General features: G+C 41.4%; 189 protein-coding genes, 2 tRNA genes and 1 pseudogene (1 of these 192 running past the window's edge). 68 read left to right on the top strand and 124 right to left on the bottom strand.

Going from position 1 to position 230686, the window contains the following annotated elements; all coding sequences use genetic code 11:
- Nucleotides 1-93: 93 nt before the first annotated feature.
- Nucleotides 94-1320, bottom strand: coding sequence for a peptide-methionine (S)-S-oxide reductase MsrA (msrA, locus tag H3302_RS07535; RefSeq protein ID WP_065979991.1), 1227 nt, complete (start codon nucleotides 1318-1320; stop codon nucleotides 94-96).
- A 199-nt stretch (nucleotides 1321-1519) separates the two neighbouring features.
- Between msrA and H3302_RS07530 the strand changes: the two genes are divergently transcribed.
- The 5 genes from H3302_RS07530 (at nucleotide 1520) to H3302_RS07510 (ending at nucleotide 8767) form a co-directional block, all read left to right on the top strand.
- Complete coding sequence (locus H3302_RS07530; protein WP_182396325.1) at nucleotides 1520-3043, top strand: leucyl aminopeptidase; 1524 nt, start codon at nucleotides 1520-1522, stop codon at nucleotides 3041-3043.
- A 153-nt stretch (nucleotides 3044-3196) separates the two neighbouring features.
- Complete coding sequence (pxpB, locus tag H3302_RS07525; RefSeq protein ID WP_182396324.1) at nucleotides 3197-3862, top strand: 5-oxoprolinase subunit PxpB; 666 nt, start codon at nucleotides 3197-3199, stop codon at nucleotides 3860-3862.
- Entirely contained in the window at nucleotides 3859-4800 is a 942-nt protein-coding gene (locus tag H3302_RS07520; protein WP_182396323.1) for a biotin-dependent carboxyltransferase family protein, read from the top strand. The genes pxpB and H3302_RS07520 overlap by 4 nt, the downstream gene beginning before the upstream one ends.
- Nucleotides 4801-5192: 392 nt before the next feature.
- Entirely contained in the window at nucleotides 5193-6860 is a 1668-nt protein-coding gene (gene asnB / locus H3302_RS07515; RefSeq protein ID WP_065979900.1) for an asparagine synthase B, read from the top strand.
- Nucleotides 6861-7189: 329 nt separating this feature from the next.
- The gene (locus H3302_RS07510) at nucleotides 7190-8767 is read left to right on the top strand and encodes a BCCT family transporter (RefSeq protein WP_065979899.1); all 1578 of its coding nucleotides are present in this window, start codon (nucleotides 7190-7192) and stop codon (nucleotides 8765-8767) included.
- A gap of 64 nt (nucleotides 8768-8831) precedes the next feature.
- Here H3302_RS07510 and H3302_RS07505 read toward each other — a convergent pair whose 3' ends face one another.
- The 5 genes from H3302_RS07505 to H3302_RS07485 all read right to left on the bottom strand — a co-directional run bounded on the left by H3302_RS07505 (nucleotide 8832) and on the right by H3302_RS07485 (nucleotide 16955).
- Nucleotides 8832-9539, bottom strand: coding sequence for a 3'-5' exonuclease (locus tag H3302_RS07505; RefSeq protein ID WP_118844241.1), 708 nt, complete (start codon nucleotides 9537-9539; stop codon nucleotides 8832-8834).
- On the bottom strand, nucleotides 9539-11437 hold the full coding sequence (locus H3302_RS07500) for a DUF294 nucleotidyltransferase-like domain-containing protein (protein WP_182396322.1): 1899 nt from the start codon (nucleotides 11435-11437) through the stop codon (nucleotides 9539-9541). The genes H3302_RS07505 and H3302_RS07500 overlap by 1 nt, the downstream gene beginning before the upstream one ends.
- An 82-nt stretch (nucleotides 11438-11519) precedes the next feature.
- The gene (locus tag H3302_RS07495; RefSeq protein WP_081759716.1) at nucleotides 11520-14597 is read right to left on the bottom strand and encodes an efflux RND transporter permease subunit; all 3078 of its coding nucleotides are present in this window, start codon (nucleotides 14595-14597) and stop codon (nucleotides 11520-11522) included.
- A 2-nt stretch (nucleotides 14598-14599) separates the two neighbouring features.
- Nucleotides 14600-15616, bottom strand: a complete 1017-nt coding sequence (locus H3302_RS07490; protein ID WP_182396321.1) for an efflux RND transporter periplasmic adaptor subunit — start codon at nucleotides 15614-15616, stop codon at nucleotides 14600-14602.
- Between the two features lie 331 nt (nucleotides 15617-15947).
- A complete protein-coding gene (locus H3302_RS07485; protein ID WP_118844238.1) occupies nucleotides 15948-16955 on the bottom strand; it encodes a rhodanese-related sulfurtransferase in 1008 nt (335 codons plus the stop codon).
- A gap of 197 nt (nucleotides 16956-17152) precedes the next feature.
- Between H3302_RS07485 and H3302_RS07480 the strand changes: the two genes are divergently transcribed.
- The gene (locus tag H3302_RS07480; RefSeq protein WP_182396320.1) at nucleotides 17153-18478 is read left to right on the top strand and encodes a DEAD/DEAH box helicase; all 1326 of its coding nucleotides are present in this window, start codon (nucleotides 17153-17155) and stop codon (nucleotides 18476-18478) included.
- 2 nt (nucleotides 18479-18480) lie between these two features.
- On the top strand, nucleotides 18481-19311 hold the full coding sequence (locus tag H3302_RS07475) for a S1 RNA-binding domain-containing protein (RefSeq protein WP_182396319.1): 831 nt from the start codon (nucleotides 18481-18483) through the stop codon (nucleotides 19309-19311).
- A 409-nt stretch (nucleotides 19312-19720) separates the two neighbouring features.
- On the opposite strand, the gene H3302_RS07470 is transcribed toward H3302_RS07475, so the two are convergent.
- On the bottom strand, nucleotides 19721-20305 hold the full coding sequence (locus H3302_RS07470) for an NAD(P)H-dependent oxidoreductase (protein ID WP_065979895.1): 585 nt from the start codon (nucleotides 20303-20305) through the stop codon (nucleotides 19721-19723).
- 1 nt (nucleotide 20306) lies between these two features.
- On the bottom strand, nucleotides 20307-21107 hold the full coding sequence (dkgB, locus tag H3302_RS07465) for a 2,5-didehydrogluconate reductase DkgB (RefSeq protein ID WP_118844237.1): 801 nt from the start codon (nucleotides 21105-21107) through the stop codon (nucleotides 20307-20309).
- A 107-nt stretch (nucleotides 21108-21214) separates the two neighbouring features.
- Between dkgB and H3302_RS07460 the strand changes: the two genes are divergently transcribed.
- Nucleotides 21215-22120: a LysR family transcriptional regulator gene (locus H3302_RS07460; protein ID WP_065979893.1), complete on the top strand. Its 906-nt coding sequence runs from the start codon at nucleotides 21215-21217 to the stop codon at nucleotides 22118-22120.
- 193 nt (nucleotides 22121-22313) lie between these two features.
- On the opposite strand, the gene H3302_RS07455 is transcribed toward H3302_RS07460, so the two are convergent.
- The gene (locus tag H3302_RS07455; protein ID WP_182396318.1) at nucleotides 22314-23201 is read right to left on the bottom strand and encodes a LysR family transcriptional regulator; all 888 of its coding nucleotides are present in this window, start codon (nucleotides 23199-23201) and stop codon (nucleotides 22314-22316) included.
- A gap of 125 nt (nucleotides 23202-23326) precedes the next feature.
- Between H3302_RS07455 and H3302_RS07450 the strand changes: the two genes are divergently transcribed.
- A complete protein-coding gene (locus H3302_RS07450; protein WP_065979891.1) occupies nucleotides 23327-23818 on the top strand; it encodes a VOC family protein in 492 nt (163 codons plus the stop codon).
- A gap of 426 nt (nucleotides 23819-24244) precedes the next feature.
- On the opposite strand, the gene pyrF is transcribed toward H3302_RS07450, so the two are convergent.
- The 9 genes from pyrF to gyrA all read right to left on the bottom strand — a co-directional run bounded on the left by pyrF (nucleotide 24245) and on the right by gyrA (nucleotide 34489).
- Nucleotides 24245-24949: an orotidine-5'-phosphate decarboxylase gene (gene pyrF / locus H3302_RS07445; RefSeq protein ID WP_036968566.1), complete on the bottom strand. Its 705-nt coding sequence runs from the start codon at nucleotides 24947-24949 to the stop codon at nucleotides 24245-24247.
- 33 nt (nucleotides 24950-24982) lie between these two features.
- On the bottom strand, nucleotides 24983-26119 hold the full coding sequence (gene lapB, locus H3302_RS07440) for a lipopolysaccharide assembly protein LapB (protein WP_182396317.1): 1137 nt from the start codon (nucleotides 26117-26119) through the stop codon (nucleotides 24983-24985).
- 2 nt (nucleotides 26120-26121) lie between these two features.
- Nucleotides 26122-26403: a lipopolysaccharide assembly protein LapA domain-containing protein gene (locus H3302_RS07435; protein ID WP_054551349.1), complete on the bottom strand. Its 282-nt coding sequence runs from the start codon at nucleotides 26401-26403 to the stop codon at nucleotides 26122-26124.
- Between the two features lie 20 nt (nucleotides 26404-26423).
- Nucleotides 26424-26711 (bottom strand): integration host factor subunit beta, encoded by a 288-nt coding sequence (gene ihfB, locus H3302_RS07430; RefSeq protein ID WP_036968575.1) that lies wholly within the window; start codon nucleotides 26709-26711, stop codon nucleotides 26424-26426.
- A gap of 62 nt (nucleotides 26712-26773) precedes the next feature.
- The gene (gene rpsA, locus H3302_RS07425) at nucleotides 26774-28441 is read right to left on the bottom strand and encodes a 30S ribosomal protein S1 (RefSeq protein ID WP_036968578.1); all 1668 of its coding nucleotides are present in this window, start codon (nucleotides 28439-28441) and stop codon (nucleotides 26774-26776) included.
- Between the two features lie 93 nt (nucleotides 28442-28534).
- Nucleotides 28535-29248, bottom strand: coding sequence for a (d)CMP kinase (cmk, locus tag H3302_RS07420; RefSeq protein WP_118844234.1), 714 nt, complete (start codon nucleotides 29246-29248; stop codon nucleotides 28535-28537).
- Nucleotides 29249-29352: 104 nt separating this feature from the next.
- Nucleotides 29353-30633: a 3-phosphoshikimate 1-carboxyvinyltransferase gene (gene aroA, locus H3302_RS07415; RefSeq protein ID WP_118844233.1), complete on the bottom strand. Its 1281-nt coding sequence runs from the start codon at nucleotides 30631-30633 to the stop codon at nucleotides 29353-29355.
- 1 nt (nucleotide 30634) lies between these two features.
- A complete protein-coding gene (serC, locus tag H3302_RS07410; protein WP_036968587.1) occupies nucleotides 30635-31723 on the bottom strand; it encodes a 3-phosphoserine/phosphohydroxythreonine transaminase in 1089 nt (362 codons plus the stop codon).
- 69 nt (nucleotides 31724-31792) lie between these two features.
- The gene (gene gyrA, locus H3302_RS07405; protein ID WP_036968590.1) at nucleotides 31793-34489 is read right to left on the bottom strand and encodes a DNA topoisomerase (ATP-hydrolyzing) subunit A; all 2697 of its coding nucleotides are present in this window, start codon (nucleotides 34487-34489) and stop codon (nucleotides 31793-31795) included.
- Between the two features lie 176 nt (nucleotides 34490-34665).
- Between gyrA and ubiG the strand changes: the two genes are divergently transcribed.
- From ubiG to yfaE, 5 genes are all read left to right on the top strand, one after another.
- Nucleotides 34666-35376 carry a bifunctional 2-polyprenyl-6-hydroxyphenol methylase/3-demethylubiquinol 3-O-methyltransferase UbiG gene (gene ubiG / locus H3302_RS07400; RefSeq protein ID WP_182396316.1) on the top strand — a complete coding sequence of 237 codons (711 nt, stop codon included), beginning with the start codon at nucleotides 34666-34668 and terminating at the stop codon, nucleotides 35374-35376.
- Nucleotides 35376-36047 carry an HAD family hydrolase gene (locus H3302_RS07395; protein ID WP_036968596.1) on the top strand — a complete coding sequence of 224 codons (672 nt, stop codon included), beginning with the start codon at nucleotides 35376-35378 and terminating at the stop codon, nucleotides 36045-36047. The genes ubiG and H3302_RS07395 overlap by 1 nt, the downstream gene beginning before the upstream one ends.
- A 389-nt stretch (nucleotides 36048-36436) precedes the next feature.
- Entirely contained in the window at nucleotides 36437-38722 is a 2286-nt protein-coding gene (gene nrdA / locus H3302_RS07390; RefSeq protein WP_036968599.1) for a class 1a ribonucleoside-diphosphate reductase subunit alpha, read from the top strand.
- Nucleotides 38723-38791: 69 nt separating this feature from the next.
- The gene (gene nrdB, locus H3302_RS07385) at nucleotides 38792-39922 is read left to right on the top strand and encodes a class Ia ribonucleoside-diphosphate reductase subunit beta (RefSeq protein ID WP_036968602.1); all 1131 of its coding nucleotides are present in this window, start codon (nucleotides 38792-38794) and stop codon (nucleotides 39920-39922) included.
- On the top strand, nucleotides 39922-40194 hold the full coding sequence (yfaE, locus tag H3302_RS07380) for a class I ribonucleotide reductase maintenance protein YfaE (RefSeq protein WP_036968605.1): 273 nt from the start codon (nucleotides 39922-39924) through the stop codon (nucleotides 40192-40194). The genes nrdB and yfaE overlap by 1 nt, the downstream gene beginning before the upstream one ends.
- On the opposite strand, the gene H3302_RS07375 is transcribed toward yfaE, so the two are convergent.
- Entirely contained in the window at nucleotides 40191-40718 is a 528-nt protein-coding gene (locus H3302_RS07375) for a YaeQ family protein (protein ID WP_065979888.1), read from the bottom strand. The genes yfaE and H3302_RS07375 overlap by 4 nt on opposite strands.
- Nucleotides 40719-40872: 154 nt before the next feature.
- Here H3302_RS07375 and H3302_RS07370 point away from each other — a divergent pair, with 154 nt between their 5' ends.
- Nucleotides 40873-43278, top strand: a complete 2406-nt coding sequence (locus tag H3302_RS07370) for a TonB-dependent receptor (protein WP_182396315.1) — start codon at nucleotides 40873-40875, stop codon at nucleotides 43276-43278.
- Nucleotides 43279-43361: 83 nt separating this feature from the next.
- Here H3302_RS07370 and glnS read toward each other — a convergent pair whose 3' ends face one another.
- Complete coding sequence (gene glnS / locus H3302_RS07365) at nucleotides 43362-45029, bottom strand: glutamine--tRNA ligase (protein WP_036968612.1); 1668 nt, start codon at nucleotides 45027-45029, stop codon at nucleotides 43362-43364.
- Nucleotides 45030-45247: 218 nt separating this feature from the next.
- Here glnS and H3302_RS07360 point away from each other — a divergent pair, with 218 nt between their 5' ends.
- Nucleotides 45248-46318 (top strand): DUF3083 family protein, encoded by a 1071-nt coding sequence (locus H3302_RS07360; protein ID WP_036968614.1) that lies wholly within the window; start codon nucleotides 45248-45250, stop codon nucleotides 46316-46318.
- A 43-nt stretch (nucleotides 46319-46361) separates the two neighbouring features.
- Here the strand turns inward: H3302_RS07360 and argA are convergent, their stop codons facing one another.
- The 9 genes from argA to sdhC form a co-directional block, all read right to left on the bottom strand.
- On the bottom strand, nucleotides 46362-47702 hold the full coding sequence (argA, locus tag H3302_RS07355) for an amino-acid N-acetyltransferase (RefSeq protein ID WP_036968615.1): 1341 nt from the start codon (nucleotides 47700-47702) through the stop codon (nucleotides 46362-46364).
- A gap of 183 nt (nucleotides 47703-47885) precedes the next feature.
- A complete protein-coding gene (gene sucD / locus H3302_RS07350; RefSeq protein ID WP_036968616.1) occupies nucleotides 47886-48758 on the bottom strand; it encodes a succinate--CoA ligase subunit alpha in 873 nt (290 codons plus the stop codon).
- Nucleotides 48758-49924, bottom strand: coding sequence for an ADP-forming succinate--CoA ligase subunit beta (gene sucC / locus H3302_RS07345; protein ID WP_036968617.1), 1167 nt, complete (start codon nucleotides 49922-49924; stop codon nucleotides 48758-48760). The genes sucD and sucC overlap by 1 nt, the downstream gene beginning before the upstream one ends.
- A 176-nt stretch (nucleotides 49925-50100) precedes the next feature.
- Entirely contained in the window at nucleotides 50101-51615 is a 1515-nt protein-coding gene (odhB, locus tag H3302_RS07340; RefSeq protein WP_182396314.1) for a 2-oxoglutarate dehydrogenase complex dihydrolipoyllysine-residue succinyltransferase, read from the bottom strand.
- Between the two features lie 3 nt (nucleotides 51616-51618).
- Nucleotides 51619-54438 (bottom strand): 2-oxoglutarate dehydrogenase E1 component, encoded by a 2820-nt coding sequence (locus H3302_RS07335; protein ID WP_065979886.1) that lies wholly within the window; start codon nucleotides 54436-54438, stop codon nucleotides 51619-51621.
- Nucleotides 54439-54523: 85 nt separating this feature from the next.
- The gene (locus tag H3302_RS07330; RefSeq protein ID WP_065979885.1) at nucleotides 54524-55240 is read right to left on the bottom strand and encodes a succinate dehydrogenase iron-sulfur subunit; all 717 of its coding nucleotides are present in this window, start codon (nucleotides 55238-55240) and stop codon (nucleotides 54524-54526) included.
- A 10-nt stretch (nucleotides 55241-55250) separates the two neighbouring features.
- Nucleotides 55251-57023 carry a succinate dehydrogenase flavoprotein subunit gene (gene sdhA, locus H3302_RS07325; protein ID WP_182396313.1) on the bottom strand — a complete coding sequence of 591 codons (1773 nt, stop codon included), beginning with the start codon at nucleotides 57021-57023 and terminating at the stop codon, nucleotides 55251-55253.
- Entirely contained in the window at nucleotides 57024-57371 is a 348-nt protein-coding gene (gene sdhD, locus H3302_RS07320; protein ID WP_036968629.1) for a succinate dehydrogenase, hydrophobic membrane anchor protein, read from the bottom strand. It lies immediately after the preceding gene.
- Nucleotides 57362-57739 (bottom strand): succinate dehydrogenase, cytochrome b556 subunit, encoded by a 378-nt coding sequence (sdhC, locus tag H3302_RS07315; RefSeq protein WP_065979883.1) that lies wholly within the window; start codon nucleotides 57737-57739, stop codon nucleotides 57362-57364. The genes sdhD and sdhC overlap by 10 nt, the downstream gene beginning before the upstream one ends.
- 409 nt (nucleotides 57740-58148) lie before the next feature.
- On the opposite strand from sdhC, the gene H3302_RS07310 reads away from it, so the two are divergent.
- The 3 genes from H3302_RS07310 to H3302_RS07300 all read left to right on the top strand — a co-directional run bounded on the left by H3302_RS07310 (nucleotide 58149) and on the right by H3302_RS07300 (nucleotide 61188).
- On the top strand, nucleotides 58149-59435 hold the full coding sequence (locus H3302_RS07310) for a citrate synthase (protein ID WP_036968634.1): 1287 nt from the start codon (nucleotides 58149-58151) through the stop codon (nucleotides 59433-59435).
- A 111-nt stretch (nucleotides 59436-59546) separates the two neighbouring features.
- On the top strand, nucleotides 59547-60761 hold the full coding sequence (locus H3302_RS07305) for an aminotransferase class V-fold PLP-dependent enzyme (protein WP_075593615.1): 1215 nt from the start codon (nucleotides 59547-59549) through the stop codon (nucleotides 60759-60761).
- A 13-nt stretch (nucleotides 60762-60774) separates the two neighbouring features.
- Entirely contained in the window at nucleotides 60775-61188 is a 414-nt protein-coding gene (locus H3302_RS07300) for a SufE family protein (RefSeq protein WP_074988256.1), read from the top strand.
- A gap of 6 nt (nucleotides 61189-61194) precedes the next feature.
- On the opposite strand, the gene tcdA is transcribed toward H3302_RS07300, so the two are convergent.
- The 7 genes from tcdA to H3302_RS07265 form a co-directional block, all read right to left on the bottom strand.
- Nucleotides 61195-61992 (bottom strand): tRNA cyclic N6-threonylcarbamoyladenosine(37) synthase TcdA, encoded by a 798-nt coding sequence (gene tcdA / locus H3302_RS07295; protein WP_036968641.1) that lies wholly within the window; start codon nucleotides 61990-61992, stop codon nucleotides 61195-61197.
- Nucleotides 61993-62667 (bottom strand): TIGR01621 family pseudouridine synthase, encoded by a 675-nt coding sequence (locus H3302_RS07290; protein ID WP_065979880.1) that lies wholly within the window; start codon nucleotides 62665-62667, stop codon nucleotides 61993-61995.
- Nucleotides 62660-63427 (bottom strand): 3-deoxy-manno-octulosonate cytidylyltransferase, encoded by a 768-nt coding sequence (gene kdsB / locus H3302_RS07285; RefSeq protein ID WP_182396312.1) that lies wholly within the window; start codon nucleotides 63425-63427, stop codon nucleotides 62660-62662. Before kdsB ends, H3302_RS07290 begins: the two co-directional genes overlap by 8 nt.
- Nucleotides 63415-63612 (bottom strand): Trm112 family protein, encoded by a 198-nt coding sequence (locus H3302_RS07280; RefSeq protein ID WP_036968654.1) that lies wholly within the window; start codon nucleotides 63610-63612, stop codon nucleotides 63415-63417. Before H3302_RS07280 ends, kdsB begins: the two co-directional genes overlap by 13 nt.
- On the bottom strand, nucleotides 63602-64582 hold the full coding sequence (gene lpxK / locus H3302_RS07275) for a tetraacyldisaccharide 4'-kinase (protein ID WP_182396311.1): 981 nt from the start codon (nucleotides 64580-64582) through the stop codon (nucleotides 63602-63604). Before lpxK ends, H3302_RS07280 begins: the two co-directional genes overlap by 11 nt.
- Nucleotides 64582-66324 (bottom strand): lipid A export permease/ATP-binding protein MsbA, encoded by a 1743-nt coding sequence (gene msbA / locus H3302_RS07270; protein WP_065979878.1) that lies wholly within the window; start codon nucleotides 66322-66324, stop codon nucleotides 64582-64584. The genes lpxK and msbA overlap by 1 nt, the downstream gene beginning before the upstream one ends.
- 65 nt (nucleotides 66325-66389) lie before the next feature.
- Complete coding sequence (locus H3302_RS07265) at nucleotides 66390-68537, bottom strand: DNA internalization-related competence protein ComEC/Rec2 (RefSeq protein ID WP_182396310.1); 2148 nt, start codon at nucleotides 68535-68537, stop codon at nucleotides 66390-66392.
- A 96-nt stretch (nucleotides 68538-68633) separates the two neighbouring features.
- Here H3302_RS07265 and H3302_RS07260 point away from each other — a divergent pair, with 96 nt between their 5' ends.
- The gene (locus H3302_RS07260) at nucleotides 68634-69140 is read left to right on the top strand and encodes a DUF2062 domain-containing protein (protein WP_065979876.1); all 507 of its coding nucleotides are present in this window, start codon (nucleotides 68634-68636) and stop codon (nucleotides 69138-69140) included.
- A gap of 92 nt (nucleotides 69141-69232) precedes the next feature.
- Here H3302_RS07260 and H3302_RS07255 read toward each other — a convergent pair whose 3' ends face one another.
- The 21 genes from H3302_RS07255 to H3302_RS07155 form a co-directional block, all read right to left on the bottom strand.
- Nucleotides 69233-70975 carry a DUF3466 family protein gene (locus H3302_RS07255; protein WP_182396309.1) on the bottom strand — a complete coding sequence of 581 codons (1743 nt, stop codon included), beginning with the start codon at nucleotides 70973-70975 and terminating at the stop codon, nucleotides 69233-69235.
- Between the two features lie 11 nt (nucleotides 70976-70986).
- Nucleotides 70987-72897, bottom strand: a complete 1911-nt coding sequence (locus tag H3302_RS07250; RefSeq protein ID WP_065979874.1) for an ABC transporter ATP-binding protein — start codon at nucleotides 72895-72897, stop codon at nucleotides 70987-70989.
- A 20-nt stretch (nucleotides 72898-72917) separates the two neighbouring features.
- Nucleotides 72918-73145: a glutaredoxin family protein gene (locus H3302_RS07245; RefSeq protein ID WP_036968675.1), complete on the bottom strand. Its 228-nt coding sequence runs from the start codon at nucleotides 73143-73145 to the stop codon at nucleotides 72918-72920.
- The gene (rlmKL, locus tag H3302_RS07240; RefSeq protein ID WP_036968677.1) at nucleotides 73138-75255 is read right to left on the bottom strand and encodes a bifunctional 23S rRNA (guanine(2069)-N(7))-methyltransferase RlmK/23S rRNA (guanine(2445)-N(2))-methyltransferase RlmL; all 2118 of its coding nucleotides are present in this window, start codon (nucleotides 75253-75255) and stop codon (nucleotides 73138-73140) included. The genes H3302_RS07245 and rlmKL overlap by 8 nt, the downstream gene beginning before the upstream one ends.
- Before the next feature lie 78 nt (nucleotides 75256-75333).
- Nucleotides 75334-75864, bottom strand: a complete 531-nt coding sequence (locus tag H3302_RS07235) for a cell division protein ZapC domain-containing protein (protein WP_036968679.1) — start codon at nucleotides 75862-75864, stop codon at nucleotides 75334-75336.
- 127 nt (nucleotides 75865-75991) lie between these two features.
- Nucleotides 75992-77002 (bottom strand): quinone-dependent dihydroorotate dehydrogenase, encoded by a 1011-nt coding sequence (gene pyrD / locus H3302_RS07230; RefSeq protein WP_036968683.1) that lies wholly within the window; start codon nucleotides 77000-77002, stop codon nucleotides 75992-75994.
- Between the two features lie 113 nt (nucleotides 77003-77115).
- Nucleotides 77116-81954, bottom strand: a complete 4839-nt coding sequence (locus H3302_RS07225; protein ID WP_036968686.1) for an NAD-glutamate dehydrogenase — start codon at nucleotides 81952-81954, stop codon at nucleotides 77116-77118.
- 212 nt (nucleotides 81955-82166) lie between these two features.
- Nucleotides 82167-84491, bottom strand: a complete 2325-nt coding sequence (locus H3302_RS07220) for an RND family transporter (RefSeq protein WP_036968689.1) — start codon at nucleotides 84489-84491, stop codon at nucleotides 82167-82169.
- Complete coding sequence (locus tag H3302_RS07215) at nucleotides 84491-85495, bottom strand: YCF48-related protein (protein ID WP_036968692.1); 1005 nt, start codon at nucleotides 85493-85495, stop codon at nucleotides 84491-84493. The genes H3302_RS07220 and H3302_RS07215 overlap by 1 nt, the downstream gene beginning before the upstream one ends.
- Before the next feature lie 123 nt (nucleotides 85496-85618).
- On the bottom strand, nucleotides 85619-86983 hold the full coding sequence (locus H3302_RS07210; RefSeq protein ID WP_182396404.1) for a DUF1329 domain-containing protein: 1365 nt from the start codon (nucleotides 86981-86983) through the stop codon (nucleotides 85619-85621).
- 12 nt (nucleotides 86984-86995) lie between these two features.
- The gene (locus H3302_RS07205; protein ID WP_036968695.1) at nucleotides 86996-89080 is read right to left on the bottom strand and encodes a DUF1302 domain-containing protein; all 2085 of its coding nucleotides are present in this window, start codon (nucleotides 89078-89080) and stop codon (nucleotides 86996-86998) included.
- Between the two features lie 311 nt (nucleotides 89081-89391).
- The gene (locus H3302_RS07200) at nucleotides 89392-89613 is read right to left on the bottom strand and encodes a DUF2835 family protein (RefSeq protein WP_036968698.1); all 222 of its coding nucleotides are present in this window, start codon (nucleotides 89611-89613) and stop codon (nucleotides 89392-89394) included.
- Nucleotides 89613-92207: an aminopeptidase N gene (gene pepN, locus H3302_RS07195; protein ID WP_074988370.1), complete on the bottom strand. Its 2595-nt coding sequence runs from the start codon at nucleotides 92205-92207 to the stop codon at nucleotides 89613-89615. The genes H3302_RS07200 and pepN overlap by 1 nt, the downstream gene beginning before the upstream one ends.
- 42 nt (nucleotides 92208-92249) lie before the next feature.
- Nucleotides 92250-93728: a Na+/H+ antiporter NhaC gene (gene nhaC, locus H3302_RS07190; protein ID WP_065979868.1), complete on the bottom strand. Its 1479-nt coding sequence runs from the start codon at nucleotides 93726-93728 to the stop codon at nucleotides 92250-92252.
- A gap of 196 nt (nucleotides 93729-93924) precedes the next feature.
- Nucleotides 93925-95949 carry a carboxy terminal-processing peptidase gene (prc, locus tag H3302_RS07185; protein WP_036968705.1) on the bottom strand — a complete coding sequence of 675 codons (2025 nt, stop codon included), beginning with the start codon at nucleotides 95947-95949 and terminating at the stop codon, nucleotides 93925-93927.
- Nucleotides 95950-95976: 27 nt separating this feature from the next.
- Nucleotides 95977-96630, bottom strand: a complete 654-nt coding sequence (gene proQ, locus H3302_RS07180; protein WP_075593623.1) for an RNA chaperone ProQ — start codon at nucleotides 96628-96630, stop codon at nucleotides 95977-95979.
- A 14-nt stretch (nucleotides 96631-96644) separates the two neighbouring features.
- Nucleotides 96645-96923, bottom strand: a complete 279-nt coding sequence (locus tag H3302_RS07175; RefSeq protein WP_036968711.1) for a hypothetical protein — start codon at nucleotides 96921-96923, stop codon at nucleotides 96645-96647.
- Complete coding sequence (locus H3302_RS07170) at nucleotides 96920-97381, bottom strand: GAF domain-containing protein (protein ID WP_036968713.1); 462 nt, start codon at nucleotides 97379-97381, stop codon at nucleotides 96920-96922. The genes H3302_RS07175 and H3302_RS07170 overlap by 4 nt, the downstream gene beginning before the upstream one ends.
- A 125-nt stretch (nucleotides 97382-97506) precedes the next feature.
- Nucleotides 97507-97902: a hypothetical protein gene (locus H3302_RS07165; RefSeq protein WP_036968716.1), complete on the bottom strand. Its 396-nt coding sequence runs from the start codon at nucleotides 97900-97902 to the stop codon at nucleotides 97507-97509.
- A gap of 141 nt (nucleotides 97903-98043) precedes the next feature.
- A tRNA-Ser gene (locus tag H3302_RS07160) sits at nucleotides 98044-98134 on the bottom strand.
- Nucleotides 98135-98176: 42 nt separating this feature from the next.
- Nucleotides 98177-98267 (bottom strand) — tRNA-Ser (locus H3302_RS07155).
- A gap of 257 nt (nucleotides 98268-98524) precedes the next feature.
- Between H3302_RS07155 and H3302_RS07150 the strand changes: the two genes are divergently transcribed.
- From H3302_RS07150 to H3302_RS07095, 12 genes are all read left to right on the top strand, one after another.
- Nucleotides 98525-99190 (top strand): Bax inhibitor-1/YccA family protein, encoded by a 666-nt coding sequence (locus H3302_RS07150; protein ID WP_036968718.1) that lies wholly within the window; start codon nucleotides 98525-98527, stop codon nucleotides 99188-99190.
- 55 nt (nucleotides 99191-99245) lie between these two features.
- Nucleotides 99246-99599, top strand: a complete 354-nt coding sequence (gene tusD, locus H3302_RS07145) for a sulfurtransferase complex subunit TusD (RefSeq protein WP_065979866.1) — start codon at nucleotides 99246-99248, stop codon at nucleotides 99597-99599.
- On the top strand, nucleotides 99596-99952 hold the full coding sequence (gene tusC / locus H3302_RS07140) for a sulfurtransferase complex subunit TusC (protein WP_075593624.1): 357 nt from the start codon (nucleotides 99596-99598) through the stop codon (nucleotides 99950-99952). The genes tusD and tusC overlap by 4 nt, the downstream gene beginning before the upstream one ends.
- On the top strand, nucleotides 99949-100215 hold the full coding sequence (gene tusB, locus H3302_RS07135; protein WP_065979864.1) for a sulfurtransferase complex subunit TusB: 267 nt from the start codon (nucleotides 99949-99951) through the stop codon (nucleotides 100213-100215). The genes tusC and tusB overlap by 4 nt, the downstream gene beginning before the upstream one ends.
- Before the next feature lie 3 nt (nucleotides 100216-100218).
- Complete coding sequence (tusE, locus tag H3302_RS07130) at nucleotides 100219-100548, top strand: sulfurtransferase TusE (protein ID WP_036968729.1); 330 nt, start codon at nucleotides 100219-100221, stop codon at nucleotides 100546-100548.
- Nucleotides 100548-101195: an rRNA large subunit pseudouridine synthase E gene (locus H3302_RS07125; protein WP_075593625.1), complete on the top strand. Its 648-nt coding sequence runs from the start codon at nucleotides 100548-100550 to the stop codon at nucleotides 101193-101195. Before tusE ends, H3302_RS07125 begins: the two co-directional genes overlap by 1 nt.
- A complete protein-coding gene (locus H3302_RS07120) occupies nucleotides 101188-101622 on the top strand; it encodes an NUDIX hydrolase (RefSeq protein WP_182396308.1) in 435 nt (144 codons plus the stop codon). Before H3302_RS07125 ends, H3302_RS07120 begins: the two co-directional genes overlap by 8 nt.
- Before the next feature lie 209 nt (nucleotides 101623-101831).
- The gene (mnmA, locus tag H3302_RS07115) at nucleotides 101832-102932 is read left to right on the top strand and encodes a tRNA 2-thiouridine(34) synthase MnmA (protein WP_182396403.1); all 1101 of its coding nucleotides are present in this window, start codon (nucleotides 101832-101834) and stop codon (nucleotides 102930-102932) included.
- Nucleotides 102932-103534, top strand: coding sequence for a high frequency lysogenization protein HflD (hflD, locus tag H3302_RS07110; protein WP_036968737.1), 603 nt, complete (start codon nucleotides 102932-102934; stop codon nucleotides 103532-103534). Before mnmA ends, hflD begins: the two co-directional genes overlap by 1 nt.
- A 33-nt stretch (nucleotides 103535-103567) precedes the next feature.
- Entirely contained in the window at nucleotides 103568-104938 is a 1371-nt protein-coding gene (purB, locus tag H3302_RS07105) for an adenylosuccinate lyase (RefSeq protein ID WP_036968740.1), read from the top strand.
- Nucleotides 104939-105207: 269 nt separating this feature from the next.
- Entirely contained in the window at nucleotides 105208-106353 is a 1146-nt protein-coding gene (locus H3302_RS07100; protein ID WP_074988266.1) for a cupin domain-containing protein, read from the top strand.
- A gap of 12 nt (nucleotides 106354-106365) precedes the next feature.
- The gene (locus tag H3302_RS07095) at nucleotides 106366-106824 is read left to right on the top strand and encodes a GNAT family N-acetyltransferase (RefSeq protein WP_036968745.1); all 459 of its coding nucleotides are present in this window, start codon (nucleotides 106366-106368) and stop codon (nucleotides 106822-106824) included.
- A gap of 68 nt (nucleotides 106825-106892) precedes the next feature.
- Here H3302_RS07095 and H3302_RS07090 read toward each other — a convergent pair whose 3' ends face one another.
- The 6 genes from H3302_RS07090 to H3302_RS07065 form a co-directional block, all read right to left on the bottom strand.
- Nucleotides 106893-107339 carry a DUF4826 family protein gene (locus H3302_RS07090; RefSeq protein ID WP_065979860.1) on the bottom strand — a complete coding sequence of 149 codons (447 nt, stop codon included), beginning with the start codon at nucleotides 107337-107339 and terminating at the stop codon, nucleotides 106893-106895.
- 103 nt (nucleotides 107340-107442) lie between these two features.
- The gene (locus H3302_RS07085; RefSeq protein WP_074988267.1) at nucleotides 107443-107973 is read right to left on the bottom strand and encodes a DUF924 family protein; all 531 of its coding nucleotides are present in this window, start codon (nucleotides 107971-107973) and stop codon (nucleotides 107443-107445) included.
- 17 nt (nucleotides 107974-107990) lie between these two features.
- Nucleotides 107991-109235, bottom strand: coding sequence for a lipoprotein-releasing ABC transporter permease subunit (locus H3302_RS07080; protein ID WP_074988268.1), 1245 nt, complete (start codon nucleotides 109233-109235; stop codon nucleotides 107991-107993).
- Entirely contained in the window at nucleotides 109225-109923 is a 699-nt protein-coding gene (gene lolD / locus H3302_RS07075) for a lipoprotein-releasing ABC transporter ATP-binding protein LolD (protein WP_036968755.1), read from the bottom strand. Before lolD ends, H3302_RS07080 begins: the two co-directional genes overlap by 11 nt.
- Complete coding sequence (locus H3302_RS07070; RefSeq protein WP_065979857.1) at nucleotides 109916-111133, bottom strand: lipoprotein-releasing ABC transporter permease subunit; 1218 nt, start codon at nucleotides 111131-111133, stop codon at nucleotides 109916-109918. Before H3302_RS07070 ends, lolD begins: the two co-directional genes overlap by 8 nt.
- A gap of 89 nt (nucleotides 111134-111222) precedes the next feature.
- The gene (locus H3302_RS07065; protein ID WP_182396307.1) at nucleotides 111223-112104 is read right to left on the bottom strand and encodes a LysR family transcriptional regulator; all 882 of its coding nucleotides are present in this window, start codon (nucleotides 112102-112104) and stop codon (nucleotides 111223-111225) included.
- A gap of 108 nt (nucleotides 112105-112212) precedes the next feature.
- On the opposite strand from H3302_RS07065, the gene H3302_RS07060 reads away from it, so the two are divergent.
- The 3 genes from H3302_RS07060 to H3302_RS07050 all read left to right on the top strand — a co-directional run bounded on the left by H3302_RS07060 (nucleotide 112213) and on the right by H3302_RS07050 (nucleotide 115435).
- Nucleotides 112213-113334, top strand: a complete 1122-nt coding sequence (locus tag H3302_RS07060) for an S-(hydroxymethyl)glutathione dehydrogenase/class III alcohol dehydrogenase (protein ID WP_036968764.1) — start codon at nucleotides 112213-112215, stop codon at nucleotides 113332-113334.
- Nucleotides 113335-113387: 53 nt separating this feature from the next.
- Complete coding sequence (gene fghA / locus H3302_RS07055; RefSeq protein ID WP_182396306.1) at nucleotides 113388-114224, top strand: S-formylglutathione hydrolase; 837 nt, start codon at nucleotides 113388-113390, stop codon at nucleotides 114222-114224.
- 659 nt (nucleotides 114225-114883) lie between these two features.
- Nucleotides 114884-115435 (top strand): sigma-70 family RNA polymerase sigma factor, encoded by a 552-nt coding sequence (locus H3302_RS07050; protein WP_051501774.1) that lies wholly within the window; start codon nucleotides 114884-114886, stop codon nucleotides 115433-115435.
- 174 nt (nucleotides 115436-115609) lie between these two features.
- Here H3302_RS07050 and H3302_RS07045 read toward each other — a convergent pair whose 3' ends face one another.
- Nucleotides 115610-117103 carry a BCCT family transporter gene (locus H3302_RS07045; protein WP_259369889.1) on the bottom strand — a complete coding sequence of 498 codons (1494 nt, stop codon included), beginning with the start codon at nucleotides 117101-117103 and terminating at the stop codon, nucleotides 115610-115612.
- Nucleotides 117104-117403: 300 nt separating this feature from the next.
- Nucleotides 117404-119302 carry a beta-ketoacyl synthase gene (locus H3302_RS07040; protein ID WP_182396305.1) on the bottom strand — a complete coding sequence of 633 codons (1899 nt, stop codon included), beginning with the start codon at nucleotides 119300-119302 and terminating at the stop codon, nucleotides 117404-117406.
- A gap of 125 nt (nucleotides 119303-119427) precedes the next feature.
- Between H3302_RS07040 and H3302_RS07035 the strand changes: the two genes are divergently transcribed.
- Complete coding sequence (locus tag H3302_RS07035) at nucleotides 119428-120438, top strand: GlxA family transcriptional regulator (RefSeq protein ID WP_036968773.1); 1011 nt, start codon at nucleotides 119428-119430, stop codon at nucleotides 120436-120438.
- A gap of 296 nt (nucleotides 120439-120734) precedes the next feature.
- Here H3302_RS07035 and H3302_RS07030 read toward each other — a convergent pair whose 3' ends face one another.
- From H3302_RS07030 to H3302_RS06990, 9 genes are all read right to left on the bottom strand, one after another.
- Nucleotides 120735-121184: a GNAT family N-acetyltransferase gene (locus H3302_RS07030; protein WP_182396304.1), complete on the bottom strand. Its 450-nt coding sequence runs from the start codon at nucleotides 121182-121184 to the stop codon at nucleotides 120735-120737.
- A 109-nt stretch (nucleotides 121185-121293) separates the two neighbouring features.
- Nucleotides 121294-121788 carry an MgtC/SapB family protein gene (locus H3302_RS07025; protein ID WP_036968779.1) on the bottom strand — a complete coding sequence of 165 codons (495 nt, stop codon included), beginning with the start codon at nucleotides 121786-121788 and terminating at the stop codon, nucleotides 121294-121296.
- A 27-nt stretch (nucleotides 121789-121815) separates the two neighbouring features.
- Nucleotides 121816-122919, bottom strand: coding sequence for a GNAT family N-acetyltransferase/peptidase C39 family protein (locus H3302_RS07020; protein WP_182396303.1), 1104 nt, complete (start codon nucleotides 122917-122919; stop codon nucleotides 121816-121818).
- On the bottom strand, nucleotides 122920-124314 hold the full coding sequence (locus H3302_RS07015; RefSeq protein WP_036968785.1) for a RimK family protein: 1395 nt from the start codon (nucleotides 124312-124314) through the stop codon (nucleotides 122920-122922).
- Nucleotides 124315-124565: 251 nt separating this feature from the next.
- On the bottom strand, nucleotides 124566-125042 hold the full coding sequence (locus H3302_RS07010) for a GreA/GreB family elongation factor (RefSeq protein ID WP_036969237.1): 477 nt from the start codon (nucleotides 125040-125042) through the stop codon (nucleotides 124566-124568).
- A gap of 181 nt (nucleotides 125043-125223) precedes the next feature.
- Nucleotides 125224-126144 (bottom strand): protein translocase subunit SecF, encoded by a 921-nt coding sequence (gene secF, locus H3302_RS07005; protein WP_182396302.1) that lies wholly within the window; start codon nucleotides 126142-126144, stop codon nucleotides 125224-125226.
- Complete coding sequence (secD, locus tag H3302_RS07000; protein ID WP_182396301.1) at nucleotides 126141-127952, bottom strand: protein translocase subunit SecD; 1812 nt, start codon at nucleotides 127950-127952, stop codon at nucleotides 126141-126143. The genes secF and secD overlap by 4 nt, the downstream gene beginning before the upstream one ends.
- A 73-nt stretch (nucleotides 127953-128025) precedes the next feature.
- Nucleotides 128026-128424 (bottom strand): hypothetical protein, encoded by a 399-nt coding sequence (locus H3302_RS06995; RefSeq protein WP_051501776.1) that lies wholly within the window; start codon nucleotides 128422-128424, stop codon nucleotides 128026-128028.
- A gap of 167 nt (nucleotides 128425-128591) precedes the next feature.
- Nucleotides 128592-129638 carry an NAD(P)-dependent alcohol dehydrogenase gene (locus tag H3302_RS06990; protein ID WP_074988277.1) on the bottom strand — a complete coding sequence of 349 codons (1047 nt, stop codon included), beginning with the start codon at nucleotides 129636-129638 and terminating at the stop codon, nucleotides 128592-128594.
- Between the two features lie 207 nt (nucleotides 129639-129845).
- Between H3302_RS06990 and H3302_RS06985 the strand changes: the two genes are divergently transcribed.
- The 3 genes from H3302_RS06985 (at nucleotide 129846) to H3302_RS06975 (ending at nucleotide 133694) form a co-directional block, all read left to right on the top strand.
- Nucleotides 129846-131588 carry an ABC transporter ATP-binding protein/permease gene (locus H3302_RS06985; RefSeq protein ID WP_075593684.1) on the top strand — a complete coding sequence of 581 codons (1743 nt, stop codon included), beginning with the start codon at nucleotides 129846-129848 and terminating at the stop codon, nucleotides 131586-131588.
- 74 nt (nucleotides 131589-131662) lie between these two features.
- Nucleotides 131663-132376, top strand: coding sequence for a YebC/PmpR family DNA-binding transcriptional regulator (locus tag H3302_RS06980; protein WP_036968801.1), 714 nt, complete (start codon nucleotides 131663-131665; stop codon nucleotides 132374-132376).
- Between the two features lie 31 nt (nucleotides 132377-132407).
- Nucleotides 132408-133694 carry a leucine-rich repeat-containing protein kinase family protein gene (locus tag H3302_RS06975; RefSeq protein ID WP_259369888.1) on the top strand — a complete coding sequence of 429 codons (1287 nt, stop codon included), beginning with the start codon at nucleotides 132408-132410 and terminating at the stop codon, nucleotides 133692-133694.
- A gap of 21 nt (nucleotides 133695-133715) precedes the next feature.
- On the opposite strand, the gene H3302_RS06970 is transcribed toward H3302_RS06975, so the two are convergent.
- From H3302_RS06970 to glk, 9 genes are all read right to left on the bottom strand, one after another.
- Entirely contained in the window at nucleotides 133716-134840 is a 1125-nt protein-coding gene (locus H3302_RS06970) for a sterol desaturase family protein (RefSeq protein ID WP_065979845.1), read from the bottom strand.
- Between the two features lie 82 nt (nucleotides 134841-134922).
- Complete coding sequence (locus tag H3302_RS06965; RefSeq protein ID WP_182396300.1) at nucleotides 134923-135291, bottom strand: hypothetical protein; 369 nt, start codon at nucleotides 135289-135291, stop codon at nucleotides 134923-134925.
- A gap of 38 nt (nucleotides 135292-135329) precedes the next feature.
- Entirely contained in the window at nucleotides 135330-135773 is a 444-nt protein-coding gene (locus tag H3302_RS06960; RefSeq protein WP_118844217.1) for a hypothetical protein, read from the bottom strand.
- A 19-nt stretch (nucleotides 135774-135792) separates the two neighbouring features.
- On the bottom strand, nucleotides 135793-136137 hold the full coding sequence (locus tag H3302_RS06955) for a hypothetical protein (protein ID WP_036968811.1): 345 nt from the start codon (nucleotides 136135-136137) through the stop codon (nucleotides 135793-135795).
- Between the two features lie 124 nt (nucleotides 136138-136261).
- Entirely contained in the window at nucleotides 136262-137266 is a 1005-nt protein-coding gene (gap, locus tag H3302_RS06950; protein ID WP_036968813.1) for a type I glyceraldehyde-3-phosphate dehydrogenase, read from the bottom strand.
- A gap of 18 nt (nucleotides 137267-137284) precedes the next feature.
- Nucleotides 137285-137905, bottom strand: coding sequence for a bifunctional 4-hydroxy-2-oxoglutarate aldolase/2-dehydro-3-deoxy-phosphogluconate aldolase (locus tag H3302_RS06945; protein ID WP_036968816.1), 621 nt, complete (start codon nucleotides 137903-137905; stop codon nucleotides 137285-137287).
- Between the two features lie 34 nt (nucleotides 137906-137939).
- The gene (edd, locus tag H3302_RS06940; protein ID WP_065979841.1) at nucleotides 137940-139790 is read right to left on the bottom strand and encodes a phosphogluconate dehydratase; all 1851 of its coding nucleotides are present in this window, start codon (nucleotides 139788-139790) and stop codon (nucleotides 137940-137942) included.
- A gap of 430 nt (nucleotides 139791-140220) precedes the next feature.
- On the bottom strand, nucleotides 140221-141234 hold the full coding sequence (locus tag H3302_RS06935) for a LacI family DNA-binding transcriptional regulator (protein ID WP_036968823.1): 1014 nt from the start codon (nucleotides 141232-141234) through the stop codon (nucleotides 140221-140223).
- 28 nt (nucleotides 141235-141262) lie between these two features.
- Nucleotides 141263-142261, bottom strand: coding sequence for a glucokinase (gene glk, locus H3302_RS06930; protein WP_036968827.1), 999 nt, complete (start codon nucleotides 142259-142261; stop codon nucleotides 141263-141265).
- Between the two features lie 406 nt (nucleotides 142262-142667).
- Between glk and H3302_RS06925 the strand changes: the two genes are divergently transcribed.
- Both H3302_RS06925 and H3302_RS06920 read left to right on the top strand, forming a co-directional pair.
- Nucleotides 142668-143687 carry a LacI family DNA-binding transcriptional regulator gene (locus H3302_RS06925; RefSeq protein ID WP_036968830.1) on the top strand — a complete coding sequence of 340 codons (1020 nt, stop codon included), beginning with the start codon at nucleotides 142668-142670 and terminating at the stop codon, nucleotides 143685-143687.
- Between the two features lie 205 nt (nucleotides 143688-143892).
- Nucleotides 143893-146079, top strand: coding sequence for an OsmC domain/YcaO domain-containing protein (locus H3302_RS06920; protein WP_065979839.1), 2187 nt, complete (start codon nucleotides 143893-143895; stop codon nucleotides 146077-146079).
- A 97-nt stretch (nucleotides 146080-146176) separates the two neighbouring features.
- Here H3302_RS06920 and H3302_RS06915 read toward each other — a convergent pair whose 3' ends face one another.
- The 6 genes and pseudogenes from H3302_RS06915 to H3302_RS06890 form a co-directional block, all read right to left on the bottom strand.
- Nucleotides 146177-148579: a glucan 1,4-alpha-glucosidase gene (locus H3302_RS06915; RefSeq protein WP_182396299.1), complete on the bottom strand. Its 2403-nt coding sequence runs from the start codon at nucleotides 148577-148579 to the stop codon at nucleotides 146177-146179.
- Nucleotides 148580-148591: 12 nt separating this feature from the next.
- A complete protein-coding gene (locus H3302_RS06910) occupies nucleotides 148592-150076 on the bottom strand; it encodes an MFS transporter (RefSeq protein ID WP_180311523.1) in 1485 nt (494 codons plus the stop codon).
- Nucleotides 150069-151934 carry an alpha-amylase family glycosyl hydrolase gene (locus H3302_RS06905; RefSeq protein ID WP_075593640.1) on the bottom strand — a complete coding sequence of 622 codons (1866 nt, stop codon included), beginning with the start codon at nucleotides 151932-151934 and terminating at the stop codon, nucleotides 150069-150071. Before H3302_RS06905 ends, H3302_RS06910 begins: the two co-directional genes overlap by 8 nt.
- A gap of 94 nt (nucleotides 151935-152028) precedes the next feature.
- On the bottom strand, nucleotides 152029-153879 hold the full coding sequence (locus tag H3302_RS06900) for an alpha-amylase family glycosyl hydrolase (protein WP_182396298.1): 1851 nt from the start codon (nucleotides 153877-153879) through the stop codon (nucleotides 152029-152031).
- Nucleotides 153880-153881: 2 nt separating this feature from the next.
- The gene (locus H3302_RS06895) at nucleotides 153882-155378 is read right to left on the bottom strand and encodes a tryptophan halogenase family protein (RefSeq protein ID WP_074988292.1); all 1497 of its coding nucleotides are present in this window, start codon (nucleotides 155376-155378) and stop codon (nucleotides 153882-153884) included.
- A 105-nt stretch (nucleotides 155379-155483) separates the two neighbouring features.
- A pseudogene (locus H3302_RS06890) lies at nucleotides 155484-158262 on the bottom strand (TonB-dependent receptor).
- Nucleotides 158263-158941: 679 nt separating this feature from the next.
- Between H3302_RS06890 and H3302_RS06885 the strand changes: the two are divergent.
- Nucleotides 158942-160567, top strand: a complete 1626-nt coding sequence (locus tag H3302_RS06885) for an alpha-glucosidase family protein (RefSeq protein ID WP_182396297.1) — start codon at nucleotides 158942-158944, stop codon at nucleotides 160565-160567.
- A gap of 49 nt (nucleotides 160568-160616) precedes the next feature.
- Here H3302_RS06885 and H3302_RS06880 read toward each other — a convergent pair whose 3' ends face one another.
- Complete coding sequence (locus tag H3302_RS06880; RefSeq protein ID WP_036968856.1) at nucleotides 160617-161165, bottom strand: TIGR00645 family protein; 549 nt, start codon at nucleotides 161163-161165, stop codon at nucleotides 160617-160619.
- 243 nt (nucleotides 161166-161408) lie between these two features.
- Between H3302_RS06880 and H3302_RS06875 the strand changes: the two genes are divergently transcribed.
- A complete protein-coding gene (locus tag H3302_RS06875; RefSeq protein ID WP_036968859.1) occupies nucleotides 161409-161651 on the top strand; it encodes a hypothetical protein in 243 nt (80 codons plus the stop codon).
- 94 nt (nucleotides 161652-161745) lie between these two features.
- Here H3302_RS06875 and topA read toward each other — a convergent pair whose 3' ends face one another.
- Both topA and H3302_RS06865 read right to left on the bottom strand, forming a co-directional pair.
- Entirely contained in the window at nucleotides 161746-164412 is a 2667-nt protein-coding gene (topA, locus tag H3302_RS06870; protein ID WP_182396296.1) for a type I DNA topoisomerase, read from the bottom strand.
- Nucleotides 164413-164720: 308 nt separating this feature from the next.
- Nucleotides 164721-168485 (bottom strand): hypothetical protein, encoded by a 3765-nt coding sequence (locus tag H3302_RS06865; RefSeq protein ID WP_182396295.1) that lies wholly within the window; start codon nucleotides 168483-168485, stop codon nucleotides 164721-164723.
- 193 nt (nucleotides 168486-168678) lie between these two features.
- On the opposite strand from H3302_RS06865, the gene H3302_RS06860 reads away from it, so the two are divergent.
- Nucleotides 168679-170010 carry a dicarboxylate/amino acid:cation symporter gene (locus H3302_RS06860; RefSeq protein WP_036968865.1) on the top strand — a complete coding sequence of 444 codons (1332 nt, stop codon included), beginning with the start codon at nucleotides 168679-168681 and terminating at the stop codon, nucleotides 170008-170010.
- 62 nt (nucleotides 170011-170072) lie between these two features.
- Here H3302_RS06860 and sohB read toward each other — a convergent pair whose 3' ends face one another.
- Both sohB and H3302_RS06850 read right to left on the bottom strand, forming a co-directional pair.
- Nucleotides 170073-171089, bottom strand: a complete 1017-nt coding sequence (sohB, locus tag H3302_RS06855) for a protease SohB (protein ID WP_182396294.1) — start codon at nucleotides 171087-171089, stop codon at nucleotides 170073-170075.
- A gap of 99 nt (nucleotides 171090-171188) precedes the next feature.
- Entirely contained in the window at nucleotides 171189-173621 is a 2433-nt protein-coding gene (locus H3302_RS06850; RefSeq protein WP_182396293.1) for a VolA/Pla-1 family phospholipase, read from the bottom strand.
- 227 nt (nucleotides 173622-173848) lie between these two features.
- Here H3302_RS06850 and H3302_RS06845 point away from each other — a divergent pair, with 227 nt between their 5' ends.
- Complete coding sequence (locus H3302_RS06845) at nucleotides 173849-174592, top strand: YciK family oxidoreductase (RefSeq protein WP_036968874.1); 744 nt, start codon at nucleotides 173849-173851, stop codon at nucleotides 174590-174592.
- A gap of 35 nt (nucleotides 174593-174627) precedes the next feature.
- Here the strand turns inward: H3302_RS06845 and rluB are convergent, their stop codons facing one another.
- The 3 genes from rluB to H3302_RS06830 all read right to left on the bottom strand — a co-directional run bounded on the left by rluB (nucleotide 174628) and on the right by H3302_RS06830 (nucleotide 176762).
- A complete protein-coding gene (gene rluB, locus H3302_RS06840; RefSeq protein WP_036968876.1) occupies nucleotides 174628-175500 on the bottom strand; it encodes a 23S rRNA pseudouridine(2605) synthase RluB in 873 nt (290 codons plus the stop codon).
- Entirely contained in the window at nucleotides 175497-176087 is a 591-nt protein-coding gene (scpB, locus tag H3302_RS06835; protein WP_036968879.1) for an SMC-Scp complex subunit ScpB, read from the bottom strand. The genes rluB and scpB overlap by 4 nt, the downstream gene beginning before the upstream one ends.
- 240 nt (nucleotides 176088-176327) lie before the next feature.
- Nucleotides 176328-176762, bottom strand: a complete 435-nt coding sequence (locus tag H3302_RS06830; protein ID WP_036968882.1) for a hypothetical protein — start codon at nucleotides 176760-176762, stop codon at nucleotides 176328-176330.
- 247 nt (nucleotides 176763-177009) lie between these two features.
- On the opposite strand from H3302_RS06830, the gene xthA reads away from it, so the two are divergent.
- From xthA to H3302_RS06815, 3 genes are read left to right on the top strand one after another with little or no spacing between them, the layout of a single operon-like run.
- Nucleotides 177010-177819 (top strand): exodeoxyribonuclease III, encoded by an 810-nt coding sequence (gene xthA, locus H3302_RS06825; RefSeq protein ID WP_182396292.1) that lies wholly within the window; start codon nucleotides 177010-177012, stop codon nucleotides 177817-177819.
- Nucleotides 177816-178466, top strand: a complete 651-nt coding sequence (locus H3302_RS06820; protein ID WP_182396291.1) for an energy-coupling factor ABC transporter permease — start codon at nucleotides 177816-177818, stop codon at nucleotides 178464-178466. The genes xthA and H3302_RS06820 overlap by 4 nt, the downstream gene beginning before the upstream one ends.
- The gene (locus H3302_RS06815) at nucleotides 178463-179260 is read left to right on the top strand and encodes a putative RNA methyltransferase (RefSeq protein WP_182396290.1); all 798 of its coding nucleotides are present in this window, start codon (nucleotides 178463-178465) and stop codon (nucleotides 179258-179260) included. The genes H3302_RS06820 and H3302_RS06815 overlap by 4 nt, the downstream gene beginning before the upstream one ends.
- Here H3302_RS06815 and yfbV read toward each other — a convergent pair.
- Nucleotides 179257-179703: a terminus macrodomain insulation protein YfbV gene (gene yfbV / locus H3302_RS06810; RefSeq protein ID WP_036968894.1), complete on the bottom strand. Its 447-nt coding sequence runs from the start codon at nucleotides 179701-179703 to the stop codon at nucleotides 179257-179259. The two genes, H3302_RS06815 and yfbV, sit on opposite strands and share 4 nt — an antisense overlap.
- A 272-nt stretch (nucleotides 179704-179975) precedes the next feature.
- Here yfbV and H3302_RS06805 point away from each other — a divergent pair, with 272 nt between their 5' ends.
- The 7 genes from H3302_RS06805 (at nucleotide 179976) to H3302_RS06775 (ending at nucleotide 186614) form a co-directional block, all read left to right on the top strand.
- Complete coding sequence (locus H3302_RS06805; RefSeq protein WP_074988315.1) at nucleotides 179976-181190, top strand: acetate kinase; 1215 nt, start codon at nucleotides 179976-179978, stop codon at nucleotides 181188-181190.
- A 2-nt stretch (nucleotides 181191-181192) separates the two neighbouring features.
- Complete coding sequence (gene pta / locus H3302_RS06800; protein WP_036968900.1) at nucleotides 181193-183349, top strand: phosphate acetyltransferase; 2157 nt, start codon at nucleotides 181193-181195, stop codon at nucleotides 183347-183349.
- 210 nt (nucleotides 183350-183559) lie between these two features.
- Complete coding sequence (locus tag H3302_RS06795; protein ID WP_036968903.1) at nucleotides 183560-183952, top strand: ACT domain-containing protein; 393 nt, start codon at nucleotides 183560-183562, stop codon at nucleotides 183950-183952.
- 4 nt (nucleotides 183953-183956) lie between these two features.
- The gene (locus H3302_RS06790; protein ID WP_075593652.1) at nucleotides 183957-184454 is read left to right on the top strand and encodes a PTS glucose transporter subunit IIA; all 498 of its coding nucleotides are present in this window, start codon (nucleotides 183957-183959) and stop codon (nucleotides 184452-184454) included.
- 5 nt (nucleotides 184455-184459) lie between these two features.
- On the top strand, nucleotides 184460-184804 hold the full coding sequence (locus tag H3302_RS06785; RefSeq protein WP_036968906.1) for an ArsC family reductase: 345 nt from the start codon (nucleotides 184460-184462) through the stop codon (nucleotides 184802-184804).
- Nucleotides 184804-185934 carry a succinyl-diaminopimelate desuccinylase gene (gene dapE / locus H3302_RS06780; protein ID WP_036968908.1) on the top strand — a complete coding sequence of 377 codons (1131 nt, stop codon included), beginning with the start codon at nucleotides 184804-184806 and terminating at the stop codon, nucleotides 185932-185934. Before H3302_RS06785 ends, dapE begins: the two co-directional genes overlap by 1 nt.
- Entirely contained in the window at nucleotides 185931-186614 is a 684-nt protein-coding gene (locus H3302_RS06775; RefSeq protein WP_182396289.1) for a M15 family metallopeptidase, read from the top strand. The genes dapE and H3302_RS06775 overlap by 4 nt, the downstream gene beginning before the upstream one ends.
- Before the next feature lies 1 nt (nucleotide 186615).
- On the opposite strand, the gene H3302_RS06770 is transcribed toward H3302_RS06775, so the two are convergent.
- Nucleotides 186616-187449: a DMT family transporter gene (locus H3302_RS06770; RefSeq protein ID WP_182396400.1), complete on the bottom strand. Its 834-nt coding sequence runs from the start codon at nucleotides 187447-187449 to the stop codon at nucleotides 186616-186618.
- Between the two features lie 161 nt (nucleotides 187450-187610).
- On the opposite strand from H3302_RS06770, the gene H3302_RS06765 reads away from it, so the two are divergent.
- Genes H3302_RS06765 through H3302_RS06750 form a run of 4 tightly spaced genes read left to right on the top strand, consistent with a single transcriptional unit; the run spans nucleotide 187611 to nucleotide 190511 of the window.
- Nucleotides 187611-188975, top strand: a complete 1365-nt coding sequence (locus tag H3302_RS06765) for a COG3014 family protein (protein WP_182396288.1) — start codon at nucleotides 187611-187613, stop codon at nucleotides 188973-188975.
- 8 nt (nucleotides 188976-188983) lie between these two features.
- Complete coding sequence (locus H3302_RS06760) at nucleotides 188984-189409, top strand: YcfL family protein (RefSeq protein ID WP_036968913.1); 426 nt, start codon at nucleotides 188984-188986, stop codon at nucleotides 189407-189409.
- 10 nt (nucleotides 189410-189419) lie between these two features.
- Nucleotides 189420-190031, top strand: a complete 612-nt coding sequence (gene lpoB, locus H3302_RS06755; protein ID WP_036968915.1) for a penicillin-binding protein activator LpoB — start codon at nucleotides 189420-189422, stop codon at nucleotides 190029-190031.
- A gap of 12 nt (nucleotides 190032-190043) precedes the next feature.
- Nucleotides 190044-190511 carry a glycine zipper 2TM domain-containing protein gene (locus tag H3302_RS06750; protein ID WP_036968917.1) on the top strand — a complete coding sequence of 156 codons (468 nt, stop codon included), beginning with the start codon at nucleotides 190044-190046 and terminating at the stop codon, nucleotides 190509-190511.
- 292 nt (nucleotides 190512-190803) lie between these two features.
- Here H3302_RS06750 and H3302_RS06745 read toward each other — a convergent pair whose 3' ends face one another.
- Nucleotides 190804-192021, bottom strand: coding sequence for a pyridoxal phosphate-dependent aminotransferase (locus tag H3302_RS06745; RefSeq protein WP_036968919.1), 1218 nt, complete (start codon nucleotides 192019-192021; stop codon nucleotides 190804-190806).
- A 93-nt stretch (nucleotides 192022-192114) separates the two neighbouring features.
- Nucleotides 192115-192459: an Hpt domain-containing protein gene (locus H3302_RS06740; RefSeq protein ID WP_065979823.1), complete on the bottom strand. Its 345-nt coding sequence runs from the start codon at nucleotides 192457-192459 to the stop codon at nucleotides 192115-192117.
- 126 nt (nucleotides 192460-192585) lie between these two features.
- Between H3302_RS06740 and H3302_RS06735 the strand changes: the two genes are divergently transcribed.
- Both H3302_RS06735 and H3302_RS06730 read left to right on the top strand, forming a co-directional pair.
- Entirely contained in the window at nucleotides 192586-193185 is a 600-nt protein-coding gene (locus H3302_RS06735) for a tRNA-uridine aminocarboxypropyltransferase (protein WP_065979822.1), read from the top strand.
- Nucleotides 193182-193961: a CLCA_X family protein gene (locus tag H3302_RS06730; protein ID WP_371915637.1), complete on the top strand. Its 780-nt coding sequence runs from the start codon at nucleotides 193182-193184 to the stop codon at nucleotides 193959-193961. The genes H3302_RS06735 and H3302_RS06730 overlap by 4 nt, the downstream gene beginning before the upstream one ends.
- Here H3302_RS06730 and H3302_RS06725 read toward each other — a convergent pair.
- From H3302_RS06725 to apbC, 5 genes are all read right to left on the bottom strand, one after another.
- Complete coding sequence (locus H3302_RS06725) at nucleotides 193927-196353, bottom strand: EAL domain-containing protein (protein ID WP_176714570.1); 2427 nt, start codon at nucleotides 196351-196353, stop codon at nucleotides 193927-193929. The two genes, H3302_RS06730 and H3302_RS06725, sit on opposite strands and share 35 nt — an antisense overlap.
- A gap of 187 nt (nucleotides 196354-196540) precedes the next feature.
- On the bottom strand, nucleotides 196541-197128 hold the full coding sequence (gene dcd, locus H3302_RS06720) for a dCTP deaminase (RefSeq protein ID WP_036968938.1): 588 nt from the start codon (nucleotides 197126-197128) through the stop codon (nucleotides 196541-196543).
- A 408-nt stretch (nucleotides 197129-197536) separates the two neighbouring features.
- Complete coding sequence (locus H3302_RS06715) at nucleotides 197537-200443, bottom strand: TonB-dependent receptor (protein WP_409076802.1); 2907 nt, start codon at nucleotides 200441-200443, stop codon at nucleotides 197537-197539.
- A 126-nt stretch (nucleotides 200444-200569) separates the two neighbouring features.
- Nucleotides 200570-203212 (bottom strand): glycoside hydrolase family 16 protein, encoded by a 2643-nt coding sequence (locus H3302_RS06710; protein WP_036968942.1) that lies wholly within the window; start codon nucleotides 203210-203212, stop codon nucleotides 200570-200572.
- A 309-nt stretch (nucleotides 203213-203521) separates the two neighbouring features.
- Nucleotides 203522-204601, bottom strand: a complete 1080-nt coding sequence (gene apbC / locus H3302_RS06705; RefSeq protein WP_180311515.1) for an iron-sulfur cluster carrier protein ApbC — start codon at nucleotides 204599-204601, stop codon at nucleotides 203522-203524.
- Nucleotides 204602-204779: 178 nt separating this feature from the next.
- Here apbC and metG point away from each other — a divergent pair, with 178 nt between their 5' ends.
- The gene (gene metG, locus H3302_RS06700) at nucleotides 204780-206804 is read left to right on the top strand and encodes a methionine--tRNA ligase (protein WP_075593658.1); all 2025 of its coding nucleotides are present in this window, start codon (nucleotides 204780-204782) and stop codon (nucleotides 206802-206804) included.
- Between the two features lie 63 nt (nucleotides 206805-206867).
- Here metG and H3302_RS06695 read toward each other — a convergent pair whose 3' ends face one another.
- Both H3302_RS06695 and lepB read right to left on the bottom strand, forming a co-directional pair.
- The gene (locus tag H3302_RS06695) at nucleotides 206868-207683 is read right to left on the bottom strand and encodes a hypothetical protein (RefSeq protein ID WP_256719242.1); all 816 of its coding nucleotides are present in this window, start codon (nucleotides 207681-207683) and stop codon (nucleotides 206868-206870) included.
- Nucleotides 207684-207793: 110 nt separating this feature from the next.
- Nucleotides 207794-208453 carry a signal peptidase I gene (gene lepB, locus H3302_RS06690; protein WP_083202816.1) on the bottom strand — a complete coding sequence of 220 codons (660 nt, stop codon included), beginning with the start codon at nucleotides 208451-208453 and terminating at the stop codon, nucleotides 207794-207796.
- Between the two features lie 184 nt (nucleotides 208454-208637).
- Here lepB and H3302_RS06685 point away from each other — a divergent pair, with 184 nt between their 5' ends.
- Nucleotides 208638-209096, top strand: coding sequence for a hypothetical protein (locus tag H3302_RS06685; protein WP_036968948.1), 459 nt, complete (start codon nucleotides 208638-208640; stop codon nucleotides 209094-209096).
- Nucleotides 209096-209302 (top strand): helix-turn-helix transcriptional regulator, encoded by a 207-nt coding sequence (locus tag H3302_RS06680; RefSeq protein ID WP_036968951.1) that lies wholly within the window; start codon nucleotides 209096-209098, stop codon nucleotides 209300-209302. The genes H3302_RS06685 and H3302_RS06680 overlap by 1 nt, the downstream gene beginning before the upstream one ends.
- A 50-nt stretch (nucleotides 209303-209352) precedes the next feature.
- Here the strand turns inward: H3302_RS06680 and H3302_RS06675 are convergent, their stop codons facing one another.
- From H3302_RS06675 to aceK, 4 genes are all read right to left on the bottom strand, one after another.
- The gene (locus H3302_RS06675; RefSeq protein WP_036968953.1) at nucleotides 209353-209613 is read right to left on the bottom strand and encodes a DUF2999 family protein; all 261 of its coding nucleotides are present in this window, start codon (nucleotides 209611-209613) and stop codon (nucleotides 209353-209355) included.
- 54 nt (nucleotides 209614-209667) lie between these two features.
- Entirely contained in the window at nucleotides 209668-210630 is a 963-nt protein-coding gene (locus H3302_RS06670) for a zinc-binding dehydrogenase (RefSeq protein ID WP_036968955.1), read from the bottom strand.
- A gap of 8 nt (nucleotides 210631-210638) precedes the next feature.
- Nucleotides 210639-211031 (bottom strand): hypothetical protein, encoded by a 393-nt coding sequence (locus H3302_RS06665; RefSeq protein WP_036968957.1) that lies wholly within the window; start codon nucleotides 211029-211031, stop codon nucleotides 210639-210641.
- Between the two features lie 77 nt (nucleotides 211032-211108).
- Nucleotides 211109-212917, bottom strand: a complete 1809-nt coding sequence (gene aceK, locus H3302_RS06660; protein ID WP_051501779.1) for a bifunctional isocitrate dehydrogenase kinase/phosphatase — start codon at nucleotides 212915-212917, stop codon at nucleotides 211109-211111.
- Nucleotides 212918-213022: 105 nt separating this feature from the next.
- Between aceK and H3302_RS06655 the strand changes: the two genes are divergently transcribed.
- Together H3302_RS06655 and H3302_RS06650 are read left to right on the top strand one after the other, a co-directional pair.
- The gene (locus H3302_RS06655; protein ID WP_036968959.1) at nucleotides 213023-213970 is read left to right on the top strand and encodes a LysR family transcriptional regulator; all 948 of its coding nucleotides are present in this window, start codon (nucleotides 213023-213025) and stop codon (nucleotides 213968-213970) included.
- A 110-nt stretch (nucleotides 213971-214080) separates the two neighbouring features.
- Nucleotides 214081-214524, top strand: coding sequence for a hypothetical protein (locus H3302_RS06650; protein ID WP_036968961.1), 444 nt, complete (start codon nucleotides 214081-214083; stop codon nucleotides 214522-214524).
- A gap of 8 nt (nucleotides 214525-214532) precedes the next feature.
- On the opposite strand, the gene icd is transcribed toward H3302_RS06650, so the two are convergent.
- The 7 genes from icd to H3302_RS06620 all read right to left on the bottom strand — a co-directional run bounded on the left by icd (nucleotide 214533) and on the right by H3302_RS06620 (nucleotide 224827).
- Nucleotides 214533-215795 carry an NADP-dependent isocitrate dehydrogenase gene (gene icd, locus H3302_RS06645; protein WP_036969270.1) on the bottom strand — a complete coding sequence of 421 codons (1263 nt, stop codon included), beginning with the start codon at nucleotides 215793-215795 and terminating at the stop codon, nucleotides 214533-214535.
- A 109-nt stretch (nucleotides 215796-215904) separates the two neighbouring features.
- Entirely contained in the window at nucleotides 215905-218586 is a 2682-nt protein-coding gene (locus tag H3302_RS06640) for a 7TM diverse intracellular signaling domain-containing protein (protein ID WP_182396286.1), read from the bottom strand.
- 35 nt (nucleotides 218587-218621) lie between these two features.
- Nucleotides 218622-220886, bottom strand: coding sequence for a TonB-dependent receptor (locus H3302_RS06635; protein WP_182396285.1), 2265 nt, complete (start codon nucleotides 220884-220886; stop codon nucleotides 218622-218624).
- 143 nt (nucleotides 220887-221029) lie between these two features.
- On the bottom strand, nucleotides 221030-223258 hold the full coding sequence (locus H3302_RS06630; protein ID WP_182396284.1) for an NAD(P)-binding protein: 2229 nt from the start codon (nucleotides 223256-223258) through the stop codon (nucleotides 221030-221032).
- 9 nt (nucleotides 223259-223267) lie between these two features.
- Nucleotides 223268-224023, bottom strand: coding sequence for an acetoacetate decarboxylase family protein (locus tag H3302_RS06625; protein WP_259369886.1), 756 nt, complete (start codon nucleotides 224021-224023; stop codon nucleotides 223268-223270).
- Nucleotides 224001-224207: a hypothetical protein gene (locus H3302_RS19890; RefSeq protein WP_259369885.1), complete on the bottom strand. Its 207-nt coding sequence runs from the start codon at nucleotides 224205-224207 to the stop codon at nucleotides 224001-224003. Before H3302_RS19890 ends, H3302_RS06625 begins: the two co-directional genes overlap by 23 nt.
- A 47-nt stretch (nucleotides 224208-224254) precedes the next feature.
- Nucleotides 224255-224827 (bottom strand): dienelactone hydrolase family protein, encoded by a 573-nt coding sequence (locus H3302_RS06620; RefSeq protein WP_036968969.1) that lies wholly within the window; start codon nucleotides 224825-224827, stop codon nucleotides 224255-224257.
- 662 nt (nucleotides 224828-225489) lie between these two features.
- Between H3302_RS06620 and H3302_RS06615 the strand changes: the two genes are divergently transcribed.
- Complete coding sequence (locus H3302_RS06615; RefSeq protein WP_230237472.1) at nucleotides 225490-226320, top strand: TIGR02285 family protein; 831 nt, start codon at nucleotides 225490-225492, stop codon at nucleotides 226318-226320.
- Nucleotides 226321-226341: 21 nt separating this feature from the next.
- On the opposite strand, the gene H3302_RS06610 is transcribed toward H3302_RS06615, so the two are convergent.
- The 5 genes from H3302_RS06610 to rnm all read right to left on the bottom strand — a co-directional run bounded on the left by H3302_RS06610 (nucleotide 226342) and on the right by rnm (nucleotide 229974).
- A complete protein-coding gene (locus H3302_RS06610) occupies nucleotides 226342-226920 on the bottom strand; it encodes a YceI family protein (protein WP_036968973.1) in 579 nt (192 codons plus the stop codon).
- Nucleotide 226921: 1 nt separating this feature from the next.
- Entirely contained in the window at nucleotides 226922-227476 is a 555-nt protein-coding gene (locus tag H3302_RS06605) for a cytochrome b (RefSeq protein WP_036968975.1), read from the bottom strand.
- A gap of 183 nt (nucleotides 227477-227659) precedes the next feature.
- Complete coding sequence (locus H3302_RS06600) at nucleotides 227660-228493, bottom strand: segregation/condensation protein A (protein ID WP_206770751.1); 834 nt, start codon at nucleotides 228491-228493, stop codon at nucleotides 227660-227662.
- Nucleotides 228494-228501: 8 nt separating this feature from the next.
- A complete protein-coding gene (locus H3302_RS06595) occupies nucleotides 228502-229125 on the bottom strand; it encodes an L-threonylcarbamoyladenylate synthase (RefSeq protein ID WP_036968977.1) in 624 nt (207 codons plus the stop codon).
- A 9-nt stretch (nucleotides 229126-229134) separates the two neighbouring features.
- Nucleotides 229135-229974 (bottom strand): RNase RNM, encoded by an 840-nt coding sequence (gene rnm / locus H3302_RS06590; protein ID WP_065979809.1) that lies wholly within the window; start codon nucleotides 229972-229974, stop codon nucleotides 229135-229137.
- 437 nt (nucleotides 229975-230411) lie between these two features.
- Between rnm and H3302_RS06585 the strand changes: the two genes are divergently transcribed.
- Nucleotides 230412-230686 carry the 5' end (the start) of an anthranilate synthase component 1 gene (locus tag H3302_RS06585; protein ID WP_036968981.1) on the top strand. 1294 nt of this gene lie beyond the right edge of the window, so the window shows 275 of its 1569 coding nt (coding positions 1-275); it begins with the start codon at nucleotides 230412-230414; its stop codon lies off the right edge, out of view.

Raw genomic sequence — 230686 nt, 5'->3', positions numbered from 1 at the left:
TTAGATTTATTTTCACATTTCAAACGTCACTTTTTGGGCATACATACAAGCTTAGGCTAAAAAATGACTTTGAACTAATAGCGTATCGACATTTTACTCTGCTGGAACAAATTCAAGCACCGTAGCATTAATACAATACCTATCTTTACCTTGTGGGCCTTCACCTGGGAATAAATGGCCTAAGTGGATCCCTGAACTTTTCGATTTTAATTCAATACGCTGCATTCCATAACTGTTATCTTCGTGCATGGTGACGCTGCCTTTAACGGCTTGGGTAAACGATAACCAACCTGTACCAGAATTAAAGCGGTCTCGGGTATCAAATAATGGGGCACCACTGAGTTTATCTATAAAAACCCCCTCTGGCGTATTTTTAAAAATATCATATTGCTTACAATATGGACTGTCGGTACGAGCATGAAATGCAACCCTAAACGCCTCACTGTCACCCAACTTAAACGCACCGAGCGCTTTGTAAAATTCATCTTTACTTACATACCCTTGACGGCCATACACTTCTTCACCATTTTCTATAAACAATAAAGTTGGCGTTGCCCAAGTTGGGGTCTTAATTGTCAGCCCATCGAGCTCATCGGCATAACGAAAGGTCATGGGAATAGTACCTTGGTAGTTATTGGCAACTTCTTTTTTGAACTTTTCACAGTATGGGCAATACCCTTTCGCATCAATAACCACAATCTGTTTATTTGTCAGTAATGCACTATTATCAACGTTGGGTTTGTTGGTTGAATCAAATACCACGCCTGTTGAATGATCAGGACAATACCCATTCGGGTTTTTCTTTAAATAATCTTGATGATAATTTTCTGCTGCGTAAAATTTCTTGAGCGGCTTAATTTTTGTGACAATTGTTCCGTAGCCTGCGGCCGTTAACTTTACTTGGTACGTCTGTTTTAATTCAATGGCTGTTTGTTGCTGCTGTTCGTTGCTGGTAAGAATTGTAGAACGATACTGTGTACCAACATCATTACCTTGGCGATTAAGCTGCGTAGGATCGTGATTCTCAAAATAGTGCTTAAGGAGGCTTTCAGTGGTTATTTCATTGCTGTTATAAGTGACTTTTACCACTTCAGCATAGTTATTGTCGTCGAAACGACGTGACTGACGGGTAATATTTTTATACGTTGCTTTAAATCCCTCACCATCTGCATAGCCTGATACAGCATCAATTACCCCATCCAGTGCTTCGTAGCGTTTTTCAGCCCCCCAAAAGCAGCCAGAGCCAAGTACAATAGTTTCAATATGCTGCGTGGCGTTTTGCATGGTGTCTTGTGAATACACTTTACTTGCAGTCATCATGGCACTACTGGTCAGTAATATCAGTAACATTGACTTAATTGTCATACTAATTTCCTCATTAAAGCCTGTATATTTAAAAGACCGGCGAGTTTAATAAATCATTTCACCTTAAACGCGTCTAAGCTGTGATTCACCGCTAACAATTTAACTCTTTTGTATATTTAAGGTAAAAAGCACCTTTTTACATTGGGATATAATAATGAGAATTGCACATAGCCTAACCGCTCTCGCATTGGGTATAACACTTGCTACGCAAGTGAATGCAGCAGAGTTCACTTTCGCACAATCTATTAAACCAACTGACAACACATTAGTGCTGTTTTTTGATTCAAAAACAGGTGTTTCTGATTTCAATTACCTAAGCGCTGAAACGCAAGCCCACTTAGATAAAGTGGTTAACTTTGCAGACTTTAAAGCCAAGTACGGAAAAACATTAGAAGTCATTGCTCCAAACAACAGTGAACATCAACGTATTTTACTTGTTGGGCTTGGTGAGCAAGCAGAACTCAATGCTGCAAAAATGGCAAAGCTAGGAGGTAATGTTCACGCTAAGCTTCACAGTGCGAAACAAGCTTCGGTTAGTCTTGATTTTTCGGTGTTGAAAGAAACAGACACAAACGCCAAATATGCGGCCGAGTTTGCTCATGGTGCTAACCTACGTGACCACCGTTTTGAAGAATACAAAAAAGAAAAAGACACCCATGTAGTTAATTACACTGTCGACGTTGAAAATATAGACCAAGCGGTCAAAAACCACACTTTACTACAACATATTGAACAGGGTGTATTTTTAGCACGCGACTTAACCAGTGAAGTAGCGACAGAGATGACTCCAGCTGACTTTGCTAAAGCCGCAAAAGAGCTTAAAAAGTTAGGTGTTAAAATCACGGTTCTAGAACCTAAACAAATTAAAAAGCTGGGTATGGGTGCGCTCGAAGCGGTTGGCCGTGGTAGTGAAGAAGGTTCACGCCTTGTTGTTGCCCATTATCAAGGTAATAAAAACACACCTATCGCGTTAGTAGGTAAAGGTATTACCTTTGATTCTGGCGGTTATAGCCTTAAAACTGGCGCTTCAATTGCACGTATGAAATCAGATATGGCGGGTGCTGCAGCCGTACTAGGCACTGTAAAAGCAATGGCGTTAGCTAAAGCCGACACCAATGTTGTTGCGGTCATGGGGATGGCAGCAAACATGGTTTCACAATTTGCTGTTGCACCGGGTGACGTTGTTCGCACAGCTGAAGGTTTAAGCGTTGAGATTGTAAATACAGACGCAGAAGGACGCTTAGTATTAAGTGACGCTATGTGGTATGCACGCGATAAGTTCAAACCCTCTATTATGATTGATGTTGCAACGCTCACTGGCTCAAAAATTGGGGCTGTTGGCAACGAATACGCCGCCGTATTCTCAAAAGACGATCAATTAATTGAGCAATTAACACTGGCTGGTAAGCAAGTAAACGAAAACCTTTGGCGCTTACCGCTGGGCTACGACGATGCGTTAAAATCTGACATTGCAGACTTAAAAAATATTGGTTCTCACGGTCCTGGTGCAACAACAGCGGCAAGTTTTTTACAAAACTTTGCGGGTGACACACGTTGGGTACACATCGATATCGCGGGTAACGCACTTAACAATAAAGCAAAAAATGAACTCGCTGAAGGCGGTACTGGCTACGGTGTACGCTTATTGTCTAACTGGTTACTAAACAACAATAAGTAGCCTTTTCCTTTACTCTCTGCCAAGCTGTTATCATTATTTTATAACGGCTTGGCAGTGTTGAGTTTTTAATTAACGCTAAAGACTCATTTACATCTTCACTACTGGGCCTATATGCTAATTATCATCAACAAATAATAAAAAGTGTGACATACAATGGCTTCTACTCAACGACCACAGATCACAGCACTGACTACGCATTGCATTTTTTTCGATGTCTATGAGTCAGGGCAAGATGTGCTTGAAACACAAAAAAAGATTTGGGCACTCGCGCAACTTTGTCGAAATTCAGGGGACTTTATTGATGTGGTGCCTGCGAATAATAACCTCACCCTTTACTTAAAAGAGTCATCTCTACTTGCTAAGTGGCAATCTTCATTACTTAGTCACTGGCATGAGATTAAAAGCAATGATTTTACCTCTACGCATCATAAGCTCGCCACGGTGTATGGTGGCGATTATGGCCCCGATATTTCAGCGGTTGCTAAATACCATAATTTAACCATAGACGACGTGGCTCAAATGCACAGCAGTGCAACGTATCATGTTTTGTTTTTGGGCTTTCAACCCGGATTTGCATACCTAGCAGGCTTAACCCCCCAGTTATACACGCCGCGCCACGAAAAACCACGCATTCATGTCCCTAAAGGCGCGGTTGCTATAGGCGGTGAGCAAACTGGCGTCTACCCCGAAGACTCCCCAGGTGGTTGGCAAATAATAGGTCATACAGATTTCAAACTGTTTGATATAAATGCACAGACACCGTGTGCAATTGCACCGGGCGATACGTTAGAGTTTGTTATTCAGGAGGTGCTAAAATGATCACCATACTCAAGCCCGGCATGCAAATGTCTATACAAGATCAAGGCCGCGTAGGTTCTCGCCATTTAGGCATTGGTCAATCAGGGTGTGTTGACCCTTATGCACAAATCATCACTAATCGTCTTGTTGGCAATCCCGATAACCATCCCGTGATTGAGATCACGCTTGGACTTGCCGAAATACAGTTTGATAACGACTATTACATCGCCTTACATGGCACCGACATGAAAGCCACTGTGAATGGTAATGCTGTTCAACCGGGCTGGAGTTTTTATATAAAAAAAGGCGATATACTAAAGCTAAACGCAGCCCGACATGGGTTTCGAAACTATTTAGCTATTGGTGGTGACTGGCATTTACCAACGGCTATTTTAGACTCTTACTCAACCGATATTGCAGCAGGCTTTGGTGGCTTGCATGGTCATGCTTTAAAGGCGGGTGATCGTTTCGATATAACGCCTAAGTATGCAACTAAAATCGGATTAGGTGCCATGTTACCGCCAAAGAGTACACATATTCGTATTCTTGCCGGTCCGCATGCCTCAATATTACCTGATAATACATGTGAAAAGTTTACAGAGCATTCATGGCATATTTCGCCTAGCAGTAACAGAATGGGCGCACGATTATTAAGCGATGAGTGTAAATTAGCGCATTCATTGTCGCTGCCCTCAATGGCAGTTATGCCCGGAAGCATTCAATTACCACCTAATGGTGAACCCATTGTTTTACTAAATGACGCGCAAACAACGGGTGGGTATCCAATAATTGGTACTGTTATTGAGGCTGACTTGCGTCATTTTGCTCAGCTTAAACCCGGTGATTTCTTACACTTTGAGTTTGTTAGTCTTGAGCAAGCTCATTTAGCCCAGCAAAAGCTCGTTGCTCATCTAAATCAACTTGCAATTGCTTTAAAGTATAAAAATGCCAAAAGTTAACAGTCTAAAATGCCCTGTGTTTAAACTCGTTTGGCGTTTAATAAATGACTAACCCCCTAAACTAAGTTGTCTATACAAGAGTGTATTTACTTTTTGAGACAATGTTTACAGTGATATAAATTGTTTTTGCTGCGCCAAATTGGTGCAGCAAAAATAATTTTTACGTCGCTTATTTCATCAAATTTCTTCATTTTTACTAAAAATAATTCGTTCACTATTGTTCATACAAAGCTTTTGGATCAATCTGGTGCAAAGCCTGTGTTTTCGGTGCATAGATTATTCTTAAATAATTAAAAAACCTGTGTGACTTAGGTAATTATTTCTGTTAAAACAAAGATTCGCAGTTTTAAAATTATTGTTAACTGCGCACATAATTGGAATGAGGAGTCACTATGTGTTCAATTTTTGGGGTATTAGATATTAAATCTGATCCTGCCCAATTGCGAAGCCAAGCAATTGAGATGTCAAAACTATTAAGGCACCGCGGACCCGATTGGTCTGGCGTGTATTCATCAGAGAAAGCAATTTTAGTTCATGAACGACTTGCCATTGTTGGTGTGTCAAGTGGTGCACAGCCGCTTTATAATCCAGAGCGTACACATATTCTCGCTGTCAATGGTGAAATCTATAACCATAAAGAACTAGCGGCAAATTTAGAAACCGATTTTACCTTTCAAACTCAATCTGATTGTGAGGTTATATTAGCCCTGTACAAACAAAAGGGGCCTGAGTTTTTAGATGATTTAAATGGTATTTTTGCTTTTTGTTTATACGATGAAGAGCAAGATGCCTACCTAATCGGTAGAGACCACATTGGTATTATTCCGCTTTACACAGGTCATGACGAACATGGCAACTTTTATGTTGCGTCAGAATTAAAAGCACTATCGCCAATTTGTAAACATATTGAAGAGTTTCCACCGGGGCATTTTTTATGGAGCAAAGACGGTCAGCTACGTCGTTATTATTCACGTGATTGGCAAAGCTATGACGCGGTAAAAAACAATGATGCAAAAGTGAGTGATGTTAAAAACGGTTTAGAAGCAGCCGTTAAACGTCAATTAATGTGCGATGTGCCCTATGGTGTATTACTTTCTGGTGGGTTAGATTCGTCTGTTATCTCTGCAATTACGCAACGCTTTGCAGCAAAACGTATTGAAGACAACGACGAGTCAGACGCGTGGTGGCCTAAACTTCACTCTTTTTCGGTTGGGCTTGAGGGCTCGCCAGATTTAGCGGCAGCGCAAAAAGTAGCCGATATGATTGGCACTATTCACCACCCTATTCACTTTACCATTCAAGAAGGTATTGATGCACTGCGTGAAGTCATTTACCACATTGAAACGTATGACGTAACAACCATCCGTGCATCAACCCCCATGTACTTAATGGCACGTCAAATTAAGGCAATGGGCATTAAAATGGTGCTTTCTGGCGAGGGAGCTGATGAATTATTTGGTGGCTACTTGTATTTCCACAAAGCCCCTAACGCACAAGAGTTTCATGAAGAGCTAAATCGTAAAGTCTCTAAACTTAATATGTTTGATTGCTTGCGTGCGAATAAATCAATGGCGGCATGGGGTGTTGAAGCTCGCGTACCATTCTTAGATAAAGAGTTTGTCGATATTGCAATGCGCATTAACCCAGAAGCCAAAATGTGCAAAGACGGTAAAATTGAAAAACACATCATTCGCGAAGCATTCGATGGTTACTTACCTGATGAAGTATTATGGCGCCAAAAAGAGCAGTTTTCTGATGGTGTAGGTTATAACTGGATAGATACCCTTAAAGAATATGTGAGCATGCAAGTTAGCGATCAAGAACTTGCCAACGCAAAATATAAATACCCTATAAATACACCGGATTCAAAAGAAGCGTATTTTTATCGCAGTATTTTTGAAGATCATTTCCCTGGAGATGCATCAGCAAAGTGTGTTCCTCATGGGAAATCTGTTGCATGTTCAACACCTGAAGCACTTGCTTGGGATGAATCATTCCAAAATAATGCGGATCCTTCGGGTCGTGCTGCTGGCGTTCACAACGACGCTTATAAAAAATAGTAGCGAGAGCTGCAAGTCATAAGCTTGCAGCTTCTTTAGTATTAATCTGTTCGTTCTGAAACAATACTGTCATTAAACTTTTTTACTTTCTTCTTAACTTTGTTTAAAAACCCATCAAAAAACTGAGAAAATTGATTTTATTCGGCTATTTAGCGCCTAAAGCATTTACATTTTCCCTCTAACTCCTACACTAAAGACTACTATTTGGTACTAAATTGATTTGTCTTCAAACTATTTTCACGTTTATTGCGTAAAAATATTCTTTGGGCAAACGTGTTCCAACCGGCCATTTAGCTTTCTGCTAGATAAAATTACAACAAGAGGTATTCATGAGCGAACATCATGACAAGTACAGCATCGACAATACGGATTACACTGTCGGCCAAGACAATGTACAAAAATGGGGGTTCGATGTTCACAACCCTGTTTTTGGCATTAGTGCAGGTTTAATTGCAATCTTTTTAATTGCAACACTTATTTCAGACCCCGAAATTGCAAAAGCAACCCTTAACGGTATCAAAAACGACATTATTAATAATTTTGATGGTTTTTTTATGTGGTCAGCAAACTTATTCGTATTGTTTTGCTTTGCATTAATCATTTCACCCTACGGTAATATTCGTTTAGGCGGAAATGAAGCTCGCCCCACTCACTCGCGTATTTCATGGCTTGCCATGTTATTTGCGGCCGGTATGGGCATTGGTTTAATGTTTTGGGGCGTTGCTGAACCGGTTGCTTACTACACAGGTTGGTATGAAACACCACTCGGTGTTGAAGCAAATACCCCTGAAGCCGCAAAAATGGCTATGGGTGCAACCATGTTTCACTGGGGCCTTCACCCGTGGGCTATTTATGCAGTCGTTTCACTATCACTAGCGTTCTTTTGTTATAACAAAGGGTTACCTTTATCTATTCGCTCAATTTTCTACCCTATCTTAGGCGATAAAGCATGGGGATGGCCTGGCCACCTTATTGATATTCTGGCTGTGCTTGCGACCTTATTTGGTCTTGCCACTTCCCTTGGTTTAGGCGCTCAGCAGGCCTCTGCGGGTATTAATCATGTATTTGGGACTGATGCGGGCATCGGTTTGCAAATTGGCGTTATTACTGGTGTTACCTTGCTTGCGGTGATTTCGGTTATACGTGGTATTGATGGTGGTGTTAAACTGCTAAGTAATATCAATATGGTGATTGCCTTTGTACTGCTTGTATTTGTTGCTATTGTTGGTTTTGCTGCAGCCTTTGGTAATATCCCGAATACGGTGATGGGTTATGTCGAAAACATTATTCCACTGAGTAACCCACATGGCCGTGAAGACGAAACATGGATGCACGGCTGGACTGTATTCTACTGGGCTTGGTGGATTTCATGGTCACCGTTTGTAGGTATGTTCATTGCGCGCGTATCTGAAGGACGTACAATTCGCGAGTTCTTAATTGCTGTATTACTCGTTCCTACTGTTGTTACTATCTTCTGGATGTCAATTTATGGTGGTATCGCAATTGAACAAGTGGTTGATAAAGTCGGTGTACTAGGTGAAAAAGGCCTAACCGATGTACCACTGGCTATGTTCCAAATGTTTGAAGCATTACCTATGTCTCAAGTGCTGTCGTTCATTGCTATTGTGCTGGTGTTAGTGTTCTTTATCACGTCATCTGATTCAGGTTCATTAGTTATCGATTCGATTACCGCAGGCGGTAAAGTCGATGCACCTGTACCGCAGCGCATTTTCTGGGCGACCATTGAAGGCGCAATTGCGGCTGCATTAGTATGGATTGGTGGAACACAAGCCATAGAGGCGTTACAAGCTGGTGCAGTATCAACCGGTCTCCCTTTTACATTCGTGCTGTTACTTATGTGTGTGAGTTTAGTGCTTGGGCTTAGAACAGAGCCAAGAACTCGCTAGACAATATGGTATTAAAAAACGCCGCAATTGCGGCGTTTTTTTATTATGGGAATTATTACTTTAGTTAAATTAGTAACTCTCGTAATGGCGTGTCTGGTCGATAATGATACACTAATTGTGCCTGCAAAAGCTCAGCGGTTGCGATTGCATCCGTTAAGGCGTTATGATTTTGATATGCAGGTAACGAATAACGAGTTCGTGAGTCAGCTAATCTTACCGAGTCTAATTTACTGTTAAATAAACGCCCTATTAATCCCTGTTTCGCTTTAAGCGCTCTTCTTTCAAGTTCTAAGGTGTCTATTACTGCAAACTCTAAACCTTCACCTAATCGTGCGTTTAACGCTTGATACAGGAAGTGGCGTTCAATAGGCGCAAAATGCACAACAATCACTTTACCAGCTAATGCGGCTAATAACGGCTCAATTATCGACGAGAAGTCAGGCGCGCCAGTTAATTCGGAGTGTGTAATGCCATGAATGACTATTGACTCTTCATCGAGCTTTTGCCTTGGTTGAACAAGCCAATGTGCACTGTCTTTGCAATAAATTCGTTTTGATGTAAAAGGCACTAACCCCACACTAACAATATCGTCTTTATCAAAATTTAGACCGGTCGTCTCAAAATCTAACGCTACAAGGGGTACTTCACTAATCGGTAAATTAAGGTCGTTTACCGCACTTTGATAAAAATGTTGTATACAAGGATGACGACTCGTCGCTGATAGCGCTTTATAACGCGCAGGCCAGTTTTGTTTTGCGCTATTAGTGGTCATTACTTCACACCTGAATTAGCTGAATAACGGAATTTTAAGAAGTTCTGTGCTTTATCTAAAATCGCAAACGCTTCTTTTAAGTTTCGCTGTTCAAAAGGCGATAGCAAATGTGGCTCTAAATCGTTGTCGGGCGCTTCATCTAGCTTTTCTATTTGCCAAGCCTGATGACGAATACGGATCATGGCGATATATTCAAGGGCATCTCGTAAGTCTTGCGCTTTTCCTTCTGGTAATAACTTGGCATCAATTATATCTTCAAGTCGTTCAAATGAGTTTTGCTTACGGCTGCCTATCGCTAAAGCATGCACACGGATTACATCAGACAAAGGGGCTGTGCCACGACGTTTTAAGTTCATTGAGCGTTTATGTTGACCATTATGCTCTAATACAAAGTCTTTAAAAAAGCCCAGTGGAGGCGTTCTATTACGTGCGTTAGCTGCCATATTCGCTAAGAAACGCTTATTGCTGCGCCCTTCTTTAGCAATAAACCGTTTTAGTTCCTCTGCCCATTTGGTTTTGCCGTAAACACCATCAAGATCAAAAAATATTGAACTGTGCAATAATGCTTGTGGTTTTGGCTCTGCTATCCAACTAGCAAATTGTTCTTGCCACTGTTCCCGCGTTAAACGCCATTTTTTAAATGACGCCATAATTTCACCATCGCAGTACTTATAACCACACTCAGCCAAGCCATCACAGACAAAGTCAGCAAGTTTTTGAAAATACGCGTCGTGTAAAGATTCATCAAAACTATTGTCTAGAATAATTGCGTTGTCTTGATCTGTAACGATTAATTGCTCATCCCTTGCCATTGACCCCAGTGCAATGAAGCAATAAGGCACAGGAGGCGGACCAAACTTTTCTTCGGCTAAATCGAGTAGACGCTGTTTGAATGTTCGCCCTATCACTGCCATGGCAGTGCCAATCATATGAGAATTAGCATCTTCATTAACCATCCGCACAAATACATTAGGCAGCTGGCGCGCATAATAAGCTAAGTCTTCAACTGATTGCTGAGCAAGAATGCCACGCACCAGTAATAAACTACTTTGCGATTCATAGCGCAAAATATCTGATAACGAAATAACCCCAATGGGTTTTTTCTTAATAACAACGGGTAAGTGATGAATATTATCTCTGAGCATCGCTAGTACGGCTTCAAACACGTAGGCGTTGCTATCGAGTAATACAAGATCAGTCTGCATTATTTGCTGAGCATGAGCTTCGTAACTTAATCCTTGTGCAATAACACTGGAACGTAAATCGCGGTCAGTTATGATGCCAACAACTTGGCCATCATCATCATCAGGGTCATCGCTAATGGGTTTATCGGCATCAGTAACCAATACTGACGACACCGACTCTTGCGTCATCAACTGCGCAACAAACTGAATTGTTGCATCTTTTGTGACCGTGACCACATCTCTGTGCAGTAATGACTTTACTTTTGCGGTAGTTAAATCATTGCTATCGGCTTGCTCGACGATAGCTTGGTGCAAACGTACATTACCATCAGCCTCAAAGAAATCTGCAAATGGTTCGTACTCGTCGCAATACTGGTTAAACAACTCCACATTAATACAATAAACAAGTGTGTCTTCGAGTGCTTTTGCCGGAAAACGTACTTTACGATTCATTAGCAAACCCATTTGGCCAAATATGCCCCCTACGGTTAAGCGGTTATATAATTCACCATCACGGCGATACATTTCCACGGCACCGGTACGAATAACATATAAATCGGCTATGTCGTCACCGTAATTTAATATCTCGGTGCCAGCACGAAAATAAGCAATTTCAATTTGCGACGCTAATTTATTTATTGCCTCTTCTGGTAAGTCATCAAATGGAGCATGATCACTTAAAAATTGTGCAATATCGATGTGTTCGGCTTGCATACGCATACCTAGATTGGGTGTTTTTATTGATTGTGGAGGTAATTGGCTATTTTTTCAAAGAAAAATAGCCAATTAAGGTCGATTAAGCGTTTTCTAACTCATCGGCAAGGTGTTTAGACTCATCACCACGAGGTTTGGTAAAACGTGCTAAACCAAGGTAAATAACGGGGGTTAAATAAAGCGTGAATAATACCGCTAAGGCTAAACCACCAAACACCACCCATCCAATGGCATTACGCGCTTCGGCACCGGCCCCTGTCGACAAAATGAGCGGTAACGCACCCAGTAAGGTAGATACCAACGTCATAGCAATCGGGCGTAAACGAACTAACGCAGCTTCTTCAACAGCGACCCTCACTGAACGACCTTGGTCACGTAATTGGTCAGCAAACTCCACCAGCAGTATCGCATTCTTAGCAATTAAGCCAATCAACATAACTAAGCCTATCTGCGAGTAAATATTTAAAGACGTACCCGTTAAATACAGAGCCAAAATAGCCGACGTGATACCAAAAGGCACCGTGATCATAACCACAATCGCACTGTTTACGCTTTCAAATTGTGCCGCGAGCACGAGTAAAACGATTAAAAAAGCCAATACGTAGGTTAACAGTACTTCATTAGCGGTTTCTTCAAATGTAAGTGCTTCGCCTTTAAAGGCAAGGCTAATACCATTCGGTAAGTTAGTCTCGGAGATGTCACGAATTTTGGTGACCAATTCAGCGATAGTGACATTTTCGGGTAGTTCCATACTTAGCTCAATTGCACGACGCTGTGCATGGCGCTCAAGCTCAGCTGCCACGCCTTCTTCAGTAATCGTTGCAACACTGCTGAGCGGCACAAGCTGACCATCTCGCGCCCCAACGTATAAGTTGGCCAGATCATTTGGGTTAGTGATGGTTTGATTTTGTGCCTGCAACATAATAGGAATTGATTGATCACCAATGTTTAAATCAGCAATATCATCACCATTTATCGCCGCTCTTAACGTGATTGAAATATCACTTAAAGACACACCTAGCTCTTCTGCACGGCGTCTGTCTATATTAACCCGTAACTGTGGCTGCGACGGTTGGTAGGAAATTCTCACTGGCGCAACCTCTGGAATTGCGTTTTCTATTTCAGCTGAGAATGCCTGCGCTGCTTTAAATATTTCTAAGTAATCTTGACCAAGCAGCGCCAGCTCAATGCCACCCCCTTGACCACGCAAATTTAGACTGTTTGAACCACCAGGGTAACCAGCTGCACCAGGAATATTACCCAGCGGTCCACGTATTTTATTAATGATTTCTTGCTGACTAAAGTGACGCTCATCCCAATGCTTTAAAGGCACGGTAATGAATACAATATTGGGATCCCATTGCCCAACAACGGTATATATTGACTCAATTTCGCCACTTTCTACAAAAGGCAGTAATATATCTTCCATTTGCACGGCTTGCCTATCCATAAAGTTAAGGCCGACACCATCGGGGCCACGTGCAAAAATTCGGATTTTGCCTCTGTCTTCTGTGGGCAATAATTCGTTATCAAGGTTCATATACAGTGCACCTGAGCCCGCAGCGACAATTAAGCACACAAAAAATGTAATCCATGCATGGTCTAATACACCATGAATGGTGCGTTTATAAACAGCCGCTAAGCCATGCCCAAGTTTTGCAAAGGGATGAAATCCCCCTTGCTTTAATTTAAGTTTAGAGGTTAATGCAGGGACTAAAGACAATGCGACAAAACTAGAGATAATCACCGCGCCCGCGAGCACTCCACCAAATTCACGAAACAACCGCCCCGCTGTTGATGGTAAAAACGCAATAGGTACAAATACTGCGGCCAATACAGCCGTGGTGGCCACCACCGCAAAAAATACTTCGCGAGTACCAATTACCGCAGCGGCTCGCCGCCCAAGTCCTAGACCGCGTTGACGTTGAATATTTTCACTCACCACAATCGCATCATCAACAATCAAACCTGTCGCTAATACTAAAGCCAGTAACGTTAATATGTTGATTGAGAAACCCAACGCCCATATCAGCGCGAGCGATCCAATTAAAGCAACGGGAATCGCAAAAGCAGGCACCAGTGTTGCGCGCCAAGAGCCAATAAACACCCACAGCGTTATAACAACTAACAACACGGTGAGTAACAACGAGTTGATTACTTCGTCTACTGAGCTGCGAATAAACTGTGCGTCGTCGGAGGTGAGCGTAAATTCCATTTCGGGGAATCGCACACGCATTTTTTCAATCAGTGTTAATACTTCATCTGAAATTTCAATGGTGTTCGACTGGGCTTGACGAATAATCTCCATGCCAATAACAGGTGTGCCATTTAATCTTACGAACGAACGAGGATCTGCAGGGCCAAAATACACAGCGGCGACATCGCCGATACGCGTGTCATCACGAACAATAATATCTGCGACTTGTTCTGCTGAAATTGAAGTGGCATCAGCACGGACAATGACTTGTTGATCGCTCGACTTTAAACTCCCTGCCGGAACATCAAACGGCGCTTGGCGTAATACATTAGCAATGTCGGGCACAGTGAGATTAAAGCTGCTTAATTTAAGGGGATCGATTCTAACCCTTAAAACTCGTTCACGGTCACCATTTAAACGTACATCAGCCACACCGGGAATGGTTAAAAATTGCGGGGCTAAGTCTACATCAACGCGTTCAGTCAGTGCTTCAAGAGATAATGTATCACTCGAAACAGTTAGCGACACAACCGCTTCAGCGTCGTTATCGGCCTTAATAATTGATACCCGTTCAACTTCTTCGGGAAGTTCGCGTTGTACCCGTGCAACCGATTCACGCGTTTCGTTTGCAGCATCATCTAAGTTAACACCCGGGCGAAATTCGACCACGATACGTGCGTTGTTTTCTTCACTTTGCGCGCGAATCGACTTTACCCCACTTACACGAGCGACTGCACCTTCAAGTTTACTTGTTACTTCGGTATCAACTGTTTCAGGTGAACCACCCGGAAACGATGCTGACACCGTAATACGTGGCCTGTCTACATCTGGAAGCTCTCGTACTTCTACGCCAGCAATCGCAGCAATACCCGCAATAATGATCAATAAGTTCAACACCACTATTAAAACAGGTCGGCGAATTGCCATTGACGGCAAGTCTTCCATCATTGGTTGTTGCTTCATCATTACTCCTTGGCAAGCTTAACGTCGTTAGCAAATGTCAGCTCTTGGTTAGGGCGTAATCGTTGTACCCCCTCTGTCACTAACAAGTCGCCTTTATTTAACCCCCCTGATACGAGCAATCGCCCTGCTAAACGCTGCTCAATTTTTACATCAACACGGGTTGCTTTTTTATCGACACTTTTCCATACATACGGACCCGCGGCACCCCACATCATGGCTGCTTCTGGGACTACTGCATATTCATCGCCTCGAATATTAATGTGCACGCGAAAGCTCATGCCTGGCATAAACTGCTTTTCATTGTTATCTAGTTTTGCTTTGGTTCTTATCGTGCGTGTTTGTGCGTTGATACGTGAGTCTAACTCAGCCACTGTTGCGGTATACACTTTATCACCTAACCATGGAATAACCTCTACCTCAGACTTCTGCTTAAGCACAGAAATTGCGGCCTCAGGCGCATTAAAATTAATATACAGCTGAGAAATGTCATCGATGGTCGCTATTGCAGTTTGTGCGGTGATCCTGTCCCCAACTTCTACGTCGGTAAGGCCCATTACGCCGCTAAAAGGCGCCCGGATCTCACGATCTTCACGTTCCGTTTTAGCGTACATTAACTTTACTTTTGCTAGTTCATAAAGGGTTTTAGCATCATCTAAATCGCTTTGCGGAACAGCACCTCGGGCATGACTCTCTTCAAGTCTTTTCATGGTGCGCTCGGCATCTTTTAAGGTAATTTCAGCTTCTTTAAGGGCGGCTTGTTGTCTGCGTGAGTCTAGTTCGAGTAATAAATCACCTTTTGACACATTATCGCCCGGTTTAAAATACACCGCGGTCACTCTGTCACCCACTGCGGGGTACAACGTGACTGAATGAATCGCCTCTGCGTTTCCAACGGCTTTAATTTGCTGCTTTGCTTTTTCAGTTGTAACGGGTTCAACAACCACATTGGCCGCCTGTGCAACAGATATGCAGGAAATACAGGCGATTAAGGTCCATGAATATAATTTGCCAATTGTCAAAAGTTCACCTAAATAAGAATCGTTTTAATTGTTACGAAGTGTAACAGCTTTGTGATCAATAAAAACAAGACTTCGTTTAATAAACAAAATGATGAGGCGAAATTAATAATACCTGTGCTTATAATCAAGTGCTCTGCTTCAAGGTAATAAATCCTATCGAAAGCGATGTAAAACAGTGCACCTATTTAGTCGTTAAATGGGGTGTGTTATCACGGTGACATTTAGCCACTTACTGACATTAATTAGCTGTATGAGTGGCAGATAATGTTTAGGTCATAAAAAAGCCCCAGACTATGCTGAGGCTTGTATATTATGCTTTAGAAGTGGAAACTTATTGTTGGCGCTGTGCTTCTTTTTGCGCTTTTTTAGCTTCTTTACGTTTACGAAGTACTTCTTGAGCTTCGTTGCCAATGTGGCCTTCGCCACGAGCTTGTGCTAATTCGATTTGCTTTTGACGCTCAGCAAAACGAGCACGCTGCTCTTCTGTTAGGCTGTCGTGACAGTGATGGCACGATACACCTTCCATGTATTCTGGCTTTAACTTTTCGTCTTCTGTGATAGGCATACGGCACGCATGACATTGGTCGTATGAACCTTTTTGTAAGTCGTGATTAACCGCTACACGGTTATCAAATACAAAACATTCACCTTCCCACATGGTTTCTTCTTTTGGTACTTCTTCTAAGTACTTAAGAATTCCACCTTCTAAATGGAAAACTTCGTCGAAACCTTGTTCTTTCATATACGCCGTTGATTTTTCACAACGGATACCACCCGTACAGAACATAGCCACTTTTTTGTGCTTTTCAGGGTCAAGGTTTTCTTTAGCCCACGCAGGGAATTCACGGAACGTTTTAGTTCGTGGATCGACCGCGTTTTGGAAAGTACCAATTTCGATTTCGTAATCGTTACGCGTATCGATTAAGATCACTTCAGGGTCTGAAATTAATGCATTCCAGTCAGCTGGTTTTACGTATGTACCCACTACTTCACGCGGGTCGATACCTTCAACACCCATGGTTACGATTTCTTTTTTCAGTTTAACCTTAGTGCGGTAAAACGGACATTCATCGTCGTATGACTCTTTAGTCACAATGTTGTCTAGGTTTGGTTGTGTATCTAACCATGCAAGTAGATTGTCGATACCTTCTCGCTTTGCAGACACCGTACCGTTAATACCTTCAGCCGCTAATAACAAGGTACCGCGTACTTCATTTTCTTCCATCACATTGAGTAATGGTTGGCGAATTGCTTCAAAATCTGGAAGGGCTACAAATTTGTAGAGTGCGCACACAACGAAGTGTTCGCTGGTTACATTGTCTTTATGTACAGCAGTCATAGGTTACCTTTTGCTTTAAATGCCATAATTGGCGTTAACCGAATCGCAAATCCGGCGCATTGAGGGCGCGTATTTTACGCGAATTAACGCTAATTGCAAAAACTCTAACGAAATAGCTGTGTTTTTACTGTCTCCAACTATGGCAAGTACGTTATAATAAACACGATTTACTAATTTTGCTCATCGGAGATTAAGCATTGCATTTTACTGAACTTGGGATTGATACACGCCTCGAAAAACAACTTGCGCATCAAGGCATCACCCAGCCCACCGATATTCAAGCTCACGCGGTACCAACAGCTATCGCGGGCCATGACATTTTTGCACAGTCAAAAACAGGGTCGGGCAAAACGCTGGCGTTCTTATTACCCGCTGTACAGCGCGTAATGAAACAAAAAGCACTCAGTAAACGAGATCCTCGCGTTTTAATAGTGGCCCCTACTCGCGAGCTGGCTACTCAAGTTTATAGCCAACTTAGGCTACTAATTGCTGGCACAAATATAAGCGCGGTGAAAATTTTAGGTGGTGAAAACTTTAACGACCAAATTAAGGCGCTTCGTAAAGACCCTCATTTTGTTGTGGGCACACCGGGTCGTCTTGCTGACCATTTAGGGCAACGCTCATTGCAGCTTTCAGGCCTTGAATTACTCATTTTCGATGAAGCTGACCGTATTTTAGATTTAGGCTTTACCGAGCAAGTTAAAATGATCAACGAACTTGCCGATCATCGTTTACGTCAAACTTTATTATTTTCGGCGACGCTAGATCATGCACAGGTAGATGCTTTATCACGCAACTTACTGCGCTCGCCAAAACAAATTTTATTAAGTGCCTCTAACGAGCAGCACAGCGACATAACGCAAAAGCTTTATTTAGCGGATCACCTTGATCACAAAGAAGCCCTACTTGAGCACTTTGTAAAACAAGACGATGTTGGTCAGTGCATTATCTTTACTGCAACCCGCGCCGACACCCAACGTTTAAGCCAATGGCTAAATGATAAAGGCTTTAAAGCGCAAGCGCTTGCTGGCGATTTAACGCAAACTAAACGTTTGGAGATCATGGACGCTTTCAGTCGTGAGAATTTTAAAATATTAATTACCACCGACGTCGCATCACGTGGCCTTGATTTATTAAGTGTTACTCACGTCATTAACTTTGATTTACCTAAACATGCCGAAGAATACGTTCACCGTATTGGTCGTACAGGACGCGCCGGTTTTAAAGGCACTGCAATATCGCTTGTCGGTCCAAAAGACTGGCCTAGCTATAAAGCAATTAAAGCATTCTTAAATGATGAACTGAGCTTTTTCACCGTCGAGGGCTTGGTAGGTAAATTTAAAGGCCTACGCGAGAAAAAAGCGGATACTGTTTGGAAAAAAGCAGAAGAAAAAATGTCTGCAAAACCAGTAAAACCTAAACGTAAAGCCGCTCCTAAAAAACCAAAAACGCCAGTTAAACCCCCTATTGATGTGGATGGTTTTTCACCTATGCGTCGTAAGAAAAAACCAGAACAGGAATAATAATGAGCATTCTTGGAACTACCCAAACATTATTCGTTAACGAAATATCAAACGAAGGCGCCTATTTAGATGGCCGCGATTTAGGTGAAGTGTTTTTACCTAGCAAAGAAATTGAATACGAAATTGAAGCTGGCGACAGTGTTCAAGTATTCATTTACCTTGATCATGCTGGCCACCCGACTGGTACCACTAAAAAGCCACTTGCTCAAGTTGGCGAATACGCCCTATTGCGCGTCAAAGCAATTAACAACACCGGTGCATTTATGGACTGGGGTTTAGAGAAGGATGTACTTGCACCATACAACGAACAAAAGCCAAAAATGAAAGAAGGCTTTTCGTATTTAGTACGCTTATACCTAGATAACGCCAGTCAGCGTATTTGTGCATCAAGTAACTTTAATAAGTTTTTATCAAAAGATGAGCCTAACTATGCACCAATGGAAAAAGTTGAGTTAATCGTTGCGGGCAAAACAGACCTAGGTTACAAAGTACTGGTTAACGAAGCACACATTGGTGTGGTGTATTACAACACAGTATTCAAAAAGTTATTCGTTGGCCAACGCTTAACTGGTTACATTCAAAAAGTACGTGAAGATGGAAAGATTGACGTACTACTCGAAAAACCAGGCATGGGTAAAGTAAACGACCTTAGCGAAAAAATTCTAGATAAATTAAAAGCCGAAGGCGGTATTTTACACCTAGGTGACAAATCTGACCCAGAAGCAATTAGAAAAACCTTTTCGACCAGTAAAGCAAACTACAAAAAAGCCATCGGCGGTTTGTTTAAACAAGGTTTGATTGATATTGAAGCCACGTCAATTAGGTTGAAATAAGCTACGAGCTACGAGCTACGAGCTACGAGCTACGAGCTACGAGCTACGAGCTACGAGCTACGAGCTACGAGCTACGAGCTACGAGCTACGAGCTACGAGCTAACAAGATTATTGATATATATGAAAAAGAGTAAAGTGAAAGCTTTACTCTTTTTTTATTGGTTTTGATAGCTGTAACAAATAGGCGCGGTAAATTTTCTAACACTATAATGCCCCTTTATGTGTTTCGACTGCGCTTTACCTCAGAGTATGGTTTGAAGTTTGACCTACTTTTACTATCACCAATACATCGAGTAATGTGTACAGATTATCTCATGCCTAACCCCCATCCTCTCTGTATATAAGAGGATGGATAGATTGTAATCCTGTACAATCAGGTGCAGCCAAGAGGTGACTGTATTGTTCTAGATTAACTTGAAAACACTTCTTTCAAGTGTGCTTTATACCTATCAAAGTCGTTTTCTACCTGAGGGTTTTTAATGACATCATTACACATAAAGGTGCCCAAAGGAGACATGCCCAAAAACTGATGAGCTTTATGAAATGGCAAGTACACACCGTCAACACCTACCCCTTCAAAAAACTGAGAAGGATCAGTAAACGAATCTTGTGGGGCATTCCATGTAACCGAAAGCATATACTTTTTGCCTTGAAGCAACCCACCAGAACCATATTTTTTGTCGCTATCACTTCTTGTTCTCCCATCGCTTTGATACAAACGACCATGACCAAGGGTAAACACGTCATCAATATACTTTTTCACAATCCAAGGGGCTCCCATCCACCATGCAGGATTTTGGTGGATTACGACATCTGCCCATAACCATTTTTCAATTTCAGTTTCTATATCGTAGCCACTATCGACTTCAGTAACTTTGACATCATGGTTTAACTCGATTAAACATCCATGTGCTAGTTCTACCAACCTACGATTAAGTGTTCCTTCAGAGTGAGCAAACTTTTTACCGCCGTTGATAATTAATACATTACTCATTTTAATCATCCCATTCTGGAGCAAGACCATCAGGGCTCACTTGACGCCCATTGCGTTCAAGACCATCGATCAAATCAATGTCTTCAATCGTCAATCCGAGTTGCTTTGCTTGCAGGTTGCTGATGAGATTTTCGCGTTTGGTTGACGATGGGATCACGGCAAATTCCTTGGCTAATGCCCACGCCAACACCACTTGCGCTGGTGTTGCTTTGTACTTACCTGCAATATCAATAATCAAAGATTCCTTTAAAACTTCACCATAGGCTAATGTCATGTAAGAGGTTACTTGTATACCGTTTTCTCGCATATATGAGACTAATTTCTGGTTTTGCAAGTATGGACTTAGCTCAATTTGGTTTGTAGCAATATTTTCTTTGCCTACTGCATCGAAGGCTTTGTGTAACAACTCAATATTGAAATTTGACACCCCAATTTCTTTAGTTAGCCCAAGGGATTTTGCCTCTAGCAGAGCCTGCATATACTCTTCGATATTTTCACTCTCACCAGGCCAGTGAATTAGTGTTAGATCCACATAGTCCATTTTCAGTTTCTCTAGACTTTCCTTGAGGCTTGGGATGAGTTCAGCCTTAGACATATTGTCTACCCAGATTTTGGTTGTGATGTACAACTCTTCTCTAGGTATGCCAGAATCCACTAATGCTTCTCCAATGCTCGCTTCATTACCATAGATTTGAGCAGTATCAATCGCGCGATAGCCAACTTCTAATGCGTTTAATACTGAACTTTTTACCACCTCGCCCTCTAAGCGAAAAGTGCCTACACCAAATGAAGGTACTGTCATAACGTCTCCAAAGTTTTTATGTTGTTGCTGTGAGTACTAACTTTACTTGGCAGGACTAATTCATTAAAGTTAATATTAATCAATTTTTAATTTACAAAAGGTAACGAATGAAATCGACTTTGGATGAGATGAAGGCACTAGTCGCTGTTGTAGATACAGGAACGGTACGAGGGGCGTCAGAAATTCTTTCTATTACACCAGCTGCAGTGAGCAGAACTATCTCAAGACTGGAAACAAAACTAGAAACTACGTTATTGAGTCGTACTACTCGTAGGTTAAGTGTTACGTCAGAAGGAAGAATTTACCTAAAAAGAGTTCGAAAAATACTCGAAGAAGTTGATTTCGCAGAGGATCAATTAAGAGTCCAAAAAGATAAGCCTTCAGGTCTTTTACGAATTAATGCAGCAACGCCCTTCGCAATTCACGGACTTGCACCTTGTATTACCCATTACCAAACGCTGTACCCTGACGTTGAAATCGAACTGAATACAAGTGAAGAGAATATTGATTTAGTCGGAAAACAAACGGATATTGCTATCCGTATTGGTCAACTTAAAGATTCAACATTGAGAGCTGTATTTATTGGTAGCAGCAGAATACGCATTGTTGCTAGCCCTGAGTATCTAGAGAAATTTGGTGCGCCAAGTTGTATTGATGAACTATCCAGCCATAGGCTATTGGGATTTAGTAAGCCTGAAATTTTGAAAAATTGGCCACTCATGAATGAAAACGATAAGGTTTTTAAAGCAACGAGTAACTTGCAAGCAGATAATGGTGAGGTAATTCGACATTTAGCGTTAAGTGGAGCAGGCATCGCATGCTTATCTGATTTTATGACATATAGAGATAGGAAAAATGGCAGTTTGGTAGAGCTGTTCAAGGATTCTTCTCTCAGAATAGAGCAACCTATTCATGCCATTTACTATAAAAACTCAGCAACATCTCTGCGAATTTCATCATTTATCGAGTTTATCAAAAGTAACCTTAAAATTGATAATAATGAGTTCATGTAGCTCTTCCTTATCACCAGAGCTACACTTTAGATTGAGTGATTTTCCATACTTTTAGTAATCCGTACGTTACTAATTTAGTGATGTCACTGACACGAAAATGTCCATCTTCGTTTCAACTATTCTGGCTGAAACGTTTTTGTCCAAAAACCACTGAGTAAATGCTCTATAGGTTGGCTTTGAGTGGATAGCGAACCTAAGCCCATGTCTGCCGAATGATTGAATTAAAGGTATCATAACGAGCAGGTAATACTCTGTTTTTTTTACAGACCAAATATAAACTTTCTATTACTGGTTGTTTAGGTTTGAAAACCTTTAAACGTTTAGGGAGATAAAAACTGTCAACGGCACTTTTGGGTAATATGGTAAAGCCAATGCCTTGAGCGATTGGTTCTAAGATTTGGCTAATTTGGTTAATTGAACCGACAACAGGAATTTTGCTAACATCTAGTTGTGTTAATTCTTGTTCTAATGATTGCTTAAAATACAAAGACAAATAATGTTCGGCATCTGGATGATTGATTAGCCCTAACTCTGAAAATAATCGCTCCCAGCTATTATTAACATTAGCTTTTTGGGGCAAAATCAAACACAGCTCTTCTTTGCCAAGCACTTCAAAATCAAAGAAACTTTCATTGGGTATATTGGTCACAATTCCTTGGTCAATATGTCCGTTTTTGATATCAGCCAAAATTTGATGATTAGGGGCTGCTTTAATATTAATGTGAATGTTGGGATGTTGATTTTGAAGTGGTAATAACCTTGGGTAAAGTAGTAACGCCACTGAACCAGAGCATGCTAAGGTGCATTCTCCTGATAAAGGGTCATCAAAGCTTAGTTGCTCAAAGAGAAACTTTTCATTCCTTATTAACGCTTTCGCATGGTTGTAAACCAACCGACCTTGCTCAGTAATTGAAAATGACTTCTTCTCTCTTTTAATTAACTTACATCCACACGCCTCTTCGAGTTTGTTGATGTGCTGGCTAACTCCCGGTTGAGTCATATAAAGTTTTTCGGCGGTTTGTGTAAAGTGCCCAACATCAACAAGCGTTATGAACGTTTCTAACCAAACAGGATTTAGCATACCATCACTTAATAACTTTAAATTATCATTTTCATAATAATCGATAATTTCATTTTATCAATAAGCGTTCATATAATTTACTCATTAATTAGATTTTATATTTCAGCAATATCTAGGAGAAAATTATGAAAATGAATCATGTTGGTATTATGGTTGGCGATATGGACAAAGCGGTTGAGTTCTACACTAAAGCGCTAGGCCTTAGAATTGTAATGAATAACACCAGAGTTATAGAAGAGCGAAAATCAGCAATCGGTCGCATGTGTATTGCGGTATTCGGTGAAGGCTTCAAAAGCTTTAATATTGCTCACTTAGTAACTACTGATGGTATCGGTGTTGAGCTGTTCGAAATGGTTGACCGCGAAGATTGCCACAACGTTGATTTCTCGCGCCTTGGTATCTTCCATTTCTGTTTACAGTTGCCAAAGGAGCAGTTTGAAACAGCAATTAAACGTGTTGAAGAGTATGGTGGCAAAGTTCGCATGGATATCCACCGTTATCATCCTGAAGATGAACTAAAGCAAGCGCAAATGGTTTACCTAGAAGATCCATTTGGCAACCTATTTGAGTTTTACTCTCACTCTTACGAAGATACTTACGCTTCAGACTACGAATAACATAAAGGAGTAGAAAATTTTCTAGTCTTTGTTTGTTGTTTCTGCCGAGGTGTTTGTTCATTTTTGTTGTTCATGTGTTGTTTAAAGTAGACGTACACTACTTGTTAATTCTGCATGGGCGCATGCGTGTATATAGCACGCAATAGTAATTAAAGGCTAATATCATCGGAGACTTTGGAGTTTAAGAGCAAGACTGAATAATTTTGAAATGAAGTGAGCCAATAGCTGAGTAAAGTCACTATTTATGAGTTAGGCTAACTCTTAAGCAACTTTTATTTCATGAAATCAATAAATGCATGGTTTTTATTAGGCATGTATTTACTTTGCACAAACTGTAAGCAAATATCCCCCTGATAATTAAGCCCTAAAACAAAAAGAGCAAAGTAAAAACTTTGCTCTTTATTCATTCAGATTAAATAACGCAGGCTATTTTAGCGAGTCATTAATTTCTTTTAGTGTTGCCACTGGGTCTGCAGATTGGGTGATTGGGCGGCCAACGACTAAATAATCGCTTCCATCTTCAACAGCTTGCTTTGGTGTCATAATGCGTTTTTGGTCACCAGCATCGCTACCTGCAGGGCGAATACCTGGGGTAACCAGTTTAAAGTCTGCGCCTAGCTCTGCTTTTAACTTTTTCGCTTCTTGCGCTGAGCACACTACTCCATCAAGGCCTGATTCTTTAGCTAGTTTTGCTAGGTAGATAACCTGCTCTTCAGGTGTTTTATCTACACCTAAGCGAGTAAGTTCGGCGGCATCCATGCTGGTTAATACTGTTACTGCAATCAATAATGGTGCGTCATCACCAAACTGCTCTAATGCTTGCTTTGCTTTGGTCATCATTTCAACGCCGCCAGAAGCATGCACGTTAACCATCCATACACCCATTTTTGCAGCTGCTGTAACAGCTTTTGCAACGGTGTTTGGAATATCATGAAATTTCAGGTCTAAGAAAACATCAAACCCAAGATCTATTAGTTCTTTTACAAAGCTAGGGCCAAAATACGTGAACATTTCTTTGCCTACTTTAAGGCGACACGTTTCTGGCGATAATTGCTTTACAAACGTAAGCGCTGTTTGTTGATCGTCATAATCAAGGGCAATTAATACTTTTTTTGAATCTTCGACAGACATAACTTTCCTAAAAAACTAATGGACTAATATGAATTAAAAACCGTCTATGCCACGGCTTGGAACAATTGTTTCCCAGTGTTTACAAGATGGACACACCCAATAAATGGTATGACTGGTAAAGCCACAATGCTGGCACTGAAAATCAGGTTTGGTTGCGATATAAGAGGTAACCAATTTATCAATTTGGTCCAGCACATCTTTAATATCGTTATTTTGTTTCGCGAGCAGTTGTAATAAAAAGCTAAAACCACGGATCGTGGGATGGCGCTTTAAACTGTCAGTTAAAAATTTAATGGCTTGCTCAATATGCCCTTGTTCAAGGAGTGCTTGGCAATGCTTTATTTTTATTAATACCCCGCCTTTTTCGAGCAGTTCATTCAGTAAATCATGAAATTGATGCGTTAAGTTAAGTTTGTCATAACTCATCGCCAGCTCTTCAATAAACACAGGGGCAAAAAAGGTAAACTGGCTAATTAGCTCACGCCAATAGTAAATTGCTTTCACATAATCTTCTTTGGTAAAAGCGCTGTGGCCGAGCTCATACAAAGGGCGAATAGCTTTGTGGTTTAAGCTAATCGCCTTGCGCATAATTTGTGTATCGTCGTCTTGTAAAGCGGCTTCACAATAAAAATTAGCAATGGCTTTAACATGCTGCGGTTTTGTAAATAGCTCACTGTGCGCCTCGTACATGTTAATGCCTTTATCCCACTCTCGCGTTTGCGAATATAGGTTAATAATAGGCTCTAAGGCTTCTTTGTATCCGGCTTTCACAAGCCAGACTAAATGCTCTTCCGCACCATCTAACAGCCCTGCCATAATATAATCTTCGGCTAGCTCTAAACGGCTGGTGGCTGCTTGTTGTTCATCTAAACTGGGGTGTTTTAATAACAGCTCATGAATTTTAATTGCACGGTCTAACTCGCCACGACGGCGAAACATGGTCGCCAATGTTGAATAGTGTTCAACGGAGTCTGCTGCAACTTCAAGAAGATTAATTAAGTGTTCTAAGCCTTGGTCTTCTTCTCTGTCTAAGAGAAACTTTAGGCCTTTAGAATATTCAGAGGTGATTTGGCGATTAAGCTGATGAGCTTGGTTTTTAGCACTGTTTTTACCCATTATCCAGCCGTAACCGGCTGCAACGGGTAAAAGTAAAAACAGAAGCTCAATCATGATTAGGTGTCTTTATTAGCAACAAGCTTTTTATTGTTTTTTTCAGGCGCTAACTTTTTCTTTAAGCGATAATTTTGCCACTTTAACTGCGAAAACAGTGTAAAGCTTATAAAACAACCAATGGCGACACCTAAAATAAAGCAGATACTTATTACAACAGCTAAGGGCAACGTATTACTGGCAATTAAATAATTGATTTGCACAAGTTGTGGATTTTGTGAACCAAGTACAAACGCAATAAATAAGCACAGCGCTATTAATACAATTTTTAATACCCTAAACAAGTAACTACTCCTGTATAAAACTAGGCAATACTCGCATTTACGCGGTCACGTAATTCTTTACCTGGTTTAAAATGTGGTACGTGCTTACCGTCTAGCTCAACTGTTTCGCCAGTCTTTGGATTACGACCTGTGCGCGGAGAACGATAATGCAATGAGAAACTTCCAAAGCCACGGATCTCGATACGATCTGAGCTAGATAATGAACCGGCCATTTGTTCAAGAATTTCTTTAACGGCATTTTCAACATCTTTCACTGGAATGTGTGCGTGTTGTTCAGCTAGTTGTTCTATCAATTCTGACTTAGTCATAACGTTTCCTTAAAAAGAGATAAAGGAAGGGCAAAACTGCCCTTCCAATTAAAGACTATAGATTAGTCTTTTTGAGCATTTTTGAATGCTGCAGCCATTGCGTTTTCAAACGCTGGCTCTTCTTTCTTAAGCTTCTCTAGTACTTCTTTCTCTTCTGCTTCGAAAAGAGCTTTAACAGATAAGCTTAAAGTGCGGTTCTTACGATCAACACCAACGTATTTCGCTTCGATTTCGTCGCCTGCAGAAACTACAGTAGTAGCATCTTCAACGCGCTCTTGAGCGATATCAGCTACACGGATGTAACCTTCAACGCCTTCGATTAGCTCAACAGTTGCGCCTTTCGCATCAACTTCAGTCACTTTACCTTTAACAATAGCACCTTTTTTGTTTGCGTCCAGGTAGTTATTGAAAGGGTCAGCTTCGATTTGCTTAACGCCTAGAGAGATACGCTCACGCTCTGGGTCAACTTGCAATACGATAGCAGTGATTTCGTCGCCTTTCTTGAATTCACGTACAGCTTCTTCGCCTGGTGTGTTCCAAGAAATGTCTGAAAGGTGAACAAGACCGTCAATACCGCCTTCAAGACCGATGAAGATACCGAAGTCAGTGATTGATTTGATCTTACCAGTAACTTGGTCGCCTTTGTTTTGTAGACGAGCAAATTCTTGCCATGGGTTAGCAATACATTGCTTAAGACCAAGAGAAATACGACGACGCTCTTCGTCGATTTCAAGAACCATAACTTCAACAGTGTCACCTAGTGAAACAACTTTTGAAGGGTGGATGTTCTTGTTAGTCCAATCCATTTCAGAAACGTGTACTAGACCTTCAACGCCTTCTTCGATTTCAACGAAACAGCCGTAATCTGTAAGGTTAGTAACACGACCAGAAAGCTTAGAACCTTCTGGGTAACGACCAGCGATAGCTGCCCATGGATCTTCGCCAAGTTGTTTAAGACCTAGAGATACACGAGTTTTATCTTTGTCGAATTTAAGAACTTTAACTGCGATTTCGTCGCCAACATTAACGATTTCTGAAGGGTGCTTAACACGCTTCCACGCCATGTCTGTGATGTGTAGTAGACCGTCAACACCACCAAGGTCAACGAACGCACCGTAGTCAGTAAGGTTCTTAACGATACCTTTAACTTCTTGACCTTCAACAAGGTTAGCAAGAAGTTCTTCACGCTCTTGTGAGTTTTCTGATTCGATAACTGCACGGCGAGAAACAACAACGTTGTTACGTTTTTGGTCAAGCTTGATTACTTTGAACTCAAGCTCTTTACCTTCAAGGTGAGTTGTGTCACGTACTGGACGAACATCAACAAGTGAACCAGGTAGGAAAGCACGGATTGAATCAACTTCAACAGTGAAACCGCCTTTAACTTTACCGTTGATAACACCAGTAACAGTTTCTTGCTCTTCACATGCTTTTTCTAAGCGGATCCACGCTTCGTGACGCTTCGCTTTCTCACGAGAAAGGATAGTTTCACCGAAACCGTCTTCGATTGCATCTAACGCAACATCTACTTCGTCGCCAACAGCAACTTCTAGTTCACCAGCAGCATTTTTGAATTGCTCAGCAGGGATTGCACTCTCAGATTTAAGACCAGCATCAACAAGTACGATGTTGTTCTCGATTGAGATAACTGTACCTTTAACGATAGAGCCTTGCTCTGCTTCAAAACCCTTTAGGCTTTCTTCAAATAACTGCGCAAAATTTTCTGACATTATACGTCTCTAAATAATTAAATAACCAATTAGCAACCATGCTGCATGGGGTTGTTAAAATAGCGCTGGCATCCTGCCGGCACATTAAAAAATTTACTTTTTAGCTTTAGGGAGCTTACCCGCAAGTACGGCTTCGTCGACTAAAGTAATAACTTTATCAAACACTTGCATTGCATTGAACTCGCTAGTATCGATTTCAATGGCATCTTTTGCAGGCACAAGCGGCGCAACTTCACGTGTCATATCACGGTGATCGCGTGCTTTTATGTCCTCAAGTAGACCACTTAGTGTAACATCTAGTCCACGATCGTTCAACTCAGCAAAGCGACGACGCGCACGCTCCTCAGCAGTCGCTGTTAAATATATTTTTAATGGCGCGTCTGGAAACACAACCGTGCCCATATCGCGACCATCTGCAATTAATCCGCTTTCAGAACGAAACGCGCGTTGACGACGCAATAATGCTTCTCTTACGCGTGGTAAAGCAGCGACTTTTGAGGCTGCAGCACCAACTTCTTCGTTGCGAATTGTTGTTGTGACGTCTTCGCCTTCTAGTACAATTTTAGACGTGTGTGTTTGGCTATCTACCAAAAACTGTACATCTAAGTTTGCAGCCAGCGGCACTAATGCATCTTCATTGTCTAATTCAATTTGATGATGAAGTGCAGCAAGTGACAGCACACGATAAATCGCCCCGCTGTCTAATACATCCCAACCTAATTTCTCGGCTAACAAGCGACAAACAGTTCCTTTACCTGAACCACTTGGGCCATCAATGGTGATTACGGGCATTAATAACGCCTGCATTTATAACCTCCTGCAATGCACACCAAAATAAAACCGCAACATTATACGTCAGTTCTCGTAATAGATCCGCACTTTGAATGTAACTTTTTATATTTTCTTCTGTTTTATTGACTTGAGACAGACTCTAGTACCTTGAAAAACGTTGGAAAAGTTTTATATGTACACTTAGGATCATTAATGGTTATTGGCTTACCGCCAACGGCCACCATCGCAAAGCACATGGCAATACGGTGATCATTGTATGTATCTATCGCTACATCATTAAATGTTTTTGGCGGTGTAATTTCGATGAAATCTTCACCTTCGACTACCTCAGCGCCCACTTTACGAAGTTCTGTCGCCATGGCGTACAAGCGGTCTGTTTCTTTTACACGCCAGTTATAGATATTGCGGATTGCAGTTGTACCTTTTGCGAATAACGCAACAGTGGCCAGTGTCATGGCCGCATCAGGAATAGCGTTTGCGTCGATATCAACCGCGTTAAGTTCACCTTTACGCACAACCAGCTTTTCATCGTACCAATCAATCTTAGCGCCCACTTGTTCCATCACTTTAGCAAAGCCAATGTCACCTTGAACAGACGCAGCACCAACACCGTTAATTTCTATTTCACCACCCGCTATTGCGGCAGCTGCAACAAAGTATGATGCGCTCGATGCATCACCTTCGACCATAATGCGCTCTAGTGCTTGGTATTGTTGGCACCCTTTTACATAAAATACTTCGTAGTTGTCGTGTTTAACTAACACACCAAAACGCTGCATAACATCTAAGGTAATATCAATATAAGGTTTTGATACTAACGTACCTTTAATACGGATTTCTGTATCACCATTAAATAATGGCGCTGCCATTAATAAGGCCGTTAAAAACTGACTAGATATACTGCCGTCAATTTCAACTTGGCCGCCATTAATTTTACCGCCTTTAATGGCCAGTGGTGGATAATCTTTATGTTTTAAATATTCAACATCACCACCCAGCGCATGCAGAGCATCCACTAAATGCCCAATAGGACGCTCTTCCATACGTGGCTCACCGACAAGCTCATACTCGCCCTCTACAGCGGCAAGAACCGCTGTTAAAGGCCGATAAGCTGTGCCAGCATTGCCGAGAAATAACGGCTCGCTAGGTGTTAAGAATTTACCTGCTACACCTTCAACGGTCGCAACGGTTTTATCGTCATTTAAGGTAACATTCACACCCAATAGCTTAAGTGCGCCTAACATATGACGAATATCATCACTGTCTAGCAAATTATCAACGACCGTGGTGCCCTGTGCAAGCGCCGCCAAAAGTAAAATACGATTTGATAAGCTCTTTGAGCCCGGCAGCGTGACACTGCCATTTACCTTTGAGATAGGTTCAAGACGAAGCTGTTCCATATTAGCTATTCTCCTTGGCGAATTTATCCATAAAATCAACCAAGGCTTGTACACCAGCAAGTGGCATTGCGTTATAAATACTTGCGCGCATACCACCTACAATGCGGTGGCCTTCAAGCGCCAGTAAACCCGCTTCTTTCGATTCTTTAATAAACTGGTCATTAAGCGATTCATCGTTTAACCAAAATGGTACGTTCATACGCGATCGGCAATGCTTAGCAACTTTATTATTATAAAAATCTGAATTGTCGATAAAGTTATACAGCAATTCTGCTTTGGCAATATTTTGCTCTTCCATGGCTTTTACGCCACCGTTTGCTTCTAACCATTCAAACACTTCTGCTGCTAAGTACCATGCAAATGTCGGTGGCGTGTTGTACATGCTGCCTTGCTTTGCTTCTAATGCGTAATCAAGAATACCTGGTTTTTCGAGACCTTCGCGCTCAAGCAACGTTTTACGAATAATAACAATTGCTAAACCCGATGGGCCGATGTTCTTTTGTGCGCCTGCATAAATGACATCGAACTGGTTTACGTCAATTTCGCGTGACAAAATTGTTGATGACATATCGGCGACTATTGGCGCAGATGGGTGTGAAGGCACGTCAAAAATCTCAATACCATCAACCGTTTCATTTGGGCAATAGTGAATGTATGACGCATCAGCTGGTAATTCCCAGCTTGTCGCTGGTTTAATTGAAAACTGGCCATTTTGCTGCTCGTCATTACGAACATTAATACTTGTCACTGCGGTGAACTTTTCGGCTTCTTGTGTCGCGCCTTTTGACCACACACCGTTTTCACAATACACCGCGGGCTTATCTGCTAAATGCAAATTTAGTGGTACAGCACTAAATTGGCCTCGGCCACCGCCATGCATAAATAAAACTTCAAATTCGTCACTGATATTCATTAGACGACGTAAGCTTGCTTCACATTTTGCTGTAAGCTCTAAAAAGTCGCTACTACGATGGCTGATTTCCATCACAGATACGCCTAAACCTTGCCAATCTATAAATTCTTTTTGTGCTTTTTGCATTACTGCCGGCGGTAACATTGCCGGTCCTGCACAAAAATTATATTTAGTCATTACTTTGCCTCATTCCAGTAATTATAGTGCGGATAAAAAAAGCGGCCGAAGCCGCTTTTTAAATCAATTTTACTCTGAAGGTGGGTTATCAACCGTTTCTTCAGTATGTGTATCGACTACTTCAACGCCCTCGCCTTCGATGGCTTCAAGCTCATCAACTTCGATTTCTTCGATACGTTGTAAACCAACTACTTGCTCTTCGTCAATAGTTCGTATCAAAATAACGCCCTGCGTATTACGACCAACCGTAGAAACCTCATTAACACGAGTACGTACAAGCGTACCACGATTAGAGATAATCATGATTTCGTCGTTTTCATCAACTTGTACTGCACCAACCACTGCGCCATTACGCTCGCTTACTTTGATTGATACAACACCTTGTGTTGCACGGCTCTTCGATGGGTAATCGGCAAGTGCTGTACGCTTACCATAACCATTTTCAGTCACGGTGAGGATTGCACCGTCTGTCTTAGGCACAATTAACGACACAACGCGTTGGTCGTCTGCCATCTTAATACCACGCACACCGGTTGCAGTACGACCCATTGGGCGTACACCTTTGAAGCGGATTTCAGGGTTACCCTCTTCATCAAGTACCGGATTGCCATTTTCATCAACGACGGTCGACTCTTCCGCTTCTTTAAAGCGTACTACCTTGCCTGCGTCTGTGAATAGCATGATTTCGTTTGTACCATCAGTGATATCAACACCAATTAGGCTATCGCCTTCATTTAGGTTGACCGCAATGATACCGCTTGCACGTTGACGGCTATAAGCCGTTAATGGTGTTTTCTTAACTGTACCAAATGCTGTAGCCATGAAGATGTATTTATCTTCTTCGTACTCACGTACAGGTAGAATTGCAGTGATACGTTCGTCAGCTTCAAGCGGCAGTAAGTTCACAATTGGCTTACCACGCGCTGCACGGCTGGCAAGTGGTAATTGGTATACTTTCAGCCAGTATAAACGACCAGCAGTCGAGAAACACAGAATCGTATCGTGTGTATTTGCAACAAGGAGACGTTCAATGAAATCTTCATCTTTCATCTTCGTTGCTGATTTACCTTTACCACCACGACGTTGTGCTTCGTAGTCTGATAATGGCTGATACTTCACATACCCTTCATGAGAAAGCGTTACGACAACGTCTTCTTCATTAATTAAGTCTTCAAGGCTGATATCGTGAGCTGCTGCACTGATTTCTGTACGACGCTCGTCACCATATTGTTCTTTAATTTCAACTAGTTCGTCGCGGATTACTTCCATAAGGCGATCTGGGGTTGAAAGGATATAAAGTAGTTCAGCAATAAGATCGAGTAGTGTTTGGTACTCGTCTAAGATCTTCTCATGCTCAAGACCCGTTAGTTTGTGTAAACGTAGGTCAAGGATCGCCTGTGCTTGTTGCTCAGATAAATAGTACTCACCATCACGAATACCTAGCTCTGGTGCTAGCCAATCAGGACGCGCTACATTTTCTTCACCGGCTTTTTCAAGCATGGCTTTAACAGTGCCTAGTTCCCAAGACCTTGCTGTTAAAGCTGCTTTTGCTTCAGCAGGCGTAGGTGATTTACGAATTAACTCAATGATTGGGTCGATATTCGCAAGGGCAATCGCTAAGCCTTCAAGCGTATGGGCACGGTCACGGGCTTTGCGTAAATCAAATACCGTACGACGGGTGACTACTTCGCGGCGGTGAATGATAAATGCTTCAAGCATTTCTTTTAAGTTGAAACACTTAGGCTGGTTGTTATCAAGTGCAACCATATTCATACCAAACACGGTTTGTAACTGTGTTTGTGCATAAAGGTTATTCAGAATAACTTCACCTACATCACCACGTTTAATCTCGATAACGATACGCATACCGTCTTTATCTGATTCATCACGGAGTGCGCTAATGCCTTCAATTTTTTTGTCTTTAACAAGTTCAGCGATTTTTTCAATCAAGCGTGCTTTGTTAACTTGGTACGGAATTTCGTGGACGATGATCGTTTCACGACCCGTTTTTTCGTCTACTTCAATTTCTGCGCGTGCGCGGATGTACACTTTACCACGACCCGTTAGGTAAGCTTGCTCTATGCCTTTCTTACCATTAATGATCGCGGCTGTAGGGAAATCTGGACCTGGGATATATTCAATCAGATCAGCAATTGTCATATCTGGGTTTTGGATCAGTGCCAAACACCCATTAATAACTTCAGTTAAGTTATGTGGCGGAATGTTCGTCGCCATACCAACCGCAATACCCGATGAACCATTCACTAATAAGTTAGGTACTTTCGTCGGTAATACGTCAGGAATTTGCTCCGTACCATCATAGTTAGGTACGTAATCAACCGTTTCTTTTTCGAGGTCGGCTAATAGCTCATGTGACATTTTTGCCATACGGACTTCCGTATAACGCATTGCTGCCGCAGAGTCACCGTCAACTGAACCAAAGTTACCTTGGCCATCAACAAGCATATAGCGTAATGAGAAAGGCTGCGCCATACGTACGATGGTGTCATATACCGCGCTGTCGCCATGTGGGTGGTACTTACCGATTACATCACCAACAACACGTGCTGATTTTTTGTAAGGCTTATTCCAATCATTATTGAGTTCGTTCATTGCGAATAAAACACGACGGTGAACAGGTTTTAGACCATCACGTACGTCTGGCAATGCACGTCCTACAATTACGCTCATTGCGTAATCAAGGTAGGAGTTTTTTAATTCATCTTCAATATTGACTGGCAGAATTTCATTGGCGAGATCAGTCATTTGATTTCACATTCCTTCAGTATTGACTCATAAAGAGGCAAAGCGCCGCCTTTAGAGCTTTAGTTATTATTTCATGACCATGCTACCACAATTAATTTAGATTTACAGGCGCTAAATCTTTGCGATTTATTAATTTACCCCTATATAATGGCCTCAGATTGACGAGGAAGTTTTTTATGACCGAACATCAAAATGTAGATAATGCAGAAATTGCAAAGTTTGAAGCCATCGCTGAACGTTGGTGGGACCGCGACGGAGAGTTCAAACCTCTTCATGAAATAAATCCTCTTCGCTTGGATTTTGTTGCCGACAAAGTTGGCGGCTTATTTGATAAAGAAACCTTAGATGTTGGCTGTGGTGGCGGCATTTTAAGTGAAAGCATGGCACGCATGGGAGCTAAAGTAACAGGCATCGATATGGGTCAAGAGCCATTAACCGTTGCTAAGTTACACAGTTTAGAAACCGGTGTCCCTGTTGATTATATGAAAGTACCGGCTGAAGAGTTTGCGAAAGAGCACCCTGCTCGCTTTGATGTAATCACCTGTATGGAAATGTTAGAGCACGTGCCAGACCCTGCTTCTATCATTCGTGCGGTCGCTGAGCTTGCAAAACCTGGCGCCGATGTGTTCTTTTCGACATTAAATAAAACACCTAAAGCGTATTTATACGCCATTGTGGGTGCTGAAAAGTTATTAAAAATGGTGCCCGAAGGCACGCACGACCATAAAAAGTTTATAAAACCCGCCCAATTAATTGCATGGGCAGAAGATGCAGACTTAAAAGTAAGAGCAAGCACAGGCCTCAGCTATAATCCGTTTTCTAAGCAATACAGTTTAAATGATGATGTGAGTGTTAATTACATTCTTCATTTTGAGAAACTTGCCTAATGGCTGGTTGTAATCCTGATATCGCTTTTGATGCCTTTATTTTTGATTTAGATGGCACATTACTCGATACTGCGGATGACCTTGGCGGCGCATTAAATCGCGTATTAGCAGATGCGAATATCGCGCCTGTTGATAAAAGCATTTATCGCCCAGCAGCGTCAAATGGGGCCAATGCATTATTAGAGGTCGGCTTTGGTGATAAATGGCCCGACGTTGAACAATTAGCATTAAGGCAGCAACTGCTCGACTATTATGCAGAAGACATTGCGATTCATAGCAAGTGCTTTAATGGCATAGAGCAACTTCTCGCCTCACTTGAGCAAAACAGCATTAAATGGGGGATCATGACCAATAAGCCCGGCTTTTTAACCGAGCCATTGGTGCAAGCTATCCCAAGCCTTGCTAATGCCATGGCTGTCGTGAGTGGTGATACCTTAGCAGTTGCTAAACCATCGCCAGAGCCACTTATTCATACTGCAAACATGCTCGATGTTGATCCAACGCGTTGCTTATACATAGGTGATGCCGAACGCGACATACAAGCAGCAAAAGCTGCCAATATGTACAGTGCAACTGCACTTTGGGGTTATATACCAAGTGTGGATACCGCACTGAGCTGGGGCGCAGATTTTAACTGGCAAACTCCAACTGATGGATTTATCCATATATAGTGTTAGTTTTAAGTTAAAACACCATATATTGTGATTGGGTTGAGTTTTAAGCAAACTTTGTTGATAAAAAAAACAGTCAGAAATTATTTTTAAAAACGATAATTTTTGTAGATCTTGAGTTGATTTTTACAAATTTCATCATCAATGAATGATCAAAGGTTAATGCTTACTAACACAATTCGTTTATCCAATAGTTATCCACAAAATGGGGCATTTCTATCCCTTGCAAATGATCGCAGACCACACTATCTTGTGATCTGCGTTTTAAAGAACACCAGATATTGTGGCTAAATGTTATTCAATTGACTCATGCTGGTGCTAATAATAATTATAATTAAGAATACCTTTGTCACTAAAAATATAATTTCCCAAGGAATACAGGCAAAACTATGAACCAACAGCTATCTGTAAGCAAACGTGACGGCCGTAAAGAGTCACTTGATCTAGATAAGATCCATCGCGTCATCGCTTGGGCCGCCGAAGGTCTAAATAATGTGTCTGTGTCACAAGTTGAATTGAAATCACATATTCAATTTTACGATGGCATTCGTACTGACGACATTCACGAAACTATCATTAAAGCAGCAGCCGATCAGATCTCTAAAGATACCCCTGATTATCAATACCTTGCTGCTCGTTTAGCTGTATTCCATTTACGTAAGAAAGCGTATGGTCAATTTGAGCCGCCGCGTTTATACGACCACATTACAAAACTGGTTGAAGACAAACGTTATGATCAACACTTACTCGTTGATTACACTGAGCAAGAAATTGACGAGTTAGATGCGTATATTGATCATAACCGTGATCTAAACTTCAGCTATGCCGCTGTAAAGCAGCTTGAAGGGAAATACCTAGTACAGAACCGTGTAACGGGTGAAATTTACGAAAGCGCGCAGTTTTTATATATCTTAGTGGCAGCGAGCTTATTCTCTGACTACCCTCGAGAAACACGCCTTGATTACATCAAGCGCTTTTATGACGCGGTTTCGACATTCAAAATTTCATTGCCGACTCCTATTATGGCTGGTGTGCGTACACCTACGCGTCAATTTAGTTCATGTGTACTGATTGAGTGTGGTGATAGCCTTGATTCAATTAATGCGACATCATCTGCGATTGTAAAATACGTATCACAACGTGCAGGTATTGGTATTAATGCGGGCCGTATTCGTGCTTTAGGTAGCCCAATCCGTAACGGTGAAGCATACCATACTGGGTGTATTCCATTTTATAAACACTTCCAAACGGCGGTTAAGAGCTGTTCTCAAGGCGGTGTCCGTGGTGGTGCAGCAACCCTATTCTACCCGCTGTGGCATTTAGAAGTTGAAAACTTATTAGTCCTTAAAAATAACCGTGGTGTTGATGACAACCGTGTTCGTCATCTAGATTACGGTGTACAGTTCAACAAATTAATGTACAGCCGTTTAATTAAAGACGACTACATTACTTTATTCAGCCCATCAGACGTACCGGGTCTTTACGATGCATTCTTCGAAGACCAAGCTAAATTTGATGAGCTATACGTAAAATACGAGCAAGATGAGTCGATTCGTAAAAAACGTATTAAAGCGATTGAGCTGTTCTCAATGTTCGCACAAGAGCGTGCTAGTACAGGTCGTATTTACTTACAAAACGTTGACCACTGTAATACTCATAGCCCGTTTATCTCAACGGTAGCACCGATCCGTCAGTCTAACTTATGTTTAGAAATTGCATTACCGACTAAGCCACTTAGTAACGTAATGGACGAAGAAGGCGAAATCGCACTGTGTACACTTTCTGCATTCAACTTAGGTGCTATTGAGTCACTTGATGAGTTAGAAGAGCTTGCTGAACTTGCAGTACGTGCGCTTGATAACTTACTTGATTTCCAAGACTACCCTGTCCCTGCAGCGAAAAACGCAACCATGGGTCGTCGCACGTTAGGTATTGGTGTGATCAACTACGCATACTATCTTGCTAAAAACGGTAAACGTTATTCTGACGGTAGTGCAAACGCATTAACGCACCAAACATTTGAAGCAATTCAATATTATTTAATGAAAGCATCAAATGAGCTTGCTAAAGAACGTGGTGCTTGCCCTAAATTTAATGAAACAACGTACTCGCAAGGTATTATGCCAACAGATACGTACAAGCGCGACCTTGACCAAATCTGTGATGAACCTCTTCACCTAGATTGGGATACACTGCGCGCAAACATTAAAGAACATGGTATGCGTAACTCAACATTGTCGGCATTAATGCCATCAGAGACTTCATCACAAATCTCTAATGCAACAAATGGTATTGAGCCACCGCGTGGACACATCAGTGTTAAAGCAAGTAAAGATGGTATCTTGAAACAAGTAGTACCAGAGTATGAGCGCCTAAAAGACAATTATGAGCTACTTTGGGATATCCCATCAAACGATGGTTATCTGCAATTAGTGGGCATTATGCAGAAGTTCGTTGACCAAACGATCTCTGCGAATACAAATTATGATCCATCTAAGTACGAAGGCGGTAAAGTACCTATGAAGGTGCTTTTAAAAGACCTCCTTTCAGCATATAAACTGGGTGTTAAAACGTTGTATTACCATAACACCCGTGATGGCGCTTCAGATGCTCAAGATGAGCTTACACCTGAGGTGGAAGATGATGGTTGTGCAGGCGGTGCTTGTAAAATCTAATTAAATTAATAACATACACAAGCGGGCTCCTTAGCCCGCTTTGTCCTGACTGTTTTTTGAGTATTCACTATGTCATATACAACTTTTAGCCGAAACCATAATAACCAATTACTAGAACCGATGTTTTTCGGCCAGACGGTAAACGTGTCACGTTACGACCAACAAAAGTACCCTATCTTCGAGAAGCTAATTGAAAAGCAATTATCTTTCTTCTGGCGTCCTGAAGAAGTTGACGTAAGTAAAGACCGTCTTGACTTTCAAGCTTTACCTGACCATGAAAAACACATTTTTTTAAGTAACTTAAAATACCAAACATTACTTGATAGTGTGCAAGGTCGTTCGCCTAACGTTGCCTTACTGCCAATTGTGTCAATTCCTGAACTTGAAACGTGGATTGAAACATGGGCATTTAGTGAAACAATTCACAGCCGTTCATACACGCACATTATTCGTAACGTAACGCAGTCACCTGAGCTTATTTTTGATGATATCGTGAGTAACGAAAAAATCAGTGAACGTGCCGATGCGGTGACTAAGTATTACGATGAATTAATCAACATGATTTCGATTTACAACCTTTACGGTGAAGGTAAACATGTGATTAATGGTGAAGAAGTTAAAGTGAGCTTGTTCGACCTTAAAAAGTTGCTTTACCTTGCGATGATGTCGGTTAATATTCTGGAAGCAATTCGTTTTTATGTCAGCTTTGCATGTTCATTCGCGTTTGCTGAACGCGAGCTAATGGAAGGCAATGCAAAAATCATTAAATTAATTGCGCGTGATGAAGCTCTTCATTTATCAGGCACACAACACATCTTAAACATTATGCAAGACGGTAAAGACGATCCTGAAATGGCGATTGTTGCAGCGCAATGTAAAGATGAAGCAATTAAAATGTTTGTTGATGCCGCAGAGCAAGAAAAAGACTGGGCTGAATACCTGTTTAAAGATGGCTCAATGATTGGCTTAAACAAAGATATTTTATGCCAATACGTTGAATACATTACAAATGCACGTATGACTGCGGTAGGCTTACCTGCTCAGTTTGAAAGTAAGAGCAACCCGATTCCATGGATCAATTCGTGGTTAGTCTCTGATAACGTGCAAGTTGCACCGCAAGAAGCCGAGATAAGTTCTTACCTTGTTGGTCAAATCGATTCTCAAGTTGATGCATCAGACTTTGGTGATTTCGATCTGTAATGAGCACTAAACACACTGCACAGGTTATCCTTGCAGGAACAGACAGCCAGAGTATAGATTTTGACTCTGGCTGTTCATCTCTCCTTGAATGCCTTGAACAACATAAAATAGATGTCCCCTATCAATGCCGCGAAGGATATTGCGGTGCTTGTCGTGCTCAGCTTGTAGAAGGCGACGTACGTTATAATCAAGAGCCCCTTGCCTTTGTGCGTCCAGGTGAAGTATTACTGTGTTGCAGTAAACCTAACGGTAAAATCACTATTGAACTTTAATGCCATACAAGATCACGTGTTTGGTAAAAATGGTGTTTATCTGCCACGCTAATCGTTTGCTGATCAATGGTAATATCCCACTGCAAATTTTTACTTAGATGAGTAACGAGTTGTTCAATAAACTGACTATCGAAAGCAATAAGGTGACTGTTGCTGATCAACGCAAGCTGACGTTGATACTCATTTAACCAGTCACTTTCAAGCGTGGTGACAACCCACAGTTCATCAACACGCTTAGCAATTTTAGTTAACATAGATATATCGGGCTGATCAACAGACAGCCACGTCTCATAATGCTCATCGAGCGCTTTTATTGACACATCGGGTTGATTGTTTTTTAGCCGAGCATTGATAGTTGCCTGCTTATTATGCGAAAACAAACAATAGCTCAGCAATTTGAGCACAAAATGCTGATAACTTTCCCCTCTGTCACAGGCGGTGGTGAAGGTTTCTTGATGATTACAATGCTCACGTAAATCTGCGATGGTGAACTGCGCCTTAAATACTCTATTTTTATCAGACATAACCACGGGCCATACCGATTAAATAATCTAAGTATAGTGTATGAAATTTAAATCGCGACAGTTTATAAGTTATAGTATAACGTTATTGCCATTGAAAAATGGTGGTGTTATATTATATCACAACACTCAACAACCAACGTAAAAAGTAGTAACAATGAAGCAATTTTCAATTATTTCTAGTGCTGTTGCCGCTGCACTGTTTTCTCAATCAAGCATTGCTGCTGTTATCACAGGCCAAGTAGTAGATAAAAATCAACAACCCGTTGTTAATGCACAAGTCCATGTACATGGTAAATCACAGGCTGTAATGACTGACGCGCAAGGTGAATTTAAAATTGATGTCGACAGCAAAGGTCAACTTCATGTAAGCAAAGATAATTTCATTGATAAGCGTGTTGATATTAATGGTGATGATCAATCTGTTGTTGTTACTTTGACGCCTACATCCGTAGAAACCGTTGTTGTGTATGCATCAGCCTTACACAAAAACAGCTTAGAGATGATCTCACCGGTTAATGTGTTATCAGGTGACAATTTAAAAAATAAAGCGAAACCGACTCTAGGTGAAACTTTAAAAGGCTTACCGGGTGTTAATGCCAGTTATTTTGGTCCCGTTTCATCAAGCCCTATTATTCGTGGTTTAGATGGCCCGCGTGTTAAAATTACACAAAATGGTTTAGACAGTAGTGATGCATCTCGTATCGGACCCGATCATGCCACCTCAAATGACAGTTTAGCAGCAGAGCAAATTGAAGTGCTTCGTGGCCCAGCTACCCTACTTTATGGTTCAGGCGCAATTGGGGGTGTTGTAAACGTTGTTGATAACCGTATTCCTACCGATAACATCGAGACATTGACAGGTGCGGCTCAATACACACACGACACAGTATCAAATACGAATACCTATGCAGCTAAGTTAGAAACAGGTAACAACGGTTTCAACTTCCATTTTGATGGCACAAAACGCACGGGTGACGACTACAAAACTCCCACGTTTGAACTTCCAGAAGAGCATGAAGAACACGAAGGTGAAGAACACGCTGAGCACGAGACTGCTAACAGCGTAGAAAATACCTTTATAGACAGCCAAACCGTTAACTTTGGAACTAGCTACGTTGGTGAACATTTAACGTTAGGCGTGTCATATGGCCGTATTGAAACAGATTATGGTATTCCTGCCCATGAACATCATGGCCACGATCATGAAGAAGAAGCTGAACATGAAGAAGCAGGACATGGCGAAGAAGCCCATGAAGAATCTGTTTTTGCTCAGTTAGAGCAAGACCGTTGGCAAGGCTACATGAGTTACGCTCTTCATAATAACTGGATTGAAAACATCTCGTTGCGCGTAGGTTATACAGATTATAAACATGCTGAAATTGAAGACGGTGAAGTTGGAACGGTGTTCAGTAACAAAACAACTGAAGCACGTGCGACAGTCGAGCATAAACTTGGTCTTTGGCACGGTATGGCTGGTTACCACTATACAGAATCTGACTATGATGCCGATGGCGAAGAAGCGTTCACACCGGCCAGTGTAACAAAATCAAACGCGCTATTTTTACTTGAGGAAAAACAATTTGGTGATGTCACTGTTGAACTAGGTGCGCGCATCGAAGATTACCAAATCGATTCTGCTGTCACAATGGCTGAACATCATCATGATCATGCAGAAGAAGCGCATGATGAAGAGGAAGAAGCTGAAACAATTAACTACAGTGCCGATTTCACTAACTTAAGCTTATCTGCGGGTGCTATTTGGCAATATCAAGAAGGCCAAAGCGTTGCGCTTAGCGTGTCTCACTCTGAACGTGCGCCATTAAGTGCAGAATTACTCTCGAACGGTGTTCACATTGCAACAGGTACTTATGAATTAGGCTTAGGTTATCATATTGAAGAAGGTGAAATTCACTTTGAACCTGAAGACATCAAACAAGAGACTGCAACAAACTTTGATTTAAGTTTCCGTCGTTTCATTGGTGACTTTGGTTATACAATCAACTTTTTCTATAACGACATTGAAAACTTCTATTACCAACAAAATACGGGCTATTTCTTTGATGAAGAACATGGCTTAGAAATGGCAGAAGAAGTACACGATGATGCCATGGCGGTTTACCAATTTACCAGTAAAGATGCCAAATTGTATGGGTTAGAATTTGATGTGCACTATCAAGTTTCACCTAGCACCTTAGTGAAAGTGTTTGGTGATTCGACGACAGCTAAATTAAAAGATGACAATAACTACTTACCACGAATCCCAGCGAATAAATTGGGTTCAGAGTTACAGTATACCGTCTCTGATTGGCAGTTTAGCCTAACAGGTACACATTACTTTGAGCAGTCAGACATCACTGCCTACGAGACAAAAACAGAAGGGTACACTTTGTTTGATGCGTCAGCGAATTATCAACTTGACTTAGGCCCAGTAGATACACAGCTTTATATCAACGTTGATAACATAACAGACGAACTTGGCTTTGTTCACAGCTCGTTTATTAAAGAAAAAGCGCCACTACCGGGCAGAAACTTCAGCCTAGGTATCCGCGGTTACTTCTAAAAAGTAACGAATATAAAAAAACCCTTTCACTTTAATAAGTGAAAGGGTTTTTTATTTACTTTTAAAAAAGTTAAACGCGCTGTTTAACCTTTTTGTTCGATTTTAGCCCATGAATCACGAAGACCCACCGTTTGGTTGAACACAAGTGTCTGTGCTTTATTATCGCGACAGAAATACCCTGTACGTTCAAACTGGAAGCCCTGCTCTGCTTGTGCATTTGCAAGTGAAGGTTCTAACTTCGCATTTGATAACACCACAAGCGACTCTGGATTAAGCGTTGCATTAAAGTCTTCAGCAGCTGCTGGGTTAGGTACGTTGAATAGACGATCGTATAAACGTACTTCTGCAGTAATAGACTCGCTAGCAGATACCCAATGGATTACCCCTTTCACCTTGCGACCATCACTTGGGTTTTTACCCAGCGTTTCATCATCGTAAGAACAGAAGATCGTGGTGATTTCACCATTAGCGTCTTTTTCAATGCGTTCAGCTTTTATCACATAAGCACCGCGTAAACGCACTTCTTTACCCAGCACTAAACGCTTAAACTTATTGTTTGCTTCTTCACGGAAATCTTCGCGTTCAATATAAAGCTCGCGCGTAAATGGCACATCACGGCGTCCCATTTCTTCTATGTTCGGGTGATTAGCGACTGATAACGTTTCTACTTTATCTGCATCATAGTTCTCTAGAACCACTTTAACAGGGTCAAGTACAGCCATAGCACGTGGTGCATGTTCATTTAAATCTTCACGAATACACGCTTCCAACATGCCCATTTCAACCATGTTTTCTTGCTTAGTAATACCAATGCGTGAACAGAACTCACGTACTGAAGCTGGTGTATAACCACGACGACGTAAACCAGCAATCGTTGGCATACGTGGGTCATCCCAGCCTTCAACATGGCCATTAACCACTAAGTCATTTAATTTACGCTTAGACATAATGGTGTATTCAAGATTTAAACGTGAAAACTCGATTTGCTGTGGATGGCATTCTAGGCTGATGTTATCAAGCACCCAGTCATAGAGACGTCGGTTATCTTGGAATTCAAGCGTACATAAAGAATGTGTAATACCTTCAAGCGCATCAGAAATACAATGTGTAAAGTCATACATTGGGTAAATGCACCACTTATCACCTGTTTGGTGATGGTGAGCAAAACGTACACGGTACAAAATAGGATCGCGTAATACAATAAACGAGCTTGCCATATCAATTTTAGCACGCAGTACACACTCGCCTTCTTTAAACTCACCGTTACGCATTTTTTCGAATAAGGCTAAGTTCTCTTCAACAGGTGTATCACGATAAGGGCTATTTTTTCCTGGCTCTTTTAGCGTACCACGGTACTCACGTGCTTGGTCTGCTGACAAGAAACACACATACGCAAGCCCTTTTTCGATAAGTTCAACGGCATAGCCATAAAGTGCATCAAAGTAGTTTGATGAATATTTAATTTCACCATCCCATTGAAAACCGAGCCACTGCACATCTTCTTTAATAGAGTTTACGTAGTTGATATCTTCTTTTTCTGGGTTTGTATCATCAAAACGTAAGTTGCAAAGGCCATTGTAATCCTGGGCAATACCAAAATTTAAGCATATAGACTTTGCATGACCAATGTGTAAAAAACCATTTGGTTCTGGTGGAAAACGTGTATGCGTAGTCGCGTGTTTACCGCTTGCGAGATCTTCGTCGATACGCGTTCTTATAAAGTTACTTGGGCGATTCTCAATTTCCGCCATAGGAGCATAATCCTCTGAATATTGCATGGTGACAAAACTACTGCATTATTACAAAAAGAAGCGCTAACATACAGTAGTTGATGTGTGTTTATCGAAGATAATAATGCGATTGTTAAAACCCTACGGTCAAATCGGTAAAAAAGTTGTTCTAACGCAATAAAATGATCATTGACTGACGATATAGTGCCGATAGTTTCACTATTTAATAAGGAAAAGAGATGGCTTCACTCAATCAACACCGAGTCTATATTCCTAGCTCTGCACGTGCAAACCAGTATGTGTTAGTTGAATTTAAACCCAATGATGAGTTTTTTGCCCAGTTTACGAACATTAGCTGCGGTTACAAGCGTCTTGCAAGGGAATTATTTGCGCTGTGCGATGAGTATGAACTTCATAACGTACATCTCATTGCGAATGATAAACTACCTGTCGTACGCTACCATGATGAGGCGTACAGTTTAGAAACAACAAAACAAATATTATTTTTCTATAATCCACAATACCACGAAGCACACAATGTATTTGCTAATGGCGAAGAAAGATGCAAAAAAATTCGCTTATTATTCTTAGCAACCGGTGACGATATTCGTGCAAATGCGGCACAGTTCCACCATAAAGTGCAACGGGTAATCAATACATTACAAGACAAGCTTTTAAGCAACCAACCCCCGCTTAAGATTAGAGATCATCAACACTTAACCTATGACTTATTTGCCAAAGCCAAAGGCCACAAAGAAAGCTATGGCTATAAGTTGCGAAGTTTATATCCGCGTTATCAATCGCGCCAATGCCATTTGCCAAGCGATCACAGCGAAATGACCTATGCAGGCTTTTCAATTCCTGTCACACGCGCAATTAAGACGCAATTTCAGCATATGCTAAATGAAGAAAACTACAGTCAGTTTTATCACTATATTTTTGATGCGTTTAAACGTGCCTGTGATAAGCGTCAACTTAACTTAGCTGCCTTTATCGCAAATGGCACACGCCCGATTGTGCGTAATAGTAATATTGACAATGCACAGAGCAATAGCGAGTTACAAAAACTGACTTTCGACTGCACCAGCGAGCAAGTACAAATACAGCAATTTTGGAATGCGGATACGTTGGTCGATGTGCTGCACTTTGTTATTGCAGCAGCAGAAAAAGATAAACACGATATCGGTTACGGCCGATTTATGAACCAAGTACAAAGTGCCATTAATGAGGTGACAGACGAACTTGCGTTTAATCCAACACGCCAAGACTTACGCGTGCGCTTTTATCAGCATATTAACTATCAATATTAAACAGGTTTTACGTGGATGACAGCGATGTGTCACCCCTTTTACCTTAACGATTTTTTGGTAATTTAGATAAGTCTAAGCGTAATACCTTTGAGCGTCGCTGGTAGTTATACAGCGACTTTTTCTTCGCGGGCAGTTCATCGACCGTCACCAATTCAAAACCTTGTTCAATAAACCAATGAATACTGCGCGTTGTTAACGCAAATAACCCATGATAACCACACCGTTTGGCTTTATTAATTATAAAACGTAATAAATTACTGCCACGGTCTGCATCACGATATTGAGGGTGAACAGCAAGGCTTGCAAATTCACCAACCTGCTCTTCATCAAATGGGTAAAGGGCAGCGCACGCGATAATAAGTCCATCACGCTCAATCACTGTGAATTGCTCAATTTCTATCTCTAATTGCTCTCTTGAGCGACGCACTAAATAGCCCTGCTCTTCAAGTGGTCTAATTAAGTTTAAGATACCGGTTATATCACTGATCGTTGCACTACGAAGTTGTTCAGAACTTTGCGGCGCAATCTGGGTCCCAATACCATCCAAAGAGAAGAGCTCTTGCAATAAGGCACCATCTTCTTTGTAGCTGACAAGGTGACACCGATGCACCCCGCCCCGACATGCATCAATAGCAGCTTGCAAAAAGACAGGGGCGCTCAAACATGAAGGTGTATGAGTGCGATAGTGCTCTAACACTCGCTCGGCTTCGTTTGGCATTAATTCTGCTATCGCTTCGCCATTTTCATCTAAAATACCTGCATCTTGGCTAAACCCTAGCATTTTGTCTGCTCTGAGCTTTAAAGCAACCTGAGTCGCAATTTCTTCTGCGGTTAAATTAAAGCTCTCACCCGTCACTGAGGCAGCAATCGGACCTAGGAGCACAATACTATTGTTATTGAGTTGGTGGCGTATTCCCTCAACATCAATTCGCCTAACACGCCCCGAGTGGTGGTAATCAACCCCTTCATCAACGCCTAAAGGCTGCGCTATAACAAAATTACCACTGACTACATTTAAAAATGAGCCCGACATGGGGGTGCTACTTAATGACGTGGATAAACGTGCGGTGATGTCAAATTGCATTGCTCCGGCCACTTTTTTAATCACTTCAAAAGTGGTGTTATCGGTAACACGGATCTCGTTATGAAAATGACTAGTTATGCCAACCTCATTCAAAGCGGCATTAAATTGTGGCCGTGCGCCAAACACCAAAACAATCTTAATACCTAAGCTTGTTAATAGAGCAACATCATTAATAATACTTCGACAGCCTGGCTGGTCTATCGCCTCACCACCCAGCATTACAACGAAAGTCTTGCCTCTATGGGCATTTACATAAGGAGTCGACTGACGAAATCCGTCTACTAATTCTGTAGTACGCACGTGCTAATTACCTTTTAAATTCAAGCGTTTTTTATTAAAACGGAAACAGAGGAATTAGTGTAAGGAATTTTTATTCATAAATAAAGAATTTTTATTCTTTATTTATGAATAAAAATTGACAGTGAATTTAGCAATAAAAAAGGCCCGCATAAGCGAGCCTCTTTTTAAGAGATTAAAGACCGATTACCAGCCTGTTTTCTCTTTAAGTGCAGCACCGATGTCAGCTAGTGAACGTACTGTTTTAACGCCAGCAGCTTCTAATGCAGCAAATTTCTCATCAGCAGTACCTTTACCGCCTGCGATGATTGCACCCGCGTGACCCATACGCTTACCTGGAGGCGCAGTTACACCCGCAATGTAAGAAACAACAGGCTTAGTTACGTTGTGCTTGATGTATTCAGCAGCTTCTTCTTCTGCTGTACCACCGATTTCACCGATCATAACGATTGCTTCAGTTTGCTCGTCTTTTTCGAACATTTCTAAAACGTCGATGAAGTTAGTGCCAGGGATTGGGTCGCCACCGATACCAACACATGTTGATTGGCCGAAACCAGCATCAGTAGTTTGCTTAACCGCTTCGTAAGTAAGTGTACCAGAACGTGATACGATACCTACTTTACCAGGCTTGTGGATGTGACCAGGCATGATACCGATCTTAGTTTCACCCGGAGTGATAACACCTGGGCAGTTAGGACCGATCATGCGAACACCAGTTTGCTCAAGCTTAACTTTAACGTCAACCATGTCTAGTGTTGGGATACCTTCAGTGATACAAACGATAAGCTCGATGCCAGCATCGATAGCTTCTAAGATTGCATCTTTACAGAAAGGTGCTGGTACGTAGATTACTGATGCAGTTGCGCCAGTTGCTTCTACAGCGTCACGTACTGTGTTGAATACTGGAAGACCAAGGTGCGTTTGACCGCCTTTACCTGGGCTAACACCACCAACCATTTGTGTACCATACTCAAGCGCTTGCTCAGAGTGGAAAGTACCTTGGCCACCAGTGAAACCTTGACAGATAACTTTTGTATCTTTATTGATTAATACAGACATTATTTGCCCTCCGCAGCAGCAACAACTTTTTCAGCTGCGTCTGTTAGTGATTCAGCAGCGATGATGTTAAGGTCAGAATTAGCAAGTACTTCACGACCTAGTTCAGCGTTAGTACCTTCTAAACGTACTACTACTGGTACGTTTACGCCTACTTCTTTAACTGCACCAATGATACCTTCTGCGATCATGTCACAACGAACGATACCACCGAAGATGTTAACTAAAACAGCTTTTACGTTGTCGTCTGAAAGGATGATCTTGAATGCTTCAGATACACGCTCTTTCGTCGCGCCGCCACCAACATCTAGGAAGTTAGCTGGCTTGCCACCGTGTAGGTTTACGATGTCCATCGTACCCATTGCTAGGCCTGCACCGTTAACCATACAACCCACGTTACCGTCTAGTGCAACGTAGTTAAGCTCGAAGCTTGCAGCGTGAGCTTCACGTGCATCTTCTTGAGATGGATCGTGCATTTCACGGATTTTAGGTTGACGGTAAAGCGCGTTACCATCTACACCGATTTTGCCATCTAGACAGTGAAGGTTGCCTTCGTCTGTGATAACAAGCGGGTTGATTTCTAATAATGCGAAATCGAAATCGTTGAACATGTTCGCAAGACCCATGAAGATCTTAACAAACTGTTTCATTTGCGTTGGGTTTAAACCTAGTTTGAAGCCTAATTCACGAGCTTGATACGCTTGAGGACCTACAAGTGGATCGATTTCAGCTTTGTGGATTAGCTCTGGCGTTTCTTCAGCAACAGTCTCGATTTCAACACCACCTTCAGTAGATGCCATGAAAACAACTTTACGAGAAGCACGATCTACTACAGCGCCTAGGTATAATTCGTTAGCGATGTCAGTGCAGCTCTCAACAAGGATCTTAGCTACTGGCTGACCATTTTCGTCTGTTTGGTAAGTAACTAAGTTTTTACCTAACCAGTTCGCAGCGAACTCTTTAACTTCGTCGATTGTTTTAACTAGCTTAACACCGCCAGCTTTACCACGGCCACCTGCGTGAACCTGTGTTTTAACAACCCACATATCACCGCCAATTTTCTCAGCAGCTGCTGCAGCTTCTTCAGGTGTATCGCAAGCGTAACCGTGAGAAACTGGTAAACCATATTCGGCAAAAAGTTGTTTTGCCTGATACTCATGCAAATTCATGATGCTTTATCCAATTTTTTATACTAAAAGAGCTGAATATTTATGCAAATAAACAGCTATCCCAAATTGCGCACCTAGTATAAATCCCAAGGCTCAACATGAAAACCCCAGTTAGACCAAAGGCGCAAAAAAAAAGCTGTGAACGCAGTCCACAGCTTACATTTTATACAACTAGATTAAACATCTAGTAATAAACGTGTTGGATCTTCAAGTAACTCTTTAATTGTCACTAAGAAACCAACAGATTCTTTACCATCAATTTGACGGTGATCGTACGATAACGCTAAATACATCATTGGTAAGATTTCAACTTTACCATTTACAGCCATTGGACGATCTTGGATTTTGTGCATACCTAAGATTGATGACTGAGGTAAGTTGATAATCGGTGTAGAAAGTAACGAACCGAATACACCACCATTAGTGATAGTGAAGTTACCACCTGTCATATCATCAAGTGTTAATTTGCCGTCACGACCTTTAAGCGCTAATTCACGGATACCTTTTTCAATTTCTGCAACTGATAACTTGTCACAATCTTTAAGTACTGGTGTAACTAGGCCACGTGGTGTTGATACTGCGATGCTGATATCGAAGTAGTTGTGATAAACAATATCATCACCATCGATTGATGCATTCACTTCAGGGAAACGTTTAAGCGCTTCTGTTACTGCTTTCACATAGAAAGACATGAAACCTAAACGAATACCATGACGTTTTTCGAATACTTCTTGATACTGCTTACGAAGGTCCATGATAGGTTTCATGTTTACTTCGTTGAATGTTGTTAACATTGCAGTTGAGTTTTTCGCTTCAAGAAGGCGATTTGCAATAGTCTTACGTAAACGCGTCATTGGAACACGTTTTTGAGTACGGTCACCCATAGGTGCAGCAGGTGCTGCCGCTTCTGCTTTAGGTGCAGACGCAGGCGCTTTTAAGAATGTATCAACGTCTTCTTTCGTTACGCGACCATTTTTACCCGTGCCCTTGATTTTTGATGCATCAAGGCCCTTTTCAGCGATTAGACGACGCACTGACGGTGTTAATACGTCTGAGCTATCGCTTGAATCGCTTGCTGGTGCCGCTTCTTCTTTTTTCGATTCTGCTTTAGCAGGTGCTGCACCCGCTTTAACAGTACCAATCACTTGTTCGCCAAGCACTGTTTCGCCTTCTGCGTGGATGTGCTCGCCCATGATACCGTCTTCTTGAGCAACAACTTCAAGAACAACTTTATCAGTTTCGATGTCAACTAGGTTTTGGTCGCGCGTTACCGCTTCACCTGGTTGAACATGCCAAGTAGCAATTGTCGCGTCTGCGACTGATTCTGGAAGTACAGGTACTTTAATGTCCACTTCTTTACCTTCTGATGCTGGTGCTGATTGCGCCGCTGGCGCGTCTTCTGATTTTGCTGGTGCTGATTCTTTAGCAGAATCGTCACTTGCTGGTGCAGCATCTGCATCACCAAGTAAACCAATTACTTGTTCACCAAGTACGGTTGCACCTTCTTCTTGTGAAATTTCAGTAATGACACCGTCGTTTGGTGCAACTACTTCTAAAACAACTTTATCTGTTTCAATATCAACTAAGTTTTGGTCACGGCTTACTTTGTCGCCAACACTTACGTGCCATGTTGCTACGGTAGCATCAGCAACCGACTCAGGAAGTACAGGAACTTTAATTTCTGTGCTCATTGCTTATCCTTTATTTTCAATAGTAAGCGCATCTGCAACGAGCGCTTGTTGTTCTTTAGTATGCACTGACATGTAACCACATGCTGGCGATGCTGATGCTTTACGGCCAGCATATTTTAATTTAGCGCCTTGTGGAATTGCATCGACAAAGTGGTGTTGAGAACAATACCAAGCACCTTGGTTTTGTGGCTCTTCTTGACACCAAACGAAGTCTTTAACGTGTTGATAACGCTGCATGATTGCATCCATCTCATCGTGTGGGAATGGATAAAGTTGTTCAACACGAACAATTGCAACATTATTAAGCTCTTGCTTACGACGCTCTTGAAGTAGTTCGTAGTAAACTTTACCGCTACAGAAAACAACGCGTTCAACTTTCTCAGCTGGGATGTCATCAATCTCGTCAATCATATTATAGAACACACCTTCCGATAACTCTTCCAGTGTTGATGTTGCTAATGGGTGACGTAATAATGACTTCGGTGTCATAACAATCAAAGGACGACGCAGTGGACGAACTGATTGACGACGTAGCATTGCGTAAACCTGCGCAGGTGTTGATGGCACACACACTTGCATGTTGTGATCAGCACACAGTTGTAAGAAACGCTCTAAACGGGCTGAACTATGCTCAGGACCTTGACCTTCATAGCCATGCGGTAACAAACACGTTAGACCACATAAACGGCCCCACTTTTGCTCGCCTGAACTTAAGAACTGGTCAAATACAACTTGAGCGCCGTTCGCAAAGTCACCAAATTGGGCTTCCCACATGACTAATGATGTAGGTTCTGCAGTCGCATAACCATATTCAAACGCAAGCACCGCTTCTTCAGATAACACTGAATCGTATACTTCAAATGCACCTTGCTTTTCGCTGATATTTTGCAACGGTAAGTAAGTTGATGCATCTTGTTGATTATGAACAACAGCATGACGATGGAAGAATGTACCACGGCCTGAGTCTTGACCCGTTAAACGGATATCAGTACCTGCATCAACAAGTGTTGCATAAGCCAGTGTTTCTGCCATACCCCAATCAAGTGCTTTTTCACCTGATGCCATTAGTTTACGGTCGTCGTAGATTTTCTTAACACGAGACTGTGCTTTATGACCTTCTGGGTAACTTGCGACTTTCTCGCCAAGTTCTTTAAGTTTCTCTACCGACACTTTAGCGTCGTATTCTACATCCCAATCGTGACCAACGAACTTAGCCCAATCAGATGAATGAGATGTTTCAGGTTGAATTTCTTCAACAACGCACGAGCCACGGTCTAAGCCATTACGGTAATCATCTGCGAGTACTTTAATTTCGTCTTCAGTGAATGAACCTTCAGCCACAAGCTGATCAGCATAGATTAAACGAGGAACAGGGTGTTTTTTGATTTTTTGGTACATAAGTGGTTGAGTCGCATTAGGCTCATCCGCTTCGTTATGACCATGACGGCGATAACAGACCAAATCAATAACAACATCACGTTTAAACTGATTTCTGAAATCAAGCGCAATTTGTGTTACGAATGCAACGGCTTCTGGATCATCAGAGTTAACGTGGAAAATAGGTGCCTGAACCATCTTTGCAATATCTGTACAGTATGGTGTAGAACGCACATCAGCCTGTTTAGACGTTGTAAAACCAACTTGGTTGTTAACAACAATACGGATACTACCACCACAACTAAATGCATTAGTTTGTGATAGGTTAAATGTTTCTTGTACAACACCTTGACCTGCAATCGCAGAGTCACCATGAATTGTAATAGGCAGTGCTTTAATACCTGACTTATCACCTAAGCGGTCAAGACGCGCACGAACCGAACCCATCACTACCGGGTTTACGATTTCTAGGTGAGACGGGTTAAATGCAAGTGCCATGTGCACATTGCCACCCTTAGTCGCAAAGTCAGATGAATAACCCATGTGATATTTAACGTCACCTGAGCTTAATGTATCTTTATGTTTACCAGCGAACTCATCAAACAAATCTGATGGGTTTTTACCTAAAACGTTCACTAGTACGTTCAGACGACCGCGGTGAGCCATACCAATAACAGCTTCTTTTTGTCCGCTTTCACCTGCACGATGAATCAGTTCTTTAAGCATTGGTACTAACGCATCACCACCTTCAAGTGAGAAACGTTTTGCACCAGGGAACTTAGCCCCTAAATATTTTTCAAGACCATCCGCTGCTGTTAACCCTTTAAGGATGCGCAGCTTTTCTTCTTTAGAAAAAGTTGGACGTGATTGCACTGATTCCAAACGCTGTTGTAACCAACGCTTTTCTTCAGTCGATGTGATATGCATATACTCAGCACCAACAGAACCACAGTACGTGGTTTTAAGTGCTTGATATAACTCACCTAAAGGCATGGTTTCGCGACCGACTGCAAACGAACCCACATTGAATTCACGGTCAAAATCAGCTTCAGATAAATCGTGGTACTCTAATTCAAGATCGCGAACACGTTCGCGTTGCCAGATACCTAATGGATCTAGGTTGGCATTTTGGTGACCACGGAAACGGAAAGCATTTATAAGTTGTAGCACTTTGACCTGTTTAGGATCACCAGAGCCACCCTCTGCTACCACCACTTCTCTATGCTTGTTTTTAGCAAGCTCCGCAAATTGTGCACGAACTTCAGAATGTTTTACGTCAACATCCACACCATCAACTTTTGGTAATTGTTCGAACACTTCTCGCCATTCTTCTGGCACAGAAGTCGCATCATCTAAGTACGCTTCATAAAGCTCTTCTACGTAAGCAACGTTACCGCCGTTTAAGTGAGAAGATTCTAGCCATGCCTTCATCACACCTTCGTGCATTTATAAGCCCTTTTCTTTAGCGCAGAAATTAATTGTTGTAAAAACAAGGTGGTTAATAAATTAACCACCTTACATATTCAATATTTTAAACCGAACGATTTAAAAGCATTGACTTGATTTGTCCAATTGCTTTGGTCGGATTAAGACCTTTTGGACACACGCTAACACAGTTCATGATACTGTGACAACGGAACACGCTGAACGCATCGTCAAGGTCAGCAAGACGCTCTTCTGTCGCTGTATCGCGGCTATCAGCCAAGAAACGATATGCGTGAAGAAGGCCTGCTGGACCGATGAACTTGTCTGGATTCCACCAGAACGAAGGACACGATGTTGAACAACATGCACATAAAATACACTCATATAAACCATCAAGCTTATCGCGTTCTTCGATTGACTGAAGACGCTCACCCGCCGCTGGCGTGTCGTTGATAAGATAAGGTTTTACTTTTTCGTATTGAGTGTAGAACTGACTCATGTCAATAACAAGGTCACGTACCACAGGTAAACCAGGTAATGGACGAATTACGATTTTACCTTTGCCACCTTTAAGTAGCGTTGATAAAGGCGTGATACATGCCAAACCATTTTTACCATTCATGTTGATACCGTCTGAACCACACACACCTTCACGGCATGAACGACGGAATGATAACGTTGGATCTTGCTCTTTTAATTTCATAAGCGCATCCAACACCATCATATCCTGACCTTCTTGCGTTTCTAGCGAGAAGTCTTGCATACGTGGTGCGTTATCAATATCTGGATTGTAACGATAAACGGAAAATTGTACTTGTGCCATCGTCTCGCTCCTAGTATGTACGTGCTTTAGGTGGGAAAGCTTCACGCAGTTTCGGCGCGTAGTTTACTTCACGTTTGCTCATTTCATCCGTTACAGGATTGAAAATTGAGTGACATAGCCAGTTTTCGTCATCACGATCTGGGTAGTCGAAACGAGAGTGAGCACCACGGCTTTCTGTACGGAAGTTTGCAGCTACTGCAGTTGAGTAAGCTGTTTCCATCAAGTTATCAAGCTCTAAACATTCAATACGTGCTGTGTTGAATTCAGTTGATTTGTCATCAAGACGCGCATACTGAAGACGTTCACGGATTTCTTTAAGCTCTTTAAGACCTGTTGCCATTGCTTCACCTTCACGGAATACCGAGAAGTTAAGTTGCATACACATTTGTAGGTCTTTCTTGATTTGAACAGGGTCTTCACCTTGGCCAACTTTAGAACTTTCCCAACGATTAAAGCGTGCAAGCGATGCTTCAAGGTCTGAATCAGACGCATCTTTACCCGCTTCAACACTATTTAGGTATTTGCCTAAGAAGTTACCAGCAGCACGGCCGAAAACAACTAAGTCAAGTAGTGAGTTACCGCCAAGACGGTTAGCACCGTGTACAGATACACACGCAATTTCACCAACAGCGAATAAGCCTTCAACAACTTTTTCTTGGCCATTTGCATCAATTTGTAATGCTTGACCATTTACGTTAGTTGGAACACCACCCATCATATAGTGACATGTTGGGATAACTGGAATTGGCTCTTTAGCAGGGTCAACGTGTGCGAATGTTTTCGCAAGGTCACAAACACCTGGAAGACGAAGGTTAAGAGTTTCTTCACCTAAGTGGTCAAGCTTAAGCTTGATATGTGGACCATAAGGACCATCGCAACCACGGCCTTCACGAATTTCTGTCATCATTGAACGAGCAACAACGTCACGCGATGCTAAGTCTTTCGCATTCGGTGCATAACGCTCCATGAAACGTTCGCCGTCTTTGTTTAGAAGGTAACCACCTTCACCACGACAACCTTCCGTCACAAGTACTCCCGCACCTGCAATACCGGTTGGGTGGAACTGCCACATTTCCATATCTTGCATTGCAACACCCGCGCGTGTTGCCATACCAACGCCGTCACCTGTATTGATGTGCGCGTTAGTTGTTGATGCAAAGATACGACCTGCGCCACCTGTTGCTAAAACAACCGCTTTAGATTTGAAATAAACAACTTCACCTGACTCGATGTCGATTGCTGTACAACCAACAACGTGACCGTCGCTGTTTTTAACAAGGTCTAATGCATACCACTCAGAGAATACATTTGTTTTGTTTTTAACGTTTTGTTGGTAAAGACAATGCAATAATGCGTGACCAGTACGGTCAGCTGCGGCTGCAGTACGTGCAGCTTGTTCACCACCAAAGTTTTTCGACTGACCGCCGAAAGGACGTTGATAAACACGGCCATTTTCAAAACGAGAAAATGGTAAGCCCATGTTTTCTAATTCAGTAATAGCTTCTGGGCCTGTTTTACACATATATTCGATAGCGTCTTGGTCACCGATGAAATCGGAACCTTTAACCGTATCGTACATGTGCCATTCCCAGTTATCTTCATGTGAGTTACCCAAAGCCACCGTAATACCACCCTGTGCAGACACAGTGTGAGAACGTGTAGGGAAAACTTTTGAGATAAGTGCACAGGTTTTGCCTGACTCAGTGATTGCAAGTGCTGCGCGCATACCTGCACCACCGGCACCAATCACTACAGCGTCAAATTCACGAACAGAATAATTCACTTAAACACCCCATAAAACGATTAGACCTATTGCTACGTAAGCAACGGCCATAAGGTTTAATACAAAGCCTAAAACAGCACGTAATTTAGCGCATTTAACATAGTCAGTTAATACTTGCCAAAGGCCAATACGGGTGTGAACCATGATGCAAACAAGGGTAATTAGTGTAAACCCTTTCATTGCTAGGTTTGAAAATAGGCCTTGCCAGGCTTCAAAAGTGACTTCGGGTGTACATAAAAAATAGCCAACAATAAAAATCGCGTAAGCGCTGATAATTAAAGCGGTTGTACGAAGTGATACGTAATCTTGTACACCATCACGTTTAAGAGTTGCTTGATTTAAAACCATATCCACACTCCTGCTAGAATTGCAGCAACAACGCCTAAAGCCATTGCAACTTTAGCGCTGAAGTTACCTGATTCAAGTTCTTCCCAGTGACCCATATCCATAATGATATGACGGATACCACCAATTAGGTGATACGCCAATACAGAAATGGTACCCCACGCTATGAATTTGGCAATGAATCCGCTGAACAGACCCTTGACGAATTCAAAACCTTCAGGAGAAGAAAGAGACTCAGACCACGCCCAAATGACAAACGTTAAAGCAAAAAATAATGCAACACCGGTGACGCGGTGAAGAATTGATGCTTTAGCCGTAGCCGGCATAGATATAGTTGTTAGATCTAGATTTACAGGTCTTTGCTTTTTCACAGTTACTTGCCCATCTTGCCCACTTAGGGGCTCATCTACTTGTTTTTCTAAAACCCATCAAAATGAATTTCGATGGAACTATCTAAGTAAACCGTGTTAATACACAAAAAGTTCACACTGGTGCAAAACTCAAATGTAAAAATAAAGTTTACCTACAGACAATACGGTATAAAACCTTGGATAGTATATATAGCCAATGGTCTTTTTACAATTCTTGTTTAGTAAGAGACGTTTGCGAATTAGCCAATGGTATAATATTTAATCCTGACAGAATATTTATTATCCTTTTATGCATACTATTTATAAAAATTGACTTTACACCCCTCTTTCACGTTAAAATGAAAAGAATGTGCTTAAACAGATTCAGAACATAACAATCAGAGTTGTTATCTTAATAGGAGATAAATAGATGGCGGATAAGAAAGCCACGGTCCATATTGATGGTCTTGATCCAATCGAACTTCCAATTTACCAAGGCACTGCTGGCCAAGACGTAATCGACGTACGTACGTTAGGTTCTCATGGTTATTTCACTTACGACCCAGGTTTCATGTCGACGGGTTCATGTGAATCTTCAATCACTTACATCGATGGCGGTAAAGGTGTTCTTTTACACCGTGGTTACCCAATTGAACAATTAGCTGATGAATCAAACTACATCGAGCTTTGCTATTTGTTACTTAATGGTGAGTTACCGACTAAAGAACAATACGATGCGTTTGCACAAGAAATCACGCACAACACAATGCTTGATACTAAAATTGCAAACTTCTTCCAAGGTTTCCGCTTTGATGCTCACCCGATGGCAATGCTATGTGGTGTAGTAGGTGCACTTTCTTCTTTCTACCATGAAGATTTAGACATCACTGATGCAACACAGCGTAAAACGAGCGCGATTAAGTTAGTAGCTAAGTTACCGACAATCGCAGCAATGGCTTACAAATATAACGTTGGTCAACCGTTTGTTTACCCACGCAACGATTTAAGCTTTGCTGAAAACTTCTTACACATGATGTTCTCAGTGCCTGCTGAAGAATACAAAGTGAGCCCAGTTTTAGCTAAAGCAATGGACAAAATCTTCATGCTTCACGCTGACCACGAGCAAAATGCGTCAACGTCTACGGTTCGTTTAGCGGGTTCATCTGGTGCAAACCCTTACGCATGTATCGCTGCTGGTATCGCATCACTGTGGGGTCCTGCACACGGCGGTGCTAACGAAGCATGTCTTAACATGTTAGAAGAAATCGGTTCTGTTGACCGTATCGACGAATACGTTGCTAAAGCGAAAGACAAGTCAGACCCATTCCGTCTTATGGGCTTTGGTCACCGTGTTTACAAAAACTTCGACCCACGTGCGACGGTAATGCGTCAAACATGTCATGAAGTATTAGCAGAGCTAAACATTCAAGATCCATTGCTTGATATCGCAATGAAACTTGAACAAATCGCGCTTGAAGACCCGTACTTCGTAGAGAAGAAACTATACCCTAACGTAGATTTCTACTCTGGTATCATCTTAAAAGCAATCGGTATCCCGACTAGCATGTTCACAGTAATCTTTGCTATGTCTCGTACTGTTGGTTGGATCTCTCACTGGGATGAGATGCTATCTCAACCTGGCCACAAGATCAGCCGCCCACGTCAGTTATACACTGGTGAAACATCACGCGATTACGTACCAACAGACAAGCGTTAATACGATTTCGTGTTTAAAAAAGGCCGCTAAGCGGCCTTTTTTATTGCCCACCACTTGTCTATTTGTGCAAAGTAATTAAAATCGTCGCATTCTTGTTGTTTAGGCTTATCCATGTTTGATTTCGAAACTATACGCGCCGACTTTCCTTTACTCACACAGACAGTAAATGAATACCCATTAGTGTATTTAGACTCAGCAGCTACCTCGCAAAAGCCTCTATCAGTTATCAAAGCCTTAGAAAGCTATTACAGTGCTGAAAATGCCAATGTTCATCGCGGTCGCCATTTTCTCAGTGAGCATGCGACACGTCGCTATGAAGATACACGAACAGCAATCGCAGCGTATTTCAATGTACAGCGCACCGAAATTGTTTGGACTAAAGGGGCAACCGAATCACTAAACTTAATTGCAAACGGCCTAACTTCACACCTAAAATCAGGCGATAAAATAGCGATTTCAGCGATTGAGCATCACGCTAATATCGTTCCGTGGCAAGAACTTGCAAAAAAAGTAAATGCAGAGCTCATTATTTTGCCCATTACAGCTGATTTAGTCTTGGATAGTAATGAATGTGCTGCATTTATTCGTGAGCATAAACCGAGCGTTGTTGCTGTAACCCATGCTTCGAATACATTAGGAAATATCACTGACTTAGAGCCAATTATCACTGCTTGCAAAGAAATTAATGCGACTTCTGTTATTGATGGCGCACAGGCGGCGATGCATTTAAAACCCGATTTAAATAAACTCGATTGTGATTTTTATGTTTTCTCTGCACATAAAATGCTGGGTCCAACAGGATTGGGGGGGCTTTATGGTCGTTACTCACGCTTAAATACGCTTGATGTCTATCAAACAGGTGGCGAAATGATTGAGACTGTAAGCTTAACACACAGCACATTTCGTGATGCGCCAGGCAAATTTGAAGCGGGTACGCCACACATTGCAGGCGTAATCGCCTTTGCCGAAGCAATCAATTATTTAACAGCACTTGATTTCAATGGAATGCGTCAACATGAGCATACAATTTTCAATTATGCGATAAAACAATTATCAACCATCGATGGGATTTCTATTTATTCGCATAAAGAAAATAACATTGGCAATATCAGTTTTAATTATCGTGATGAGCATCCATTTGATTTAGCAACGCTACTGGATGGTTACGGCATAGCTGTTCGTAGTGGCCATCACTGTACCCAACCAATTATGAGCAAATTAGGCATTCCTGGCACTGTGAGAGCGAGCTTCGCACTGTATAATTCGCTCGACGATGTTGATGCTTTTATTAAAGCACTCAAGCACTGTATAGAACTATTAGATTAATGTTGGATATATTATGAATTCACCTTTTCACACCGTGACTCAAGACATCGAGAATGCAAATGGCTGGCAACAAAAATATCGTCAAATTATGCTGTTAGGTAAAAAGCTACCGGTCATGCCCGATGTTTTAAAAGTTGATGATGCGCTTGTAAAAGGCTGTGAAAGTAAGGTATGGCTTTATATTGATTTTGACCACTCCGAAAACAGCCTAGTGCTTGCGGGTGATTCTGATACACGTATTGTTAAAGGGTTACTGGCCTTAATTTTGGCCTTATACAATGGTCTAACACCCGAGCAAGCAACTCAAATTAATGCCTATAACGAATTTGAACGACTTGGTCTAATTAGCCATTTAAGCCCATCACGCGGCAACGGCATAAAAGCCATGGTTGATAAAATTCAAACCATGGCTCAGGAAAAGCGCTAAAAAGCACTATTTTAAACTTCGCTGTTTTTTATCTAGGTATTTTCTAATTGCTTTGGCTGCAACAAAAAAGCCAAAGCTACCCGTTACCATGGTTGCTGAGCCAAAACCGTTGTTACAATCCATGTTCATCGAGCCATCTGCGCCTTGTTTTGCTTGGCACACTTCACCGTCGGACGTTGGATACACTAATTGTTCGGTCGAATAAACACAATCAACATTAAATTTTCGCTTAGGGTTGCTACTAAAGTTGTACTGTTTTCTGAGAATATAACGGACTTTTGCAAGCAATGGGTCATGGGTTGTTTTAGCAACATCACCAAAACTAATTTGGCTAGGATCCGTTTGCCCCCCAGCACCACCGGTTGTAATAACAGGTAACTTGACTCGCTTACAATGGGCTATCAGTGCCGCTTTTTCTTTTACTGCATCAATACAATCAATTACATAATCAAAGCCCTGAATGTGCTCACGAATATTATCTAGGGTAATAAAGTCATCAATGACATTGACTTTAATATCTGGATTAATTAATTCACAACGCGCTTTCATCGCGTCTACTTTAGCGTCACCTATCGTGCCAGTTAAAGCATGTATTTGACGATTAACATTCGTTGCGCAAATATCATCTAAGTCAATCAACGTCAATTGACCTACCCCGGTGCGTGCTAATGCTTCAGCAGCCCAGCTTCCGACGCCACCAATACCTATGACACAAAAATGTGCTTGCTGTAACCAATCAAATTGTTGATGGCCATATAAGCGCTTGATACCACCAAAGCGAATGTCTTGTGTTGTTTCTTTCATTTACCAATCCAACGTCCAAGGAGTCAGCCACTCTTTGAATTCGTCTGCGTTAAAAACTTCATTGAGATATGCGCCTGTCGTATGCGCACAGCGATATTCTTTTAGTTGACCTTGATACATAAATTGCAGGGCATATGCATGCAAATTAGTACGCTCATCTGGCGTACCAGCATAAGTAACGTCACCCAATATAGGCGCACCAATACTTTTCATTGCCACTCTTAATTGATGCGTCTTGCCAGAAAAAGGTTTTAATAAGTATGCGCGCAGGCCGGGGCGAATACTTTTTGAATAAAAGCGCGTGATAGCTGGGTTTTCTTGGCTTTTTAGCAACTTAAACGCACCACGGCGACTTTTTTGCATATCGCCTTTGATCCAGCCTTGCTTTTTTTTAGGTTTTTCATCACTCACAGCAAGGTAAAATTTATTCACTTGGTGCGCAGTGAAAAGCGATGTAAATTCTGCTGCTGCCTGCTTGTTTCTGGCTAAAATAATTAACCCAGACGTTACTTTGTCTAGCCGGTGAACAGGAAACAGCTTTTCATTCACTCGTTGCTCTGCAAGTACAACAAACCCTGCACAGTCTTCGCTGTGAAAGCTAACGCCCGCAGGTTTGTAAAAAACAAAAAAGTCATCTTCACTAGCATGAAGATGAACAGCGTGCACATCAGTCATCGCACTCGTTGCTCAAAGCGGCTATTACACGTGTGAGATCGTCGGGTGTATCAACACCGGCTTGAGGTTCACACACAGCTCCTGCAATTTTAATGCTGTAGCCGTGGTATAAAACACGTAACTGTTCAAGTGACTCAAGTTGTTCTAAACGCGATTCAGGCAATGCAATATACTGCTGAATGAAGCCAGCACGATACGCATAGATACCAATATGACGCGCATAATCAGCCAGATTTAGCGTGCTGTTATCGTCGTTCATCATTGCATCGCGATGATAAGGAATAGGCGCCCGCGAAAAATACAGTGCGTTTTGCTCAGTATCACTGACAACTTTGACACAATTCGGGTTAAATATATCATCAGAGTCAGTTATTTTAGCACTGAGCGTTGCCATCGGTGCATCAGATTCAGCCAGTAACTTTGCCACCTGACTGACGTTTTCACTGGCCAATAATGGCTCATCACCTTGTACATTGACGACAATCGTGTCACTGGCAAGGTTTAGCTTTTCAACCACTTCGGCAAGTCGTTCTGTGCCCGATTGATGATCTTCACGTGTCATTAATACGTTATCTGTAAAGCCCTTCACAACATCAAACACCGCTTGATGATCGGTGGCAACATACACAGCACTTGCACCTGATGCAGCCGCTTTGTTGTAAACATGCTGGATCATGGGTTTACCACATATGTCAGCTAAGGGTTTACCCGGTAAGCGGCTAGAAGCATAGCGTGCAGGAATGACAACTACGAATTCCACTTATCAACCTCTTCTTGGCTTAATTCACGCGCTTCGTTTTCAAGAAGCACAGGGATATCATCTTTTATTGGGTAAGCTAATTTTGCAGCAGTACTTATAAGCTCTTGATTTTCTTTATCTAAGCGCAACTTACCTTTACATACTGGGCAAGCAATTATTTCAAGTAATTTTGTATCAAAGGCCATGAAGGATCCCTTTTTGTTTTAATAATGAATGTAATTTTTCAATAACAGCGGCAGTCGGCCTTGCATCAACAGGTAGATAATACCAATTAGGTTTAGCAAAACTAAAGCACTTTACTGCGTCTTTTTCAGTCATGAACACGGCATCATTTTCAAAGCCCGAAAAATCAGTCGGTTGATAGTTATAATGGTCTCGAAAATGGTGTGTCGAAAGCAGGTCTATGCCTTGTTGCTTAAGGCTTAACTCAAAGCGTAATGGATTACCAATTGCACTGATAGCGTGCCCGGTATTTAGCGTATCTGATACGCGTTCAAAAGATGCAACCGATCTAAATTGGCTGGGTACTAAGTCATAGCGGTAGTTTGTCGCCCCACCATTCTCTACCACAATATCAACTGACTTTAAACGCGCTTTAGTTTCTCTTAGCGGGCCTGCAGGCATCAAAAATCCATTGCCAAACTGGCGTTCACTGTCGACAATACAACACTCAATATCACGCGCCATTTTATAATGCTGCATACCATCATCTGAAATGATGATATCAATAGCGTGTTCTTGTTGCAGCTTTTCAATACTCGCTTGGCGATTGGGTCCTACCATCACCACGCATCCTAGCCGACGTTGAATAAGTACAGGTTCATCACCCGCTTCACTTGAGGTTGTTTTTTGTGTGACTAACAGCGGATAACTCGAAGACTTACCGCCATATCCACGGCTGATTACCGCGACCTTTAAACCCTGCTGTTGTAAGTACTCAGCGAGCCAAATAACAAAGGGGGTTTTACCATTACCACCTACACTAATATTGCCAACAACAATGATAGGAACATTGGCCTTAAACGCCTTGAGTATTTTGAGCTTATAAAGGCTAACTCGTAAGGTTGAAATTAGCCAAAAGATACAGCTCAAAGGTAAAAGCAGCACCGTTAAAAAGCGGGGCTGTTTGTACCAGCTTTGTTCAATCATACTCACTATTGTTCACCAAATTGCATCTTACAAAGCGCAGAGTAAGTACCGTTTTTTTCTAGCAGCTCGTTATGAGTGCCCTTTTCGATTACTTGGCCATTATCGATAACATAAATACAATCACTGTTTTCAATCGTTGATAAACGATGCGCAATCACGATTGATGTCTTCTCTTTCATTAAAGTATCAAGTGCCTGTTGGATCAGTTTCTCTGACTCGGTATCAAGCGCTGAAGTTGCTTCATCAAGAATCAAAATAGGTGCATCTTTTAAGATGGCTCGCGCAATGGCAATACGCTGACGTTGACCACCCGATAACATCACACCATTTTCTCCGACCAGGGTATTTAAACCCTCAGGTAAGTCTTTTACAAACTCCCAAACATGAGCCTGCTTGGCAACAGCAATTAATTCATCTTCAGTCAGACTTCTGTCTAACCCATAACAAATATTGTTCGCTATCGTGTCGCTAAACAACACGACTTGCTGAGAGACCAATGCAAACTGTTTACGAAGATCCGTTAGCTTGTAATCGGCAAGTGACACACCGTCGAGTAATATTTCGCTTTCACCTTCTAATTCATAATAACGAGGTAATAAATTAGAGATTGTAGATTTACCCGAGCCTGAGCGCCCTACCAATGCAATACTTTCACCGGCATCAATGCTGAGTGTTAAGTTTTTAAGAACAGGCTCTTCTTTAGTAGGGTAACAGAATGTCACGTTTTTAATTTCAATGCGGCCTGTTACCTTATCTACTGTATATGTACCTGTGTCTTTTTCGATTTCTTCATCAAGTACTAAAAATATACTTTGTGCAGCCGAAATACCTCGCTGAAGGTCGCTGTTCACATTAGAAAGTTGCTTTAAAGGTCTTAACAGCATCATCATAGATGAAATTAATAACACAAAATCACCTGAGCTTATCGTGTCAATCATCGACGGCATCGATACAACCCATAAAATAACCGCCATCGCACTGGCTGCTAATATTTGTATAATCGACACGCTTAAAGCTTTCGTCGCATCCATTTTAATGCGTTGCTGGCGGTTGTGGTTGTTAATTGCAGAAAACTGAGCGATTTCTTGTTGTTGTCCACCAAAACCATGGATCACTTTATGGCCTGACAACATTTGCTCTGAAGTACGGGTAACTTGACCCATTGCCGATTGAATTTTTTTTGAAATCATTCGAAAACGTTTAGATACAAACGCAACAATCACTGCAACGAGAGGAATAATCACTAAGAAAATAAGTGATAATTTCCAGCTGGTATAAAACATATTAAACAATAAGAAAACAACAAAGGCGCCCTCTCTCACCACAATTAATAATGCTTTGGTAATCGCTTGCTGTACTTGTTCTGTATCAAATGTGATCTTTGATATTAAATCACCATTCGAATTTTTATCATGAAAAGAAACGGGTAAATGTAAAATATGTTCAAATAACTGTTGGCGTAATGTACGCACTACTTGTGAGCCAACATAACTCAAACAATACGATGACATGTAGTTGAACATCCCACGTCCCAATACCAGTGCAACAACGACAAATGGAGCATATGTTAACACCTTCGAATTACGGGCATTTAACCCTTCATCAATGAAAGGTTTCATTAAGTTGATAAACAAGGCGTCCATTGCTGAATAACCAATCATGCCCACGATTGCAAAAAACGCGATTAATTTGTAATCACCGACATAACTCACTAATCGCTTATAGATTTGGGTTGTAGTTTGATCCATAACACTCTCTTATTCATAGACTTCGACTATTGTAGCCTTATGACAGTAAAAACAAAACGCCAATCTTATTCAAACCAGTAACTTTCCTGCTCACGGGCGAATTCTAAACGGTATGACTGCGGGTAAAATTTTATTCTTATGTGTCCATACTCAGCTGTGGTGTATTGTGGTATGTCACGGTCATTGTATCGCTTAACGACATCAGAATGAGGAAACGACCATTGTCCTTGGTAGGCAGATGAATGAAGTACAATCTCAGGATTTACAGCATCGATAAATAGGCCACTTGAAGATGTATTGCTACCATGATGGGGACTGATAAGAATGGTCGCATTTAAATCAACTTCCTGACTCACTAACTGCTGTTCAATGAATTTAGAAATATCGCCAGTCAATAACACGCTATGCTGGGGATTGCTTATTTTTACAATACAGGAGCGGTCATTATTATTATCATGATTCGAGTCGGCTGTAAGCGAAGTGATATTGAGGTTTTCAAATTTAAAATGCTGAGACAAACATGGCAGTTTGATTCCACTGGGATGAAACTTTTCAAACGTAGCAGTGTAACCTGCTTGTTTCCAACTCGTCAGTCCTCCCGCGTGATCATTATCTTGATGACTTATAATAGTCGCCACAACTTCTAAGTTTTGTTGTCGAATATTTGCAACGAGTACTGAATTTACATAATCATAACGCGCAAAGTATTGCGGACCTAAATCATACACAATGGCTTTATTATTGGTGCTTATCATCGCCATTAGACCATGCCCTACGTCAAATAAATCTAATTGAAATAAAGGTTTTGGTGTCAACAACCAGTCTATAATAAAAATAAAGCTCGGGATTATACTAAAGCGTTTAAATGGGCTAAACAGCCCAATTAACAAGGTACAATACAAGTACAACAATGATTTAAAACCATTAATCTTCACATCAATCCAACGCCAATCATGAGGCGTTGAAATAATAAACTCAAAGGAGCTGTAAAATACAGCATCGAACAGCTTAAAAACGTAACTTGTATCAACAATCATAGACAACAGCGAATACATTACTAAGAGCGGCATAACCACTAAACTAATCAATGGCACAGCTATCAAATTAACTAAAAGGCCAATGACACTGACTCCGTCGAAAAAATATAACGACAAAGGTAAAAGCCCCACAAAAAGCGCTCCTTGGATCATAAACAGCTGAACACTGTGCTTTATTAAACCGTTTTTTATAGTTAGAGGCTGGTTAATCACTAAAAAAATAATGGCAACAGCAGTAAAACTAAAATAAAAACCAGGATTGAGTAGTGAAAATGGATTCATGACCAACACCACTGATAAAGCAAATAAGATACTTCGCCACTGCAGAGGATTTTTAGCTAAAAGGTAAATTATTAAGTAACAACCCAACATCACCAACGCTCGGGTTGCAGATACAACAAAATCGCTTAAGTAAACATACAAAAATGCACAACAGAAACCAAACACCACAAAAAGTTTACTAAGTTGCATGCTTTGTTTAATAGCAACCTGAGTACACATAAACACCCATTTGCTGGTATAAAAACCGAGCGTAAATATCAGGCCAATATGTAGTCCCGATATCGCAAGTAAATGACTGAGCGCCAGTTCACGCAAATGAGTTTTATCAACTGACGAAATTTTACTTCTGTCCCCTGTTAATAAGGCATAGTACATCCATTGTAGTTTCGTACCCGCGGTAATATCACTGATATAAGATTGGTAGTGTGACCTGATCGCAGCGCTACTTGTACTGCTTAAATGATGTGTTTTGCCAACTGTTCTGCCCTTATAAATAATTCGCTCTGTGAACGCAAAGCGCTCACGATTAAAGCTGTCAAAGTTTTTAACAGTTCGAAATGCTTTTAATTTAACTTGGCTTGTTAACAAGCTTCCCACATCTAGTTGCTTTTCAGTCGTAATACTTAGCATCGCTAAAGGGGCTATAAACCGAGGCAGCGAGCAGCCTTGAACATTAATCAAGCGTACTTTGGCATAATAAGGCGATGCAACAGAGTGAATTGAAATAATCTGTAAATGAGCGTCAATGGGTTTGTCTATTTCTATTTGGCATAAACTGGCTGAGTAAAAAATAAGATAATGAAAGATTACGATAAAAATACCACAAATAAACCCTGACAATACCGACAAAAAAGGCTTAAAATAGAGACTCGCTAAAATGACAGCAAAACTCATTATATAGAACGCCGCAGTGTTCAGTGTGTAAACGGTTATAAAACACCCCAACACAAAGCCACTGCATAACCAAATAGATGTAAATGGTTGCTTTAGATGGCTAAAAAAACGATCCAACGGTTTTTACCCGATCATAACAAGGTAAGAGATCATAAATATTTAAGAATTTTTGGTCGTTTATTACATGACGCCAACTTATGGCACTTAAATAGACGCTCCGCTCGGGGTGCTTTTGCGGTAGGTTTGTTTTTTGCTTTCATCCCTGTTCCTTTTCAAATGGTTTTAGCTGCCGCCTTGGCAATTCCATTACGTGTTAACTTGCCTATTTCTGTTGCAACAGTGTGGATCACTAACCCGTTGACAATGCCTCCTATCTTTTATTGTTCATACATTGTTGGGACTATAGCCCTTGCTCAACCAACTCAACATTTCCATTTTGAGCCAAGTTGGCAATGGTTTATAGATAGCCTCACTACGATTGGACCCGCTTTTTTAGTCGGCTCATTAATTTGTGCTTCAGCGGCATCACTTGTAGGCTATTTTGCGATTGATATGCTTTGGAAGCGCTCAGTGCGAAAAGCGTGGCTACACCGTCATAAATAAAGCAATAACAGAATACTAAAAAACACACCTTTCAGTATAGACAAAAACCCAGCTTTAAGCTGGGTTTTTTCTGTTAATTATCGCGATGTTAATTATTTCTTACGGAACACGCGGCGCACTGCAGCAAATGGCAACAGTAAAAACGCAAACCACGGAAAGCTTGCAGATTGGCGTTCATATTGCTCAACTTCTTCCGCCGGGCATTCCTCTACACTGCCACTAATAGGTGTTAGTTTTACAGCTACCGTAACACTTTCGTGTTCAATGTTGCCATCAACATCACGCACTACATTACCAAACGAATCTGTTTTCTCAACCGTTTTAGTCGCAACACCGAAAATTTCGTTATTGTTGTTGATTGATTTCGCTTCAGCTATGTTGTAGCCAAAACGTGTTTCACCATCCGCTTCATAGCACGGTAATAAATCATTTAAATTAACAATTTTATCTTCACCAATGGTGTACATAAAACCTTCACGGCGACGTGTAGACGAATTAAAAATATCGGTTTCACCTTCACCGACAATAATACCATTATCATTTACATCATTAGCAATTGAGTTTGAACTTGCAAAGTAGTCGCTTGGGAATACAACAGTGTCATTTTGCTTGTCATAATAATAAAACTTAGTTGTTGTTCTACCCTCAATACGCTTTGAAGCATAACCAACAATAATGTCATTGTCATTCATCGACAGCACTTGGCCTAATTGCCAATCATCGTCCTGATTGATAAATTCTTTGACTTCTCCGTTTTCGAATATAACCGGCATCGTGGTGCGTCGATCTGTGTCTTTGTATCGCACTTCAGACATACCCGCAATTAACCCATTTTTGTTAATCGCATAAGCGCCACTTTTAAAAGCGAACTTTTCATCGTCTTTGGGGGTTAAACCTATACCCAAAATTTCAGTATTCGTGATGTTGAAATTATTATCTAATGTCCATTTAACGGCACGTTTATTGTATATTCCATTATTGTTATTTCGTTCAATACTCTCAACACAATCTGAAACAGGCTCGTCTTCACCATCACACCTGTCGTCGATATTTTCTTGGCGATCTTCTGCAATGTCTGTCGACACGGTACCAACAACTTCGTAACCAAGCTCTGTTTTAACAATATCATAAGCAGCACTAAAACCGCCAAATTCATCAAACTCAGGCGTAAGAGGCACTTTTACACCATCAGCTGAAATCACCACTCCCCGTCTAATAAAATCACGTAAGAAATGTGTCTCCGCTTCGTCTTCATCAGCTTGTGTAAAAGATGTTTTCTCGTAAGGAGCACTGCCCCAACCCGCCATAACACCGTCTTCAGCAACCGCACTTAAGTAGTTAGATGTAGAGCGTGTTAAACCATCATAATCCAATGATTGTTCATCAAAAATAACTTGTTCAGTTGACCCCTCAGCGCTATAGACAGTGGCAATTGCACTCGCTAATTTCTGATACTCGGAATCCACAGAACGGCTATCACTCGCTAAAAAACGGATCATAAACGTATGCGCATCGGCATTGGTATTTACGGCATCGTTATTTTCAATGTCATCAAGTGTAAACGTAATTTCTTTATCAATTAGTTCAAATCTGTCTTTTTCGCTTTCGTAAGCAGACTTAATAGCATTGTCATCAAAATCAATATAAGAAATATCAATTGGTAATCTGTAAACACCATTACTTAAACCAATAACATGACCATTTTCGCTAACGTCTGTTACATAATTCAGTTTTGCGCCATCTAAACCACCAAGCTCTGTTAGCTTATAGGTCGCGCTCATCGCTGAGGTACTTAAGGTGGCTAAAATACTGGCAGCGAGTAGTTTATATTTCATTTTAATCCTTACTACTGATTCTTTAAATCTTCGAGTTCTTCCCAGCGCTCAAATGCGGCTTCAAGCTCAGACTCTAACTGGGCTAAATGGTTCAATGCTTCTGTTGTAATTGCTGCATCTTGCTTAAAAAAGTCCGGATCACTAACCACAAGTTGCTGAGCATCGAGCGCTTTTTCAAGTTGTTCCACTTTACTGGGTAATTCTTCTAATTCAAGTTTTAATTTGTAAGAGAGTTTATTGCTCTTCTTTTGCGTTTTATCATTGCTCACACCAGCAGACTTTTCTGGTTTCACTTGTTGCTGCTGTTGTTTTTGCTGTTCGGCTAAATATGCGGTGTAGGCTTCATAATCGCTGTAACCACCCACAATATCACTTATTTTACCATCACCCTCGAAGGCCCACACGGAGTTACATGTATTATCAATGAACTCACGGTCGTGACTTACAATCAAAACAGTTCCTTGGTATTGGTTAATAATATCTTCCAATAGCTCAAGTGTTTCAATATCTAAATCATTGGTCGGTTCATCCAGAACCAAAATATTCGAAGGCTTTAAAAATAATTTCGCGAGTAATAAACGGTTTTTCTCCCCACCTGACAGTGCTTTAACAGGCGTGCGTGCACGAGCTGGCGGAAATAAGAAATCTTGCAAATAACCCAACACATGACGTGAACGACCGCCCATCATCACTTCTTGTTTACCTTCTGCTACGTTATCTTGCACTGTGGCTTCTTCATCCAATTTCTCGCGATATTGGTCAAAATAAGCAAATTCAAGGTTTACACCTTGCTTAACGGTACCTGCATCCGGTTGTAAATCACCAAAAAGAATTTTTAATAATGTTGTTTTACCGATACCGTTAGGACCGACAAGACCAATACGATCACCACGCATGACCAGTGTAGAGAAGTCTTTAGCAATCACTTTATCTTTAAAAGCGTGGGCAATATGCTTCGCTTCAAAGACTAACTTACCAGAGCGCTCTGACGTTTCGATATTGAAGTCTGTTTTACCCACTTGCTCAACACGTTGTTGACGTTCTTTACGAAGCGCTTTTAACGCACGCACACGTCCTTCATTACGTGTTCTTCGGGCTTTGATCCCTTGACGGATCCACGTTTCTTCTTCTGCTAAACGTTTATCAAAAAGGGCATTCTGTGCTTCTTCTACTTTTAAATCATGTGCTTTTTGCTCTAAGTAGGTGGCATAATCCCCAGGATAAGAGACAAGTTTACCGCGGTCTAAATCAAGAATCCGCGTTGCAACAGCACGTATAAAGGCACGGTCATGAGAAATGAAAACAATGCCACCTTTAAACTCTTTTAAAAATTGCTCAAGCCAAATAACACTGTTCATATCCAAGTGGTTGGTTGGCTCGTCAAGCAATAACAAATCGGGTTCGCTTACTAAGGCTCGTGCTAAGGCAACTTTACGAAGCCACCCGCCAGATAATGACTCTAATTTAGCTTCAGGTTCGAGCTCTAAACGTGACAAAACCAGTTGAATACGCGTATCAAACCGCCATCCATCCACTGTTTCAAGTTGATTTGATAAACGTTCAAGTTTATTCAGCAACTTGTCATTGCAGTCCGTTTGCATTTGATTACTGACCTGATGATAATCAATTAATAGCTGAGCTATATCTGGCATGCCCTGCGCTACGTAGTCAAATACAGTACCTTGAGCACCTTTTGGTGGATCTTGCTCTAAACGAGAAATGCGGATACCACCTAACTGGTTTATCTCACCATCATCTAGGGTAACTTGCCCATCTAACACTTTTAATAACGTTGATTTACCGGCACCATTGCGCCCTACAATACACACTCGTTCACCTGACTCAATAACCGCATCAGCATCATCAAGTAAAGGATGTGTACCGTAAGCAAGCTGTGCTTTGGCAATTCTGATTAAATCCATCGTGACTACTACTCTTATTCTTAATTATCAGCAATAAATTTTGCTAACTGTAATTCATCAAATGGCCAATATAGTGTTTCACCATTTTCTTTTTTAACAACTGGAATACTCGTTTGATACGCACTGATTAACTGTTCATCGTCCATAATATCGTGCGCTACAAAATTTACCTTGGCAGCCACTAATAATTCATCGGCCAATTCACACAAATGACAACCATCTGTGTGATACAAAGTAAACTTAGCCATGAGTAATTAGCCAGCTATTATGAATTTGCTTATTACGCTTAAAGTCTGGAGATAAGGTATTCGCTGAAATATTTTCTGCTTTTAATCCTAAGCCCATCAGACCCACTTCATCAATTGTGAAACCGCGTTTGTTATTAGAGAAAATTAATGTGCCATTTGGACTTAGAATTTTCTTTACCCAAGTCAATAATTTAATATGGTCGCGTTGAACATCAAAAGCATCTTTCATGCGTTTTGAATTTGAAAACGTTGGCGGATCTAAAAAGATAAGATCATATTGGCCCTGCGCATACTCTAACCACTTTAAACAATCGGCTTGTTCAAAACGATAACGAGTATTACTAATACCATTCAGGTCAAAGTTTTCTTGTGCCCATTTTAAATAGGTTTTCGACATATCAATCGTGGTAATCGCTTTTGCGCCACCCAATGCAGCATGAACAGATGCACTACCGGTATAAGCGAATAAATTTAAAAAGCGTTTATCTTTCGCATTTTGCTGAATGTAGCGACGAGCCAAGCGGTGGTCAAGGAATAAACCCGTATCTAAATAATCAAACAAATTCACTTTAAACTTAGCGCCAAATTCTTCAACCACTTGGGTGCGATTTTGTTTTGAAACTTTGGTGTATTGCTCTTCGCCTTTTTGTTTTTTGCGAACTTTTACTGCAATATTTTCAGCGGCTATATCTAATTGCTCAGCGGTTAAACTTATGACATCTTGCAAACGTTTTTGCGCTGTACTGTCATCAATTTCTTTCGGGGCGGCGTATTCGAAAATAACCGCGGCGTTATCATATACATCAACAGCGACGTTGTATTCAGGAATATCTGCATCGTAAACACGATAGCAACTTACTTCGTTTTGTTTTAACCAATTTTTTAGGTTCTGCTTGTTTTTCTTTAAACGGTTAGCAAATGCTGTTGAACCTTCATAGTTCAGTGCAGGTTTATCTTCTTTACTTAATTCAACTTGTTTATCGTCCAGTTGATAGAGATTAAGCACGACATCTAATGGGCCATTTTTAAACTTATAGCGTTTGAGTTTTACTAACTTCAATAATTTAAATAAGCTTTCATCTGTGCCTAATAAAGCTAACTTCCAATGATTAAAGTGCTTTTTAAAGCCCACACCTAAACTACGATGCAAGTTAACCAGCTCAGCCATTGAGCCGAGTCGCTCGCCATAAGGTAAGTTCGAAATCACAACACCGGGTAACTTAGCAACACTAGTCAATTTTGTAGCATCACTTTGCTTGAACTTAATCACGCTTGCAAGGTCTGCTCGCTCAGCATTTTCTTGTGCTTTTGCAATAACAGAGGCATCAATATCATGACCAATTAACCACAATTTAGGTTCTGTAATTTGTGCCATTAACTCTGCTTTTAATTCTTTATACTTTTGAATTCGAAAACTAGGTAAGCGCTCAAATGCAAAGCCTTCGCGGAATAAACCAGGTGCTTCGTTTCGTGCCATACTAGCCGCTTCAATCAAAATAGTACCAGAGCCACAACATGGATCGAATAATGGTTGTTGAACATTTTCAAGCCAGCCACTGCGTTTTACAAGTGCAGCTGCTAAGTGTTCTTTTATGGGGGCTTTGCCTTGATCTTGACGATATCCACGTTCAGACAAACGAGGACCAGAATAATCAATATACAACGCCACACCATGACGGTTTAATCGTGCAACAACACGCACATTAGCATTGTATTTATCAACATTTGGACGCTGTTCGAACAAGTCAGCAAAGTAATCAACAATTGCATCTTTTATTACTAAACCAGAAAACTGCGTGTTTTTTAAGTAATCATTCGTACCCGTAAAATCAACAGCGAATGTCTGTTTTGGCCCAAACCATTCTTGCCATGGCTGCAATCGTGCAAAATTATACAGGCTGTCTTTGTCTTTAACGCCTTCTTTCTCTTCTATCAACATTAGAATTCGCGTCGCAAACCGACTCGATAAACAAATTTTTTGTGCTAATAAGCTGTCAGCTTCAAAACGGACAGAACCAACAGTTTGCTTTGAGACTTCTGCGCCAAGCTCTGTTAACTCTTCAACAAGTAAATTTTCGATTCCGATAGAAGTAAGTGCGATAAATTGCAAAGTAAAAACCCTTAAATGCTAATTGCGCAGGATTATAGCATAGCTTAGCGAACAAAAACGCCATCATTTAAAGGGATATTAAGCAGATTTAAACTGTTTTTGTTGGATATAAACAGGAAAGATACGATTGTTTAGCACTTTGATAGCTTCAAATTGCTGCAACGATAGATTTTCATCTAACTGAAAGTGCTCACTTAAGTTAATACACACAGACGCATCGCTGCAATGATCAACAATTAAAAACTCACCTTCTTGGGCGTGTGAGCAAAGTTTAACAACCGCTTCAACACTTGGTTCACTGCCATGGTACTCATGAAAAAACCAACTTTTAGCAAGCACTGGTTTTAAATGAAATTTAACCGCAGTCGCGTTCAAAGCAATTTGGCAAAGTTGCGCAGGGCTCCAGAGCGAGAATGTCTCAAGATATTGATATACTTGCTGGTAAAAATCAGCGTCTTCGAGGCTAAAATTTGGTTCACACAAGACAGCATCAGTGAGCTGACGAAGTTTGTAAGGCGTGCACAGCTGCATATTTTGGTCAAGGTCAACCAAAAGACGATTATTTTTAGAACAAGCAAGCCATTTCCATTGCTTTGATGCTTGTAACATGACTCCTCCCTCTACTAAAAATAAAAATTCCTGCATACTTAGCACATAAGTATAACTAAAGCAGACCATTAATAAAATGATTTTTTAGAACATTTTATTAATGATCAATTGCTTAGATAACTGATCCTTATAAGCCTTTTAGGATCGTTTTTACCAATTCTGGGCCTTTATAAATGAAACCCGTGTAAACTTGAACGAGGTCTGCACCGGCAGCAAACTTCTCTTTTGCTGATTCTGCATCATCAATTCCACCAACACCAATAATAGGTAACTTACCCTCAGTTAGACGCTTTATCTCACTAACGACGTGGGTTGAGCGAGCACGTACAGGTTGCCCCGATAAGCCCCCAGCTTCATCTGCATACTGTTGTCCTTGAACTGCTGCACGTTCAAGTGTGGTGTTTGTCGCAATAACACCATCGATCTTATTATTGATCAATGAGTCACTGACTTGTGAAATCTGTACTGCATCAAGATCAGGCGCTATTTTGACAAGCATTGGCACGTGCTTATTATGTTTTGCAGCCAAATCCAACTGTTCATTTTTCAGGCTTTGTAATAAATCATCTAGCGCTTCACCGTACTGTAAATCACGCAATCCTGGCGTATTTGGCGAAGAGATATTGACCGTAATGTACGATGCATGTTCGAATACTTTGCGCATACAGTGGATATAGTCGTCTTTACCCTGCTCGTTAGGTGTGTCTTTATTTTTGCCAATATTGATACCTAGAATGCCATCATACTTTGCAGCTTTAACATTATTAACAAGGTTATCGACTCCTTTATTATTAAAGCCCATACGATTAATGATCGCATTTGATTGAGGTAAGCGGAAAATACGTGGTTTGTCATTACCGGCTTGTGGACGAGGTGTCACTGTACCGACTTCAACAAAACCAAATCCCATTTGTGAAAAAGCATCAATACACTCGGCATTTTTATCTAGCCCAGCTGCAAGACCCACCGGATTTTTGAATTCTAAGCCAAGAAAATTAACAGGTTTATTAGGGACTGTTTGTGACCATGCTGCACTCAATGGAGTATGCGCAAATCGACGTAAATTATTAAGTGCAAATTCATGAGCCCACTCCGCATCACGGGTAAACATAAAACGGCGAGCTAGATCATAAAACATGGTTTGTTCCTTAGGTAAAATAAACAGTGTAGCTTTATTAAAACGGTACATTGCAAATTAAGGGCAAAAAAATACCCCAGCGAGCTGGGGTATGTATTTTAACGACTTTTCATTTATTTGGAAGTGTCACAGTTGTGGCTTAGCAACATTAGTTCACGAAGTGCCACTGAGAACTTCGCAAAATCATGGCTTTGCGATGTCTTAAACTCAGATAACATCTGTTTCCAACGTTGTAATAACAACTCTTGATTATCCATCCACTCGTCAATTTGTGCGTCTACATCTTTGTTGTCACCAACAAAGCTATTTAACACAACCGCTGACAATGTGCGTTGTTGCCAGTCAAGCTCTTCTCGGTATGATGCACGAGCAAGTGCTTGCCAATGGTTTGCAACAGGTTGATTCGTAATTTGGTCTAAGAACCAATGTAATCCCATACGCGCACCCAGCTTGAAGTAAGTGTTAGACACCATGTCGATACTGCAATTTGAGTTATTAGCAATTTCAGCTAAGTCCATTACAGAGAATAAGCTTGAAAGTGAGACAATGCGCGTAGCCAGTGCTTTTGGCACATTGTTATCAATCAATTTATCTGCTGCTTTAACTAAGCGTTCGCTTTCTTTCTCAACCATGTAGCTGTTTAAGTTTTCGCTTAAATCGGCGAATGTGGGTGAGAAGAACTCAATTGCTTGTTCAATCGTTTGTGCTTTATTACGGTGACGTAAGAACCAACGTGTTGCACGACGTACAGTACGGCGTAATTGATACAGCATTTCTGTCTGAACTGCCGCTGGTATCTTATTATCAAGCGCCACAATTGATGACCACGTATCTGTCATCTGGAACACTTCTTTAGCGATTGAATAACACAGTGCTATTTCAGCTTCGTTTGCACCGGTTTCTTCATTCATACGAACCATGAAGTTAAGGCCCATATCGTTTACGATATTATTGGCAAGTTTAGTTGCAATAATCTCTTTACGAAGTGGGTGGTTATCCATTGCGTCGTTAAACTTCTCGCGAAGTGGCACTGGGAATGAATTAACTAACAACTGACGGTAATAAGGGTTTTCTGTGATCTCTTCAACAACAAGAGACTCTTTAAGAACCATTTTCGCGTATGAAACAAGCACAGACAGTTCAGGACGAGTTAAGTCTTTACCTGCGGCTGCGCGCTCAGCTAATTCTTCATCTGTTGGGATGAACTCAATCGCACGATTTAACTTGCCATCTTTTTCAAGTGCATGAATAAAGCGTACTTTTTCTTTAAGTGTTGACGTACCTTTAGACTGAGTAATAGACAGTGTATGCGTTTGACGGTAACAATCTTTAATGACTAGTTGTGACACTTCATCGGTCATTGAATACAGTAACTCATCACGTTGTTTACGTGTTAAGTCACCTTCAGCCACTAAACCATTTAATAAGATTTTGATGTTAACTTCGTTATCCGAACAGGCAACACCGCCCACGTTATCAATAAAGTCAGTATTTACACGGCCACCTTTGGCAGCAAATTCGATACGACCCAGTTGCGTCGCACCTAAGTTACCACCCTCACCTAAGATTTTCGCACCAAGTTCAGCACCATTAATACGTAATGCATCATTCGCGCGGTCGCCCACATCTGCATCTGTTTCTTTAGAGTTCTTAATGTAAGTACCGATACCACCATTCCACAGTAAATCAAACTCCATCATTAAGGCAGCTTTGATTAACTCATTAGGTGTCATGCTCGCTTTCTTGGTGCCAAGCATTTTCTTCATTTCAGGGCTTAAGCTAATTGATTTAGCGGCACGAGAGAAAACGCCACCCCCTTGTGAAATAAGATCTTTATTGTAATCTTCCCACGAAGAACGTGGTAGATTGAATAAACGCTCACGTTCTGGATATGACGTCGCTGCATCAGGGTTAGGATCAACAAAGATGTGCATGTGGTTAAACGCCACTTGCAGTCGAATGTGCTTAGAAAGCAACATACCATTACCAAATACGTCACCCGCCATGTCACCTATGGCCACCACAGTGAAATCTGTTGTTTGACAGTCGATATCCATTTCGCGGAAATGACGTTTAACAGATTCCCACGCACCTTTTGCAGTGATACCCATTTTCTTATGGTCATAACCCACTGAACCACCTGATGCGAAAGCATCACCTAGCCAGAAGTTATACTCGTTAGCAATGCCATTTGCAATATCAGAGAATGTAGCAGTACCTTTATCGGCAGCAACAACAAGATATGGGTCGTCTTCATCATGACGGACAACATCAACAGGCGGAACAATTTCGCCACGCTCAATGTTATCTGTAATGTCTAATAAACCACGGATAAAGATTTTGTAGCACTCTTGGCCTTCTTTAAAGAATGCTTCACGGTCTGTTGGAAGTTGCTTACAAACGAAACCACCTTTCGAGCCTACTGGCACAATAACTGTATTCTTAACTTGTTGTGCTTTAACAAGACCCAATACTTCAGTACGGAAATCTTCACGACGGTCTGACCAGCGCAGACCACCACGCGCAACTTTGCCACCGCGTAAATGCACACCTTCAACACGCGGCGAGTAAACGAAAATCTCGAACGCTGGAAGCGGTAGTGGCATTTCAGGGATCATAGAAGGCTGTACTTTGAACGATACATATGACTTAAATTGGCCATCAGCTTCTTTTTGGAAGAAGTTAGTTCTCAGTGTCGCGTTAATCATATCAACGTATAAACGAATGATACGGTCATCATCTAGGTTAGCAACGTTTTCAAGCTCAAGGTAAATTTGACTAATTAGTTTCTCTAGCGTCTTTTCGCTACCAGGGTTCTTAACAGAGAACTTCTTAGTAAATAAATTAACGATTTGCGATGCAATATGCGGGTAATTAGCAAAAGTACTTTCAATGTAAGTTTGCGAGAACGTTACACCAATTTGACGCATATATTTCGCGTAAGCACGTAAAATTGATGCTTCACGGCCTGTTAAGCCACCCATTAATACTAAACGGTTGAAGCCGTCGTTTTCTAAACGATTGTTCCAAACATTTGTTAATGCAGCACGGAATCGAGCTGACACTTTATCAAAGTCAGCGATACCCTTGTTGTCAATTAGCATGGTGAAGTCCATGATCCAATTAACGTTACCATCAGTTGTTTTTACTGAGTAAGGCGTTTCACCTACAACGCGAAGTCCAAAGTTTTCTAACATTGGCATGACGTCAGATAAATGAATAGGCTCATCCTTATGGAACAAGCTTAAGCGTACAACATTGGTATTCGCTTCTTCTTGCGGACGGTAGAACAACATTTCTAATTTGTTTTCGTCGCTAAGAAGCTCAAGCTTTTCAATATCAACAACTGCAGCGCTTGGAAGAACTTGATCTTTATACGCACTTGCAAAAGCTTGCGCATATTTACGGTTTAATTCTTTACCGCGTGCTTCACCTGCACTTTCAAGTAATGCAGATTGTAATCTATCTTCCCAAGTACGGGCCGCTTCAATTAGGTTATTTTCGATGTCTTTCACGTTATATTCAATATTATTGTCAGTCACACGCACCGTGTAGTGTGTACGGGCTAATGTCGACTCAGAGAAGAAAGTAGTAAATTCGACTTTTTCGTCAGAATTAAATGCATTCGCTAAAATACTTTGTGTTTCACGGCGAAGTGCGGTGTTGTAACGCTCGCGTGGTACATAAACCATACACGAGAAGAAACGACCGTATGCGTCTTTACGAACAAAAATGCGACACATATCACGCTCTTGTACTTGTAACACGCCCATGGCAACTTCTAGCAGCTCGGTTTCACGTGCTTGTACAAGCTCATCACGCGGGTACGTTTCTAAAATATTTAACACGGCTTTGTATGCATGCGTACCTTTCGCAAAATCACACATTTCCATAATGCGGTTGATTTTACTTTTTAGTACTGGCACATCAGCGGCGCTGTTGTTATAAAAACTTGATGAGAATAAACCGATAAAACGGTCTTCACCAACCACGTTACCTTTGTCATCGAAACGTTTAATGCCTACATAATCGATGTACGCAGGACGATGAACGCGAGACACTGAGTTCGTCTTTGTTAAGATGAGTAAGTTATTGCTACGCGCTTCTTGACGCGCCACTTCAGGTAACTCAGATAAAAGACGGCTGTGCTCTTCGTCTGAGTTTTTCATTAAACCTAAGCTAGTGCCTTTTTTACCTTTTAACTGATAGTCGCCTTGAACTGGCGAAAGCTCGTATTCACGGTATCCCATTAGAGTGAAATTATCTTTCGCTAACCAGTCTAAAAACTCAACCGTTTCAGAAACTTCACTTTCTTTATTATTATGGTGACGCTTCGGTAAGTCTTTCGTTACAGCAATTAGTTTTTCACGAATTGGCTGCCAATCTTCTACAGCAACAGAAACATCAACAAGCACAGATTCAAGCTCTTTCTTAAACGATTCAATCACTTTTGCGTCTGTTTGACGATCAATTTCGATAAAGAATACCGTTTTTGTAGACGTTGATTCTTGCTCTGCTTTTAAGCTAGAAATACCCGTGATTTTTGCGTTTTTATCACGTTGAATTTTAAGCGGAGAGTGAAGTAGCAAGTGAGAAGCGATGTTTTCGCGGGTCATGGCCATGCGCACAGAATCAACTAAGAAAGGCATATCTTTAGCGATAATTTCTACAATTGTGTGCGATGACTGCCAGCCATCTTTTGCTACTTCAGGATTGAAGACACGGACAACCGCGTCATCAGAATTATTTTTTTCTAGCGAGTTCCATAGGCTTAGTGCAGCGCCATATAAGTCACTATCGTTGCGATGTGCCAAATCCTCTTTAGACATATTGCTGTACAAGGCTTTGGCGAATTTCTCAACGAGTAACACATTATCAGCGTGAACTTTTTTCTGGATCAGCTTACAGACATTATCTAAGATAACCGAGGCTTGCCCTTCATTTCGTGTCATTGTATGTTCCTTAATCTATACTACTTATTGATTAGTAGAATATTTGTACAGCCATTTATTAGCGTGGAGTCAGGTAAATTCTAACTCTTTTACAGCTAATAAACAGCCTTTTCGATGAAATCATTTTAAGCTTTTCAGCTATTTGGTCATCTATTCACAAAATATAGATATATATGGCCATTCCTGGCCATATCGGAGCACAATTATTTACATTATTTTTTCTGGTCAGTCCAGAGGAAGCTACCAATCGCGGGTAAAAGCAGCACTGCACCTAACATATTCACTAAGAACATAAAGGTAAGCAGAATACCCATATCCACCTGGAACTTCAGATCAGAGAAAATCCACGTGCTCACCCCTATCGCCAAGGTGATACCTGTGAAGAGTACTGCACTGCCTCGTTCAACAAGGGCGTTACGGTAAGCGACTTCTAATGCGACGCCACGTTTTAACTGTGACATCATCGATGACAGAATGTAAATTCCGTAATCAACGCCAATCCCCACCCCTAATGCGATAACAGGTAAGGTTGATACCGTTAAGCCTATTTCTAATTGCACCATTAATGCTTGCGCAAGTGTTGATACGATATACAACGGCAGTACCACGGCTACTGTGGCTTTTACGCTCCTAAAACTCACTAAGCAAAGTAAAATAACTGCGCCATAAACATAGAGCATCATCGGTAATTGTGCAGCCGACACAGATTCATTTGTTGCAGCCATTACCCCAACAGGGCCTGAAGCTAGCTTAAATTGCACTTTATCGGTTTGCTCTTGAGCTGCAAACTCTTTTACCTTTGCGACAACATGATCAATTGTCTCTGCTTTATGGTCATTTAAGAAAATGATTACAGGCATCACTGAACAGTTACCATCTAACAAACCAGAGCTGGTCTCAACACGCGATGTCGATTGCACTAAGCTTGCTGTATTACGCGGTAAACTTTGCCATTTTAAATTACCTTCATTAAAACCAGCATTAACCGACTGAGCAACGCTACTTAAACTCACTGCTGATTGTACGCCAGCTACATTTTCCATTTGCCATTGGAAACGACCGATTCGCTCCATTACATCATGCTCTGTACACGCTGCAGGATATGCTTCAACAATCACTTTTAAAATATCAGATGAAATCGTGTACTTATCTGAAATCAAGAAGGTGTCTTGATTATATCGCGCATCTTGATGCAGTGAAGGTGCGCCGGCGTGCAAGTCACCAATACGCATTTTATCTGCCTGCCAGTAACCGACTGCAAAGAGGAGTGCCGTTAAAACAATGATGACAGCTGCGGTCTTACGCTCAGTTGTCTTAACCAAAATTTCACGCAAGGTATCCAGCATGTTTGGTTTGTCTGTGTGGTTACCAGATTGGATACGCACCGAGCCTTCAAAGTTCATGTAAGACGCCCAAACAGGCAGAAGGATCAAGTTAGTGAATATAATCACCGCCACACCCAAACTCGCTGTAATCGCTAACTCTCGGATAATACCGATATCAATGGTTAATAATGTTAGGAAGCCAATCGTATCAGATAACAACGCTATACCACCGGGAATTAACAAGGCTCTAAAACTTGCCTGACAACACACGCGTGTATTGCTGCCGGTGCACACTTTTTTACCAATGTCGTTGATCATTTGCACGCCATGGCTTACACCAATAGCAAACACCAAAAATGGCACTAGGATTGACATTGGATCAAGTCCAAAGCCAAGACTTGACAGTAAACCAAGCTGCCAGATGACCGCTATAATTGAGCAAGCAATCGGCAAAATTGTTAGTTTTAAACTGTGGCAGAATAACCACACCATGATAAATGTAAATGCGATAGCAATAGCGAAAAACAGCACCACCCCTTTCGCACCTTCTGCAACATCACCCGCCATTTTCGCAAAGCCAATAATATGAATACTGACTTTGTCTGTACTGAGCGGTTCGCGTACTTGTGTTTCTAATTTTTCAGCAAATGCGAGGGTATCGAGTTTTTCTTGCGTTTGGGGATCAAATTCAAGTAGCTGTGCTGTCACCATCGCACATGAATAATCACTCGCAATCATGCGCCCCACAACTTTTGCTTTTTCAATATTCTCTTTTACAACTGCTAAACCTTGTTTATCAGCAGTAAAGTTGGCTGGAATAATTGGGCCACCGGCAAAGCCGTCTTCAACCACTTCTACAAAACGTGCACTAGGAGCAAAAATTGAGTTTACTAGCGGACGATTTACCCCAGGAATAAAGTAAAGTTGGTCATGAACAGCTTTTAACTGCGTAAAAAACTCCTCATTAAATATATCGCCCTCAGCATCACACACTGAAATTAAAATGCTGTTTGCACCACCAAACTGCTTTTCATGTTTGGTATACACTTTCATGTATTCGTGGTTTAGTGGAATATTCTTATTAAACGACGCATCGAGTTGAATTTGTGTTGCTTTAAACAATAAAAAACAAGTGATTACTGCAAACGAAATAATCGCAAATAGACGATGACGAAACACCGCCTTTTCTAAAAAATCTAAAAAGCCACGCATTACTGATTCAACTCCTTCACTTTAATGCCATCTTCAGAAGCCATAACCAGTTTATTCTGAAATACAACGCCATCGAGTAATGATTTACCATCAGCCATCTGCTCTTCTGTTAGCTCACCATCTTTGATATGAAAAATAACCCCACTGTTTGCGAATAATAGCCATTCATTTTTGTAATTAATTGCGCTATTAACGGTAGCGTGATTATCAGAGTCAACTTGTAGCCACTCTTGAGATTGCGCTTGGCGTGTAAAAATATTTCCTCGTAGACCTGCAACAAGATCTTCGCCACCGCTTTGTGCAGTTGACGCAAACGTAAAGAAAGAACCCATATATATTTCTTCTAAACGCTGCCATGTTTGACCATTGTCTAGGCTTTGCGCCATTAAACCCATTTCACCTACGAGCATTAAACGGTCTGCAACGTTAACAATACGGTTAAAATGTGGCAGGATTGATGCTGTTTCAGCTTCGTATCCTTCAGGATCATTGTTTTTAAGATCGTTTAAATAAACACGATCATCCTCAAATAATAAGCTGTCTAAAAACCGTTTATTCCAGTTTTTTCCGCCATCATTCGTTTCAAAAAACATCCCATAAGCACCCACTGCGTAGCCATGCTGCGCTGAGGTAAATAAAATGTCTAGGCACGGCTTATCCATATGGGGCAATGCCTGTTGCAATTGCCATGTTTTACCAGCATCCGTCGTATTAATAATGGTTGCATCATGGCCACAGGCCCATCCTAAATCCGTGTCATAAAAGTTCACTGCCGTTAATAACACTTGTGTAGGTACACTCGCCTGTTGCCATTGCTGTGCATCTGAGCTCGTGATGACAACACCATGTTTACCAACTGCGATGAGTTGATTGCCTGATATCTCAATATCAGTAAGAAGGGTTTTGTCTGCGTTAACAGCAGAAATTGCCTGCTGAGGCTGTGGCATGTCTTGAGCAAAACATGAAGCACTATAAGCAAGACAAGCATAAAGCAAATACTTCATAAAGATAAATCGCCTTCGATAGAATAAAAAAGCAAGCCAACAACATAATCGTGATTACACCTTTCATACGTTGACTTGCCTACATTGCAAGAGGCACCTGTTTCCAGGTGCCTAGTGTGTAGATTAACGACCTTCGCGGCGTAATGCGCTAGAGGTAAACTCATTGTCGTTTAATGTTTTTGAGAAGTCATACATTTTTTCTTGGTTATCTAAACCAATCGCTAAATAACGACGTGAATTTAAGTCGTGGTATACATCTAGCGTACTCCAATGCGTAGGTACTTCGTAGTAGTTCAAGCCATGCGACATTGCAACACGATACATTTGATCGCGATTATCATAAATATCGGCTACATGAACTTGCCAGCTATCCTCGTCAATATAAAACACACGCTTTTTATAAATATGACGCGTGCCTTCTTTAAGGTTCGCTTCTACAACCCATACTCTGTGCTTTTCATAGCGCACATGTTCAGGGTTAATATGACCCGCTTGTAAAATATCATCGTAGGTTAACTTGTCGCTATGAAGCTTATAACTATTGTAAGGAATATAAAGCTCTTGCTTGCCTTTTAATGTCCAGTTATAGCGATTTGGTGAACCATTAAACATATCAAAGTCGTCGGTTGTACGTAAGCTATCTGCTGCAGTACCCGGTGCATCATAGGCTACGTTTGGCGCACGACGAACACGACGTTGACCTGAGTTGTAGGTCCATGCTTGACGTGGCGTTAAGATTTGGTCCATTGTTTCATGAACAAGCAATGCGGTACCAGCAAGACGAGCAGGTTCTGTTACCTTTTGTTTAAACTTAAATAGAATATTTGATTCTTGAAGTTGTTCAGGTGTCGACTTTGGATTTGAGTATTCAACTAACAACTGTTCATCAAAACCTACATAATTATACGAGCCTGATGCCGTCGGTGCTGCTTGTCCAGCATAACGCTCTACGGCTAAACCACGAAAACGTAATAGGTGATTCCAAATTGCTTCTAAGCCGTCTTTAGGAATTGGGAATGGCACGCCTACTGCCGTGTTCTTAATACCATTACCGCCTTCAACTAATTCAGCCGTAGTCGCGTATTTTTTAGTAGCATCGTATACAAACTGAGGATACGAAGCACTGCGACGGGTTGGATAAATGTTCATTTTAAATGTGTCAGGGTATGTATTGAATAACTCAATTTGACCAGGACTCAAGAGATCTTTGTATTTATCGACGTTCGACTTATCGATGGTGAATAATACCTTGTCATCTGCAAACGGATCAGGGTGATGCATACCCGGTTTGTAATCTGCAGGAGGCGTTGTAATACCGCCTGTCCATTCTGGGATAGAGCCATCTTTGTTTGCCGATTTTTCTGCACCAACGGGCGTTAAATCTGTACCTAAACGTGCCGCTTCATCAGCGGTAATTTTTGCAAGCACACTGCTGCTTGCAAAAACGCTACAAAACGCTGCAGCAATGAGGGTAGGTTTTCTAATAATCATAATTTACCCTTAAATTGAATATTTAATATTGAAAGAAACATAATCGCGGTCAGAGAAAGTATTCGTCGCACCACCACCCCAGAAAGAGTTGTAGCTAAAGTCGAATGACCACGCATTTTGATAGTTAAAGTTCATTGTCACGCCCAGTGACTTACGATCTTCAACAAACAGGAACATCGGATCAGGTGTAATACCATTCACGTCGTGTGAGAACACGAAACGTGGTGAGAAATTCACCCCGTTAAAGACATTAAAGTAATCACCTTTAGCGATTAAACGGTAACCCCACGCAGACGCAGTTGGGAATGGGTTTGTCTCAGGGCCGTTTGAAATACCGAGGTGGAGTGTCGAATAATCATCACCTAATGGGCCTTGCATAATACCGCTTCGACCCGTACCCGCAACATTCAAGCGTAACTCATCGTATTCCGGCATATCATTAATACGAACACCACCGATTTCACCCACAACAGCCCAACTATCAGCACCAAGAGACGGGCCAAATAAATGGGTAGCAGTAAACTGAAGCTGAGCTGTATTACGAAGAATATAGCCTTGTGCAACCTCACCAGGGCCAACGACACTGGTCGCATCGCCTAAGCTCATTTGCGAAATACCTGCAAAATCAGGACGAATACCCGCAACAGCTAATTGCTCAGGCATACCAGCGTATAATAATTCAACATCATCTATTTGCAGTGGCTCATCTTGACGGAAGGCAAATTCGCCCGCAAGTGCGGTCTCACCCACGGTTGTATTAAAGCTTAAACCGTACAGCTTAATATCTTCAGGGTACTCTAATTGCCCTTTAGTGAATGCTTGAAGACTTGTAACATTATCTTCTGTTATTTCAGAAGTTAATAGCATACCAATATCAGCAGCCAATGCTTGCGATGTAAAATTAGATACTTGACCAGAAATAACAGGTCGGCGGCTGTGATAGTTAATGTGGTAAAGGGCGACTTCTGTATCGTTTAGTTCAGGTAAGTACATACCTAAACGTAAACCGTATTGTCCACCATCATCAGGTTCATTTTTACCCGCATCCCCCTTGCCTTTTAAAGCAACTTTGGTCGGAAATGCCAGGTACATTTGCGCCATCATTGCTTGCCCTTGCGGCGATGTAGGATCGATACCTTGTGAGCGCACAATATCATCTAAACTATTTAAGCTGTCTGTTAAGAAAGCTAAATCGATATCAGGGTTTGATGTGAAACCAAGCTGGATATTTTGTTGGTAACCATTTTCAGACGCGAAATCATTCGTTGAAAAATAAGTACCTGCAGCAGGAAGGCGCGTTTCGTGCCATTCATACTGATAAAAACCTTCAAGGGTAATATTATCGGTAATACCTAATGAAGCCCATAGCATACCAACGGGTATGAATGCTTCTTTTAACTCCGCACCTGGCGCTTTCAAACGGTCAATATCAACCGGGTTTACGTTGATACCGTGAGAAATTAAGGTACTTTCACCCCAGTTAACGACCTGCTGACCTAAGCGAATAGATAGCGGGTTTCGACCTTCGTTAAGGTCAAAGTTCGCCCAGACGTACGCGTCAAGTAAGCGTAAATCGGCACATACTTGCTCTTTGGTGTCGTCATCATCACAGGGGTCAACTTTCTTACCTGATGTTGGGTTACTATATGCAAAGTCACCATCCATCAACGCGAAATCATAAAAGTACATGAAACGGGTAAAAAGACCGTAATTATCTTTACTAATCGATAACTCATGGTTGCCTTTTAACAGCTTTGAAAAAGAATCACCACTGTCGAAGTTAAGGTTACCAGCATCGCCATTATTTGAATAAGCGCCTGGCTGGTTCCATACATCAGAAGAAGAGTAAATAGGATTTAAAGCAGGATGATAGCCCGACCAATCAAATGATGGGTTATTACTTTTACCTATAATTGCAAAGTCACGGTCTTCGACTCGAATACTCTGCCCATATGAAAAGCTAGAGTCAAAACGTACGTCAAAATCACCTAATTGAAAAGTGGCCGCGTGCAAAGCTGTGCTTGAGAGTCCCAGAGTCGCCGCCGCGAATCCCAAAGCTATTTTGTTTTTAACAAAAAGCGATCTTTTTATCATTGTGTTCATCCCCCTGTAACGGGTTGTTTTGTGATCAAATTGTTGTTTTTAGAATCTTTCTAACGATAGAAGCGAAATAGTAAAAATACAATATAGAACGCGTTCAATCGGTTAATATTTATTTAAAAATGTGACGTTTACGTATTGGTAAGACGTCATACCAGATAATTTATACACGTAAATTAACAATAGAACAAATTGAATTAACAAAAATATAATAAGATTATTTTATAGGAGGGAGAAAAATGTGGCTAATTTTTGGGTAAATTAGCACACTTTGTCGTATGACAGCTTTAAGGCTATTTGGCGTTTTAACTCACTTTTTCAAGCTTTAAAAACTGATTATCAGCGCCCAGCGTGAGCCTAAAACGCCCTCTTATCCCTAATGATGAAATAAAAGGACGTAAATGCTTGGCAGCAAAACGAATTGTTTTGCCACCATCTTCTGTTACCTGTACTGAAGTATATTTACCATGATAGTAATCAAGGCATTCTGCATAACTTAAATACAAAGAAAAAAAGTATTCAGTCATTAACCTACTAACGCTTTCTCAACTTTTTCAAATAAATCATCACTTAGGTTCTCTAATGATGCCAAACGTTGCAATTGTGCTTTGATTGCCTGCGAACGGTCGTGATCATAACGTTTCCATGCCATAAATGGTGTTAACATACGTGATGCATTTTGCGGGTTAATATCATTGAGCTTAATAAGCAAATCACCCAATAATTGATACCCTTTGCCGTCTGCACGATGAAATTGTGTAGTATTAAAATGACTAAAGCTGCCGACCAATGCTCTGACACGGTTTGGATTACCAAAATCAAAACTTGGGTGATCATACAACTGCTTAATGTCTTCAATGCAGGTTGCTGACTCTTTCATTGCCTGCAATGCAAACCATTTGTCCATTACAAGTACATCATGTCGCCATTTAGCATCAAATTCATTGAGCAAATTATCACAGCGAGGGTGATTCGCTTTTACAACCGCACTTAGCGCAGCTAACACATTTGTCATGTTAGAGCTGGCTACGGCTTCGTCAATAAAGTTATTCACGTCTTGCTGTTCAGTTTTTGCTAAATAGTGCAAACAGACCTGTTTAAGTGCCCTAACGGCAACAGCCTCGGCAGATGTTGTGCCATCATCGTGTAATGCCTTATAACACGCAATCAATGAGTCCGATAAGTCAGTCGCAATGTGTAGTTCAAATGCATTCATTACTGAAACAATGTCATCAACGGGGATCACTGCATATTCAGCCGCAATCGTGTCATAGCTTGGTAATTTTAATAGCTCTGCAATCAGTGCCAAATCCCCTGCTCGTTCTGTAATTAATACGTTAAGAGCAGAAATGATGTCAGGAGATAAGCATGCATTACCCGATGATATTGCGGCTTTAATTTCGTTGGTAAATAATCGTTGCTGTGCATCCCATCGCGAAAAATCACTTCGTGCAAAACGCATAATATGGAGCAAATCAGCGGTGCTGCTAGTTTGGTTAACAATACAAGGAGCAGAAAAATCTTCCAGAAGCACTGCAACAGGCGGCTCTATAACATTTTCAAACACAAAGGTGTGTTGTTTTTCAGTTATATTAAGCACAGAATCTTGCATCTGATTATTAATCGTTAACGGCACTGATTGACCAGCAGGGTCAAGTAGTTCAATCGCAAACGGAATATGTAACAACGCATTATTAGGTTGATTATCTGGCGCAAATTGCTCAATAGTCAGTGTAAAGGTTTGATTAACATGGTCAAAATATTGATCTACTTTTAATCTTGGAGTACCCGCTTGATTGTACCAACGCTTAAACTGCTGCAAGTCAATTTCAGAAGCATCACTCATGGCTGCAACAAAGTCATCACAGGTAACGGCTTGACCATCGTGGCGTTGGAAGTAAAGCGCCATACCTTGCTGAAACTTTTCTTCGCCTAATATCGTGTGCATCATACGAATAACTTCTGCGCCCTTGTCATACACTGTCACAGTGTAAAAGTTATTCATTTCAATAACTTTTTCTGGGCGAATTGGGTGCGCCATAGGCCCTGCATCTTCGCTAAACTGATGAGTTCGCATTACTTTTACAGCATCAATACGGTTTAGGGCACGAGATCCCAAATCACTACTAAACTCTTGGTCTCTAAATACGGTTAAACCTTCTTTCAAAGACAACTGAAACCAGTCTCGACAAGTAACGCGATTGCCCGTCCAGTTATGAAAATATTCATGCCCAACAATAGACTCAATCGTGTGGTAATCTTTATCGGTGGCGGTTTCTTGATTCGCTAACACACATTTAGAGTTGAAGATGTTTAATCCTTTATTTTCCATCGCCCCCATATTGAAGAAATCGACGGCAACAATCATGTATATATCTAAGTCGTATTCAAGATTGAAACGCTCTTCATCCCACTGCATTGATTTTTTTAACGATGTCATTGCATGCGGGGTTTTTGGTAAATTACCTTTATCAACAAATAAGGCCAACTCGACATTACGGCCTGATTTCGTTGTGTACTGGTCGCGTAACACATCAAAATCACCTGCAACTAATGCAAACAAATAACTTGGTTTTTTAAATGGGTCCTGCCATTTTACAAAGTGGCGACCATCATCAAGTGTGCCTGCATCAATCTGATTACCGTTAGACAATAAATGCGTGTATTTTTGCTCAGCAATGATCGTAACATCAAAACTTGCCAATACATCTGGGCGGTCCAAGTAATAAGTGATTTTTCTAAAACCTTCAGCTTCACATTGCGTGCAATACGCGCCCCCCGATAAATACAGGCCTTCGAGGGAAGTGTTTGTTTGAGGATCGATATGGTTGACAATTTTTAAAATAAAATTAGCAGGTAAATTGTGGATGATGAGTGCCTCATCCTCAAGCGTATAGTCACTGTACTCTTGCTCATCTACATGCAGTGAGATAAGTGTTAAATCAACACCATCAAGCACTAAATCAGCCCCCGTTTCGTCCACACGGTTAATCGTCATTGTTGAGTGTACGACGGTTTTTAAGGGCGCTAATTCAAAGCGTAAATCGATATGTTGTATTGAAAAATGAGGGGCTTGGTAATCTTTTAAATATTGAGCTTGAGGTTTACTCGTTGCAGACATCATTGACTCCAAATGGCCCTGTTTAACAGGGCCTAACATGAATTATTCAGCGCTGGTTTGTTTAACGTGCTTTGGTTCGATACGTAAAATTTTAATACCTAAATATGCGTAAACAACAGCGAGTACGGGATTAATTAAATTAAAGAAAGCGTAAAGTGCATAATCAAATGGGTTAATTAATAAAACGCTTTGCATGTATGCACCACACGTATTCCATGGGATCAGCGGGCTTGTAATGGTGCCACCGTCTTCTAAAGTACGTGATAAGTTCACCGGTTTTAAACCGCGTTTTTCATATTCATCTTTAAACATACGTCCTGGTACAACAATAGCAATGTATTGATCTGCCGCCACTGCATTGGTACCGATACAAGTCGCAATTGTCGCTGTTATAAGTGAGCCGGTGCTTTTCGCTATTTTCAATATGCTTTTTACAAACATATCTAGCAAGCCAGTTTTCTCCATAATGGCGCCAAACATCAATGCGGTCATAATTAGCCAAGTTGTGTTTAACATTCCGGCCATACCGCCGCCACTGAGCAATGAATCCATTTTTTCGTCGCCCGTATCGATGCTAAAGCCATCAAAAAATGTTGTCCATACTAGCTTGAAATAGCCAATTAACTGCCCTTGTGACGTATCGATTTGACTATTAATTAAATCTGATTGAAACAACATAGCCCAAATAGCACCCAGTACTGCACCAATTGAAATAGCTGGAAATGCCGGCATTTTTCTTATTGCAAGAATAAGCAACACGACTAATGGCACGAGCATTTCAAGCCCGATATTAAAGTTGCTTTCTAACAGGTTAATGATTTCATCAATTCGGCCTGCTTCTGCTGAACCACCTGCATTAAAGCCCATAAAAATAAAAATAATTAAGGCAATGATAAAGCTAGGCACCGTGGTCCAAAGCATATGATGAATATGCTCAAACAGATCGGCTCCGGCAACCGCAGGGGCTAAATTTGTTGTTTCCGACAGTGGGCTTAACTTATCACCAAAGTACGCGCCTGAAATAACAGCACCGGCAGTCACCACCTGCTCAAGTCCTAACCCCGTTGCAACACCTAATAATGCCACACCGATGGTAGCAGCTGTTGTCCATGAGCTACCAATACTCATCGCAACAATGCCACAAATTAAACAACTAGCCGCATAGAACCAACTTGGATTGATAATTTGTAAACCATAGTAAATTAAGGTGGGTACTGTTCCAGATAGCAGCCATGTGCCAATCAATGCGCCTACCATTAACAGTATAATAATGGCACCTAATGATAAGGTGATCCCTTCAATCATCGCTTGTTCAAGCTTTTTCCAGGTATAGCCGTTTTTTAGACCGATTAAGGCAGCAGTAAAAGTAGCAAAGAGTAAGGCTATTTGATTTGGCCCCGATGATGAGTTATCACCGAATAAATAAACAGCTGCACCCAAAAGGCACACGAGAACAGTAATGGGGATCAAGGCATCTAAAAAACTGGCCTGTTTGATCGGCTTCTCTTCAATTGAATTCAAAAGATAGTCTCCTACACGTCTTATGTGGCGTGTTTAATTATTATTGTTTGATTGCCTAAAGAACGCCTTGGATTAATGTTTATTAATTAGACCACGAACATTTTAGACAGCCAGATTAATCAATTATAACAAGATGCCCCGTTTTGGGCAGTAAAAAAGGCGCCTAAGCGCCTTTTTATTAACCAATTATAGGTATTTATTTTTTCGCGAGCCGACCATACTTAATATAGTCTTGCGTAATTAACGCTGCTTCTTCTAAGAAAGGGTCGAGATCATCAAGCGTATCAGGTAAATCATCTAAGCTTTCCACTGGTTTGTGACCTAATCGAACTAATCGTTCATTAGCACGCTCAAGCGCACGCTCTTCGCCTTCGTCTTTCTCTTTAATACGTGTTGCTTCAACAAGTGAAATTGTTTTTCGATCTTTCTCTTCTTGATAACGTTTAATGTCATCGAACACATAACCAAATTCAGGCTCATTGGCAATGCGCGCATCATGTAATTTATTGACATAAGCAATCGCAGGCTTCAAATCGTCAACTGAATTATATTTAGCGCGAATGATGCTGTCCCAAGGTAATGCATTGTCTTGCTGACTTTCGCCCCAGTCTGCTGGGTCAATCGCTGAGGGGAATGACACATCGGGAATCACCCCTTTATGCTGCGTGCTTCCGCCATTAATACGATAAAATTTTGCAATTGTGTATTGTACGCTGCCAAGTGGGTGATCATATAAATCATACGCACGGCCCAGCGGTTTGTGCTGTTGTACTGTACCTTTACCAAACGTTTGCTCACCAATCACAATAGCACGGCCATAGTCTTGCATCGCTGCTGCAAATATTTCAGAGGCTGATGCACTGTAACGGTCAACTAAAACGGTTAATGGGCCATCATAAAAAGTGACACCATCGCGGTCTTTTTGCTCTTCGATACGGTTGTTTAACGTATGAATTTGTACGACTGGACCTTGATCAATAAACAGGCCTGACAATTGCGTCGCTTCATACAATGAACCGCCGCCGTTTTGGCGTAAATCGATTATGATGCCATCTACTTTCGCTTCTTTTAATTTCGCAATTTCAACTTTTACGTCTTGCGATAAATTATTGTAGAAACCTGGGATTTCTATCACACCGATTTTACTTGTTAAATCTGAGTATTTCGCTTCAAATACTTCTGATTTAGCAGCACGGTCTTCTAAACGAATTTTATCACGGGTTATTTCAACAACTTTCGGAGTACCATGAGCATCCGCCCCTTTTAGATACTGTAAGCGAACTTTAGTACCTTTAGGGCCTTTGATTAAATCAACCACGTCATCAAGACGCCAGCCAATAACATCAACAAAGTCTTCGCCCTCTTGAGCAACACCTATAATGCGGTCATCTGCTTTAATTTGTTCAGATTTGTCAGCGGGACCACCCGGAACTAGGCTTCGGATCACGGTATAATCTTCATCATAACTTAATACTGCGCCAATTCCTTCAAGTTCAAGGTCCATGTCCATTTTGAACTGTTCAGCACGGCGGGGTGATAAGTAAGATGTGTGTGCTTCAATACTACGTGCAAACGAATTCATTACAATTTGAAATGCATCTTCACTGTTTGTCTGCACTAAGCGTTTTTGCGCATTGTGGTAACGCTTGGTTAAGACCTCTTTTATGCCTTGCCAATCTTTACCGGTCATTTTTAAACGCAACGCATCGTATTTAACGCGCTGACGCCACAATTCATCAAGCTCAGCTTGAGTCGTTGCCCACTTAGCGTCTTCGCGGTCAAACATATATTCATCTGCTTTATCGAACTTCATTTCATTTTCAAGTAACGATAAAGAATAATCATAACGCTCAAAACGACGCTTTAAGCTCAGATTAAAAATATCAAAGGCAAACCCAAGTTTCCCTGAAGAGAGCGCATTATCGAACTGGTCTTTATATTGTTCGAAAGAAGCAATATCAGACGCTAAAAACACACTTTTATTAAAATCGAGGGATTCGATATAACGATCAAATATCTGTTCAGATAATTCATCGTTAAAGCGAATGGGTTTGTAGTGTGCACGAGTAAATAAGTTTGTCACCCGTTTGCTTGCTGTACTATGTTGGCTTTCTTGCTTGAGTACTGGTAAATCTTCTGCAGTTAAATTATCTGTAGAAGCCAATAATGAACCTGAAAACAGGGCAGCGACTAACGGAATGAGCGTAAACTTTTTACTCATACACAACTCCTTTATTTTTTACAGCTATTAAATGATATACAGGCTGTCTGCTTTGGTCTTAACTTGCATTCCTGTTACTAACTCAACGTGAACTTCATCTTTATTCACTTCAGTAATAACTGCGTTTACAAGTGCTTGGCCAAGTTTAACTTTAACCTTGCTATTAACCTTGACCTCTGAGGCAGGTAATGGTTCAACTTTTCCTGAACGTTTTGCAGGAGCAGCTTTAGCTGGTTTAGTGTTAACTCTAGCGCCTTTATCGCCTGTTTTGGCGTGCGAACCCGCATTCTTTTTGTAAGATTTTGTGTCTGCATCTTTACGTGGTGGACGCTGGGTTTTTTTGCGTTTAGCCATTTTTGCGCGGCTTTCTTCTAACGCTTTTTGAGCGTGCTCAATGTGCTCTTGTTCCACTTTTTCATCTTGATTACCATCAAGGTCAATACGGAACTCAGACTTTGTCACGGCTTCTAAATAGCGCCAGTTTGAGGTGTACTTTCTTAACGCTTGACGAACCTGAGTTTTACTTACTTTCTCAGAGCCTTCAATGCGCTCAGCGATATCTTTAAAGATACCCACTTTAAGCGGCTGAATGCCGTCTTTTTGTTTAAAACATTGTGGAAATTCTTGGTATAAGAAATCCAATACTTCATTAATATCTTTTAGCTTGTTTGTGGTTTCCATGTTAGAACCTTTTATTACATCTTTTCATCGAGCGATGAATCGACATAGTGTGTTACCCAGTCGGTTAACTCTTCGAAGTCCGCTTCAATAAGCGCTAAATCACCGCGAAGGTGTTCCCAAATACCATTTATAATTTCATCAATTGATTCACAGTCTAAGTCATCTGGAAGACGATCCCAAGCCATATGAATCAAGTCGTTGAGCCTTTCAGCTGCAACTTCTTCTTCCCCTTCCCAATCACCGACATCGTGAATGGCAAAAAGGTAATCTTGCACATTTAGCAGATCTTTCATTTCAGATTTGCCTCAAAGCATTTTACCAATGCTTCTAAACCAGCTTGATCATCAGTATCGAATCGACCGATGCTCGGACTATCGATATCAAGCACAGCAAACACGTGACCATCTTTGAAGATTGGTACAACAATTTCAGAGTTTGATGCTGCATCACAAGCAATATGACCTGCAAAAGCGTGAACATCTTCAACTAATTGTGTTTCTTGTGTTTGTGCCGCAGTCCCACATACCCCTTTTCCAACTGGAATACGGATACACGCAGGATTACCTTGAAACGGCCCTAGCACTAATTCTTCTGGCGAATCCAGTAAATAAAAGCCCGCCCAATTTATATCCTCTAATGAGGTAAATAACAACGCACTAATATTCGCCATATTAGCTATGACATTGGGTTCACCAGCGATCAGCGATTCAGTTTGTTTAACTAATGACTGGTAAAAATCTTGCTTTTGCATACCAAACTACTTCTTATTAAACATACAGTAGCTAAAGGTACTCTTTGTAGGCGATAAATGAAACCTTTTAAGGGCAAAAAAAAACATTTTGCCCTTAATTTCAGTCAGCTTGATTAAATATTCTGCTATTGATGAGATGTTTGAGATGGTAGACCCTGTCGCAAGCCAAATAAAAATAATCCTGCGGCCAATGCAGACATAATTGCATTTACAATAAACGCCATACCTGATGTCGCACTTAGCAAGTAACTAAAAATAGCACCCCCGAGTAAACCCAAAGTAAGAACGCCTGAATAGTTTACTTTTGCGTACTTGTACATAAGCAGATAACCAGGCACAACAAATGCTGCCATTGTAAGGCCAACAATATGTGCATTTGCAATCGCGTTCATAAATAAATTGAAAAAGATACGCCAGCCATTTCCTTCTAGCGTCAATGCGTAATACACACCGAGTACACAGCCAATAATGACGGGTGATAATAATGAAAGTCCTACACTCTTTGCTAAACGATGTTTCATAAATTCCCTAATTTCACAAAGATAATACGAGAAGTATTAAGCATGGACTAACTCGGTAGAATACGAAATATCGACCATAGTCGTAATTTAAAAACAGCAGAAACAAAAAAGCCGCTGAATTAGATTCAGCGGCTTTTATAATGGTGGAGAGATAGGGATTTGAACCCTAGAGGGGCTACAAACCCCTGCCGGTTTTCAAGACCGGTGCATTCGACCACTCTGCCATCTCTCCGAGTGCGGAAAAACTACTCGCTTTCGCCAGTAGTAAAAATAATGGTGGAGAGATAGGGATTTGAACCCTAGAGGGGCTACAAACCCCTGCCGGTTTTCAAGACCGGTGCATTCGACCACTCTGCCATCTCTCCGACGGCGTGCATAATAGATAAGGCAGCTTAGTTTGTGAAGCTTTTTTTTCAAAAAACTGTTTAAGTGATTAAAAAACAACTAAATCGTTCAGCAAAAACACAATGCGAGCCAAATTGTGAACAATCTGAACTTTTTTATTATTTATCGTGTCTATTGATCTACAAAGGTTTGCCCAAATATATAACTCTTGATAGGCTTAGTTCAGTTTAACTATTGGAACTAACGAACATATCAGTTCATTTAAGGAGCTCTAACAATGGCGTTTAATCAATCGTACAATACCGCTAGACCGGTTATGTCGACCATTGAAACAAATAAAGTACTAAAAAACACGTATTTTTTACTTGCTATGACACTGGCTTTCAGTGCCATCACTGCAGGTATTTCAATGGCAATGAACCTACCTTACTTTATGGGTATAGTATTTAGCTTAGTTGCGTTTGGTGTGCTTTTTGTGGTGCATAAAAAGGCAGACAGCGCATCGGGTGTTGCATGGGTATTTGTTTTTACGGGGTTGATGGGAGCAGGCTTAGGTCCGATTCTTAACTACTACGCAGCAATGCCAAATGGTCCAATGCTTATTATGCAAGCACTGGGTTCAACCGCACTTATTTTCTTTGGTTTATCGGCGTATGCGCTAACGACCAAAAAAGATTTCTCATTTATGGGCGGCTTTTTAACCGTAGGCTTAATCGTTGTTATCATTGCAAGCTTAGTCAATTTATTCATCGGCAGCTCAATCACGTTTATGGTGATAAATGCAGCAGTTGTGTTAATTATGTCGGGTTTAATCTTGTTCGACACAAGCCGCATTATTAACGGCGGTGAAACAAACTACATTCGTGCCACCGTTGCACTGTACTTAAACGTGTATAACCTATTCACTTCGCTTCTACATCTTCTTGGCGCAAGTGATGACTAATTAAATAGTTCTGTTAAAATAGCCCCTTTCTAGGGGCTTTTTTATTGGATGCGTTTTGGCACAATTTGTACTTTCACTTCACACCGCACCGACCGATCATGACTGTACGCAACGTCTGATTAAATTTACACAGGCTTGCCTTGATTCAGGGCACACAATTTCAGCTGTTTTTTTGTATCAAGCAGGTGTGTATCACGCCAGTCAACATTTAGAACTCGCCAGTGACGAGTTACCTGTTAGTCGTTTATGGCAAGAACTCAACGCTAAAAGTATCCCACTTTTACTGTGTGTTACCGCGGCAGAAAAGCGTGGTTTAGACATCGAAAATACAGGGGTATTCACCGTCGCAGGTCTGGCCGAGTTTGCTATGCTCGCTGCGGATGCTGATAAATGGGTGCAATTTAAATGAAGAACATTTTAGTAATTAGCCAACATGGCCCGTTTGACGATCAGCATATGCGTGAATCACTCGACACCACACTGATATTTGCTGCCATTGAGCAAAATATTAGTTGGTTACTCAGTGGCGATGCTGTACTGGCACTCAAAAAACACCAACAACCTGAAGTATTGGGAATTAAAAACTATTTTAAAACCATTAAAACGCTTGAGTTATATGATGTTGAAAACATTTACGTTTGCGAAAAATCACTGATGGATTTTAATTTAACCAAAGATAATTTAATTATTGATGTAAAAGTCGCTAATTTTGAACAGCAGCGCCTCTTAATAAGTCAGCAGCACCAGGTGGTGACTCTATGAGTACCTTGCATATTTTTTCAAAACCTTTGTCGCACTACTGCACCAATGCACTTGAAAATTTAATCAGCAGTGATGACACTGTGCTGCTTGTCGGTGATGCTTGCTACAACATTAAACAGTACAGACAATTTTCTGCTGCTTTGCATTTATTAAAAGAAGATGCCACAGCGCGTGCCATTACGCTTAGCGAATATGATGTCGATATTGACTACAACCAGTTTGTTGAACTGACTTTAACTAGCCAAAACACTATCACGTGGTAAACCATGCTCGAATTTAATAACAAACAAATAGACACTGATAAACAAGGTTATTTACTCAACAGCGCAGATTGGAGTGAAGCACTGGCTCCTATAATTGCTGAGCAAGAAAACATAACCCTGACTGCACAGCATTGGGAAGTCGTGCATTTTGTTCGCGACTTTTATTTAGAATACAACACCAGTCCAGCTATTCGTATGCTAGTAAAAGCAATGGCACAAAAACTCGGCGAAGAAAAAGGCAACAGCATGTATCTATATAAGCTGTTTCCAAAAGGCCCTGCGAAGCAAGCTACAAAAATTGCAGGTTTACCAAAGCCAGCAAGGTGTATTTAATGGCACACAAACCTACGAGTAAACCGCGTCGCAGTAATGGGCGACGTTATTCAAGACCCACACTAAAACGTGAAGTAAAAGAACCCTTAAGCCCAGAGCAACGCAAAGTTGTGCTGTTCAATAAGCCATTTGATGTATTGTGCCAATTTACGGATGATCAAAATCGTAAAACTCTGGCTGATTTTATAAACATCAAAGACGTTTATGCTGCAGGTCGCCTCGACAGAGACAGCGAGGGCCTATTGCTACTCACCAATTGTGGAAAATTACAGCACACATTGACTGAGCCACATAAAAAGACCGCTAAAACTTACTGGGTGCAAGTCGAAGGCGATGTTACCGACGAAGCCATTTATGCGCTCAATAAAGGTATAGAGCTTAAAGATGGCATGACCAAACCAGCCAAAGTTAAACGCATTGATGAACCGACCTTGTGGCCTCGAACCCCACCGGTAAGAGAGCGTAAAAACATTCCGACTAGTTGGCTTGAAATCTCAATAACTGAAGGACGAAATCGTCAAGTAAGGCGCATGACAGCCCATGTTGGTTTCCCGACCTTAAGACTTATCCGTTACAGCATTGGCAAATATACCCTTGCAGGATTAGCAAGTGGCGAATATAAAGTAGTGAATAACCCAGATGCATAAACCTCATGTCACTGTTGCCGCTATCGTTACCAGTAAAAACAAGTTTTTACTGGTAAAAGAGCGTGATAAACACACCGGCGAAATTTGCTACAATCAACCTGCTGGGCATTTAGAAGCACACGAGACCTTGAGCGAAGCAGCAAGTCGTGAACTATACGAAGAAACGGGTTTAACGCTCTCCCCTTCACATCTTGTGGGTATTTATAATCTGCATGCCACAAATGGTGTACACTACATGCGATTTAGTTTTGCGTTTAGTTGCGCAGAGCAGCTCCCCCCTTCACCTATTGATAGCGATATTATAAGCGCTCACTGGTTCAGCTTAGACGCCATAAAAGAGCTGCCACTCAGAAGCCCTCTGGTTTTAAAGTGTATTGAAGATCATCTCGCAGGACATGCCTATCCTCTGAGCCTGATTTACCAATAACGACGCGTGTTATTTACCAATAATGACGATTGTTTTGATTAACGCTGTTAAATAAAAGCGATTTATTACAGTAGCAAGCAAATAACCACTATTTGCAATCAATAGCGCGCCTAAATTACGTTTAATCCTAACTGAAACTCGCATCTTGAAGTGGTTTGGGTATATAATATCGGCCTTTCCACAGCAGTTAAAAAATGACAGCGAATATTATGAGCGAAAATAGTCACATTAAAGTCATCGTTGGTATGTCCGGCGGTGTTGATTCTTCTGTATCAGCGTATTTATTAAAGCAACAAGGCTATCAAGTAGAAGGCCTGTTCATGAAAAACTGGGAAGAAGACGATAATGATGAATATTGCGCTGCTGCAGAAGATCTTAAAGACGCACAAGCCGTGTGCGATAAACTAGGTATTGAACTACATACTGTTAACTTTGCAGCAGAATACTGGGATAACGTGTTTGAGTACTTTTTAGCAGAGTACAAAGCAGGTCGCACACCTAATCCAGACATCATGTGTAACAAAGAAATCAAATTCAAAGCCTTTCTAGAATTTGCAGCTGAAGCGCTAGGTGCCGATTATATCGCCACGGGTCATTATGTGCGCCGTGAAAAGCGAGACGACAAATATGTTATGTGCCGTGGCCTTGATGACAACAAAGATCAAAGCTACTTTTTATACACACTAAGTCATGAGCATATTGCACAAACACTTTTCCCTGTTGGTGATATTGCCAAGCCAGACGTTCGTCGCATTGCCGAAGAACAAGATTTAATAACGCACGATAAAAAAGATAGCACCGGTATTTGCTTTATTGGTGAGCGTAAATTTAAAGACTTTTTACAAAAATTCTTACCGGCACAACCGGGCAAAATTGAAGACACTGATGGTAACGAAGTCGGTGAGCACGAAGGTCTTATGTACCATACCCTTGGCCAACGAAAAGGCCTGTTAATTGGCGGTATGAAAGAAGGTTCAGGCGAGCCTTGGTATGTTGTAGACAAAGACATTGCACGCAATGTTTTAATGGTTGGTCAAGGTAAAGATCACCCTCGCTTATACAGTAATGGCTTAAATGCTAACCAACTTCACTGGGTTGACCGTGTTGGGCCAAAGGGCACGACGCGTTGTACAGTGAAAACACGCTATCGCCAAGAAGACATCAGCTGTACATTGCTGGTTGGTGAAGATGGTATGGCACGCGTATTATTCGATGAGCCACAAAAAGCAGTGACACCAGGCCAATCAGCCGTTTTTTATGCTGACGAAGTATGCCTCGGTGGCGGTATTATCGATTCGGTGATCAAATAATGACAGAGCACCAAGTCATGGCATTAGCCGCCATGTGTCAAGTTGCTAAACAGGTTCAAAAAGTAGCGCAATATGGCAGTGGTAGCGATCACGAATTAGAAAAATTACTCAACTGTATTGTAGAAACGTCACCGAATACCCCTGAAGATGTATACCAGGGAAAACATAATTTACGTGAGGGTTATCGCGTGTTGACTGCCCAGCTTTCAGCAGGCGCCGACAAAGACGTTGAAATCGTAAAGTATGTAGGTGGCTTAATGCAGTTAGAACGTGCATTAAGTGCAAAACAAAACAGTTTAAATGAATTAGGTCGACGTATCGATGATGTAAAACGACGCCTCGACCATTTTGCAATCACAGATGATACCGTGGTCGCAGCGCTTGCCGATATTTACTCATCGGTGCTAAGCCCCCTTGGGCATCGTATTCAAGTGTACGGCAAGCCAGAGTTATTAAAGCAGCAACTCACGCAAAACAAAATCCGCGCTCTCCTTTTAGCCGGAATTCGTAGTGCCGTGTTATGGCGACAAATGGGCGGTAAACGCCGTCACTTTTTCTTTGCGAAAAGAAAAATTCTCGCTATTGCTAAACAGTATATTTAATTATCGTTCAAACTAGACAATTTAGGAGTCATTATGGAGCTTTCAGCGTTAACCGCTATCTCTCCGGTAGATGGTCGCTATGGCAGCAAGACCACGGAACTACGCAGCATTTTCAGCGAATTTGGTTTAATCAAATACCGTGTAACTGTTGAGGTTCGTTGGTTACAAGCCTTGTCTGCAGCAAGCGCAATCACAGAAGTACCGGCATTTAGCGACGAGGCTAATGCTTTACTTAATGCCATTGTTGATAACTTTAGCGAAGCTGACGCAGCACGCGTTAAAGAAATCGAGCGCACAACTAACCACGACGTTAAAGCCGTTGAATATCTACTGAAAGAAAAAGTAGCTGACAACGCAGAGCTTAACGCAGTGAATGAGTTTATTCATTTCGCATGTACATCAGAAGACATTAACAACCTATCTCACGGCTTAATGTTAACTGAAGCGCGTGACAAAGTGTTACTTCCTTACTGTGATCAACTCCTAAATGCTTTAAAAGAAAAAGCAGTTGAATATAAATCTGTTGCTATGATGACTCGTACACACGGTCAGCCTGCAACACCTTCAACAATGGGTAAAGAGTTTGCAAACGTCTACATGCGCTTAAAGCGTCAACGTGACCAAATTGCTCAAGTTGAAATGCTAGGTAAAATCAACGGTGCAGTAGGTAACTACAATGCCCACCTAAGTGCATACCCAGATTACGATTGGCACAACCATGCTGAACAATTCGTTACGAGTCTTGGTTTAACATTTAACCCATTCACAACACAAATCGAGCCACACGATTATATTGCAGAGCTTTTTGATGCAATTGCACGTTTCAATACTGTGCTACTTGATTTTGACCGTGACGTTTGGGGTTACATTGCTCTTAATCACTTTAAACAAAAAACGATTGCGGGTGAAATTGGTTCATCAACAATGCCACATAAAGTAAACCCGATCGATTTTGAAAATTCTGAAGGTAACTTAGGTATTGCAAATGCAATCTTTGCTCACCTTGCGCAAAAACTGCCTGTATCTCGCTGGCAACGTGACCTAACTGATTCAACCGTTTTACGTAACCTGGGTGTGGGCATGGGCTATACCCTAATTGCTTATCAAGCAACGTTAAAAGGTGTTAGCAAACTTGAAGTTAACGAACCGCGCCTTTTAGAAGAACTTGATCAAAACTGGGAATTACTTGCTGAGCCTATTCAAACAGTCATGCGTAAATACGGTATCGAAAAGCCGTACGAAAAGCTTAAAGACTTAACACGTGGTAAACGTGTTAACAAAGAAATCATGGCTGATTTCATTGATGGTCTTGATTTACCAGAAGAAGCAAAAGTTGAAATGAAAAAATTGACACCGGCAAACTATATTGGCCGTGCTGTTGAGTTCATTGATAACTTAGCATAAATTGCGTATGTGACTTTAAAAAGCGAAAGGCCTTCCTTTCGCTTTTTTATTACTTTTAATCATGCCAACTTGCTCAATTAATACCATCTTGCTTACTTAAGTGGTTTATTTTGAGGCAATAAAACCGCGTTGATAACAGGCAAAAATTTAGTTATTTAGTTGTTCTAAATCAGAAATTTTAACGCTGGTAGCGACTGGTTTAATCACTCAAGATGATTAAGTATTTTTGCACATTGGTATAACTCAACAGCTTGGTATTAGGTACCTATATGTATCAACTAACTATTAATTCGCTTACTCCGCAGCAATTCCTAAGCGAGTATTGGCAGAAAAAACCGCTACTTATTAAACAAGGTTTTAGTGATTTTCAAGATCCAATTGAGCCAGAGGAGTTAGCTGGACTTGCAATGGAAGACAGCATTGAGTCACGTATCATCACCAATCATGCTGATGACTGGCAGGCATACCACGGCCCATTCGAAGACTTTAGCTTACTAACAGAAAAGAATGCCACATTGCTAGTACAAGCCGTTGATCATTGGCATGCAGATGCAGCTCAATTACTTGAACCATTTCGTTTTATTCCAAACTGGCGAATTGATGATCTGATGATAAGTTACTCAACACCAGGGGGTGGCGTGGGTCCGCATCTAGACCAATATGATGTATTTATCATTCAAGGTCTTGGCAAACGTCATTGGCGTGTTGGTTTACCTGATGCAAACTTAAAACAATTCGCTCAAAATAAAAGTCTACTTCAAGTAGAACAATTCCCTGCTGTAATTGATTGTGTATTAGAGCCTGGCGATATTTTGTATATTCCTCCAGGTTGCCCACATGAAGGCTATGCAGTTGAAAATGCTCTTAACTACTCAGTGGGTTTTAGAGCACCTAATCAACGAGACTTACTCTCACAATTTGCCGATCACCTAATTGATACTGAACTTGGCAATACACGCTATGGCGATAGCAAGCTGACACTGCGCGATTCTAAAGGTGAGCTAAACAACCTAGAAGCCGAGCAAATTAAACAGCTCATGATCGCAGCCATCGATGATAATACAGTGTTTAAAACCTGGCTTGGTAACAGTTTAAGTCAACCAAAACACGATATGGACTTAGCGCCTTTAGAAGAGCCCTACACGGTTGATCAAGTACGTGAGCTGCTCACTGATGAAACGCTGGTTTTTGAACGTTTAGGTGGTACACGCGCTATTTATCAAATTATTGATGATAAAGTTCTTTTAAGTGTTAACGGTATAAACTACCTGCATGAAATGAGTGCACTTGCCGATATCAAAAGGCTTACAGACCAAAGCTGGCTGACAGCAGACGATATAAATAGTTCAAAAAATAACCACGACTTTTTAAAAACATTTACTACACTTTTAAATGAGGGTATTTGGTTTTGTTAGGAGCGTGTGCTTATGGGGTATCATATTGACGAAGTTGAATGGAGTATCGACAAGGAACTCTTACAACGGATCAGAGAACGTGTATTTGTATATGAGCTTCATATACCAAAACACGTTGAATTTGATCATTTAGATAAAACAGCCCATCACGTGCTCGTTACAGACGATGGAAAATGCCCAGTTGCCACTGGGCGTTTGTGTAATGATGGCTTGATTGGGCGCATTGCCGTCTTACCAGAGCATCGCAACCGTTCGGTCTATAAATCACTGCTAACCTACTTAGTTAATATGGCTGAAAAGCAAGGCTGTGATTGCGTCAGTATTAATTGTATTTTAAATGAAGTTGAACGATTTAAACGAAATGGTTTTGCTGCTGATGGCTTAGTATTTATGGAAGCGGGTATTCCTAGACAGCGAATGCTTTGCCCTATAAAACAGTTTGATACGCGACCATTCACGATGGTTCATTAGTGACTTTTGTCATTTTCATAAAAAAGCTGAATAAAATTATTCAGCTTTTTTTTATAATTAAAATGCGATTACGCGGGCTCATTCTGCCACATTTCATCTTTTTCGAATAACTCATACAAACCATGAGCGCGATTAATCAGTAGGTTAGCAAAATCAACTTTCGTTTTATCTGTTGCACCAGATTCCATCAACTGATCTGCTTTTAATTGCCACTGCATTGAGAAATAACGTAAGACTTCGCGTGGGTTTGCAGCCGCGCCCGCTTCAGCATGATCGGTAGGCAATCGACCCGTAATCACCCAATAACTTTTACCATTTTGCGCTTTGAACTTCCAAATTGCGACTAGCGGTGCAATAAAACGGCTTTCTTTTTCAACAACAGTTTGCGGTATAACACCTTTTTCAGCTAAGTGCTTTTGTGCATTTTGGAAACATTCTCTTTGCCAAATAACACTTTGCTTTTGTGCTTCTGCTTGTTCTTCAGGTGTTAATGGTCTCGCTTGTTTTTGTTCCATGATGGTTACTCTTTTACAACATTTCAGACACTTTAAGGCTTAATATTGAGCTGTGCAAGTGTTTAGGGGTAAACGAAGTGCATTTGGATATTATTCACCCAAGTTAAAAGGAAGAGCCCGGTTCCGTTAAAAATTGCAGCTCTTCTTGCGTTGATTCTCGCCCTAAAATGGCATTTCGGTGGGGATAACGACCAAATCTATCAATGATCAACTTGTGTTTTAGTTCAAATTCATAATTAGGCAGGCCCCTAAATAATTGTAAGGCCTGCTGATGAATCGCTTTTGATTCACTGTGCATAAAAGGCATATAAATAAAGGCTGCTTGTTCAGTCGGTAGTGCCTTGTCAAAGCCTAATTCGATTGCACGCTGAGCAAGAGTTAGCGCTTGGGCATCTTGGCTAAAAGCACGCGGTGAATTGCGATAAATATTACGAGAGAACTGATCTAAAACAATGATTTCTGCTAAAGAGCCTATCGCATCGACTCGCCAATTAGCGCACTCTCCTGCTATTACCTGCAAAAGTAACGGTGCGTATTTATCAGTAATTAACCTATCTAATTCATCGGACTGCTGATACCAAGCCGAAGGCCCTAAATCATTAAACCAAAAATCAATAACTGATTGCTTATCCATGCACTCGTCTCCTACATTTAATTGCCTAGCACTTTTGCTGGGTCTACACGGGTGGCTTGCCATGCAGGATATAAAGTGGCCAGTATCGCTAACACAAAGGTCACAATAACGGTGATCACAATATCTTGCCAGACTAATTTACTGGGTAAAAACTCAATAAAATAAACACCTTGTAAAGGGTTGTCGCCCAAAAGGTTACTCAGCCAAGTAAATAATTCGCTGATATTTAACGCCACCATCACACCGATAATAGTGCCAAGTACAACCCCTATTAGCGCCTGTGTAAATCCCTGCATCACAAACGTTGCTAAAATAGTACTGTCTTGTGCGCCCATGGTTTTTAGAATGGCAATATTTGCTTGTTTTTCGCGTACCTCCATCACCAAAGATGACACGATATTAAAGCTCGCCACAGCAATGATTAAAAACACCACAATATAAACAATGGTGCGCACCATTTGAATGTCTTGATACAAGCTGCCCTGCGTTCTAAACCAACTCGAGACATACACATAATCAGGGATAACTTGGCCAACACGCATCGCGATTTGATGAGCATTAAAAACATCATCCACTTTTAAACGTAAACCTGTAACCTGATCTTCACTAAAACCCAATACTGATTGTGCTTTATCTAAACGAATAAAAGCAGCCGTTTCATCAATAGGTCCACCCATGTTAATAATGCCAGCCAAGTTTAAACTAACCCGTTTTGGCGCAAGCAAGGTGTTACTTTGCTGGTTAATTTGCGGGATTAACAAAGTAACAGGATCCCCTATTTTCAGCCCTAGTTTATTAACAACTTGCTGACCTAAGAGAATATCTTCTTGTTGCAGCTGGCTAACCAGTCGGCCTTGAGTAAATTGATTAATCGCTGATACTTGGTTTTCAAATTCGCTAGCAACTCCACGTACCTCAACAGCTTTTAAATCACTTTTAAATTGCGCCATGCCATTCACGCTAATAAAAGGCGCCGCTCCCACTACACCAGATTGCGAGTTAAGTAGGCTTACTTTTGACTGCCAATTATTAATCGGTTTATTCGGCGCAACATATTCAACCTGAGGCACGACAGACAGTAAACGATGAACAAGCTGTTGCTCAAAACCATTAATAACCGAAAGGGCAACGATTAAAACCGCCACGCCCAATAAAATACCAATTGTCGATGCTTTAGCTATAAAGCTAACAAAACCGTTTTGCCCATCTTTGTGTCCTGAGTGCGCTCTAAAACGCTTCGAAATAAACGCACTAAGCAACATGCTGAGACTCTTTAATCGCTAATTTTCCATCGTCAAGATAAGCAATCTTGCCAAGCTTATCAGCAAGTTCTAAATCGTGTGTTACCACCACAAAGCTGGTTTTTAAGCTGCTGTTTAACTCTTTAATGAGGTCGTATATTTTAATCGCATTTTGCTTATCTAAGTTGCCGGTAGGCTCATCGGCAAGCACTAAAGCGGGCTCTGTCACCAATGCACGCGCAATTGCGACACGCTGACGCTCACCACCAGACAAAGCCGATGGTTTATGTTCACTACGATGCGACAACCCTACTTTATCAAGCATAACCCGTGCTTTTTCAGTCGCGTCCTTGGCACTTAATCCCTTTATGAGTAACGGCATTGCAACGTTTTCAACTGCCGTAAACTCCATTAATAAATGATGAAATTGATAAATAAACCCTAAATTCTCATTACGGAAATTAGCTTGTTGCTTACGATTTAGTTTACCGACTTGTTTACCTTTAATTTCAACTTTACCGTCTGTGGCACCATCAAGCGTACCTAAAATATGTAGTAACGTGCTTTTTCCTGAACCCGAGCTGCCAACAACAGCGAGCATTTCACCTTGCTCTAAGCTCAAGTTGACCCCTTTTAATACTGCAACTTGGTTTTCGCCATCTTGATACACTTTATTAAGCTGCTGACACTTGATTACTAACTCACTCATAACGTAATACCTCTGCTGGGTTCACTTTTGCAGCTTTACGGGCAGGATACAACGTTGCTAAAAAGCTCATTGCAATACTACCGGCGGCAATTAGGCTTAAACTGACTACATCAAATTTAACAGGTAAACGCATGCCTGCGAGTAAATTGATGCCAAACATATTCAATAATTCATTAATGTACTGACTAAACAACACACCCAGTAATGCACCAATGCTGGTGCCAATTAAACCGTTATACAGACCTTGGATCATAAATACATTTTGTACTTGTGCTGGTGTTAGCCCTAAGGTTTGCAAAATAGCGACTTCACTTTGCTTTTCACTCACCATCATGGTTAAAGCCGAGACGATATTAAACACCGCAACTAATACTATTAATCCTAGTAACATAGACATGATGCGCTTTTCCATGGCCACCGCAGCGAATAAGGTGCCTTGGCTATCGCGCCAGTCTGTGTGTTCAACGTCTTTAAATATAGACGCATGACTTTTAAGCACCTGCTCAACGGCAAATGGTTCATGCAAAGAAACACTCAAATTCGGGGCAACTGATTGTGAGAGCTTTAAAACACGCTGCAATGAATAGCCGCTAGTAAATGCAAGTGACATATCGATTTCAGATTGTGTTTCGTACAGCGCTGCAACCGTAAATAAACGCTGGCTAGGCACTCGACCAAGCGGAGTATAGGTGCTTGCATTTGGCATGATCACCCGTACTTTGTCACCCAACGAAATACCCAGTTTACGACTTAAATAACGACTTATTGCTATATGATAATTTTCATCCATGACTAGTGACCAATTACCTGCCACTATTTTTTCTTTAATGTTATATAACGAGCTCCCATCATCATATAAGCCTTGTAAGAGCACACCATGAAGGTCTTGATTAGTTTGTAAAATAGCCTCTCCATGACGATACAAATTGACTTGTTTTACAGCAGGAAACTCCGACAGCTGTGACTTAATACGCGACATGGCTTCTTTAGACTGTGACTTAGCGTCCACTTCAATATGCGGGATCAAACCTAACATATTAGTCTTGAGGTTATTTTCAAAACCATTCATCACAGAGCTTACGGTAAATAGAGCCATTAAACCGATAGCAATGCCCGCAATAGAAAAAAACGAAATAAAAGAGATAAAGGCGTTGCCCTTTGAGGAGCGGCTATATCTCAGCCCTATAAAAAGGCTAACAGGTTGAAACATAAGTAATTATAGGTTTTATAAGGGCTAAATATGCGCTCATGTTAGCATATATTTAGCCATGATGGGATTATCGAATTTGTAAAAAATAATTATAAATCTGATACTTGAACAGTCTCTATTAAGTGGTCTAATAATGCTTTTACATTCGTTGCAATAAATTGCCTTGGCGGATATACCCCCCAAACGCCTTCAGGTGCGGGGGCAACATTAGAAAGCACCGCGACTAATTGACCTGACTGCAAGTATTTATTCACGTAATAATCTGGTAGCTGCACAATGCCTAAACCTTTAATAGCAGCATCAACCAAAGCCCAGCCACTATTACACTGTAACCGACCCGCCACTTTAATATGTTTATCTTGAAGTTGATCTTTTACACGCCAGTAACTGTTATTTCCAATTAAACAGTGGTGCTGATGAAGTTCACTCACACTATGAGGCTGACCATAGCTATTGATATAGTCTGGACTACAACAAATCACTAAACGTCGCTGACTTATTCGTCTGGCCTTTAATGATGAATCCTTTAAATGCCCTAACCGAATCGCCAGATCAAACCCCTCATCTAATAAATTGACTTGTTCATTGCTCAAGTGACTAATAACTTCAATATCAGGATGTTTCTGCATAAATGTATGGACAGCAGGCATAATGTAGCTTTCGCCATACATCACTGGTGCAGTTAATTTAATTGTCCCTTTTGGTGTCAGTTGCTGCTCAGCCAAAAGTGCCGTGGCGTCGTCCATCGCATTTTGCAATTGTTTAGTTTGATGAGCAAACACTTCACCTTCTTGGGTAAGTACCACCTTGCGTGTTGTCCGAGTAAGCAATTGCGTATTTAAACGCTCTTCTAATTGGCTCACATAGCGACTGACATGCGCCACTGACATCCCTAATAATCGACTTGCTTTAGTAAAGCTGCCTGTTTCAGCGACGGCTAAAAACTCATCAATTCCATGCCAACGATTCATTATTACCATACTGTAAAAGTGTTTTAATAAATCGAAGATTATCATCCATTGAGAAATAAATAAAATAGTCTATGTTAATTATCTACTACCTACAAATAAGGGAACGTTATGACTGATTTTATTAAATCAAAAGCAGCAATTGCTTGGGGACCAAACCAACCTCTATCGATTGAAGAAGTCGATGTGATGATGCCAAAAAAAGGCGAAGTGCTTGTAAAAATTGTAGCAACCGGTGTTTGTCACACAGACGCATTCACTTTATCTGGTGAAGATCCTGAAGGTATTTTCCCTGCTATTCTCGGCCATGAAGGCGGCGGTATTGTAGAGGCTGTAGGTGAAGGTGTAACTCACGTTGAAGTCGGCGACCACGTCATTCCTCTTTACACCGCTGAATGTGGCGAGTGTAAGATGTGTAAATCGGGTAAAACAAATCTGTGTTCAGCTGTTCGTGAAACACAAGGTAAAGGTTTAATGCCAGATGGCACCACTCGTTTTTATAAAGACGGTCAACCAATTTATCATTATATGGGTTGCTCAACGTTTTCTGAATACACTGTACTTCCTGAAATTTCACTCGCAAAAGTAAGTAAAGAAGCCCCGCTTGAAGAAATTTGCCTACTTGGCTGTGGCGTAACAACAGGTATGGGTGCGGTTACTAAAACCGCTAAAGTACAACAAGGTGACACGGTTGCTATATTTGGTCTTGGCGGCATTGGTTTATCTGCCATTATCGGTGCAAAAATGGCAGGCGCTAGTCGTATTATCGGTATTGATATTAATACTAGCAAATTTGAACTGGCTACTAAGCTTGGCGCCACAGATTTGATCAACCCAAATGATTTCGATAAACCAATCCAAGAAGTGATTGTTGAAATGACCGACGGCGGTGTCGATTTCTCATTTGAGTGTATTGGTAACGTAAACGTAATGCGCTCTGCACTTGAGTGTTGTCATAAAGGCTGGGGTGAATCAGTTATCATTGGTGTTGCAGGCGCTGGCCAAGAAATTTCAACACGCCCATTCCAACTTGTAACAGGCCGCGTATGGCGTGGTAGCGCATTTGGTGGAGTAAAAGGCCGTTCTGAGTTACCTGAAATCGTAGAACGATATATGAAGGGTGAGTTTGCACTTAATGACTTCATCACACACACCATGAAACTTGAAGATATTAATGAAGCCTTTGATTTAATGCACGAAGGTAAGAGTATCCGCTCTGTTATTCATTACTAATCATTAATAAGCGCCTTGATTTAAAAGGCGCTTTCATTTTCAAGGATGCTGATATGCTCGAAAATATAAGCTCAACAAAAGTCAGCGATGGTTGGCATAAGCAATACACGCATCAAGCGAGCAGTACACACTGCACAATGCGTTTTGCTATATTTTTACCACCGGGTGCAAGTGAAACCAATAAAGTACCTGTGATGTATTGGTTGTCAGGCCTTACTTGTACTGATGAAAACTTTATGCAAAAAGCCGGTGCCTTTAAAAAAGCCGCAGAACTGGGTATTGCTATTGTCGCAGCTGATACAAGCCCACGTGGTGACACCGTACCTGACGACGAAAGCTACGATTTTGGTCAAGGTGCTGGCTTTTATGTTAACGCAACACAAGCCCCCTACAATGTACATTACAATATGTATGATTATGTTGTGACTGAGTTGCCAGCGTTAATTGAAGCGCACTTCCCTGTTACTGATAAAAAAGCGATTGCAGGTCACTCAATGGGAGGGCACGGCGCCCTAATGATTGCGCTTAAAAATCCAAAACAGTTTGTTAGCGCAAGCGCATTTAGCCCTATCGTCAACCCTATAAATTGTCCATGGGGTGAAAAAGCATTTAGTCATTACTTAGGGACTGACAAAGCGGCGTGGCGCAATTACGATAGCTGCGAGCTCATGAAACAAGCAAGCCCAGAAGATTATTTACCGCTGCGTATTGATCAAGGCGAAGCTGACAACTTTTTAGTTGAACAACTAAAAACAGAAAACTTGTTTTTGGTCGTCAATGAAAAAGATTACCCCGCTGAAATAAATATGCATGCTGGCTATGATCACAGTTACTATTTTATTAGTAGCTTTATTGATGAACATTTAGAGTTTCATCACCGTCACCTGTAGTGTACTTAGTGTGAGGACATAACTTCCTCACACGCTTTCAACAAAGCAAACAGATAGGCGCTAACGATTGGAGCCTTGCTTTTGTCACTAACTTACTTACCTGAGAATCAAAGTAGCTGAAAATACTCACCCACAACTATTAAAGTATATCCTCAAAAATTATAAGTCGATTTAATTGCAACATGGCAGTTATATTTTTAAGACTTATTCAACAACAAACCATTGTAAATAAAGCTATTTTCACCTCATCCCCTCACGAAATCACCTAATTTAAAGCGCAAGCAAACTCTAATGTGAGCGCTCTTGCGATAAATACGTGCATCCTTTTTCTCTCGCTTGCGTCTCTAGTAGTGAAGTGAATGTTTAATCACAAAATAAGGAAGCAAGGTAATGAGTACAACTAACAACACCAGTAACCCCGATACTAGCAGTAACTGCGACGAGGCCTGTGTCTGTAACAATGAAAGTAACTGTAACAATGACTGTGACAGTAGCTGTAATTGTAACTGCAACTGTGCTAACAATGAGTGCCAAACCTTACAGCCCTGCCATTGTAAGAGCTGTAACCCAAATACAAAAAACAGCTGCTGTTAAGCTGTCATAAATATCAAGGCAACAGCACTTAGGTGCTGATGCCTTAGTATGGACGAAGCCTAATTATGATTGAAAATATCTGGAAGCAATTCCACCAGCAACTGCTGGGATTTATCGCCAGCAAAGTGAACGACCAAGCGATGGCTGAAGACATACTGCAAGATGTCTTTATTAAAGTGCTTAACAATATCGACAGCCTTAGTGCCGCCGACAAGCTACAGCCCTGGCTTTATCAAATCTGCCGTCACGCCATAATTGATTACTACCGCAGTAAACGTCCCAATAGTAGTAGCGACGAACTAGAGCAACTGCATGCGCCTGAGGTAGACTGGGCAGCGGCTTACAGTGAGCAGCAACTCAACCGCTGTATTAACACGTTAATTCAAGATTTACCCGCCCATGTTAGCAACATACTTATCGACAGCGAGTTGCAGCAACTCAAACAACAACAAATTGCCGACAAATATAAATTGAGCCTGCCAGCGGTTAAATCACGCATCAAACGCGGTCGCGAACAACTTAAAACTAAATTACAAGCGTGCTGTAACTTTACCTTCGCAGCACAGGGCATGGATGCAGAGTGTAAGAATCAATGCGGTTGCAGCGCAGATAGTTAGCCTATTAGAAAGCCGGCACTCACTATTTACTTTAAAGAGTCAGCCAGCAAGACGAGATTTCCTCACACGCTTTCACCGTGACAAAATTTTGCGGCACACTCACTGCGACTCTTCTTTAACCACCTCTTACAAATAACTAACAATCAATGACGACTGTAAAAAATGTTGAATAGCTTACTTACATAAGTCACGAACAAATTCTTTTAAAAACCCAACAAGTTGTAAAATAAAAATAATCAAAAAAGGCAGTGCCCCAAGAATCGCTACACTTCTATTTAGTAGCTCATCGTGTTGAAGCAACAATACATAACTACATAAAAACAAAGCTAAGCACCAAGCATATAAAGTAATCCCCTGCGAGTTTTCACGCCCCACTAGCTGCTTAATGACTAAAATTGCAGAGTCTGCTGATGTCGCAACAAACACAAGTAACAGCAGCAAACTAGCCCAAATAAATACCGTACCTTGCCAACCTAATTGATGAAAAAAAACAAACAGCCCTTGGCTATAATCATCTTTTATAGCCAATAAAATACCCGATTGATTCAGTTTATCCCATTCAATTGCTGCACCAGAAAATGCAGAAAACCAAATAATTGTTACAACCGTGGGAATGCAAACAACAGCTAAAACAAACTGCCAAACAGCTCGTCCTTGGCTAATTCTCGCTAAAAAAACACCCACGAATGGTCCCCATGCTAACCACCAAAAGTAGTAATTGTAGGTCCATCGATTCGCCCAATCTGAGTTATTTAACTGGCTATCAAACTGCCAAGTACCCGTTACAAGCAGTTGTATGTAATAACCTGTCCCATCTAAGGCTATCTGTATAATTGGCGCTATAGGAACGACACACAAAAGCCAAATTAATAGAGTAAACGCCAAAATTACATTAAATATACTTAACGATTGCACACCGCGCCTAATACCAAACTTTGCCGATACGGTATAAATAATGAAGAGCACCCCCACTATTAGAGAGCCAATTAAAGCTGGCGAAGTTATGTTTAACTCAAGCTCAACTCCTTTGCTGATCAGTAATGTAGAATTAGCAATGGTACCAACCACACCAAAAAAAATAGCAAATACGGCAATCAACTTAACCACAAAACAGAGAGTAAGTTGCCCCTGTTTATCTACCTTATTGCCTATTGCACTCATTACAGGCGCGCACATGTCACCGGATTTACCGCTGTATTGAGTTAAACCACCTAACACGATGGCAAACACAGCATATAATGCCCACGCATGTGCGCCCCAATTAACCAGCGTTAATGCAAGACTACTTGCTAATCTATCGGGGTATAAACTTTGCTTTAAGGGTGGGTTCAATGAATGCAGCGCAGTCTCAGCGACTCCCCAAAAAACCAATCCAGAACCCATTCCCGCAGCAAAAAGCATGGCAAACCAACCAAAGTTTGAATATTCAATGCGTGCATTCTCACCCCCTATTTTACGAGTTCCCAATGGACTAAACGCAAGTATTATTACTGCAAATAATAAAAAGTTAATTAACAAAAAGAAGCCGCTGCCTATGTGTGCCAATGCTGTAGAAATCATCGGCTGAACTTGTTCTGTCATTAAATTAGGTAAAACAACAGCGATCAGTGCAACAGTCAAGCAAATAGCCAGTGCCGTTTTTTCAAGTGAAGAGGTAGAGTGTTTCAAGATTAAGCCTATAGAGTGAGCGCATTAAGAATACTGTCAGCACGGCGTTGATACAAACAGGCAAAAGTGTGAATTATTACCTTTAACGCGTAAATTATACCAATACTGAATCTCTACAACGCGGCTACATGTCCCTTAAAAATGTATTTATAAGTAGAGTTATAGAGTTAAATACGCTCTTTTAAACTAAATTTTCTTACACGATTTAGGAGCTAAAAATAAGGTGTATTTTTTGGGAAACGAAAAAAGGCGCTTTAAAAGCGCCTTGCTGTCAAGAATGTGCTTAAACATGTCTTGATCTTAATACATATCCTTATAAGGATTTGATTTGTTGAACGCTATCGCTTTGTCAAAACCTGGGATAGTCATCGATTCTTCATTAATAACAATGTCGTTTTCATCAATTAAACCATCACCAAAACGATAAATAAGCTCATAATGGCCTAAGTCGGCTTGCTGCTTATATTCATTTTGTGCTTGTGCAACATGGGTATTGCGGTCTTGGTACTGAGCCATTTTTGCATCGCCATGACGCTTTGTAAGCATTTGCATTGTCACGTTTGGCGACAGCACTGTGGCGGTTGCATTATTACCACCAAACCCTTTTGAGTTTATAAAAGCGATATCCATTGCATCACATTGATAGTGCGCTGTGCGAATATCTAAATGCTGGCTATAAACATCATCGGCCACTTTATCAATAGTGGTAATACCCGGCATAATATTATGACTAAACACGCCTAACGCCATGGCAAGTTGATCACCACTTGCCGGTGCAATTGTGTGGCCAACATACGCTTTTGGCGCGGCCACTTTCCAGCTATCAATCGCAAATGTTTCAGCTACTTTATGATAAATAAGAGACTCTGTTACACGATTTTGAGGTGTGCTAGAACCATGCGCTAAAATAAAGCTGCGCTTTTGTACGGCTTCTTGACCAACAATACTGCTGGCAAGCGCGACCGATTTAGCCATTGTAATATAGTTACCTGGGCCCGGTGCTGTAATTGACTTTTTAATACCGTCGGCATTTACAAATACATCGGCAACAGAGCCTTGAATATCAGCACCGAGTTCGAGTGCAAGCGCATCATCCATTAAAATTACCACCTGTGCGCCTTCACCAATAGTAAAACCACAGTTTTCACCAAATGGACGACTGGTACGTCGATGATCTACCACATCGGTATTATCAAGACGTTTTAGGCCTTCTTCGTTAGCAAGTGCGCTCATATTACCAAAGCCTTCGACAATTTCAGGCGTAATGGCGCATTCAACAGATGCAACAATCGCAACGCGGGTGCGACCAGCTTGAATATCGTTAACAGCAGCGCGTAGGTTGTATAAAAAGGTGGCACACGCACCCGATGTGGTGAACGTTGTTCCAACATTACCAGTCACATACGCATTAATGAAATCAGTCGACATGGTATTTAAGCCAAGTGCTAATTGTTTGGTGCTTACGCGGTCGCCCTGTTGTCTCGCACGAATTAAGCCACCAAACCCTTCGTCATCCACTTGCCCTGCTACCGAGGCCGAATATGTACCAATTTGATCAGGCTCAACACTATTCATAACATGCTGCCATGCAAGCCCTGTAGAGCGAATGGCATCGGTTGCCGCAAAAATGGTCGCTTGTAGGCCTCGTGGTTGGTAACGACTGTTATACATGGTCGCTGGATCAAAACCTGTAGGTAATTGACCCGCGGCTTTAATCGGGTTGTCACGGGTGCTGTCGTGCTTAATAGCAAGGTCGGCACTAATTGTTACTTTTACTTTTTTATCGCTGAGATCTTCAACCTGCCAACTTGCAGGTACTGGCGTTGGTAAATCACGACGACGAGTTTCAAACACAATTTGCTGCTCGTCAGACGCTGTCAGCGTCATTTTTTGTTGCCACGGAGTTGCATCAACGTCAAAGTGATTTTTTTCAATTTTACGGATTAGCGTACCTGCTAATACTTGTTCGCCGAATTGTGCTTCAATATCAGCTTCGTTAATAACGTTGCCTTCAGCATCTTTTAAAACGCCGTCGGTCAGTGTTACTAAATTCATTAACGTCGCTAAGCCTAAAAATGTCTCCTGACGGGCTGTTGCATCTAAGCTGTCTAACACGATACGACGATAACCTTGATGAAAAGAAGTGCGGCCAGCGGCATTAATACCACCCATACCAACAATAACGGGTAATGCTGTCATAAATAACCTTGAGAAACGTGTTACGAGAATTGCTTAAGTTTAAATGGATTAACTAGGTAGCCTTGTGCTTTAATAGCCAAATAACATGCATAATAGGCCAAAAACAACTGGTCGGAGCAATAAAAGTGACACACGGCAAACATGCAAACGCTATCGAAATTAGTATTTTAGTGTACCCTCACCTACTCATTACAAGTCTTACTCTACCTATAGAAATGCTTAGGGCGGGTGAAGCTTTTGCGAAAAGTCATCACCGGTACGATGAATTTACCCCGCTTAATATCAATTTAGTTGCCAGCACAGTAAAACCGATTGCAAACAGAACGGGGCTTGCCATTATGCCCGACAGCGACCCCGACACAGCGCCATATAGCGATTTAATTATTGTTCCAGGTATTTGGCGTAACCCTCGACCTGTGGTGAGTAAACATCCTCGCCTTGTTAATTGGCTCGCTGATTCGTGGCTGCAAGGGAGCCATATAGTGGGCGTAGGCACAGGTAATTGCTTAGTAGCAGAAGCAGGTTTATTAAACGGTCACCCAGCCACAACGCATTGGCATTATGCTGAACAATTTAAACGAGATTACCCTAATGTACAGTTAAAGCCTGACTTCTTTATTACCCAGTCTGAGCGTATGTATACCGTTGCCAGTTTGAATGCCTTAGCCGATGTCATTGTGCATATAATTAGCCAGTATTATGGCCGAGAAGCCGCACAACATGTAGAGCGTAACTTCTCCCATGAAATTCGAAAACCTTACGAAGATCAGCGTTATTTAGAAGGTGCTGTTGATAAACACCCAGACGAATTAATTGCACAGATCCAGTTTTGGCTTAAAAACAATCTAACATCTGAGCTCACCTTACAGGAAATTGCAGCCCAATTTAGTTTAAGCTATCGAACGTTTACCCGACGTTTTCGCCAAGCCACCAGCCAAACTCCGATTGAATATTGGCAGCAGTTACGTGTACAAAGCGCGAAAGAATTACTCGCCTCTTCTAATTTATCAATCCAAGAGGTGGCACTTGAAGTTGGCTATAATGACCAAGGACATTTAACCCGTGTATTTAAGAAAGTACTGTCGCAAACACCCAGTGAATATAGAACAGTGGTAAGACGTAAGCTATTTGGTTAACGCTATTCGATACCATAAAACAACGCTTCAAAAGCCAACTCATACCATTTTGCTTAATTAAGTGAATAATTTTTGAGCGAATAAAACTTCGTTTGATAACAAGGCAAAAATTTAGTTATTTAGTTATTCTCGGCAATTGCTCCTGCATTGCTCTACCACCTGCATCCACGCAGTCGTAAATCAGACATTTTTAACGTAGGTAACGACCAGTTTAATCACTCGAAAGGATTTAATATTAATGAAAATGGGAATAGGTAGTGTAGGCGACGCATTTTTAATTATTGAGACAAACTAACTTAATTGGAAGCAAGCTCTTTGCTGAATATAATTTTGCTCTTGTGCGGGTTACCCCTGTCTTCATAACCCGCTATGGTATAGCCATTTTTTATCAACAGACTTAGCATCGCAGGAAAACGATTCATTGATTTCACATTAATTGCATCGTAATTATGCTCTTTCACCCACATTTCTTGTGCTGCTAATAAAGCTTGAGCAATTCCCATTCCTCGGCACTTAGGCAACACGGCACCAAGCCAACTATAAAAGGTATTATTATCTAACCCATAACCGAGCTTATACGCGACAGGCTCATTATCAATATACGCGACTAAAACAAGATGCTCACGACCTGCCAAGCTTGCGTGTAATTTACTTAGCGTATTTCTGCCATCAAACTCAGGAATTTGGCTATCTACAAGTAATAAATCTTGTAAATTAGCTGATTTTATTGAGTAACAAGTTGTCATTACATTTTTCCGACTCAAAATCTAAATTCAAATTGATCTGACTCCAAAAAGGATCCTACTTTATCGGGGTCAGATCAAATATCTAATGTTTGATTTCTAATTTCTGAAACTATTTTTCTTTGCGATAATACAATTTTGAATAGCGTTTTACTTGTGCGTGAACACCCCGGCCTAAACTTTTAAACTTCGCTTCCAGTACATCAACACCGTATAAAATAACCACAACCAATACCGAAAGCTTAATAGCGGCCATAAGGTTATCAGTGGCAATTACGACACCGATAGACGCTAATACCCAAATGGTTGCAGCTGAAGTAACACCGACCACTGCGCCATCTTTTGCCAGCATGACGCCGGCACCTAAAAAGCCAATACCTGTAATTATTTGCCCAACTACACGGGAGTGGTCAATTACATCACCATGTAACATAAACGCGGTGGCTAAGAATAAATAGGTCCCTAGAACAATAAGCGCCGAGGTGCGAATACCCACTGGCTTTCCGCGCAATTGGCGCTCCATACCAATGATCGCACCACAAAATGCAGCACTACCAATTGCAGACCAAGAGTAAGGGGCAATATCAAATAGACTATTCAGTGTCACTGTACTTCCAAATATTTGAATTAATAATTATAAAGAAAACGCCATCGCGGTGCTTAACCGCAATGATCCAAAGCTAGCCATTTTACTAAAATCGGCTTTTGCTATTGGCACATGTTGGCAATCAATGGCGAGTTGCTTTTTGTCTTCACAAAATGGGTCATGAACATATAAGCAATGCTCATCCACATGCGTTACGCACACCCAATGTGGTGATTTTTTACCATCAAAGCGATATGTACTAATGAGTAAAACTACCGCTTTACCCGCCGCTAGCCATGTTTCAATATCGTTAAGGGTTAGTTCTTGATAGCGTACAGGCATTTTCGCAACGATAGCTTCAGCAACAAATTGGTTATGCACTGTGTGTAAAATTGCTTTTTTCTTTTCACTTCTTACACCATCGATAAACAATGATTCACGGGTATTTAAAACAACATCAGCCTTAAATCCACGTTTCATCGCTGCAAGTGCTAAACCCAGCGGATGGCAGCCACCGTGACCCGAGGTCATAAAAATGGTGGTTGCCTCACGCCAAATATCAAGTTCTTTTAATTGGCTCATTGGCGTATTATTAAGCGACGACATAGCCATTAGTAATGCCGCGGGACCACAGGTAAATTCAGTGGTTTGTTGATACCACGGTGTGTGTTTATCAGCATTAAAGGCAGTATTACGACGAATCGTTTTTTGCATTCGTAGCGCATCACTGTGATCATCATAATAATCACTGTAATGACCAAATACATGATAACCATGCTTTTCGTATAAACGAATTGCGGCCTGATTATTGACTGCAACCTCTAGTCGCATAAAACTACGACCCCGTTTTACAGTCTCGTTTTCAAGAGCAATTAGCAGCTGCGAAGCCACCCCTTTACCTTGTTGGCTCGCAAGGACGGCCAATGAGTACAACCGCGCTAACCGCGTGCCTTTATGACACCACACTAGGCCATAACCGACCAATTCACTGTTAACTTCAGCAACCATTAACAAACCATGGCTTGCTGAAAGCCAGCGCTTTATGCTGCGACTGCTTAATCTATCTTGACTAAAGCTTTGCTCTTCAATGGCAACAAGTGCCGCCAAATCCGATACTTTCGCAAACCGGATTTGGCAATGTGGTGTCTTCATTTAACCTCGGCCTCGTGCTTCAAGGCGTTGCTTAAATTCGTCCATAATGATCATATAAAGCTCATCGCCAAGGTAGGCATCTTCTACTTTGTGATCAATGCTCGGGTTATCGTTTACTTCAAGTACGTACGCGCGCCCTTGATGTTCTTTTACATCAACGCCATACAAACCTTTACCCACTGTTTTACAGGCTTTTAATGCCGCATCTAATACCACTTTCGGTAACTCAAAAGTCGGGAGAGTTTCAAATCCACCTGAAAAAAAGCGTTTTGCATCATGGTTGTAAATTTGCCAATGATTACGCGCCATTAAATAACGACATGCATAAATCGCACGACCATTTAACACCCCTACACGCCAGTCATACTCTGTGTACATATACTCTTGTGCTAGCACTAGCGCACTGAACTCAAAAAGCTCCGTGAGTTTTGCAATCAGCTCTTCACGGTTCTGAACTTTAAACACCCCTTTAGAGAATGACCCCTCTGGCATCTTTAGTACTAATGGGTACGTAAAGTTTGTTTCTAAGTTTTCAATGGTGTCTGTTGATGTATCAGCTACCACATGTGTTTTTAAACTTGGCACTTTTTGATAATTAAAGGCATCGTGTAAGTACACTTTATTACAGCAGCGTAAAATTGACTCTGCGTCATCAATTACCACAAGCCCTAAGCTTTGTGCTTTACTTGCTAATCGATAAGTTGGGTGGTCAATCGCCGTTGTTTGACGAATAAATAGTGCGTCGTATTGCGCAATACTGGTAATTTCATCAAAAGTCAGTGCTTGTGCATAAATGCCATGCTTAGCTGCCGCTTTAATAAATTTTGCAATGGCGTCTTTATCACTGGGTGGTACTTTTTCTTGGTGATCAACCAAAATCGCCATATCCCAGCGGTAACGGCGTTTTTTATCGTGAATACGCCAGACAGATTCTGTGAAGCTGCTTAACTGTTTTACAAATTCGGCAAACGCGTCGTCATCAAGCGCCGCAATAGCACCTTGTTTCACTACACCTTGCTCGTCACACACCAGTATTGGCGCAGGGTATTGTGAAAACAATGCTTTAGTTGCTTTAATATCGTCTTCGCAATGTGTTTGCCCAAAAAATACGGTGCGACCTTGTAATTGCATGTGGCGAGAGCTGTGCTCATCTGAACGTAATGCATTAATGGTTTTTACGCTGGGTAATACTTGGTGTTGTCTTGCTTCTGCAAGTAAAGAACAATAGTAACCCTTACTTAAATACTGTCCTGTATCGCACAGATTTAAAATACGTGTTTTGGGTTCGTTATGTTTTGGGTAATCACGTAGGTAAGTATCAAAAGTGATCACATTTTCAAAGTTTTGAGCAATACGCTGCTCGTTGTTATCAACCACAATCAAGGTTTTAAACACGACTTTTCCTATAATAAGTCTTTAATAATGAAAAAACACCCAACCAATTAAGTGAATGCATGAGGCTAAAATTCACTCAACTAGATGGGTGCTTATGATACCAACCCGCAATAATGCAAAATCATTTAGATTGATTAAGCGTGTGGGTATAAGCGCTAAGCTTGATGTGATTTATAGAGTGTTTTGCGAGGAGTTACCAACGAGATATTTTTCACTTAAAGATGAAATTTACTAATTAAAAATCAGTGTGTTTAAATTAACTTATCAATGGTATAAAACTGCTTTTTGTCGCCTATGACAAGTTCGACTTCGTCATCCACTTTTTTACCAAGCAATTTTTTACCTAAAGGTGCTTCGCGAGTCACAACATAAATCGTGTGCTCTTTAACTGTGACTGATAAGCCACCAGAACTTGGACCAATAAAGAACCATTTTTGCTGGTCTTGATCATCAATAAGAGAGACCAATGCCCCTTCGCGAACTTTCGGAAATTCTGTTTCTTTGAATACCGTATTAAACGCTTGAATATCACGGTAACATTCATTCACTCGTTCAGCTTGACCTTGAGCTAAATAGGCCGCCTCTAATCCTAGGGTGTCGTATTGAGTTTCGGCCACACTTTCTTCATGGGTGGCAGCATCATGAGCCGCTTTTGCCGCTTCTTTAGCACGGTGTAATTGCGATTCTAAGGCGAAACGAAGGTGTTCTATAACGTGTGTTTTATTCATATCAAAGCAGCTAAAACGTAAAATGCGCATTCTACCCTGTTTTACGATTTTTGTAACTGAACTGATATGGTTTGAATATGTTAGCAATAGCTCATTAGCTTATCTGATTGGTGCTTTATATTGCGCGTGCTAAGTTTAAAAAAGCGCAGGGTTAATCATGATTAACCCTGCGCAAGTGTGGTTAAGGCATATCAATGTAAGCTTGGGTTTTATCATCTAAAGTTTGCGTGTAATTATCGCTACTCAGACCCAATAACTGCGGTAACGTGGCAGCAATACAAATTGATGAAAATGTTCCCACCACAATGCCGACAAATAAGGCAATCGCGAACCCGGTTAATGCAGCACCGGCTAACAGCCATATACATGCGATGGTCGCAAGTGTTGTACCTGAGGTAATTAATGTGCGAGTGAGTGTAGAGCGTATTGCATCGTTGATCACCACATGAGTATCAATGCGCTGACTACCTGATTGAATACGTAAAAGCTCCCTGACTCTGTCGCCAACAATGATTGAGTCATTTAATGAGTAACCAATAATTGCTAATAAACTCGCCAGCACGGTTAAATTAAACTCAAGCCCTAATAACGAAAACAAACCTAGCACCAAAATTAAGTCATGTAATAGTGCGACCACTGAGCCCACAGCCAGTCGCCATTCAAAACGCACGGCTAAATACACCATAATTGCGATAAGTGCGGCAAAAAGTGCTAAACAACCTTGCTCAAATAACTCATCACCCACTTGAGACCCTAAAAATGAAGTTGAAAGCACTTTAAAGTCAATGCCTTGCTGGCTAAGCTCTGCCTGCCAATTAGCCGTTGTATTAAGGTCTGGGGCTTGTCTTAAAACAAAGTGATGATCGCCTGCTTTGCTTATTATTAGTTTATCGACGACCTCAGGGCTTAGCTTTGCTGTTAAGTCTGCAATCGAGGTAACCGATTCGGTGCTAATATCTGTGATATAGCCCCCTGTAAAATCAAGTCCAAAGTTTAACCCTTTAACCGATAACACCCCAAGGCTACTTATCACTAGCGCACAGCTTAGAAGTAATCCTAAAACGCGCGCTTTACTTGCTGCTGTTAATGTAGACCAGCTCATGCTTTTGCCCCCGCTAAATTCGTTAATTTAATATACAGTGTTTGGCTAAGTGCTTTTGAAATATACACACCGGTGAACACACTGGTGAGTAAGCCAAGTGCTAACGTAATGGCAAATCCTTTGACGGGGCCATACCCGACTGCATACAAAATAATCGCCGTAATCATGGTTGTTACGTTTGCGTCAAAAATGGTGGAAAATGCTTGATTATAACCCTGCTCAATGGCTTGATAGGTGGGTCTACCTTTGCGTTTTTCTTCTTTAATACGCTCGAAAATAATCACATTAGTATCAACGGCCATACCTATGGTCAACACTAAGCCCGCAATGCCAGGTAGCGTGAGTACAACGCCCGGTAATAATGACATTAACCCCACTAGTGCCGCTAAATTAAGTAATAAAGCAATATTGGCAATAAGCCCTAAGCGGCGATACCACAGCGCCATAAAAGCAAGAGTAATGCCTATACCCAGCATTAATGCAGCAAGGCCATGCTCAATATTCTCAGCACCTAAGCTTGGCCCTATCGTTTGCTCTTGAATTATTGTAACGGGTGCTGTGAGCGAACCTGCACGCAATAACAATGCTAAATCGTAGGCCGCTTGTGGGCTTTTCATATTGGTGATACTAAAGCGTGAACTTAAATGTTGAGCAATATTGGCGATATTAATCACTTCACTTTTTTTAATCACTTCGCCATTGGCGTTTCGCGAATACTCTGAGTAAACAGTGGCCATGGGTTTACCAATGTTGCGTTTTGAAAAAGCAGACATCGCATCGCCACCTTGCGAATCTAAACTCAACTGAACAAGCGGTTTCCCCCACTCATCTTTGCCCACATTAGCGTTATTAATATGGTCCCCCGAAAAAATAGCGACAGGGTTAAGGTTAACAACTCCGCCACCTTGTACATTAAAGGCTTTGCCACCTACTTCAACAACCTGATAAAAATCAAGGGTTGCTGTCGCACCAATGATCCGCTTTGCCTCTGCGGGGTCTTGCACACCGGGTAACTCTATGCGGATACGCTGCTTGCCTTGTCTCTGTGTTACCGCTTCAGTAATACCGAGCTCTTCAATACGTCCTCGTAATGTTGTTAAGCTCTGCGCCATCACTTGTTTATCAAACTCACTGCGGCTTTGCTCATCAAAATGCAAAAACGCCGTGGTTAAATTATTACTGGTTGATTTAGTTTGCACGAGGCCTTTAAATTGCGCTTGTAACGTGGCGACTAAGCCAGCCAGGTTATTTTCACCACTGGGTAAAACGTGCAGTTCAATGCCGCCTTTCACTTCACTGGCACGAATGCCGCGTACTTTCTCTTTGCGAAGTACTAACTTAGTTTGTTGATAGACACTACTTAGGTGCTCTTGCATCGCTTTATCTAAATCAACATCAAGCACGAATAGCACGCCACCGTTTAAATCTAGCCCGAGCTTTATTGGCGATAAGCCTAACTGCTGTAACCATTGAGGGCTTGTGGCATGCTCAACAATTTTGCTATTTAAGGTGGGGTACGCTGTTTTAATAAAGCTCAGCGCATTGGCACTTTGTGTTGGCTCATTTAATAAAATAGCCAACTGATTAGCTGAATCATTCGCTTTGTCTACCTTAAAACCCTGTTGATTTAGCGAATTAGTCACCATTTGCAGTGATACAACCTGTTCAGGTTGCTCGATGTGTAACCACGATTTATTTGGGTATAAATTAGGTAGCGCACTGATAGCTAATAAAATGCAGGCAGCTATCATAGCGGCATAGCTCATTTTTAGTCGACGCCAAAACGTCGGCTTTTTTTTCTTTGACATACAAGACTTCCTTCCGACTCTATTAAGCCGGTAAAATTAATTCCTAAAATAAAAAAATGACGAAGGAAGTCGTTTAGCTGTGGTATGTAGCGCGGGCTTTATAAATAAGATTAGCGTCTTTCCAGCCACTAATACGTGATTTTCGCGCACTCGTAATAGCAAACCAAGGAACAGTCTGTGCTCTTTTAGGAGGTGCTAAGAAATGTGCTTTACCCCAGTTTTCAGCGAAAAACTCAATCAATAACTCATAATCAGGATCTACCTGACTATGGTAAAGAAATAAGGATGAATTACTGGCTGTAAGTCGGGGTAATAAAGTATCAAAACCCGACTTTTCTAAAGGCTTTGGATGAACAATAACCTGTTTATGGGCAATGATAGGGGGTTTCGTTAATTCAAGCTGATAAAATTTAGTGGCAACCAGTGGCGAATCAGTCGAAGGCGCAGCTAAGCTCTGTGCACTAAAGAGCACAGTAAATAGCAATATAATGACTGAAAAAAACCGTAACAAAGAGAAACCAATAAATTAAGCTGATAACCCCTCTATAATGAGGGTTAAAAAATAAAAAACAAGTCATTAAACACATAAAAGCGAGCCTAAAGAGGCTCGCGTTTTAGTGTTAACTTACTGCGTTGTTATCACACGTCTAATGATGACATATCAATGACAAAACGTGAGGCCATATCACCTTGTTTTAATTTATCGAAGGCATCATTAATTTCGTCCATTTTGATCATTTCAACTTCCGGAAGAATATTATGTAAGGCACAGAAATCTAAGATCTCTTGTGTTTGCGCTATCCCTCCAATCAATGAACCTGCAACACGACGGCGCCCCAATAACATCGGAACTGAGTTTGATTCAGCAAGCTCACCCACTTGACCAACCAAGACTTGCGTACCATCAATATCAAGTAATGGCATGTAAGGTGTAAAGTCATGCTTTACAGGTATGGTATTTATAATGAGATCAAATTGATTAGCATGTGCTTGCATCACCGCTTCGTCACTTGAGACTAATAACTCTTTTGCGCCATACGATAGCACCTGCTGTTTTTTCTTATCGCTACGGCTAATAGCCGTCACATGTGCGCCCATTGCCGCTGCAATTTTAATTGCCATGTGGCCTAAACCACCTAAGCCGATTACAGCCACACGACTGCCCGGACCCACATTCCAAGTACGAAGTGGTGAATAGGTTGTGATACCTGCACATAAAATAGGTGCGCATTTAGCTAAATCTAAACCTTTTGGTACACGTAATACAAACTCTTCACGCACCACGATGTGTTTTGAATAGCCGCCTTGGGTTAATTCACCGCTAATTCGGTCTTGACCAGAATAAGTGCCAACCATGCCTTCACGGCAAAACTGCTCTTCACCCTGATGACATTGGTCACAACTCAGGCAACTATCAACCATGCAACCTACCGCAACATGATCGCCTACTTTGTACTTAGTAACGCCGCTGCCTACTTCAAGAACACGGCCTACAATTTCATGACCTGGCACAACGGGGTACTGAGTCCATCCCCAATCATTTTCTGCAGTGTGTAAATCTGAATGACACACACCACAATAAAGGATTTCAATCGAGACATCTTCGTCACGAAGTGCACGACGTTCAAAATGATACGGCTCTAAAGGTTTTTCTGAGGCATGTGCTGCATAACCAATGGTTTTCATGATTACTCCTTTACTTTCTTCGTGTTTACGTTTGTATTTAACTACATGTTAATGCTCTCATGTATACTGTCACCAGTATAGAGGTAAAGCTGCATTTTCACTTTCCTAAAATACCGATATGTTTGCCTATTTTTATTAAATTAATTCTAAGAGACCCCCATGCGTGGAATGAGCCGTCGAGAACAGGTTACAAAATCCCCTGATGCTATGAATTTGTCACAAAGCATTAAAACACTGTGGCCCTATTTAATGACGTTTAAAGGAAGAGTTACTTTAGCAGTATTAGCACTGATTGCTGCTAAAGGCGCGACATTATTGATGCCTTGGGCTCTAAAAGAAATTATCGACGCCGTTGATGCCAATATTCACCCTATTTTAAGTGTGCCTGTTGCCCTATTAGTGGCCTATGGTTTACTTCGTTTTGCGAGTGTGTTTTTTGGCGAAATACGTGATGCCCTTTTTGGACGCGTAACAGAACACGCAATGCGTCATATCGGTCTAAAAGTGTTTAAACATTTACATAACCTCGAATTGGCTTTTCATTTAGACAGACAAACCGGCGGTATTAGTCGCGACATTGAGCGAGGCACCAATGGACTTAGCTTTTTAATGCGCTTTTTAATGTTTAATATTGTGCCCACTTTATTTGAAATTATGACTGTGGCGATTATTTTTGCCACCCTATTCTCTGCGTGGTTTGCTTTAGTGACCCTCGTGGCCGTTGCAACTTATATTGTCTTTACTGTTGTTGTCACTCAGTGGCGCAACCGATTTATTCGTGAAGCAAATGCTGCTGATAATAATTCGAATACCCGTGCAATCGACAGTTTACTTAATTACGAAACAGTAAAATATTTTAATAATGAACAGTTTGAAGCAAACACCTACGACAGTTTTCTCGCTAAATGGGAACAAGCGCGACTTAAAAACCGCATGTCGTTGCTTGCGCTTAATTCAGGACAAGCACTTATTATTGCTGCGGCCATAACGGCACTAATGTGGCTGGGCGCCAGCGATGTTGTCAATAAAAAGTTGAGTATTGGTGAGCTGGTCATGATTAATGCCTACATGATTCAGTTATTTTTACCGCTCAACTTTTTAGGCTTTGTGTACCGAGAAATCCGCCGTGCACTCACCGACCTCGAAAACATGCTCGGGCTTTTAAATAGAAAAGCAGCAATAAGCGATGATACACATGCCACACCGCTGAAATTACACAACGCAGCTATTCGCTTCGACAATGTGTCATTTAGTTACGACAAGCAACGCCCTATCTTAAAGCAATTAAGCTTTGAGGTAGCAGCTGGCAGTAAAGTCGCCATTGTGGGTGCCAGTGGAGCTGGTAAAAGTACCTTAAGCCGCCTGCTTTATCGGTTTTATGATGTCGATGCAGGAAACATTTATATTGATGACCAAGCAATTAATACGGTTACTCTAGAAAGTTTACGACAAGCAATTGCTATTGTGCCGCAAGACACCGTGTTATTTAACACCACAATTCGCGATAACATAGCTTACGGTAACCCCCAAGCAAGCGAGGCTGAGATTGATCACGCGATCTCACTTGCGCACCTTGATAGTTTTATTGCAAGTCTTGATAAGGGCGATCAAACACTCGTTGGTGAGCGTGGTTTAAAAGTATCGGGGGGCGAAAAACAACGCATAGCTATTGCTCGCGCAATTTTGAAAGGCTCACCGATTTTAGTGTTTGATGAAGCAACCTCGGCTCTCGATTCACATTCAGAACAAGCTATTCTGAGCGCCATGCGTGAAGTGGCTAAAAAACACACCAGTCTTGTTATTGCGCACCGCTTATCAACCATTACAGATGCCGATAAAATCATTGTAATGCAAAATGGTAAAGTGGTTGAGCAGGGTCAACATCAGCAGCTCCTCGCAGCGAATGGCGAGTATGCCCGAATGTGGCAATTACAACAGAGTGAAGAATAAAAACTGTTAACTAGCGCGCTAAATGATTAGAATAGCCGCTTTAATTTTCACTAAAACAAAAAGGCAACACGCAGATGGGAAGAGCTTACCAAAATAAAAAAGATTCAATGGCTAAAACTGCGGGTGCTAAAACCAAAGTTTATTCTAAGTACGGTAAAGAAATTTATATCTGCGCTAAGAATGGCGGTGTAGACCCTGATGGCAACTTAGCGCTGCGCCGTTTAATCGAGCGCGCAAAGAAAGACCAAGTTCCTACGCATGTAATCGAGCGTGCAATCGATAAAGCCAAAGGGGGTGGCGGCGAAGATTATGTTGCGACCCGCTATGAAGGGTATGGCCCAGGCAACTGCATGATCATAGTTGACTGTTTAACAGACAATAACAAACGTACTTTTGCCGACGTACGTGTGTGCTTTACCAAAGCAAACGCCAAAATTGGCGCACAAAACTCGGTATCGCATATGTTTGACCACCTCGCTATTTTTGTATTCGATGGCGACGATGATGAAGCCGTATTAGAAGCATTGATGATGGCCGATGTCGATGTGACGGATGTTGAACTTGAAAACGGTAAAATCACTGTATTTGCACCGCACACAGAATACAACAATACGCGCACTGCACTTGAAGAAATGGGCATTAGCGACTTCGATGAAGATCTCATTGCTTTCGTACCACAAGTTGAAGCACCAATTGAAGGCGAAGACGTTGAAGTAATGGAACGTTTTTTATCAATGCTAGAAGAGTGCGACGACGTACAAAACGTTTACCACAACGCACAGTTTTAATTAACAAGGCCAACTATGTTGGCCTGAACACATGGACTTAATTTTGAATACCCTCGAAGAGTTAAAATCAGGCGCTTTACAAGGCTGTACTCGCCTGCAACTCGAAGAAGCACTGACTGATTTTCCAAAAGAAATTTACACCCTCGCCAACACATTAGAAATTCTCGATTTATCGAATAATCAATTAAGCGACCTACCTGATGATTTCCACACGCTAAAAAACTTAAAGCGTTTGTTTTTATCATTTAATCAGTTTAAGCACATTCCGAAAGTACTAAAGCAATGCCCAAATTTAATCATGGTGGCGTTTAAAGGGAATCAAATTTGCGAGTTTGCCGAGCACAGCTTACCACGCAATATCGAATGGCTAATTTTAACCGATAACCAAATCAAAGCGTTGCCTGAATCATTTGGTGAGTACAGTAAACTAAAAAAATTAGCGTTAGCCGGCAATCAGTTAACTGCCCTACCAGAGTCAATGAGTGCTTGCCACGAGCTTGAATTGGTTCGCTTAAGTGCCAATAGGCTTTCTCACATTGATAATTGGTTGCTTGAACTGCCCAAACTTGCGTGGCTTGCATTTTCGGGCAATGATTTTAATCGTTCAGATTCTCTAGAGTCTGAGCAATTTTCTGAAATTGGCTTAGATGAACTAGATGTAAAACAGCAAATTGGCCAAGGTGCCTCGGGGTTTATTCATTTAGCACAATGGCAGCAGCGCCCTATTGCCCTTAAGTTATTTAAAGGCAATATAACCAGCGATGGCTACCCGCTAGATGAGTTAAATTGTTGCTTACAAGCAAACGAGCACCCTAACCTAATCAAAGCACTTGGCTATATAAATGAGCCATCACAATTAGGTTTAGTCATGGAGCTGATTGGTGAAGGCTTCAGGAATCTCGGTTTACCTCCGTCATTTGACACTTGTACTCGCGATACCTTTGAAAATGGCTGCCAATATAGCCCTGAGTTTGTGCTAAAGGTTGTGAAACAAATGAGCAGCACACTGGCGCATTTGCACAAAAACCATGTCAGCCATGGTGACATCTATGCGCATAACAGCATGATAAACGACAACGCTGACTTACTTTTTGGCGACTTTGGCGCAGCAACCGACTTGTCACAGTTAGCGCCGTATCAGCAGCAATGCATGCACGGCATAGAAATACGTGCGCTTGGTTATTTTATTGAAGACTTACTCACAGTCGTCAGCAACGAGAACGCCATTACCGAACAACTTGCCGCCATCGCTACAGATTGCTTACGCGTAGAAGCTATACAGCGACCCAGCTTTAGCGAAGTATTAAACCGGTTATAAAAATAAGGCCTCGTTGAGGCTTTATTTTTGCTTTTTAAACGGAAACAACTGCTGTTTGAGCATACCTTCTGGCATGTAATCACCCACCACACCGTATTTATCAGGCCACTCGGCTTGCCCTTTTACCGCCGTGCCAAGTACGTAATCTAAAAACGAGAAGTGCGCGGCATAGTTTCTATCAATTGCGGCTTTATCTGATGAATGATGCCAATGGTGAAATTGTGGTGTCACAATGATATATCTCAACCACCCAAATTTAACCCTCACATTGGCGTGGTTAAATACCGCCTGAAAACCAACAATGATCACGTAAAGACTAATGACATCAGAAGGAAAACCAAGCACGAAAATAGGCGTAAGCACTAAGCTGCGAGTCACTAAAATTTCTAAAATATGCTGACGAGATCCCGCTAACCAATCCATTTCTTTTGCACTGTGATGCACAGCATGAAAACGCCAAAGCAATGGCACTTCATGATAAGCTTTATGAACAAAATACTGCATTAAATCAGCCACTAAAATAATCAAAAACAGTTGTAGAACAAACGGCATTTGCACAATAAAGCCTTGTACAGTCTCAGACACTGCCCACCCAAACGCATGGTGAACAAACTGGTTCGTTGCAAGCAGTACAAAGCCAATAATTAAATGATTAATAAAGAAATGATTTAAATCCCCTTGCCACTCAGAACGTAAAATCTTTTGCTCTTTGCGATGCGGTAATAATTTTTCAATAAGGATAAAAATAAGCGTAGAGCCGAGTAAATCAAGAATAAACCAATCAAGCCCTAAATACGGCGTGTTATCCCTAAAGTCGCCCACTTCAACGTTAGGACCACCAAACGCAATCGCCACCGTTATCAATACCCAAGCAGTTGCCCCCAGTCGTTTATTGGTATTACGGACAAAGTTCAACAGTCCTAAACTGCCTGAAATAATCAGTGCCACAAACATTAACTGACGTAAAAATTCGACACTGTAACTTTGTCGTAATTCTGGGGTTGTAAGGTATTCAGGGAAGTGAAAAGCCAATACACCTAAACACGATAACATCGCTAAAAAACAGGCAATATAGCCACTAATATTACCCTCGCCGATGTGAAACTGCTCAGCACGGAAGAGTCGCTTACTAATACGAGACATCATCTAAAATCCATTTAATAATTTGTCGCAGCATAGCACAGACAATTATGCGTAAAAATGGGTAATTGAATTAGCCAACGCGACATTAAAACACAAAAGCGGAATATGTTATTTGAGCGCAGCCCACTGCAACACTAAGTAAAAAACTCGCGACGAAAGTGCGCTCTGGTAGTATGTGATACAGCAACGTTGGCATTATTTTAAGCTGCTTAAATGTTGGCAAAAACAAGGCACTATGCGACTCAAAGCGTAAAAAAAGCTGTTTAAATTTATAAAAATAAAGCTTGATACCAACTAAATGTATAAGCACAAATGTGGTTGGGCCTAAAATTTCAACTAACGCCATTAACTCGTAACCTATCATTAACTCTGGGCCAGCCAGAAGTATAACGAGAACAAGCGCGATTGATTTATAAACGCTGTTGCCTAATAACGATTTAAATTTTTGATACATTAACTTCCCTATTTAGGTATCGACTTCCCGATAGAAATCTATTGAAATGCTTTATCAAACTTTTCTTGATCAAGGTATTTATCAAATGCGCCCAAAGCATTGCCAACACTGGGCTCTGTCATTAATTCTTGCATTGCAACTTCACCAACAAGACGAAATGCATTTTCCATTGCCCCTTGCCCACCGACATCAATAGCGGCTTTTGCTTGCTTTGGGCAGTCTTCGGTTAATAAGCGCGTAACTAATGCGCCAACATAGCGATTGGTATCATCGATATCTTGTTCTGTCACGTTTGAGAAAGGTTTGATAATACTGTGAGTCGACATACCCAGATAAATCCACTTGGCAAGGTTCTTACGTTCCTTACCGTTGAGTGAATCAGTTAGGCAAACAGCGAGTTGCTGCGCCTCTTGAGAAGCGAATGTATAACTAGGAAGCATTGCAAGTGCACTAAGTAGAAGCGGTAGCAGGATATTTTTCATTGTTCGTCCCTCGATGTATTTAACCATAGAATTCGACTTCAGTTTTTACACCGAATGGTAAAACAAACTCCCTGAATTCAGGATCACTTTTATCTGCTTTTGGGTATTTAAGGTTGTACATATTCTTCTTGAACATATTCAAAAATTGCTTATTTTGTAATTTATTATCCAATACCCTTACCTTAACTACATCACCCGTTTGATTGACCATCAACAAAAATAAAATTTTATCATCAGAACGTCTAAAGTCGTCTTTTGCTTGTAACAAAACGTCTTTGGGGAGAGTAAAGTCAGGATAGTTATTAGTTGTGGTTGAGCCACAGGATGCTATGAGTAAACATAGTATTGGCAATACTTTATTCATTATTTTTCCCTGAAATATTGGTAAACAACACGATACTGCGAATAAAATGTTTTTTCTAGCAAAAACCAAAAAAGCCACGATAAACGTGGCTTTGTTGGATAAAGCTTAAACTTTTACGGTTCTATTATAAGAACTTACCTAGCGCTTTAACTTGGTCTAGCATGCGGTTTGAGAAACCCCACTCATTGTCGTACCAAGCCATCACTTTAACAAGCTTACCATCTACTTTAGTTTGCGTAGAATCGAATATTGAAGACGCTGGATTGTGGTTAAAGTCGATAGAAACAAGCGGTAATTCGTTGTACTCAAGAATACCTTGCATTGCACCTTCTGATGCGGCTTTAACTACTTCGTTGATTTCAGCGGCTGTTGTTTCACGCTTAGCAACAAATGTTAAGTCTACTAAAGACACGTTAATTGTCGGTACACGCACTGCCATACCGTCAAGTTTACCCGCAAGTTCAGGAAGTACTAAACCAACGGCTTTAGCAGCCCCTGTTTTCGTTGGGATCATTGACTGTGTCGCACTGCGCGCACGGTATAAGTCTGGGTGATAAACGTCAGATAGATTTTGATCATTTGTATAAGCATGAATGGTTGTCATGCTACCTTGCTCAATACCCACTGTGTCGTTGATTGCTTTTGCAATTGGCGCTAGACAGTTTGTTGTACACGATGCGTTTGAGATGATGTTGCTGTCAGCGTTTAATACGTCGCTGTTCACACCATGAACAACCGTCGCATCCATATCAGTACCGGGTGCAGATACGATCACTTTTTTAGCGCCCGCTTCAATGTGCTTTGCAGCAGCTTCGCGCGATGTGAATAAGCCAGTACATTCTAAAACGATATCTACGTTTAGTGCTTTCCACGGTAAGTTGGCAGGATCACGCTCTTGTGTTAGGGTAATTTCGTCGTTACCAATTAACATGGTGTTTTCAGCAAGTGTTACTTTTTGAGAAAATTGACCGTGTACTGAGTCAAATTGCGTTAAATGCGCGTTAACATTTGCTGGTGCTAAATCGTTGATGGCAACGATTTTGATTTCGTTGTTTTGAGCTGACTCATAAAGGGCACGTAATACGTTACGACCGATACGTCCATAGCCATTAATTGCAACATTAATCATTCTAATATCTCCCGTTAATTATTTTACTTCACTTGCTTGGCGAGCAAGCGCTTCAATGGCTTGCCAGTCTTTGTTTTCAATAAGTTGTTTATCTAACATCCACGTACCACCCACACAAATAACATTACTTAATGCAAGGTAGTTAGGTGCGGTTTCAAGGCTAATGCCACCTGTAGGGCAAAAAGTCACTTGCGGTAAAGGACCGCCAATTGATTTGAGCATCGCGGTGCCGCCCGCTGCTTCTGCAGGGAAGAACTTTAAGAACTTAAAGCCATGGCTTACTAACTTCATCACTTCACTGGGGGTTGCGGCACCGGGTAAAAATGGAATGTCAGACTCTTTAGCCAGTGCTAATAATTCGTCGTTTACACCTGGGCTCACCATAAAGTCAGCACCGGCTTCAACAGATGCATTAAATGTCGCTTTATCAACCACAGTACCTGTGCCTACGTATGCTTCTGGTACGGCTTCTTTCATTAGCTTTACTGCCTCTGCCGCAATCGGTGTGCGCAAGGTGATTTCTAATGCTTTTAAGCCGCCGTTATAAAGCGCGCGTGCTAGCGGTGCTGCATCTTCAAGTTTTTCGATTACAACAACCGGTACCACAGGTGCCGATGATAAAATTTTCTCAATGCTCATTGTATGTTCCTCATAGCCCAGTAACGGCGTATTATTATTCTAAACCGAAGGCGCTTGCGCCAAGGTCTGCACTACTTACTATATTTCTGAAACCTGCGAATAACTCTCGGCCTGTACCGTATGTTTGGCTCGGTTGGCTAAGTTGTAATTCACGTTTTGCTAATTCTTCATCACTTACATGCACCTTTAATACACCCGCTGGTGCATCAAGCGTTATCAAATCACCTTCGTGAATCTTAGCAATCACACCACCTTCAACCGCTTCTGGTGCTAAGTGAATGGCTGCAGGCACTTTACCTGACGCACCAGACATACGGCCGTCTGTTACGATAGCCACTTTGTAACCTTGGTCTTGTAGCGTTGCCATCACAGGTGTGAGCTTATGAAGCTCAGGCATCCCTTTTGCTTTTGGCCCTTGCTCTTTTAAAACAGCAATAAAGTCGGTGTTAAGTTCACCACGGCTGTACGCTTCTTGTAGCTCACCTTGCGAGCTGAATACTTTAGCTGGTGCAGATACAACTTGGTGCGACTCTGCAACCGCTGATACTTTAATAACCGCTTTACCCAGATTACCCGTTAATAGTTGTAAGCCACCTTGTTTGCTAAATGGATTATCAATTGGGCGTAATACTTCTTCGTCGTGTGATTTTTCTGGACATGCAACCCATTTCACTTTGCTTGGCCCTGAGCTATCCGTCATGATCACTGAAGTATCTTTATCTAGCATTGGCTCAGTTGTATAGGCCTCTAAGCCATCACCTACTATGGTTTTTACATCGTTATGTAAGTAGCCTTTGCTTAATAGCTGCTTCATTAAGAAGCCCATGCCGCCAGCGGCTTGGAAATGGTTCACATCGGCTGAACCGTTCGGGTAGATACGTGTAAGCAGAGGCACAACCTCTGACAAGTCAGACATGTCTTTCCACGTCAGGATCACACCTGCCGCTTTAGCAATAGCCACTAAGTGAATCGCGTGGTTTGTAGAGCCACCTGTAGAAAGCAAGCCTACAAGACCATTAATGATCGTTTTTTCACTGACGACGTCGGCTAGACAGTTTGCATCTTTCGTTTCAATTAACTGTTTCAACATTGTTTCAACAGCATGGCCTGTTAAACCATCACGAAGCTCTGTGTAAGGGTTAATGAATGAGCTACCTGGAAGGTGAAGACCCATAATTTCCATTAACATTTGGTTAGAGTTTGCCGTGCCGTAGAATGTGCAAGTACCTGCACTGTGGTATGACGCGCTTTCAGCTTCTAAAAGCTCTTCACGACTAACCAAACCTTGAGCAAACTTTTGACGAACACGGGCTTTTTCTTTGTTAGGGATGCCAGACTGCATTGGCCCTGCTGGCAAGAAATACGTAGGTAAGTGACCAAAAGATAACGCACCAATTAATAGCCCTGGGACAATCTTGTCACACACACCTAAACAGAAAACACCGTCGAACACATCATGTGATAAAGAAACCGCAGTAGACATTGCAATCACATCGCGTGAAAACAATGACAATTCCATACCATCACGACCTTGCGTAACACCGTCACACATGGCTGGTACGCCACCAGCAACTTGAGCGGTTGCATCATACTTGGTAGCAAGGTTTTTGATGATTTCAGGATAATCTTTGTAAGGCACATGCGCTGAAAGCATGTCGTTATAAGAATTGATAATCGCTAAATTAGGTTGCTCATCTGCTTTTAAACGAGCTTTGTCATCACTGCTACAGGCAGCCATAACATGGGCGATATTACCACAACCTAAACCGGCACGGACTCTTGTTTGTTTTTTTGCGTGCGCGATTCGCTCTAAATAAGCTTGGCGGGTCTCTTTACTGCGTTCGATAACGCGTTCGGTGACTTCTTGAATACGAGGATGCAACATATAAATTCGACTCATCTCTATAGTTAGAGGATAAAGGCTCAGTGACAATTAAAGACTCCACGAAAATAATTGCACTGAGCATCTTTGATTTACCCGTTCAAAGGTACGCTGACAGGCTGTCTCTCACAACCAACCTGACACCGGTGTCACTGTATTAACTCATGACTGTGACACCGGTGTCAACCCTATCTGTTAAATTTAGTTTAATTTTTTAAAATGACCAAATAATGAACAGTACTATTTTAGATTAGTATGAATAGAATTCATGCAAAATCATGAGAAAGAGATTTATTGAATGATGACACTAATAAGAGTTAACTTATTAATAAACAATATATTAGATGTTTTATATGAACGGTTTATAGATCAAATAAAAAAGCCCGAAAAAGCGTCACTCAATTTCGGGCTACTGTGAAAAACAAGATGAAATTTATTTAATTGCTGCCGTTGACTCACGAGTAATCAATTTTGCTTCCAAAGTCACTTGATATGGTGACTCCTGTGGCTCACTAATATGGCTAATTAATTGTGTTACTGCTTGGTGTGTCATTTCTTCGACTGGTTGAGCAATGGTGGTTAAACCAGGCCAAATATGACGCGCAATGGGGGCATTATCAAACCCTGCTATCGAGATATCATCGGGTACTTTTAGCTGCATTTGTGTTGCTAATTTAAGAACCGCAGCAGCCATGTAATCATTTGATGCAAAAACAGCTGTCGGGCGTGGGCTTAAATCTAAAATAGTGCGCGCACTATCAACACCTGAATGGTAACTAAAGTTACCCTCTTCGACTAAACGCTCGTTAAACTCAATGCCATTAGTAGCAAGTGCGCGACGATAACCTTTAAAGCGCTGCTCTGTCGCACTGTGATCCGGGTGACCTTTAATAAACGCAATTTCTTTGTGGCCGAGCTTAATTAAATGTTCTGTTATTTCAAAAGCACCTTGCTCATCATTACTGCGTACAGAAATAGAATCATCCTCTAGCACGGCTGATGCAACACGGGCATACGGAATTTTTTTCGATTTTAAAAATGTAACAAGTTCAGCAAAATCTGAAAATGGAGGCGTTAGAACAATCCCGTCAAGTCGTGATGTTTGAAGTAACTGTTCTATATTACTGATCAGCTCTTCACCACGTAATTCACACGGGTGAATCAACAAATTATAATTGTGTTCATGACACGCAGCTAACGCACCTGTTTGTACCCGCGTGATATAACTCTTACTTGGATTATCGTATAAGCAACCAATAATAAAACTACGGTTCTGCGCTAACCCTCGTGCGATAGGGTTTGGTGTGTAATCAAGCTCTTTAAATACTTTTAGTACTTTTTCGCGTGTAGCATCACTCACGTTTGGCTCATTATTGAGCACACGAGACACTGTTTTTTTAGAAACACCGGCGTAGCTGGCGACACTATTAATGGTTACTTTTTTCATCCGATACTCATCCAACGACACTCCTTGGTTACGCGTTACTATTTACATGTAAACACGCAGCAGCACCAACCAGTGGAATGTTGTCTTGTGTTACAAGCGTAACAGGGATTTGCGACGTATATTGCGACATAATACCTTTATCAGCAAAACGCTCAACAAATCGACTAGATAATAACCGTTGTTGCATACGAGGTAAAATCCCACCACCAATAAATACACCCCCTAAGGCGCCAAATGTAAGTGAAAGATCACCCGCAACACTGCCAATCCAATCACAGAACTGGTTAAGTGTGGCTTCGCATACTTCGCACTGGCCTGTGCTTGCCAGCTCGCTTATTTGCGCCGCATCAAGGTTTTTAGCTTCAATACCTTTAACAGCGGCCATTGCGCGATATAAATGGGCAATGCCTGGACCTGAGAAAACAGTTTCTACAGATACATGGTTTAATTGCTTTTTAAGCTCTTTAATTAACTCACGGTCAAGTTCGGTCACTGCCGCAAGCGTAATGTGCCCTGCTTCACAGCTTAATACAGCACTGCCCTGCGACGTTCTCACTAAACAAGCAGCACCAAAACCCGTACCGGGTCCCATGACAGCAATATTTGCATTGTCATCAGCTTGTCCAGCTTTCACTGCAACATTTTTTGAATCATCTAAATAAGGTGCAGCATACGCAAAAGCAGCAAAGTCATTAATGACTTCTAATTGCGTAAAAGCAAATTCATTTTTAAGGTCGGCAACACTAAAGTGCCAACCTAAGTTAGTAAGGTGTACTTGTCCAGCTTTAATTGGACCCGCAACGGCTAAACATGCTCGCGACGGTTTTGCATACGAAATATGATTAAAATAATGTGATATGGCGCTTTCAAGTGAACCAAAATCTGCGCTTGGAAATTTAAGATTTTGCTCGATAACGAATTGATTTGTTTGTTCGTTAAAGTCTGTGATTAAGGCAAAACGCGCATTAGTGCCACCAATATCGGCAACGAGAATGGGATCAAATTCTGTGTTAGGCTGTGTGTTCATGTTGTTTTCTCTATTTGTCTAAGCTTTTTGCCGCTTATTCTTATATTTTTCAATGGCCTAGCCACTGTATTTGATAATACTTTGAGCTATCCTCTCAAAGCAGCTATCTTTAGTATTAAAAAAATGCTGCCCAAATAAATGGGCAGCCAAATACGTTTTGACAACAAAATGATAAAACAGTGACATTATGACACCGGTGTCAGCTTTGAATCAATAAAAATTTTCATTATTTACCCATGCATACGTATTTATTCACTAAAATGACAGTGTAGGTATGGATAAAAAGTAAAATAAATGCTTGCTTATTAACGTATTTCGCTTTGCTGTGTGACTCATCACAAATTGCTTGAAAAAAATAATAAATAGCCGAAAATGGCACTCACTGACACTGTAACTTGGTAACCATATGAAAGGTAAGGCTACATCATTTGACATTGCACACTATGCAGGTGTGTCTCAGTCAACCGTGTCTCGCGCACTCAGAAATAGTCCGCTGGTCAACGAAGAAACACGTCGACGAGTTCACGAGGTCGCAAAACAGCTTAATTATAAAGTAGATAAAAATGCCAGTAACTTGCGCACGCAACAAAGCAGCACCCTCGCGCTGTTACTCTTTGAAGATCCTACATCGGATGAGTCACAAATAAATCCTTTCTTTTTGGCCATGCTTGGCAGTATTACGCGTGCTTGCGCAAAAGAAGGCTACGATTTATTGGTTTCCTTTCAGTCAAGTAGCTCTGATTGGCAAGCCGACTATGAAGATAGTCACCGCGCTGATGGCCTTATATTACTTGGCTATGGCGACTACTTAGACTATCAACCCAAGTTTAGAACCTTAATTGAGCAAAACACCAAGTTTGTTTGTTGGGGAGCCAGTGTAGATAACCGCCCTGACTTAACGGTTAGCTGTGATAATTATGGTGGCGGAAAAATGGCGGCGCAGCATTTACTGGCAACCGGTCGCACCGATTGTGCTTTTATAGGTGATGCATCAGACCATAGCCCTGAATTTTTTGCTCGCTACCACGGTTTTAAAGATGCCTTTTTGGCAAAAGGGATTACTCTTAGCGAACGAAAAATGGCCAATGCAATTTCTACAGAAGAGTCAGGTTACCATGCCACTCGTTCACTGATTGCTAATAATATTCGCTTTAACTCGCTGTTTGCTGCGAGTGACTTAATTGCTATTGGTGCTATTCGGGCTTTAAAAGAAGCAAAAATCAACGTGCCCGACGATGTTCATGTTGTAGGGTTTGATAATATTGCTGTTGCAAGTTTTGTTAATCCACCGCTTACAACAGTACAGCAAGACACCACACTCGCAGGGCAAATGTTAGTTGATAACCTTTTAAAACTAATTCGAGGTGAACCGGTTGAGAACACCCTACTCCCGCCGCGTTTAATCATTCGAGGTTCAAGTATTTAAATCGCTAGATAAGGGCTCTTAAGCGAGTCAATCTCTAGCCATTTTCATTCACTGACAATTCAACCACCATTAAAATGGCTTTTTTTTCGATTTACCCAAGACTATTACCGCGAAAAAGCAGATAATTACACCTATTATGATGAAAACGCTATCAGCAAGCATTTAAAGTTTGTAGTAGCTAAGCGCACTAAGGTGGAATTTTTTAATGGAAATTAAAGTTAATTTTCTCGACAACCTCAGACTTGAAGCCAAGTTTGATGACTTCTCTGTCATCGCAGATCAACCTATACGCTATAAAGGCGATGGTTCAGCACCAAGTCCTTTTGACTATTTCTTAGCGTCTTCTGCACTGTGCGCCGCTTATTTTATTAAAGTGTATTGTAACTCTCGTGATATCTCGACGGATGGTATTCGTGTTGCACAAAATAATATTGTTGATCCTGAGGATCGTTACAATCAAATATTTCAAATTCAAGTCGAATTACCAGAGCACCTATCCGAAAAAGATCGCACGGGTATTTTGCGCTCAGTAGAGCGTTGTACAGTAAAACGTGTTATTCAGACAGGCCCTGAATTTAAAATTGATACCGTAGAAAACATTGAAGCCGATGCGCAAGCAATGTTAATGGCAAAACCTGATGAAGATCATAACACCTTTATTTTAGGCAAAGACTTACCGCTTGAAGAAACCATCGCGAATATGACCGCGATACTCGAAGACTTAGGGATGAAAATAGAAATTTCATCTTGGCGCAATATTGTGCCAAATGTATGGTCGTTGCATATTCGTGACGCCGCATCGCCTATGTGTTTTACCAATGGTAAAGGCGCAACCAAAGAAAGCGCACTGTGCTCTGCGCTTGGTGAGTTTATAGAACGTTTAAATTGTAACTTCTTCTATAATGATCAATTTTTAGGTGAAGAAATAGCAAACAGTGCATTTGTTCATTACCCAAATGAAAAATGGTTCAGCCTAACCGACGATGACTCCCTGCCTGAAGGTATATTAGACGACTACACGCGCGACATTTATAACCCCGATGGCGAATTATGTGGCTCTCACCTAATTGATACTAATTCAGGTAACACAGCGCGCGGAATTTGCTCTATTCCTTATGTGCGCCATTCAGATGGTGAAACCGTTTATTTTCCATCAAACTTGATTGAAAATTTATTCTTAAGCAATGGTATGAGCGCGGGTAATAACTTTGCAGAAGCAAAAGTACAGTGTTTGTCAGAGATTTTTGAACGGGCCGTTAAACGCCAAATAATTGAGCAAGAAATTGCTCTTCCAGATGTACCTGACGCAGTCTTAAATAAATACCCAAGCATTGTTGCTGGCATTAAAGGCCTTGAAGAACAAGGCTTTCCTGTTGTTGTTAAAGACGCATCACTGGGTGGTCAATTTCCGGTTATGTGTGTCACGCTAATGAACCCAAAAACAGGCGGTGTATTTGCCTCGTTTGGCGCGCACCCAAGTTTTGAAGTCGCATTAGAGCGCAGCCTTACAGAGCTGTTACAAGGTAGAAGCTTTGAGGGCTTAAACGATGTTCCTAAACCGACCTTTAATAGCATGGCCGTGTCGGAGCCAGAAAATTTTGTTGAGCACTTTATTGACTCAACAGGGGTTATTTCATGGCGCTTCTTTAGTGCGAAGCATGATTTTGAGTTTGTGGAGTGGGATTTCTCAGGCACAAACGAAGAAGAAACCGCAAGCTTATTCGGTATTTTAGAACGCTTAGGTAAAGAAGCCTACATTGCAGAGTTCTCAGATCTTGGTACTGCGTGTCGTATATTAGTCCCTGATTATTCTGAAGTTTACCCAGTCGAAGATTTGATTTGGGATAACACTAATAAAGCCTTAAATTTCCGTGAAGATATTTTAAATCTGCACCGTCTAACTGAAGATCAACTGGCTGATTTAGTTGAGCGATTAGAAGAAAGTGAGTTAGATAACTATATCGATATCATTACGCTAATTGGTATCGAATTTGACGAAAACACGGTATGGGGTCAATTAACAATTCTTGAGCTTAAGTTATTAATTTACCTAGCATTGGGTGATTTAGAAGCCGCTATGGAGCTAGTTGAAGCCTTTTTACAATACAACGACAATACCCTTGTTGAACGAGGTCTATTTTATCAAGCGATGCATGCAACACTGGAAGTTGCGCTTAGCGATGACCTAGAAATTGAAGATTACATTCACAACTTTACGCGTATGTTTGGTCAAGAAACCATGGACGCCGTGGTTGGCTCGATTAATGGGGATGTTATGTTTTATGGTTTAACCGAAACAAGTATGAAACTTGAAGGCTTAGACAGACATCAGCGTTTAATCGACAGCTACAAAAAGTTGCACGCAGCGCGAGCAAAAAAAGCAGGTTTATAAGGCACAATCAGACACAATCATTTTGCTGAACTGATAAATAAAAAAACCGCTGAGGGTTAAAGCTCAGCGGTTTAATTTTAATATTTAAATGCTCAATTTACTTCAAAGCATCTTCGACAACAGGGTAATGATCCCACACATGTTTATCGCTTAAAGAGCGAAGTAATTTAATGTACTCTGCATGCGTCCACGCAAGTGGTGTCGCTGAGTTCGTCCCCTCGCCTAACACATAGCCAGCTTTATTGTTACCAACACCATCCCACACTTGCTCAGGTAGCATCATGCCTTCATTAGCAAATGCTTCCATGCCTTTTACATACGTGTTTTTGATCGTGTTTTGTTTCATCGCATTTAAGCTATTGCTGGCATTTGCTGCGGCAATTTCATAGTGACCGCGTTCACCCGTGAAAAACGGCCATACTCGCCCACGCTGACCTGGGGTATTATTCCCCCCTTCTGCGTAGTTATTGCCCGTAACTTCGTCTTCGCCGTAACCATCATTACCATAACGACGGTAGCCTGGGAATGACCCTGAGCCATCAGCAAAGTTAAAGGTATAGCGCACTTGTAGGTTATCAATTAAGCTTTCGTCATCATATTCTGGAAGCGTTTTTACAATGCTTGGTGCAAGCGCATCACGAACACCGTAGCGAACCAGCTCTAAAAATCCTCCGTCCAGAATTTGCTTTTTGTCGAAGCCATCACGACCATTATTCGCATTAAGCGTGGTCGATGAGTTTGGATCTTTATCTTGGCCAATGCGAATGAAATATTCTCCATCGGCATTGTCTGATTTTAGGTTACCTTGCGTGGTAAACATGGTGCTTTCGATTTCACTATTGTATTGCTTAGCGGTTTCTAAGTAACGCACTGCGTTTTTAGTATCACCTGCTTTTCTGGCAATATCAGCAGCAGTAACTAGGCCCGCTACAACAGCAGCAGTCGTAGAAGGAGAGTAACCGTTTTGTTCTTCCCAGCGCTCTTGCTGCGTTGCGGGTGGGGTGATTTGTGTATCATTCCACAGAATCTTTGCAAGGCCACCATCTACCAAAAAGTCAGCCGCTGGTTTGAGCATTTTGCCATACCACTGTGTTAACTCTTGGTCGCTAAGTACGTCGGCTTGATGAAGTTTCCATGCAAGCATAATTGGCATAGCCGTTTGGTCAAGTTGCACACCAACCCATTCAAGTTCACCATCAACGTGTGTTTTTTGTAAGAACCAACCAGTGTCTCCCCCGTTACCAGGAGTACGAGCGGTAACTTGTACTTTTTCTAAATATTCAAAGGCTGTCTTAGCTGTTTTAGTATCGCCCATGGCCATAAACGCCATAGCCACCTGATAAAAGTCACGTACCCAGACTGCTTTATAGCCTGTAGAACCTGTTTTAGCTGAGACCGTTTCACCCCATGGGTTTGATAACGACGCAATTAGTGCCCCCGCATGCGTTTTATCTTCTTGCGCCTTTAATACCATGGCACTTGTATAAAGTAGTTTGCCATTATCAGCGGTACTGCTAGTTAATGTACTAAGGGGCTCAAGGCTTGCTAAGTAATCTTGCCAACCAATCGCATCACCTTTACCGTTATAGGCATCTAGTAACTTTTGGTAACCTTGACTTAAGCTTGCTTGACCTTCTTTTAGGCTCGCAGCTTCTGATTGACCAAAGCTTAGTGCTAAATCGAATGTTGTATTAGTTGAAATATCACCCAGTTCAGCAAGTAAACTAACGTTACCCGATTGCTCACCGGTATTTTGGTACGTTGTGCCAAGTGATTGCGACTTTTTAAGTTCTTTTAAACCATCGCTTATCCCCGTAAAACCAACCGTTGCCTGCTTGAATGGCTGAGTAGCTTGCAGTGATAAGAAATTATCGTCTTGCCATGCAACCAAGCCTTTATCAGTTACTTTAGCAAAATCGTCTAGGCCGTTATTATCAATATAAGGGTTCACATTCACATAGGCTTTAACGCCTTCTAAATCGGTATTAAATACGCTGCGTACAAACAGAGTTTGGCCGTTTGGATCAGTGAAAATATGCTTTTCTAAAGAGAAACGACCTTGCTTATCTTTGCTTACCACTTTATAGGCAAGTGAAAGTGGCCGACCAGCTTCATCTTTGTATAGATAATCAATGCTGACATCAAGATCATCATTTTCTGTCACAGTAAAATCTTTGCCTACCACAACAAATTGCATATCTTTAATTTGTGCTTGGTGAATAAGACCAAACATGGTTTCAGTGATCATGCCTTTGGCAATTGAAAACCACACTTTTGACACTTTACCAGTCGCAGCTGAATCATCATAATGACCCGCTTTATATTGCTCATAGGATGTGCCAATACCTGTTTTACCTGAATAAGCCCAAAATGGCTCAACACCGGGCGCGCCCGGGGCTGAAATCTGCGTTAACGCTGTTGTTGATACAGATTGCTCAGAGCTACAAGCCGTTAAACCTAAAGCAATAAAACTTGCCGTAATAAGATTAATTTTTTTCATTGTGTGTCCTTATTATTGTTGCTTAACGCGAAGTACAGCGAACGCTGCCAGTACGAGCGACACAGCACCTAGCACTAACGCATAAATGGGTTGGTTATCGAAGAAGTGGCGTAAAATCAAGCCTAAAACACTCGCCGCAAGTAACTGTGGGATAACGATAAAAAAGTTGAAAATCCCCATGTATACCCCCATTTTTTTAGTGGGTACAGAGGTGCTTAACATGGCATACGGCAGTGATAAAATAGATGCCCATGCAAAGCCTACTCCTATCATGGGCCAAATAAGTAGACTGGGGTCTTTAATAAAGATAAAGCTGGCAAGTCCCAAGGCCCCCAGCACTAGATTGATTGCATGCGCCAGTTTTAAACCACACTTCTTAACGATGACCGGGATACATAATGCTGCAATGGCTGCAAACCCGTTGTACGCTGCAAACAAAACCCCAACCCAATCGGCTCCGTTGTTATAAGCCAGTGAGCCTGTGTCACTACTGCCGTAATGAAAACTGGTTACCGCTGAGGTTGTATAAATCCACATAGCAAACAGTGAAAACCAGCTAAAAAATTGCACTAAAGCCAGTTGCTTCATTGCCTCAGGCATTGTGAATACATCATTTACTACTTGATAAAAGCCACCAGAGGTTGCATTTTTAGCTTTTAACGCTCCCGCAATGAATTGAATAACACCAAAACTAATTAAACCACCCGCTAATAAATAAAGCTCTTTTTCAAGTGATAACCCCGTAACAATGCCCAGCACCACGATACCAAGCAGAGTAAAAATAACCGCACCTTTATTAAAATTTACATTACTGTGAGTGGCGTTCTGTGCGTCGCTGTGTTCTTGTTCATTAAAGCTTTCAAGCTGTTCTGGTGAATATTCTTTGGTGGTAAATATGGTCCAAAAAACGGCAACAAGAAGTACAACTGCACCAAAGTAAAATGAAAACTTTACCGAATCAGGAATTTGACCCGCAGGTGCAGTGTTAGCAATATCAAACCAGTTTGTCATCATCCACGGTAAAGCAGAGGCAACAACCGCACCAATCCCTATAAAAAAGCTTTGCATGGCATAACCAGTTGCACGTTGCTTCTTAGGTAGGTTGTCGCTTACCAGCGCACGGAAAGGCTCCATAGTGACATTAATAGAGGCATCCATAATCCATAGCATCCCCGCAGCAATCCACAGGCTGGGCGAATTTGGCATAATAAATAACGATAACGTTGTTAAAATTGCACCGTAGAAAAAGAATGGACGACGACGGCCTAGTTTATTCCATGTTTTGTCGCTCCAGTAGCCAATAATAGGTTGAACAATTAAGCCTGTTAGCGGTGCGGCAACCCACAAAATAGGGATGTCATCAACATTCGCGCCAAGGGTTTGAAAAATGCGGCTCACATTACCATTTTGTAATGCAAAACCAAATTGGATACCGAGGAACCCAAAACACATGTTCCATATTTGCCAGAAGCTTAGCGTTGGTTTGTTATTATTCATAATCAGCCTTTAGGGTATATACTGCGCTGCTTAAGCCGTTCAGTTTTAATTGAATGGGCGCCTGTTTTGTTAGGTCAGAAATAACAATGTCGGCATGACTTTCTAAGTTATCGGTAAGGGTAAGTGACGTGTGATTAAGCGTGGGGAGTTGCGTTGCATTAAGTGTAAATGACACAGTTTGAGACGCTTGTGAGAAGTTACTCACTACCAACACCAATTGCTGACCTAGCTTGCGGGTAAAGGCTATTACTTGCTCTGAACCAGTTAGCTCAACTGCTTGCATGTCACCGCCCACAATGGCAGGTAACGTATTAAGTGACATTAGTTTTGTGTAATAGGCCCGCAGTTCTGCTTGTTCTTTCGTTAATGCCCCACCATCAAACTTTCCATCATTCATCCATGCTTGATGCGCTGGCACACCCACGTAATCAAAAATACTGGTACGGGTTGGGTCGCCAAATCCAGCGTCTTCAGAGCCATCTTCACCCACTGCTTGGCCAAAATACAGTAATGTCGGCGAGCGAGTCATCAGTGTTGATACCACCATAGCTGGCTTCCCTTTTTCGCTGCTACCCGCAAAATCAGGACTAGCAATACGTTGCTCATCATGGTTTTCTAAAAAGTGCAGCATGTGCTCTTCAATATCGGCCACTTCGCTTTGGATATCAAAAATACTAGTGGCAGGTTGCTTACCTTGCATAACAGCTTTAACGGTATCGTAAAAACCAACTTTGTCGTAAAGGTAGTCCATCTTGCCTTGCTGAATATAAGGACGATAAAGGCTTGGGTTGTATACTTCAGCTAAAATAAACGCATCCGCTTTTTGCATTTTGATAGATGAATTTAAAAAACTCCAAAACTCCACTGGCACCATTTCGGCCATATCATAGCGAAAACCATCCACGCCTTTATCTAACCAGTAAAGCGCGATATCACGGAATTTATACCAGCTGTTTGGTAAGTCTTTGTCTTGCCAGAATGCATAGTGAGCGCGGTAGTCTTTACTCGCATAATCAGCTGGCAACGTTGGAAAATCATAACTGCCGTCAGGCTTAACACCGTAGTTAATTTTTACTGTTTCGTACCAATCATTAATATCTGGTTTTGCTTCGCGAGCTCCATTACCTGTCCATTTAGCGGGCGTTTCATCAAAGTGATTATCAGCAAGTGGGTGTGGCTGCCCACCTAAAACTTGGTAATCTTCACTTGTAGGTACTTGGAATGATTGACCTGTGACATAGTAAAAGTTGTTATCACGTACGTAAGCTTGTGTTGTATCGTCTTCAGCACCAAAGTCTTTAATTCCTTTTGGTTTTGCTACTGAGTCATAATTACGCGCCACATGATTAGGCACAATATCGATGATGACTTTCATGCCATGTTGATGCGTACGTTCGATAAGCTCTACAAACTCTTCTAGCCGACGTTCAGGGTTTATCGCTAAGTCAGGGTTTACATCATAATAGTCTTTAACAGCATAAGGTGAACCTGCTCGGCCTTTTACAACGTCAGGATCATCTTGCGATAAGCCATAGTGTGTATAGTCAGTCACTAACGCATGACGTGGTACGCCAGTGTACCAAATGTGGGTAGTACCAAGCTCTTTTATTCCCTTTAATGCTGCGTCATCAAAATCAGCAAATTTACCCACTCCATTTTCTTCAAGCGTCCCCCATGGTTTATTTGTGGTGTTGGTATTACCAAATAAGCGGGTAAACACCTGATATACGACGGGCTTCGACACTGTTGCATGTGTTTGCTGTTTTTGTGTGTGCTGTTGTGTTGTTGCTTCATTACCACAGGCTGCTAAACCTAAAATAGAAGCCACGACTAATGCAGTTAATTTATATGTTGTCATCACTACTTCATTATTCTGTAAATATCAGTTAATACTAATGTTAAGGGCTACTCACGGACAGTAAATGCATACGTATTCACCCTAAAACTCACAATTATTCAAGTTCAATTAAGCGTGCTTGCATGGCTTTTAAGCGAATAGGCACAGTTAAAGTAACAGATTCGTTGCTCATTAAGTCGACCCCCGTTTGAGTGTTTTTAAGTACTTCTTGCATATAACTGACATCCCACTCAAGGTCATGTTGGTTTTTATTCAATAACACCACAACTTTTTCACCATTGTGCTCGCGCACATAGCTGTAAACACCTTGCTTAGGTGAAAAATGCATTAAACTCCCTTCACTAAGCGCGGGCTTTTCTTTGCGCAGCTTCAGCAATGTTTGCATTGTGCTTAACATGTCTTTTTGGTCTTTAGAGAGTCCTTCACCGGTAAAGGCATTGACTGTATGTGCTCTAAAACCACCTGGGAAATCAATTCGAATATCGCCATGGTCGTTACTTGGGGTATTATCTAATAGCACCTCTGTGCCGTAATAAATTTGTGGAATTCCGCGTGTAGTCAACAGTAATGTCATTGCCAATTTTGTTTTAGCTAGATTTTGACCCAGCTCTGTATAGACACGGCTCATATCGTGATTGTCGGCAAACACTAAAATATTATCGGTATCTGCATATAAAAAATCATTCGCAAGTGATTGGTATACCCTGACCCAGCCCGTGTTCCAGCTTTCTTGTTCATTCAGTGCTTTAATTAGCGCCTCTTGCAATGAAAAATCCATGACACTGGGTAAGTCTGAGGTATAACCATCTTGATTTATTTTTCCGCGTTGCCAGTACGATGCAATTGCAGGATTACTTGTCCACTCTTCACCCACAATATTAAAATTGGGGTATTCGGTCATAATCGCTTTAGTCCAATCTGCTAAGAACGCTTTATCTGAGTATGAATACGTGTCGACGCGAATGCCGCTCAAGTTAGCGTATTCAATCCACCAAATGGCATTTTGAATAAGGTAAGTCGACAATAACGGTTGACGCTGATTTAAATCAGGCATCGACTCAACAAACCAACCATCATTAAATTGGCGCTTATCGTATTGGCTCGCATGTGGGTCTTGAATTGTTTGACGGGCATGCGTTGTGGCATTTTTACCTTTTTCAAACTGACCATCAAAGTTAACCCAATCAGCTGTTGGCATATCAGACATCCACTGGTGCGATGAACCAAAGTGATTAAGAACCATGTCCATCACTAAACCGATACCATGCTCTTTTGCTTTCACTGATAGCGTTTTATAGAGCTCATTACTGCCCATACGCGGGTCGACCTTGTAAAAATCTGTGATTGCATACCCATGATAAGAGTAACTTGGCATATTATTTTCAAGTACAGGTGTTAGCCAAAGTTGAGTGACGCCTAAATTTTCTAGGTATTCAAGACTATTAATCACACCTTGAATATCACCGCCATGGCGCCCGCCCTTAAACTCAGGGTTTGCTGCCTCTTGCATTGAAGCAATACTATCGTTCGTTGGATCACCGTTAACAAATCGGTCAGGATTTATTAAGTACAGTGTGTCTTTATTTGTAAATCCTGGGCGCTTTGCACTGTTTTTATTGCGGGTATTTAACCGATATGTAAAGACAGTTCCATCCGACGCTTTAAAGCTAAGTTCACCTGCTTTTGCATTATCGCTGATGTTTAAATTCAGAAATGCGTAGTTAGCATTATTCGTTGTTGTAACCCCTTTAAACTCAACGCCTTTGTAAGGCAACATCTGCCAAGTTTGTTTCGCAATGTTGCCCTCGTGAAGCATAACTTGTAACGATTCGTTCTGCATGCCCACCCACCAGCTTTCTGGTGAGGCAGTGATTGCATAACTCGCTGTCGAATTTAAAAGCGTTAATACGGTGCTTACTGCAAAAATTGTATGTGTTTTTTTCATAATTAATTTTGTATTTTTTCTAAAAATTCACTGTGGCTGGGCAGCTGCTCAACCGTGCTATTAATCAAGGTTTTTAAATTGCTAAATAGCTCATTAAGCTGATTATCTGTTAAGGCATTTGTTAAAGGATGATAATCTTCAGCAATCAGGCCTTGCCCTATCAACACTTGTTGCCACGCGACTTCGGCAAATAACTCATCGTCTTCACGCACTAGCTTACCGCTGGTTTTAAATAGTGCTATTTTCTTAGCAAGGCTGCTTGGAATATCCATGCCCTTACAAAGACGCCAAAATGGACTGTCGTCTCGCTCTGTAAGTTTGTAGTGGAGAATAATAAAGTCACGAATTCGCTCAAATTCTGTTTTACTTTGTTTGTTAAATTCATCCACTAAGTTTTGCTTAATACCTTGATGTGGAAAAAACTTAATCAACCGGATAGCTGCACTTTGAATTAAATGAATACTGGTTGACTCTAAAGGCTCTAAAAAACCACTCGATAAGCCAACCGATACCACATTTTTATGCCACTGCTTTAAGCGTCGACCCGTTTTAAATTTAATAATTCGTGGCTCAGTTAAGGGCTTAGCTGGCAAGTTGTTTAGCAGCTGCTGTTTTGCATTTTCATCTGATAGATATCGACTTGAATACACCAAGCCATTACCAACACGATGTTGGAGTGGAATTTGCCATTGCCAACCTGACTCTCTAGCGATAGAGCGGGTATAGGGAATGGCGTTGCTTGCAGACTCACTTTGGACAGCTACAGCGCTATCACACGGTAACCAGTGCGACCAATCTTCAAACCCCGTATTCAGCGTTTGCTCTATAAGTAATGCTCGCAGGCCGGTGCAATCAATAAATAAGTCCCCTTCAATCAGGCTACCATCTTCTAGCTTTAACGCATTGATAGACCCTGTTTGATCGCATTGACTTATCGTTTCTATTTTTCCTTCAATGCGATTAACCCCCCGCGATTGGGCTAATTCTTTTAAAAATTCACCATAGCGTGTCGCATCAAAATGATACGCGTAATGTAAGCCCGCTAATTGGGTATTAGGAATGTTTTTGAGATGGGCAAATTTATGCGCTTTTGCAGCTTGGTAGTTGAGAGAGAAATCCCAAAAGTCAGGGGCGTTTTGTGTTTGGTTTGCTTTCAACCAAAAATGATAAAATGCGCAAAACGGGAAGTCCTTACCTATTTCGCCAAAAGCGTGCATATAACTGTGCCCTTGGCTACGCCAGTTTTCAAACTCAATACCCAGTTTAATGGTTGCACCAGTCGCCTTGATAAATTCTTTTTCTGAAATACCAAGAGCCCCATTTAAATGCAAAATAGGGGGAATACTTGCCTCACCAACGCCAACAGTGCCAATTTCGGCAGATTCAACGAGAGTAATATCAAGTGATTTTCCAAGCACTTTGTTGAGTAGTGCGGCGGTGATCCACCCAGCAGTTCCACCACCGGCAATCACAACTTTTGTTATTTTTTTTGCTTCCATAGTACACCTAACACCAATTTCAATTCATTGAGTGTAGCCCACTGATATAAAAAAGCCCTTGTAAAACAAATCACAAGGGCAATTTTCTATCGCTGTTTAAGCTAATTACAGCTTGTAGCTGAAACCTAACAGGAATGTACGACCGTAGTCTTGGTAATCACGTACTTGCAGTGCGTTATCACCTTGTAGAGACGTGAACGGCTCTTCTGTGATGTTTTGTACTTGGAAAGTAACACTCAAGTTTTCGAGACCTTGGATACCAGCTTCTGCAAAATCATAGCCGATTTGCGCATCCCAAATTGTTTCGCCTTTGATATCAACTTGCGTTGTTGCAAAGCCTAAACCATAAACATCGCCCTTAAAGTCGCTACGTTTACGCATGCTAGTACGCGCTTGGAAACCATTACGTTCAAAGTACACGGTCAAGCTATCGATTTGGTCCGATAATCCAGGTAACTCATAATCATTACCATTTTGGTCTGTAATATCCTGCTCAACACCAGTATGGCTTGCGATTAAACCAAAACCATCCAGTGAATCACTAAACATAGTGAACGGTAGTGTTAATGAAAGCTCATAACCCAAAGATCACCTGACCCACCATTAACTTTACCAGAACCTGTACCTGTAGATGAAGCTGGGATTTCACCTGTAGATGGGTCCGCCACACCACTCATGTCGATTTCATATGTACCATCAAAAATCCACTGAGTGATATCTTTGTAGAAAAATGCTGCTGCAAAGTACCCTTCTTCATGGAAGTAGTTTTCGTAACTTAAATCAAAACCTGTTGCCTCTTTTGGCTCAAGTTTAGGATTACCACCTGACACATTCCAAAAGTTGCCATTTTCATCTGGCTGTTGACTGTAAGATGCGTTCACTGATGCATTCATTTCATCTAAACGCGCACGAGAAATCGTTTTCGCAGCACCAAAGCGTATTGTTTGCTCTTCATCAATTGCAAACGATAAGTTTAAGCTTGGTAAGAAATGACTGTAGTCATGACTGATGTCTGTTGGCGTAACAACAACGAGTCCATCCACCGTGTTTGCAGCAAAACCTTGCGAAGATTGCTCGGTTCTTACATAACGAGCACCAATATTACCTGTTACAGGAATAGAGCCAAGTTCAGCATTAATGTCAGCTTGCGCAAAAATGGCGGTTACTTCTTCTTGCACTGTCCACGATTGTGTTTTGTGTTTTTGATCCGTTAAACTTTCTTGTAAAGGTTATAATAACCATCATTTACTAAGCCGTTCGTATCGTAAGCAACCATGTTACCCATACCGATAAAATCAAGGCTTGCACTTCCTAAACGATACTGTTCAGGAATTGATAACATACCTGGATTGTCTAAAGAGAAGTCTTTTAATGTCATGAAGTAACCTTCAGACACTTTACTCTTCTCACGGTCACGGTAAGACATACCAAATGAAACACGGCTGATATACGCGTTATCTAACACCTTGCTTGCAGCAAGTTTTAGTGTGCTTAATTCATCGTTGATTTCTGGTGCATTGATAAAACCATCTTGGGCTGTATTCTGATATGGCGTATCTGTCAAACCATACTTGTCATTCAATGCAGCGCTTGCACCCCATGATAAAGGACCACCTAATTGAATTAGATCATAATCACTGTAATCAAGATTATGTGAGAACTGCGCTCCGGTATTGCCACCGTCAAAAACATAACCAATCGTATCAGCAACACCATTTGCATCACCGCGGCCTGTACCTGAATAACTTCGATACTCCAAATTTGACGCTCAACTTCTGAACGACTCGCATCAACTCAACTGACCATTCGTCATTAATATCGTATTTAGTATTGAAACCAAACTGGGTTAGTTCTGCATTACGCTCTTCATAGTCGTTACGAACAACAACACGCTGGCCTTCTGTTACTGCACTTGTGATAAAACCAGAATCTGCATCTACAACTGCAGAGCTAGGATCGATTGTTCCTTGACCCCAAGCGAATGGTACTTCAATACCACGAAGGATTTTCTCGTCAGAAAAATCTACGTAAAGAGCATCAAATGTCATATTAAGGCGGTCATTCGGTGCTGCTTCAATAACGAGCATTGCTGAATCACGCTCAAGCGTTGATGAACGTACGAAAGGCTTTGCCCACCTAAAATAGAATAAGTGTTACCATCTTCACCCGTAAATTCTGGATAACCCATGAATTCCAGCGTTTCTCTTGGTTAGGTGAGCTCATTGTGTTGTAAGCAAATGCAACACCGATGGTGTCATCAGCAAACTGATCAATGTATGAAACGTACCACGGAAACCTTTATCGTCACCGTCTGGGTTTAATTTATCAAAACCTGTTTGCTCATATTGGCCATTAAACATGATAACTTGCTCGCCTTTACTTAAAGGCTTAACAGTTGCATGTCGATTACACCAGCAATACCTTCCGCTTCGATACCTGGCTTGGGTTTTTGTATACCGTTACGCCGCTCATTATTTCTGATGGGTAAAGGTCAAACTCAACACGCGGTTATCGCCAATTGATACTTGCTCACGACCGTTAAATGTTGTTGCACTTTCGTTTTCACTGAAACCACGCACACTTACGCGACTAGCACGACCATCTAGACGTTGTGCTGTAAGGCCAGGAAGGCGTGCGATTGATTCTGCAATTGATGAATCAGGTAATTTACCGATATCTTCTGCTGAGATTGACTCAACAACTTCAGGAGTGAAGCGTTTCGTGTTAATAGATTCTACAACACTGCCACGAAAACCTTTTACTTCGATAACTTCAACGTTATCGTTTTTTGTTTTTGGTCTTCTTCTGCAGCATACGCTACAAAGCTATTTAAACCTGCGGCTGTTAAAGCCAGAGTTAATATACTTGGTTTGAACATAGACATGATGTTTTCCCATTACCCAAATTGTAATGTCAACGCCTTGCAGTTATTCATGATAGCAATAGCTGTTAATCGCTGACTGATTTTGTTGTCAACACGAATATTAACGCTCAGATTATTTTCTTAACAAATTTATGCATACGTATTCAGACTAGACGATGCAAACAAAAATTAACAACAAATTTACACGCGGATGTTGTAATGCATTGTTTATTAATCGTTTATTTATAAAACAGAGACGTCAAATGTGAATGAAACATTTTTTATCCAACGTCGTATTGTATTTGGCACAAATACGTATGGAGCACGCCTCTACCTAGTTTATATAAAAGTTGAATGTCATTTAAAAAAGGTAAACGAACGCAAAGTGTTAATTGGTCTTACCAAAAACATTTTGCACCTTTATGGTGAAAGCCAATTAAATTATGCACCACGTAGGCGCGTTGTTTGGTATCACTCTAAACGGCAAAAATTGGTAAATAATTTACTCTTAAAAATAATCGCTGTAAAAGTGGACTCAATCCCTTAGTTTTACAACGCAGGCAGATGAAATTACCGTGCATACGTATGCAGAGTTTTTACAGCATCCCACCCTTCACGTATGCTTTTGACATTCTGGCAACATATTAATAAGCGTTGCCCTAGGGTTTACATACACTGAGTGTCACGATGGAGAAAAAACATGGCTCAAAAGCAGTGGTATAAAGGTGCGGTTATTTATCAGGTTTATCCGCGCAGTTTCCAAGACACCAATGGCGACGGCATTGGTGATATCAAAGGTATCATTGATCGCATTGATTACATTAAAAGCTTGGGTGTGGATGCTATTTGGGTTTCACCTTTTTTTAAATCACCCATGAAGGACTTCGGATACGACATTAGTGATTACCGCGATATCGATCCTATTTTCGGTAACCTAGACGATTTTGATGAATTAATTGCCCAAGCGCATGAGCGCAATATTAAAATCATCATCGATCAGGTATTGAGCCACACTTCAGATCAACACCAGTGGTTTCTCGATAGCCGTGAAGATAAAAATAATGATAAAGCTGATTGGTACGTGTGGGCTGACGCAAAACCTGACGGTACTCAACCAAATAACTGGCTGTCTATTTTTGGTGGTCCTGCATGGCAATGGGAGCCACGTAGAGGGCAATATTATTTACATAACTTTTTTGCTGAACAGCCAGATCTAAACTTCCATAACCCTGAAGTGCGTAAAGCCGTCCTTGATAACGTTGAGTTTTGGCTGAAAAAAGGCGTAGATGGCTTTCGTTTAGATGCCATTAACTTCTGCTACCATGATGCATTATTACGCGACAACCCCGCTAAGCCACCTGAAAAACGTCAAGGTCGAGGTTTTAGCGAAGACAATCCATATGCATTCCAGTACCACTATTACAATAATACACAACCTGAAAACTTAAGCTTTATGCAGGATATCCGTGCGTTATTAAATAAATACCCTGGCACAGTAGCCCTTGGTGAAATTTCATCTGAAGACTCACTAGCAACAATGGCTGAATATACATCGGGTGGCGATAAGCTTCATATGGGATATAGCTTTGAATTACTTACAAACGATTACAGCGCTGAGTATATTCGTAACACAGTAAGTACACTTGAAGAACGAATGACAGAAGGCTGGCCATGTTGGGCGTTTAGCAACCACGATGTTGAGCGTGTTGCGAGTCGCTGGAGCAAAGGGGATAACATCAACCCTGACCAATGCAAAATGTTAACAGCACTTCTTGCATCGCTTCGCGGTAGTGTATGCATGTATCAAGGCGAAGAGCTTGGATTAGGCGAAGCAGACGTTGCATTTGAAGACCTACAAGACCCATACGGGATAACTTTTTGGCCTAATTTTAAAGGTCGAGATGGTTGCCGCACCCCTATGCCATGGGATGCAAGTGATATAGAGCAAGCTGGGTTTTCTACAACAAAGCCGTGGTTACCTGTGGGTGAGCAGCACAAAGCAGTTGCTGTAAGCGCACAAGATAATGACAACAACTCCATTCTAAATGCATACCGTGAGTTTATGGCTTGGCGTAAAGCGAAAGATGTACTGCTAGAAGGAAGCATCGAGTTCATTAATACTGATGAGCCAGTACTTGCATTTTATCGCAGCCTCAACAGCACTAAGATGCTATGTGTGTTCAATCTAAGTGCACAACGCGCTGAATTTACAACTACTGATGTAATAACGCAGCAGCACAATGAACTATCACATCACACTGCTGAATTAACAGATAATACAGTTACTCTGCCCGGGTTTGGTTGTTTTTATGCAACTCTGAGTTAATCATCAGTTGTATTGTGAGAAGGCCCTGCATTATGCAGGGCCTTTTTTCTTAATGATTTGTTGTTTTACTATTAATATAATCTGTCAGCGCGAATAGCACGCCCGAAACAACAAAAGTAACATGTATTAAAACCTTCCACAGTAATTCATCCGTTGAATGATTTGCCGAACTTATAAACACCTTTAAAAGCTCTACTGCCGATATAGCCACAATAGCGCTTATTAATTTCATTTTTAGGCCAGAGAAGCCCACTTTACCCATCCAAACGGGTCTGTCTTCATGGTTATCTATATTGAGTTTAGAAACAAAATTTTCATAGCCACTAAAAATAATGATTAATAATAATCCCGCTAATAAAGCGGTATCAACCAGTGTCAAAATACCAACCAAGAGTTCCTGATTGCTCGCTGTGAATGTATTTAAGGCCATGCTGTATAAGTATTTAAAAAACTTTAATAGTAGAATCACAACCGCAACTAACAAACCGATAAAAAACGGGGCTAGCAACCAACGAGAGCGGAAAATAAAAGTTTCTACGACTCGCTCTAGTGTTGATGGAACTTTTTTAGGTTTTGTTTGCGACACTGACTCTGACATAACTACACGCTCATTTTATTTTTAAAATTATGTGGATAATACGTGGTTTACAATGCCAATGACTAGTTTCTACAGACAAAAAAATGATTATTTTTTGCTTATCTTAACGATAAAAATATTTCGTTATCTTTTTTAGATATTTAGTTTATAAATTCACTCAAGCAAAGTGGATAACAGTTTGCGTTCCATTACTGCGCTTTTCGATGGCAGTAACTATTAATTATGTTGATTAGGAATAATTAAATGAACAAAGCATTGCTAGCACTAATTTTGGCACCTGTATTAAGCGTGTCAGCGTCATACGCAATCGCTAACGAAGCACCTGAAGCGTCACCAGAAATGATCAAAGAATTCACTGAAATGTGTTTAAACTGGGCAAAGGACGACGATATCAGCAATGAAGAATTAAAACCATACGTATTAAAATGTGTTAACGATGAACTTGAAGCTGAAGGCTTTAAGAAAGTAAAAGACGTACAAATCTAATTTATCGTTGATAGCTAATAAAAAACCGGAGTTGACACAATGATGTGCGCTCCGGTTTTTTATGTTCAGCTATTCTATTGCTTTAACAGACAGGCTACTTTTTAGCCTTTGTTGCAGCTTTCTTTTTAGCGGGGGCCTTCTTCTTACTTTCTTCGACCCATTTTCCACCTTGATAATGAGCTGTCCAGCCTGTTGCTTTGCCGTCTACCTCTGTCATCACATACTGTTCTTTATTTTTACGGCTATAACGAACAATTGATGGGTTACCATCTGGATCATGCGTAGGAGCATCTGCTAGGTAATAAAACTTCTCAGAAATACGGTCTCTAAAACGTTTTAATTCTTCAACTTTAGGAGCTCGCGTTTCCCGTGATTTCGGGAATGTATTCGCCGCTAAGAAAATACCCGACGCGCCGTCACGCAGCACAAAATACGCTTCTGACTTTTCACACTCTAATTCAGGTAAATGGACAGGATCTTCTTTTGGTGGCGCAGCTTCACCATTTTTAAGTAGTTTACGGGTATTTTTACAATCATCGTTACTACAACCAAAATATTTACCGAATCGGCCAGATTTTAGTTGCATATCAGCACCGCATTTATCGCATTCGATTATTGGGCCGTCATACCCTTTAATTTTAAACGTGCCTTGCTCAACCACATAACCTTTACAGGCTGGGTTATTACCGCAGACATGCAGCTTACGGGTTTCATCAATTAGGTATGAATCCATAGCTGTTTCACAGATAGGGCAACGCTTCATTTGCATCAACGTTTCTGTCTCGACGTCTTCAACATCGGCAGCAATGGCTTCATCACCAGAAACAAGATTCATTGTCGTAGTACAGCGCTCTTTGGGTGGTAAGTTGTATCCTGTACACCCTAAGAAAACACCAGTCGATGCAGTACGAATCCCCATTTTACGGCCACAGGTTGGACAATCAATATCTGTTTCAACCATTTGGTTCTGACGCATACCACCTTGTTCTTCATCTCCTGAAGCGATTTCAAGCTGTTTTGAAAAGTCTGCATAAAACTTATCGAGTACTTGCGTCCAGATGCGCTCGCCTTCAGCGATATCATCTAGGCGACCTTCCATTTTTGCTGTGAAATCGAAGTTCATTAAATCTTCAAAGTTTTCAACTAAGCGGTCAGTAACGATCTCTCCCATTTTCTCAGCAAAGAAACGACGGTTTTCAACTCGCACATAACCACGGTCCTGAATGGTTGAAATAATTGAGGCATACGTTGATGGACGCCCAATACCTCGTTTCTCAAGCTCTTTAACCAAGCTTGCTTCACTAAAACGAGCAGGTGGTTTTGTAAAATGTTGTTTCGGGTCAAGCTCAACTAAGCTCAGAATTTCACCTTGCTTTACAGCGGGGAGTGACTGATCTTCTTCATTTTTCTTACGCACAGCAGGCTGTACTCTTGTCCAACCATCAAAACGAAGGACACGGCCTTTTGCTTTTAATTGGTAATCACCCGCGCCAACCGTTAAGGTTGTTAAATCATATTCTGCTGGCACCATTTGACACGCGACGAATTGACGCCAAATTAACTCATATAATTTTTTCGCATCGGCTTCAACACCGTCTAAATGACCCGACAATACAGAAACACTTGAAGGACGAATCGCTTCGTGCGCTTCTTGTGCATTGCCTTTAGAGCTGTAGCTAATAGGTGCTTTTGGTAGGTACTTATCACCAAACTGCTCAGCAACATAGTCACGGCACATTTCAACCGCATCTTTTGACAAGTTGGTTGAATCAGTACGCATATAGGTAATATGACCTGCTTCATACAAACGCTGAGCAAGCATCATGGTCTTTTTAACACCATAGCCTAAGCGAGTGCTCGCGGCCTGTTGCATAGTCGATGTAATAAAAGGAGCACTCGGTTTGCTTTTACTTGGCTTTTCTTCAACGCTTACAACTTCATACTGAGCTTTCTCAAGGTCACGAACCGCAGACATTGCTTGCTGCTCGTTAACAGGCTTAAATGACTTATCAGCGTGTTTTGTAACTTCAAGGCGTAAGGCAGACTCACTATTTTTAACATCGGCATGCACATCCCAAAACTCTTCAGGAATAAATGCTTTTATTTCACGTTCACGTTCTACCAGCAAACGAACAGCAACAGACTGAACACGGCCTGCAGAGAGACCGCGTGCAACTTTGGCCCACAACAACGGCGAGACCATAAAACCCACTACTCGGTCAAGGAAACGGCGTGCTTGTTGCGCATACACCATATCGGTGTTTAATTCACCGGGTGTTTCAAAAGCTTGCTGAATCGCATTTTTGGTAATCTCGTTAAAAACAACACGCTTATATTTCTCTGGCTCACCACCGATAATCTGTTCGAGGTGCCATGCAATCGCTTCCCCTTCTCTATCCAAATCGGTTGCGAGATAGATTTTATCGGCATTTTCTGCAAGCTTCTTTAATTCTTGAACGACTTTCTCTTTGCCAGGCAAAACTTCATAATGGGGTTCCCAGCCTTTCTCAGGGTCAATTCCCATACGCGCAACAAGATTTTTGTAATCTCGTTGTTTTTTATACGCAGCTTTTTCTTCTGGTGACATTTTTCGAACCTCAGCAGGGGTTTTCGTTGCTGCTGTTTTCATTTTGCCTGAACCTGAAGTCGGTAGATCACGTACATGCCCAACACTGGACTTGACGATAAAATCGTTACCTAAGTATTTATTAATTGTTTTAGCCTTTGCTGGAGACTCTACAATTACAAGTGATTTGCCCATAGCTGCCTATTTCTGACCAAGAATTTTAAAAGTTTTTTGCCCTTATAAATGTATATCTATCACATCAAACAAATTAGTATGATTTATTAACATCGGAGCACGAATATTTATAGGTATATCTACAAACACCAATTGTTACAAGCTTTTAATCGAAACTTTTAACCATTGACTGAATAATTGAACAATTTTTGCTGCTAAATTAGCCAAAATGATAATTTGCTGTATTTTTATGGGGAATATATAGAACAGCAACAAAAATGCCAACCTTCTGGTTGGCATTTTTTTAAATTTAAACAATTAAATACTTGTTAACCATCATCACTGATTGCGATTGGAGCTGAGGTAACTAAGCCTTTACCTGTGGTAAATTGAACAACTAGGTTCCCCTCTGCTTTTTTATTTGCTTCAGCCTCTCTACTAATTGTTAAACCAAAAGACATGGCTGACGTTTGACTAGTATTAGGCAGCTCAAAGCCAGATGTTCCACTGTAATCACCATTATCAGTGCTCACTGAAACCGCCGTACTCGCTGGTAATGGGTTATTGTAAACATCTGAAAAATAAAGCGCGAAACTTAAAGCAGCCAATTGGTTGCCAACCATCGCTGTGGTTATATTTATTGAACCTAAATCACAGTAATCAGTGTTATCTGTAGGTTCTAAGTCCAAGATAACGGCAGTTGATGAGTCACCAGCTTGACGATAAATCGTATTACACTGCGCTATATCAACCCCTAATTGCATTGCATTGTCAGTAAAAACTGTTGGGTCTGCTGCAGTTCTTTCATTGAGAGCCGAAGCAAATCGATTACGTAACTCAGCTTTCGTAACGACAAAACGAGTGTATGCTTCACTGCCGGACATAACAATTTCAAAAGTATCCCGAATATCAATGACTTCTTTGGTACATAAACTTTCAAACGTTGCTCCCACGGTTGGGGTAGTCGCGCTTTCAGTACACACTAAACCATTGTATTTACCATCAGCAAGTGTATGCATTCCATTTAAGTCAATATCCCAATTTTCCTCAAATTGTCCTGCATTGGTATTTGTTGGGCTACAGGGATCAGTTGCATCACCTTCTTGGCAAAATTCAGCTGACTTCGTCACAGTGCCACTCACTGGGTCGTAAATAGCTGCTAAACCGTCATAGAAACCATTTTCATTATGGTCGATAAAAGCTTCTGGTAAGTCATAGCCACTGTAATATTCATTAGTATCAAAGCGGCCATTCCCATTAATATCAATATATGATTCTTGACCCTTTGCTGTCACCAACACCGTCGAACGTGCGCCTAATGGTACACCATCGTCAAAAAACGCAGCGTTTCTAATTCCAGCCATACAAGGGGCTGCGGAACCAAAATAAAGGTCACAATTGATAACACCTGTTTTCGGGTTGATACTGTTGATTTTATTGCCCCACTTATCCTCGGTAAATGGCTTTGGATTCTGTGAACGCCACTGCGCAACACATTGACCATCAACTGTATTACACTCAAGTTGAGGGTTAAATTCAGCACCATCAAGAGTGCCAACCGCCCCACCTTCTGTTGTTAAATACACAGCCGTACCATCTGGTACAGGGTTATTAAAGTGATCAGCTAAATAAACAGAGATATCCGTGGTATCACCAATATAATTAAGTGCTTCTATGTTAATTATAGTAGGGCCAGCTGTGAAACTATTACCATCGGGTAAACCTGAACTAATAGAGACTAAATCTGATACACTCACCACTTGCTCATCAAGTGACACTAATGATAATTCACCTACAGGACACGATACATTACCATTACGTTCCGCTTCTGCTTTTTGGCATTCTAAATACAACTCCTGCCAACACGTGACATTATTATTCTGATCAGCAGGTATGAGCTCTTCAGGTATATAACACGCCTGTACACGTACCGCTTGTGGCACAAAGCCAGCATTTACTTGAATGCGCGCAAGCCCTTCAGAATCGGTAGAGACACTTGCATGTGAATAGCCACCAGCATCTGTTACCTCAGATAGTGAAATGCCACCGTTGGTTGAGCTTAAACGAAAATCCATTCGTTTTTGTTTTGCAGCATTACCGATTTCATCCGTTAGCTTAAATGTTAATTGACTGATTTCCTTACGAGATACGCCACCAGTTCCTTTTAACGCTAAAACATTTTCAGTGGCTTCAATGAATTCTATTGAACTGACTTCTGCAGCAGAAACAGGAACGTTTACATTAACTACTTTGGGCGTGCCACCAGTGAGCACTGTGGCTGTCACAGTATCACCTTGCGAAGTATTACATCCATTGGTTCTGTATGTAGCCGTTGCAACCCCGCTAATACTGGTTGCTTTTGAGTCCATTACAGCCAATCCCGACTCTACGCAACCAGACGTAAACTCAACATCGAGCGGTGTAACAATTGGGTTTCCGTTGCTATCAAAAATCGAAACGGTGATCACCGTAGTTGCACCAGCAGCCAATGGAACATATTCACCGTCGATTGGGTTACCTGATGCATCAAGTTTGTTGTATAGGCCATTGGTGATTTCAACATTAAGCTCTGCGGTGGCAATTTCAAATGCTTTTGAAAGAGTCACTGACTTGGCTGTCACCGACACTTCACCTGCACCACTGTTTGCACCTGGTTGTAGTTTTAAAACCGCGAAACCAAAAGGATCCGTTAATGCTTTGCCAGACTCAGGTAATAAACGACCTAGGTCAGTAGATAACTCTGCGATAATTCCTTCGATTCCATCACCTGAGCTGGTATCGGTAACTTTAACCAGAACGTCAATGAGTTGATCAGATGAAAACTGATTAACAACAGCACAGCCCGATGATAAATACGTTGTTTCTAATGAAGTCGAATAGCGATTAGCATCCCAGTCTGCCGCACAACCTTTTAAAAGCTTAATATCAAGTGCGGCTTCTGCATTTTCGATTGGGGCATCATCACCACTCGAAATAAAACCGGCGATTTTAGTAATTGTGTTACCACTTTCATCAGTGTATGTAGCTACAACTTGACCCGCGCCTTTTGAATTACCGCTACTTAAAGTAACAAATGCTTCGCCGTTGGCGTCTGTAAGTGCCGTCCCTAAAACAGGCGTAATTTTACCTGTATAGTTGGTAGAGAAAGAAATCAGTTGACCTGCTAAAGGCGCCTCATCGTCTAATAGAGTGGCTGTTACTGTTCCTTTATTATCTTTACTTACTGGGTTTTCTACACTGAATGGGAGGCCTGAGGCATCAACAATAGAGACGCCCAATGTCACTGTGCCACTCACACTTGAATCATCTGACTCAGAACCGTCTGATGTAAATGCAAATGTATCAAAATAGGTTTCGCCACTGACAGTATAAGAGGCTGTCACAATACCCGCACCGGCAACATCACCCGCTGTAAGCGTCATGAGTGCGTTACCATCGTTATTTGTTAATGCTGTACCTGATGAAGGGGTGAGCGATCCAATATCATCGGCAAGTGTGAATGTAACTCTTTGACCCGAGATAACTTCATCATCACGTTTTAAAGTAGCAACTAGGTCTAATGGTGCACCAGCGGTTACTTCATTATTGCTAGTTTGAGTTCCTTTAACAAAACCATTTAATGTAACCGTGAAAGTTTGATCGCCAGTTTGCGCATTGTCGCCCGCTGTTGAAAAGCTAAAACTACCAGAGAAAACAGTACCTGAGCTTGAGGTAAAACTGGCAATAATTTCATCTGCGCCAGCTTGGGTGCCTGCGTTTAATTTAACTTCAGCATTACCTTCACTGTTAGTCAGCGCTGAGGGTTGATCTAAAGTCCCCAAGTTATCCGCTAATGAAAATGTTATTTTTTTACCTGTTACATCTGAATTGCTACTCGTTAAAGAGGCACGAATCATTAAGGGCTGATCGGCTGTTACATTATTCGATTCAGTACCATCAGCGCTATACCCTTGCACTGTTATTGTATAAGTTGGGTTATCAGTAGTATTCCCACCGTCTAATGAACCCCCTTCTTTCTCAAGTGATCCACCACCGCCACAGGCGACTAAAAGTGAGCTGAAAACTATAACACTTAGCCATCGCAATAAAGGCATTGACCTCTCCCTAGTTAGCTATTTTCATATTTACATTATTGTTTACCTGATATTAACCTAAAATCTGGACGAATATCATAATTATTTTATCTGAATTGCATCGAATTAATTCTAATATTTATCGAATTTTTCTGTATAAAAATCTTCATGCTGGTAGGCTATGGCAAAATTTATAAAAATATAGATTAGGTGTATGTCAAAAGTCCGTTCATTGAGTCTCACATCTCGTATCATGATTGGTATGGTCTTGGGTGTGATCGTTGGTTTTATCTTCCAAGCAATTTTAGCGGGTGAAGACGATTTCCTTATTCCATTAGGGTTATTCTCTTTGCCAATTAAAGCATTTTTCGTTGATGGTATTTTCCACATTGGTGGTCAAATATTCATTGCCAGTTTAAAAATGCTCGTCGTGCCCCTCGTATTCGTTTCCTTGGTGTGCGGTACGTGTAGTTTAAGCGATCCAAAAACACTGGGCCGTTTAGGGGGTAAATCAATTCTACTTTACTTGGTTACAACAGCGATCGCGATTACTGTTGCGATCACACTTGCACTTTTATTTAATCCTGGCGAGGGTATAAATTTACCGTCAGATGCAACCTACAGTGCGAAAGAAGCCCCGACTCTTGCGCAAGTTATTATTGGGATGTTCCCAACCAATCCAATTGATGCAATGGCAAATGGAAATATGCTACAAGTTATTGTTTTTGCCCTTCTTTTTGGTGTGGCAATGGCTTTAAGTGGTAAAGCAGGTAAGCGAGTTGCTAGTGTATTTGAAGACCTTAACACTGTTATTTTAAAGCTTGTAACACTGCTAATGAACATTGCACCTTATGGCGTGTTCTTTTTAATGGCGAAACTATTTACAACCATCGACTTTAAACTGATTAAAAGCTTGGCACTGTATTTTAGTATTGTGATGCTGGCATTATTTATCCACGGTTTAGTGAACTACAGTATTCTTTTAAAAGTGTTAACAGGACTAAACCCAATAACGTTCCTAAAGAAAATGAAAAATGCGTGTCTGTTTGCATTTAGTACATCAAGTTCAAGTGCAACGATGCCAATCACACTGGAAACTGCCACTAAAAAATTAGGAGCTCAGAACTCAGTAGCTTCATTCACGGTCCCATTAGGCGCGACTATTAATATGGATGGCACCGCTATCATGCAAGGTGTTGCGACCGTATTTATTGCGCAAGTATTTTCTGTTGATTTAACTATATCAGATTACTTAATGGTTATTTTAACTGCGACTTTAGCCTCAGTTGGTACTGCAGGTGTACCCGGTGTTGGTCTGATTATGCTAGCGATGGTGTTAAATCAAGTAGGCTTGCCTGTAGAAGGTATCGCTATCATTATCGGTGTTGACCGTTTACTTGATATGACGCGAACAGCTGTCAATGTAACTGGTGACTGTATGGTGACATGTGTGGTAGCAAAATCGGAAGGACAGTTCGATGAGAAAGTCTTTAACGACCCTGACGCAGCCAAAGACCTAGAAGATTATCACAAATCAATTAAATAAATTTGGTCAATAAAAAACCCGCTCCTGAAGCGGGTTTTTTATTCGCTGTCATGCAAATAAATTTAAGGATTCATTCCTTTAAAACGTGACATTAAACTTACCCCTGCTTGACTGATACTTGAGCTCAGACCCACCGCGAGTTTATCCGTTAAGTTCTTTTTAACTTTGTACTTTACTTTATAGATTTGGCGTTCATCCGCTTGGTTTAGCAAGATATCATCACTGGTTTCAATTTTGTCCACTAAGCCTCTATCAAAGGCCTGAGTTGCAAACCAATGTTCACCTGTGGCAACCGAATCGATATCAAGTGAAGGACGTTGTTCACTCACGAAGGTTTTAAATAAACCATGTGTTTGTTCTATTTCCTCTTTAAACTTCTCACGGTCCTTCTCTGTATTTTCACCAAAGAGTGTCAAGGTGCGTTTGTATTCACCAGCAGTGATTTGCTCAAAATCCACATCATTCTTCTTCAAAATTTTATTGAAGTTGGGTATTTGTGCAATAACCCCTATAGAACCGACAATTGCAAATGGCGCAGCAACAATTTCGTTAGCAACGCACGCCATCATATAGCCACCACTGGCTGCAACCTTATCAATTGCTACGGTTAAATGAATACCAGCATTGCGTAAGCGTTGCAGTTGAGATGCAGCAAGCCCATAGCCATGAACCACTCCACCACCGCTTTCTAAGCGTACCAATACTTTGTCTTTTTCTTTGTCAGCAATGGTAAGAATTGCAGTGATTTCTTCACGTAAGCTTTCAACTTCATGGGCATCTATACTTCCATTAAAATCAATCACATATAATCTTGGCTTAGGGTCTTTATCTTGCTGCTCTTTTGCCTCAGCTTTTTGTTGTTTAAAGTAGGCCTTAAGCTCTTTTTTAGAGAGCGTATTTTCAATAAAGTTTTGCTTAAGATCAGCCAATTGCTCACTTAAATCATCAATGCTTATCTCGCCTTTCTTAGCCTTTGGCTTAACAGCAGCACCCACAATAATCGCAACGATGGCAGCAACAGCAACCACAAAAGTAAGGGTTTTGGCAAAAAACAAGCCATATTCATATAAAAATTCCAAACACTCTCTCCATTAATTGTTAATTCGCCACAATTTATCATGCTTTAAGGCAAAAAAAAGCCACATTATGTGGCTTTTTACTTAATTGGCGGATTTCACTTATTCTGTGACAACATCCGTATTCGTAACCTGTAGAAATTGACCGCGAGCTGCTAAGAAAGTCCCTATTTGCAGCTGCATTTCAGTGGTCGCTGCTGCACTCTCTTGCGCTGTTGCACCTGAGTCTTCAGTAGGCACAGGTGTTAGCACAGAGCTGTGATGTCCTTTAGTAAACTTAACTACATAACTCATAGGATCTGCGGTAGGCGCTTGTGTTTCAGCCACTGTCGTTAACCCCATAAGCTTTGCAAGAGGCAGACTCCCTGCAATTGGGTTGCTTGCAACCATCGGTGGAATAACTTGGTCTGCTTTATTATCTGCACCATCACCCACAACAACACTCATGTATACTGGTGTACCAAGCGCTGCAACTGTAGATGCATAGTTAGAGGGATCGCCACTGTCTAGTGCGGTTTGTGCTGCAAACGCAAATTGCGTTACTACGCCTTGAATATTAGCAAGTTTTTCGGTTTCACCAGCCATAGTTAATGAACCCACATACTCTTTATAAGCACATGTTACAAAAGCCGTTTGATTAGCCGATAATGCACCACAGTTTGAAAGTGCTTCATTTTGTGAATACGCACTAAACTCAGCCGACTCTTCAATACCAGCAGCAAGTAACACAGAACCTTGTACAAATGGGCCAAAGGTTGCTGATTCGATTAAGAAACTTGCAAGACCACCGCCACCACTGGCCAGTGCAACGCTTTTTACATTAAACAGTGGATCAACTTGTTCATCCAACGGTGAATTAGCAACCGCGACAAATGCAGGCGCCACTACAGAGCCCAGTGAATGGCCAAGGAAAGAGACATCTTGTGAATTAAGATCAGCTTGGCCTGTAAAGTTCAAGCCCATACGTAAACCTAACAAATCAGCTACCGATTGACGTAAGCTATCACGTGCAACTAATAATGACTGCAAGTTCATATAGCTTAACACCGACCCAGTCGATGCATTAAAATCATCGGTGCCATCGCCATTAACATCAACACCGCGCTCACCATGTCTTGGGTGGTCAATTGCTACAGTCGCAAAGCCTTGAACTGATAACTGAGCCGTAATGGCTAACATGTCTTCTTTTTTAGACGTAATACCATGTTGTAAAATAACAATTGGCCAACCACCCTCTGGCATTACAAGCGGATCTGCTCCTAATTGCTCACGGACAGCATTAATTACAGGCAAAATTGGCTTCGTAATTTGCACCGGTACATTAGCAATGCTCTGTGTTTTTGGAATGGTATTGTACTTAGTTAGATGTTTCGTTTGGTCAAGCCCTAAATCACGTAATTTACCACCACTTAGCGCCATACAAAGACCATCGTTCTCGCTAATTGGATCCGTTGGAAATGATGCTCCCGCAGAAGACGCATAACCAAGCACTGCCACACCACTGTCACATAACCCTTGCCAATAGGTTGCCGACAAATCACTGACATCAGTCCCCGTCGGTGTACCTAGGTACATGGGTAGCATCACGCTGCCTTTTTGATATTGCACCCCTGCAAAAGCTGGCGATAAACCAGTAATGCCTTGTGATGCAAATACTTGTTCAACCGTAATAACGGGTTGCTCTGGAATTTGCACTGTAGGACGCGGTAAAGCGTCTTGGGTTAGGCTGACAGCTAGCAGTTGTTTAACAGTGCCTAATACTTGACCTGCTGATTGCATTGTCATTGCCGCAGAGTAAATAATGTCATCTTTACTGATTTGGCCACCTGAAGTGACAGCATTTTCATAGCTGTTAATGACTGCTTGAAGTGACTTTTGAGAATCAGTAATAAGCGGTGCTTCTTCACTAACAAGCGCATACGTAGACGAAGGCTCAATTGAACGACCTTCAGAGTCCAACAACGACGTCGTTAATACATTTATATATGTACTACCCGCTTTAAATGGTTTTAGCGGAATAACAGCGACAGAATCACTCGAACCTTGCGTAATAAAATCAACACCAAAAGTGAGTTCTGATACCAGCTTACATGCAATACCTGCAGGTACTTGTGAACAGGTCTCATCAGTTTGACTTGCACCCATCACAACTTCAAAAATACGTACAGCACCAGGCCCCCCCGCCGAAGAGGCATCAAGCGAAACACCTGGAGGGAATGCGAGGTCGATTTTAAACGGAGTCTGTGTTGACCAACCATCGAGTGCACCCAATGCAAGTTGAGGATTAGCATATGCAGCACGAGGAACACTGACATTGTTGTCATCTAATTCGCCAGGGATATTCAGTGTACCGTCTAGTGTGCCACTCATTAATAAGTCATTTGGCACAGAGATAACACCGTTGGCAGGGTCAAACTTAACTGTCGCGCTAGGGATGATAGGAGGGCTGTCATTTTTTACATCTTCTAATGTTTCTCCTCCACCACAGCCGGTAATGACTGATGCAATGGCTAGTGAAAGTAGCAATTTTTTCATAATTTCGCTCCGCGCAAATCTTATTGTTATTGTGTGTTCAAGTATAAAAGTAGTCGCTAGACTGCCTTTAGTTAAGTTAATTTAATGTAATTAGGTTATTAATAAGACATTAGACCAGTTAAAGTTAACGTAAAGTTTCATTTTTCGCCACCTTAATTTGCAATAAATTCGATAACTTGGCTTTTTGCTATGGTAAAATAGAAAAAAATGTAATCAATGGTACTTTTATGCACACATATAAAGCTGCTGAGAATGCGCTAAAAGACAAAGTAATTCTAATAACAGGTGCCGGTGATGGTATTGGTCGCGTTGCCGCATTAACCTATGCAAAGCAGGGTGCCACTGTTATTTTACTTGGAAAAACAACCAGTAAACTTGAAGCTGTTTACGATGAAATTATCAATGCGGGTGGTCCACAACCTGCTATTGTGCCAATGGACTTAAAAGGCGCAACTAAGCAAAACTACCGTGATCTAGCTGCTACTATAGAACAACAATTTGGTAAATTAGACGGACTACTCAATAACGCTGGAATTTTAGGGTCGCTCGGCCCGCTTGAGCACTTTTGCGTTTCAACTTTCGAAAATATCATGAAAGTTAATGTGACAGCGCAAGCTATGATCACTAAATATATGTTCCCAGTACTTCGTAAATCGCCGAGTGCTTCTGTGATATTCACATCGTCAGGCGTTGGCCGTAAAGGGCGTGAGTTTTGGGGAGCATATGCTATTTCAAAATTTGCAGTTGAAGGGATGATGCAAACATGGGCATCTGAAGTGGGTAAAACTAATATCCGTATTAACTGTATTAACCCTGGTGCAACGCGGACAGCCATGCGCGCGTCTGCCTACCCAGGTGAAGACAGAGATAAATTGGCTACTGCAGAAGATTTAATGCCAACCTATTTATATCTGATGAGTGATGATTCTAAAGAAGTGAATGGTCAATCACTTGATGCACAGCAAAAATAAAAAACGCGGGTATTAAACCCGCGCTTTACTGTTTATTAACGGCGCTTAGTTTGTTTAACGCGATGATTATGCTTTTTAACCGCTTTACGAATTTGATTAATCTTAGCGCGCTTCTCTTTACGCTTATCTGGGATTGCAGATAGCTTAGTTTGTGTCTCACGACCTAGCTGTACTGTTTTACGTAAATAATTCACTGTGTCTAGGTCAAGCTCTGCCCATCCACCTTGCGGTAAACGTTTATCAAGTTCTAACTTACCATAGCGAATACGGATCAAACGAGACACTTCAACATCTTGTGACTGCCACAAACGACGCACTTCGCGGTTACGACCTTCAGTTAATGTCACATTAAACCAACGGTTAATGCCTTCTCCACCCATCGGCTTTATATTTAAAAATTTCGCAGGGCCATCTTCAAGCTCAACCCCTTTGGTCAAATTGCGTAACGTTTCGTTAGTAACTTCACCAAATACACGCGCCGAGTACTCACGTTCTACTTCATAACTTGGGTGCATCAAACGATTAGCCAGTTCACCGTCATTGGTAAACAACATTAAGCCAGCCGTATTAATATCTAGGCGCCCGACCGCAATCCAGCGATCACCATCAACACGAGGGAGACGATCGAATACTGTGCGTCGGCCTTCTGGGTCTTTACGTGTACATAACTCACCTTCTGGCTTGTTATACATTAATACACGACAAATACGCTCTGCCTTATCTTCAATTTTTACTACATGACCGTCGACACGAATTACATCAGTTGGTTCAACACGATCACCTAAACGGGCAACCTTACCATTTACACTCACGCGATTTGCATCAATGTATTTTTCCATTTCGCGGCGCGAACCCACACCCGCTCTCGCCAACACTTTTTGTAACTTTTCAGTTTCTACTGTACTCATTCAGATAGTTCTCTCACAGAAGGATCACTCAATAGCTGGTTGATTTTACTTTCCTGAGTGTCAGGCAAAGGCGGTAACTCATCTAAACCAGCTAATGAAAAATAGTCTAAGAAAGTGGCCGTCGTTGCATAAAGCGCCGGGCGCCCTGGCACTTCTTTGTGCCCAACAACTCTTATCCACTCTCTTTCTAATAACGTTTTAATAATTCCTGAGCCCACCGTTACACCTCGTACTTGTTCAATTTCGCCACGGGTGATTGGTTGTCGATAGGCAATCAGAGATAATGTTTCTAACAGCGCTCTTGAATATTTAGGCGCACGTTCTTGCCATAAATTCGCAAGCCAAGGCGCAAGGCTTGCACAGGCCTGAAAGCGATACCCACTGCCAACAGCAACAAGTTTTATGCCGCGAGTTTGATAATGCGTTTGAATCTGTTCAATTGCATTATTAATTCTGGGCATTGATACGCTTAACTCAGCTAAAACCGTTTCTTTTAAATGACGTTTAGACAGCGGTTTTCCAGCAACAAAAATCGCGGCTTCTATGATTTCGACAAGCTGTTCATCACTGATACGTTTTGTAGCCATTGCACCTAAAGGTCATTTTATTTCACTAACGCTCTATTATGACAGAAGTCACTGAAGGTTGGAAAATTTATTACTAAAAACCAGCGTAATTTACGCCATGCTTTTGCAGCGTGGATAAAACAGAGACCTTTTTGACAGTTTTAGTCATTAAAAAAGCGCTACAAAGAGCGCTTTTATCATTCAGAGTAAGTTATTGCGTCATTCAGCAACACTCACCTGTTTTATAAACAGTTATTTTTATTAAATTGCTGCGTTTTGGTAGCGTTTTACAAAGTCTGTCACCGCTTCGCCATTACATTTTAATGAATTTAAGTTACCTATTTTCTCACGCACAGGAGTTAAGCCTTGCTTAAGTGCTGTAATACAAAGCTGAGTTTCTTTTTGCTGGTTTTTTGCAAAAACTTCAACCTGCGCTTTTTTTGGAACATGCTGTGAAGGTGCTTTTTTAGCGAGCTCACGAATGTCAGTTCCATTGCATAAAATACTTGGTGAAAAACGTGACATTGCGATGCCATGTTTTGCTGCTTCTTTACGAGCAGCGGTAAACCCTTCATTTGCACTTAAACTACATAACTTAGATTCGATACTGTTGTCTGCAGAAAAGTAGCTCGGGTTGCTTGCTAATGTGCCAAATGAGATAGACGCAATTGAAAGCATCACTAATTGTTTTTTCATGGTTTACCTTTAAGTAGTACATAATTTGAACGGGTGTGTTCGCGCATTATATAAACAAAAATAAGCAGATCAACTGAATTATTTATTTAATTCAATAATTAATAATGAGTTAACAATACCTTTAAGAAGTTAATCAATTGTGCAACATTTATTCATAGTGTTTTTCAAAATTTGCTCATGAATAGCCGTTAGTTTGATGGTAGAATTAACCTACTCGTTCTAAACAAAAATAACTTATAGGTGCACGATGAAGGTAATTTCATTCAACATTAACGGGCTGCGTGCTCGTCTACATCAATTGCAAGCCGTTATCGATAAACATCAGCCTGATATCATTGGCTTACAAGAAATTAAAGTTCACGATGAAGCCTTCCCTCTCGAAGACGTGCAAAAAATGGGTTATCACGTTTATTTTCATGGTCAAAAAGCGCATTACGGTGTAGCTATGCTGTGTAAGCAAGAGCCAAAGTCTATTGTTAAAGGTTTTGCGACTGATACAGACGAATCACAGCGCCGTATGATCAGCGTAACTGTGACGCAAGAAAATGGCCGTGACTTAACGGTAATGAATGGTTACTTTCCGCAAGGAGACAACATTGCTCATGAAACAAAATTTCCTTATAAACGTCAGTTCTATAAAGATTTAATGACGCATTTAAATGATAACCACACGCCAGATCAAGATGTAATCGTGATGGGAGATATTAATATTTCACCGACTGACCTCGATATTGGTATCGGTGAGCCAAATCGTAAACGTTGGTTAAAAACGGGTAAATGCTCATTTCAACCTGAAGAGCGTGAATGGCTAGCCACATTATTAAATTGGGGTTTTAAAGACACGTTCCGCGAGCTTTACCCTGAAAAAACAGAGCAATATTCGTGGTTTGATTACCGCTCGAAAGGGTTTGATGACAACCGAGGACTGCGTATCGACGTTATTTTAGCAACTCCAACCCTTGCTGAGCGTTGTGTCGAATCTGGTATCGATTACGAATTACGTGGAATCGAAAAGCCATCAGATCACGCCCCTATCTGGTCTTCTTTTGACGCATGATAGAGCAATTGCAATGGCAGCTCCCTTTGTGGAGCTGTGTGGCTTTCATACTTTGGCTTAGCTTTGATAAAAACAGCTTTGCACAGCTATTGGCAACGCCAATCAGACAAATAGGTGTGCTTGCCTGTGCACTTGTGTTTGCTGTGCTGTGGCGCATAAAAGCCGGTATTTTACCTGGCCTCGAATTGCATATACTAGGGGTCAGTGCCGTTACCCTTATTTTAGGCTGGCGGTTGGCAATTTTTGCAAGTGTACTGGCAAGTGCCTTGTTGATTTTAGTGGCTCAGTTGCCCATAAGCCTTCTGCCGATTCACTTACTTTTCACTGCCTTTATACCCATTTCGCTCAGCTATCTGTGTTTTGTGCTTTGCTATACTTACTTACCAAAACACTTTTTTATCTATATCTTTTTCTGTGCTTTTTTAACTGCTGCACTCATCGCCTGTATTAAAATACTCACCAGTGGCATGCTCTATTACGTTATGGGTGAATATAGCTTGATTGAAATTTCGCAAAACTACCTAATTTTATGTGCCATAATTTGGTTTCCTGAAGCGATGCTCAATGGCATGGCTATTACCTTATTGATCACCTATCGCCCGCATTGGGTTAAAACCTTTTATGATAAGGACTACTTAGACTCATGAGTCTTCACTACCACTGCCCGCTTTGCAAACACGCACTGACTTTAACTGATAAAACATATCGCTGCGTGAATAATCACAGCTTTGATATTGCCAAAGAAGGCTACGTAAATTTATTACCCGTACAAAATAAAAAGTCGAAGCAACCGGGTGATAACCTCGACATGGTACAAGCGCGCCGCGCCTTTTTATCTGCTGGCCATTATGGCTTTTTACAACAAGCTATTGCACGCTTAGTCTCTAAATTAAAACCTGTGTCAGTAATAGATCTTGGCTGTGGTGAAGGGTTTTACACCCAAGCGATAGCGAACTCATCGAATGCAACAGTGTATGGGGTCGATATTTCGAAACCGGCAGTGAAATATGCCGCAAAACGCTATGAAAATGCCCATTTTAGTGTCGCATCAATTAGCCAATCGCCCTTTGCAGATAGTGAAGCTGATGTACTGGTAAGTGTCTTTGCCCCGCTTTTTGCAGACGAACTCGCGCGCCTTGCAAAACCCCAAAGCACATTGATTGTGGCAAGCCCCGGCCCATGGCACCTTGAAGAGTTAAAGTCGTTTATTTACGCAGATGTTAAACCACATACCCAGATAGAAGCGCCCAATGGTTTTAGCACAAAATCGACAGAGCTACTTGAGCAACAAACCGTATTAAGTGTTGAAGACATTAAGCATTTGATAATGATGACGCCATTTGCGTGGAAATTTCGCCCTGAACATTGGCAAGAAATAGAACAAAAAGGCCCACAAACAGTGACATTATCATTTTATGTGAGCCAGTTTATTCGTGACTAAAAGTGTTCTTTTGTGAAGGCTTTGTCCATTTTTTCGAACATATCTTTTAGCAGTTGAGCCAAATCAGAATAGCGTGGTTTTTCAGTCGTTAATTGCGACTGGTAACCATGCGCTTTCATTTTACTATGAAGCTCTGTGTACCAGTTAAACATTGCAGGCTCTAACCGAGTTTCTGCGCGCTTACCTAACCACAACAAACCTTGCAATGGTAATGACAGAAAAAATAATGCAATTGTAATTGCTTGTGGGAAAAATTCACTGCCTAAGTAGTTTACTTGCATAAACACAGTCAGCATTGCCAGTATAGGCATTACTGTAATGGCAAGCTCAGTGGCTTTTATCACTTTAAATTCAGCAAACAAGGGAGCAAGCTCTTGTCGCATAGGCCACTTTTTGGCGTATTGGCGACCTGTTTGCACTTGTGACATGACACTTTTTTGCATCATCACTCCTAGGTTTTCATACTGTTTCACATGTGAGTGTAACACACTCCCGGACACAATCCCTGCAAAACCTGTCCTAGTTTTTTGTTAATCAGGCTAACGTTTAACAACTAAATGAGATAAAATATTATCGGCACAAGTCAACAAGACTTTAGTATAATTACGACCTAACTCTGTTAAGTGTAGCAACAAAATATGTTTTTACTATACTGGCACAGAACACTAATTATCAAGCCGTACTCACTCTGATATTGTATTTTTAGGACTCAGCTATGCCTTTGCAACCTTGCTCACCACGCCATGTTTTAGTATTAAACTGTGGTAGTTCAAGTCTAAAGTTCGCCATTTTAGACGCCACCACCTCCGACGAAATAATTTCTGGTCTTGCTGAACGATTAGGCTCAGAAACACCTTCAATTAAGTACAAATACAAGGGCAACAAGCAAGTTATTGAACTAGCAAATGGTCAAGCACATGACGCGGCAATCGCTGAGTTAGTTAATCTGGTGAATAGTTTAGGTTTAGCAGACAACCTAATTGCTGTCGGGCATCGTGTTGTTCACGGTGGAGAACATTTCACCGAGTCAGTGCTAATCGACAACGATGTATTATCTGCGATTGAAAAAACGGCAGCCTTAGCCCCCTTGCATAACCCTGCAAATTTACTTGGTATTCGTACTGCGCAGCAGGCATTTTCAACGCTGCCACAAATTGCAGTATTTGATACCGCTTTCCATCAAACAATGCCAAATATTGCTTACTTGTATGCCCTACCTTACTCGTTATACAAAGAGCATGGCGTGAGACGATACGGCTTTCATGGTACCAGCCATTTCTATGTAGCGGGTGAAGCGGCAAAATTACTCGGCAAAGAACGCGAACAAACCAATGTGATCAGTGCTCATTTGGGTAATGGCTGTTCTGTGTGCGCCATTAAAGATGGCAACAGTGTTGATACAAGTATGGGCCTAACCCCTCTTGAAGGCCTTGTGATGGGCACGCGAAGCGGTAGCATTGACCCGGGTTTATTTACGTTCTTAACCCAGCAACTTAACTATTCTGTACAAGAAATTGATGATCTACTAAACAAACAAAGTGGTCTATTAGGTATCAGTGAGTTATCTAACGATTGTCGCACAATTGAAGAAGCGGCTGTTGCTGGTCATCAGCAGGCTAATCTTGCGCTTGATATTTTCTGCTACCGATTAGCAAAACAAATAGCCGCATTTATGGTGCCTTTGCAGCGCCTAGACGCGCTGATTTTTACCGGGGGTATTGGTGAAAACTCAGATATCATTCGCAAAAAAGTGATCACACAATTAGGCTTTTTAGGCCTTATTTGTGATGATCAAGCAAATTTAGCCGCACGCTTTGGTCACGCAGGCTTAATCACACAAGGTGATGCCTTTACAAAAGCCTTTGTTATTCCAACCAATGAAGAATGGGTAATAGCAAATGACGCAGCACGCATTGCGAAGGAGTGTTAATTATGGCTCGCAGAATAATGTTGATCCCTATTTCAACAGGGGTTGGTTTAACATCCGTTTCGGTTGGTTTAGTACGCGCACTTGAACAAAAAGCGTTAAAAGTAAACTTTTTTAAACCGATTGCACAGCCTCGTTCAGGTGATACAGGCCCCGAGAAATCAACACAAATTGTGACTCATGGCTCCCCCATCACTCCACCTAAGCCTTTTGATTTAGCCTATGCTGAGCAAATGATTGGGGATGGTAAGGGAGATGATCTACTTGAAGAAATTGTTGAACGCTTTGAAAACACCATAAAAGAAGACGAAATTGCCATCATCGAAGGCATGGTGCCAACGCGACGCCAGCCTTATGCTGGACGAGTAAACCGTGAGATAGCGCAAACTCTTGGGGCTGATATTGTCTTTGTGCTAACCCCAAGCAACGACAGTAATGATCAAATTGAAGACCGCTTAGAAATTGCTTCTGGTAACTACGGCGGCGTCAATCACCCTCGCGTATTAGGCTGTATTTTTAATAAAGTGAATGCCCCACTTGATGAAGAAGGCCGCGCACGTGCTGACCTTGTTGAAGCGCATGAACCTGAGCAACTTGAAAACGAATTAAACCGTTTAGCTTCATTGCCTATCTTTAGAAAACACCCATTTAAATTACTTGGTTCAATTCCGTGGGATTTTGATCTTGTTGCACCTCGCGTTAAAGATTTATGTGAATACTTAAAAGCGGAAGTCATTAATGAAGGTGATATGGCACACCGACGTTTACGTCACGTTACTTTTTGTGCTCGCACGGTCTCAAATATTTTAAACCATTTTACCCCAGGCGTCCTTTTGGTTACGCCCGGTGACCGCTCCGACGTACTCGTTGCTGCGTGCTTATCAGCAATGAATGGTACAAAAATTGGCGCTATATTACTCACCGGTGGTTTTAAACCTGAAGACCGTATTATGCAGTTATGTGAGCAAGCAATGGACACTGGTTTGCCTATTATTGCCACAAAAGAAGACACTTGGCGCACTTCATTGCTGCTGCACAACTTTAATATGGAAGTGCCGTGTGATGATGACCAACGTATCGATAAAGTGAAGCACCATAACGCTAGCCACATCGACTCTGACTGGCTAGATAGTCTTGCGAAAAGCGTCGGTCGCACCCGAAAAATGTCACCGCCAGCGTTCCGTTTCTTATTAACAGACAAAGCACGCCAAGCGAACAAAACGGTCGTGTTACCCGAAGGTAATGAGCCACGTACAATTAAAGCTGCCGCAATTTGTGGCCAACGCGGGATTGCCAAAACCATTCTCCTTGGTGATAAAGAAGAGATTTTACGTATTGCACAACAGCAAGGTGTTGAGCTTAACGACCATGTAACCATTGTTGAACCTAAAGATGTGATCAACGAGTATGTTGCACCTATGGTAGAAATTCGTAAAAGCAAGGGCCTAACAGAAGTCGTTGCACAAGAACAACTGCTTGATAACGTTGTACTTGGTACGATGATGCTCGAACAAGGCAAAGTAGATGGATTAGTATCAGGGGCCGTTAATACCACTGCTAATACGATTCGCCCGCCATTACAACTTATTAAAACAGCACCAGGCTCGTCATTAGTATCATCGGTGTTTTTCATGTTGTTACCTGATCAAGTGCTAGTCTATGGTGACTGTGCTATTAACCCAGATCCAACGGCTGAACAACTCGCCGATATTGCGATTCAATCAGCTGACTCTGCTGCTGCATTTGGCATTGAACCCCGTGTTGCGATGATCAGTTACAGTACTGGCACATCTGGTTCAGGAGCTGACGTTGAAAAAGTGCGTGAAGCCACCAAGTTAGCGCAGCAAAAACGCCCTGATCTCATCATTGACGGTCCTCTTCAATACGATGCCGCAATTATGGAAAATGTCGCAATTAAGAAAGCGCCTGACAGCCCTGTTGCGGGTAAAGCAACTGTCTTTGTGTTCCCAGATCTTAATACCGGTAATACAACCTACAAAGCAGTACAACGAAGTGCAGAACTCATCAGTATAGGGCCTATGCTGCAAGGTATGCGTAAACCTGTGAATGACTTAAGTCGTGGTGCATTAGTTGACGATATTGTCTACACAATTGCCCTTACGGCGATTCAAGCAAAACAGGCAGAAAGCTTACTAAAATAACCCCTCAAAAATTAGGCTAGTTTATAATTCACTTATAAATTAGCCTGTTACCTTCTTTATACTGAGCTATTCCCATATTTATCCACAGATTCTGTGGACAACCTTCCAGCCCCTCTTTGACTAAAAACACGGCAACTAAATTTATTGCGCTTTAACTTACTCGTATTTATATATACTATAAATTTAAAGGCGACCTAGATAGGATTACAGATGTCAAAACAAACGCTACAGCTTCATAGTACAGAACTTACGATTCATAGCCTTGATGTCAATGACACAATTGATCCTGCCTTACTTCAACAAGCCATTTTTTTTATTGCTAAAACTGCTGACGAATTATCGATTGTTTGTCCGAGTAGTTTTGAACTTCAAAGCCTTGATCAAGAGACTGATTGGCTAGCACTTGAAGTGATTGGTCCATTGGGCTTTTCACTAACGGGGATAATGGCAAATATTTCTGGGGTATTAGCAAAAGCCTCTATTTCAATTTTTGCGTTATCAACGTATGACACTGATTATGTATTGGTAAAAAAACAAAGTATGCCAAAAGCCATAACTGCGCTAAAAAAAGACGGCTACCATGTACTCGGTGAGCAAAAGTAATCCCATGAGTAACGACGTAAAATACTTGCCTGAACGTACGCTAAGAAAAAGCCAAATAATGGCCATTAAAAGCCCTTTTAGCGGTCGGGTAAAACCAATAACAGAACACCCTGAGCCCTTTTTTCGGTTTTCGACATTGGGTCCGGGGATTTCTGTTGAGCTCACAAGTCATAACATTATTGCACCGTTTGATGGCACCTTATTACAAGTTAAAAATGCGGGTAAAGAATACCTATTACAAGCAAACAATGGCCTGAAAATTTTAATAAATTTATATTTTTCATCTGAAGATGATCACATTAATCACACCAACATTGCTAAATTAAACGGCAATAAAATTTCCCAAGGCGAACGCTTAGCGTATTTCGATTTACGTGAATTAACGCGCCCAATGATAGGCACACTGTGTGTGTTGAATGCAGCAAACCTTGGACCGCTTTATTTTTCGTTATCTCAGGTCACCGCTGGGGTAGATACATTACTAACAGTAACTAAAAAGTAGAATTTATGACGATCATGTATGGTATCAGCAATTGCGATACAATTAAAAAAGCCAAGAAATATTTATCTGATAAAAATTATGACTTTACTTTTCATGACTATCGAAAAGACGGCATTAGTATCGACCTTATCACCGAATTCGCACAACATATAGATTGGCAAGAACTCGTCAATAAGCGTGGAACAACCTACCGTCAACTCACTGATGAACAAAAACAAAATTTAGATAAAGAAAGCGCTTTAGCACTCCTTGTCGCGCAGCCAGCAATGATAAAACGTCCAGTACTGATTCATAACGGTCAGTATCATTTAGGGTTTAAAGCTGCTCAATACGACGAGATTTTTGCCTAATGACTGATCCCGTTATTGAATTAGCCCAAGCACTCATCCAACGAGAATCGGTCACCCCTGACGATGCAGGCTGCCAAGCGCTTATGAACGAACGCCTAGAAAAGCTAGGGTTTAATATTGAGTCGCTATTTTTTACCGACACGCTAAATACGTGGGCAAGAAAAGGGACTGAGTCTCCCCACTTTTGTTTTGCCGGACATACCGATGTTGTCCCGACAGGCCCAGAAAAAAATTGGCAATTCCCACCTTTTTCAGCCCTTATTAAAGACGGTATGCTTCATGGCCGTGGTGCTGCAGATATGAAAGGCTCTTTAGCAGCAATGGTTATCGCAACTGAGCGCTTTGTTGCTAAACACCCTGACCATAAAGGCTCCATATCATTTTTAATCACCTCTGACGAGGAAGGCCCATTTATCAATGGTACAACCCGAGTGATTGATACACTCGAAGCACGTGGTGAAAAGATTGATATGTGCTTGGTCGGCGAACCGTCTTCGCGTGATGTGCTCGCAGATGTTGTAAAAAATGGCCGCCGAGGCTCTCTCACAGGGTTTTTAACTGTCAAAGGAGTGCAAGGACACGTTGCCTACCCTCACCTTGCTGAAAACCCCATCCATTTAGCTGCCCCAGTTCTTGCAGAACTGAGCCAAACTCAGTGGGATGAAGGCAATGCGTTTTTTCCAGCGACCAGTTTCCAAGTATCAAACATTAATGGTGGCACCGGTGCCGGCAATGTCATCCCTGGTGAGTTAGACATTCAATTTAATTTTAGGTTTAGCACCGAAGTAACCTATGAAGAACTACAACAACGCGTTGTTAAAATTGTTGAAAAGCATGGCTTAAACTACGAATTAAGCTGGATTGTTAATGGCTTACCTTTTTTAACCGACCACGGTCCGCTCGTCGACGCAACGGTAAACGCCATTAAACACGTTACGGGTCGCGATACTGCACTTGAAACCACAGGCGGTACGTCTGATGGACGTTTTATCGCACAGACAGGTGCCAAAGTCATTGAACTTGGTCCTCGCAACGACACAATTCATAAAGTAAATGAATGCGTGAGCTGTGACGACCTCATTCAACTTGCAAAAATATACGAAACCATTCTCGAGCAATTGTTAACATGAGTCAGCCCGATTTACTGCAATGCGTTACAGGGTCAAGTAGCTCACATTTAGTTGAGCTGCAGAACCACCGTTTACATGCAGATATTGTTACCGACTTTTTAGCATTACAACAAGGCGCTAAAAGGACTGGAATTGAGCTTAGAATTGCCTCAAGTTTTCGTGATTTTACGCGCCAAAGTGCAATTTGGAATGCTAAATTTAAAGGCCTTCGCCCTGTTTATACCCTTGAACAAGAAACCGTTGACCTATCGGCATTGAGCGATGCTGAAAAATGCCACGCAATTATGCTTTATTCAGCCTTACCCGGTGCTAGTCGACATCATTTTGGTACCGATTTAGATATTTACGACACTGCAGCCATCAGTGATAGTTACCAACTGCAATTAAGCCCCGAAGAGTATTCAACTTCTGGGCCATTTGCTAGATTAACAGCGTGGCTTGATGATAATCTCGAGAAATATGGCTTTTTTCGTCCATACCGAGAGTACATGGGTGGCGTTGCACCTGAACCATGGCATATCAGCCATATAGCGCAGTCAGCAAACATGATGCAGTACCTTTCTATCGACACATTACAACAGCGCATAACTGAGAGTGACTTATGTGGCAAAAAAGCCATTTTATCCGAGTTAAACAGTTTATATGAACGCTACGTATTAAATGTAAATAGCCCACAATAAGTTACGTTCTCACTGGCCTTTTTGCTAATAGAAACACCATAACAGCGCCAAGAATTAAGGCGCTGGCTATCACTAACCTCATGGTTAATAGCTCATTTAAAAATACCACACCAGCAAACGTTGCTAGTACAGGCACAATAAGTTGAACAACGCCTGCCTGACTGCTTTTGAGTTTAGGTAACACTAAGTACCAAATACTATACCCAACCCCTGATGCCAGTGAACCCGAGGCTATAGCAAGCCAAATGCCGGTAGGTGATACAGCGTGCCATTGCATCGCCACTAACAAAATGAGTATGGGTACGAGCATTAAGCTCCTAAGAAAGTTATACGCGGTTGCTTGAAGAGGCGCTTCGCATGTTTTTCCTCGAATACTGTATATTCCCCAAGCAACACCACTGACAGCCATTAACACCGCGGGTAATAAGGATGGAACCGTTGCAGAGGGTAACATTAGATACACAAAGCCGGCAAAAGCAACGATGAGTGCGCCCCACTGTAATTTACGCAATGGCTCTTTGCTAATAATACTGTGCCCTATCATCGTCAATTGCACTGCTGAGAATAATATCAGCGCCCCCGTTCCCGTGTTTAAATTAACGTAAGCAATTGAAAAGCACAGCGCATACACAAACAAACTCAATGCACTTAGGTTATTACCTCTATCCACAACGGTCATCGATTTAACTGATTTAACCTGCCATTTCATTAACAAAAATAAGGTTAATGTACCACTGACTAAACGAATGGCAGTGAAGCTCAAAGGGTCAATATCACCACTTTGTAAAGCCATTCTGCACAATAAAGAATTGGCGGCAAAAGCGCACAAAGCCATCAAGGTATAGAACACAGTGGTTGGCAAAATACAGATATCCTTTTGATAATAAAATACAAGACCGTTCTAAACGTAAATCACTTACGATTTTTTACATAATTTATCATAGACGGTTAAGTCGCGTATGCTACTCTGATTACATTGTCTTATAGGAGTATTCAGTGCATCGACATTTATTTATTGGAGCTGTTTTACTGTTATCTGGTTGCAGTACCATAGGTATTACTGATCTATTCCAAGATTATGCAACACAGCTAAGGCCAGTGCGCCAAGCTGTCAGCCAAAATGATATCGACACAGCCAACCAACTATTACCTAGTAACAGTTCAATGCACAGTAACTATTTGTTAAATCAGCTGGAAACTGCGCGGTTAGCGTTTTTATCAGGTCAGCACTCTGAGGCTAACAGCACATTTGAAGCTGTTTATATGAACATGGAAAAAATGCGCCAAGCTGCAAAACTACAAATAAGCGCAGGTCTTGAGCAAAGTAACGCATTATTAACCAATGACTCAGTCATTAGTTATGAACCACCCGCGTACGAAATGACTATGTTGCATAGCTATAAAGCGCTTAGTTATGTATTTGAAAACCAATTAGAATCGGCTTTAGTAGAAATAAGGCGTGCAAACAAAGTACAAGAAGATGCACTGAAAGATAATCAAGCTGAGCTCGATAAACGCACTGAAGAAGCCGCCGCTGGCTACCCCGACATGACCACGCTAATTGGTGATGTGAAGAACGGTTTTCAAAATGCTTTTACGTTTTATTTATCGGGTATGCTTTATGAGGCGAATAAACAATTTGATGATGCCTATATCGATTATAAAAAAGCCCTAGAGATAAACACCGATAATACATATTTACAACAAAATGTATTACGACTCGCTAAAAAACAAGGTTTTGATCAAGACTTTGAAATTTTTAGTCAGCGTTTTGGTAAGCTCAATGAGGTCAACGCCAATCAAGGTCAGGTTATTATTATTGCCGAGCAAGGCCTGATCCCTGCTAAGCAAGAATATAATTTACGGTTACCCATTTATACTTCGCGTGGCGATGCGCGTTTTTACAGTATCGCCATGCCCGTATACAGCGACGTGCCTTATGTGAGCTCACAAAAAAATATCACGGTCTCGGGTGAAAGTTTAACACTCACGCCGATAGTTCGGCTTGAGTCACTTGCAGCGAAAACATTGAAAGATCAAAGCGCGGGCAGAGTTTCACGACAAGTTTTGAGGCTAGTGGCAAAAGAAAAAATGCGTGCAGAACTTGCCAGAAGTGGTGGTGATGTCGGCAATATTTTAGCGAATATATATAACCTTGCCTCTGAGCAAGCAGATACTCGCAGTTGGTTAACTTTACCAAATCAGTTAAGTATCGCACAAACAGCAATGACCCCTGGTAATCACTCTCTGTGGGTGTCAGGGCACGGAAAAATTGACTTTGCGGTTAGTAAGCAGGGGTTAACCTTTGTCTACCTAACCTTTATTAATAACTACTTTGACTCACATGTAGTCCAACTCTAGGAGCAATAATGAAATATTTAGTGCCATTACTAACCCTATTACTCGTTGCGGCTTGCTCCTCTCGCCCAACCACCTCTGGTATCGGTGTCGAGCAAGCATCACAACAATATAATCAACAACTTATTGTTAATAACCCTGAACTTGGTAACAAGCTTGCGATTTCTGATGTAAAAACTCGCCAAACCAATGGCTTAACCGATGTGGTTGTGACATTAGCAAGTCAGTATAAAAAATCTCAATACTTACAATATCAATTTACTTGGTATGACGCCGATGGGTTTGTCATAAAAGGCAATCACTCACCATGGCAAGCAATTACCTTGTTTGGTTTTGCAAAAACACAACTACCGGGCTTAGCCCCAACATCTGATGCAGTCACCTTTTCGCTTGCTGTTCGTGAAGTCTCAACAGAAGCACAAGAATTCGAAGATTAAGGAAGCCACAATGAAATTATATTCAGTGAAATCAGCCACCGCTATCGCAATTGCAACGTCGTTACTGTTATCTGGCTGTGCCAACAAAGCAGTTGTCAGTTATGGTGATGCTCAGGCTGTTGAAACAACCGATATCAACTTTGGTTCAACTGATTTGCAAAAGGTCGCAAGCCAAATGACAGATTCGTTATTGGCATCGCCTGTTGTGGGGACATTAACAGCAAATTCGCGTCCTATCGTGTTTGTTGAGCGGATAAAAAATAAAACCAGCGAGCATATTGATACAGAATCAATCACTGACTCAATTTCGACACAATTATTACGCAGCGGTAAATTCCGTTTTGTTGATATGACGCGTGTCGAAGCGGTGCGCGAACAGCTTAATTTCCAAAATGTCGACCCACTCGTCAATCCCAATACTGCAATCGCATTTGGTCAGCAAGTGGGAGCGCAATATATGTTATACGGTAACCTGTCGAGCATTGTAAAATCTAATGCAGATAAAGCCGATGTCTATTATAAATTCACAATGCGTTTAATGGATTTAAAAAGTGGCCTGATTGAGTGGGCTGATGAAACTGAAATCCGTAAAACACGCGAAAAATCTACTTTTGGCTGGTAGCCAGGAGGTTATATGAAGTACCTTATTAGTTTATTTAGCCTATGTTTACTGCTCAGTGCGCCGAGTTACGCAGATTATCAGCGTAATAAAGCGGTTCCCGTGCAGCAAGTTTTGTTTGGTTCAGTGCAGTCAGTTCGTAATATTACCGAGCAAGAACTGGTTAAAGACCAAACAAATGGCTGGAAAACCTTTGGCGGCGCACTATTAGGCGGTGTTGTAGGGAATCAATTTGGCGGCGGAAGTGGTCGAACTGTGGCAACTATTCTTGGTTCAATGATTGGCGGGTCGATTGCACACAACCGTCAGCAATCAAGCCGTTATATTGAATATCAACTTGTTGAGTTAATGATTCAAGTAGAAAGTGGCGAGCAATACATGGTCGTTCAAGACAAGGATAGTCGGATGATATTTAATCAAGGTGACAAAGTTCGTCTTGTTTATTTAAGTGATAACACCGTTCGCGTAGATAAGGCTTTTTAATAGTAATACCAATTTGCTTAATTAAGTAATCTATTTTGAGGCAATAAAACCGCGTTGATAATAAGGCAAAAATGTCGTTATTTAGGTGTTCTCGGCAATTGCTCTGCATCTATGCCGTCGTAAGTCAGAGATTTTTAACGCGGGTAGCGACAGGTTTAATCCCTCAAAATGATTAAGTATTATTGCGAACTGGTAAAAGTAACAGCGAGCAATCGTTACTCCATAAAAAGAAATGCCGCTCACCTAAAGTGAACGGCATTAGAGCCTTAGCTCGCTGTTATGAGCGCTGATTTTAGCTCTGTTTGTAATCTGCAAAGAATCGTTGCATCTTACCCATTGCTTCAGTTAAATCATCTTTGTTCGGTAAAAACACCAATCTAAAATGGTCAGGCTCAGGCCAGTTGAATGCCCTGCCGTGCACGAGCAGTATTTTTTCGGCTTTCAGCAAATCTAAGATCATGCGTTCATCGTTTTTAATCTTAAACTTGTCGGTGTCAACTTTTGCAAAGGCATACAGTGCGCCTTTTGGTTTTTTACAACTAATGCCGTCTATCGCATTTAGTCCTTGCCATGCAATATCACGTTGCACACACAAGCGCCCACCGGGGTTAATTAGATTATCGATTGACTGTACACCACCCAATGCTTGCTGAATCGCATATTGTGCAGGTACATTGGCACACAGGCGCATAGACGCCAACATATCTAAACCACGCACTAAGTCTTCCATTACACTTGTACGGCCACTTAATACCATCCAGCCCATACGCAAGCCCGCTGCTCGGTATGTTTTTGCAAGGCCGTTAAAGGTAATAATAGGCACATCATCACACAACGCCCCTATTGAGGTATGTGTGGCGCCGTCATATAAAATTTTCTCGTATATCTCATCACTTAATAACAGCAACTTATGCTCTCGCGCAATATTAATAAGCTCCATTAATAAGTCATCACTGTAGACAGCCCCCGTTGGATTGTTCGGGTTAATCAGTACCAGCGCTTTTGTCTTTGAGGTAATTTTACTTTTTATATCAGCAATATCTGGAAACCAATCTTGTTCTTCATCACATAAATAATGAACAGGGTTACCACCCGCTAATTTAACAGACGCGGTCCATAGTGGGTAATCGGGTGCTGGGATCAGTACTTCATCATCGTTATCAAGCAATGCTTGAGTCGTCATTTGAATAAGCTCGCTCACCCCATTACCGATATAAATATGGTCGACATCTAGGTTGAATAATCCACGTTGCTGATAATGTTGATAAACAGCCACACGGGCAGAGTAAAGGCCTTTAGAGTCACAGTAGCCTTGGGCTGAATACAAGTTACGGATGATATCGCGGTGCATATCTTCAGGCATATCAAAACCAAAGGCCGCAGGGTTGCCAATATTAAGCTTGAGAACTTTTTGACCTTCATCTTCCATTTTTCGAGCTTGTGCAAGCACAGGCCCACGAATGTCATAACAGACACCGTTAAGTTTGTGACTCTTTTTTATTTGTGACATGGTTACCTCTACTATTAGACCCTAAGACTAACCTAGCAGAGGCTAACCACGCTAGTGGATTTTTGAGGTTATAACTGAAATAAATTCAAGTTATTAGCGACCAGCAAACCAGGCCTGTAGTTTTTCAACTGAACCTGCAACTTGCGCGTCAAGGTTTTGTGACTTTTCTATTGCTGTATCCACATGCCCCTCGTTTAACGCCTGTTCAATTTCGCGAGCAACATCAGATAAGCTCGATGCACCGAATTGCGCAGCATTTGACTTTAAGCTATGTGCATGACGCGCAGCAACTTCATTTTCTGAATCCAAATTCGCTAAAACTTCACCACTCAAGCGTTGAAACTCACTGCAGCAAAAGGTTAAGGTGTCGGCAAATTGATCACCCAAAAGCGATTCCATACCTTCAAGTGCACCTTCATCTATTGTGATCGTCGTCATGTTTATCCCTTGATCAAAAACGTCATCATTTAAATCGCAACTCTAGCTGTTCATTGTAAAAAAGCAACCCTATGACCAGAGCTCATGTATAATAGCCATACTTTAATTGTATGCTAGAAGTTTAATATGGCTAGAGAACTGTGTTCGGGTTGTGGCTTTTCAGTCAGAACCTGCTTATGTAATGCGATAAGCATAATTAATAATAAACTAAAAATCATTATATTACGTCATCCTAGCGAAGAAAAAGTAACTAAAAACACAGCGCACCTGCTTAAATTAGGTTTAGCGAACTGTATTATTTTGAGTGGCGAGTCTGAACAAGACTTTCCTGAGCTTGCCTCACTGCCAACACAGAGCACGGCACTGTTGTATCCCGCCGATAATGCAATCATGCTTGATAAGTGCACTGATGCAACATTAGACTTTAAACAACAGCTTACTCATTTAGTGGTGCTTGATGGCACATGGAAAAAAGCCTACAAAATGCTGATGCTGACCCCAAGTTTGCAGCACTTCAAGGCTGTCAGCTTCGCCACTTTACCAAAAAACAAATACGTGATCAGAAAAGCACCTCGCGCCGATAGCTTGTCGACATTAGAAGCCGTTGCACAGAGCCTTAATTTAATCGAACAGTGTAATGTTGACCCGCTTTATCACTTACTCACGGCGCTTGTTGAAAAACAAACTCAGCACATGCCTCAAGCAGTCAAGGCACGTTACTTATAATGCGAGTGTCTAAACGTTTAAGTGCGGGGTTTAGCCGCCAAGGTCCCGATTACCGTTTTGATGACCAAGTTGATTTTGACGATATTCGCGACACGTTCGGATTTCGTACCCTCGTTGTGGGTCATTGGGTTACCAAGCAAGAACGATTATTAGCTGCAAATTTAATTTATGACGCGCTGGCAGATCTCGCACAAATACTGTCATTACCACCTGTGGCAATGGGCCTTCGTGGCAAACTGAATTTTGCTTTCGGTCATGGCGGTCAAAAAGGAGTGCAAGCACATTATAATGCGCAAAGCCAAACACTTGCTCTGGCAAAAAATGCCGGAGGAGGAGCCCTCGCACATGAGTGGTTTCATGCCTTTGATCACCATATTTGCCAGCATATGTTCCCACACAGACAACCCATGCAGTTTTGCTCATCATTGTGGTTAACCCAAACACCTGATTTAACACACCCGTTAAATCATTTCCTCAATCAGTTTTTTCATCAGGTTTTTTTAGATACTCAAGGTAATAACCCAAACGAGTTCGTCACACAATCGATAGCCTTTGATAAACAACGACAGCATATTTATATGAGCATGCCAGAAGAACTTGCGGCACGGTGTTTTGAGCAATGCATTGCTGTCCATCCTGCGATTAAAAATAGTTTTTTAGTGAGTGGCTTAAATGACGGTGGTTTAATTTACCCAAGCATAGAGCATACATCACGCTGCTCAGACGCATTATTACGGTATTTTAATCAACTAGGTGTGCTTTTACATCGTGGCTAACATCAACCGACTTAAAGTTCTTGATCCACAGTAAATAATCGTCAGCCTCAAGCGGTTTGGAAAAGTAATATCCCTGCCCTATTTGGCAGCCATAACGTTGTAAAATGGCCAAGCTCTGCGGGTCTTCAATGCCCTCGGCCACCACTTTGGCACCGAGCGTTTTAGCAATATCACAGGTTGCTTTACAGATACTTTGATCATTTAACGAAAAAGCGAGATTAAGAACAAACTGCTTATCAATTTTCACCTCATCAAAGCCCAGTTGACTTAAATAAGCGAGTGAAGAGTAACCTGTACCAAAATCATCAATGGCGAGTTTCACACCAATTAAGCGATAATCGTCCAGTGTTATTTTTATATTTTTACTTTCTTCCAGGGTCGCTGATTCTGTTAACTCAAGCATCACAGAATCAGCACTTACACCTAGCTCATTTAACTTAGTAATAAACAGCACAGGTAAATCTTTATTGAGCAAATCTTTTGCCGAGATATTAATAGAAATGACATGCTCAGGTATTAACTCACAAAACCTTGCTTGCCATTCTATGCCTTTCGCAACGACCCACTCGGTAAGTTGATTAATGACCCCTGAGGACTCAGCAATCGGAATAAAGGTATCAGGGCCGATTGCTCCAAGTGCAGGGTGATGCCAACGAAGTAGCGCTTCGCAACCCACAATATCACCCGTTTCTAAACATATCTGTGGCTGAAAATGTAAGTTTAATTGGTCTTCTTCAATCGCTAATTTTAATGATGCGGCAATGAGCAGCCTTTGCTCTGAGAGTCTCGCACTTTCTAAATCAAACATACGCCAGCGCTCACCTTGCAGGCGCTTTTCACTCATAGCTTGAATCGCGCACTGTAGAATTTGTCTGGCGGTATTACCATGTAAAGGATAATGGGCAACACCAATATCAACACTATCAACTAATTTTACATTGTTATGCGTGATGCCCTCTTCAAACACTCCATGAATCAAACAAGCAAATTGCTCTATATGACTCAGTTCCAACTCCCCCATTACAACACAAGCAAAAATACTGTCATCAACGCGTGCTATCCAGACACCTTGATCAACATGGGTTTCCAGCCTTAAAGCATTAATCGATTCAAGCTGTTGGGTAAGTACATCCAGCGTAGTCACAATGCAGTTATTAGCATGCTCATAGCCAAATGTTGCTCTGGCATTTACCAAGACATGGGGCCTGAACAACATCACAGAAAAATGTTGTTTGTGCGCTACTTTTTTCATTATTTCACTCAGTAGCAATTGTTTATTGGGTAATTTTGTATCCGCATCATGTGTCATTGAATAATTAAATGATGAAATTCTGTGTCTATCTTTAAGTAACAACAATGAACTAATAGCTAACGATGTGAATAATAGAATGACATTTTGCATGGTGTGATTACCAACACCAAAGCCATTCCACACCAACCAACTAAACGCTTGAACAGACAATGTAAGCACCATTAATAATCTTAAACGCGTACGCTCACCTTTTCCTTTGTACAAAATAGTAATCGCAATACCTGCGAGCATTAAAAAGACAATACAACTAAAAATGTACGACGATTGCAGATTGAGTTGCGGCAATAACGAAGCCATTATTGCAGTAATTATTGACACACCTAATAAAGCGATCCACACCGATTTATAGTGACTTTTAAGTCTGTTTATTGCAGCAAAGTGATACAAAAAATAAGCACCAAAACACAATGCATACTGGTTTATAAGCCACTTAGCGCTCCACTCTAACCCGCTAACAAAAAAGCTCGTTAAACCATTATCTATCATAAATCCAATGGTCACTAAAACGAAGTAAGCATTTAATGTCAGATACTTAAAGCGTTTCGATATGAAGTAATACACCCCACATACAAACATGCATAAAACCAAGACACCCAGGATAGCGCCATACCCCAAAATTGTTTGGTGTAAATTAACTTCAAACGTTTTAGCTGAAACAACCCCGACTTCAATTGATATCGCATGCTCATGTTGGAAATTAAGAAGTGCCCAGCGATTTTGACGATTGTGATCGACTAACCAGTGTGGTCGCACACTCGATAAGCTGACTAATGATGCCAATCTATCTTTATTTTGAATTTGTAATAAATCATCAAGAAGATAAAACTTTTTCCACGTTAAGTTGGGTTCAGCAATATACACAACGTAGTCTTGATTACTTGGTAACTTATTTAAGTCGATGACAAGCCAATACGAACTGTGTGCTTTTAAGCGAAGTGTTTTGGGTTCAAGCATATTTACTTTATGCTTATCGTCTAATTTCTGCTGCAGTGATTGGCTAACAATAAAAACTGGGTCATCAGTGTTTATCAGCCAAACAGGGAGTTCAGCCGCATTTAAAGTCGCTGTAAAGGTATACAAAAAAAGACAACAAGTAGCAGTTACCAGCTGTTTATAAAACGTAAGGATGCACCTGCTGATTGAAAGCATTTTAGCTCCGTGCCATTAAACACCAGCTAAAAGTATGGGGGGGAACAGCGTAAATTGCCAACTTTTGGGAACGATTTGCAATTAAAGTACTGTGGCCCGTAGGCCACATAAGAAAAGCTTACTTATTATCGTCGCTAATACGACTCGCTACCGCCGAGTTTTGATCTTTATATTTCGCATCTTTACGGGTGTTGTAAGGATTTTCGGCTGGGCTGGTCATGGTCTCAAAACTCATCGCCCCTATTTTCATCATGGGTCTTAATGCCAAAGGCAATTTACCCGAGTTATAAAACTCAAGCACAATATTACCTGACCAACCTGGGTCAATTCGGTGTGCCGTTACGTGCACCATTAAACCAAGGCGAGCGAGTGAGGAGCGGCCATCTAACCAACCCACAATATCAGCGGGTAACGTAACTTTTTCATGCGTAATCGCCAAGGCTAATTCGCCTGGGTGAAGAAAAAAGGCTTCTTCTTCCGCTAACACGATTTCGTCGCTCATAATTGATTCCATCGCTTTATTAAGTTGATCTTTCGGACCGCTTAAATCAACGTAAGCTGCGGTATGATCTTGAAACACTCGAAACTTATTGCCTAAACGTAAGTCTACCGTCACCCCAGAAATCATGTCTTTGCTCGGTGAAGGTTCTATAACGATACGACCCTCGTTAATATATTGCTGAATATGGGTATCTGATAATCTCATTTATTATTCTACCTAAAACAGCCAAACAGTTATTATCAACATGTTGCGCTGTAAAAATTATCTTGCTTCACGTTAGTTCATGCATTTAATGCAATCAATAAGCGTTAAAGCTCACAGTATGCTGGGATTATTGTGACACAAAACTCACTTATCAAGTTAGTCTTACAGACATTTCTTCATGAATTAATTTTTTATACTCATTTAAACCGTTAAGAATAACTTTTACGTTTAGTATGGGGTGAAATGATTTTTTTAATACAATGAATGTATAACAAGACGCGACATAAGCTGAGAAAATATGAACCTTCAAATACGTTAACGAGTTCGTACTCTCGCGATGTTAGTGCGCAAAATAGTAAATAAGCCGCTCAGAGAGCGGCTTTCATGTCTTGGGAGATAACGTGTTGTTTAAAACATGTAGCGTGCACCAATTGCGTAACGAGCGCCGTATTGACGAGCAAACAAAAACTGCTCTTCGTAACGGCCATAACTGCGCTCGGTTTCATTATTGAGGTTAATTCCCTCAAAGAACACCGTCATGTTTTCGTTTATATCGTAGTTTACGCTTAAGTCCCACTGCCCGAATGTGTCACCAAACTGTGGTGGTGCATCCGCTGAGCCTTGTGATTGGCCAACACCAATCAAGTAAGCGTCACGCCATGCGTAGGTCACTTTTACCGACAAACCGTCTTTGTCATAGAAAGCTTGGAAGTTTGCAGAATTACTCAAACCTGGTAGTGGCGACTGTTGTGTTAGGCTGTCTACGTCAAATTCAACATCACCATCAACAAATGTCGCGTTCACACCTAAGCCAAAGCCGCTTTCACCAAACAAGTGCTGTATCGCAACCTCTACACCATCAACTGACTTACTGTCCGTGTTTTGCGGCTGGGTAATATTCCACACTATTAACGGGTCTGAACTACTTGGTTCTATTTCACCATCAGCATTACCATAGCCAAGGGCAATCATTTCGTTAAAAATGGCTTTGCTTGTGACTTGCTCATTACGCGCTTCAATAGCTGCAATGGCTTCTTGATAACGCGGCCCGTCTAAAATATCGTAAAGGCCATCGATTGTCGTTTCAGTGATTTGACGTTGAATAAAGTTATCCACGTCTTTTTTAAAGTAACCAACAGACGCATAGCTGCCTTCGCCGTAGTAATATTCAATAGACACATCCAAGTTTGTAGACTCAAATGGCAACAGGTTCGTGTTACCTTGCCCACCCGTGCGAGCACCCGGTTTTGGACTGCCGGTCAGGCTGCGTCCACCCGCTAAATCGCCCAAAGGAGCTCGAGCCATCGTTTTACCCCACGAAACACGGCCAACGAGTTCATCGGTTAACTCTACTTTTACATCAATATTAGGTAACCAAATATCATAATTGCCTTGTTCTTGGTAAAAGTTATCGGTGCCGCCAGCTTCATATTGCATGATCCACTCTGATTCACTCACCCAATTCACTTGTTGTTCAACACGTTGGCGTACCGTGCTGGTGACATCCGTTTCTTCATAGCGAAGCCCAGCATTAATTTGTACAAAGTGATTAGCGGCATCAAATTCCCACAACGTATTCACGTAGACGCTTTGCGTTTTCTCTTCAACATAACTTTCACTGTCAATGCCATCGAAAAAGGGATCGATTGAATAGTAGTTATCACCTAAAAGATCTTCGTTTAAGTAAGCGAGTTGCCGGGCTAAAGCCTCTTCAAAACTGTAGGTATAGTAATAGTTCGGTTGTAAATCACTGCCTCCCCCCTCAAATTGATCTAACATGTCACCCGTTTCCTTGTAGGTGAACATGCCATCAGGAAAGATTTCTGTGAATGATGGGTTAAAGCCAGGACCCCCTCGCAAACCACTCCATGCAGTGAACCCACCCATGGTTTGTTTTGTATGTGCAGCACCAAATTTCACTTTTAGCAATGGGATTTCAAAACGCTCATTAAACCAATGTGTATGCAACTGCGCTTGCTCAACGTTCGACTCACCCGGAGAGTAAATAAACTGGCTGAAATTTGAGTCAATCTCGCTTGGGTCTAGTACCGTAGTCCCGTTGTTCCAATTAACGTAAGCATGCGGGATCTCACCTGTACGGTAATCGTAAACCTTACTACGCAATTGATCTGAACCGAGGATGATTTGCCCCGATGAACCTAATCCGTCATCAGCACCGTTGTCTATTTCATTTTTAGAGTCGTGGTAGTCGAACTCTACTTCCCATTCATTGTTAATTTGCCACTCTAGGTTTAAACCAATTGAGCGTGCTTTAACTTCAGTGGTTTCTCGATTTGCTGTGAATGAGCCATCGTTGCCACTAATATCAGCGAATAATGCAGTACCGTTTTCATCCAGTTCATAGCGATTGATGTTACCACCGAACTCGTTCCAGATACCCCAACCAACGGTATTAACGCCTGTGATTGCTCGGCTTGCTGTGTAATCAAGCGTAGCAACAAAGTTATCAATGGGCGCATACTGCAAAGTCACTTGACCATTTGTACGTTCACGTTCGGCATCCGCAATGCTGTAGTTCATATCTTTCGGGAAGAAATGATTACCAACACGTTTACCTTCGCTGTCGACTGCACGCGGGTCGATAAATGCCCCCTCATCTAGCGTCGGTAAATCGACATTGGCTTGCCAACCCTGAATATTGGCATTTTGCTGTTGAAAATCACGCTCTTGATGAGAAAACGATACCGCAAAACCAACAGAATCTTCAGCGTAGGTATTACTGTACATGGCAGAAAACTCAGGGGTTACATCATCACCTGCCTCGTTTGACGAATCGTGAATAGCCTTAATTGAGGAACTAAATTTTTCACCAGGGCTATTCAATGGGCGAGTCGTGATAATATTGACCGTCGCCCCCAAGCCCCCACTTGGCACATCAGCTTGACCTGACTTAGCCACTTCGAGCGCACTGACACCATCTGCGGCAATATTTTCAAGTGCGTAAGAGCGGGTATAACCCGTCCCCGGCATTTGACGTCCGTTTAACATGATAAGATTAAACTCAGGGCCAAACCCCCGTACTGTGATTTCACTCCCCTCGCCATTCGAGCGGCTGACAGAGACACCCGTTATACGTTGTAATGACTCGGCCAAATTGGTGTCGGGAAATTTACCCATTTCTTCTGCTGAGATGGCATCAATCACTCCCGTTGCGTCTCGTTTCATGTCCATGGCACGGATCATACTGCCACGAATACCTTTAATTTCGATGACTTCGATTTCTTTATCTACTTGCTGTTGCTCATCTTGAGCATACGCCATTGAGAGATTGCCAAACCCTGTTGTCAGGATCATTGCGATTGATGCTGCAAGAGGTGTTTTAATTAATTTTGTGCTTTTCATGATTACCTGCTTTTGCAAAAAATTGTCATGTAAAATGGGTGCTGTTTTGTGTGCACCCTAGCCTGTTGTCAGATGAAATTATGGGTTTGTAATCACGGCATTATCGATACGATAGACCGCACCTTCTCCCATGCCCCACGAGGGAAATACCATGACAACGTCTATTGCACTAATATCAAGACCTGCACTGAGCAAGTCAGACAATGTATAGGTGTAAGTTTGCCATTCCCCGACCACAGGCTCGACGCCTTCTTGGCTTGCACTTAGCGCAAGCTCAACAGCTTGACCTGCATCATTCGATTCGATTTTGAACAACCACTGCGCATCTTGATTGCTGGCATTTGAAACCAGTTTCATTTCAAAACGAACAACCCCTTCAGAAACCATATGAGAAGCATCAAAACTCACGCCATCAGCAGCTAAAAAGCCCATAACAGTAGCTGTTGCACCTATTTTAAACTCAGCCACAGCACCATGCGCTTCATCATCCGTTTCAACTGTTGGTGTACTGCCTGCGCAGCAATCCCAAATACTCCATTGCTCAGCGACATTATCAGCAAATAATGTGAGATCAGACTGTGGTTCTGGTGCATAAATACGTGCATTATCTACACGATATACAGCCCCTTCACCTTGACCCCAAGCAGGGAAAATCATGATCACATCAATAGCGCTGACATCTAAGCCTGCTTGCAGCAACGTACTAATAGGGAAAGTATAGGTTTGCCATTCACCCGCAACAGGGTCAACCCCCTCAACACTGGTGTTCAGATTAACCTCCACAGCGGTTGTACCGTTGTCTGATTCAACTTTTAGCAACCACGCTGCCTCTGGTGTGCTCGACAGAGATATCACTTTCATTTCGAACTGCAACATCCCCTCGTCCACAAGCGCTGTCGCATCAAATTGTGAACCACTACCACCTGATGATGTCCGGTTAATAAAGCCCATAACTGTCGGTTGAGCACCGATAGAAAACTCTGCTGTTACCCCGTGAGCCTCATCATCCATGACTTCAATTGGCGTTGAGCCACCACAACAATCCCACAACGGCCAGTCAATGTTCGTTTCATCTGTGAATAACGTTAATGAAGGTAAAGAGGTCGATGCGCCGTTTGTAATTTCAACATTATCAACACGATAAACTGCACCCTCACCTTGACCCCATGCAGGGAAGATCATGATGACATCAATAAGTGACACATTTAATCCTGCATCTGCAAGTGCTTGCAGTGGAAAGGTGAAGGTTTGCCATTCACCGACGACAGGTTCAGCACCTTCAGTACTCATGTTAAGGTTCATTTCGACTGCAGAACTGCCCTCGTCACTTTCTATTTTAAAAAGCCAAGGAGCATCTGGCGTGGCAGGTAATGACATGATTTGCATATCAAATCGTACGTAACCATCCTCCAACATAGCACTTGCATCATAAGGTGAAGCAACACCATTTTCGTCAGTGATAAAGGCTTCACGACTAATAAATCCATTCACTGTTGGCTGCGCACCAATATTAAACTCAACTACTTCGCCACGCTCTACATCTTCAACAAGGGCGGGTGTAGAACCACCACAGCAATCCCATGCAGGCCAATTTGGATTGAAGCTACCATCAAAAATGGTAAGCGGCGTAACCGTGCCATCGCTTGGCGGCGTTGGGGCTGGTGCAGCACCTTCTACCAGTGCATCTTCTACGCTGTCATACCCTGGGCGGACAGTTTCACAGCCTTTACCCGTGTCTGGATTTTGAGCACACTCATAAACTCGTACATAATCAATTTCGAACGCTTGACCATTTTCGAATGCACTCGTATCTATGCCCGTCGCATTAACGTTTTCTGGCCAATCACCACCAACTGCAAAGTTTAATATCAAGTAAAACTCTTGATCATAGGGTGAAGCATCCCAAAATGTCGTTAGTTCACCCGTTGTTTGGTCGAAATATTCTGAATACCATCCTTTATGCTTTAGCGCTAGCGCTTCGCCGCTGGCGTTATAAAGCAGTTCAGACTTTCGCTGAGTCGCGTAGAGGTAGTCATCAACATACCAGCGAATTTCTCCCTCTTGCCATTCTATTGCATAGGTATGGAAATCATCTGCAGGGTTTGACGCCTGATCAAAGGTATACGCTTTGCCGCTTTGATCGTTATTTGGCCACTCTTTACCATAATGCAATGTTCCGTAGATGTTTGATTCTAGACCATCATCGGTAGGCACTTTAAGGTTCACGGCTTCAACAATGTCAATTTCACCAGAGCGGGGCCAACCGCCGTATACTTCGTCTGTGGGCATCATCCAAAAGGCAGGCCATGCACCTTGACCACTTGGCAGTTTAGCGCGCATTTCAAAGCGTCCGTATTTAAAATCAGCTTTATAGCGAGTATTTAGACGTGCTGAGGTATACGGTTTAGTCGCACCTTCCTCTGCGGGCAGTGCAACAATATTTAGAATGCCATTTTCAACAAAAGCATTATCTTTGCTGTCGGTGTAACATTGTTTTTCGTTATTACCCCCACCGGCACAATCAACTTCGAAGTTCCATTTACCATCGTCAATTGAATCGCCATTAAAGTCATCCTCCCATATCATCACCCAATCAGAAGTGGGTTCACTTGGGTTGATAGTGTCGATTTTTGTTTCTGTGGCAGAGCCACCGCAGCCAGCTAATGTCGCTACAGAAAGCGCCATCGCAAGTTGTGTTATGTGTGTTTTAATTCTGTTCATTACATTGAACCCTAACATGAGTGTTTGTTAGTACTCAGCTGATCGGTATAAGTATTTTTTTAATCAGCCAATTGTAAGCGCTTACATTTAAGGGCAAATAAAAAGCCAAACAATGTAAGCGCTTACAAAAGCGTATGTCAGGGTTGTGAAAAGGCAATAAAATATTAACAAAAATCGAACATTTGTGTCTTTTAAGTAGACAAAAAACACTCTAAAGGGCAGTAAATGCACTGATTAAGCACAAAAACACAAATACCTCATTGTCACAATGAGTAATAAAAAACAAGAAATTAACATTTTTTTCTGTGTTTAATCTTCTGTTATCAGTATTTCTACCGAACTATTTTGTGTTTGCTGGTAATGCAAGCTGCTGGCTAGGATACGTGCAGCATTTTTGTAGGTAGCGCTGATTGATGCTGCATTATCTCGAGAAATTACCTGCCCTTGCTCCGAGCTTTCACGTATTTCAATCGCAAGAGGGATGTTGGCTAATACAGGCACACCATGGCGGTGAGCTAATTTTACAGCGCCATCTTTGCCAAATACATGATTGGGTTCGCCGCAATGACCACATAAAAAGTAACTCATGTTCTCAATAAGACCCAATACTGGAATATTGACCTTATTAAACATAGCAATCCCCTTTTGTGCATCAGCTAGGGCTAAATCTTGCGGTGTTGTAATAATTACAGCGCCACTAGCAGGTACTTTTTGACTCATGGTTAGTTGAATATCACCGGTGCCGGGCGGCATATCAACGATGAGGTAATCAAGTTCACCCCAATCGGTCTCATTCATAAGTTGATTAAGCGCCCCCGATGCCATGGGGCCTCGCCACACTGTTGCATCATCACTCGGCACTAAGAAACCAATTGATTGCGCTTTTAAATTATGTGCTTCAAATGGTAATAAGTTTTTATTATCCAGTGTTTTAGGCTCAGCACCCTGCAGACCTAAAAGTAAAGGGATCGATGGGCCATAAATGTCAGCATCTAAAATCCCCACTTTAGCTCCCTCTTGCTCAAGTGCTGAAGCAAGATTCACAGCCGTTGTCGACTTACCCACTCCCCCTTTGCCAGATGCAACAAGTACAATCTGCTTAATCTGCTTAAAGCAGCATTGGTTGGGTAATGACACCTCGGCGTCGATGCTCACCGATACTGAGAGCTTATTGCTAACAAACTCTCCGATTTGTGCTAATTCTCCCTTGCCAGCAAAGGGTAATTCCAGCTTAACCTTAAAGCTTTTGTCGGTATTTATTGTTATTTCTTTTACCCATTGGGCTTCAATCCCAATCGCAAATGCGCTGCTTCTATAAGCAGCTAACGCATCAAGTAGCGGTTCTTTTTCAGCCGATTTACCAGAGAATAATTTTGACAGTCCAAACATAGCAATAAAATAGCGTTTCTTTGATGAAAAGTGCTTCGGAATTATGTAACATTCAAGGCATTAAAACCAGACAATTAGATAATATCATTGCGTTGTTTTGTATATAGGCAACTCGCAATGAATTAAATAATGATATTCATGCATTTTTGCAACGAACTATCCTCAATTCGGAATGATTATGGCACAGCGAAAGATCCTGATTACTAGCGCATTACCTTATGCCAATGGCCCGACTCACTTAGGTCATTTATTAGAATACATCCAAACTGATATTTGGGCGCGTTTTCAAAAGCAACAAGGTCATGAGACCTATTACGTGTGCGCAGATGATGCTCACGGCACCCCCATTATGCTTAATGCGCAGAAACAAGGGATCACGCCAGAGGAAATGGTTAAAAATGTCAGTGTAGAACGCCAACGCGACTTTGCTGATTTCAACATAGAATTTGATAACTATCACAGCACTCACAGCGAAGAAAACAAGCAGTTAAGCGAGCTTATTTATAACCGCTTAAATGATGCGGGCCACATTAAGAAGCACACTATTTCTCAGCTTTTTGATCCAGAAAAAGGCATTTTCTTACCTGACCGTTTTGTAACAGGTACTTGCCCAACGTGTAAGTCTGAAGATCAAAACGGTGATAGCTGTGACGCATGCGGTGCAACATACAGCCCAACTGAACTTATCAATCCACGTTCTGTCATGTCGGGTGCGGAGCCTGTGTTAAAAGACTCTGAGCACTACTTCTTTGACTTGCCAGCCTTTGAAGACATGCTAAAAGAGTGGTTACACTCTGGCACTATCCAACAAGAAATGGCTAACAAGTTAGACGAATGGTTTGCAGATGGCCTGCAGCAGTGGGATATCAGTCGTGATGCACCTTACTTTGGCTTTGAAATCCCAGGTGCTCCAGGTAAATACTTCTACGTATGGCTAGATGCACCCATCGGTTACATGGCCAGCTTTAAGAACCTATGTGACAAGAAAGGCATCGACTTTGATGCGTTCTGGCGTGAAGACTCAGAAGCCGAACTTTACCACTTTATCGGTAAAGACATCATTTACTTCCACAGTTTATTCTGGCCTGCCATGTTAGAAGGGGCAAACTTCAGAAAACCAACGAATGTATTCGCTCACGGCTTTGTCACCGTAAATGGCGCAAAAATGTCTAAATCTAAAGGCACTTTTGTAAAGGCACGTACTTATCTAGATAATTTAGACCCTGAATACCTACGCTACTATTACGCGGCAAAACTTAACAACGGTATTACTGATTTAGATTTAAACCTTGAAGATTTTGCCCTGCGTGTAAATTCAGATCTGGTTGGTAAAGTGGTCAATATTGCAAGCCGTTGTGCTAGTTTCATCACCAAGAAATTTGACGGGAAACTAAGCGACACAGTGATGGATGAAGCGTTACTAAGTGAATTCCAAGCGGCATCAGACAGCATTGCTAATCATTACGAGAATCGTGACTATAGCCGTGCTATTCGTGAAATTATGGCGCTTGCAGACAAAGCCAACCAATTTATTGATGCTAAAGCTCCTTGGGTGTTAATTAAAGACGAAGCAAAACAACAAGAAGCGCATGACGTGTGCTCACTTGGTCTCAATATGTTCCGTGTGCTTATCACCTACTTAAAGCCTGTTTTACCAGGAATGGCTGCCAATGTTGAAACCTTTTTAAATGACGCATTAACATGGCAAGGTGTGCAAACAGCACTTGTGGGTCATGCTATTAATAAATTTAAACCGTTAATGCAACGCGTTGAAATGGATAAAGTAAATAAAATGATTGAAGAATCAAAAGAAAGCCTCGTCGCTGAAAAAGACAAGATTGATCCTAATAGCCCATTAGCGAAAGAGCCAATCAGCCCTGAAATCGAATTTGATGATTTTGCTAAAGTTGATTTACGTGTAGCGAAAATTGCAAAAGCAGAACACGTTGAAGGTGCTGATAAGTTATTAAAATTGACGTTAGATTTAGGTGGCGAAACTCGCCAGGTATTCGCCGGTATTAAATCTGCGTATGCGCCTGAAGACATCGAAGGCAAGCTGACCGTTATGGTAGCGAACCTTAAACCACGTAAGATGCGTTTTGGTATGTCTGAAGGCATGGTGTTAGCAGCAGGCCCTGGCGGCAAAGAAATCTATATTCTTAACCCTGATGAGGGTTCAGAGCCAGGCATGCGTGTCATGTAAGGTAAAACCTTATTGTAAAAAAACCGTTGTGTGCAAACACAACGGTTTTTTTATATTCGGCATTTATGTTGTTGGGCACGCGGGGTGTTCGGTTAATACTTGGGTAATAATTTGGCCAAATACTTGGTGCTGTTGCTCAGTAATAGGGAAAGAGGCGCTGTAAGAAAGCGTATCGGCAAGCTCTCCGGTAATAATTTCATAAAAGGTCATCGCAGTTAGCAAATGCCCAGCATCCGAGGCATGATTACCGTCACTATGGTATAGATTCACTTCTGGTAATCTTGCTATCGCGTTGTCCCACACTAAACCGATGGGCGCAACACAGCTCGTTTCTTTATCACTAATGGATAAATGTAACTTATAAACCGCTTCACCTTCTTTACTATCCCCCCTTTGTGGGTGTTCAGGGAATAGAATTGGCGTGATTCCCAGCACTTTTGCATTCGCAATTAGACGCTCGGTTTCTGCCGTAGAATAATTTACAGATCCCGATTGAGAATACTTTTGCCCTTGAAAAATCGCATGACTCCACTTGTTTTGTTTTAGCTTTTCGATATTCCCGGGGGAGTTAACTATTTCATCCAAAAAACGGCCACTCACCGTGAGGGTCACAACCTGACTATTACTTAACTCACTCGAAATTAACTGCTCAAGCAAGGTCGCAAGTTTTGCGCTATGACTATTGCCATAAATGATAATGTTATAATCAGCACTTGCGCTATTATCAACAATGCCGGTGCTATTATTAGGAAGTGAGCTGTCAGGCTCGGTTGCGATTGGGTTTTCAGTCTTTGAACTCGAACCACATGCAACTAACCCAACAAAACTCATCAATAAAAAGTAAACAATAAAAGGCTTAAATCGTTTGCTGTCCGTCACTGATTATTCCTTATTTAGACGTATTATTTTTCATGTAGTCAATATTGAGACACAAAACGATAAATAGCCAATTATTATCTGACGCTTACTCACACTTAACTATTTCATCTTCAGGGTGCTAAATATAAATCTTTAAGAAACCGCTCTTTGCGGGGTAAGTAATGATCATCATAATCAAGCGACACCAGCACCCTTTCTGCTTTTCCTAACAGCTCACTACGCGGCACTAAACCGATTACACGCGAGTCTGCACTGTTATCACGGTTATCTCCCATCGCTAAATACATATCTGCAGGGATAACCACTGGCGCAAAATGCTGCATCACAGAGGGGGTCTTCGACACCTGAATTGCATGTTTAATACCCGCAAGATTTTCTAAATACGTTTGCTGCCCTGCTTCATCATCCACTAGCGAGTAATCAAGTGCTTGACCATTAATAATCAATTTATTATCAACTAAAGTAACCGTATCACCCGGCACTGCAATCACACGTTTGACTAAGCGGTTATTAGCAGCAGTTGAATCAAATACAATGATATCGCCCGCTTTTGGCTCATCAAGGCGCGCCAGTGAGATATGACTAAATGGTAACCGTAAATCATAGGCCATTTTATCGGTTAAAATACGGTCTCCCTCAACAATTGTCGGTTTCATAGACCCTGTGGGTACTTCATACCAATCGGCAACAGCACTCCTAAATACACTCATTAAGCAGATGAATACAATCAATGAACGGTTATTTTTCCATACGTTAGCAAGCCAATTCATATTCGTTCCTTCTGTTGTTAGTTTCATTAAGAGTCTTTGCCGTTCAAATTAGTTCTTAGCTAAATGTAACGAAATACTTCAAAGATAAAAATATCATACATGGTGTTAAAAATATTTGACACAATCAACAATGAGTAGTTTACTTAACACCAAGTCAAATATTTTTTACACTGGATGATAAAAGATGAGCTACAAAGAACTGACAATTTGGGGCACGTTGGGAGTGACTATTGGTTTGTTAATTTATTACCTTACTGGTATTAACTCATTACAAACAAACGGAAACCTAAGCCAAGATACAATGGTTTCTTACTTATATAAGGTCGTAATTACTGCGGTGATACTCGAAATTATTATGCAATCAGTGCTTGCAGGCATTAAGCACAAAGAAGCAGATTTAGGTGATGATGAGCGCGATAAACTCATTGAACTTAAAAGCGCTAAGCTTGGCCATTGGTTAACTTCAGCAATTATTTTAATGTGTGTATTTTTAGCAACTCAAATAGAGCGTGTATCTGGTCGCATGTTATTACCTGAAGTTTCAGATTTATATAATATAATGCACTACCTCATTATAGGCTTTTTGATCAGTGAGATTATCACGACAGCCAGTAAGGTGTATTTCTATCGAAGAGACAGCTAATGAAAAAACAGCTCAGTAATACTATTCGAGAATTACGATTTCATCACAATGAAATGACGCAGCAAGCTCTGGCCGAAGCCGTCGGTGTTTCAAGGCAAACAATTGTCGCCATTGAAAAAGGCAAATATTCCCCTTCACTTGAAGTGGCTTTTAAGATTGCTCAATTGTTTGATAAGAAACTCGATGACGTTTTTTCTTATCAATAGCACGCTTGCAATAAAAAAGGTTAGCATGCAGCTAACCTTTTCTATTCTATTTAAGACTGTTGATTTTTAAACTGTGCTTTCGCTTGTTCAACTTCGTCATTACTGATACCTACTGACTCAGCCGCTTCTTTTATTAAATGCGGTTGTGTCATAACCAACGCCATCAGTTGTTGAAGTTTTTCGGGCGGGATCCCGAGTTGCTGAACTAAGCCCATAGCCATCATTGGGTTTTCCATAAATGCTTGAAAAAGCTCACGTACTTTTTCGTCACTCACGTTATGCTCTTTCAGCATTGCGATAATTGGGTTCATACTAACCTTTATTAATTTACTGCTAATAAGCTCAATAATGTGGGCAATTTTTCGTTATTCAACCAGTAGCACCACTTTACCCGAATTTTCATTATTATCTAAAATGCGGTGAGCCTCAGTTGCATCCTGCCAATGCAGGGTTTTATATATATTAAAGTCAAATTTACCCGCAGCAAGTTCGCCATAAAAGCGAGCTATAAACTGTGCTTTTAGTTCACGTTTAAAAGCAATAGAGCGGTTTCTAAGTGTAGAAGCATGAAATGAAATACGTTTACTCAGCAAACGTGCGAAATCAACCTCAGCAAAGCGCGCATCTAAAAATGCCAACATCACAATTTGGCAATCCATTGCAGCAACAGCAGCATTTTTATTTAAATAATGCCCTGCAACGGGGTCGACAATTGTATTTGCTTGTAACTGATGTGTCTTCATATACTCCACAAAGTCGGTGGTTTTATAATTTATACAGTGATCGGCACCCAACTTTTTTGCATGCGCGCATTTTTCATCGCTCCCAGCAGTAATGACTACCTGAGCCCCAATAGCTTTTGCCATTTGAATAGCGGCACCACCCACACCACTTGCACCAGCGTGTATAAGTGCAGTTTGCCCAGCTTCAAGCTTGCCAAATTGAAATAACGCCGAAAATGCCGTGAGATAAACTTCACTCACCGCAGCCCCTTCAGCCATACTCATTGAGTCAGCAAGCGGCATCACCTGTGCTGCATCTACCGCAACATACTCACTGTATGCGCCTCCGGCACACAAAGTAAAAACGGGTTTATTAAGCCAATCAACCTCAACGTTTTCCCCTTGTGCGACGACAGTGCCTGCACACTCTAGACCTAAAATCTCACTGTCGCCTTTAGGAGGTGGGTATTTATCTTGCCTTTGTAAACAGTCAGCACGATTAACGCCTATTGCGGCGACCTTAATCAGTACCTCATCGTGTTTAATATTCGGCTTTTCAATTTCTGCAAACGTTAACTGTGAATTTTCATGCTTAATATAACGCATAACACCTTCTATTTAATTCGCTGCCAGATTTCAGCTTCCACCAATTTACCATTTTCATATAAAGTATGATGCCATAAATCACCGTCTACTTTGTAATCAAATGCCATGGTTTTACCTTGTAATGAAGGCACATTACCATAAGAAAAAGTCTCGATAAATTGCTGGTCTTGCAAAACATATTTGCCGCCACCCGCATAATGAAAATTGCCATTTTTCTGCGTAATATAACTAAAATGAGTATCGGTAATTAGCTTTACCGAGGTTAATTCGGGTGCTTTTGCCGTAACATACCCTTCCTTTGTCGCATACTTTCCTTCAACAAACTGCCAACTCCCCACCAGCGGGTTCGCATTCGCGAATGAGGCTAGCAACAAACTTGAAATGCCGAATATTTTTAGCATAGTGTACTCCCTTGATTGTTCGTATTAGCATACGCCAATACCGGATCCCGATGAAGGACTACGTGGTTGAGATTTTTTCACCCCTGTTTTGCTCTCATTTCACTAAATCGCCACGATTGTTTATACGGATACACATCCAATAATTGTCCCTCATTAATAGCCGCTTGCAGTCGCTGCCACATAGCAACACTGAAAATGTCGTGATGCACAGCATTAAAAAATGAAAATGCCGTTTTATTTGCACTGAAAAATACCTTGAATTGGCTCGGAAACACATCGTTTTCAGCAATATCAAAGTAACTCTCGCTGCTTAACTCTTCTAACGAGTCAGCACTTTTTGGTAACTCTCGAAATTGACACGCCGTCATCGGGCAAATTTCATCGTAATCATAAAACACCACTCTTCCCCAGCGGGTCACACCAAAGTTCTTCATCAACATATCGCCTGGAAAGATATTTGCACCTGCCAGCTCTTTGATTGCTTTACCATAATCAATCATAACAAGTTCAAGTTTTCGTTCATCACACTGATTAATATATAAATTAAGCGGTGTCATTTTCCGTTCAACATACACATGACGCAAAATAAGCGCATTACCCGATATAATTAAACTGTCGCCAATTTGGCGCTGCATCGTAGTGAGTAATTCTTCACTAAATCGGCTTAAATCAAACGCTAAATAACGAAATTCATGGGTATCAACCAAGCGCCCCACGCGATCGGCTTGCTTTACAAAGTCGTATTTCGCCATGACATGTTGTTTAGTGGCGGTTTTTGGTGCGCTAAATTTATCTTTAATCACTTTGTACACATAATCAGAGCCTGGTGTCGTAAATACCAACATCACCATGCCAGGCGTACCTGGGGCAATAATGTATTTATCATCAGGAGGGCTATTTTTAGTGGTATCAACTTTATAGCGATAAAACTCGGTTTTGGCATGCTTGATAAATCCTATCGCGTTAAATAACTCAAAACGTTGCTTATGGGGCATCAGCACGCTGAGGTAATCAACGTAACGCGCAGGTTGGTCGGTGTCGACCATAAAGTAGGTTCGCGCAAACCCAAATAGCAGACTAAGTTGATCGGCGCCCATCATGACGGCATCAATGTGCAGCCCTTTTTCACTATTTAGTAAGGCTATGGCAAACGGCATATTATCACCATTTTTAGCAATGCATCGCCCAATGATATAACACGCTTTATTTCTAAAAAATAATGAATTAGCGTATTCGATATACCCATCATTCAGTGCTAACAGCTCATAAACCTGTGGGCACTGTTTTTTTGCTCCTGCGATTAAAGTACGCTGCAACATGTCAATATCATCAGTGAAATGTGCATAATCGGAGCGAAAAACATGACGACTCACAAGGGTTTTTATCGCATTTTCAAAACCACTTTGTAACGAGATCCGACTTACCAGAGAATCAAACGGACGAGGCCCTAAGCGATACCGTGCCTTTAAAACAAACAAATGAACATTACGGATTTTACGTGAGTCCCAAATAGCCCCAAATGTCGAGTTGAAAAACGTATGTGCAATGGGCTGGTTTTCGTGATTTTTCACCATTTCTGCATAAATTTGTTTTGCTAATAACCACAGAGCAGGATCGTTAACTTCGCTGTAAGCTATGATCTTTACAGCTTCACTTACTTTTTTTACTTGGCCTTCGTAAACCTGTAACCGTAACTTCATTGCTGTTTGCACTTGATGCCATTGACGTTGTTCAAACCGGCTTTGTGCCCCTAAAGTGATATTCAAAAACTCTGCAAACATGGCCTCAAACCCTGCATACACAGCGCGGGCTAGTTTCGTGGCAATAATATTCTTTAGTTGTTCCGACTCTGTTTTTTTACGAAAAATTGCATCGTGTTGAGGCATTATTAATATCACTTATGCTGATTATTTTAGTTGCCGTGTTTACACACAATAGCAAGCACGCTTTAATTTAGGTAATTAATAAAGATAATAAATAAGATTGATCAGATGAATATTAGGCATGTCGACCTAAATCTATTGGTGTATTTAAATGTACTGATAGATGAGCAAAATGTATCAAAAGCAGCCAATAAACTTGCCTTAACGCAGCCTGCGATGAGCAATGCATTAAAACGGTTACGTGATTTATTTGACGATCCCTTGCTCGTTCGAGCCGCTGGCACAATGACACCCACAGCCAAAGCGCTGAGTCTCAAGCCTGAAATTGAAGCACTGCTAAAAATGGCCGAAGAAATCACGCAACCAAGTGAACTGTTTGACCCAAGCACTGCAAATATAACGTTTCGGATCATGGCAAATGATTATCTAGAATCAACCTTAATAGCCCCTTTTATCACCCAACAACTGGCGAAAAGCCCCGGCCTTAATTTTGATATTTTGAGTCCAAGCGACGTCAACTTACACGATATGGAAAAGGGCACAATCGATTTAGCTATAAACCGCTTTAATGGTTTACCCCGTTCATTTCACCAAGCCAGTGTCTGGCGCGATAACTATTGCTGCTTAAGTCACCCTGACAATCCTTATCTACAACAGCAAACGCTTGAGAACTACCTTGCACAAGAGCATATTTGGGTAAATAGGGCTGGCTGGGGGGTTGAAGCAGCGGTGACTAATAAATCCGGAAGTCAAAAATTAGGCTGGGTAGATGAAGCATTATGGCAGCTCGAACAAACGCGTAATATTCGTGTATTCACTCGCCATTACATGGTCGCAAGCTTGCTCTGCCAATCGCCTAAATTGATAGCCACGCTGCCTCGTCGTCAAGCGATGTTGCTCGCAAAACACACCGATTTAGTCATAAGTCCAGTGCCATTTCAAATTGTTCCCATTGAAGTAAAAATGCTGTGGAGCCCATTATTACACCATGCAAACCCGCACCAATGGCTGCGTCGAGAACTATTAGCTTTTGCAAATACAGTGGCCGACAGATAACAAATTAACAATATTGATAAAATCAATATCAGTTATTGAAAACAACAATTTCATTAATAATGAGTGACAGGCTAGAGTGAAGTTAAGCACATAAACAAAGAGAACTTGATATGGAAACTTCAGCACAATTCACTCAACAAGACGGCCTTTACATTAATGGTCAATTACACACTTTTATTGAACAGCAACTTTGTAAAAAAAGCGAAATTGCGTGTGACGAGATATACCAGATTCTTGCAACACTGGTTGATGAATTTGGGTGTCAGTGTCGTAAAACGAAACACCAAGCAGATGATGTTTTACCAACAGAAACACTGTTAACTGCCTACAGCTCTGTACGCACTCATCCACATTGTCATGTAGATGCTCAAACGACGACCGCTGTACTTGATGAGTATTGCTGCCAAGTACCGGCTATTTTAGTGGTTGCTCTTATGGATACGCTAACAGGTATTACAAGCGACGAGCCTGGTGCAAAGCACATTTACCAACGTGCCGCAGCACTGACAGGTAAACCATGCGTCTACGCCATTAATAGCGCACACGCTGCTTAATATGCGCATTACTTTGAGTTACTTATTCGAGCGATGATGCTTTTTGCAAAATCACTGCAATTAAGCATCGTCGCACCGGTGACATAGTCAGCCAAATCAAAGGTAAGTTCTTTTGCCAATAATGTTTCTTCCAGAGCTGATTCCACTTTTTGTGCAGCCTCCTGCCACCCCATAAAACGCAGCATCATTACCGCACTTAAAATACTACTGCTTGGGTTCGCCGTGTTTTCACCCGCTATCCGGTTAAAAGTGCCATGTGTTGGCTCAAAAAAAGCGACCTCATTATTTAAATTTGCTGCTGGCATTATACCAACGCCACCGACTTGTGCAGTCAACATATCGGCCAAATAATCACCATTTTGATTGGTGGTTACGATTACATCAAATTGTTCTGGTGTAAGCAACGCCTGCTGAAGCATATTATCGGCAATCACTTCTTTAATGACTAAATCGTCCTGATTGTCACGCTTTATTAGCAACCAACGGCCATTCTCATGGGCAACTGCATTAAACTCTTGCTCTGCAACCGCAAAGGCCCAGCGTTTAAACGCCCCTTCTGTAAACTTTAATACATTCCCTTTATGCACCACAGTTAAAGATTTACTTTGTTGTTTTAGTGCATAATTGAGTGCATATCGCATCAAACGCTCGGCCGCTTCTTTTGAGCTATTTTTAATGCCAAGCCCACACTGGGTATCAAAACGTAATCGTGTCACCCCCATTTCTTGACATAAAAAGTCGAGCATTCGCTCGTTGTCAATACTGCCAGCTTGCCATTCAATACCCGAGTAAACATCTTCTGAACTGTCGCGAATAACGGTTATGTGGGTTTTTTCAGGCTCTTTTAATGGTGAGGGTAAATGCGGATAACTGCGGATAGGCCGCATATTAACGAATAAATCCATTTCATGGCGAAGTGCGACGTTCAAAGAACGAAAGCCCCCACCCAAAGGAGTGGTTAGTGGGCCTTTTATGGCAATTTTAAACTGCCTTACGGCATGGAGTGTTTCTTGTGGAAACCAATCTCCGTCGTAGAGTGCGGCCGCTTTTTCACCGTTAAACACTTCCATCCAGTGAATCCGACGCTCTCCTTGATAAGCCGCCTCAATAGCAGAATCAACGATACTTCGCATAACGGGGCTAATATCTTGCCCAACACCATCCCCTTCAATGTAAGCGATTACTGGATTGTCAGGAATACACCACTGGCCATTTTTATCGATGGTGATTTGTTCACCCTGCTCTGGCACTGAAATATGTTGATACTGCATCATAACGTTTTAGCAACTAGTCGGTTGAATATGCTTTGTGAGTATCTATTAATACCAAGATTTGTCTGCACTGTCTGCGTATGTATGGAAATACCCATTATTCAAATCATTAATGACACACTTTGTCTATTTCGTCTTCCATGGCCTTGAATAGCGAGGCAAACAACTGCGTGTCTAGCGTTACGGTGTCATTTTTTAATGCACTATCAACAGCAAGTGCTTTGATATAAAGCGTCTCACACTCAAACATGTTGGCTGCGCCCTTTAACATGTGCACATTTCGACTTAAGCCTTCGATATCCATTTTTTTATATTGCGTACGCATATCGGCATATTGATTTTTAAGTCCTTTGATATAGTCATCCTTTAGCAGTTGGAATTCGTGTTCAGGTAGCTTTATATCAGCCAACTCATCGCAGTCTAGGTAACTGGCAATTTTATGGCTAAATGCATTACGGTCTATGGGCTTTGCAATTAAATCGGTGAAACCTTGGTTCATGTAACGCTCTACCTCATGCTTCATCGTGTTCGCGGTTAAAGCAATAATGGGCACCGAGATCCCCGTCGCATGCATCATTTTCAGTGCTTCTTGACCATCCATAATTGGCATTTGAATATCAAGTAATATTAGGTCAAATGTGTTCTCAAGCGTTTGCTGCACGGCATCTTTACCGTTTTCAACCGTTGTGACTGTTAGCCCCATACGCTCTAAAATACGTGCAAATAAACGTCTGTTGTCAGGGTGATCTTCAGCGAGTAACACCCGACCTTTTAAATTTTCTGGCGCATCAAGTTTACTAAACGGAGAGGTTTCGACTAATCTAACTTCACTCATATCATTGAGCCAACGCGTATTGTCTGTTGTGTACACAGCGATTGTTAAAGTAAACTCACTACCTGAGCCAACGTAACTTTTTACACTGATATCACCATCCAGTTTTAGCGCTAAACTTTTAGAAATATTAAGACCCAAACCTGTGCCACCATACTGACGAGAAATACTCGAATCCGCTTGGTAAAAGGCACTGAATAACGACTTTTGTTCAGAATCTGTCATGCCAATACCGGTGTCTTTCACACTGATCGCTAAGGTATTATTCTCACAACTCACCGTAAGCGTTATTCGCCCAACCTGAGTAAATTTTAGTGCATTGGTCGTCAAGTTTAATAATATTTGCCTTAATCGGCTAGGATCGGTCACGATGTAATCAGGCAGAGGGAATTGATAATCAACGCTAAATTTTAAGCCTTTATCACGTATTTGCTTACCAATAAGTGATTCAATATTCGCTATCGTGGCAAATAAATCGGTTTCAATTAGATCAATTTCAAGCTTATTCGCCTCTATTTTCGACATATCCAAAATATCATTAATAAGGCCGAGTACATGGCGACTATTTTGTAAAATGACACCGATGCCATGATTTCGTTCATGAGGCTTAATATCACCAAGCATAATGCCATCAGCATAGCCAATAATCGACGTCATGGGTGTGCGTATTTCGTGGCTAATATTGGCTAAGAAGCGACTTTTAGCTTCATTTGCGTCTCGTAATTCATCGGCTAATTCTTCAAGTTCAAGTGTTCTTAACTGTACTTTTTGCTCGAGATTTTTATTAAGCTCAACATTATCCTCATGCAACAACCTAAATTTATCAGCGACAGCAAACGCTAGTAGCATGGCATCCATCGCGGTGCCAATCAGTCCTAATAAATATAAATTCATCGACGTGGCAGGCAATAATCCTAAGTTTGTAAGATTACCCACCATGTTAGGCACCATCATGGCAACATAGGCCAGTACAAAATAACGTGCAGGTTTGAAGCCAATCAACATACAACGTACACCGATATACAAGCCTAAACACAAAGCGACACCCGTTACTAATGTTGACCAATAAAAACCAAAGCTAGGCCACACAACACAAAATGGGATCCCCAATGTTGCGATAACCCCGACAGTCAGAGACAGCTGCGATAATTTCGGAAACGTTTCCTTTAACTTAAGGAGATTATTGTAAAATAAAATGTTGGTCAGTGGCGTGAGTGCAAAACCTAGCCAATGTAAGTGCGGGTTGTAATACCCAAACAATTGATCCGAAATATGAAAGAAATGACTCCATGCGAACACCCACGAAGCGGTGAATAAAGCATAATATAAATGCGTGACGTCTTTAGACACTAAATAAATTAACAGGTTATACAAACCAAGCGCTATACCGACCCCAAAACACAGCATGATGATTACATTTTCGAGCGTGATAATTTCGAAATAATCTTGATACGGCGTTAACACTAACTTTGCAGGAGTATAAAAATAATCGCTTTCAAAATGTGTGATCAACGTATAGCGCTTGCCTTTTTCAAGGTTTAGGCGGTTTCCATAGTGAAATGCAAATTGGTTTTTTTCGACGCCACCTGTCACAAAACTTCGTACAGGTTGAGAAACATCGGTTAGGTCATAAATCCGACTTTCTATTTTTGAAACCAAGGTATTGTAGGGGTACAGGACAAGGTCTTCGATATCACTTTGATTTTCTATATCGACAATCAACCAGTAACCGCCCCCAATCGAACTGATACGTGATTGTGGCCTTTTTGAGGCACGCCAGCGTTTAATATCAGCCGCAGATTGAGGAAATCGATTGTCTCTCGCAGCTAATATTTGCCCGACATCATGTAGGTTCTGCTCAAAAGATGCGTCTGTATATATAAACGCTTGTTCGGCGCACACTGAATACGTTGAATAAAATAGAAAAAGCAAACTGCCTAAGAATAGCTTTAACCGCATTCACAGCGCCCCTAATAAACAAAAGTCATAAATCATCAAAATTGAAAAGCCACATCAAAGCCATAACGTCGCCCTTCTCCTTTAAAGTCTTCTAACATACCCAGAAATGAACTTAAATCGAATTTTAACTGACTGTACTCTGTATCAAATAGATTTTTTCCCCATAATATAAACGACCAGTTATCTACATCATATTTAAAGTGTGCATTAACAAGGCTGTAGCTTTCTTGACGGGCGTACAGGTTCATATTTTGATCAAAGTAAAATGCTGACTGATAGTCAACCATCACATTGGCTGAAAACGGGTTATTCATTAACCGCGTATCATACTGCAGCCCTGCCGATACATTCCATTTTGAAGTAAAAGGTAATTGATTATCGGTGATACTATTACCCAATGGATCGACATACTCTTCGTACTCAGCATGAGGAATATAGCCCACTGATAACTGCATAGCGAGTTGTTGGGTGGGCTGATAGTTTATTTCACTTTCGAGACCATAAATTATAGAGTCGGCTACATTTTCAAGTAATTGAACAGGCGGCATTTGCGGTGTTTCAGAGGCTTGATTCATAAACACTTGCTGGTCATTATAATCATAATAAAACGCAGCCCAGCTCATTCGTAATCGTTGTTCCGGCCAATACGTTTTCAGGCCAACCTCATGGGCATTTAAACGCTCCTTGCCGTAATCAGCTAAGATTGCTTGTTCTTCAGATGATAAAAAGCCGCCATTATACCCGCCACTTTTGCTGCCATTAGCAAAACGATAATACAGGTTCGCTGTGTCAGAATACGTATAATTGAGAGCAAACTGACCGGTAATGCCATTATCGGATTGCTTATCAGAAACCGTGTAAAATGGCACTAAAACCCCTGCTAAATCATTGGGGTTGACTACCACATTTAAGGTTGATGTAGAGCTGTATTCAAGTGATTCATAATCGTAACGTAGACCCGCAGTGAGCAACCAACGCGTGGCTAATGGCACTTCAATTTGGCTAAATAGCGCTACGTTTTGTGTATCGATATGATTATCGTAATAAAATGTGGCCGTTAAATCTGCAGGCAAAATACCACGAAAGTCGCGTAAAATATCATTGATGTTATCTTGCTTAATCGTTTCATCAGCAAAATACACCCCACTGGTCAGCGTGTAATGAGTAAATTCATTAAGGACCCTAAACTCTTGACTGAATAAATGGGTGTCTAAACCTAACACTCCTTCGCACAACCTAGCAGGTGAGCCATCGCAATTAAATGCATGGCTTCGCTCTAAATTATTAAAACTACTTACGGAGGTCACCGTTGTGTTATCACTCGACTGCCAATTTAATTCGCCGATAAAGCCATAGCCGTCTGATTTATGCGGTGAGTCATTATTAACACTCACAGTAAAAAAGTCGTCACTCCCATCGTTAAACCCAAAGCTATCAAAGCACCGTGTTGAACCCGCATCGGCTGGCGAACATAATTCACCCGTTAATGGGTTTGCTATAATACCGATACTCCCCACTGGCTGCGAAATGCCATCCCAATCTTCAATATGTGCTTGCAGGTAAAGCTCTACGTTATCCCATTGACTTAACAGTGACAGCCGTGCATTTTTTTGCTCCATGCCCGCGGTCGGTGATGCAGAAAAATTATTTTGTGTCGAATAGTCATAATCTTGATAATTGAATGCTAACCGCATCGCCGTTTCATCGCCCAGCGGTTGGTTCCACATCCCCTCTAAGCTACTGGCGTTATTGTTGGCAATACCCAGTGTTAACGACCCTGCTTGCTCAAACTCAGGCCTATTTGTGCGGATTAAAATTGCCCCACCGGTTGAGTTACGACCAAATAACGTGCCTTGCGGGCCACGCAAAATATCAACATGCTCTACGTCATACAGGTTAATAATTTGGTTATTTGCCGAACCAACCGCCACGCCATCAAGGTACATAGCTACAGGCGATGTATTCGCAGTATTGTAATCAAGTAAGCCAATTCCCCGAATACTGACGGCGGGAGGTGTGCCCTCGGCCGCGTTTTGCGTTATTTTCACGTTCGGTGCAAATAACCCTATTTCGGTTGAATCTTTAAAATGCTGCGTTTTTAAAAGTTCGCCATTCACTTGGCTTACCGCAACACTGACGTCTTGAATTGATTGCGGACGCTTCTGTGCATAGACACTAATAACTTCCATGTCCTTTTCAGCCTCTGTATTTTGCGCTGAGGCATTACCCATGACACATGCCGCTAAGCAGCTACTCGCAAGCATAGTGAGTTTAGGATTGAATTGATAAGGACGTTTCATTCGTTTTTAGACCTTAAAAAGAGGGACGTATGTTAAATTATTGTAATTTCCAGTAAGTATAGACCAAACAACGCTGTAAAGTCGCATAAAAAGCAGAGGGTTAACGGCTTTTATGCCACATTAAAGTCGCTGTTGACTAAACATTACCCTTTTTCAAAAGCGTGTTCGCCGCTAATTTGACTTGGAAAGCCACAGAGTGAGCGTGACGTTTGCATGCCAGCCATCACCGCCGCTTCAACACAGCCAGCATTAACGCCTGTTTTTATCCAATCGCCAGTAAGGCGTAAGTTTTTATAGTGGCTGCCATCAGTCGCTAATCTAAATTTGCTCGACCCTGTAACAGAGAGTACATAACGCTCACTGGGATCAATATTTACCCGCCAATACTGTTGCTCTAAAACAGGCAAAATACTGTGTGGATCTTGGTAAAACACCTGCCAGTCAAACTTATTATTGGTATAAGCGTGCGGCCACAATGCTTGCATATCAACGCTGAATAAATACTGCATATTATGTTTCACCTCAGCTTTCATTTGCTCAGGAAAATGATGTGCCGTAGCCGGTGGATAATGCTCACACGTAAAAGCGCTACAAAAGTAGGCAATATTAACGGGCGGATCACTGTCTGGCCACGCCTCTTTGTCAACGAGATTGCTCATTGCAGCCCATGTATCGAAGGGTTCAACAAAACCACTTAATATAGGCCCTTCTTGAGCCGAATTGGTATCGGTAAAGCCGAGTTGTTGATCAGTTTTATTCAACCAAACTTGGCAAGCTTGTGTCGCAACACTCTTCACTTTACTTGCTTGTAAAGCAAGGGCATTATCGTCGCTAAGCAAATCTGCCGCCACATGCTCAAGCGAAGCAACAGATACCCCCAATATTAGGGTATCAAAATCAACTCCATGCACTAACGTAAGACTTGGAAGTGGCTGCTTAAAATGCGCTTCATATACTTCTGGCCAGTCACTCCAGAACGACTCTAAATTAACCTGATATTCTTGCAACAAATGCGCTTGTAGCGGGTTTATTTGGTCTAAGAGCGGCTCACTTGGCCAACAAGGCAGCTGCTTTACATTGATAAGCGGCGCATATTCACCCGAATTTAAGCTGACCTGCTGACGCAGTTCAATATGCGATACCACAGCTTGCCCATGAGAATCTTGACCCGGCGTTAATTGTGTAAGCTGGTGGAAAAATTTAAATTTTACACCGCGTTTTTTGAGTAGCTCATAAATAGGAGCAAAAATGACATCTCCCATGCCTGCTTGCATTTTCCACATCACTCCCCCTTTATAACAAAGGCCAATTCTTAGCATGGCAAGTGCTGCAACACCGGCCTCAACATTAGGCTTGTTAAAGTCGCCATTGGGGTATGCAAACACCAAGTCATAAAAACCTCGTACAGGAGCAGAATTAACGCTATAGGCTCTATTTGCACCATTTTTTTCGAGCCATTGACGAAAATCATAACAATTAATTACCCCAAAACCATCGCGATAAACTTTATCTTTTATCAGACCTGTCAGCATCGCAATAGCCAGATCGGCACAAATATATAGCCTGCGCAGTTGTGCATTATCATCCAGTAACTCTATTACTTGCTCTTTAAACCAACGCTTTAATTTGCGAACGATATACCAAATCACTAAACGATCAGCTTGCTTGTCTGTGTGGGTTGTTTGCTGTGCGGTAAACTGTTGTAAGTGCGTAAGTAAAGAGCGAGGAGTGGAGATAATCTCGGCCGCATCCGATTCAATGTCATCAATAAACTGTTTTGCCGAGGTAACCTGAGTATCAATATTCGCTTTTATTTGCTGATAGAGGTGCTTTAGTAAAAACTGATCTCGTGGCTTTTTAGTAACTAATGTGGTTTTTGCGTGTTGCTCACAGACATCTTCAATGTCTTCGGTCCATTTTTTCAGCCAAGCCAGTGTCATCGTAACAAAATCCCACACTGTAATATCCAAGCTTCCATCTGCTGGATTACCCGCAACGGTTGGGAAATCTATCGGCCATGTTTGCCACTCGTTATCGATAAACTCTTGTAATGCAATAAAACTATGCGGCTTAAACGCCTGTTGCCAAGTTGCAAGCGGGGAACTCGCTGGCCTGTCCAAATTATTGTAGACCCCTTGCAAAGTGCGAAAGCTATTTACATAAGCACCAAACCACACATGCAAGCCATGCTCTTCAATACGTTGACCAAAGTGCTGATTGCGACCACTTGCGCCTTTACCTCCTAAGCGCCACCCTTGTTGATAAACGGTTATTTCGCGATGTTGCTGCCAATCTTCTTGCTCGGTTAAATACACCGCGGCAGTCATTGCAGCAACGCCACCCCCTACGATTGTGATTTTTTCTTTGCTCATGGTCATCCTTTACGCAGGTAAAACCTGGCTTGCGCCAAGTTGATCAAAGTCCATATTGATGTAAAAAGGCAAATGTACCGCTTGGCTTCCTAATTGAATACCAAACATATCGTGCAACGGAAAACTCGCTACTGACTTCACATCAAGGGTAAAATTATTAGTGAACAACTTAAGTTGGTGAATTTTTTTTATCACTGATGGAGAATGCACAACAGAGCGATAAACGGCACTTGTACCCTCTCCATCTGGGAATTGCTTAAACAATATTTGATCCATTTGCGGGTGAATAAACCCCTCAAACAGTTGCTTAATTAATGAAAAATCCACGCCTTTAACTTCATCATCAAAAAAATCAGCCACTCGCTTCGAAAAAAGAGCAAGGTTATCTAATAAGTTTTCTGATGTGTTGATATTGTCTTGTTCAATTGATAATAGTTCATGCATTGCAAGCTTTGAATTAGCCGAGAACACATCAAAACACGGCAATGAAATTGAAAAACGTGATGTTTTGTTCGCCGGTGTGGGCATGTCATAGTCACATAAATATTTGTTGTAACCCCATACCTCACGCCCATTTATTAGCGCATAAATATTATTCACACTAATGAAGGCGGGATACCAATACAGGTGGGCAATATCACCATTAACCACTTTAGAAACAGGTAACCAAATAATAATGTCGGTTTCTTGCATCCAGCCCTGTTCAGAAAACGGAGGGGTCAGAGACGATATTTTTTCAATATCAGTAAACGTGAGTAAACACACTGCCTAACACATTGAATGACACAGAATCATTTGCAACTGTATTGAGTGTCGCATCGACATATTGCTGCATTTTTTGCTCACAAGCAGACACGAAAAAACCATACATTGCCGCGTTAATCATGCGGCATGGCGGCTTAGCAACGGGGTTTGATAAAAAGTGGCAGTATTTATATGGGTTAGTCATAGTCATTAACTAAATTGTTGTTTACTCATGACTATAGACTAGTTTTACTAGTTCGTTACAAGTTGTTCATTGCATTTTTTGGTGAAAAGTTGCTCTATATACGCTTGGTAACCAGCATGATCAAAATTATCAGATAACGGGTTCATAAAACCATGGGCATACTGTGACACTTCACAGCTGACATTCGGTTTATTTCTGAGTGTAGCCACCACTGGTTCAATATCAAAATGTGCTTCACTGTGCGCAAAAATAAACTGACAAGGCACTGTCGCCGATAAATCAAGGTGATTTCTAACTTGTGATGGGTAAAATGCAATAATTTTCTTTATGTAGGGGTTTTGTAATTCTGCTTGCGCTCGCCAAACTGCTGATGCTCCCGCACTAAAGGCAATGATCGTAGTTGGTCGCTTAACAGCGGCCATTTTAATGTAGACTCGCTCAAGATAGGTGTCGTGGCCACACTGATTCAAAAAGTGTTGATATTGAACGTGCTCAGAAACCGGTGTTTGTATTTCTCCTAAATAAGGTTCACACAAACTGACTTTGCCACTAAGCTGCTGCGCAAGCTGTGATAAATGTGCTGTATTTCCGAATATATCTGACACCAAAAGGTAGTTCATTTATGTACTTCTGTGTTGTTATTATTGTGCCCGTAAAGAATACGCGTGTTTCAAATAAACATCCAGAAAAATAATACTTGCGTTTAAATATTTATTGCAGTAGTCTACTCGTCTGGTTTTTATAAACCTCGCGGTTAACCCCTTACCTTGATCCAGTAATTCCCGCATATTCGTATAAATATTTGCACCTGTGTGGCTCAATGACATTTTGATGAATTTTAAAATTATCACCAAACTGTCACAAATATAGTCAACACTGTAGGCAAGACAACAAATGTCAGTCTGTATTATAAGTTCCCTTACAAAGCTCTACAGAACACTGACAAAAAGAAAGAGTGAGTTTTATTATGTCATACAAATACAATGGATCTTTGATCCAAATAGCACATCCAGTGCAATCAATTTCGGTTAACAAACAGCGTGTAATTTTTAGCGACACGCAAGGCCTAAAAAATGCCATCTTCCAAAAGGCGAGCGATGCACGCCAATTTGTAAAATGGTTAAAGGCCAACTAAACCCAAACCGAAAAAGCGCCAGCATACCACGCTGGCGTTTTAGTTTTTAACTTTCGTACGCTTATCTAAATTCCTGCTACACTTATATTTTTAACCTACGAATAGGTAGTGAAAATGCGTTTGGCATGGTTTTTTTTACTATTTTTTTTGTGCCCTTTTGCAAATGCAACTAATCAATCTAAAACGATTGAATGGATCGTAGTTGATTTTGCCCCCTACTACATAATGAATGACCGTTACGAAGGTATGGGACGTGACGAAAGTGTCATTAAACTGCTTAAAAATGCTCTACCCGATTACACTTTCACACGCACTTTATTGCCTGCTAGTCGTGCCATTCATGAGCTATCAAATCCACACAATAATTACTGCATGTTGTCTCTATATCAAAGCGAACATCGCAAACAACACATTGCATTTACAACACACACGTCCACTGTAGGTTTGTCACCCTCCATTGCGATTCGTAAAGAGCTAATTGAAAAACTTAATTTAGATCCCTCTAAGCCGGTATCACTAAAGTCATTACTTAACGACAAACACCTTGCATTAGGTGTATCAATGAGCCGCTCATTTGGCAGTAATATAGATAACGTAATTAACTCAAGCCATGATGCAAATATTATCTCAAGACCAGGCCGCGATACCCTTGCAAGCTTAACTTATATGCTACACAAAAAGCGCATTGATATTTTATTAGGATACCCAAGTGAGCATTATTATTTGGCGCACTCGATGGGATTCGAGAATGAATTAACCCAACTAACACTCTCTGAAGCGCCTAAATTAAGTGTTGGTTATATTGGCTGCACAAACAATGAACAAGGCCATGCAATGATTACCTTGTTAGATAAAGCGCTGGAGGAAATAGCGCATACACAAAATTTTGAAGATATCTTAGTACGATGGTTGCCAGATAACTTAAAACCAATCTTAGAAAAAAGGTTAAGAGATAGAAATGAAAGTGCCGCTCATTAAGCGGCACGTTTCGTGTAGTCGTTACTTACGAATACCTTCGATAAACAGGCCAATATCAACATGAGTTGATGCTGGGCCTAAGTTGTAATCAATACCATAATCAGCCAGTTTTAAGCTTGTTTCACCTTCAAAGCCAACACGGTAACCACCCCATGGATCTTTACCTTCGCCAATTTTATCAATTTCAAAAGTAATCGTTTTTGTTACACCGTTAAGTGTAAACTCACCAGTGACATCGGCTTCATCGCCTTCTTCATCAAACTTGATTGATGTGCTTTTAAACGTCGCTGTAGGGTATTTATCTACATTTAAGAAGTCTTTACCACGTAAGTGCTTATCACGTTCAGCATGGTTCGAATCGATACTTTTTGTGTCAATAGTGACATTGATCTTTGATGCATCCGGTGCTTTGTCATCGTAACTAAAATCACCTGAAAACGTATTAAAACGACCGTGTAACCAGCTATAGCCTAAATGTTTGATTTTAAATGTAACAAATGCGTGAGCACCGTCTGTATCAATCACATAGTCTGCGGCATTTGCATTCGCTGTAGATAAAAGTGCAGCGCTTAGTGCTGTGCTTAATAATAATTTTTTCATATTAATCATCCTTCAATGGTTTGATCATTCTAATTAAGGTTTTATCTTTATCGATAAAATGATGTTTTAGTGCCCCTAAAGCATGTAAAACAACAACACCTATAAGCCCATACGCGGCATAAAAGTGAATTTTACCTGCAATATCTTCTTGATTAGCCACCGACTCGGGTAAAGCCGGAACAGCAAATAAGTTAAATACGTCGATCGCACGGCCGTCAGCCGTCGAAATTAAGTAGCCAGATGTAACAATGACAATAAGGGCTAAATAAATTAATTTATGTACAGAGTGCGCAGCCATGTTTACCGCTTTAGAGCTTCCTGCAACAGGGTCTGGTTGCGTGCCTAATAAACGCCAGCCAAATCGAAACAATAATAAAGCAGCTAAGGTAATGCCAACGCTTTTGTGTAAATCAAGAGAGCCTTTGTACCACGTATCGTAATAGGTTAACTCAACCATATAGACACCTAAGCCAAACAGACCAAATACTCCAAGTGCCATTAACCAGTGAAGTAAGATAGCTACCCAGCCGTAACTTGACTTTGAATTCTTTAACATACTCATTTCCCATGAGAACCATGAAACTAAACACAGCTTAGCTCAGCTGTAATACAATGAAAATAGCGTAAAACAAACAGCTTCTGTGCGTATACGCACAAGTAACATTAGAATAGTCAGTGGTTAGTGGATTAAAAGCTTCTCTCAGTAAAACGGGTGTCTAAACTCTGACAGCTTTAAACTTTAACTTTCTTCCACCAGCCCTACGTAAATCTGGCTATTGGCATCAACTTGAAAGCAGCTAATGAGGTTTTCTTTTACCAGCTCTAGCATAGCGATAAAGCTTACAACGACACCGCTTCGGTCTTCTTCAACAGTAAACAGCGTATGGAATGGTAGTTGTGATTGGGCTTCGGATAGCTTGTCTAAAATTAAGCTCATGCGCTCACGAGTAGACAGCGCTTCTGCGGTGATATGGTGATGTTCAAATGTTTTAGCACGTGCCATTACATCGCTTAATGCAAGTAATAAGTCTTTCATTTCGACGTCTGGTAATAGCGCTTCACGCTCGCTAAACTCGGGGGCTAATGCCTCTGCTACAAAAATATCACGACCTTCTCGAGGGATCTCGTCAAGGTTTTCTGCTGCTTTTTTAAATTGCTCGTATTCTTGTAAGCGTCTGACTAGCTCTGCGCGCGGATCGTCGTCTTCTTCCAGTTCCTCATGTTTTGGTAACAGCAATCGTGATTTAATTTGTGCTAACAAAGCTGCCATCACTAGGTATTCACCCGCAAGCTCGAGTTGAAACTCACTCATCATTTCAACATAGCGAACGTATTGTTCCGTAATACTAAAAATCGACAGCTCTAATACATCTAATTTATGCTTTTTAATTAAATACAAGAGTAAGTCGAGCGGACCTTCAAAGGTCTCTAAAATAACCTCGAGTGCATCGGGTGGAATGTATAAATCTTCAGGCTTGTCGACCACCGCTTTGCCATGCAAAAAAGCCAGTGGCAGCTTTTGCTGCACTGGCTCTTGTATATCGTTTGGGGCATTACGCTCTGGGCTTGTCAATGATGTCTCTATATTTCAAACGGTTTAGTATCGCCACAACCAACACGTAAAATTTCGATATCATCATCTGATAAATCAATCACTGTAGTGGCCTGTTCAGGAAGATAACCACCATGAATAATTAAATCAACTTGCTTTTCGATGCGATCCCGAATTTCATCGGGATCAGCTTCGGTGAATTGCTCACCCGGTAAAATTAAGGAACACGACATCAACGGCTCCCCTAATTCAGCCAATAAGGCACATGTAATCGGGTGTTCAATAACGCGAATACCAATGGTTTTTTTCTTTTCGTTTAGTAAACGCTTAGGAACTTCCTTAGTTCCTTTAAAAATAAAAGTGTATGGCCCTGGTGTGTTATTTTTAATCAGCCTAAACAGCTGATTGTCTACACGTGCATATGTTGAGAGCTCAGATAAATCGCGACATACCAAGGTAAAATTATGGTGTTTTTCAATGCCTCGAATACGTTCTATGCGCTCTTTTGCTTGTTTATTACCAATACTGCAACCAATCGCATAACCCGAATCAGTTGGGTACACGATAACACCACCTTGTTTAATAATATCAACAGCTTGACTAATTAATCTCGGTTGTGGATTATCTGGATGGATATGAAAAAACTGACTCATTACACGCTCCTATTGCCCTTCCCACGCTTGCCAAACACCTTGGCAATCTTTGGGTAAGTATAAATTTTTTCCCAGCTCCAACCAGCTTGTAGGAAAATGAAAGTCTGACCCCTGTGAGGCGAGTAAATCATATTCTCTAGAAAGCTCACCTAAAAACTGGCGTTCACTTGGTGCTTGCTGGGGTTGTGCAACTTCCATTGCATCGCCCCCCGCGTTTTTAAACTCGACTATCAACTTACGCAACCACTTATTCGACATTTGATAACGACCAGGATGCGCCAGAACAGCCACCCCACCCGCTTGATGAATAGCCGCTATCGCCGTTTGCATATTGCACCAGCAACTTGGTACATAGCCTGTTTTGCCACGGCCTAGGTATTTTTTAAAGACACCTGGAAAGTTTTTGGCAACACCGCGCTCAATAAGTGCGCGAGCAAAGTGCCCGCGGGTAATTTGGGCATTGTCGGCAAATGCTTTCGCTTCGTCATAAATACCTTCAAAACCATTTTTTGCAAGGCGATGACCTATTTCGATAGCACGCTCTTCACGCTTCGCCTGTTGCGAGCTTAATAGCGAAATCAAGGCTTCATTCTCATCGTCGATATTTAAACCAACAATATGAATTTCAAAGCTTTCCCATTTAGTTGACACTTCAACACCGGCAATTAATTTAAGCGGTAAATCGTCATTCGCAATGATGTCACGTGCAGGGGCTATCGCCGCCAATGTGTCGTGATCGGTAATTGCGAACACATCTATATTTTTTTCAACCGCGCGGTGTAATAGTTGCTCGACTGATAGCTGACCATCAGAATATGTGGTGTGGCTATGTAAATCGTATTTTATCAAAGGAAAAGACTGCTTAACGTAAGTTCTTGAATCATTGATAGGAGTATAACAAAGATTTTATACTAATTGTTGTAAATTAATGCTTGACAGTATCGGCTCAGGTACGCTTTACTGTATGCACTTTAAGACACGTTGAAAAAGAAATAACAATGAACAAAACAATTCAAATCACAATTTGGTGGTGGCACTCGTAAATAGCGGGTGACGAATTGTCGTGTCTATACGATTTCAAAACCCGCTCATGTAGCGGGTTTTTTTATATCTAAATTTTAAGGTTTTATAAATGAATAACATAGCAACTCTTACACATCATTGGTGGTGGCGCCTGGCTTAGCGGGACGGTAAGGGTCTATCTAATTTATAGACATTATTATACGAACCCCGCTTAAGCATCGCTTTGCGGGGTTTTTATTTTTGGGAATGAGGGAGAATAAGGTTTGATTTTTAGTCATATAACAACGACACCGGGTGAGGTAACCAGTATCACTCAAGTGCGTGACTACATTAGTAGCCCACTTGCGTTATACAGTTTACTCGATAAACCCAATTCACTGCTGTTAGAGTCTGCAGAAATTGACTCTAAAGACAGTGTCAAAAGCCTAATTTTGGTTGACTCAGCGCTACGTATTGTTTGCCATGGTAAACACGTCACACTGACAGCACAGTCAAATAACGGTAAACAATTACTACCTTATTTACAAAGCCATGTGCA

Source organism: Pseudoalteromonas sp. MT33b (genome assembly GCF_014117385.1).
Classification (GTDB): Bacteria; Pseudomonadota; Gammaproteobacteria; order Enterobacterales; family Alteromonadaceae; genus Pseudoalteromonas; species Pseudoalteromonas lipolytica.
This window is presented reverse-complemented; position numbering and strand designations above follow the sequence as displayed.

Bases quoted from the DNA above. Each gene is read 5' to 3' on its own strand.
- H3302_RS07050 (WP_051501774.1), top strand. From the start codon at position 114,884: ATGATTGAAAATATCTGGAAGCAATTCCACCAGCAACTGCTGGGATTT.
- gyrA (WP_036968590.1), bottom strand. From the start codon at position 34,489: ATGACTGATCTCGCCAATGAAATTCTGCCAGTCAATATTGAAGATGAA.
- H3302_RS07150 (WP_036968718.1), top strand. From the start codon at position 98,525: ATGGCGTTTAATCAATCGTACAATACCGCTAGACCGGTTATGTCGACC.
- sucC (WP_036968617.1), bottom strand. From the start codon at position 49,924: ATGAATTTGCATGAGTATCAGGCAAAACAACTTTTTGCCGAATATGGT.
- lolD (WP_036968755.1), bottom strand. From the start codon at position 109,923: ATGAGTGAGTTAGTAATCAAGTGTCAGCAGCTTAATAAAGTGTATCAA.
- H3302_RS07335 (WP_065979886.1), bottom strand. From the start codon at position 54,438: ATGCACGAAGGTGTGATGAAGGCATGGCTAGAATCTTCTCACTTAAAC.
- H3302_RS06985 (WP_075593684.1), top strand. From the start codon at position 129,846: ATGAATTTGTCACAAAGCATTAAAACACTGTGGCCCTATTTAATGACG.
- H3302_RS07250 (WP_065979874.1), bottom strand. From the start codon at position 72,897: ATGGATTTAATCAGAATTGCCAAAGCACAGCTTGCTTACGGTACACAT.
- gap (WP_036968813.1), bottom strand. From the start codon at position 137,266: ATGATTAATGTTGCAATTAATGGCTATGGACGTATCGGTCGTAACGTA.
- rluB (WP_036968876.1), bottom strand. From the start codon at position 175,500: ATGAGTACAGTAGAAACTGAAAAGTTACAAAAAGTGTTGGCGAGAGCG.
- H3302_RS06875 (WP_036968859.1), top strand. From the start codon at position 161,409: ATGAACAAAGCATTGCTAGCACTAATTTTGGCACCTGTATTAAGCGTG.
- H3302_RS07085 (WP_074988267.1), bottom strand. From the start codon at position 107,973: ATGGATAAGCAATCAGTTATTGATTTTTGGTTTAATGATTTAGGGCCT.
- H3302_RS07485 (WP_118844238.1), bottom strand. From the start codon at position 16,955: ATGACTGCTGTACATAAAGACAATGTAACCAGCGAACACTTCGTTGTG.
- xthA (WP_182396292.1), top strand. From the start codon at position 177,010: ATGAAGGTAATTTCATTCAACATTAACGGGCTGCGTGCTCGTCTACAT.
- rpsA (WP_036968578.1), bottom strand. From the start codon at position 28,441: ATGTCAGAAAATTTTGCGCAGTTATTTGAAGAAAGCCTAAAGGGTTTT.
- H3302_RS06895 (WP_074988292.1), bottom strand. From the start codon at position 155,378: ATGGAAGCAAAAAAAATAACAAAAGTTGTGATTGCCGGTGGTGGAACT.
- proQ (WP_075593623.1), bottom strand. From the start codon at position 96,630: ATGGAAACCACAAACAAGCTAAAAGATATTAATGAAGTATTGGATTTC.
- H3302_RS06790 (WP_075593652.1), top strand. From the start codon at position 183,957: ATGAGTAACGACGTAAAATACTTGCCTGAACGTACGCTAAGAAAAAGC.
- msrA (WP_065979991.1), bottom strand. From the start codon at position 1,320: ATGATGACTGCAAGTAAAGTGTATTCACAAGACACCATGCAAAACGCC.
- H3302_RS06905 (WP_075593640.1), bottom strand. From the start codon at position 151,934: ATGACAACATATAAATTAACTGCATTAGTCGTGGCTTCTATTTTAGGT.
- aroA (WP_118844233.1), bottom strand. From the start codon at position 30,633: ATGGAACAGCTTCGTCTTGAACCTATCTCAAAGGTAAATGGCAGTGTC.
- H3302_RS06795 (WP_036968903.1), top strand. From the start codon at position 183,560: ATGTCAAAACAAACGCTACAGCTTCATAGTACAGAACTTACGATTCAT.
- H3302_RS07200 (WP_036968698.1), bottom strand. From the start codon at position 89,613: ATGACTGAATACTTTTTTTCTTTGTATTTAAGTTATGCAGAATGCCTT.
- H3302_RS07470 (WP_065979895.1), bottom strand. From the start codon at position 20,305: ATGAGTAATGTATTAATTATCAACGGCGGTAAAAAGTTTGCTCACTCT.
- H3302_RS07040 (WP_182396305.1), bottom strand. From the start codon at position 119,302: ATGACAGCATTACCCGTTATTGTTGGTATGGGTGGTATTAATGCCGCT.
- H3302_RS06710 (WP_036968942.1), bottom strand. From the start codon at position 203,212: ATGAACAGAATTAAAACACACATAACACAACTTGCGATGGCGCTTTCT.
- dkgB (WP_118844237.1), bottom strand. From the start codon at position 21,107: ATGACAGTACCTTCATTTGGTGTAGGCACTTTTCGCTTAGAGGGCGAG.
- H3302_RS07290 (WP_065979880.1), bottom strand. From the start codon at position 62,667: ATGACTGATGTGCACGCTGTTCATCTTCATGCTAGTGAAGATGACTTT.
- asnB (WP_065979900.1), top strand. From the start codon at position 5,193: ATGTGTTCAATTTTTGGGGTATTAGATATTAAATCTGATCCTGCCCAA.
- H3302_RS06975 (WP_259369888.1), top strand. From the start codon at position 132,408: ATGGACTTAATTTTGAATACCCTCGAAGAGTTAAAATCAGGCGCTTTA.
- H3302_RS07020 (WP_182396303.1), bottom strand. From the start codon at position 122,919: ATGAAGACACCACATTGCCAAATCCGGTTTGCGAAAGTATCGGATTTG.
- sdhD (WP_036968629.1), bottom strand. From the start codon at position 57,371: ATGGTTTTAAATCAAGCAACTCTTAAACGTGATGGTGTACAAGATTAC.
- sucD (WP_036968616.1), bottom strand. From the start codon at position 48,758: ATGTCTGTATTAATCAATAAAGATACAAAAGTTATCTGTCAAGGTTTC.
- pxpB (WP_182396324.1), top strand. From the start codon at position 3,197: ATGGCTTCTACTCAACGACCACAGATCACAGCACTGACTACGCATTGC.
- H3302_RS06685 (WP_036968948.1), top strand. From the start codon at position 208,638: ATGAGCTACAAAGAACTGACAATTTGGGGCACGTTGGGAGTGACTATT.
- H3302_RS06770 (WP_182396400.1), bottom strand. From the start codon at position 187,449: ATGGCTTTGTGCGCTTTTGCCGCCAATTCTTTATTGTGCAGAATGGCT.
- yfaE (WP_036968605.1), top strand. From the start codon at position 39,922: ATGAGCACTAAACACACTGCACAGGTTATCCTTGCAGGAACAGACAGC.
- H3302_RS06955 (WP_036968811.1), bottom strand. From the start codon at position 136,137: ATGAATAAAGTATTGCCAATACTATGTTTACTCATAGCATCCTGTGGC.
- H3302_RS06785 (WP_036968906.1), top strand. From the start codon at position 184,460: ATGACGATCATGTATGGTATCAGCAATTGCGATACAATTAAAAAAGCC.
- dapE (WP_036968908.1), top strand. From the start codon at position 184,804: ATGACTGATCCCGTTATTGAATTAGCCCAAGCACTCATCCAACGAGAA.
- topA (WP_182396296.1), bottom strand. From the start codon at position 164,412: ATGGGCAAATCACTTGTAATTGTAGAGTCTCCAGCAAAGGCTAAAACA.
- H3302_RS06665 (WP_036968957.1), bottom strand. From the start codon at position 211,031: ATGCTAAAAATATTCGGCATTTCAAGTTTGTTGCTAGCCTCATTCGCG.
- serC (WP_036968587.1), bottom strand. From the start codon at position 31,723: ATGACTAAATATAATTTTTGTGCAGGACCGGCAATGTTACCGCCGGCA.
- H3302_RS07265 (WP_182396310.1), bottom strand. From the start codon at position 68,537: ATGAGTTTTGCTGTCATTTTAGCGAGTCTCTATTTTAAGCCTTTTTTG.
- H3302_RS07460 (WP_065979893.1), top strand. From the start codon at position 21,215: ATGAAATCGACTTTGGATGAGATGAAGGCACTAGTCGCTGTTGTAGAT.
- H3302_RS07330 (WP_065979885.1), bottom strand. From the start codon at position 55,240: ATGGCACAAGTACAATTTTCCGTTTATCGTTACAATCCAGATATTGAT.
- H3302_RS07170 (WP_036968713.1), bottom strand. From the start codon at position 97,381: ATGCAAAAGCAAGATTTTTACCAGTCATTAGTTAAACAAACTGAATCG.
- H3302_RS06880 (WP_036968856.1), bottom strand. From the start codon at position 161,165: ATGTCAGAGTCAGTGTCGCAAACAAAACCTAAAAAAGTTCCATCAACA.
- ubiG (WP_182396316.1), top strand. From the start codon at position 34,666: ATGACCGAACATCAAAATGTAGATAATGCAGAAATTGCAAAGTTTGAA.
- H3302_RS07520 (WP_182396323.1), top strand. From the start codon at position 3,859: ATGATCACCATACTCAAGCCCGGCATGCAAATGTCTATACAAGATCAA.
- H3302_RS06610 (WP_036968973.1), bottom strand. From the start codon at position 226,920: ATGAAAAAATTATTATTAAGCACAGCACTAAGCGCTGCACTTTTATCT.
- H3302_RS06750 (WP_036968917.1), top strand. From the start codon at position 190,044: ATGAAGTACCTTATTAGTTTATTTAGCCTATGTTTACTGCTCAGTGCG.
- H3302_RS07510 (WP_065979899.1), top strand. From the start codon at position 7,190: ATGAGCGAACATCATGACAAGTACAGCATCGACAATACGGATTACACT.
- H3302_RS07500 (WP_182396322.1), bottom strand. From the start codon at position 11,437: ATGCAAGCCGAACACATCGATATTGCACAATTTTTAAGTGATCATGCT.
- scpB (WP_036968879.1), bottom strand. From the start codon at position 176,087: ATGGCTACAAAACGTATCAGTGATGAACAGCTTGTCGAAATCATAGAA.
- pta (WP_036968900.1), top strand. From the start codon at position 181,193: ATGGCTCGCAGAATAATGTTGATCCCTATTTCAACAGGGGTTGGTTTA.
- H3302_RS07455 (WP_182396318.1), bottom strand. From the start codon at position 23,201: ATGCTAAATCCTGTTTGGTTAGAAACGTTCATAACGCTTGTTGATGTT.
- H3302_RS06945 (WP_036968816.1), bottom strand. From the start codon at position 137,905: ATGAGCATTGAGAAAATTTTATCATCGGCACCTGTGGTACCGGTTGTT.
- H3302_RS06650 (WP_036968961.1), top strand. From the start codon at position 214,081: ATGGAAACTTCAGCACAATTCACTCAACAAGACGGCCTTTACATTAAT.
- lepB (WP_083202816.1), bottom strand. From the start codon at position 208,453: ATGAATTGGCTTGCTAACGTATGGAAAAATAACCGTTCATTGATTGTA.
- tcdA (WP_036968641.1), bottom strand. From the start codon at position 61,992: ATGAAAGAAACAACACAAGACATTCGCTTTGGTGGTATCAAGCGCTTA.
- H3302_RS06830 (WP_036968882.1), bottom strand. From the start codon at position 176,762: ATGAAAAAACAATTAGTGATGCTTTCAATTGCGTCTATCTCATTTGGC.
- H3302_RS07255 (WP_182396309.1), bottom strand. From the start codon at position 70,975: ATGAAATATAAACTACTCGCTGCCAGTATTTTAGCCACCTTAAGTACC.
- nrdA (WP_036968599.1), top strand. From the start codon at position 36,437: ATGAACCAACAGCTATCTGTAAGCAAACGTGACGGCCGTAAAGAGTCA.
- dcd (WP_036968938.1), bottom strand. From the start codon at position 197,128: ATGAGATTATCAGATACCCATATTCAGCAATATATTAACGAGGGTCGT.
- H3302_RS07395 (WP_036968596.1), top strand. From the start codon at position 35,376: ATGGCTGGTTGTAATCCTGATATCGCTTTTGATGCCTTTATTTTTGAT.
- H3302_RS06605 (WP_036968975.1), bottom strand. From the start codon at position 227,476: ATGTTAAAGAATTCAAAGTCAAGTTACGGCTGGGTAGCTATCTTACTT.
- H3302_RS06860 (WP_036968865.1), top strand. From the start codon at position 168,679: ATGTCAAAAGTCCGTTCATTGAGTCTCACATCTCGTATCATGATTGGT.
- H3302_RS06850 (WP_182396293.1), bottom strand. From the start codon at position 173,621: ATGAAAAAATTGCTACTTTCACTAGCCATTGCATCAGTCATTACCGGC.
- H3302_RS06900 (WP_182396298.1), bottom strand. From the start codon at position 153,879: ATGAAAAAAACACATACAATTTTTGCAGTAAGCACCGTATTAACGCTT.
- H3302_RS19890 (WP_259369885.1), bottom strand. From the start codon at position 224,207: ATGACTAACCCATATAAATACTGCCACTTTTTATCAAACCCCGTTGCT.
- H3302_RS06935 (WP_036968823.1), bottom strand. From the start codon at position 141,234: ATGAAAAAAGTAACCATTAATAGTGTCGCCAGCTACGCCGGTGTTTCT.
- H3302_RS06970 (WP_065979845.1), bottom strand. From the start codon at position 134,840: ATGATGTCTCGTATTAGTAAGCGACTCTTCCGTGCTGAGCAGTTTCAC.
- msbA (WP_065979878.1), bottom strand. From the start codon at position 66,324: ATGGATCAAACTACAACCCAAATCTATAAGCGATTAGTGAGTTATGTC.
- H3302_RS07220 (WP_036968689.1), bottom strand. From the start codon at position 84,491: ATGCGTGGCTTTTTAGATTTTTTAGAAAAGGCGGTGTTTCGTCATCGT.
- yfbV (WP_036968894.1), bottom strand. From the start codon at position 179,703: ATGCAAAAAAGTGTCATGTCACAAGTGCAAACAGGTCGCCAATACGCC.
- cmk (WP_118844234.1), bottom strand. From the start codon at position 29,248: ATGCAGGCGTTATTAATGCCCGTAATCACCATTGATGGCCCAAGTGGT.
- icd (WP_036969270.1), bottom strand. From the start codon at position 215,795: ATGCAGTATCAACATATTTCAGTGCCAGAGCAGGGTGAACAAATCACC.
- H3302_RS06990 (WP_074988277.1), bottom strand. From the start codon at position 129,638: ATGAAAACCATTGGTTATGCAGCACATGCCTCAGAAAAACCTTTAGAG.
- H3302_RS07100 (WP_074988266.1), top strand. From the start codon at position 105,208: ATGTATCAACTAACTATTAATTCGCTTACTCCGCAGCAATTCCTAAGC.
- H3302_RS06965 (WP_182396300.1), bottom strand. From the start codon at position 135,291: ATGTATCAAAAATTTAAATCGTTATTAGGCAACAGCGTTTATAAATCA.
- H3302_RS07165 (WP_036968716.1), bottom strand. From the start codon at position 97,902: ATGAAACATCGTTTAGCAAAGAGTGTAGGACTTTCATTATTATCACCC.
- H3302_RS06740 (WP_065979823.1), bottom strand. From the start codon at position 192,459: ATGACGACGATCACAATAGATGAAGGTGCACTTGAAGGTATGGAATCG.
- H3302_RS06865 (WP_182396295.1), bottom strand. From the start codon at position 168,485: ATGCCTTTATTGCGATGGCTAAGTGTTATAGTTTTCAGCTCACTTTTA.
- H3302_RS07375 (WP_065979888.1), bottom strand. From the start codon at position 40,718: ATGTCTGATAAAAATAGAGTATTTAAGGCGCAGTTCACCATCGCAGAT.
- H3302_RS07235 (WP_036968679.1), bottom strand. From the start codon at position 75,864: ATGTTACAAGCATCAAAGCAATGGAAATGGCTTGCTTGTTCTAAAAAT.
- lpoB (WP_036968915.1), top strand. From the start codon at position 189,420: ATGAAATTATATTCAGTGAAATCAGCCACCGCTATCGCAATTGCAACG.
- H3302_RS06980 (WP_036968801.1), top strand. From the start codon at position 131,663: ATGGGAAGAGCTTACCAAAATAAAAAAGATTCAATGGCTAAAACTGCG.
- H3302_RS06655 (WP_036968959.1), top strand. From the start codon at position 213,023: ATGAATATTAGGCATGTCGACCTAAATCTATTGGTGTATTTAAATGTA.
- prc (WP_036968705.1), bottom strand. From the start codon at position 95,949: ATGAGTAAAAAGTTTACGCTCATTCCGTTAGTCGCTGCCCTGTTTTCA.
- apbC (WP_180311515.1), bottom strand. From the start codon at position 204,601: ATGTTTGGACTGTCAAAATTATTCTCTGGTAAATCGGCTGAAAAAGAA.
- mnmA (WP_182396403.1), top strand. From the start codon at position 101,832: ATGAGCGAAAATAGTCACATTAAAGTCATCGTTGGTATGTCCGGCGGT.
- tusC (WP_075593624.1), top strand. From the start codon at position 99,596: ATGAAGAACATTTTAGTAATTAGCCAACATGGCCCGTTTGACGATCAG.
- H3302_RS06775 (WP_182396289.1), top strand. From the start codon at position 185,931: ATGAGTCAGCCCGATTTACTGCAATGCGTTACAGGGTCAAGTAGCTCA.
- H3302_RS06925 (WP_036968830.1), top strand. From the start codon at position 142,668: ATGAAAGGTAAGGCTACATCATTTGACATTGCACACTATGCAGGTGTG.
- tusE (WP_036968729.1), top strand. From the start codon at position 100,219: ATGCTCGAATTTAATAACAAACAAATAGACACTGATAAACAAGGTTAT.
- H3302_RS07175 (WP_036968711.1), bottom strand. From the start codon at position 96,923: ATGAAAGATCTGCTAAATGTGCAAGATTACCTTTTTGCCATTCACGAT.
- aceK (WP_051501779.1), bottom strand. From the start codon at position 212,917: ATGCCTCAACACGATGCAATTTTTCGTAAAAAAACAGAGTCGGAACAA.
- H3302_RS06680 (WP_036968951.1), top strand. From the start codon at position 209,096: ATGAAAAAACAGCTCAGTAATACTATTCGAGAATTACGATTTCATCAC.
- H3302_RS07205 (WP_036968695.1), bottom strand. From the start codon at position 89,080: ATGATAAAAAGATCGCTTTTTGTTAAAAACAAAATAGCTTTGGGATTC.
- H3302_RS07280 (WP_036968654.1), bottom strand. From the start codon at position 63,612: ATGGCCTTTGATACAAAATTACTTGAAATAATTGCTTGCCCAGTATGT.
- H3302_RS07060 (WP_036968764.1), top strand. From the start codon at position 112,213: ATGACTGATTTTATTAAATCAAAAGCAGCAATTGCTTGGGGACCAAAC.
- H3302_RS07310 (WP_036968634.1), top strand. From the start codon at position 58,149: ATGGCGGATAAGAAAGCCACGGTCCATATTGATGGTCTTGATCCAATC.
- pyrD (WP_036968683.1), bottom strand. From the start codon at position 77,002: ATGTTTTATGATCTAGCTCGCCGTTTTATGTTTACCCGTGATGCGGAG.
- H3302_RS07260 (WP_065979876.1), top strand. From the start codon at position 68,634: ATGGCTAAAAAAACGATCCAACGGTTTTTACCCGATCATAACAAGGTA.
- H3302_RS06745 (WP_036968919.1), bottom strand. From the start codon at position 192,021: ATGTCACAAATAAAAAAGAGTCACAAACTTAACGGTGTCTGTTATGAC.
- H3302_RS06675 (WP_036968953.1), bottom strand. From the start codon at position 209,613: ATGAACCCAATTATCGCAATGCTGAAAGAGCATAACGTGAGTGACGAA.
- H3302_RS07450 (WP_065979891.1), top strand. From the start codon at position 23,327: ATGAAAATGAATCATGTTGGTATTATGGTTGGCGATATGGACAAAGCG.
- H3302_RS06820 (WP_182396291.1), top strand. From the start codon at position 177,816: ATGATAGAGCAATTGCAATGGCAGCTCCCTTTGTGGAGCTGTGTGGCT.
- secF (WP_182396302.1), bottom strand. From the start codon at position 126,144: ATGAGCTGGTCTACATTAACAGCAGCAAGTAAAGCGCGCGTTTTAGGA.
- hflD (WP_036968737.1), top strand. From the start codon at position 102,932: ATGACAGAGCACCAAGTCATGGCATTAGCCGCCATGTGTCAAGTTGCT.
- pepN (WP_074988370.1), bottom strand. From the start codon at position 92,207: ATGTCTGCAACGAGTAAACCTCAAGCTCAATATTTAAAAGATTACCAA.
- H3302_RS07360 (WP_036968614.1), top strand. From the start codon at position 45,248: ATGGCTTCACTCAATCAACACCGAGTCTATATTCCTAGCTCTGCACGT.
- metG (WP_075593658.1), top strand. From the start codon at position 204,780: ATGGCACAGCGAAAGATCCTGATTACTAGCGCATTACCTTATGCCAAT.
- H3302_RS07370 (WP_182396315.1), top strand. From the start codon at position 40,873: ATGAAGCAATTTTCAATTATTTCTAGTGCTGTTGCCGCTGCACTGTTT.
- H3302_RS06630 (WP_182396284.1), bottom strand. From the start codon at position 223,258: ATGAGCAAAGAAAAAATCACAATCGTAGGGGGTGGCGTTGCTGCAATG.
- H3302_RS06845 (WP_036968874.1), top strand. From the start codon at position 173,849: ATGCACACATATAAAGCTGCTGAGAATGCGCTAAAAGACAAAGTAATT.
- H3302_RS06595 (WP_036968977.1), bottom strand. From the start codon at position 229,125: ATGAGTCAGTTTTTTCATATCCATCCAGATAATCCACAACCGAGATTA.
- H3302_RS06620 (WP_036968969.1), bottom strand. From the start codon at position 224,827: ATGAACTACCTTTTGGTGTCAGATATATTCGGAAATACAGCACATTTA.
- H3302_RS07090 (WP_065979860.1), bottom strand. From the start codon at position 107,339: ATGGAACAAAAACAAGCGAGACCATTAACACCTGAAGAACAAGCAGAA.
- H3302_RS07530 (WP_182396325.1), top strand. From the start codon at position 1,520: ATGAGAATTGCACATAGCCTAACCGCTCTCGCATTGGGTATAACACTT.
- H3302_RS06640 (WP_182396286.1), bottom strand. From the start codon at position 218,586: ATGCGGTTAAAGCTATTCTTAGGCAGTTTGCTTTTTCTATTTTATTCA.
- H3302_RS07030 (WP_182396304.1), bottom strand. From the start codon at position 121,184: ATGACAACTTGTTACTCAATAAAATCAGCTAATTTACAAGATTTATTA.
- glk (WP_036968827.1), bottom strand. From the start codon at position 142,261: ATGAACACACAGCCTAACACAGAATTTGATCCCATTCTCGTTGCCGAT.
- nrdB (WP_036968602.1), top strand. From the start codon at position 38,792: ATGTCATATACAACTTTTAGCCGAAACCATAATAACCAATTACTAGAA.
- H3302_RS06735 (WP_065979822.1), top strand. From the start codon at position 192,586: ATGGCTAGAGAACTGTGTTCGGGTTGTGGCTTTTCAGTCAGAACCTGC.
- H3302_RS06885 (WP_182396297.1), top strand. From the start codon at position 158,942: ATGGCTCAAAAGCAGTGGTATAAAGGTGCGGTTATTTATCAGGTTTAT.
- pyrF (WP_036968566.1), bottom strand. From the start codon at position 24,949: ATGTCTGTCGAAGATTCAAAAAAAGTATTAATTGCCCTTGATTATGAC.
- H3302_RS07305 (WP_075593615.1), top strand. From the start codon at position 59,547: ATGTTTGATTTCGAAACTATACGCGCCGACTTTCCTTTACTCACACAG.
- H3302_RS07475 (WP_182396319.1), top strand. From the start codon at position 18,481: ATGAGCATTCTTGGAACTACCCAAACATTATTCGTTAACGAAATATCA.
- odhB (WP_182396314.1), bottom strand. From the start codon at position 51,615: ATGAGCACAGAAATTAAAGTTCCTGTACTTCCTGAGTCGGTTGCTGAT.
- edd (WP_065979841.1), bottom strand. From the start codon at position 139,790: ATGTTGCATCCTCGTATTCAAGAAGTCACCGAACGCGTTATCGAACGC.
- fghA (WP_182396306.1), top strand. From the start codon at position 113,388: ATGCTCGAAAATATAAGCTCAACAAAAGTCAGCGATGGTTGGCATAAG.
- secD (WP_182396301.1), bottom strand. From the start codon at position 127,952: ATGTCAAAGAAAAAAAAGCCGACGTTTTGGCGTCGACTAAAAATGAGC.
- ihfB (WP_036968575.1), bottom strand. From the start codon at position 26,711: ATGACTAAGTCAGAATTGATAGAACAACTAGCTGAACAACACGCACAC.
- H3302_RS06635 (WP_182396285.1), bottom strand. From the start codon at position 220,886: ATGAAACGTCCTTATCAATTCAATCCTAAACTCACTATGCTTGCGAGT.
- H3302_RS06910 (WP_180311523.1), bottom strand. From the start codon at position 150,076: ATGAATAATAACAAACCAACGCTAAGCTTCTGGCAAATATGGAACATG.
- glnS (WP_036968612.1), bottom strand. From the start codon at position 45,029: ATGGCGGAAATTGAGAATCGCCCAAGTAACTTTATAAGAACGCGTATC.
- H3302_RS07495 (WP_081759716.1), bottom strand. From the start codon at position 14,597: ATGAAGCAACAACCAATGATGGAAGACTTGCCGTCAATGGCAATTCGC.
- tusB (WP_065979864.1), top strand. From the start codon at position 99,949: ATGAGTACCTTGCATATTTTTTCAAAACCTTTGTCGCACTACTGCACC.
- H3302_RS06915 (WP_182396299.1), bottom strand. From the start codon at position 148,579: ATGAAAAAAATTAATCTTATTACGGCAAGTTTTATTGCTTTAGGTTTA.
- H3302_RS07070 (WP_065979857.1), bottom strand. From the start codon at position 111,133: ATGTTTCAACCTGTTAGCCTTTTTATAGGGCTGAGATATAGCCGCTCC.
- H3302_RS07120 (WP_182396308.1), top strand. From the start codon at position 101,188: ATGCATAAACCTCATGTCACTGTTGCCGCTATCGTTACCAGTAAAAAC.
- H3302_RS07215 (WP_036968692.1), bottom strand. From the start codon at position 85,495: ATGAAGTATTTGCTTTATGCTTGTCTTGCTTATAGTGCTTCATGTTTT.
- purB (WP_036968740.1), top strand. From the start codon at position 103,568: ATGGAGCTTTCAGCGTTAACCGCTATCTCTCCGGTAGATGGTCGCTAT.
- H3302_RS07300 (WP_074988256.1), top strand. From the start codon at position 60,775: ATGAATTCACCTTTTCACACCGTGACTCAAGACATCGAGAATGCAAAT.
- H3302_RS07010 (WP_036969237.1), bottom strand. From the start codon at position 125,042: ATGAATAAAACACACGTTATAGAACACCTTCGTTTCGCCTTAGAATCG.
- H3302_RS06670 (WP_036968955.1), bottom strand. From the start codon at position 210,630: ATGCGTTATATTAAGCATGAAAATTCACAGTTAACGTTTGCAGAAATT.
- H3302_RS07245 (WP_036968675.1), bottom strand. From the start codon at position 73,145: ATGGCTAAGTTTACTTTGTATCACACAGATGGTTGTCATTTGTGTGAA.
- H3302_RS06960 (WP_118844217.1), bottom strand. From the start codon at position 135,773: ATGAAAAATATCCTGCTACCGCTTCTACTTAGTGCACTTGCAATGCTT.
- H3302_RS06805 (WP_074988315.1), top strand. From the start codon at position 179,976: ATGCCTTTGCAACCTTGCTCACCACGCCATGTTTTAGTATTAAACTGT.
- lapB (WP_182396317.1), bottom strand. From the start codon at position 26,119: ATGATTGAGCTTCTGTTTTTACTTTTACCCGTTGCAGCCGGTTACGGC.
- H3302_RS07225 (WP_036968686.1), bottom strand. From the start codon at position 81,954: ATGACACGAAATGAAGGGCAAGCCTCGGTTATCTTAGATAATGTCTGT.
- H3302_RS06760 (WP_036968913.1), top strand. From the start codon at position 188,984: ATGAAATATTTAGTGCCATTACTAACCCTATTACTCGTTGCGGCTTGC.
- H3302_RS07095 (WP_036968745.1), top strand. From the start codon at position 106,366: ATGGGGTATCATATTGACGAAGTTGAATGGAGTATCGACAAGGAACTC.
- H3302_RS07080 (WP_074988268.1), bottom strand. From the start codon at position 109,235: ATGTTGCTTAGTGCGTTTATTTCGAAGCGTTTTAGAGCGCACTCAGGA.
- H3302_RS07505 (WP_118844241.1), bottom strand. From the start codon at position 9,539: ATGACCACTAATAGCGCAAAACAAAACTGGCCTGCGCGTTATAAAGCG.
- H3302_RS07125 (WP_075593625.1), top strand. From the start codon at position 100,548: ATGGCACACAAACCTACGAGTAAACCGCGTCGCAGTAATGGGCGACGT.
- H3302_RS06715 (WP_409076802.1), bottom strand. From the start codon at position 200,443: ATGATCCTGACAACAGGGTTTGGCAATCTCTCAATGGCGTATGCTCAA.
- H3302_RS06920 (WP_065979839.1), top strand. From the start codon at position 143,893: ATGGAAATTAAAGTTAATTTTCTCGACAACCTCAGACTTGAAGCCAAG.
- H3302_RS07065 (WP_182396307.1), bottom strand. From the start codon at position 112,104: ATGAATCGTTGGCATGGAATTGATGAGTTTTTAGCCGTCGCTGAAACA.
- H3302_RS06815 (WP_182396290.1), top strand. From the start codon at position 178,463: ATGAGTCTTCACTACCACTGCCCGCTTTGCAAACACGCACTGACTTTA.